Source organism: Citrobacter sp. MNAZ 1397, assembly GCF_023613995.1.
Taxonomy (GTDB): domain Bacteria; phylum Pseudomonadota; class Gammaproteobacteria; order Enterobacterales; family Enterobacteriaceae; genus Phytobacter; species Phytobacter ursingii.
In genome coordinates this window covers 115343-345494 of the sequence record NZ_JAKIVH010000002.1, presented here as the reverse complement: position 1 = coordinate 345494, position 230152 = coordinate 115343, and the positions used below count along the sequence as shown (strand labels likewise).

Sequence of the window (230152 nt, the reverse complement as noted above, 5' to 3'; positions counted from 1 at the left end):
GGGCGCTATGCCGCAAACCATACCGGTGTTCGCCTCGATGCGGTGCTAAATCATCTGGGGATAGGCAGCCTGCCGCTGTTTACCGCAAGTGCGGCACTGGCGCGAGGCGAAATACGTCAGGTACTGCCGGACTGGGAGTTTATTAGCGACTATTCCGGACAGCTCTGGCTACTGTGGTCGTCGGGAAAGCATATGCCCGCCAGAATGCGGGCGATGATTGATTATTTAAGTGAGAAGATGCCCCACGTCTCGCTTACGGCGCCTTACTAAATACGTCTGCCACCCAGGCGCGAAATGCATCAATATCAATGCCCAGGGCTACCTGCGCATTCGCGGGCTTACCCAGACGACCGTCAATATCCACAACCGTGGTGCCCGCGGTGTATGTCCCCTGGGTTTCCACCGCTACAAAGCAGGATTTCAGGGTAAAAATCTGCGGGCGCACCAGCCAGGCAATCGCGCAAAGGTCATGCATACGTAGCCCGGTCGCCATGCTGCCGCTACGGTAGTGGCTAAACAAGGCATGCAGCATTTTCCCGGTTTGATTTCCCGCAGGCAGCGTAGCCAGATAATCCGGGGCAAGTGTGGCATGGTTGGTCACATCCAGACCGCACATGACGATCTCCAGTCCGCTGGCAAAGACGCGTGCGGCCGCTTCCGGGTCAATGGCGATATTGAATTCCGCATTTGGCGTGAAGTTACCGCGCCCGGCAGAACCGCCCATCATCACCAGACGACGAATGTTGAACTGACATTCCGGGTAGTGGGATAACAACAGGGCAATGTTGGTCAGTGGGCCAATCGCCACCAGCGTGACCGGCTCAGGTGATGCCATCAGCACATCGCGGATCGCCTGAAACGCCGGCTTTGCCAACGGCTGGCGCTGATGTTCAACAAAGTGATAGCCTTCCATGCCAGATTCACCGTGGACACTCGCCGCATCGCGCAACGGGCGCAGCAACGGCGTCGCAGCCCCCTGCGCCACCGGAATATTCGCATTCCAGAAGTGAAGCAATTGCAGGGCATTACGGGTGGTTTTTTCCAGCGAGACATTACCTGCAACCGTCGTCATCAGTTTGAGATCAAGCTCAGGAGCAAAAAGCGCAGCGGCAATGGCAGCCGCATCGTCAATACCAGGGTCGGTGTCGAGAATAATCGGCAGGCGCATACATCCTCCATAAAAAATGCCAGGCGTTATGCCTGGCATCTTCTCATAAACTCAAGGCGAAAAAGTTATTCGACTTCGCGAACATCGACCCGCAGCTCTTTCGGTACTTCGAAAACAATGTTTTCTTCACGACCTTCCAGCGGAATGGCTTCGCCGCCGCCCAGTTCCTGCAAACGGGAGATAACGTTTTGCACCAGCACGTCAGGCGCCGACGCCCCGGCCGTAACGCCAACGCAACGGATATTGCGCACCCACTCTTCCTGGATATCAGAAGCATCATCAATCAGGTAAGCGGATTTACCCATACGCTGGGCCAGCTCCGCCAGACGGTTGGAGTTGGAGGAGTTCTTCGAGCCGACCACCAGCACGACTTCCGCCTGTTCCGCCAGTGCGCGTACGGCTTCCTGGCGGTTGGTCGTGGCGTAGCAGATGTCATCTTTACGCGGCCCGACAATTTTCGGGAAGCGCTCGCGCAGCGCATCAATCACGTCGGAAGTATCATCCACGGAGAGTGTCGTCTGCGTCATAAAAGAGAGCTTATTGATATCTTTGATATGGAGCGTTTGTACGTCTTCCGGCGACTCCACCAGGTACATTCCCCCTTTCGGGTTGCTGTACTGCCCCATGGTGCCTTCGACTTCCGGGTGTCCAGCATGACCAATCAGGATAGCCTCTTCCCCACGACGACTGGCGCGAGCGACCTCCATATGCACTTTGGTCACCAGCGGGCAGGTGGCATCAAACACGGTCAGGTCGCGGCTTTTCGCTTCGTTACGTACCGCCTGTGAAACACCGTGCGCAGAGAAAATGAGGATCGCGCCATCCGGTACTTCACTGATTTGTTCTATAAAAATGGCCCCGCGTTCACGCAGACTGTCCACCACGTAACGGTTATGCACCACCTCGTGACGGACATAAATGGGCGCGCCATAAATCTCCAGCGCGTTTTCAACAATGCTAATCGCGCGGTCTACGCCTGCACAAAAACCTCGTGGGTTAGCCAACAGGATCTGCATGTATTCCCTCCAGGGCCGGTTCCACTTCCAGCACGTCGACATCAAAATGAACGGTCTGCCCTGCCAGCGGGTGGTTGAAATCGACAGTAATAGAATCGCCGTTGATCTCACGGATAACGCCTGGCATTTCGCTGCCATCCATTGCGGTAAAGAGCATAATCGCGCCGATTTCCGGCTCGCCCGCGTCCATAAAATCACGGCGCGAGAAGTACTGAATCAGATCGGGAACCGGCGTGCCAAATGCCGCATCCGGTTCCAGCGAAAACGCTTTTTTGTCGCCTGCTTTCAACCCCAGTAAATGCTGCTCAAGCCCTTCGGACAGCGAACCGTCTCCCAGACGAAACAGCGCAGGTTTACCATTATTGCGGGTTGACTCAGCGGTGGAGCCATCTTCGAGTTTGAGCGTAAAGTGCACCAGCACCGCGCTATTACTCTGTACAGATTTTGACATGCAGGTTCGCTCACTTGTTTTGCCCGATGACGATAACGCTTACCGGGCCTACGGATAACCCAGGCCGGGCAAGCGTAACGCCGCCCGGCAGGTTTTGTTACGCCTGTTTCTTCGCAGCCGCGTTCGGTAAGAAGCCTTCCAGCACAATCAGCGCCGCGCCGACGCAAATGAAACTGTCGGCAAGGTTGAAGGTGGCGAAATGCCAGTCGCCGACATAAAAGTCGATCATATCAACGACAAAACCGTGCCACAGGCGATCGAACAGATTGCCTAACGCGCCGCCGATAATCATCGCATAGGCGATATTGTTCAGCTTCTGCGACGCTTTTGAACGGTACATCAGCACCGCCAGCACAACGGAGATACCGATGGCGATACCGGCAAAGAACCAACGCTGCCAGCCACCGCTGTCTGCCAGGAAGCTAAACGCCGCACCATAGTTACGCGCGTAATGCAGATTAAGCGACGGGAACAGTGACACCGTATCCCCCAGCGCAAAATGCTGGAGGATAAGGAACTTGCTGCCCAGATCGATAATCAGCACGACGACCACCAGCCACAACCAGCGTAGCCCTGTTGAAAAGATCGGTTTACTCATCAGGCAAACTTACGTTTTTCGCCGTCACCGGCGACGTTGCTGACACAGCGTCCGCAGATTTCTGCGTGTTCCGCTACCTTGCCGACATCCTGAGTGTAATGCCAGCAACGCGGGCATTTCTCACCTTCGGCTTTGCTTAACGCCACTTTCAGACCTTTGAGCAGTTCGCTCTGTTGGGCATCAGCGGAAGCGTTGGCATAATCTTCAACTTTCGCACCGGAGGTCAACAGGACAAATCGTAATTCGTCACCCAGCGCCGTCAGTTTCGCAGACAGTTCCGGTTCAGCGAACAGGGTTACCGCCGCCTCCAGAGAACCGCCTACTTTCTTGTCAGCACGCGCCTGTTCGATAACCTTGTTCACTTCGCCACGCACTTTCAGCAACGCTTCCCAGTAGGCGTCGTTCATGGCTTCGGTTTCCGCCAGACCAAACAGCCCCTGGTACCATTCGCCGGTGAACACATATTTTTCGCGCTCGCCTGGCAGGTAACCCCAGATTTCATCGGCGGTGAAAGACATGATCGGCGCCATCCAGCGCACCAGCGCTTCTGCGATATGGTACAGCGCAGTCTGGCAGCTACGACGGGCAACACTGTCCGCCTTCGCGGTGTACTGACGGTCTTTGATGATGTCGAGGTAGAAAGAGCCCATCTCGATGGAGCAAAAACGCATCAGGCGCTGCACAACTTCATGGAAATCATAAGAGTCGTACGCGCTGATGATATCCTTCTGTGCTTCCTGCGCGCAGCCAACTGCCCAACGATCCAGTACCACCATCTCTTCCGGTTTCACCATGTCTTTTGCCGGATCGAAACCATTAAGGTTCGCCAGCAGGAAGCGCGCGGTGTTACGGATACGACGATAGCTGTCGGCGGCACGTTTGAGGATCTCGTCGGAAACGGCCATTTCGCCTGTATAATCGGTGGATGCCACCCACAGACGCAGAATATCCGCGCCCAGTTTGTTCATCACGTCCTGCGGAGAAACGGTATTACCGATAGATTTAGACATCTTACGGCCCTGACCATCGACGGTAAAACCGTGGGTCAGTACCTGGCGGTAAGGCGCTTTGCCTTTCATCGCGACGCTGATCATCAGGGAGGACATAAACCAGCCACGGTGCTGGTCAGAACCTTCCAGATACATATCCGCTACGTGACCGCCGAATTCCGGGCGCGCGTCCACGACAGAGTAGCTCGTTGAACCGGAGTCAAACCACACGTCCAGGGTATCCGGCACTTTCACGTAGTTATCAGCGTCATCGCCAAGGATTTCTCGCGGATCGAGATCCCACCACGCCTGAATACCGTCTTTCTCAACGTATTTAGCCACGGCTTCCATCAGTTCAGTAGTACGCGGGTGCAGCTCTTCGGTGTCTTTATGCACGAACAGCGCCATCGGCACGCCCCAGGTACGCTGACGGGAGATACACCAGTCAGGACGGTTCGCGACCATCGATTCGATACGTGCTTTCCCCCATGCCGGGATCCAGCCGCTCAGGTTCTCTTTCGCCAGACCTTCCTGCTCAATGCGATCGATCTCTTTCAAAGACTGAATACGCAGGCCTTTCTGATCCATGCTGACGAACCACTGCGGGGTCGCGCGGAAGATGATCGGCGACTTATGACGCCAGCAGCACGGGTAGCTGTGCTGCATTTTTTCGACATGCAGCAGTGCGCCTTTCTCACGCAGTAGGTTGACGATAATGTCGTTTGCTTTGAAGACGTTTACGCCATCCAGAATGGGATATGTACCCGGCAGGTAAGTACCGTCCGGGCCAACCGGGTTAGCGATTTCCAGACCGTATTTTTGGCTGATGGTGTAGTCATCAGGGCCATGACCACCGGCGGTATGCACCGCACCGGTACCGGCTTCCAGCGTCACGTGATCGCCAAGGATCGCCGGAACATCAAAGTCGAGGAACGGATGTTTAAAGCGCATCAGTTCCAGTTCAGAACCTTTCACCACGCCCAGCACGGTAAATTCGCTGATGCCTGCGCGTTTCATCACGCTGTCTACCAGATCTTTTGCGAGGATCAGCGCCTGGCCTTCAACCTGCACCAGCGCATAGTCGAATTCCGGCGACAGAGAGATTGCGCGGTTCGCCGGCAGGGTCCACGGGGTGGTGGTCCAGATAACCAGAGAAACCGGACCGTTAACGCTGGTCACGCCAAATTTCGCTTTTACCGCGTCGGCATCAACGGCATTGAATGCCACGTCGATGGACGGAGAGGTTTTGTCGTAATACTCAACTTCCGCTTCCGCCAGAGCTGAACGGCAGTCAACACACCAGTGCACCGGCTTTGCGCCTTTATGCAGGTGGCCGTTGCCGATGATTTTACCCAGCGCGCGAATGATGTTGGCTTCAGTTTTGAAGTCCATGGTGCGATACGGATGTTCCCAGTCGCCCAGTACGCCAAGACGAATAAAGTCTGTGCGCTGGCCGTCGATCTGGGTCGCGGCGTATTCACGGCATTTTGCACGGAATTCCGCAGCGGTGAATTTCTCACCCGGCTTACCGAATTCCTGCTCAACTTTCAGTTCGATCGGCAGACCATGACAGTCCCAGCCCGGCACATACGGCGAGTCGTAACCCGCGAGGCCTTTGGACTTCACAATAATGTCTTTCAGAATCTTATTAACAGAGTGACCAATATGAATGCTGCCATTCGCATAAGGAGGGCCATCATGCAGAATGAAGGTTTTTTTGCCTTTTTTGGCTGCACGAATGATGCCGTACAGGTCATCATCAGTCCAACGCGCCAGCATTCCCGGTTCACGCTTGGCGAGGTCGCCGCGCATCGGGAACCCTGTTTCCGGCAAATTCAGGGTTGATTTATAGTCACTCATCAGATTCTCGGTTCCGTATTTATCACACAGGCAGTTAAGCCGGTTCTATAGCCCAAACAATTCGCGGGCCGTTAACTCATCACGCGCGATCTGCGCTTTAAGCTCATCCAGCGATGTAAATCGCTGCTCGTTGCGTATTTTTTTACGCAGTACTACATCTATATGGCGTCCATAGAGGTCCATTACAACATCCAGCAGATGGACTTCAAGCTGCTGGCGAACCCCGGCTACCGTCGGGCGCGTACCAATGTTGGCCACACCGGGCAGTAAAGTATCGCCTAAGCCAGCCACTTCTACCGCATAGACCCCTTTGACCGGGGAAACCTGGCGGCGTAGCGGTATGTTCGCCGTCGGAAAACCAATCGTGCGCCCCAGCTCGTCGCCGTGAACCACACGCCCGGAGATACTAAACGGATGGCCCAGCAGTTGTTCCGCGAGCTCAAGGTTGTCATCGGCCAGCGCCTGGCGTACCGCCGTACTGCTCACACGTGCCCCGCCAGAGCAGAAGGTTTGCGTGCTGGTCACGTCAAAGCCGTATTTCAGACCGGCTTTCTGTAATAACAAGAAATCCCCCTGGCGACCAGCGCCAAAGCGGAAGTCATCACCCACGGCGAGGAATTTCACGCCGAGTTTGTCAACCAGCAGGTCGCTGACGAAGGCTTGCGCCGTCAACGCGGCAAAACGTCGGTCAAAACGTACGCACAGTACGTAATCGACGCCACATTCGGCCAGCAGGCGCACTTTTTCTCGCAGTCGGGTCAGACGCGCGGGCGCTTTATCACCCGCAAAAAGTTCGAGAGGTTGCGGCTCGAATATCATCACCACTACGGGGAGAGCACGGGTACGACCTTCTTCGCTAAGCCCTTGTAAAAGCGCCTGATGGCCGCGATGCACGCCGTCGAAATTACCAATAGTCAGCACACACCCGTGCGGTGCCTGGCTGAGATTATGTATGCCGCGTATCAGCTTCATGTCTGGCTCAAAACAGTGAAAATCGTCAGAGTATACCTTGTACAACGTGCGACGTTAACCGACGATTGCCCGAACCCGCCAGAAAGGAGAAGGATTTCATCAGGCTGCCTTCTTAGCGCATGAAAAACTGGCCCAGAAAGCGATTTTTATAGTGGAAAAGCTGTATTCGATGACCACAAGCTGGTAGAATCCTGCGCCATCAATACGTAACGTAGCGTCGTAGATTAACGGCGCTTATTTGCACAAATCCATTGACAAAAGAAGGCTAAAAGGGCATATTCCTCGGCCTTTGAATTGTCCATATAGATCATATTTGGGAGTTGGACCTTGGCTAATATCAAATCAGCTAAGAAGCGCGCCGTTCAGTCTGAAAAGGCTCGCAAACACAACGCAAGCCGTCGCTCTATGATGCGTACTTTCATCAAGAAAGTGTACGCTGCGATCGAAGCTGGCGACAAAGCTGCTGCACAGAAAGCATTTGACGAAATGCAACCGATCGTGGATCGCCAGGCCGCTAAAGGTCTGATCCACAAAAACAAAGCTGCGCGTCATAAAGCAAACCTGACTGCACAGATCAGCAAACTGGCTTAATCGCCCGCTTGTTGTACTTTGTGAAAGAACCCGCGTAAAGCGGGTTTTTTTATGCCTGTTACCTGACGTCAATGCCGAGTAACGTCTGTACCCCCTGTCGACCTTTCGCGGTAAGCGTGACTTCACGAAAACCGGGCGTCCGGCGGATCCACCCCTTCGTTTCAAAATAAACCAGCAACACCGCGCCTGCATGACCACCCAGATGAAAGCGCCGCTCACTCCAGTCAAGACAGGCACAGCTACGTTTACGCGTTGATTTATTCTCCAGTGGCAACCCCACCCGGGTAAAAAATGTCAGCCCTTCTTCGGTAAGCGACGCCCCATCAGCGGTCAGGTACTTTTTTTCCACCAGCGCATCATAAATGCTTACCGCCAGCTCGCCCGCCAGATGATCGTAACAGGTACGCGCATGCCGCAGCGCCACGGGCGTGCGCGTTGCTAAAGGTTTATCCCGTCGCCAGGAGATTCCCATCATCATTTCAATCAACCGGGCAACCTCTTTGCCTGCCAGGCGGTAGTAACGATGGCGTCCTTGTGAAAGGAAACAGACCAGTTGGCTGTCAACCAGCTTACTCAGATGCGCGCTGGCGGTGGAGGCCGCAACGCCTGCCGCCACACTCAATTCCGTTGCCGTCCATGCCCGCCCATCCATTAGCGCACACAGCATTTTCACGCGTGAAGGATCCGCCATCGCTGCGGCAACTGCCGCGACCGAAAGCTCAAGCGCGTCATCAGAAAGATGCTCAGGATGATGTTGCATAAACCGCCCAGGGTTCTGTTGCCTCGCTGGCAACGATATCATTATCTGTCACCAGTATGAGCTGATTTGCGTGATCGCTGTACTGCACGAGAATATTTACGCCCTGGGCCGCAAGCGCTGCCGTTATCTCGCCCAGCTCGCCAGGCCGCTCCTGTTTGAGCTTACGGATCAGAGGTCTGCGCAGATCGCGGACATCAAAACCATGATGATCCAGTACCGCCTTTGCCCGTATGCCTTCTTCCACCAGAAAATGCGCGTGTGCTTCATTGCCACAGGTAAAAACGCCACCGCCCTCAAGACCGATACCATTGCTACCCAGCGTTTTGCCCAGTCTCGCCAGTTCACCCGGCAGGTTTTTCAGTACTACGTGAATGTCGTACATCACCTTACCCCCGGCTTTCCGATGAATATTCCCGTTCCAGACGGGCGATACGAATGCGGTAAAAGGCAAAAATTTCGTTACGCCCCTCCGTCTGAGCGGCACGGTGAAGGTGGTGCGCTTTCCACGTCTGAATGGCCGCCTCATCACGCCACCAGGATAACGAAAGGATTTTGCCGGGCGTAGCCAGGCTTTGAAAACGCTCGATTGAAATAAAGCCGTCGATATCGGCAAGCAGTGGTTTCAGTTCCGCAGCCAGTTCAAGGTAACGTTCTTGCTTTGCCGTAACCGCGTCGGCTTCGAAAAGTACAGCAATCATGATTTATCTCCTGCATCGGTAAGAGAGATAAATCTACCGTGCTGAAAAAGTCATGCTTCGGTGGTTAACGAAATATGGCGGTGTTATCCGGGGTCCTTGAACAGCCGGGAATAATCACGATTACAGATACGCTGTACGGCGGGATGCTGAATCATTCGTTCGGCAAAAATGGCGTGGTACTCTTCCATCACGTTATCCACACGCCCAATTTCAACGATATTCTCATCGGCAAAATAATCTTTTGCATAGAGCGTCGGAGCGACAAAAATGGCGTTGTGCGCTGCGCCAAAAGATTTCATCAGTGCAGCGTCATCAAACTCACCGAGAATCTCAACGTTGAGCCCCTGCGAATTAAACCAGTTCAACAATTTTCTGCCGAGCATAGAGCGGCGCCCGGGAATCAACAGACGACGCTCTTCCAGACAGGCCGGGAACGGCTTATTTAACGCCGGCTTCTGACACCAGAAACTGACGCTGCACTCGCCGATCTTCACCGAAAACAGCCCTTCCTGATGCGTCGAATCGATCGGGCAATCCGAAATAATCATATCGAGCTTATGCTGGCTGAGCTGCTCAAGTAGCATTTCATGGGTGGATTCAAAACAGCGAAGGTGAATAGGCTCCCCTTCCTGCACGGCGGCATCGAGAATGCCACTGACCAGCGTTTTTGATAACGCATCCGCAACGCCCACATCGAAAAGCAGATGTGACTCTTTGCGATAGTTAACGATATCTAGCATTTCCTGAGTGAGCGTGAACATCTTGTCCGCATAGCGAAACACCAGTTCGCCAAGTTCAGTGGGTTCCAGCCCTCTTCCCCTGCGCTTAAAGAGCTTGCCCTGCAACCGCTCCTCCAGCGATTTGATCTGCCCGGTAATGGTTTGCGGCGTCAGGAATAGTACCTCTGCCGCCCCGACAACCGAACCTTCACGGTAGACCTGCCAGAAGTAGTACAAGTGATTGTAATTAATATTGGACATCGCCGCTTCGCTCCCGGAGTGAGATAACGGGAAGGCGGTCACTCGCCTTCCTGCCAGAGGTTAACGGACGATCCGCGTGCGCAGCAGACAATAACCTATAATTGCAGACAGAACAGAGCCCGTCAGGATCCCCAGTTTCGCCCAACCGACGCTATGCGGATCGGCATCACCGAAGGCCAGCGTCGCGATAAAAATGGACATGGTAAAACCGATACCGCATAACACGCCTACTGCCATGATTTGCTTAAAGGCTGCGCCTTTGGGGAGTTTTGCCAGTCCCAGACGCAATGCCAGCCAGCAGAAGAGGGAGATACCGACGGGTTTGCCAATCAACAGGCCAGCGATGACTCCCAGCGGCAACGGGGAGGTCAGGCCGCTTAGCGAGACGCCCTCCAGTGACACGCCGGCGTTGGCAAAAGCAAACAGCGGCAGAATGAGCCAGGACACCCAGGGATGAATGGCATTGATCAATTGCCGGGCCGGAGACACACCGTCCTTCCCCTTCAACGGAATAAAGAAGCCCAGGATAACACCCGCAAGCGTGGCGTGAATCCCCGATTTAAGCACTGCCGTCCACAGCACTAACCCCACCAGGATATAGATACCGGTGCGCCGGACATTAAAGATGTTCAGCAGCGCCAGCGCGACAATAGCCGTCGCGGCAACGCCGAGGGCCGCCATCGAAAGGTCGCTGGTATAAAAGAGGGCGATAATGATGATAGCGCCCAGATCGTCAATGATGGCCAACGCCATCAGGAACACTTTCAATACAACGGGAACACGATCGCCCAGCAGAGCGAGCACGCCGAGGGCAAACGCAATATCGGTAGCCGTTGGAATAGCCCAGCCATGGCTGACCACCGGATCGTGAAAATTAAACGCCAGGAAAATAAGTGCAGGAGCAACCATCCCACCGAGCGCCGCAATCACCGGGAAAATGGCCTGCTGACGCGTGGCCAGTGCGCCCTGCACCAGCTCATATTTCACTTCCAGGCCCACCATCAGGAAAAACACTGCCATTAACGCGTCATTAATGAAGAGCAGCATGTTTTTATCAATATCCAGCGCGCCAAATTTGAACGCAACGGGCGTGTCCAGAAAGGCCTGATAGCCCGCCTGAGTCACACCAAGGTTTGCGCACAGCATCGCCAGTGCAGCGGCAATAATCAGGACAATCCCGCCTGAGATATCACTGCTAAAAAAACGTTGTAGAAATTTCATGATCTTCTCTCGATTTACGACTCCCTGGGGCGCTTATAGTACCCCGGTAGAATCATCGATAAAATCAGATAAATTTTGGGGATAAACTCGGTTTTACCGAGCATTAAGCAAAAAGTATAAAAAACCCGACGTAATAGTCGGGTTTTTTATTTATTCAGTAAATGTTTAACGCGTCAGGTCATCAAAGAATTTTTTGACGCCATCGAAGAAACTTTTGGAGCGCGGGCTATTGTGTTCACCTGTCGGCCCGCCAAAGCTTTCCTGCAAATCTTTAAGCAACTGTTTCTGCTTATCGTTCAGGCCAACCGGCGTTTCAACGACCACGCGGCACAGCAGATCGCCCTGCGCGCCGCCACGCACCGATTTCACGCCTTTACCGCGCATGCGGAACAGCTTGCCGGTCTGAGTTTCACCAGGGATCTTCAGATTGACACGACCGTCCAGCGTCGGAACCTCAATTTCGCCACCCAACGCCGCCATAGCAAAGTTGATGGGAACTTCGCAGTACAGGTTGTTACCTTCACGCTCAAAGATAGCGTGCTGTTTCACCTGCACCTGGACGTACAGATCGCCTGCCGGTGCGCCGTGCTCACCCGCTTCGCCTTCACCCGCCAGGCGGATACGATCGCCTGTATCCACGCCTGCCGGAATTTTAACGGACAGCGTTTTAGTTTTTTCAACACGACCGTGGCCATGACATTTGTTGCAAGGATCTTTAATCAGCGTACCGCGTCCCTGACAATGCGGACAGGTCTGCTGAACAGCGAAGAACCCCTGGCGCATCTGCACCTGACCGGAACCGTGACAGGTCGGACAGGTCTGCGGCTGAGTACCGGCTTTCGCGCCGCTGCCATGGCAAACGTCACACTCTTCGAGCGTCGGGATACGGATCTCTTTACTGACACCGCGAACGGCCTCTTCCAGCGTCAATTCCATGTTGTAACGTAAATCGGCGCCACGCGCCGCACGCTGGCGACCACGGCCACCGCCAAAAATATCGCCGAAGACATCGCCAAAGATATCGCTAAAGTCAGCGCCGCCGCCAAAGCCGCCGCCGCCGAATCCACCGCCGCCCATGCCGCCTTGTTCAAACGCCGCATGGCCATACTGGTCGTACGCAGCGCGTTTTTGCGCATCGGTCAGGACTTCGTACGCCTCTTTGATCTCTTTAAATTTGGCTTCGGCCTCTTTATCACCCTGGTTACGGTCCGGGTGATATTTCATGGCCAGGCGCTTGTACGCCTTCTTGATTTCGCGCTCTTCCGCTGTTTTGGAAACGCCCAAAATCTCGTAGTAGTCTTGTTTCGCCATCTTTTTTTATCTACCCCTAACATGCGAGCACGGGCGTGGAGAGATCTCCTACGCCCGTGCCGATTAATTACCCTGCATCAGGGCGATTATTTTTTGTCTTTTACTTCTTCGAACTCAGCGTCGACAACATCGTCGTCTTTCGCGTTGTTCGCAGAAGCGTCAGCGCCACCAGCCTGCTGCTGAGCGTGCTGTTGCTGTGCGATTTCCAGCAGTTTCTGAGAAGCCTGAGCCAGCGCCTGCATTTTCGCTTCGATATCCGCTTTGTCTTCGCCTTTGAGGGACGTTTCCAGCGCGGTCAGCGCAGCTTCGATAGCGGTTTTATCTTCCGCTGGCAGTTTGTCGCCTGCTTCTTCCACCTGTTTACGGGTGCTGTGCAGCAGGTGGTCGCCCTGGTTACGGGTCTGAACCAGCTCTTCGAACTTACGGTCAGATTCCGCGTTCGCTTCTGCTTCGCGAACCATTTTCTGAATTTCTTCCTCGTTCAGGCCAGAAGATGCCTTGATGGTGATCTTCTGCTCTTTACCGCTGTTTTTGTCTTTCGCGGAAACGTGCAGGATACCGTCAGCATCGATATCGAAGGTCACTTCGATCTGCGGCATGCCGCGCGGTGCCGGGTTGATACCATCCAGGTTGAACTGACCCAGAGATTTGTTATCAGAAGCACGTTTACGCTCGCCCTGCAGCACATGGATGGTCACCGCAGACTGGTTGTCTTCTGCGGTAGAGAACACCTGGCTGTGTTTGGTCGGGATAGTGGTGTTTTTGGTGATAAGCGCTGTCATCACGCCGCCCATGGTTTCGATACCGAGAGACAGCGGGGTAACGTCCAGCAGCAGAACGTCTTTCACATCACCCGTCAACACACCACCCTGGACCGCAGCGCCGATAGCAACGGCTTCGTCCGGGTTAACGTCTTTACGCGGCTCTTTACCAAAGAACTCCGCCACTTTTTTCTGCACCATCGGCATACGCGTCTGACCGCCGACCAGGATAACGTCCTGCACGTCGGATACAGACAGGCCAGCGTCCTGCAGCGCAACTTTCAGCGGCTCGATGGAACGGTTTACCAGGTCTTCGACCAGGCTTTCCAGTTTCGCGCGAGTCACTTTGATGTTCATGTGTTTAGGACCCGTCGCGTCTGCAGTGATATACGGCAGGTTCACGTCGGTCTGCTGAGCGGAAGAAAGCTCAATTTTCGCTTTTTCTGCCGCTTCTTTCAGACGCTGCATCGCCAGCGGATCGTTACGCAGGTCAATACCCTGATCTTTCTTGAACTCTTCAACCAGATAGTTGATCAGACGGCTGTCGAAGTCTTCACCACCCAGGTGGGTATCACCGTTGGTTGCCAGTACTTCGAAGGTTTTTTCGCCATCAACTTCGTCGATTTCGATAATAGAGATATCGAAGGTACCGCCACCAAGGTCGTAGACCGCGATAGTACGGTTGCCGACTTCTTTATCCAGACCGTAAGCCAGCGCAGCGGCAGTCGGTTCGTTGATAATACGTTTGACTTCCAGACCCGCGATACGGCCAGCATCTTTGGTTGCCTGACGCTGCGCATCGTTGAAGTACGCCGGTACGGTGATAACCGCTTCAGTTACCGGCTCACCCAGGTAATCTTCAGCCGTTTTCTTCATTTTTTTCAGCACTTCGGCAGAGATCTGCGGCGGTGCAGTTTTGGTGCCTTTCACATCGAGCCATGCGTCACCGTTGTCAGCAGCGATGATTTTGTATGGCATGATAGAAACGTCACGCTGAACTTCTTCGTCCTGGAAGCGGCGGCCAATCAGGCGTTTAATCGCAAACAGGGTGTTTTGCGGGTTTGTCACTGCCTGACGTTTAGCCGGCTGACCAACCAGAGTTTCACCATCCTGGGTATAAGCAATGATAGAAGGCGTGGTGCGGTCGCCCTCGGCATTCTCCAGCACACGCGCGGTGGTGCCATCCATAATCGCTACACAAGAGTTGGTAGTACCCAGGTCGATACCAATAATTTTACCCATCTAAACGTCTCCACTAAAAATTCGGTCAACATGTGGTTGTGAACCTGTAATAAGGGCGAATCGTGCGGTTTCAACTACCCTCGTTCGTTTTTTTTCAGGTCCACACATTGCGGTTGACTACAAGATGGGGTCACAACGAAGCTCATCAAGGGGTAAGGAATAAAAAAATTTTTAATTTCCACCTGTTCAGATCATAGACACAGCCAATGACGCTATTTATGATGCCGCGCCCCGCCTCCTCTACATTGATGCGGGGAATACATTTCATCCTTCAATGTTGATTTATTTTGAGGAATTATGGGCAACATCAAGTTGGCTAATCCGGCTCCGCTGGGCCTTATGGGCTTCGGCATGACCACTATTCTGCTTAACCTGCACAATATTGGCATGTTCCCGCTGGATGGTATTATCCTGGCTATGGGTATTTTCTATGGCGGTATCGCGCAGATTTTTGCGGGGCTGCTGGAATATAAAAAAGGCAACACCTTCGGTTTAACCGCATTTACCTCTTACGGTTCTTTCTGGCTCACCCTGGTCGCCATTCTGCTGCTGCCTAAAATGGGTCTGGCAGATGCGGCAAATGGCCACTTCCTGGGGGTCTATCTGGGGATCTGGGGCGTGTTCACCCTGTTTATGTTCTTCGGCACGCTGAAAGGCGCACGTATGCTGCAGTTCGTCTTCCTGAGCCTGACCGTGTTATTCGCACTGCTGGCGGTAGGCCATCTGGCGGACAATGAAGGTATCGTTCATGTAGCCGGCTGGATTGGTCTGGTATGTGGCGCAAGCGCTATCTACCTGGCGATGGGTGAAGTCCTGAACGAGCAGTATAGCCGTACCGTTCTGCCGATTGGCGAAAAAGGGCAGCACTAATCCCTCCTTCGTGCCTGTCATGCAGGCACGAATCCCCCTGTTTTGCCCTCCTGTTGATTACGCATTCACTTACTTTATGGGATGATGGCGGTATTTCCTCTCAGACAGAATCTGATAATGGCTATGCTTTTCCAGGGTCGTACTTACTGGTTACAACGTTGGGTTGCGCTTCTTCTCACCGGGGTCATGGCCGGACTTGGCGGTATGTTGCTCGCCATGCTGCTACACGAAATCCAGCATCTCGCGTATGGGTATAGTCAGAATCAATTGATAAGCCCGCAGACATTTTTAGAGGGTGTGACGGACGCCAGCGCCCAACGGCGCTTTATCGTGCTGGTCGCCGCCGGCATTGTTGCCGGAGGAGGATGGTGGCTGCTTGCACGTTATGGCCAAAAACGCATCAGCATCAGTACGGCGGTAAACAACCCGGATAAACCAATGCCGCCGCTCACCACACTCGTGCATATTCTGCTGCAAATTATCACCGTGGCGATGGGCTCACCGCTCGGGCGCGAGGTCGCTCCGCGTGAAGCGGGGGCGCTCTTTGCCGGCGGTGCTGCGCGGACATTGCGTCTTACCCCCGCCGACATTCAACTGATGACCGCCTGCGGTGCGGGTGCGGGGCTTGCTGCGGTCTATAACGTACCGCTGGCGGGAGCTATCTTTACACTTGAAGTCTTGTTGGTGAGTTTTAGCTGGGATACGGCTATTGCGGCGCTGGTCACATCGGCGCTGGCGGCCTGGGTCGCCACGCTGGGACTGGGCGATGAACATCAGTATCACTTCACGACGGAATTCGCCGCCACCTCGTTGATTTTCTGGAGCGTGCTTTGTGGTCCGTTGCTGGGCGCGGGCGCTTTTCTTTTTCGTCGTCTCACCCAATATGCTGGCAGCAAAGTGCGGGATAACTGGCAAATGCCCGCGGTCAGTCTGATTGCCTTTACGCTACTGGGTATCTTTTCCATCTGGTTTCCACAGCTTCCCGGCAACGGTAAAGGGGCTGCACAGCTGACGCTAAGTGGCGAAATGACGGCCTGGCTTGCTGTGGTTTTACTGATACTGAAAGTATTGGTTATCTGCGCCGTGATTCGTGCAGGCGCGGCTGGCGGATTGTTGACACCCGGCCTTGCCGTCGGTGGGTTGCTGGGATCGCTGCTGTTTATGCTTGTCGGGCCGCTTTTCCCCGGAAGCGATATGGAAAGCTTCGCCCTGCTGGGCGCTGCCGGGTTCCTGGCTGCCTCAGCGCATATGCCCGTCACCACCCTCGCCTTGGTAATGGAATCTACACGAATGGACCACAGTTTCCTGGTACCTGCCGCACTGTCAATCGCAGGTGCCTATGCCACCTGTCGCGCGCTTGAAATATGGCAAGATGCGCATTTTTCGACCAAAACCACAACCGTAGCTAAACGAAATGGTAATAAAAATCCTATTTAATTGATAAGCATTATCATTTTAAATATGGTCGCCGGGAGCATCCCGGATATTGGATATCATGCAACAGCCTGGACAGGAACGTTGGGGGATACATCGATTCTGTTGTGTTGCATAAGGTAAGCCAATGAGTTCCCCTCTTGTCGCCAGTGTTAAGCCTGACGGTTCCGCCGTGTCGTCATCTTACAGAAAAATCGTGCTGCGCCGTTTTGCGCTCGCAGGCGCGATTCTGGCGTTTATTCTGCTATCACTGATTCTGGATTTCATCATTGGGCCTTCCGGGCTCTCTCTTGCTGCACTCTGGCATGCGCTTGTCGATGCCGGGTCTGCTGATGCGGGAACACGTGTTATTGTCTGGGAGTTGCGCCTGCCCATTGCATTAATGGCGATCGTTGTCGGAATGGCGCTCGGCCTGGCGGGGGCAGAGATGCAAACCATCCTCAATAACCCGCTCGCCAGCCCGTTTACCCTCGGGGTCTCCTCTGCCGCGTCATTTGGTGCCGCGCTGGCTATCATTCTTGGTCTGGGTATTCCGGGTATTCCCGATCAGTGGTTTATCTCGGTTAACGCCTTTGTCTTTGCCCTGCTGGCCTGCTTTATTCTTGATGCCATCAGCCGCTGGACCCGCGTGGCGACATCAGGCGTGGTGTTATTTGGCATTGCGCTGGTGTTCACCTTCAATGCGCTGATTTCCATTCTGCAGTTTGTGGCCAGCGAAGACACATTGCAGGGGCTGGTCTTCTGGACCATGGGCAGTCTGGCGCGCGCTTCATGGGACAAGCTTGCTATTCTCAGCCTCGCCCTGCTTTTTATTGTGCCTCTGTCTCTGAAAAATGCCTGGAAGCTTACAGCGCTGCGTCTGGGAGAAGACCGGGCCGTCAGCTTTGGTATCAATGTGCGTAAACTGCGTATGGCGACGCTGCTGCGCATCAGTATCATTTCCGCGCTGACCGTGGCCTTTGTCGGGCCTGTTGGCTTTATTGGTCTGGTGGCACCGCACATTTCGCGGATGCTGTTTGGTGAGGACCACCGCTTTTATCTGCCCGGCAGCATGTTGATTGGCGCACTGGTACTCTCGCTGGCGTCCGTATTATCAAAAAATATTGTCTCCGGCGTCATCATTCCCGTTGGTATCGTCACCTCACTGGTCGGCGTCCCGTTCTTTCTGAGCATCATTATTCGCCATCGGGGGAATCTATGACCGACGGGCTGCGAATCCACGCCCTGCATACCGGCTATCGCAAAAAGAAAATTATCGACGGGCTGACCACCCCAATGCTGCCACGCGGGCAAATCACTGCGCTGCTCGGGCCAAACGGCTCAGGCAAATCCACCCTGCTGCGCGCGCTGGCCGATCTCAACCCGGCTCAGGGGCAACTGTGGCTGAATGGCGAAGACTTGATGACGCTGCCCCCGGCGAAGCGGGCGCAGAAGGTGGTCTACCTGCCGCAGTCATTGCCGCAAGGCGTGCATCTGCATGCGCTGGAGTCAGTCATTGTAGCCCGACGCGCCAGCGGCTTCTGTTCCGGGGAAAACGTTGAGCAAGAGGCCTACGACATTCTGCATAAGCTCGGCATTTCGCATCTGGCGATGAGCTTCCTCGACCAGCTTTCCGGCGGGCAGAAACAGCTGATTGGCCTTGCCCAGTCGCTGATCAGGAAGCCAGACCTTTTGCTGCTTGACGAGCCGCTGAGCGCACTCGATCTCAATTACCAGTTTCACGTAATGGATATAGTCGCCCGTGAAACGCGTCTGCGTAACATCGTGACGGTGGTAGTGATCCATGACATCAACATTGCGCTGCGCCATGCCGAATACGCGGTGATGTTAAAAAATGGCGCACGGGTTGCCAGTGGTATTCCAGGCGAGGTCGTTACGCCCGCAAACCTGGCGACCGTCTACGGGGTAAAAGGCCGTGTCGAATATTGTTCGCAGGGACTGCCGCATGTGGTGGTCGACGGATTAACAACCTAAAACAGTCATAAGACGGGGAAGAGATGAATCTGAAAAAGACAATCATGGGGATCGCGCTGATCTTTGCGCCCCTGCTGGCGATGGCGCAAAGCTGGCCGGTTACGGTGACGGATCGGGATAACCGCAGCGTCACGATCCCGCAGGAGCCACAGCGCATCATCCTGCAGGATGGCCGTGATATTCTGGCGCTGGCGCTGCTGGAACGTGACGATCCCTTTGCCAAAGTGGTCGCGTGGAACAACCTGCCGAAAAAACAGGACACGGAAACCTGGAATGTCCTCAAGCGCAAATGGCCGGAAGCCGAAAAGATCCTGGATATGCAGTTTTCAGATCAGGGCAATGTCGATCTGGAGACCATCATCTCGCGCCATCCTGATCTGATGATTGCGCAGCTGCGCGCTAAACCATCACTGGTGCAAAGCGGTGTGCTGGCCAAACTTGACGCCTTGCATATACCGGTGGTGTTTGTCGATTATGAACTGCATCCGGTAGACAACACCCTGCCCAGTATTGCGCTGCTGGGTAAAGTGCTCGGCCAAAATGAGCGCGCTACACAGTACATCAACTTCTATCAGCAGCGTCTGGACATGCTACATCAGCGTCTGGCCAGCACTCACAAAAAACCGCTGGTGTTTATCGAACCCATCGCTGGTGTCGCAGGGCTGGATAATGGCTGTTGCTTTACGCATGCCCGCAATGGCTGGGGCGGTCTGGTCGAAGCGGCGGGCGGTGTGAACATAGGTTCACAGCTGTTACCTGGGGCGACGGGTAATGTATCAGTGGAGAAAATCATCTCCATGAACCCGGATTACTACCTGATGACCGGATCAAAACGTCCGGGCAAAGGCACCGCCATTATTCCTTTTGGCTACAATGTGGACGAAAAAGAAGTGACCGCCGCCTTCAGCGCATTACTGGCACGCCAGGGCGTCAGCAGCATCCCTGCCGTTACCCAGGGTCATACTGGCGCGCTCTATCACCACTTCTACAATAATCCGTACAACATTATCGCTATTGAAACGTTGAGTAAGATTTTCTACCCGGACCTGTTTAAAGACATCGATCCGCTGGCGGATTATCACACCATCATCAAGGATTTCACTCAGATCCCCGATGACAATATCGTCCTGAGTTACACGCCTTCGCACTAATCTCTCTCAGCGCCATCGTCCGATGGCGCTTTTTTATCAAATGTGCACTTAGCGCGTGGACTTCGCCAGCGCCGGGCTCTGGGTAGCAACCAGGTCCTGGCGCAGCCATAACCCCAGTCCCAGGCCAATCAGCGACAGCGCGAGCACATACCAGGCAGGCGCCATTGGCGAAACGCCCATTAGCATCGTTACCGCAATCGGCGTCAGGCCACCGAAAATGGCGTAAGAGACGTTATAAGAGAAAGAGATCCCGGTGAAACGGACTTCTGCCGGGAAAGCACGAACCATCACATACGGGACGGCCCCGACAACCCCAACACAGAAACCGACCAGCCCATACAAGACAAACAACTGCTCAGGGTGGCTGCCCGTAAGGTGATAGAAGAACCAGCTTGAGCAGGCCAGCAGAATGCTGCCGACGATAAAGGTCTTGCTGGGGCCAACGCGATCAATCACCAGCCCGGCGGTCAAACAGCCGAAACAGAGCATAATCGTAGCAATGCTGTTCGCCTGCAGGGTCAACGCAGGCGCGAAACCATACTGCTTTTGTAACCAGACGGGAGACATCAAAATCACCACCACAATCCCGGCCGAAAGCAACCAGGTCAGCAACATTGAGATCACTACCGCTTTTTTGTGTTTCATGACGACGGCTTTCACCGGCAGCTCTTGCGCCAGCGCTTTACGCTGCTGCATTTCGAGGAAAATGGGCGTCTCCTGCAACCAGCGGCGCAGATACATCGCCACCAGACCAAACGCGCCGCCCAGCAGGAAAGGTATTCGCCATCCACCATCATGAATCGCCTGCTGCGTCATACTGGTATTAATGAGCGTAGCGACAACAGAGCCCAGCAGGATGCCGACAGTCAGCCCGGCGGTTAATGTTCCGCAGGCAATCCCGATACGGCGCTCCGGCACATGCTCGGCCACAAACACCCACGCGCCCGGCACTTCTCCTCCAATCGCCGCCCCCTGCAACACGCGCATCAACAGCAACAGCAATGGCGCAACGATGCCCATAGAGGCATAAGTCGGCAACAGGCCAATCGCCAGCGTGGGTACCGCCATCAGCAAAATGCTCAGGGTGAACATCTTCTTACGCCCCACCAGATCGCCAAAATGGGCCATCACGATGCCGCCCAGCGGACGCGCCAGATAACCCGCAGCAAAAATACCAAACGTCTGCACCTGACGTAGCCATTCCGGGATGTCTGCCGGAAAGAACAGCTCACCGACAACGGCGGCAAAGAAAACAAAAATGATGAAGTCGTAAAACTCGAGCGCACCGCCTAACGCGGCAAGCGTGAGGGTTTTGTAATCCTGCTTATTGAGGGGACGTGTGTAATTTGACATAACGGGCTCTTTGTAAAGAGGGAGTGTTGATTTCGTTTTTACGTAAACTGTAAATTAAAAATTACTATACCGTAAATAAATCAACACGCCAGCGCCCGTATAACTTAATTCAAAAAACTCCTGGTTTTAGGAGATTGTCGCGCGAATTGCATTTTTTGGGCGAAAAGCCGCTACGACTTTGGGATCGGTCTCGATATAAGGCCCTTCGAGGAGCTGTACACAATAAGGTACACTGGCGAAAATGCCCGGTACCGTTACCTGCCCGTCTGGCTGTTTCACCCCTTCAAGCGTCTCTTTGATGGATTTTGGCTGCCCTGGTAAATTCAGGATCAGTGCTTGCTTGCGAATCACGCCTACCTGGCGGGAGAGAATGGCGGTAGGCACGAAATTGAGGCTGATTTGGCGCATCTGCTCGCCAAAACCCGGCATTTCGCGGTCAGCAATGGCAAGTGTGGCATCAGGAGTCACATCACGACGCGCCGGGCCGGTACCGCCAGTGGTTAAAACCAGATGGCAGCTCATCTCGTCCACTAACTCGCAAAGCGTCTGTTCAATGATGCTTTGTTCGTCCGGGATAAGCCGTTTTTCGATGGTAAAAGGGGTCGTCAGCGCCTGCGCCAGCCACTCTTCCAGCGCCGGGATGCCTTTATCCTGGTAAACACCGCTTGAAGCGCGATCGGAAACAGAAACTAAGCCAATGCGTAATGTATCCATATTCATTCCGTTCAAAAAAATAATGACTAACGGAAATGATACACGCTGAGGAGAAATGCAGACAGAGGGGAAAGCGTGGCCGGGTAGCCAGCCACGCCTGAATGATTACAGCAGATCGCCGATCATTTTTTCCAGTTTTTCCTGGTCAACAGCAAACTTACGGATACCGTCCGCCAGTTTGTCTACTGCCATGGGATCCTGGTTGTGCTGCCAGAAGAATTGCGCTTCGGTAATACGTTCCGGACGCGCTTTCACTTCGCCAGTGTAAGACAGTTTACGCTCGATAGCGCCTTCGCTTTCCGCCAGCTCTTTCAGCAGCGCAGGCGCGATAGTCAGACGATCGCAGCCCGCCAGTTCCAGAATCTCACCAACGTTACGGAAGCTTGCGCCCATCACAACGGTTTCATAGCCATGCTGTTTGTAGTACTGGTAGATTTCCGTTACGGAAACCACGCCCGGATCTTCTGCCGGCGCGTACTCTTTTTTATCCGTATTGGCTTTGTACCAGTCGAGGATACGGCCCACAAACGGGGAAATCAGATAAACGCCGGCTTCCGCACAAGCACGCGCCTGAGCAAAGGAGAACAGCAGCGTCAGGTTACAGTTGATGCCTTCTTTTTCCAGCTGCTCAGCAGCACGGATACCCTGCCAGGTGGAAGCCAGTTTGATCAGGATACGATCATTGCTGATACCCGCATCGTTATACAGTTTGATCAGGCGTTTAGCTTTGGCGATGGACGCATCGGTATCATAAGACAGGCGTGCATCCACTTCGGTAGAAATACGACCGGGGATCAGTTTGAGAATTTCCAGACCGATATTCACCGCCAGCTTGTCCGTGGCATCTACCACTTGCTGCGCGCGATCGCTGCTCTGATCTTTCGCCCAGGCAATAGCGTCATCAATCAGTTTGCGGTATTCAGGGATTTGGGCAGCGCCAAGAATCAGAGAAGGGTTGGTGGTAGCGTCCTGCGGCTGATACAGCTTCATAGCCGCGATATCTCCGGTGTCAGCAACAACAGTCGTGTATTGACGCAGAGAAGTCAATTTATCCGTCATGATAGTGTTTCTCTTTGAACTTGTTAGGGGGATGTAACCGGTCTGCCCTGATGATAACACGACGCCCTGCCAGCGCAACCGCAGACATTACGCACGTCCGGTATGGTAAACTCGATTTATTAATTGCCTGCGAAGTAGTGTGCTATTCATAATAGCCCTGCTCGTTAACCTGCGAAGTGGCATAGACAAGAGGGATGTTGATGCCTGAATTCTTTTCTTTTATCAGTGAAATACTTTGGGGTTCATTGATGCTCTACCTGCTGCTTGCGGCAGGCATCTGGTTTGCTTTTAAAAGCAAATTTGTACCGTTTCGCCTGATTGGCGACTTCTACCACAACCTTAAACATAGCCGCGCCCAGTCGGGTGGACTGACGTCATATCAGGCGCTGTTTCTCAGTCTTGCCGGACGAATGGGGTCCGGTAATTTAGCGGGGGTGGCATTAGCGATTACGGCAGGCGGCCCCGGTGCGATTTTCTGGATGTGGATATCGGCCTTGATTGGCATGGCGACGTGTTTCGCCGAAAGCATACTGGCGCAACTCTACAAAGAACGCGACGCCAGCCAGCAATTTCGTGGCGGCCCTGCCTGGTATATGGCGCGAGGCCTTGGCATGCGCTGGATGGGGGTGCTGTTTTCTGTATTCCTGTTGCTGGTCTATGGGCTTTTATTCAATACCATTCAGGCCAATTCGGTAGCGCGTGCCGTCCATTTTGCCTGGCATATTAATGAGATCTACACCGGTCTTATTTTTGCAGGCATGATTTTGTTGTTGATTACGAAAAGCATGAAACAGATTGCTCGTATCATGCAATGGGTTGTTCCGGTCATGGCCCTGGCCTGGGTCATGACCAGTCTTGGCATTGGCATTGCGCACTTGAGCGCTTTGCCGGAGATGTTCGCCAATATTGTGAAAAGTGCCTTTGGCTGGCAGGAAGCGGCGGCGGGCACCATGGGTTACACGCTGAGTCAGGCGCTTACCAGCGGTTTCCAACGCAGTATGTATTCTAACGAGGCCGGAATGGGCTCAACCCCGAATGCCGCCGCTGCTGCCGCGTCGTCTCCCCCTCATCCTGCCGCTCAGGGCTTTGTGCAGATGGTCGGCGTGGTGGTCGATACGTTTATGGTTTGCACCGCCAGCGCGTTTATTCTCCTACTGGCAAAGGATACGCCAACAGATAACGCCATCATTGGCGTTCAAAAAGTTCAGGAAGCGATGGTCGCACTGACGGGTTCATGGGGAGCCAGCTTTGTCGCTGTCATCATCATCATGTTTGCGTTTAATTCTATTATCGCCAATTACGTTTACGCCGAAAATAATCTCATTTTCCTGCGCATGAACAGCAGACGAAATATTTGGCTATTGCGTCTGGGGATCTTAGTGATGGTGTTGATAGGCGCTCAAATGCGCATACCGCTACTCTGGCATGTGGCAGATGTGATGATGGCGTTTATGGCCATCACTAACATGACGGCGATTCTGCTCTTGTCTCCCGTCGTCAGCCTTATTGCCGCCGATTATCTACGCCAACGCAAGCTGGGGGTGACGCCAGTGTTCGATCCGAAGCGTTATCCGGACATCAACCAGCAGCTCGCCCCCGGTGCATGGGATGATAAAGCGGGATCGTAAATGACAATCGCAACTATTGATCAATCACGGGCTATTTTTTGTTACAGTCAGCGGAAATTTTCCTGCAAGGACTGACTATGCTGATTCTCATCTCGCCCGCGAAAACACTGGATTATCAAAGTGAGCTGGCCACTACGCGCTACACGCAGCCTGAATTGTTGGATCATTCGCAGCAGTTGATTAAGGTCGCCCGTAAACTTAGCGCGCAACAAATCAAAGCGTTGATGGGCATCAGCGACAAGCTCGCCGACCTGAACGCCACCCGTTTTCATGACTGGCAACCGGACTTTACGCTGAAAAACGCCCGCCAGGCTATTCTGGCCTTTAAAGGCGATGTCTATACCGGACTGCAGGCGGAAACGTTCACCGAGGCTGATTTTGATTTTGCCCAGCAGCATCTGCGTATGCTCTCTGGTCTCTATGGCGTGTTGCGTCCGCTGGATCTGATGCAGCCTTACCGTCTGGAGATGGGGATCCGCCTCGAAAATGCGAAGGGGAAGGATCTCTATCAGTTCTGGGGGGAGACCATCACCAACACGCTGAACGATGCCATTAAGGCACAGGGTGATGACATCGTGGTGAATCTGGCATCCGATGAATACTTTAAGTCGGTCAAAACGCAAAAACTGAACGCGCAAATTATCAAACCTGTCTTTCTGGATGAGAAAAATGGCAAGTTTAAGGTCATTAGCTTCTATGCTAAAAAGGCGCGCGGCCTGATGAGTCGTTACATCATTGAAAACCGCCTGACAAAACCAGAGCAGTTAACCACGTTTGATAGTGAAGGCTATTTCTTTGATGAAGCGCTCTCTGGGAAGGGTGAACTGGTCTTTAAACGCCACGAGCAGTAAGGCTGTGGCCCCCTCTCTAAGGAGGGGGCAGACTAAGCGAAGAGATTAATCGCGGCGCCAGTCCGGCCCCGGACGGTGGTCATCGTAACGATCGCCATGATGATCGTCACGGAAGTCGCGATGGTCGTCACCGTGCGGGCGCCAGTGGTTTTCGCGCCATTCGTAGTGTCTGTGCCACCAGTCACGATCACGCCAGTGACCACCATCCCAGTAGTTGCCGTGACGATCCTGATCACCGATTTGCAGTTTTACCGCCGGCACCAGAGTAATTTCAGCAGCCTGTGCCGCCAGCGGAGCCACCATCAACAACGAAAGCGCTAAGAATACAGGTTTCAACATGGGTTACTCCTTTGTTCATCTTGCCCGTTGTGGGCCGATGTAAGGAGATTAAGCAAAGTGATGGCGGCTTGTTATTCTCTGCAATCCTAATCTCTAAGTGCCCGCATTTTATGAGAATTCCTCCGTTTTTCCTGCCGTATTTCTCCTTAATTTCTCCGTATTCCTGGCGTAAAAAAACCGGGCAGCGATAATGCTTACCCGGTTCTGGTTTGAGGCTAAACGGATTACGCTTTGCTCATCATCAGCTTACGTAATTCAGCGAAATCCGCAGGCAGATGGTGCGACAGCAGTTCCAGATCCGCGCGCTCTGCCAGTTCTTTCGGCAATGGCAGGGTTTCGCCGAGAATATCTTCTACACTCTCTTTGAATTTTGCCGGATGCGCAGTCCCCAGGAACAGGCCATATTCCCCCGGACGCAGCTGATCGCGGAGCGCACGGTAAGCAATGGCCGCATGCGGTTCGGAGATATAACCCTTGCCTTTCAGCTCGCGCATAGTCTCTTTGGTCGTCTCGTCGTCTACTGCGGCATAGCCCAGTTCGTTCAGGCGCCAGATTTTGCGGCGGAACAGTTCTTCTACGCGCGGCCAGTTGTTCGGCTGGCTGACGTCCATTGCGTTCGACAGGGTTGCCTGTGTCGCTTTTGGCTTCCACTCACCATCCTGCAGGAAGCGCGGCACCGTATCATTTGCATTAGTCGCCGCAATAAAACGCTTAACAGGCAGTCCCAGCGATTTCGCCAGCAGGCCAGCCGTTAAGTCGCCAAAGTTGCCGCTCGGCACGGAAACAACCAGCTGATTGCGTGCCTCTTGCGGCAATTGCGCCACCGCTTCAAAGTAGTAGCAAATCTGCGCCAGCAGGCGGCTGATGTTGATAGAGTTCGCTGAGTTCAGGCCCAGCGCGACTTTCAGTTCTTCATCATCAAAAGCCTGTTTAACCAGCGCCTGGCAGGCGTCGAAATCCGCATCAATCGCGACGGTTTCGATATTACCGCCCAGCGTACAGAACAGTTTTTCCTGTAGCGGACTGATTTTTCCGTTCGGGTAAAGGATGACGACACGGACGTTTTTCAGGCCGTAGAAAGCATGTGCCACTGCCGCCCCGGTATCACCTGAGGTCGCCGTCAGGATCGTCACCGGTTTGTCACCGCTGATGGTGGTCAGCATTTGCGCCATAAAGCGCCCACCAAAATCTTTAAACGCCAGCGTCGGGCCATGAAACAGCTCCAGACAACCAACGTCACTCTCAACTGACTGTACGGGTGCAGGGAAAGCAAACGCATCCCGGACGCGCGCTTCCAGAATTTCCTGCGGAATTTCATCACCGATGAACGCGCCGAGGATTTTGGCGCTGCGCGCAACGAAATCCATGGTCAGCATGTCATCAATTTCAGTCAGGCTGAATTCCGGCAGGTCATGCGGGAAAAACAGCCCCTGGTTCTTGCCAAGCCCTTGCGTGACGGCCTGCGCGAAGCTGACCTGTTCGTTGTGATCTTTTAAGTTATAGAGTTTCATTGGTTATCCCACTACTCGTGCACCCGTCGTGTCCAGACGGCAAATATGAACAAAGCCTTCCTGATTTTGCAAATAGTGTTTGCTCAGCCAGTCTGCTACACGTTGCGCGGTTTCCGTTTTATCGCACAACGCGAAAAGCGTTGGGCCGGAACCAGAAATGCCACAGGAGAGCGCGCCAATTTCGGCGACCGCCTGACGTGCCTCATTAAAGCCAGGCAGTAATTTCATGCGATACGGCTCAGCAATGACGTCTTTCATCAACTTCGCCGCAAGCTGAGGCTGACGGGAGTAGCAGGCGTGAATAAAGCCCGCCAGATGTCTGCCATGAGCGATACAATCCTGGCGACGATACTGCGCTGGCAGGATAGCGCGTGCCTCCGCAGTAGAAACCTTAATGCCCGGATAAGCCAGTACCCACAGCCATTCATCAAAGCCTGGCACCTGCTGGCTGATAATGCCGTTTTCCTCGATCATTAATTGCATGCCGCCGAGGTAGCAAGGCGCCACGTTGTCGTAATGCACGCTGCCGGAAATGCGTCCTTCCAGTTCGCCCATCAGCGCCAGCATACGCGTCTCATTTAACGGTTTACCGCAATATTCGTTCATTGCCACCAGCGCCGCGACAACCGAACAGGCACTGGAGCCCAGTCCGGAGCCAATCGGCATGTTTTTTTCCAGCGTCATCGCGACAGGAACCGTTTTGCCAATCTCCTGGCAGAAACGCTCCCAGCACTGATAGACAATGTTTTCACGCGGCTCTGTCGGCAGTTTGCTGGCAAAACGCCCCAGATTTTTCAGACTAAAAGTGTCAGCCGCCTCAACCGAGACGTTATCACCCAACAGCGTGCCATCAATTGGCGTAACCGCTGCGCCCAGCACATCAAAACCCACGCTCATATTGGCGCTGGAGGCCGGAGCATATACTTTCACCATCTTAGACTCCCAACTTCCATGACAGCGTACGCAGCAAGTCTGCAAACACACCCGCCGCTGTAACATCATTGCCCGCGCCATAGCCACGCAGAACCAGCGGCAGCGGTTGATAATAATGGCTATAAAACGCAAGGGCGTTTTCGCCGTTTTTCACTTTGAACAGTGGATCGTTACCGTCCACTTCGGCAATTTTCACCCGACAGGTGCCATCTTCTTCGATGTTGCCAACGTAACGCAGCACTTTGCCTTCATCACGCGCTTTCGCTACGCGATCGGCGAAATGGTCATCAAGCTGCGGCAGACGCGCCATGAAGCTGTCAACATCGCCACCGTCGTCGAACGTTGCTGGCAGCACAGGTTCAATTGCGATATCGGAAAGCTCCAGCTCACGCCCCGTTTCGCGGGCCAGGATCAGAAGCTTACGCGCCACGTCCATGCCGGAGAGATCATCACGCGGATCAGGCTCGGTATAGCCCATTTCACGTGCGATTTTAGTCGCCTCCGACAGGCTCATCCCTTCGTCAAGCTTACCGAAAATAAACGACAGCGAGCCGGAGAGAATCCCGGAGAAGCGTTGTAACTCATCACCCGCATTGAGCAGGTTTTGCAGGTTTTCGATAACCGGCAGCCCCGCGCCCACGTTGGTGTCATAGAGGAACTTACGGCGGGATTTCGCCGCAGCGTGGCGCAACTGATGATAATAATCCATTGATGAGGTGTTAGCCTTTTTGTTTGGCGTCACCACATGGAAACCTTCGCGCAGGAAGTCGGCGTACTGATCGGCCACCGCCTGGTGTGACGTACAATCCACAATCACCGGGTTGAGCAGATGATACTCCTTCACCAGACGAATCAGACGACCCAGGTTGAAAGGCTCTTTGGCCTCAGCAAGCTCAGCCTGCCAGTTTTCCAGATTCAGTCCATGCACATTGGTTAACAGGGCTTTTGAATTCGCCACACCGCAAACACGCAGATCGATATGCTTACTTTTGAGCCAGGTTTGCTGGCGTTTAAGCTGCTCGATCAGCGCACCGCCGACCCCCCCCACGCCAATCACAAACACTTCGATAACCTGGTCGGTATTAAACAGCATCTGGTGCGTGACGCGCACGCCAGTCGTGGCATCATCGTTGCTCACCACGACAGAAATCGAGCGCTCGGAAGAGCCCTGTGCGATCGCCACGATGTTGATATTGGCGCGTGCCAGGGCAGCAAAGAATTTTGCGGAAATGCCGCGCAGTGTGCGCATGCCATCGCCCACGACAGAGATGATGGCCAGGCGCTCCATCACAGCCAGCGGCTCCAGCAGCCCTTCTTTCAGCTCCAGATAAAATTCATCGCCCATTGCACGCTGCGCACGGGCGCAGTCGGATTGCGGTACGCAGAAGCTGATACTGTATTCAGAGGAGGACTGGGTAATTAACACGACAGAGATACCGGCACGCGACATTGCGGCGAATACGCGCGCCGCCATGCCGACCATGCCTTTCATACCCGGACCTGAGACACTGAACATCGCCATATTATTCAGGTTGGAGATACCTTTCACCGGCAGGCCGTCTTCGTCAGAAGTGGCGCCAATCAGGGTACCTGGCGCTTGCGGGTTACCGGTATTTTTAATAAGACAAGGGATCTGGAACTGAGCGATAGGGGTAATGGTACGCGGATGGAGCACTTTCGCACCGAAGTAGGAGAGTTCCATCGCCTCCTGGTACGACATAGATTTCAGCAGACGGGCATCCGGCACCTGGCGTGGATCGCACGTATAGACGCCGTCAACATCCGTCCAGATTTCACAACAATCCGCACGTAGACAGGCAGCCAGAACCGCGGCGGAGTAATCAGAACCATTGCGCCCCAGAACAACCAGCTCACCTTTTTCGTTTCCGGCAGTGAACCCTGCCATCAATACCATATGGTCGGATGGGATACGGCTGGCGGCGATGCGGCGCGTTGATTCCGCAATATCCACCGTAGACTCAAGATAGTGCCCAATAGCCAGCAGTTTCTCGACCGGATCTATCACACTCACCTTATGACCGCGCGCTTCCAGCAGTCCCGCCATAATGGCGATGGAAAGCTTTTCGCCGCGGCAGATGAGCGCCGCATTGATGCTGTCCGGGCACTGCCCCAACAGGCTTATCCCATGCAATACATGTTTGATCTGAGCAAACTCTTGTTCGACAAAGGTTTTTAACTGTGCGAGGGGGAAACCAGGCTGGGCATCCGCCAATCCTTGCAGTAGCTCAGAAAAAATACGCTCGGCATCGCTAATATTCGGTACGGCATCCTGACCCCCGATCGTTTTTTCGATCATTGCGACCAGGTGATTGGTGATTTTCGCCGGGGCAGATAACACAGTTGCCACCTGCCCCTGCCTAGCATTGCTCTCCAGGATGTCGGCAACACGCAGAAACCTTTCCGCATTTGCCACTGATGTACCGCCGAACTTCAACACTCGCATGGTATTACCCCTTGATCTTTGCTCGAAAAAAAAGCCCGCACTGTTCAGGTGCGGGCTTTTTTCTGTGTTTCCTGTACGCGTCAGCCCGCACCGTTACCTGTGGTAATGGTGGTGGTAATAATAATGGTGACGGTGCTGGTGCGTTTCATGGATGTTGTGTGCTCTGTAATTTTATTCTGTCTGTGCTCTGCCTATATTGGTTAAAGTATCTGCCGCGTTAAGTCAACGTATTTTTAGTTTTCAGCTATTTTCCGCGACCTTCCGCTACGCTCGCTACTCATTGACTTATCATAGGTAAAGACCATACAAGTCGCATCATTGTAGTGACTTCATCCATAAAACATTCTTATGACAGTGATTTACTCGGTGAGTTTTTTTTCAATGTCATGCAGCAAACGGTGCAACATTGCGGTGTCTCGCTGCTCCAGCATCCCCACACGCTGATCCAGCCAGTCGGCCATTTTCATGTCGTCCGCCACCTCGAGTTTTTCGAGTAATGCACGCGCCCGCAGACGCAAAGCATGAAGCTGGTTTTCGTCACGTTGCGTGACCACGTTGGGAACATTTTGTATTAAAGATGCTAATTGATAACAATAAACCATGACGGCCTGTCCCAGATTAAGTGAGGGATAATCGGCCACCATCGGCACACCTGTCAGAATGTCCGCAAGCGCCAACTCGTCGTTGGTCAGGCCCGAATCTTCCCGACCAAACACCAGTGCGGCCGACGGCAGCCACGCGCTTTTTTCCGCCAATAATGGCACCAGCTCCGCAGGCGTTGCGTAGTAATGGAATTTCGCACGGCTGCGCGCCGTCGTGGCGACGCTGAACGAAACATCCGCTAGCGCATCGGATAACGTTGGATAAGTTTTAATATTATCAAGCACATCCCCAGCGCCATGTGCGACACGCCGAGCGCCATCCTGTAAGTGGGCATCGCTGTCAACAATGCGCAAATCTGTAAAACCCATCGTTTTCATTGCGCGCGCGGCAGCGCCAACATTCTCCGCTCTGGCGGGAGAAACCAGTACAATGGCCAGGTGCATTTTTTACTCTCTTTTTTCTCGTCCGACGCGCAAATGAAGGATTATGTCAGCATATTACGCGTCGCGAATTTACAATTTTGTAACAGCAATCACTGAATTTCGCTTTGCCACCGGTTAAAAAAAGCTAAACTGTTGACTGACGGTATTATCCGCTTAAATGTTAACAGAAAATGCTTATCCCTATGTTTCTTCATGGCATTTCAATGATGAATCTGAATCTTCTATTGGATTCAGCTTGTTTATCAATTAATATCCGCAACTAGTTGGTTTATTGAAAAATTGTGATAATCGCTAGCATTTAGATATCAAGATTTCACCAAACTGTTAACGTGCTACAATTGAACTTGATATATGTCAACGAAGCGTAGTTTTATTGGGTGTCCTTTGCGTCTTAGCCTGTTATGTTGCTGTTAAAATGGTTAGGATGACAGCCGTTTTTGACACTGTCGGGTTCAAAGGGAAAGTGCCCACGACCAAGCTAATGATGTTGTTGACGTTGATGGAAAGTGCATCAAGAACGCAATTACGTACTTTAGTCATGTTACGCCGTTCATGTTAATTTGCGACATGTACCAGGCTGGTCAGGGACTTTTGTACTTCCTGTTTCGATTTAGTTGGCAATTTAGGTAGCAAACATGCAGACCCCGCACATTCTTATCGTTGAAGACGAGTTGGTAACACGCAACACGTTGAAAAGCATCTTCGAAGCGGAAGGTTACGATGTCTTTGAAGCGACAGATGGCGCTGAAATGCATCAGATCCTCTCCGAAAATGATATCAACCTGGTGATTATGGATATCAATCTGCCAGGTAAAAATGGCCTTTTACTTGCCCGCGAATTACGCGAGCAAGCGAATGTCGCGCTGATGTTTCTGACCGGTCGTGACAACGAAGTAGACAAAATTCTGGGCCTCGAAATCGGTGCGGATGATTACATCACCAAACCGTTCAACCCGCGTGAACTGACCATCCGTGCGCGCAACCTGCTGTCCCGTACTATGAATTTGGGCACAATCAGCGAAGAGCGCCGCAGTGTCGACAGCTACAAGTTCAATGGCTGGGAACTGGATATTAACAGCCGCTCACTGATCAGCCCTAATGGTGAACAGTATAAGCTGCCACGTAGCGAATTTCGTGCGATGCTGCATTTCTGCGAAAATCCGGGCAAGATCCAATCCCGTGCCGAATTGCTGAAAAAAATGACCGGCCGTGAATTGAAACCGCACGACCGTACGGTTGATGTCACCATCCGTCGTATCCGTAAACATTTTGAATCTACGCCGGATACACCGGAAATCATCGCGACGATTCATGGTGAAGGATACCGCTTCTGCGGCGATCTGCAGGAATAATTCCCTTCCAAAAAAAGCGGCGCCTGGCGCCGCTTTTTTATTTCCATATCCGTAATTCTTCATCGCCAGAAATCTGGCTCTCTACGGTTTTTTTCGTCGTTCGCGAGAGTGAGTACCAGTCAAAGCGCCGTGTGAGTATCATTACGGTACTCAGCGCCGCAAATAGCACGCCCGTTCCAAGCAACAACGCGCTGTCTTCGGAGTTCAGCAGACTCCACATTACGCCATAGAGCATCAATAGCGCGCCGCTAAAAGGCAGGCTGGCACGCCAGCTTTTCAATACGCCCTGCAAATAAACACCATTGATCGTCGTTCCCAGCCCACTGGCGATGATCCACGCCCAGGTAAAGCCAACATGCTCTGACAACGCCAGCAGGACCAGGTAGAACATCACCAGTGACAACCCCACCAGCAGATATTCCATCGGGTGCATTTGTCGCCCGGTAAGACTTTCAAAGACAAAAAACGCAGCGAAAATGAGGGCGATAAGCAAAATCGCATATTTCACCGCTCTGTCTGTCAGTTGATACTGATCGGCAGGTGTGGCGATATTGACGCTGAATGCGGGCAGACGCCACTCATTGTCACCACTCAGACTCAGGACATCGCGGATTTTACTGTCCAGGTTATTGGCAAACCAAGTACTTTGCCAGCTAGCCTGGTAACCCGCAGGAGTCACTTCACGTTTAGCGGGCAAAAAGTCACCGGTAAAGCCCGGGTGAGGCCAGTCCCCCATCATCGCCATTTCACTGTTTCTGCCAAGAGGAACCACGGAAAAGGCGCCGGTGCCATTGAGACTGAAAGAGGCGTTGAGTTTGATATTTTTCTGCGTAATCCCCTGCGCGGTCAGTGGCACATGGATACCCTGTAAGCCGCTTATCAGCCCCGATCCCGGCTCCACGCTGAGCGATTCACCATTCACTTTCATCGCCCGTATTTGCCCGATCCCTCTGGCATCACTCAGGGCAAACACAACAAACGGCTCGCCCAGTTGCCGGGTATCACTCGCTTCCAACCCAGTCCGCTTTGGGTCAAACTCTGCGTTTATGCTGATATCCCCCTGCCAGACTTGCCCTTCGTAAATACCCACCTGACGGTTTTCAACTTGTTGCTTCCCTTCGACCATGAGTGTTTCAGGCAGCCAGAAGCGGATATAGCTTTTCGAACGGCGAACCTCCTTCGGGGGTTCATCTCCCGTCGACTCCAGCGAGGTCACCATCTCCGTCACCGGAATCGCAATCAGCGGCCCAATCAGCTTTTGCGGCCCGGCACTACTTTGCCGTAACGTATCGGCGACCTCATTACGGTAATCGCTTCTCTCTTTGATTAAATTGCCAACCATCATCAATGGGATCAGCAACAGACAAATGCACCCTGCCAGGGTGGTAATTTTCCAGAATAACGGTGATTTCAACATAGCCCCTCCTTTGTGATGCACGCAGAGTAACGGGGCTATAAGAGGAGAATTTGAAGTTATGTGAAGTGACGGTGAAGTGTCAGGCGCGCCTCAGCGCCGCCCTGTGGTCGATTACTTACCTCAATGGTTCCCTGATGCAAACGCGCCACTTCCTGAACGAAGGCCAGCCCAAGGCCACTACTCTTTTGTCCATTCTCGCGCGGCAATGAGTAAAACCGTTCAAAGATCCGCTCAAGGGCGTAATCCGGAATCCCCGCCCCGTTATCACACACGGTAAAGACAGTATGTGCATCCTGCTCGCGAGCACGTAGCGAAATGTGTCCGCCACGCGGAGTAAAATCGATCGCATTGTCGAGAAGATTGCCCAATGCCTGGCTAAGCAGCCCGGCATCCGCCTCGATAACGAGCTGCCCCGCGTCGCATTCGAGGGTCAGATTTTTAGCGGCCAACATCACGCTACGATCGTCCTCAAGCTGTCGGAACAGGACATCAACGGGGATGGATGTTGTCACTACTTCCTGGCGATTTTCGAGCTTCGCTTGCTGTAGCAGCTTCTCAACCAGCAGCTGCATCCGCGCATTTTGCGCCAGAATATTGTTGGTAAAACGGGTGGCGATATCCGGTGGCGGGTTTTCATGAAGAATTTCTGCCGCGCCGCGAATAGCTGCCAGCGGGCTTTTTAGTTCATGGGTAAGTGCGTAGACGTACTGCTCAATATAGTTTTTCCCTTCGAGCTTAAGGCGCATACTCTCCAGCGCCTGCGCCAGCTTACGCAGCTCGCTACTTCCCAGGTCAGGAAGTGGTAAAGGATTTTTTTCGCTCACGGCATCCGCATAGCGTGTCAGCTTGCCGATAGAACGGTTAATCCACAACGTCACCCCAAACCCAATCACCAGCGCAATCCCCAGCAAAGCCGCGCTGGCCCAGAGCATACGCCGCTCACTGCGTCTGATAACCGGGGCAATCGCACTGTTGGGTTTACCCACGCTCAGTACGCCGATAATACGCCCCTGGTCGGTGACGGGAGCCGCCACATACATAACCGAACTTTCCGGGTCGTTTGGATCGGAAGGCGTACTTCGCGCCCCATATTTTCCACGCAGCGTCAGCCAGACATCATTCCAGCGTGAAAAATCCTGCCCTACGGACCGGCCTGCAGAATCGAAAACGACCTTACCTGCCGCATCCGTCATGTAGACATGGTATTCGTTACGTACCTTACGAATTCCGCTGATATTGGCGTTAATGTTGCTTTGGTTAAGTGACGTGAACGCCTCTGCCAGCTTGCCATTTTGCGCCTGCCCGGAGAGCAAATCATCGCGCGCCACTTCTGCCAGCAGCGTGGCGGTATCAATCAGCGTACCTTCGGTGGCTCGCCTGACACCCGGTTTGATCTCCTGAACAAAAATAGACAACACAAACCAGGCGGCAACCGCCACAAGTAAAAAGTAGCCCAGCAGCAGTCGCATTCCGATACGCATTAGCGGATGCCCAGGCTATAACCCATACCGCGATGAGTATTAATCGGCGACAGGTCGCCATTTACCGTACGCAATTTAGCGCGCAGCGTTTTGATGTGCGTATCGACAGTACGATCGAAGCTCTCTTCGGCATCGGTCCAGACAAGATCCATGAGTTGCTGGCGCGAAAAAACCCTGCCCGGCGCATGCAGCAAGGTTTTTAGCAGGAGAAATTCATAACGTGTAAGAGGGAGAATATCGCCACACCAGCGGATGATAGCCGCCTCTTCATCCAGTTCGAACTGCCCGACACGAAGAAGCGAAGATTGCACCGTCGCTTTCTGGAAGCGGCGTAGCACGGTACGTACCCGGGCGCACACTTCCCGGGGTGAGAACGGCTTGGCGATATAATCATCGGCCCCCATTTCCAGCCCCAGTAGCTTGTCTATCTCGTCGCTGCGTGCGGTCAGGAACAGCACGGGTAGCCCTGGTGCCCGTGCCAGCAAACGACGACACAGCTCAAAACCACTGATATCCGGCAACCCGACATCCAGGATCGCCAGGTCCGGCAACTGCCGCGTCGCCGCGTCAAGAACAGGCAGCCCCCGGTCAAATGAGGTGACGGCGAACCCATCCTGCTGCAGCATATAAATCAGCGTCTCGGCAATACTTGCCTCATCTTCAACCAGCCATATTCGCGGTTGCGGCATCTCCATTCCTTTTATTTACCCCATGGCATAATCGGCACCGCACTCAGTGCATTTTTCGGGGACCCCTCCACCACTTTATCGGAATAGGTCAAATAAACCAGCGCGTTACGTTTGCTGTCGTAAAAACGGACCACCTGCAGTTTCTTAAACACCAGTGAGGTACGTTTCTGGAAAACAACGTCGCCCTGCGCTTTGCCATTTTTGATCTTATCACTGAGTTCAATTGGCCCCACCTGCTGACAGGAAATCGCCGCATCAGAGGTATCTTCCGCCAGCCCAAGTCCACCTTTAATGCCGCCTGTTTTTGCCCGGCTCAGGTAACAGGTCACATTTTGCACATCAGGATCGTCAAAAGCTTCCACCACGATTTTGTGATCCGGGCCGAACATTTTGAATACAGTGTCCACTGAGCCAATCTGTTCTGCATGTGCAGAACTCCACAGCAATGCTAATGAGGAAAGTATTAAACGCGTGTATTTCATATTGTTACCATTTTTGAATATAACGTTGAGCGACTATTCTCGGGTTTAACAGGAAAAGGTTTATAGATCACTAATTTACAAAAATTATCATGAAAATCAGACACAATGCGCACTAATGCACAAAAAAAACACTGAATGCTAAATCAACAAACAGTGGTATTATCCCTTTCCTGGTATCAGGCGTAAGCCGTTTTAAGGATGAGGATATTTTATGGATCAGGCTGGGATTATTCGTGATCTACTTACCTGGCTGGAAGGCCACCTGGATCAGCCATTGTCGTTAGATAATGTGGCGGCAAAAGCAGGTTATTCCAAGTGGCATCTGCAAAGGATGTTCAAAGACGTGACGGGCCATGCGATTGGCGCTTATATTCGCGCGCGCCGCCTGTCGAAGTCTGCTGTTGCTTTGCGTCTGACCTCGCGTCCCATTCTGGATATCGCCTTGCAGTATCGCTTTGACTCTCAGCAAACCTTTACTCGCGCGTTTAAAAAGCAGTTTAATCTGACACCCGCACTGTATCGCCGTTCACCTGACTGGAGCGCCTTCGGCATTCGTCCACCGTTGCGTTTAGGTGAGTTTGCTATGCCGAGGCATGAGTTTATCACCCTTCCGGATATGCAGCTTATCGGTACGACGCAGAGCTATACCTGCTCGCTGGAAGAGATTTCCGATTTCCGCAATCAGATGCGTATCCAGTTCTGGCGTGACTTTTTAGGCAATTCGCCAACCATTCCGGCTGAGATGTATGGCCTGCATGAACCGCGACCAAGCCTGGAAAAAGATGACGAGCAAGAGGTGTTTTACACTACCGCCTTGACGCCGGAAATGGCGAACGGCTATATGCATAACGCCCAACCAGTGACACTCGAAGGCGGTGAGTATGTCATGTTCTTCTATGAAGGGCCGGGGACTGGCGTGCAGGAGTTTATCCTGACCGTCTACGGTACCTGCATGCCGATGCTGAATCTGACACGCCGTAAAGGTCAGGATATCGAGCGTTTCTACCCGCAAGAAGATGCGCGGGCGCAAGAGCCGCCGCTTTACATCCGCTGCGAGTATCTGATTCCGGTCCGCCGTTAACGCTGCAATTCATCCAGTGCAGGGGCGTCCAGATGTGAGACGTCGCCTGCCGTTTCCACCACCCATCCCGACGCCAGCCATGCGCTATCCTGATAATCGATACGGGAAATAGAGCAGTTACGCAAACGCAGGCGGCGCTCAGCATAGGCCGGAAGACCCAGAATGGTGCTGACCAGACAGCCCAGAGCCATACCGTGGCTGACGATCATCGGGCGGCTGCCCTGCGGTAACGCCAGCGTGGTCGCAAGGGCGGCATGCATACGATCGGCAAGCTCCTGCATTGACTCGCCGCCGGGAATACGCCCCCCTGCTGTGCCATTTACTAGTTGGCGACGCCAGCCTTCTTCTTCTTCGGTCAGGGTTTCAAGATTACGCTTTTCGAGCACGCCCATATCGAGTTCACGCAGGCGTGAATCAAGGGTGATATCGCAACCGCATAACTCTGCGATGATTTCAGCCGTGCGACGAGTACGTCCGAGATCGCTGGCAATGATATGGGTGATGCCCAGCGCTTTCGCGCGTTCGGCCACCTGCCATGCCTGCTGCTCCCCTTTTTCGGTTAACGGACTGTCTGAATGGCCTTGAATACGACGCTCGGCGTTCCACTGCGTTTCACCGTGGCGGACAAGGTATACCTGTAACATGCTTTTATATCCATTATACTGCGATGAAGTTTATTATATGAGGAAGGCCTTACCCGCCATGCTGACAGAACACGTCTCATTACGGGAAGCCAGCTATTGATTATGCACCATGTTGTCGCTGCTACCACAAACCCCGCCAAAATTCGGGCTATTCTGCACGCTTTTAATGAGATTTTCGGTGAAGGCTCCTGCCATATCGACGCGATCGCTGTTGAGAGCGGCGTACCCGAACAGCCTCTGGGCAGTAAAGAAACGCTTGCTGGCGCACGTAACCGTGTCGCAAATGCTCGCCACGCTTCCCCGGATGCGGACTTTTGGGTGGCTATCGAAGCCGGCATCGATGAAGGCAGCACCTTTAGCTGGGTAGTCATCGAAAGTCGGGAACAGCGCGGCGAAGCGCGTTCCGCCACCCTCCCCTTGCCGGAGGTGATCCTGCAGAAAATCCGTGCAGGTGAGGCGCTTGGACCAGCGATGTCGGCGTACACCGGTATTGATGAGATTGGGCGCAAAGAGGGCGCAATTGGCGTGTTTACCGCCGGAAAACTGACGCGCGCCAGCGTCTATCACCAGGCCGTGATACTGGCATTAAGCCCCTTTCACAATGCGGTCTATCGCTGATCGTTAAGCAGCGTCTGCTCCAGCCATAAACGCAGGTCGGCTGGTGCCGCTTTCAGGCTGTTGGAGCCTCGGGTGATCGTTGCAATGCCCGCGCCGAGTTCGCTTTTGAGTTCACGCTGACTCATCTCCCCGCGCAATAACTCTTCGATAATGCGTACACGGGTACCCAGCGCTTCACGTTCATCGGGGGTGAGCATCAGGTTAAGTAACGGAAGATGCAGATCCTGTTCGTAAGACTGCCTGACGAGTTCAACAAAGCGTAGCCATTCCTGGTGACGCTGTTCGGCCATGGCCGCTGAATAAGGTGATTGCTGGGTCATAATATGCCGCCGTTATGCTATGTACTCGCTAGAGAGTACACAGCATAACACAAACCACAGAAATCAGTAACGACGCTGCCACTCCGCATCTGTCAGCACCGGCGCTTTGTTACCATTGATAAAGAAACGGTAATATGCGTCATAGGCCAACACGTTTTTCACATAGCTACGGGTTTCGGAAAACGGAATGCTCTCTATAAAGGCTACCGCATCAATTCGCCCGCCGCTGTTATTCAGCCAGGTCCGCACCCTACCCGGCCCGGCGTTGTACGCTGCGGAAGAGAAGATGCGGTTGTTACCAAACTGCTGATAGACATATTGCAGATAGCTGGTACCGATGTTGATATTTACTTCCGGTTCCAGTAATTGAGCCGCATTGCTGTAGCCTGGAATATTAAACATCTTCACCGTATGCGTTGCCGTACCCGGCATGATCTGCATAAGTCCGCTGGCCCCAACCGGGGAACGCGCTTTGGGGTTCCAGGCACTCTCCTGACGAGAGATCGCCATCGCATAGCTTTGCGGAATATCTTTCCCGCTCGTATAGCGGGCATACAAGTCGCTATAGGCCAGCGGGAAGCGTTCTTCAAGTTGATCCCACAACTTACCGGCGATGGTCGCCTGTACGCTCAGATCCCACCAGTGCTGGTTAAACGCATAGCGCGCCAGTTGCGCCTGTTCCTGCACGCTGCGACTGGTGATTAAATTGGCCCACTCGCTACGGGCAGTGTTGTCCTGATTCCAGTACATCAGTTCGCGCACACGGGACATTTCAGGCCCGTTTGCCAGCGCAGGATCGATATTCCCCGGCGCTTTATCGATTTTCATGGTGTACTCTTCACCCAGACGCTGGGCCGCCGCCATCGGGTAGAATCCGCGTTGTTGCATGAGCGCATGCAGGATCTCTTTCGCCTCGGCGTCACGCCCACGTTCCAGCAGCAGGTCGGCTTGCCAGTAGCGCCACTCATCCTTCTCTTTTGCCTCCATCGGCAAGCGCGCAAGCCAGGTATTCAAGCCGCGGCGGTCGCCGTTGCCGATAGCCATTCTCACGCGTCGCTCGACGATCGAGATAGACTGTGAACGCATAATAGCGTCATCTCGCCAGCGCGCCTGCTCGCTGGTCACGTCATTCCCCATCAAACGCCACGCGACAATGTCGCGCAACGCTTGTGTCTGCTCTTCATTGAGTTGTTGCGCCTGCACCAGCGACGGAATCATCAGCCGGGCGTTTTCCACATCGTCACGCGCGACGCTTTCGAACGCTTCGGCAGCCATCTGACGGGTAAAGTCGGTCGCCCCGGTGGTACGGGCAAAGGTCATGACGCTACCCGGATCGTTGGCGAGCGTAATGATGGCAGAAGAGATGGTCTGATAGTCCGATGGCATCTGGCCCGCCAGCAGAATAACCAGCCGCGTATTGCCTGCTTTCATTGCCAGACGAATACGTTCCAGAAACGCCAGCGGATCTTGCGTGCCCGAAGCGCGCCATGCGCCAAACAAGCGGTCACAGGCGTTCGGTTGGCTGTTTCCCGTCAGCCACAGTTCTTTCGCCCCCTGCCAGGCTTCTTCGGCCTGCCCGGTGTTCCATTTCGCAAAGTAGTAGTTACATTGTGCTTCCGTTGTAGTGGGTTTTTCCGGGCTGAATGCCAGTAACCCACGCCAGTCTTCCCGACGCGCCAGCTCGTTGATAAAACGTGTTTTCAGCGTGCGGGCCGGCGGTAATGTGGGGTTTGCCTGGATAAAATTGGTCACCGTGACGGTGGGTTGGTTCATCAGATCATCGGTTATCTGTCGGTACTGCAGATAAGGGTATAGCGGATAGTTTTGCAGCCCTGGCATCAGTTGCGACACCACATCCATCTGCTTGTTATCCCACGCTTGTTTGATCTGAGCATAGCGATTACGTTGTTCGTCCAGTGAGTCCGCTCGCGCCACATTGCTGAGGGACAGCAAACAAATACTGGCCGCCAGAAAACGCCAGGCGGCATGTTTAGCTCTCTGCACAGCTTATTCCTCTTATATAAACGATACCTACAGCGTCATGCCGCATAATGCCTTAATGCTAACCGTGCACGCCCTAACGCGCCACGTAATGCACACTTTTTTACCTTTCTTGTGCGATTTAACACTACGGGTGCTGCTGGCTGGGATTGGGCACGGAAAACGGCTACACTTCGCCTTTGAAAACTATCACCATTCATTAGCCCTGAATAAGTCAGGTTGCAAGGTGGCGGTACAGGAATGCATCCTGGCCCGGTAACTGTAACCTGATGGATGAAGGGATAAAAAGAGGCGAAGTCCAACGTGGCTCAATTCGTTTATACCATGCATCGTGTCGGCAAAGTGGTTCCGCCGAAACGTCATATTCTGAAAAATATCTCGCTGAGTTTCTTCCCTGGCGCAAAAATCGGTGTACTGGGCCTTAACGGCGCCGGTAAATCTACCCTGCTGCGCATCATGGCTGGCATCGATACCGATATTGAAGGTGAAGCCCGCCCACAGCCGGGCCTGAAAATCGGCTACCTGCCGCAGGAACCGCAGTTGAACCCGGAACAGACCGTGCGTGAATCCGTGGAAGAAGCGGTTTCCGAAGTGGTTAACGCGCTGAAAGGTCTGGACGAAGTGTATGCGAAATATGCTGAACCGGACGCTGACTTCGATAAACTCGCCGCGCAACAAGGCAAGTTTGAAGAAATTATTCAGGCACATGACGGCCACAACCTGAACGTGCAACTTGAGCGCGCCGCCGATGCCCTGCGCCTGCCGGACTGGGACGCGAAAATCGCCAACCTCTCCGGTGGTGAGCGCCGCCGCGTTGCGCTGTGCCGTCTGCTGCTGGAAAAACCAGACATGCTGTTGCTCGACGAACCGACTAACCACCTGGATGCGGAATCTGTGGCATGGCTGGAACGCTTCCTGCACGACTTCGAAGGTACCGTGGTGGCGATTACCCACGACCGTTACTTCCTCGATAACGTTGCCGGTTGGATCCTGGAGCTGGACCGCGGTGAGGGTATTCCATGGGAAGGCAACTACTCCTCCTGGCTGGAACAGAAAGATCAGCGTCTGGCGCAGGAAGCCTCTCAGGAAGCGGCGCGTCGTAAGTCCATCGAGAAAGAACTTGAGTGGGTTCGTCAGGGCGCGAAAGGCCGTCAGTCTAAGGGTAAAGCCCGTCTGGCTCGTTTTGAAGAACTTAACAACGTCGAGTACCAGAAACGTAACGAGACCAACGAACTGTTTATTCCGCCAGGCGCACGTCTGGGGGATAAAGTAGTGGAAGTCAGCAACCTGCGTAAATCCTACGGCGACCGCGTACTGATCGACGATCTGAGCTTCTCCGTACCGAAAGGCGCTATTGTCGGCATCATCGGTCCTAACGGCGCGGGTAAATCTACGCTGTTCCGTATGATGTCCGGCCAGGAAAAGCCCGACGCAGGCTCTATCACCCTGGGCGAAACCGTCAAACTGGCTTCCGTCGACCAGTTCCGCGACGCGATGGATAACAGTAAAACCGTATGGGAAGAAGTGTCCGGCGGCCTGGATATCATGAAGATCGGCAATACCGAGATGCCGAGCCGCGCCTATGTTGGCCGCTTCAACTTTAAAGGTGTTGACCAGGGCAAACGCGTGGGCGAGCTGTCCGGTGGTGAGCGCGGCCGTCTGCATCTGGCGAAACTGCTGCAAGTCGGCGGTAACGTACTGCTGCTCGATGAACCGACCAACGACCTGGATATCGAAACCCTGCGCGCGCTGGAAAACGCCCTGCTGGAGTTCCCGGGCTGCGCAATGGTTATCTCGCACGACCGCTGGTTCCTTGACCGTATCGCGACCCACATCCTGGACTACCAGGATGAAGGCAAGGTGGAGTTCTTCGAAGGTAACTTCACCGAATACGAAGAGTATAAGAAACGCACGCTGGGCGCCGACGCGCTGGAGCCGAAGCGTATCAAGTACAAACGTATTTCAAAATAAACAGCAAAAGGGCAACGCAAGTTGCCTTTTTTAATGTTTACGCCCTCTCCCGTGGAGGTAAAAGCAAAAAGGCAACGCACGTTGCTTTTTTAGTGTTTACGCCCTCTCCCCGTGGGAGAGGGACGGGGTGAGGGCATCAGACCGCACTGCCTCGATTTTCCGCTCACCCTAACCCTCTCCCGCGGGGAGAGGGTTAGGGTGAGCGCGATGCTGGCTTTCTCCCTCTCGCCGTGGGAGAGGGACGGGGTGAGGGCATCAGGCCGCACAGCCTCGATGTTTCCCCTCACCCTAACCCTCTCCCTGTGGGAGAGGGGACTGTCTGAGCGCGATATTGGCTTTCTCCCTCTCCCTGTGGAAGAGGGCATCAGGCCGCAGAAGGTTTCCCCCTAATCCCCCATCAACTCTTTTACCAGTTCCACGCAATGCAAAAAACGGGAGTCATAATCAGGCTCTTCCACATGCCGCCAGGTAATATTGTTCTCTTTAAGCATATTCACCAGCATCTGCTGGAATTCGCTGCGATCCACCGAACTGCCCAGACTTCTCAGCCCATCAGCGACCCACGGCGTATTATTTTCCAGCAGAATCACCAGGTCGAAACGGTATTCATCGATCATCGCCTGCACAAAAGGATGCTCACGCCCTTCGTACTTCAGGCAAAACGCCTGCGTCGTGACAAAATCGGTATCGATGAAGGCTACCTTATTGGCATATTTGACCGCAAAATCAATATACTGCGCCTGTCCCAACGCGATCTTGTCATAGTCGGAATACTGCAACGCCATCTCGTCGCCGCCAAGGTGAGAGAAGACATAATCCCGGCCATACTCCCACGCGCTGGTAGTATTGAAGATATTCGCGAGCTTATTGACCAGCGTCGATTTACCGCTGGATTCGCCGCCCAGGATAGCCACGGTGCGCACAAAGAAGGGCTTCACTTCGGTAGGGATATAATCCCAGTAGCGGAACGGGTTCTCACGAATAAGCGCGCCGCTAATATTCATAAAAGTGCGCTTCGGATCGATAAGCACCGTTTCAATACCCAGATGCTCAAGGTACTGGGGGGCGTCCGCCTCTTCTGAACTGTAGATTCGGTCAGGCTGAATGCCCTTTTCATCCATAAAAGCTTTAATGCCTTTACTCCAGACATCCCAGCCATGCGGGTAAGGTTCCATTCCCTCTTCATTAAAGGCATGAATACGGATGTTTTTTTGATACTTAAAGGTCTGGAGCAACCAGCGCAGGCGGTCGCTGATGGTTGGCTGCTGGGACATCGCGCTGTCTTCAAACAGTTCGCGGTCGCGCTTCTCGTCGTAACCCATCACGATATGCAGCTCATCCACCTGGCTACAGGCACGCTGAATCAGGTAGATATGTCCGGTATGCAGCGGATAAAACTTACCAAAAACGACGCCAACGCTTTTTTGCCGACGCGGAAATTCTAATCCGAGGAAACGGTGCAGCGCCTCGAGTTTTTGTGCGCTGGGACTTTTGATTTTGGCATTCAGGAGTTGGCTCAAATAGCCTTTGGTCATGCCGCTGGCGTCGGCCACCTGCTGCAATGTGCAGCCTTTCTGACGTATTGCGGTCTTGAGATAGTCGAATGACGACACGAGTGCCTCCTGCTGGCTGAACCTGCCTGGCAGCATCAACGTGCCAGGCTTATTATGCAAAATTCCCTATGCATTTCGGGGCAGGAGGCGGGGAGTAAACGCAGCCATCACACCTGCCGCCAGAAAGACGACGGGAATATAATTATAAGTCGTCAAAGACACTGAGTGCATCTGCGAGTTTTTTAACACCGAAAACCTGCATCCCTTCTGGCGGTTTTTTCGGCACATTCGCGGCAGGCACAATCGCCCGCCGGAAACCGTGTTTCGCCGCTTCGGAAATACGCTCTTGTCCGCTGGGAACCGGGCGAATCTCGCCTGCCAGCCCAACCTCGCCAAAGACCACCAGATCCTGAGGCAGAGGCCGGTCACGCAGGCTCGAAACCATAGCCAGTAACAACGCCAGATCCGCACTGGTTTCCGTCACTTTTACGCCGCCAACCACGTTAACGAAGACATCCTGGTCGGCCATCTGCAGGCCGCCGTGGCGATGCAGCACCGCCAGCAAAATGGCAAGGCGGTTTTGTTCAAGGCCGACAGCAACACGTCGGGGATTGGACATCATTGAGTGATCGACCAGTGCCTGAATCTCCACCAACAGCGGACGAGTACCTTCCCAGACCACCATCACTGAGCTGCCAGAAGTCACTTCATCGCCACGGCTAAGGAAAATGGCAGACGGGTTGCTCACTTCCCGAAGTCCTTGTTCTGTCATGGCAAAGACACCCAGCTCATTCACCGCACCAAAGCGGTTCTTATGGCTGCGCAGCGTACGGAAACGGGAGTCCGCATCGCCATCCAGCAAGACAGAACAGTCAATACAGTGCTCAAGGACTTTCGGCCCGGCCAGCGAGCCATCTTTGGTCACGTGCCCGACCATCACAATCGCCACCCCACGCGTTTTCGCAAAGCGCGTGAGATAGGCCGCCGTTTCACGTACCTGCGCCACGCTACCCGGCGAAGACTGGATGTCCGCCATATGCATCACCTGGATAGAGTCGATGACCATCAGCTTCGGCTGCTCTTCATCGGCAATCAGGCAGATTTGTTCAATGCTGGTTTCCGACAACATATTCAGATTAGCAGTGGGCAGGCCAAGACGGTGCGCACGCATCGCCACCTGCTGTAATGACTCTTCGCCGGTGACATACAGCGTTTTCATCTGTTCCGCGAGCCTGCACAGAGTTTGCAGCAGAAGTGTCGATTTACCCGCGCCGGGGTTACCGCCAATCAAAATAGCGCTTCCCGGTACCACGCCGCCGCCTAACACACGGTCGAACTCTTTAAAGCCGGTCGAAAAACGCGGCAAGGCTTCCAGGCTGATATCAGAAAGTTTCTGAACTTTCGACGCGCCCGCATTGCCGGCATACCCGCTTAAGCGCTCATTACGCGCCACGACAGGCGAGGCAGCCACACGCACTTCGGTAATCGTGTTCCAGGCATGGCAGGCGCTGCATTGCCCCTGCCAGCGGGGATAATCGGCACCACATTCATTACAGACAAATGCGCGTTTTGGAGCTTTCGCCACAGAGACCTCGTTATTTCTTCGCCAGACTGGCTGAGAGAATGCAGAACACCCCCATCAAATCAGCGTGACGGATGGTGACTTCGGCTTTTTCATTCACTTTCGGTTTCGCGTGGAACGCAATACCCAACCCGGCGGCTTTGATCATCGGCAGATCATTTGCGCCGTCGCCAATGGCGATCGTTTGAGTAGCCGGAATTTCGTGTTCCTGCGCCAGGCGTTTCAGGGTATTGGCTTTGTAATGCGCATCCACAATGTCGCCCAGAACATTACCGGTGAACTTACCGTCAACCACTTCCAGATGGTTGGCTACCGCCTCTGTCAGGCGCAACATCTCGCGCAGGTGGTCGGCAAAGAAGGTAAAGCCACCTGAGGCAATCGCCACTTTCCAGCCCAGTGTTTCCAGTTTTAGCACCAGCTGCGTAAGGCCCGGCATCAAGGGCAGGCTGTCGCGGACCTGATGCAGAATTTTCGCATCAGCGCCTTTAAGCGTTGCCACGCGTTGACGCAGGCTGGCCGTGAAGTCCAGCTCACCGCGCATGGCGCGTTCCGTCACTTCAGATACCATTTCGCCCGTACCGGCCAGTTTAGCGATTTCATCAATGCACTCAATTTGAATTGCGGTTGAGTCCATGTCCATCACCATCAAGCCAGGGTGGCGCAGAGACGGAATTTTACCCAGCGGCGCAACGTCCAGCCCCTCGTCATGCGCCAGGCGGGTAGCACGCGGCGTGAGTGAACCGGCAAGACGGATAACCTGATAATCTTCCACGCACCAGGCAGCCACGATTACCATTGCCGCGCCCAGTTTACGCTGCCAGGCGGTCAGACGTTCTTTATTGAGCGCGCGCCCATACAGAAGCCATCCGCTACGACCTGCGTGATAATCCAGGGGCATGACCTCATCGCCACTTAAAGAGAGCGGCAACCCAGGCCACTGAGAAACGTCATTGGGCAGGTCGCACCAGGTCAAATTATTCGGCATTACAGCTCCTGTAGGGGTATGTGCTGAGGTAAAAATAACGCATGAGGCTACCTTGTAACCAGCGCTTCTGGCAACATTAAGCCGCAAATTTTCAACAGGTGGAATATGGCTCGCGCAAAACTCAAATTCCGGCTTCATCGTGCCGTGATCGTGCTCTTCTGTCTGGCGCTGCTTGTTGCCCTTATGCAGGGCGCATCATGGTTCAGTCAGAATCACCAGCGTCAGCGCAATCCGCAGCTTGAAGAGCTGGCCCGCACGCTGGCGAAACAGGTCACGATAAACCTTGCGCCACTGATGCGTGCGGAAACGCCTGACGACAAACGTATCAGCATTGTGCTCCGGCAATTGACCGAGGAGAGCCGAATTCTTGATGCGGGCGTCTATGACGAACGCGGCGATCTGATTGCCCGTTCCGGCGAAAGTATTGATGTGCGCGACAGGCTGGCGCTGGACGGCAAAAAAGCCGGGGGCTACTTCAACCAGCAGATCGTCGAGCCGATTCAGGGGAAAAATAGCCCGCTGGGCTACCTGCGTCTAACGCTGGATACCCATACCCTCGCGACGGAAGCCAAACAGGTCGATAACACCACCAATATTTTACGCCTTATGCTGCTCCTTTCGCTGGCTATTGGCGTCGTACTGACCCGTACGCTGTTGCAGGGAAAACGAACCCGCTGGCAACAGTCCCCTTTCCTGCTTACCGCCAGCAAGCCGGTGCAGGAAGAGGAAGAGAACGAAAAGAAAGAGTAATCTATCTGCAGCTTACGGATTTCACGTTGCAGCCTGCGCGCTGGCAACGTGAAAAACGACCTCTTTTCAGGAAAGGAAATCTGCCATGTCCACACTGCGTCTGCTTATCTCTGATTCTTATGATCCCTGGTTCAACCTGGCGGTGGAGGAGTGTATTTTCCGCCAGATGCCCGCGACGCAGCGTGTACTTTTCCTCTGGCGTAACGCCGATACGGTGGTTATCGGGCGGGCGCAGAACCCGTGGAAAGAGTGTAATACCCGGCGCATGGAAGAAGACAATGTTCGTCTGGCACGGCGCAGCAGCGGCGGTGGTGCGGTGTTCCATGACTTAGGCAATACCTGCTTCACCTTTATGGCGGGTAAACCGGAGTATGACAAAACGATCTCAACCGCGATTGTGTTGCAGGCGCTGAACGCGCTGGGCGTGACGGCAGAAGCGTCCGGACGTAACGATCTGGTGGTCAAAACGCCGGAGGGCGATCGCAAAGTCTCTGGCTCCGCCTACCGTGAGACCAAAGATCGCGGTTTCCATCATGGCACACTGTTGCTCAATGCCGATCTCAGCCGCCTGGCAAACTATCTCAACCCGGACAAGAAAAAGCTCCAGGCCAAGGGCATTACCTCCGTGCGCGGACGCGTCGCAAATCTGGTCGAGCTGTTGCCGGGTATCAGCCATGAGCGCATCTGCGAGGCTGTAACGGAAGCCTTCTTCTCTCACTACGGTGAGCGCGTTAAAGCCGAGGTAATTTCTCCGGACAACACCCCGGATCTGCCGAATTTCGCTGAGACCTTTGCCCGCCAAAGCAGTTGGGAGTGGAATTTCGGTCAGGCTCCTGCATTCAGCCATTTGCTTGATGAACGCTTTACGTGGGGCGGCGTGGAGCTCCATTTTGACGTGGAGAAAGGGCATATCACCCGCACGCAGGTGTTTACCGATAGCCTGAATCCCGCACCACTGGAGGCCCTGGCCGCACGCCTGCAGGGCTGTCTGTATCGCGCGGATATGCTGGCACAAGAGTGTGATGCGCTGTTGGGGGATTTCCCGGAGCAGGAAACCGAATTGCGGGAGTTGTCCGCGTGGATTGCGGGGGCCGTGCGGTAGCGGCTGTCTGATGCCCTCACCCCCGGGTAGCGGGAGAAAACCAAAACCGCTCCAGGCCGTTCCCTCTCCCACTGGGAGAGGGTTAGGGTGAGGGGTAAAACGCTACGCTTTGTCGCCCAGCAGTACAGATTCCAGCGCGATTTTGATCATGTCGTTGAACGTCGTCTGACGCTCAGCAGAGGTGGTCTGCTCGTGGGTACGGATATGGTCGGAGACGGTACAGATGGTCAGCGCTTTCGCACCGAACTCTGCGGCAACGCCGTAGATGCCCGCCGCTTCCATTTCCACGCCCAGAATGCCGTATTTTTCCATCACGTCGAACATCTCGCCGCCGTCAGGTGCATAGAACAGATCCGCAGAGAAGATGTTACCGACGCGGGCATCCACACCCAGCGCTTTGGCCGCGTCAACCGCGTTACGCACCATGTCAAAGTCAGCAATCGCAGCGAAATCATGGTCTTTAAAACGCATGCGGTTAACTTTGGAATCAGTGCAAGCGCCCATACCGATAACGATATCACGCAGTTTCACGTCCATACGTACCGCGCCGCAGGAGCCCACACGGATGATTTTTTTCACGCCGAAATCGGTGATCAGCTCTTTCGCGTAGATGGAGCAGGATGGGATACCCATGCCATGGCCCATTACGGAGATTTTGCGGCCTTTATAGGTACCGGTATAACCCAACATGCCGCGCACATTGTTCACTTCACGGATATCTTCGAAAAAGGTTTCAGCAATGTGCTTTGCGCGCAGCGGGTCGCCGGGCATCAGCACAACGTCAGCGAAATCACCCATTTCTGCATTAATGTGAGGAGTTGCCATCTTCAGTTCCTTTTTATTCGTTGTGTTTTCCCCCTCTCCCGCGGGAGAGAGTCGGAGTAAGAGCATCAGATGATGCCCCTTCCCAAATCAAAGCATGTTTTTGCCGTAGTCCATGGGAGACGTACCGAAGTACGACGCAATGGTCTGGCCGATATCGGCGAAGGTTTCACGGTGGCCGAGCGAACCGGGTTTCACTTTCGGGCCGTAGATCAACACCGGAATGTGCTCGCGGGTATGATCGGTGCCTTGCCAGGTCGGGTCACAACCGTGGTCAGCGGTCAGGATCAGAATGTCATCTTCCCCCACCAGCTCCATCAGCTCCGGCAAACGACGGTCGAATAGCTCCAGCCCCGCCGCATAACCGGCGACATCGCGACGATGGCCCCATGATGAGTCGAAATCAACGAAGTTGGTAAAGACGATTGTCTTATCACCCGCGCTTTTCATCTCTTTCACCGTGGCGTCAAACAACGCATCCAGGCCAGTTGCTTTCACTTTTTTGGTGATACCGCAGTTGGCATAGATATCCGCGATTTTGCCTACAGAAACCACCTGACCGTCTTTCTCATCAACCAGTTTTTGCAGCACGGTCGCTGACGGCGGCTCAACGGCCAGGTCATGACGGTTACCGGTACGCTGGAAGTTACCCGCTTTATCGCCAATAAACGGACGCGCGATAACGCGACCGATGTTGTAACCCCCTTCGGTCAGCTCTTCACGGGCGATTTCGCACAGCTCGTAGAGTTTATCCAGGCCGTAGGTCTCTTCATGGCAGGCAATCTGGAACACAGAGTCGGCAGAGGTATAGAAAATCGGCTTGCCGGTTTTCATATGCTCCTCGCCCAGTTGATCAAGGATAACCGTGCCGGAAGAGTGGCAGTTGCCGAGATAGCCCGGCAGGTTTGCGCGTTTCACCAGTTTATCCAGCAATTCCTGCGGGAAGCTATTGTCATGATCGGAGAAATAGCCCCAGTCGAACAGCACCGGCACACCGGCGATTTCCCAGTGGCCTGACGGGGTGTCTTTACCGGAGGAGAGCTCATGCGCCCAGGCGTATGCGCCTACCACTTCAGCGTTGCCGTCCATGCCGGCTGCGATTTTACCGGTAGAACCTTCATGTGCTTTCACCAGACCCAGACGGGTCAGATTTGGCAGGTTCAACGGGCCTTTACGACCGTTGTCCGCTTCGCCTTTGGCACAGGCTTCTGCGATGTGACCCATGGTATCGGAACCCACGTCACCAAAACGTTCGGCATCTTCTGTTGCGCCGATGCCGAAGGAGTCCAGCACCATAATAAATGCACGTTTCATATTGTTCTCCGTACGTAGTGCTTCAAAAAATAGCGATCAGATCAGTATATCGTTAATCGGTAATGCGTCGCCAGACCGTTGGCGTCTCTTTTGGCGCTTTATCGGCGATCACAATCGCAGCTTTGACTGCATTTGCCGCTTCCTGCCAGCTTGCTTCATCTTTTGCGTGGATCACCGCTAAAGGACGCTGCCCGTCGATCGCATCACCCAGACGCGCCATATCGGTAAAGCCCACGCTGTAATCGATGGTATCGGACGCCTGACGACGGCCGCCGCCCATTGAGACCACCGCCATCCCCAGCGCGCGGGTGTCCATTTGCGCAATGAACCCTTCGGTATCGGCATAGACGGCCTTACTGAGCGTCGCGGTTGCCAGGTATTTGTCATAATTTTCGACAAAATCGGTCGGGCCTTTTTGTGCAGCCACCATGCGGCCAAAGATTTCCGCCGCTTTACCGTTATCCAGCACCGCCTGCAATTGTCTGCGCGCCTCGGCGTCATCTTTCGCCAGTTTGCCGGAGACCAGCATTTCTACGCAGAGCGCCATCGTCACGTCATAAAGACGCGGGTTGCGGTAATCTCCGGTCAGGAAGCGGACGGCTTCACGTACTTCAACAGCGTTACCTGCGCTGGAGGCAAGCACCTGGTTCATGTCGGTGAGCAGTGCGGTGGTACGCACACCGGCGCCATTCGCCACACCAACGATCGCCTGCGCCAGTTCGGCAGAAAGTTCTGGCGTCGGCATAAATGCCCCGCTACCCACTTTGACGTCCATCACCAGCGCATCCAGTCCTTCCGCCAGTTTCTTGGCGAGGATCGAGGCGGTAATCAGCGGAATAGAATCGACCGTCGCCGTAATATCGCGCGTGGCATAAAAGCGTTTGTCAGCGGGAGCTAAAGAATTCGTCTGTCCAATAATCGCGACGCCCACATCTTTAATGATGTCGCGAAAGCGTTTGTCATCGGGGAAAATATCAAACCCCGGAATAGCTTCCAGTTTGTCGAGCGTCCCGCCGGTATGGCCAAGCCCACGACCGGAGATCATGGGAATATAGCCGCCGCAGGCCGCAACCATCGGCCCAAGCATCAGCGAGGTCACATCCCCCACACCACCGGTGGAGTGTTTGTCGACGACAGGCCCGTTGAGATTAAGCTGTTTCCAGTCGAGGACGGTCCCTGAGTCTCGCATCGCCATGGTCAGCGACACGCGCTCCTCAATTGCCATGTCGTGGAAGAAAATGGTCATCGCCAGAGCGGCAATTTGCCCTTCGGACACGGTGTTGTCACGAATCCCGTTGATAAAGAAACGAATCTCTTCATCACTGAGTGCGTGACCATCACGTTTTTTGCGAATAATTTCTTGTGCGAGAAACACGGTAACCCCCCGATAAATCAGGTTAAATGCAGCGAGCTTGCGCCCATGCTACGTTCCTGTAGCCCGGCCAAGCGTAGCGCCGCCGGGGAGATCCCGGAGTCGGCGCGCGTGCGCCTCGTCCGGGCTACGATAATGAATTAGTAACCGCTTGCGCTCTTACCGTCGCCGTGACCCAGAGCTTTGAGCAGGCTCGCCAACAGGCTGGACGCGCCAAAGCGATAGTGGCGCGAATCCGCCCAGTCAGCGCCAAACAGCTCGTCGGCAATCGCGAGGAATGTCTGTGCGTCTTCGGCTGAACGCACGCCGCCAGCCGGTTTGAAACCGACGGTTTTCGCCACACCCATATCGCGAATCACTTCCAGCATGATGCGTGCGCTTTCCGGCGTGGCATTCACTGGCACTTTACCAGTGGAGGTTTTGATAAAATCGGCCCCCGCTTTGATCGAGATTTCAGAGGCTTTGCGAATCAACGCCTCTTCTTTCAGCTCACCGGTTTCGATAATCACTTTCAGCAGAACATTGGCCGCTGCACAGGCATCTTTACAGGCCTTAACCAGATCAAAGCCCACTTGTTCATTGCCTGCAATCAGCGCACGGTACGGGAATACCACATCGACTTCATCTGCGCCGTATGCAATCGCCGCACGCGTTTCCGCCAGCGCGATCTCAATATCATCGTTGCCGTGCGGGAAATTAGTGACCGTTGCGATGCGGATATCTGGCGTGCCCTGTTCTTTCAGCGTCTTGCGCGCAATCGGGATAAAACGCGGATAGATACAGATAGCGGCAGTGTTACCCACCGGGGTTTTTGCCTGATGGCACAACGCGATCACTTTTTCGTTCGTGTCGTCGTCGTTCAGGGTAGTCAGGTCCATCAGTTTCAACGCGCGCAGGCTGCTTGCAGTTAAATCAGTCATTTATCTCTCCGTCGGCCTAAGCCGGTTAAATACGGGTCTGTTATTATTCTAACATTAACCCATCATTACACTTCGACACTCATCACAGTTAATGAAAACCACATTCATTCTTGCAAAACCATAATGAGACATTCATCAAATTTTTAGCCTTAACGTAGCCACATACCCGGATGTTTAGGGGTGTGGATCAAAGGCGGTTTCCGTTCGGTTACTTACACTGGGGCAGACGCTCAAGGAATAAGAGGAACGAATATGTCCACGCCAAATGATTCAGCATACCTGGCTCGTTGCCAGCAGATTGCGACAAGCAATACCCTGACTCCCGCACAAAAACGCCACTTTCTGGCGCTTGAGGCCGAGAACAGTCTGCCTTATCCCTCACTGACAAAAGAAGCGCGGACTGCACTTGATGAGGGTACCATTTGCGATATGTTCGAAGGGCATGCGCCCTACAAACCACGCTATGTTCTGCCGGATTATGCGAAATTCCTCGCAAATGGCTCGCAATGGCTGGAACTTGAAGGGGCAACCGATCTCGACGACGCGTTATCGATGCTCACCATCCTTTATCACCATGTTCCTTCAGTCACCTCCATGCCCGTCTATTTGGGGCAACTGGATGCGATACTGCAACCGTATGTTAGAATTCTAACACAAGAAGAGATCGATATTCGAATAAAACGTTTCTGGCGTTATCTCGACAGAACCCTGCCAGATGCGTTTATGCATGCCAATATTGGCCCTGCCGATACGCCGATCACCCGAGCTATTTTGCGTGCAGATGCAGAGCTTAAGCAGGTTGCGCCTAATCTGACCTTTATTTATGACCCGGATATGACGCCGGATGATTTACTGCTTGAGGTGGCAAAAAATATCTGTGAGTGCAGTAAGCCACATATCGCCAACGGCCCCGAAAATGATAAAATTTTCACAAAAGGTGGTTATGGCGTCGTCAGTTGTTACAATTCGCTGCCGCTGAGTGGCGGTGGTAGCACGCTGGTGCGCCTGAACCTGAAAGCGATCGCCGAACGAAGCAACAGCATTGATGACTTCTTCGTCCATCAGCTTCCCCACTACTGTCAGCAGCAAATCGCCATCATCGATGCGCGCTGTGACTTCCTCTACGCGCAATCCGGCTTCTTTGAGAATAGCTTCCTGGTCGCCGAAGGGCTGATAGACCCGACTCGTTTTGCACCGATGTTTGGCATGTACGGGCTGGCAGAAGCGGTGAATATCCTCTGCGAACGTGCGGGGCTGGGTGTGCGCTACGGTAAAGATGCGCAAGCCAATACGCTGGGTTACAGAATCAGCGAACAACTTGCGACATTTGTGGCGAACACGCCGGTAAAACATGGCTGGAATAACCGAGCGATGTTGCACGCTCAGTCGGGGATAAGTTCTGATACTGACACCACGCCAGGGGCGCGCCTGCCCTACGGCGATGAGCCCGATCCCATAACCCACCTGCTGACGGTGGCCCCGCATCATGCCTGGTACACAGCGGGTATCAGCGACATTTTAACCCTCGATGAGACGGTCAAACGCAATCCGCAGGCCGTGATGCAACTCTGCCTCGGCGCGTTCAAAGCCGGCATGCGTGAGTTTACTGCCAACGTCAGCGGTAACGATCTGGTACGCGTAACGGGTTATATGGTTCGCCTGTCGGACCTGGAAAAATTCCGCACCGGGGGGTCACGCACTAACACGACCTGGCTGGGTGAGGAAGCCGCCCGCAATACCCGCATTCTTGAGAGACAACCGCGCGTGGTCAGCCATGAACAGCAGATGCGCTTTAGTCAGTAAAATTATCCCATTCTCCTGTGTTGACGGGCCAGGCAGTCGTCTGGCACTGTTTTTACAAGGTTGTAATTTGCACTGTAAAAACTGTCACAATCCATGGACGATAGGACGCTGCAACCACTGTGCACAGTGCGTTCCCGCCTGCCCGCATGGTGCCTTAACGCTGGTTGATGGGCAGGTAAACTGGGATGACAACGCCTGCCAGCAGTGCGATACCTGTTTGCATCTCTGTCCACAACAGTCCACGCCGATGGCGCAAACGCTAAGTGTGGAAGAGGTGCTGGCCCATGTACGCAAAGCGGCCATGTTTATCGAGGGCATCACCGTCAGCGGCGGAGAAGCTACAACCCAGTTGCCGTTTCTGGTTGCGCTGTTTCGGGCGATTAAGTCCAGCCCGGACTTGCGCCACCTCACCTGTCTGGTCGACAGTAACGGCCTGCTGAGCGAAACGGGCTGGCAAAAACTGCTGCCCGTGTGCGACGGGGCGATGATCGATCTCAAAGCCTGGGGCAGCGACCATCATCGGTTTCTGACCGGGCGTGATAATACGCAGATAAAGGCCAGTATCCGTCTTCTGGCGGCGCATCAGCGGCTGACGGAGTTACGCTTGCTGCTCATCCCCGACCGGTGTGATTATCTGCAACATATTGATGAACTGAGCGACTTTATCGGCGAGTTAGGGGATGTGCCGGTGCGTATTAACGCCTTTCATGCTCATGGCGTGTATGGCGAAGCACAACAGTGGCGTAGCGCCGTTGCCGGCGATGTGGAACCGCTGGCGCAGGCTCTGGAAGTGCGTGGCGTTAACCGGGTGATCCTGCCAGCGTTATACCTGTAATTCAGGCGAGCGAAAACGTGGCGTGGGTATTGTCGAGCAGCGCCTGGGCAATCACATCGGGTGCTTCCGGGCGTAACTCGCAAAGCGTGTCGAAGACCCGTGCCGCCTGTTCCGGGCGATTGGGCTGGCCCTGAAAACCGTTTAATGGCATATCCGGGGCGTCGGTTTCCAGCAACAGGGCGTTTAGCGGCAATTGCGCCATCACTTCGCGGGTCTTGCTGGCTCGCGGGTAAGTAATGGTACCGCCAACGCCAATTTTATATCCCAGGCTGATAAAACGTTCCGCCTGCTGCAGGCTACCGGCAAAGCCATGTACCACACCGGTTCGCGGCAGGTCATGTCGTTTAAGATGCATCGCCAGCTTGTCGTGCGTACGGCGCGAATGCAGGATCACCGGCAGGTCAAAGCGTTTTGCCAGCTTAAGCTGCGCGTCCAGAACCTCTTGCTGGCGTTCAAATTGCGGATCGTCACGATACAGATCCAGACCAATTTCGCCAACCGCCACCACCTTCTTCGGGCGCGTGGCAAGTAATTGCTCAAGGCGCTCCACGCACGTCGGTGTGTGCTCTTCAATGACGATAGGATGCAGCCCCAGCGCGGCATAAAGCGCCGGATAATCCCGGGCAAGTTTGACAACGCGAGCGAAGTACTGTGCGCCAACCGCCGGGACGATAATCCGTTCGACCCCAACGGCGTTGGCGCGGGTAATGCTGTTCGATTCATCATCCTGAAAAGGGGGGAAATCGAAATGACAGTGAGTGTCGATAAAGCGGAACGTCACGCAGTATCCTCGTTATTAAAGGGCAAATCGTTGGCCTGAACCGCGCTGACAAGCGGCGTATCGACCGCATCGTTGGCGACGGCTGCTGGCGGCACCACGATGGTAGCAGATGTCGTGGCCACGCGCGGAACATGGCGAATTAATGGCGGTTTTTCTACCAGCAGTTTACCCACTGTCGCCAGGAAATAACGCCCGCACAGTCTTCCCAGTTTGTAATCATCGCGCAACGCCGGTAAACGGCTTCCCAGCGCCATGCTGTGCAGAAGCTTCGGCGGGTAGATTTCAAAAATGCGCAACTTACCGGGAGGGGCTTCGATAAATTTCTGCGTCGCCGAGTAGGTCTTCTCATGATGTTGAACAAGGTTAACGAAAGGCTGCAAGCTGCTTTCTCCCAGCCATCGTTCCATCCGCTTAAACCATTGTGGGGTGTAATACATTTGCGACGGCACGGTGCGAATAACCACAATGGTCTTCGCTCCGCGTTTCGCCGCTTCCTGAACGGGAATCGCATCGCTGACGCCGCCATCAAGGTAATTCACGCCGTTAAGGGTAACGCCCGGGCGGTAGAAACCGGGAATAGCGCTGGATGCGCGAATGATATCCAGCCAGGTGCTACTGTCAGGGGAGAAATATTCCGGCGTGTAGTCATCCTGACGACAGGCGCACATATAGAAGGCTTTCCCTGAGTCGAAAACGCGCGCGGCATAGTCCATCGCCAGCGGCATGTGGCTCGAGGTAGAAGTAATAAGCCAGTCCAGATCGATCAGGTTGCCGCCACGCACGAAACGCACGGGATCAAAGAATTCACGGGCGGTGGTGTAACGCATGATGACCTTACGCGCATAACCGGGCTGATTGCACAGGTATGCTGACAGGTTTTGCGCCCCGGCGGATGTGCCAAGAAAAAGGTCAAAAGGGTTAAATTCAGCGCGCATGAACTCATCCAGCACGCCGGCCGTAAAAATGCCCCGCTGACCGCCTCCCTCACACACCAGAGCGAGTCGGCCTGGGCGAAATGGCGTTAACGCTAATGGCGCAATGTTACCAAGCGTTACCGGAATATATTGCCCCACCCTGCTTTCCTTTTGATTTTAGGTATTAACAAAGTAACGCAATTTTTCCCTCCCAGAAACAATGAAAGCCAGTCACGAGGACTGGCTTGATGATTCGTTTAAGAGGGAAGCTCGCGCTACGGACGTCTACGTCCCATAAACAGGCTGACGAGGAACAGAATGATACCGACGATAAAGACAATTTTCGCGGCACCCGCTGCCGTACCCGCCAGACCACCAAAGCCCAGAGCGGCGGCAATTAACGCGATAACCAGAAATATAATGCCCCAACGAAACATAAGACTCTCCTTAACCATAGTTAATGTCGACCGCTAATGTGAGCGCTCAGGATGCTCACTGGCGATATTTTCCCAGGTGCGTTCTACTTACTCCCGGCAAAACGCCGGGATTGCACATTTCAGGAATCGTTACTTAGCTTTCAGATCGTTTTTCACACTTTTGACGCCATCTACCGCTTTAGCGATACTTTCGGCCCGCTCAATTTGCGCCTGTGAATCTACGGTACCGGACAGCTGTACAACGCCATCGGTCGTTTCTACTTTCACCTTACGGGAAGGAACGATGTCGTCAGCCAGCAATTTTGCTTTGATTTCACTGGTAGTCGCGGTGTCGCCGGCATAGCCTTTCGCAGACGTGTTTTTACCGTCACGAACATGGAGTTTGTCGCTGACTGACGCAACGCCTTCTACCCCTTTCGCGACAGTTACCGCCTGTTCTGCCTGTGCCTGGCTTTCAACGAAGCCACTTAACGTCACCACTTTTTTCTCAGTTTTTACGGAGATATCGGTGCTCTTGATATCTTCGTGATCGACCAGCGCAGCTTTGACTTTCGCCGTAATAGCGCTGTCATCCATGAAATTACCGACTTTATTCATAGAGCTATCGATTTTTTGCCCTGCGTTATCGGCCGCGTTTTGCGCTTTATCGGTCGTCGTGTTTGCCGCCATTGCGGAACCACTTGCCAGAGTTGTTCCCAGCACGACAGCCAGCAGAGTTTTCGAAATCTTCAGTCTTGTCATCGTCATCGATCTATATCCTGTTGGTTTGCCCACAATTTGGGCCGTAAGCAGCAATGAAGGCCGCTTTTCCTGCTGTGGTGAATCACCAGTCTGACAAATCAATGAGTTAAGTAAATAACACTCATTCATTAGACTTAAGTCAGTAATTAATATTATGCAATGCATTATTTTCTGGATAAAAAACCACTAAACACGCATTGAATAGGATTTATACCCAGCAAGAATGTCATTACTTTGTTAAATATAGAACACAATCGCAGAAACGCTTGCGAAAGCGGTTAAAAAGTAACCATAGAAGAGGGAAATGCGGCTATTTAAGAACTTTCCGCAAGAGGCTAAAAAGACAGGTAAAGTGACGGAGCACGACGTCTGCCGCGCTCCGTAGAGAAGATTAGTGTTCGCGGGTCTGGTGGAACTGAACATCCGGGTAACGCTCACGCGCCAGGTTCAGGTTGACCATCGTTGGGGCAATATACGTCAGGTTATCGCCGCCATCGAGCGCCAGCTGTACTTCGTTTTTACGTTTGAACTCTTCAAATTTCTTCACATCGCTGCATTCCACCCAACGGGCGGTAGCGACGTTAACGGACTCATAGACCGCTTCCACGTTGTATTCGCTCTTAAGACGCGAAACGACTACATCGAACTGCAGCACACCTACTGCACCCACGATCAGATCGTTGTTAGCGATGGGGCGGAAGACCTGAACCGCACCTTCTTCTGACAACTGAACCAGCCCTTTGAGCAGCTGTTTCTGCTTCAGTGGATCTTTCAGGCGGATGCGGCGGAACAGCTCCGGTGCGAAGTTCGGAATGCCGGTGAACTTCATCATTTCACCCTGGGTGAAGGTGTCGCCAATCTGAATCGTGCCGTGGTTGTGCAGACCGATGATATCGCCCGGGTAAGCCTCTTCAACGTGTGAGCGATCGCCTGCCATAAAGGTCAACGCATCAGAAATCACCACGTCTTTGCCAAGACGCACCTGGCGAAGCTTCATGCCCTTTTCATATTTACCCGACACCACGCGCAGGAAAGCCACGCGGTCGCGATGTTTCGGGTCCATGTTGGCCTGAATTTTAAAGACGAAGCCGGAGAATTTCTCTTCCGCAGCTTCCACTTCACGGGTGTCTGTTTGACGCGGCATCGGCGCGGGCGCCCATTCCACCAGGCCATCCAGCATATGATCAACGCCAAAGTTACCCAGTGCGGTACCAAAGAAGACCGGCGTGATTTCACCTGCCAGGAACAGTTCTTTATCGAACTCGTTAGAGGCACCTTTCACTAATTCAAGCTCGTCACGTAACTGCTGAGCCAGATCTTCACCGACCGCGACGTCGAGATCCGGGCTATTGAGCCCTTTAACAATGCGTACTTCCTGGATCGTATGGCCTTTGCCGGTCTGGTAGAGATAGGTTTCATCTTTATAAAGGTGGTAAACGCCTTTGAACAACTTACCGCAGCCAATCGGCCAGGTGATCGGCGCGCAGCCGATTTTCAGCTCGTTTTCCACTTCATCCAGCAATTCCATCGGGTCGCGGATGTCACGGTCGAGTTTGTTCATAAAAGTGATGATCGGCGTATCGCGCAGGCGGGTAACTTCCATCAGCTTGCGGGTCCTGTCCTCAACGCCTTTTGCGGCATCGATAACCATCAGACAACAGTCAACCGCCGTCAACGTACGGTAGGTATCTTCAGAGAAGTCTTCGTGCCCGGGGGTATCAAGCAGGTTAACCAGACAGTGGTGGTAAGGGAACTGCATCACAGAGGTGGTAATAGAGATACCACGCTGCTTTTCCATCTCCATCCAGTCAGATTTTGCATGCTGATTAGAGCCCCGGCCTTTAACCGTACCGGCGGTCTGGATAGCCTGTCCGAACAACAACACCTTTTCTGTGATCGTGGTTTTACCGGCATCGGGGTGCGAGATGATGGCGAACGTGCGTCGCTTCGACACCTCTTGTAAATAAGGAGACAACGTCATAGTAAAATTCTTCTGTGAAAATGCGCGGCCTCGGCCACGCTATGAAATTCGAAAAATGCGGCTATTGTACTCAACGGCTGAGTGCAGACAATGAATGTTTACACAGGAGTTGCTCCAGTTCGGTTAACGATGTCACGGTCCAGGTCGGGTTGATTCCCTCGGGCAATGCGCGACCGTTAGCATTCAGCCAGCAGGTGGAAAGCCCCGCGTTTATGCCACCCAGGATATCCGATTCAGCGGTATCGCCAACCATCAACACCCGTGAGCGGTCCGGGTTTTGTGCCTGTTCCAGCGCATAATCGAAAATACGCGGATCGGGCTTAGCCACGCCGACCTGTTCAGAAATCACCAGCAAGTCAAAGTAGTCGCGAAAACCAGTACGTTCCAGACGCGTCTGCTGCAACGCGGTAAAGCCGTTGGTAATAATGCCCAGCTTCACCTTTCCTTTTAATGCCGATAAGAGCGACACCGCACCCGGCAGAGGCGCGCAAATCTCTGCCATCGCATTGAGAAACGCGTTATTCAGATCGCCAGGCGCAACGCGCAGGCGCTCCGCCCATCCCTGAAAGCGCTGATGCTGTAATTGTAGTGCGGTGATGGCACCATTCTGGTATTCCACCCACAACGGTTTGTTAATGGCCTGATAATCTTTAAAATCTTCGGCAGTAAATGTCACGCTGTAATCCAGAAACATTCGCTGCAGGCCACCAAACGAATCAAAAGTAAACAGCGTTTCGTCGGCGTCAAAAAAGATCCAGTCCCATTTCATTACATCACCTTTCATTTATTAAAGTGGCAGCGCCATGATGATGGCGTCTTCACGTCCTTGCGCTGTGGGGTAATAGTTACGGCGAATCGTCGCTTCATTAAATCCCAGGCTTTCATACAACGCGATGGCGGCGGTATTGGAGGCCCGCACTTCCAGCCACAGCGTCAACACGCCACGTTTTTCGAGTTCGCCTATCAGATGCTCAAGCAGCTGACGTCCCAGCCCCTGACGTTGCCAGGCGGGATCAACGGCAATATTAAAGAGGGTGGCTTCATCCAGCACCACCTGCGTAATGGCAAAGGCCGCCATCACGTCACCCACCCGTAAACGGTAATTAAGGTAGCGCTCGCCCTGGTTACTGGCGAAGGTCTTCTCACTCCAGGGAAACGCGTGCGCCCGGGTTTCGATCTCGTAAGCGCGGGCTAAATCAGTCGTTGTGAGGGAAGAAATCGTGTTCATAATTGCAAATTTGTCGCCATAGCGCGGCGCGTGCCGCAGGGTTGCCCCGTAGTTCATTGAGGCCAGGCGTTGCTACCTGCGCCCCCTTGAGTGCGACGGGCGATTCAATGCCCAGCCGCCAGCTGTTGCAGGTGCTGCCCGGCGGTAACATCTCTACCCTGTCAGGGGTGAGTTGTAAAACCTGGTCCGGACTGACGGCAAGCGCACGCAGTACATCGCCGACGAGCGGCTCAGTGAGTGCGGGAAGATCAGAAGCCACCATCACTAACCGGATGTGCGCGGGCAGGGAAATGGCGATTTCCCCTTGCAGCGCCGCCGGACGGCGCAGGGACCACTGGGTGATGCCCAGTTGCTGTAATTGCCAGTCGCGTCGGGAAGTCATAGCGAAACACTCCTGTCTGTCAGGCGCGCAAATATAACAAACCCGACGAATTTTCGCCATCCAGTAGATAAGGGGCATTGATGGATAAAGTCGCAGCCAACAAAGAGGCAGCATAGAGGATAACGTGTATAATCCCCGCCTAAGTTTAATGAGGAACCAACCATTCATGTCTGCTTTAACTCCGGCAAGTGAAGTCTTGCTGCGCCACAGTGACGATTTCGAACAGAGCCGCATTCTTTTTGCCGGTGATTTACAGGATGACCTGCCTGCAAGGCTGGAGTCGGTTGAAAGCCGCGCCTGGACACAACAATACCATCAGTGGCAGACACTCAGCCGTCAGATGGGCGACAAGGCCGTTTTCGGGCTGACCCTTGACGAGGCTGCCACTGGCGAGAGCGATACGCTCATTTATTACTGGCCGAAGAATAAGCCGGAAGCACAGTTTCAGTTAATGAACCTGCTGTCGCTGCTGCCGGTTGGCACGGATATTTTTGTAGTGGGTGAAAACCGCAGCGGCGTTCGCAGCGCTGAACAAATGCTGGCGGAGTTTGCGCCGCTGAATAAAGTCGACAGCGCGCGTCGCTGCGGGCTTTATCATGGACGTCTGGAAAAACAGCCAACGTTTGATGCTCAGGCATTCTGGGATGAATATCAACTGGATGGGCTGGCTATTAAAACGCTGCCGGGCGTATTTAGCCGTGACGGTCTGGATGTCGGTAGTCAGTTATTGCTCTCCACGCTGACGCCGCATACTAAAGGAAAGGTGCTGGATGTCGGCTGTGGCGCTGGCGTACTTGCAGCCGTGCTGGCCAGCCACTCGCCGAAAGTACGGCTCACCCTGTGTGATGTCTCTGCGCCAGCCATTGAAGCCAGCCGCGCAACCCTTGCGGCGAATGGCTTTGAAGGTGACGTATTTGCCAGCAATGTCTTCTCTGAGGTGACCGGCCGTTTCGATATGATTATCTCAAACCCGCCGTTCCATGATGGCCTGCAAACAAGCCTGGAAGCCGCGCAAACGCTGATCCGCGGCGCAGTGCGGCATCTGAACAGCGGCGGCGAGTTGCGTATCGTCGCTAACGCCTTTCTGCCCTACCCGGCAGTGCTGGACGAGACCTTTGGTTTCCACGAAGTGATCGCGCAAACCGGACGTTTTAAAGTCTACCGCACAGTGATGACTCGTCAGGCGAAACGCTAATATCTGCTCCCCGGTAGCATTTCGTTACCGGGTAATTCCGCAGCAAATTCCAGGTGTTGGTTTTTAAAGCAGTTATAAAATCGACATGCAATTAACTATTGACGAAACCTGGAAAACATCTAGAATGCGCCTCCGTGGTAACGATACTTATTGGGTATCGATGGTATGCGAAGGTGGCGGAATTGGTAGACGCGCTAGCTTCAGGTGTTAGTGTCCTTTGGATGTGGGGGTTCGAGTCCCCCCCCTCGCACCATAATCCACGTTGATATTGCTCTCACCGGGCGAAGGTGGCGGAATTGGTAGACGCGCTAGCTTCAGGTGTTAGTGTCCTTTGGATGTGGGGGTTCGAGTCCCCCCCCTCGCACCAACGAGGCGATATCAAGACCATTAAGATAGATGTGCGAAGGTGGCGGAATTGGTAGACGCGCTAGCTTCAGGTGTTAGTGTCCTTTGGATGTGGGGGTTCGAGTCCCCCCCCTCGCACCAAATATCTTATTCCCCCTGTATGACCTCTGTATTACACCATCAGCTTCAAATTCAGCATTACCAGCATTATTCCCCCGACAAGCGCAATCCCTGACGGCAGTAGAACAAAATGACGTAACCTTTTGTGATAGAGCATCGCGGGCGTGAGCAACAAACCAATGACAATCACCGAGCGCCAGGCGCCTGCGGAGAGATCCGCAAAGGCCATCATCGCGACGATTAATCCGGACAGCAAGATAGCCCATCCACTCCCCAGTGTGCGTTGCAACATGCTTTAGACTCTCACAACGATAATGATAACCAATATCATATGATAAAGTTTCTCATCTGTCAGCACACCTTAGCGAATCGGTATGAACTTTACGCATCTTCTGGTGACAGGGATTCGCGAAGGTGATAAATTAAGCACCACTTAATTAAATCTTAAAAATTGCGTTTTTTCGCGGTACTCTTTCTTCGCGTTATTTTTCACGTTGGCAACCAGTTCATTTTCATATTGCAGATTAATAACGACTTTTTTTAAATATGACACCACACTCCTGGCAATCCCTTTGTAACAAGAAATATCGCTTATCTGTGCGACTCTTTTTGTTACTGAATACCATCTCAGCCCTTTTTTCTATCGCACTGCCACTTTATAATCTGCGTGCGTTTACCTTGCCCGTATGCCTGATCCTGGTGTCAAGCCTGGCGGGCTTGCTCTGGCACTGGAAGTTTCCAAAAAAGAAAATAAATATAACGCTGATCTCATTTTTATTTGGCTGTATGTGGGCATGGCATATCATTATTAAATCCACGGAATTAAGAGATAATGATTCAACCTATCTCCTTATCGCCCTATTAAGTGTTTTATTTATTGGTTCGCTCGCTTTCTCTAATAATATCATTGCATTTATGCTGCACTCTTCGCCTGCCTTCATGGGGTGTTTTTGGTTAAGCAGCGGTGAAATAACATTGCGGATTATCTACGCGTTTGCACTCCCCATGATCGGAATTGCTATTCAGCATGTGATTCAAAAGCGCAATGATAATTTCTCACAGGCTCTGATGTATCGTCTGATGCAAGAGCGTAAAACGCTGAATGATCTAAGTATGCTGGATCCGCTCACGGGGCTCTACAACCGGCGTGGCCTGCAAAACAAGCTCGACAATCTGCTGGCGCTCGATGACGGTACCCGTTTCGTGTTACTGCTGGATATCGACCACTTCAAAGCTTATAACGATCACTACGGTCATATGATGGGCGACCAGGCATTAATTCGCGTTTCTGCCGCCATTCGTAATGCCGTGCGCTCCAGAGATATTGTCGCCCGCTTTGGTGGTGAAGAGTTTCTGATCTTATTAAACAGTGTCGACCTGGAACGTGCTCGCCTTGCGGCGGAGCGGATTCGTCAACACGTTTACGACCTGAAAATCCCGCATATGTTTAATGAGAGTGTAGCGACCAACGTCACGGTGAGTATTGGCATTGCGCCGCTGGAAGATGGCGACATCGATGACGCGCTCGATAAAGCAGATAAAGCGTTGTACGAAGCGAAACATCAGGGACGGAACAGTATTCTCGTCAGCAGTGACTTGCAGGTCGCCTGATTCGACCTGTCCAGACTGACTTTACGATAAACATCTTGCTATAGATCTGGCCTCTCGCTAGGATTGGAAATCATTATCATTTAGATTTCTATCTTTCTGACACTATGGCTTATCGTTGCGTACCCGTTAATGAATTTGTGATCCGTCGGGCGAGACTCTTCACTGAGAGTGACACTCTGGCGAATGATGTGCGCGACATCCTTGCCCGTCTGCGCCCTCATCTTCTCGATTTCATCAAGCTGAACGAGCTTCCGCCACAACAGACGCTAACCCTGATGCAATGGGCGCGACCAGACCGTTTGCAGTCACTACGGACCACTTACGCAAAGCATATCTATCTAAAGCAGCCAACGCTGTCGCAGGAAGGCAAACCATTGTTGTCATTATGGGCACAGTGGTACCTCGGCCTGATGGTGCCGCCGCTACTGGTGGCCTTATTAACGCAAAAAATCGCCGTCGATCTTTCACCTGAACACCTGCACGTCGAGTTTCATGAAACCGGCCGCGCCGCCTGCTTCTGGATGGATGTTGAGCAGGATGAGGCGCTGACAACCCAGGGCGATATCCCGCGCATTGAGGCATTAATCATCCGGGCGATGTCCCCTGTCGTCGCGGCACTGGAGGCTACAGGCGAGATCAACGGTAAGCTTATCTGGAGCAATACGGGTTATCTGATTAACTGGTGTCTGGGCGAAATGAAGCCTTTGCTGGGTGATGAGCGTGTCGCCGCACTGCGCCAGTTCTGTTTCTTCGAGAAAACGCTCTCAAACGGCAACGACAACCCTTTGTGGCGGACTGTTGTCAATCGTGATGGCGTGCTGGTCAGGCGGACCTGCTGCCAGCGATATCGCTTGCCAGATGTTCAGCAGTGCGGAGACTGCACACTAAAAAAATAGCGTCATGCGACCAGATACCCTCACACTTGTGAAGCGATGCGTCTTTATGCCCTCACCCCGGCTCCCGGTCAGCCGTCAACGCCTCATCCATTTTCAGCCGGCCCCTGTCATCGTTGTCACTGTTTTATTCTCATTAGGCGGTGTTATCGCTGTAAAACGGAATATGACCGGGGATTCCTCTGCCCACAGGGAGAGGGAGTAAATACTTAAAAAGGCAACTTTCGTTGCCTTTTTGCATTTATTTAGGCCACTTGCTGATTTTCTTCTGCGCGTTGCGCCTCTTCCGCTTCCTGTTCCAGTAACTGTTTCTCATACACTTTAAAGAACGGGTAGTAGATGATGGCGGAGATAACAGCGAGGATCACGACAAGAATCGCGGCACGGAAATCCCAGCCGAGCGCCCACGCCCCGCCAATAGGTGCAGGAGCGGTCCACGGAACAACAGAAATCACGCGACCAATCAAATCCATTTTCATCGCCGCCCAGGCAATAATGGCATTAACTAACGGTGCCAGCAGGAAAGGAATAAAGAACACCGGATTCATAACGATCGGCGTACCAAAAATAACCGGCTCATTAATATTGAACATGCTGGGGACAATGCTTAAACGACCGATAGAGCGTAAATGCACCGAGCGACTGCGCAGATAGCAGAACACCAGCCCCATAGTCGCACCGGACCCGCCAATAACGATAAAGAACGTCCAGAAGGCCTCCATAAAGATATGCGGCAACGGCGCACCCTGTGCCAGCGCCGTCTGGTTCAGCCCAAGGTTAGTCAGCCAGAACATTTGCAGCATACCAGATACAATCGCCGCCCCATGAATCCCGGCAAACCACAGTAAATGTCCGATCAGTACCGCCAGTAAAATCGCAGGCAGCGAATCCGCAGCCGAGACCAGCGGTTTGAAGAGCGCCATAATAGCTTGCGGAATCAATACATTGAATTGCGACTGAATAAGGAGGCTCAACGGATAGAGGGTCAGCACAACCACCAGCACCGGAATCAGCAGGTCAAATGAGTTTTTAATCATCGGCGGCACCTGGTCAGGCAAGCGGATGCCGATATTGTGCGCCTTGAGGAAACGCATCATCTCCACACAGTACACGGCAACCAGTATCGCGGTAAAAATCCCGGTTCCTCCAAGGCTATCTACCGGCAATGTACCATTCGTTTTGGGAGCCGCAACCAGTAAAAAGGCCATCAGCGACAGCATGGCACACATAAAGGGATCGAGCTGATGTGACTTCACATAATGCTTGCCCAGGTTATAGGCGATAGCCGCGCAGATGTAGATAGACATAATGCCCATCGTCATATCGAACGGCGTCAAAATACGACCTTCATACTGCTTTGCCAGATCGAGCCACGCACGCGCGAAGCCCCACGTCGTGTCCGGCGAAAATGGCGGGTAGGCGAAGACCAACAGGAATGAACCGACTATCATAAACGGCATGGCAGAAATGAAACCATCACGGATGGCCATGACATGACGCTGGGAAGAAATTCGCCCGGCTATAGGGCTGACGTAGTTTTCGATGAAGCGAAAAATCACGTTAAACAATGCATGATTGGCAGACATAGCGGCTCTCCTGTCAGTCTATATAATTCAGCGCAACAGCGAATGTTCTGCCGTGCAGCAATCCATTTTTAGGGTTTAAGACCATGCTGGTTAACGAACCAGCATTACAGCGAAGCAGGATACGTTTCATAGACGGCTCTTATTGATTATCGGGACAGAGGAAGTGACAAAATCAGTATTAACCCCGATGAAAAACACTGCAACCGGTTACTGTAACCGGTTTCCGCGATTGTGAAGGTGATCGTGAAACGCGTGGTAACGGGATTGTTTTGACAAGATATTTACAGGGTTCACAGGGTTGTGACAGATTATTGAAGGTTATGTTCAGGAGAAGAAAATGAGTTTGCAGTCTGTCAGGCAATTTTTTGCCGAACACGCCCCCGATATTGACATCATCGAGCTCAACCAAAGTACCGCAACCGTCGCACTGGCTGCTGCCGCCCATAATGTTGAACCCGGTCAGATAGCCAAAACGTTATCTCTCAAAATCAAAAACGACGTGGTGCTCGTTGTCGCGAAAGGCGATGCCCGTCTGGATAATAAAAAGCTAAAGTCCACTTTCGGCGCAAAAGCGAGAATGCTCAGCAGCGATGAAGTGGTGACTCTTACCGGTCATCCGGTTGGCGGTGTCTGCCCGTTCGGGCTGGAAAACCCGTTGGCCGTTTATTGTGATGTTTCATTGAAACACTACGCAGAAGTCCTCCCGGCCGCGGGTGCAATCCATAGCGCAGTGCGTATTTCCCCGGAACGCATGGCGCAATTAACGGACGCAAAATGGATTGATGTTTGTGAGTAACCGGAACAGTGCCAGGGGGTTAACCTGGCACTTAATATGCTGACTATGCTGCAGATTGGGGCCCTTTCAATGCGGCAGCCGCAGGAACCCAGGTTAAAATATCTGCTGCATTCAGCAGTCCTACATCAGAATTCACCCCTAACTTAGCCATGGCGTTAAATTTATGCGCCCGGATAGTCTTGATGTTACGTTCCAGTTGTACAGCGATCTCTGGCATCGACAGGCCACGCGTCATGCATTGCAAAATGGCGCGCTCGGTCGGACTCAACGTGCGATTTTGGCTGACATACCAGTGATTAACCACGTTCTCGTTAACACGGCGGGTCTCCCCCAACAGAGTACCAATGTGTCCAAGTAAAATGGGCAATGAAGCCGATTTACTTAAAACCCCGTGCAATCGTGACGGAGAAAGGCGACTGACAAGGCGTGCTTCACGGTCATCATCCGCCAGTACGATCCGCTGAATGCCTGGATTTGTCAGCGACAAGGCATGTAAGCAAAGCAGACATTCCCGACGCAGTTCTCGCATACTTGATAGCGAATAAATCACTGAAAAGAAAAATGTCTTTTTCTGCGCTTCGACAAATGCTTTGTGACTGTTAAAAAAATGAAAGTGATATGATTTCATGACTGGCGATGCGAATAAATGGCGCAGACCAGCCTCACTCATCATGCATCTCTCGATGATGGCAACATGTTTTTTCCCGGCACTGATTTCCATTCTGATTGCTCTCCATACGCCGACACAAGATTCAGCTCTTTAGCACCCTGCGCGCTATTAATCCATGCGTACATTTCCGCGTTGCTCCGTAATGACAGTCGACGCATGGCGCTGTTTTTTTGCGCGCTAATCGTTTTATTGCTTTTTTTAAGCAGCATCGCAATTTGATTAATACCCCACCCTTTACCTAACAGACGGAATACCTTTCGCTCAGAAAGCGTTAATGACTCCAGCTTATTAACAGCCTCTTCTGCATCGAAAAAATCTGCTGATAATAAAGTCTGACTAATTCTTTCTGCGCTTTCATCACCAGCACGAATAGCCTTTATGACACCGTCCACCGGTTCTCTGTCTGAAAGTAAGGTGCTACAAGGACGCATCAGCAATTCAACAGCCATGGGATAAATCGTACGTGAAACAAAGAATATCCAATGAATATCAGTATATTGAGAAAGAAGGGAATAATATTGTTCACAGGCATTGCGCATCTGACGCTGTTCACCCGAAAGATCAGCGATGACCAGTGAGGCGCGGCGTAACTGTAATAGTGTTATCTCTTCTAAAGAACGACAATACGTTAATTCATATTCGGGGAAATGGCGCTCCAGAATATCCCCCAGACCAACAGTCATGACGGGAATTTTGCTGACAACTATTCCATATTTACAGCTTCTCGATAACATGTAACCTCCGCATCCATTCGCGAGCCTTATAAAATAAGTAATGTGAATATTTACTAATAACGCCAACCACCGTGTCAGCGGAAACTACCTATTAATAAATATCAAATGAAAATATGACGAGAGTGTTTGTCAATATTCGGTTGTAACAATTAGTGATTATAAAAACAGCTTAATGGGGTGTCAATATATCTTACAGGCCAATAATGATACCTGGTACGTACTCTTTAAAAGACAAAAAGAGAAACAGAAATTAATTAATCATAAAATATATATTTATTTAAAAGAAATACACCGACGAAATGAATCTGTCTTTTTGCCTCTCATACAGCGTAGGTTTCCCTTTCCCTTACGGTAAGGGCGCACAATCCTGCCAGTAACCGGCAAAACCGTACCATTTTGTGATTTATTGCACGGATCTTGATCTATCACCACGCCAAATACAGGGCTTCCTGTGTTAAAAATTACTTTTCGCGCCACGCCTTGTGGGCCTTGTGCAACATTACCAGAGCTATCATGCAAGAAGACCAGTCAACACAACGCGCCATTACACGTTTGTGTATCCAGTGCGGCCTTTTATTATTGCAACACGGTGCAGAAAGCGCACTGGTAGAAGAATTATCCACGCGTCTGGGACTGGCACTGGGCATGGATAGCGTCGAAAGCTCTATCTCATCAAACGCCATTGTGCTGACGACCATTAAAGATGGTCAGTGTCTGACGTCGACGCGAAAAAACAGCGATCGCGGCATCAACATGCATGTGGTGACGGAAGTACAGCATATCGTCATCATGGCGGAGCACCGGCTGTTGGACGCTCACGATGTCGAAAAGCGCTTCTCGCAGGTCAAACCGCTGCGTTACCCGCGCTGGCTGGTCACCCTGATGGTTGGCCTGTCCTGTGCCTGCTTTTGTCGGCTGAATAATGGCGGCTGGGATGGCGCGTTTATCACCTTCTGCGCCAGCAGTGTGGCGATGTATGTCCGACTGGTGCTGGCAAACCGTCATATGCACCCGCAAATAAATTTTTGTATCACGGCGTTCGTGGCAACCACAATTTCCGGGCTTATGCTCACGTTGCCCGTTTTCCTGCATACCTCCACGGTCGCCATGGCAGCAAGTGTTTTATTGCTGGTCCCCGGCTTCCCGCTGATCAATGCCGTCGCAGATATGTTTAAAGGCCATATCAATACAGGCCTCGCTCGCTGGGCTATCGCCAGCCTGTTAACTCTCGCCACCTGTATTGGTGTTGTGTTGGCTATGACCATGTGGGGACTACGCGGATGGATGTAATCTGGTTTTTACTTAATCTGATCCAGGATATGGTGCTGGCCGCCATCCCGGCCGTGGGTTTTGCAATGGTGTTTAATGTCCCGCATCGCGCGCTGCCCTGGTGTGCACTGCTGGGCGCAATCGGTCACGGTACGCGCTTCGCCATGGTTTATTGGGGCTTTAACATCGAGTGGTCGACATTTATCGCCTCCATGTTGGTAGGCAGTATTGGGATACGCTGGTCACGCTGGTATCTCGCGCATCCCAAAGTCTTTACGGTTGCCGCAGTGATTCCCATGTTTCCTGGGATATCAGCCTATACCGCGATGATCTCCGCCGTGAAGATCAGCCATCTCGGGTATAACGAAGATCTGATGATTCTTTTGCTGACCAATTTTCTCAAAGCGTCATCGATTGTCGGCGCGCTGTCTATCGGCCTGTCGATCCCAGGACTGTGGATTTACCGCAAACGCCCACGTGTGTGAAATTTGAGTTATTTCTTTGCCATGGTGATAATTCCCCGAACCGATTGTGACTGACCAGGAGCGGATGTGGAACACCATGACATTTATTCACCGGACAGTTTTGACGATACCCGGGTGAAGGACAAAATTTTCCTCAGCGCAATTACCCTGTTTGCAGAATATGGGCTCAATGGCGCCCGCATGGAGCAAATCGCGGAAAAAGCCGGCACAACAAAGCGTATGGTGGTGTACCACTATAAAACCAAAGAAAACCTCTATCTGCAGGTTCTTGAGTATGTTTATGCTGCCATTCGCGCCAATGAAAAATCCCTCGAACTCGCCGCTCAGCCACCGGTCGAAGCGCTGGTACAGCTGGTAGAGAGTAATTTTGATTACCACGCCGACCACCCGGATTTTATTCGCATCATCTGCATGGAGAACATGCAGCGTGGCCGTTTCATCCAGCAATCGACCTGGCTGCGTGAGGTCAATCTCAGCGCCCTGACGCTGCTGGAAGATATTTTGCGGCGCGGCCAGCAAAAGCTGCTATTCAACCAAAGCGTCTGCGCACGCGATCTTCATCGGCTGATCAGTAGCTTTAGTTTTCATTACGTTGCCAATAGTTATTCGTTCTCTATGCTCTTCGAAGCGGACGAAGATCAGCAGCAGCAGCGTCAGCACTATCGACAAATGGCGGTACAAGTTGTGTTGCGTTATATCTGCCCCTAAAAAAATAACTTGCAATTAAATCGTGCGCTATCTATATTCAAAAACATGAAAACGAAATCAACTCCGCCCGCGAATGCGCAGCTCGCGTTAGATAACCAGTTTTGTTTTGCGTTGTACTCAACAAACCTGGCGCTGCACAAGCTGTATCGGCAGCTACTGGCACCGATGAATCTGACCTACCCACAGTACCTGGTGATGCTGGTGTTGTGGGAACAAGATGACGTCACGGTGTCAGAGATTGGTGAACGCTTATTTCTGGATTCGGCAACCCTCACTCCGCTGTTGAAGCGGCTGGAAAGCGCCGGGTTCATTGTTCGCCAACGCTCCCGCCAGGATGAACGCCAGGTCGTCATCACCCTGAGCGAGGCAGGTCGGGAATTGCAACAACAGGCAAAAGCGATACCGAATGCGGTCATGTGTTCGTTCGAATGTGACCACAAGCATTTGATGGAGCTAAAGCAGCAGCTCGAAGTATTGCGCAAACAGTTTCAGCAAGCATAAGCCCGACTGTGGACGGTTTTATGCGCCCATATATATAGCGCGCTATTTTATAGCAAACGATAATTACGAAAAGGAACCTGTTATGTCTTTAGAAAAAGTGATTTATACCGCCAAAGCCAAAGCCACTGGTGGCCGTGAAGGTCGCGCAACCTCTTCTGACGGGGTACTGGACGTCAAACTGGGTTTACCGAAAGAGATGGGTGGCGCAGGCGGTGAAGTCACCAACCCGGAACAACTGTTTGCCGCAGGTTATTCAGCCTGTTTCCTGGGTGCGATGAAGTTCGTCTCTGGTCGCGACAAAATCGCTATTGCAAAAGACGCCTTTATCGAAGCAGAAGTGGGTATCGGTCCGCTCCCGACCGGCTTTGGGATTGAGGTCAAACTCAATATCCACCTGGAAGGAATGGACGCCGCAGAGGCGAAGAAACTGGTCGATGCCGCACATATTGTCTGCCCTTATTCTAACGCCACTCGTGGCAACGTCGATGTTACGTTAAACATCATCGCGTAATACTAAGCCGGACGGGCATTAGCCAAAGATCCGGCAGCCAGCACCATTGGGAAAACACACAGCCGGGGCAACCCGGCTTTTTCGTCTCTGCTCCCCCCGCCTTCCACTGTGTTACTATGTGTCATTATGTCTGCGAAAATCTTCGCAGAACGTCTTTCTGTTGTTGCCCTGTTTGAGAACGCGCTATGTCTTCCAGAATTCTGACTTCTACCGTTATCGGCATTGATGATTTTATGCGCGATCATGAAAGCGTTCTGGCACGAACGGAAGGGGGCGCAGTCGCTGTTTTTGCTAATAACAGCCCTGCGTTTTACGCTATTACCCCCGAACGTCTGGCAGAATTGCTGGCGCTGGAATCACGTCTGGCGCGCCCGGCCAGTGATATCACGCTGGATAATCAATTTTACGAAGAGCCGGCCGCCACGCTGGTAAATGTCCCAATGGGGAAATTTGCCATGTATGCCGGCTGGCAGCCAGATGCGGATTTTCAGCGTCTTGCGGCGCTTTGGGGCATCGCCCTTGACCAGCCCGTTGCGCCGGAAGAACTGGCGGCTTTTATTGCTTACTGGCAAGCCGAAGGGAAAGTGTTCCACCATGTACAGTGGCAGCAAAAATTGGCGCGAAGCATCCAGATAAATCGCGCCAACCAGGGCGGCGCGGCGAAACGCGACATTAACGCGATTTCCCAGCCTGACAGCCAAATTCCACCAGGTTTTAGAGGATAACGATGAAAAACGTCGCTGAACTGATGAAACGTCTGCAACGGATGATGCCTGCCAATACTCAGCCCGCGTTTAAAAACGGCGAGGAACTCATGGCCTGGCAGAAGGAGCAGGGCAAGATCCGCGCCGCCGCGATTGCCCGCGAAAATCGGGCGATGAAAATGCAGCGCACCTTTAATCGCTCAGGTATCCGTCCGCTTCACCAGAATTGTTCTTTTGATAATTACAAAGTGGAATGCGAAGGCCAGATGCGTGCGCTGAGCCAGGCGCGGCAGTATGTGGCTGAATTTGATGGAAACATTGCCAGCTTTATCTTCTCCGGCAAACCGGGTACCGGTAAAAACCACCTCGCGGCCGCTATCTGCAATGAACTGCTACTGCATGGCAAATCCGTGTTGATCATCACGGTCGCTGACATCATGTCCGCCATGAAAGAGACTTTTGGTAACCGCGATAACAGCGAAGAACAGCTACTGAACGATCTTAGCAGCGTGGATCTGTTGGTTATCGATGAGATTGGCATGCAAACCGAATCACGCTACGAAAAAGTGATCATTAATCAGATTGTCGATCGTCGTTCTTCCTCAAAACGCCCGACAGGTATGCTCACCAACAGCAATCTGGAAGAGATGAATAAGCTATTGGGTGAACGCGTCATGGACAGGATGCGCCTGGGCAACAGTTTGTGGGTCATCTTTAACTGGGACAGCTACCGTAGCCGCGTTACCGGCAAAGAGTATTGAGAGTTTTCCCCTCCTTAATCCGGACGCCTGCTGGTGTATAATGTGCGCTTTCAGGCTACCCCCAGGATTACGCCATGTCCTTTGCTAAACACCTCCTCTGCGTCGCTTTCGCCAGCGGCGCATTTTTCACTCACGCGAGTTACGCCGCGTCCTGGCAGGAAAATCTTTCCAGTGCCGCCAGTCAGCTTAGTCAGCAGAGCGGTTCCGGTGCAGGTCAGCAGCAAGGCGGTATGTCTCTGTCTTCACTGACGGGCCTGCTTAATGGCGGTAATCAGTCACTAAGCGCGAGCACCATGAATAATGCAGCAGGCGTAATGTCTTACTGCGCCAAACATAAGCTCGCCTCGCTGACTAACACCGATAACATCAAAAATCAGGTACTGGATAAGCTTGGCCTGAGTACTCAGACAGAGCAACAGAAAGACCCCAACTATCTCGAAGGCCTGCAGGGGATGTTAAACACCAAAAACGGCGAGCAGCTCAATCTGAATAATATTGGCAGCACGCCGCTGGCAGAGAAAGTGAAAACCAAAGCCTGTGATATTGTCCTGAAACAGGGCGTAAATTTTCTCTCCTGAGGCACATAACGTCGCGTTTGCCACCCCAAGGCCGCAGGCGCGACGCCTTCCTTGTTTACCTGCCAGCCTCCTCTCCCCATAGAGAAAGCGGCAGCGGTCATACTTAAATCTTTCTAAACCAATTCCGAATAAATCTGTATAAAGATGACACTACAATTGCAGCTACATGACATCGCAATTAAATTGTAGCCCTAAAGGATTTCTGCCAGCAGGATGCTGGTGTCGCAGAGGAATGACGGTTGTCCGAGTTACTTTCTATTGTTTTATTTCTCGCGTCCGTGGCGATTTACGCCTCTAAAGCGGGCCGTAATACCTGGTGGTTCACTGCAATATTGCTGGTGTTGGGTTTCTTTGTGCTGTTAAACATCACCCTTTACGCCAGTAACTACTTCACTGGCGATGGGATCAATGATGCGGTTATCTACACGCTGACCAATAGCCTGACAGGCGCGGGGGTGCGTAAATACCTGCTGCCAGGTGCGGCCCTGGTTCTCGCACTGGCTGCGGTTTTTGGCGTGCTGGGCTGGGTGCTGCGCCGCCGTCGCCATCGCCCTTATCACTTTGGTTATAGCCTGCTGGCGCTGTTGCTGGCACTCGGCTCCGTGGACGCAAGCCCGGCATTTCATCAAATTACTGAGCTCGTTAAATCACAATCCCGCGAAGGCGATCCTGATTTTGCAGAATATTATCGTGAACCGGCGAAAAAGATCCCGAATCCGAAGCTGAACCTGGTCTATATCTACGGCGAGAGTCTGGAACGCACCTATTTTGATGATGACGCGTTTCCTGGCCTGACCCCTGAACTGGGCGCATTAAAAGAAGAAGGTCTGGATTTTTCGCAAACGGAACAGTTGCCCGGTACGGACTACACCATTGCCGGCATGGTCGCCTCACAGTGTGGGATCCCACTGTTTGCGCCGTTTGAAGGTAACGCATCTGCGTCTGTTTCCAGCTTTTTCCCGCAAAACATCTGTCTTGGCGACATCCTGAAAAACTCCGGCTACCAGAACTATTTTGTGCAGGGCGCAAACCTGCGTTTTGCCGGTAAAGATGTGTTCCTTAAATCGCATGGCTTTGATCATCTGGTCGGCGCAGAAGAGTTAAAAGGTGAAGTGAACGACCCTAAATACCGCAATGACTGGGGCTTCTACGACGACACCGTACTGGATGAAGTATGGAAAAAGTACGAGGCGCTTTCGCGTTCCGGGCAGCGTTTCTCATTATTTGCGTTAACTGTCGATACCCACCACCCGGACGGTTTTATCTCCCGAACCTGTGGGCGTAAAAGCTATAGCTACGAGGGTAAACCAAATCAGTCGTTTAGCGCCGTGACCTGTAGCCAACAGCATATCGCCGCGCTGATTAACAAAATAAAAGCCTCACCCTGGTTTAAAGATACGGTCATTGTGGTCTCCTCCGACCATCTGGCCATGAACAATACGGCGTGGAAATACCTGAATAAAGAGGACCGTAAGAATCTGTTTTTCGTTCTGCGCGGCGATGATCCACAGCAGGACACGCTGGCAGTGAAGCGCAGCACCATGGATAACGGCGCCACGGTGCTGGATATTCTCGGTGGCGATAACTACCTCGGTCTTGGGCGTAGCAGCCTGTCAGGGCAGTCGCTTTCCGGCGAATTCCTCAATATGAAAGAGAAAATTGTCGCCTGGAAGCCCGATATCATTCGCCTGTGGAATTTCCCGAAACAGATGAAGGACTTCACCATCGATCGCGATAAAAAGATGATTGCTTTCTCCGGCAGCAATTTCCGCCTTCCGCTGCTGGTACGTGTGTCATCAAAACGCATCGAGCCTATCCCGGAAAGCGAATACTCCGCGCCGCTGCGTTTCCAGCTCGCCGATTTCGCCCCACGCGATAACTTTGTCTGGATTGATCAATGCTACAAAATGGCCCGCCTGTGGGCGCCGGAGCTGGTGCTTTCCACCGACTGGTGCGTATCGCAGGGGCAGCTTGGCGGTGAGCAGAAGGTCCAGGCGGTCGATAAAGAACAGTGGAAAGGAAAAACGGCGTTCAAAGACACCATCATCAGCACCGACCGTTACAAGCAAAATGTGGATATGCTGAAAATTGTCGATGACGACATCCGCTACAAAGCCGACAGCTTTGTCTTCAACGTCGCGGGTGCACCAGAGGAAGTGAAAAAATTCAGCGGCATTTCCCGCCCGGAAAGCTGGGGACGCTGGTCGAATGCGCAGCTCGGCAACGAAGTCGAAATAGAGTTTAACGACCCGCTGCCACAATCTTTTGATCTGGTGATCACTGCAAAGGCTTATGGCGCAAACGCCAATCGCCCTATTCCGGTAAGAGTAGGCGACGAGGAACAAACGCTGATGCTGGGCAACGATGTTTCCACCACCACATTGCGTTTCAACAATCCGACACGCAGTAATACGCTGGTGATTGTGCCGCCGGAACCCGAATCCACCAATGAGGGGAACATTCTCGGCCACTCCCCGCGCAAGCTTGGTATCGGGATGGTAGAGATCAAAGTTGTTGAAAGGGCAGGATAAAAAAATGCGCCCGAACTGGCCTGGGCGCTGAATAGCAATTGTTAGTGCTGCCTGTCTTTGCAAGGTACTTTCGCGGGCGGATGCCCCCGTGACAGCCGCCGCCTCAACTCACCCCATCTGCGTGCCGAAAGGCACTCAGAAATGAATAACTCCTTTGATTAATTCACGATTGTTGATCACCTGCTGTTCGTAGATTTCCGCCAGTGCGTGAAACTCGTAGCGATGTGTCAGCATCATTTGTGCCGTGATCTTCCCTTCCGCCATCAAACGCCCGACTTTGGCAAAATCCTCCTCCGTCGCGTTACGGCTCCCCATCATGGTGGTCTCTTTTTTGTGGAATTCCGGATCGGAAAATTGCAAATTCCCTTTAAACAAACCGACAAACGTGATGCTGCCGCCGTGGCGAATCAGGTTCACCGTGTTATTCATCGCCTGCGGATTACCCGTGGCATCGATCACCTTCTGCGCTAACGAACCGCCAAAAGCGGCACGCAAACTGGCGTCAAAATCCGCAGCAGACGGATCGAGAGTCGTTAAGCCCAGAAATGTATCGACATGCGCACGACGTGCCGCGCTGGTATCAGCCACCACGACCTGCGCCCCGTCCGCTTTAGCAATGGCCGCCGCTCCCAGGCCAATTGGCCCCGCCCCCACGACCAATACCTGTTCACCCGGCAGGATCGCTGCACGGCGTACCGCATGGGCACTGATCGCATAAGGCTCGATCAATGCGGCAGCGTACGGATCAATCCCGTCAGTCACCAGCAGGCTATTCGCCGGCACGCTTAAAAACTCACTAAAACCGCCATCCTGATGTACGCCGATCACGGAGATGTTCTCGCAGCAGTTGGTGCGCCCACTACGGCAAGCCGGACATTTACGGCAGGAAACGTAAGGAATAACCACAACCTGCTGACCATTATGCAAATGATTTATATTTTTCCCCAGCCCAACAATTTCACCACATATTTCATGGCCTAATACTCGTGGGTAACTAAAAAAAGGTTGATTACCTCCCCAGGCATGAATATCTGTCCCACATATCCCTACTGTTTTTAATTTTATTAACGCTTCATCATTGCCAGGCTTTGGAATTTCACGTTTTTCCCAAGTCATTACTTTTGGCTCCTGACATACCAGGACATTCATTGTGGTCATTGTTCATTCTCCCGTGTTTCTTGTTGCACCAGATATCGGGGAAAAGGAGAATTAAAACGGAATCGTCGCGCTGAATTGTGAAACTCAGCCCATAAAAATGTTTTAAATAGGTTTTTAATAATAAAAAACAGGAGATAACGATGAGCCGTTCGCAAAATTTACGCCATAACGTGATTAACCAGGTGATTGACGATATAGCGCGCGGCCATATTCCCTCCCCGCTACCCACACAAAACGCGCTGGCGGAAATGTATAACATCAGCCGCACAACCGTACGGCACCTGCTGTCGCATCTGTGCGAATGCGGAGTCCTGGTCAAGTCTGCCGGCGCCTGGTGTATTGTCCGCAAACCCACGCAGGAAGACGGCTTCAACTGCATCAGCGCACCGCTGGCCGAGCAAAACCGTATTTTTGAGCAAGCCTTCTTCACCATGATTAACCAGCGCCAGCTGCGCGCCGGCGAATCTTTTTCCGAGCTACAACTGGCGCGTGAGGCAGGTGTCAGCCCGGTAGTTGTGCGGGAATATTTGCTCAAATTTGGGCGTTACAATCTGATTGAGAATGAAAAACGCGGCCAGTGGAGCATGAAGCAGTTCGATCAACGTTACGCTGAACAGCTTTTTGAACTGCGGGAAATGCTGGAAACCCATGCCCTGCAACACTTCCTGAACCTGCCTGCGGATGACCCGCGCTGGCTGAGCGCCAGAACGCTGCTTGAACGCCACCGCATGCTTCGCGATAGCATCGGCGACAACTTTCGCATGTTTTCGCAACTGGATCGGGACTTCCACGCGCTATTGCTTTCCGCCGCTGATAATATCTTTTTCAATCAATCGCTTGAAATTATCTCTGTTATATTCCATTTCCATTATCAGTGGGATGAAAGTGACCTGAAACAGCGTAATATTATCGCCATTGATGAACATATGACCATTCTCAGCGCCCTGCTGTGCCGCAGCGACCTCGATGCCACGTGCGCGTTGCGCAACCATCTGCATACCGCTAAAGAATCCATGATCCGTTCAATTCAGCAATCCCTTTCCGCTCACTATTAAGTACCAATTAAAAACAGCAAATTTCAATCCGGAGCACGCTTCTGCTAAAAGGCGCAGAAATAAAAATAATACCGCTTCTATTCTCTGAATGAGTCGACTGAATTAGCTGGATGTAAGTGAGTGGTGTCAGATTTATTAATCTGGTATCGGGATTGATATTTTCTCCTTCGTTGAAAAATCACGCAGGGAGATAAGTGACATTTTTGGAGTCAGGCGTGGAAAAAAACGATATTACCCTCGACCCACGGACAACGTTTGATAAAACAACCGAAGCGGATATTCCTGTTCCGCCAGAGGGTTTATTAAAACGTAGCGCCAGAATTAAGCGAATTCAAACCACCGCGATGCTTTTATTATTTTTTGCTGCGGTTATCAATTACCTCGACAGAAGTTCGTTATCGGTCGCGAATTTAACCATTCGCCAGGAATTAGGCCTGAGTGCCACCGAAATTGGCGCCCTGCTTTCCGTATTTTCATTGGCTTATGGTATTGGGCAGCTTCCGTGTGGCCCTCTGCTTGACCGCAAAGGCCCGCGCATCATGCTCGGCCTGGGCATGTTCTTCTGGTCGCTGTTCCAGGCGCTTTCCGGCATGGTGCACAGCTTCACTCAATTCGTGCTGGTACGTATCGGCATGGGGTTGGGTGAAGCGCCAATGAACCCATGCGGTGTGAAAGTGATCAACGACTGGTTCAACATTAAAGAGCGCGGTCGCCCAATGGGCTTTTTTAACGCCGCATCAACCATTGGCGTCGCCATTAGCCCGCCCATTCTTGCCGCAATGATGTTAATGATCGGCTGGCGCGGCATGTTTATCGTTATCGGCGTGCTCGGGATCTTTCTCGCCATTGGCTGGTACATGCTCTACCGCAACCGCGAAGATTTGCAGCTAACCGGCGTTGAACAGGCCTATCTGAATGCTGGCAGTGTCAACGTTCGTCGCGATCCGCTGAGTTTCGCAGAATGGCGCAGCCTGTTTCGTAACCGAACGATGTGGGGGATGATGCTTGGCTTTAGCGGTATCAACTACACCGCCTGGCTCTACCTTGCCTGGCTGCCTGGCTACCTGCAAACCTCTTACAATCTCGATTTGAAAAGCACCGGCATGATGGCAGCAATCCCTTTCCTGTTTGGCGCTGCCGGGATGCTGACCAACGGGTATATCACCGACTGGCTGGTCAGGCGTGGCATGGCGCCGATCAAAAGCCGCAAAATCAGTATCATCACCGGGATGCTCTGTTCCGCCGCCTTTACTTTCGTCGTACCTGAGGCCACGACGTCGTTGGCCGCAGTCTTGCTGATTGGCATGGCGCTGTTCTGTATCCACTTTGCGGGAACATCATGCTGGGGATTGATTCACGTCGCGGTGGCATCAAGGATGACGGCCTCGGTGGGCAGTATCCAGAACTTCGCGAGCTTTATCTGCGCCTCGTTTGCACCGATCGTGACCGGGTTTATCGTCGATACCACCCAGTCATTCCGCCTGGCGCTGATTATCTGCGGCTGTGTGACGGTGCTGGGAGCAATTGCTTATGTTGTGCTGGTTCGCCAACCGATCAGCGATCCGAAGCAACACGCATGAACAAACCGGGCGATCACAGCATCGCCCGCATTTCAAACTGGCTAATCTCCATCACCGAATACCCCGCTGACGAAAACAGCGGGGTGAAGGATTCCGGCACCGCCACGCTGGTAGTCAGGCCAGGAAAGTGATGATTGAGAGTCATCAGCATCTCGCGGGCAAAGCCTTTGCGGCGGTACTCCGGTTCAACATAGAGAAAGCGCAGTTGCGGTTTGTCTGTCAGGGTCGCGACGATGGCATACGCATGTTTGCGATATTCAAATGCCCGGCACGGCAACGACACCACAGAGAGCGGGTCGACCAGCCACGGCAGCGACCCCTTTACTTCCCCCACCGACCGCCAGACCACCTCAAGCGGATTAATCTCACGCAGCAAATTATCGCCAATGCCGGGACGCGCATCGCCCTGAAAACCGTATAATCCCTGGCGAATCTCAAAGCCGAGTGAACGATAAAGCCCAACGCCCGCCAGGTTATCCTGAATCACCTCCAGCCACATTTGCCGCACGCCTTTCGCCCGCAAATCCTGCAACAGCGGAGCCAGTAGCTTTTTGCCGTAGCCTTTCCCGCGATAAGGCGGAATCAGGGAAAAAGCCCCCAGCCTTGCCGATTCGCCGCGCCGGGTAATAATCGCTGCCGCCACCCGCATGTCGTCATTCCACCAGATGCAGGAGTCCGTCAGGCTGATATCCTCCGCGCCAAAACGTTGCGCAAAGCGCTCGGGGGGAAGCGAAAAAGGGACACTGTAGCCTTCAAAGCACTCGCCTAAAAAAGCAGAAAGCTGCTCGCTACTGTAGTGAAGGGCAGAAATGGCGGTCAGGTTCATCGTGCTTCTCCGGGGGAAAAAACCAAGGATAGCACGATGAAAAAAGATAAAGTGCGCCCCGCGTCAGCAGGGCGCGAGGTTTATCAGAAGGTTTCCCAGTTTTCGTCGCCGACCGCCGCTTTACGCGACATTGGGCTTGCGGATGGGGTTTTCAGCGTGGATGCGACAACCGGTGCTTCGCGGGATACGCGACGGGTACGGAACACGGCAACCGCCTGCGTCAGACGACTGGCCTGTTCTTCCAGCGCGGCTGCCGCAGCGGCAGATTCTTCTACCAGTGAGGCGTTCTGCTGGGTCACACGGTCCATTTCAGCTACAGCCAGGCCCACCTGATCGATACCACGGCTCTGCTCATCGGAGGCAGAGGCGATTTCGCCCATGATGTCGGTGACGCGGGTTACCGCACTGACAATCTCGTCCATCGTTTCACCGGCGCTTTCTACCAGCGTAGAGCCCAGCTCGACACGACCGACAGAGTCTTCAATCAGACTCTTGATTTCACGCGCCGCCTGCGCACTGCGCTGGGCCAGGTTACGGACTTCCCCTGCCACTACCGCAAAGCCACGCCCCTGCTCACCAGCACGTGCGGCTTCTACCGCGGCGTTCAGCGCCAGGATGTTGGTCTGGAAGGCAATACCATCGATCACGCTGATAATATCGGCAATTTTCTGCGAACTGGCGGTAATATCACGCATTGTCTGCACAACATTGTCCACCACTTTACCGCCTTTCTGCGCGGTATCGGATGCGCTCTTAGCCAGATGACTGGCCTGACGGGCGTTTTCGGCGTTTTGTTTTACCGTTGCGGTCAGTTCTTCCATACTGGCGGCAGTCTCTTCCAGCGAAGCGGCCTGCTGTTCAGTACGGGAGGAGAGGTCGTTGTTACCCGCCGAAATTTCGCTCGCGCCGCTGTAAATGGCATCAGCGCCGTTACGGACATCGCCCACGGTGCGCACCAGTTCAGACTGCATATGACGAAGGCTGGAGGCCAGTTGGCCCATTTCGTTGCTACCGTGTACATCGATAGTCTGTTCCAGATCGCCACCGGCAATATGGCGGATGTTTTCAATCAGATGATTCATCGGACCGATAACGCCACGCTTAATGCCGAGCCATACGGCGACAATCACCACCAGCACAACCAGCAGGACACTGATAATTATCCATACGGCCGTCGAGTAAGAACCATTGCTCTCTTCTACCGCGATAGCATACAGACGATCGTTTTGCTGCAAGTAGTCAAGATACGGCTTCTCAAAGGCGTCCTGATAGCCCTGAGTCGGCTGATCAAAGAACTCATTGATTTTGCCTGCACCCAGCAACTGAATCAGCTCAGCGAGTGCATTGTGGTAAATATCATAAGTACGATTGATTTCCGCTGCCGCCGCCTCATTCTGACGTGGGTCGCGAGGTAAAGCCTGATACTCTTTCCAGTGCGTTTCTGCCTGTTTTAACGAGGTGCTGGCGATCTGCATCAGATCGTTCACCGTTGCACCGCTGCCGATCTGATTCTGATCCATCATGTAACGGATCCCAGCGCGGTTCAGCGTGTTACGGGTCTGCAAAAGCGCCACCCAACTGGCGTTAAGCGTGGATTGTTGCTGACGGATTGTCTGCAACACAGTGAAGTTTTCTTTGTCGTGCTTAAGTGCGTTAAAGAATAAGCCGCCAGATGTGAGCTGCAAAAGACCAAAAAGTCCCAGTACAAAAAGTAAACTGGTGACAAGTTTCATACGATTCAACATGTTTTCTATCTTCCATTAGCCAGGTAACAGATTTTCGGCCCGACCAGAGAAAACTTTAAAGGAAATCATGCTGAAACGCGCTGATATCATTAACATTATAGTAACATATGCGGACAGTCTCTCTTCCTGCGACCTGTCGGCCATGCCTGCAGCAAGTGATCCTTATCACATATTTTCAGCCGCTTAGCGCCGTATAAAACCGCTTATCCGCTTAGTTGACCGCTTACCCCGCTATTCATACCACTCAGTCAGATCGCGCCCTTTTTACGCTTGTAATTTGCCATGATCAGCACCAGCAAGGCCGTCTTTCAACACATCAACTCCGATTTCATTTTCTTGATAATCAGGTCTGACATGGATACTAAAAAGCTATTCAAACATATACCCTGGGTGCTCCTCGGCATCCTCGGCGCCTTCTGCTTATCCGTCATTGCTTTACGACGCGGTGAGCACGTCAGTGCGCTGTGGATCGTGGTCGCTTCCGTTTCTGTTTACCTCGTGGCGTATCGCTACTACAGCTTGTACATCGCGCAAAAGGTGATGAAGCTCGATCCGACACGTTCAACCCCGGCCGTTATTAATAATGATGGTCTGAACTACGTTCCAACCAACCGTTACGTCCTGTTTGGTCACCATTTTGCTGCGATCGCAGGTGCGGGTCCGCTGGTCGGCCCGGTACTGGCAGCGCAAATGGGCTACCTGCCGGGTACCCTGTGGCTGCTGGCAGGCGTCGTCCTGGCCGGTGCGGTGCAGGACTTCATGGTGCTGTTTATCTCTTCACGCCGTAATGGCGCCTCTCTGGGTGAGATGGTTAAAGAAGAGATGGGCCGTGTACCGGGGACTATCGCCCTGTTCGGCTGCTTCTTAATCATGATCATCATCCTCGCCGTGCTGGCGCTGATCGTGGTAAAAGCCCTGGCCGAAAGTCCGTGGGGCGTGTTCACCGTTTGTTCCACGGTACCGATTGCCCTGTTTATGGGTATCTACATGCGATTCCTGCGCCCAGGCCGCGTGGGTGAAGTGTCGGTCATTGGTATCGTGCTGCTGGTGGCCTCCATCTATTTCGGCGGCATCATCGCCCACGACCCGTACTGGGGCCCGGCGCTGACCTTCAAAGACACGACCATTACCTTCGCGCTGATTGGTTATGCCTTTATCTCTGCGCTGTTGCCGGTATGGCTGATCCTTGCGCCGCGTGACTATCTGGCAACCTTCCTGAAAATCGGCGTTATCGTGGGGCTGGCGTTGGGTATTGTTATCCTCAACCCAGAACTGAAAATGCCTGCGGTAACGCAGTACATCGACGGTACCGGCCCGCTGTGGAAAGGTGCGCTGTTCCCGTTCCTGTTTATCACCATCGCCTGTGGCGCGGTCTCTGGCTTCCATGCGCTGATCGCTTCCGGTACCACGCCGAAACTGCTGGCGAATGAAACCGACGCGCGTTTTATCGGTTACGGTGCCATGCTGATGGAGTCCTTCGTTGCGGTGATGGCGCTGGTTGCGGCATCCATCATTGAACCGGGTCTCTACTTTGCGATGAACACCCCGCCGGCTGGCCTTGGCATTACCATGCCGAACCTGCATGAGCTGGGCGGCGACAATGCGCCGATGATTCTGGCGCAGTTGAAAGATGTCACCGCGCACGCGGCGGCAACGGTTAGCTCCTGGGGCTTCGTGATCTCCCCTGAGCAGATTCTGCAAACGGCAAAAGATATCGGTGAACCGTCCGTACTGAACCGTGCAGGTGGTGCGCCAACGCTGGCTGTAGGTATTGCGCATGTGTTCCACAAAATCATGCCGATGGCAGACATGGGCTTCTGGTACCACTTCGGTATCCTGTTTGAAGCTCTTTTCATCCTGACCGCGCTGGATGCCGGTACCCGTGCTGGCCGCTTTATGCTGCAGGATCTGCTGGGTAACTTCGTACCGTTCCTCAAGAAAACCGACTCCCTGGTCGCGGGTATCATCGGTACCGCAGGTTGCGTTGGACTGTGGGGCTACCTGCTGTATCAAGGTGTGGTTGACCCGTTGGGCGGCGTGAAGAGCCTGTGGCCGCTGTTCGGTATCTCTAACCAGATGCTGGCGGCAGTCGCCCTGATGCTGGGTACGGTGGTGCTGGTGAAAATGCAGCGTACAAAATACATCTGGGTCACCGTGGTTCCGGCGCTGTGGCTGCTGCTGTGCACCACCTGGGCGCTGGGTCTGAAATTGTTCAGCACGAACCCGCAACTGGAAGGCTTCTTGTACATGGCTAACCAGTACAAAGAGAAGATCGCTGCCGGCGGCTCTGAGCTGACCGCACAGCAGATTGCCAACATGAACCATATCGTGGTGAACAACTACACCAACGCAGGTCTGAGTATTCTGTTCCTGGTGGTCGTGTACAGCATCATCTTCTACGGTATCAAAACCTGGTTGAACGTGCGTAACAACACCGTGCGTACCGACAAAGAAACCCCGTATGTTCCGGTACCGGAAGGCGGCGTGAAGACCTCTTCACACCATTAAAACTGATGCCGGGTGGCGCTGCGCTTACCCGGCCTACAGAGTGTAGCTAACGTAGGCCGGATAAGGCGCAAGCCGTCATCCGGCTTTATTCATTAACAGGACGGCAGAATGTTTGGTACTTTAGGCCAGGCAAAAAAATACCTTGGTCAGGCGGCGAAGATGCTGATTGGCATCCCGGACTATGACAACTACGTTGAACATATGAAAACCAACCATCCGGACAAGCCGTACATGACCTACAACGAATTCTTTCGCGAGCGCCAGGAAGCGCGCTACGGCGGAAGTGGCGAAGGCGGCGTACGCTGCTGCTAAAGGAGAGAGCATGACCCCGATTGCCGTTACCCTACTCACCGGCTTTCTCGGCGCAGGTAAAACCACCCTGCTGCGCCACATCCTCAATGAACAGCACGGTTTTAAAATCGCCGTCATCGAAAACGAGTTCGGCGAAGTCTCCGTAGATGACCAGCTGATTGGCGACCGCGCCACGCAAATCAAAACCCTGACCAACGGCTGTATCTGCTGTACCCGCTCCAGCGAACTGGAAGATGCCCTGCTCGACTTGCTCGATAGCCGCGATCGCGGCGATGTCGCCTTTGATCGCCTGGTGATCGAGTGTACCGGCATGGCCGATCCGGGGCCGATTATCCAGACCTTCTTTTCCCATGAGATCCTCTGCCAGCGTTATCTGCTGGATGGCGTGATCGCGCTGGTGGATGCCGTGCATGCAGATGAGCAGATGAACCAGTTCACCATCGCCCAGTCGCAGGTGGGTTATGCCGACCGCATTCTGCTGACCAAAACCGATGTCGCCGGTGAAAGCGAAAAACTGCGCGAACGCCTGGGCCGCATCAACGCCCGTGCGCCGATCTATACCGTCACCCACGGTGATATCAACCTTGAGCTGTTGTTTAATACCAACGGCTTTATGCTGGAAGAGAACATCACCGCAAAACCACGCTTCCACTTTATTGCCGACAAGCAGAACGATGTCTCATCCATTGTGGTGGAGCTGGATTATCCGGTCGATATCAGCGCGGTCTCACGGGTCATGGAAAACCTGCTGCTGTCGTTTGCCGACAAGTTATTGCGCTACAAGGGCATGCTGTGGATTGATGGCGAGCCCAACCGCCTGTTATTCCAGGGAGTACAGCGGCTTTACAGTGCCGACTGGGACCGCCCGTGGGGCGACGAGCCGCCGCACAGCACGCTGGTGTTTATCGGCATCCAGTTGCCGGAGCAGGACATCCGCGACGCCTTTGCCGGCCTGAAAGCCTGACGCCACACTATATGAACGCCAGTTTATTGACCTTCGCCAGTAAACTGGCTTTTGCCTGATCAAGCAGATCCGCATTGGTGCGACTCGACAGCGTGTCGCGCGCTTTCAACCCGAGAAAATAGCTAATCCGCTCCATATTGGCACCGGATGGATGCGGCAGCCCGGACAATACCCGCACCTCATCCAGCACACCCCGGCTTACCAGCACATTAACCCCTTCTGTCGCCACTGGTCCCAGCGGAATAAACACCGCTTTTTTCAGCGCCACCGCTTCCACGGCGAATCCTTCGTCAATCGACGCTCGCAATAATGCGGAGCGGGAAAAATGCGGCTTACCGTTGTAATTGACGCCCTGCACAAACAGCGGCTGGGTATAGAGCGACGTGCAATGCACCAGCCCGGTATGGTCGGTAAAAAGCTGCGCGCTGGAATCCAGAGACAGCATCTGCGCCAGGCCAATACCATCAAGCAATTTGACCAGGTTATTACGCAGTGGTCCGCTAAACGCCCCGTGTTTTTTCGCTTCACGTAACGCCAGCGCGTCATCGCCGCCGTCACGCAGTATTTTCTGTGCCGTCGTCACCGCGTTATACCACTGCACATACCCAGGCGTTATCCCCACCAGCACCACCAGCGCACGGGTATTTACCGCATCAAAGGGAATGTAGTACTGGGCAAGGTTTTCCTCCTGCGCCAGCAAAAATTCAGCGGGTAACTCACCGGGCGTTTTGTGACCGGAAAAATTGACGATCGCGTCGCGAAAGCGGGACAAATTAGCAGCAATAGCGCTCATGGTTTCTTTTCACTTAGGGTCAGTCGAGGGGACATCATACGCCGGACAATGACCACGTATGATGTCGTTTCAGGCTGTTTGTTATTCGAACAATTCGGCATGAGTCCCTAAATCAGTGAACACGACCACGTGCTTTTCGGACTCAAGCTTATACACCAGCAAATAATCCCCACCGATATGCAGCTCCCTGAAACCTTGCATATTGCCGGTCAACGCATGGTCGTTATATTGCGCAGGAAGCGGGTTACCGGAAAGAACCATGGCCATGATGGCGGCCGTTTCGTTCATATCCCGCCGCCCGGCTTTGTTATAGCGTTCCCAGGCTTTGATAAAAGAGCGGGTGTAATCCGATCGGAATGGCAAGTTAGTCCGTTTGCTTTTTACCATGATTCAGGCTGTCCATAAGCTGTTCTGCACTCTCAAAGCGTCCATGCCGGTGCGTAATAATCTCATCTGCTTCGTGCATTGCGGTTTGCAGACGGACAGTCGGGTTACGGGTTACTTCAAAGGGTAGCCCTTCATGTTTTACGATTTGCTCAGCAAACAAGCGGATAGCCACACTCCAGCTCAGTCCACACTCTTCCAGCACGCTAGCCGCTCGTTCTTTCAGCTCTTTGTCGATACGCGATCGGATAACAGAGTCCATAGGTCCTCCTTCATTATGTGGCTACATTGTAGCCACAAAAAATACATATGAAAATCTGAAAAACGCCATCCTTAGCGCTCGTTAACGGCTTGCGAAGGTGTTTCCGGCAGCGCGGCGGGGTCTTCCTCGATAGCCTCGGGCTCCTGTATCGCTTCAACGATCATCGCCATCCGTTCGTGCTCGAAGTCGCGGTGAGAAATCTCAAGCTTCGGCAGCTCCTTATTGACCTTCTCGGAGAGTTTGCCAAAGCGCTCCACTCTGCCATACAACCCCTGACTGCCCACCAGCGAGGTCACGGTGGCGTTATATTGGTTGCTGGCGGTGGTTAACGTGCCGCCAAGTTTACTTAAGCGCTCAGCCACCAGGCACACGGTATTGAAGATCTCCCCGGCTCGCTCGCTGATTTCCCGAGCTTCGCTGTTACTACGTTCAATCATCCACAGGTTGGAGACGGTACGCAGAATCGGGATCAGCGTGGTATGGGAAACCAGCACAATCCCTTTACGGTAACCGTATTCAAACAGCCCTTTATTGGTTTTCAGCGCCTCAATATAGGCCGCTTCGAGGGGCATAAACATCAGCACAAAACTCGGGCTGCGAATACCCGCCAGGCTGGTGTAATCCTTCGAGGCCAGATCGTCGATGTGGCGACGCACCGCCATGATGTGCTCATCCATCGCGTGCTGCTGCTCTTGTGGCGTTTCGGCGGAACAGGCGCGGTCATAGGCATTGAGCGACACTTTGCTGTCGATAATGATGTGTTTGTTGTCCGGCAAACGAATGAGATAGTCCGTCTGCTTCCGGCGGCCGTTTTCGTCTGTAAAGGCGCTCTGAACCTCGAAATGCTCTTTTTCTACCAGCCCGCTCATCTCCAGCGTCCGGCGTAGCTGTGCCTCGCCCCAGGCGCCACGCTGTTGGGAATCGCCTTTCAGCGCCGAGGTCAGGTTGGTCGCCTCGGTACTCATTTTCAGACCGACATCGAGCACCTTTTTAATCTCTGCATTCAGGTCAGCATTGCCACGAATGGAGGCATCGTGGACTTCATTAATCCGTTTCTGGAAGCCTTCAATTTGCTCACGGAACGGCTTAAGCATGTCATCCAGGCTGTTTTTGCTGGTGGTGGTGAAGGTTTTGCCCTTCTCTTCGAAAATCTTATTGGCGATATTTTCAAACTCACGCGACAGCGATTTTTTGGTTTCTTCGAGGCTGGCAAACTGTTCACGGAAATGGTGCTCGCGCTGCTCAAGGGTGGTTTTTAGCTCGGTATAGTCATGGTCGAGCTGGCCCGACAGACGGCGCTCTTCTTCCAGTTGCGCTTCCGTTCTGACCAGACGCTGCAAAACCTCATCCGCTCTCCCTTTCAGGTCGCTGATTTGCTGGCGCATAGCGCTAACGTCGATATCCCGCTGGTGCTTTTCGTTGCGCGCCGCTTCGGTTTTGGCTTCCTGCTCGCGCAGCCGTTTTTGGGTTGCCGCCAGTTCGTCTTCCGCCAGCTCATGGTCATGCTCCAGCGCAGCTATTTTGCGGGTAAATGTCTGTTGGGTAAGAAGCCAGCCAAACGCACCGCCCAGCAGGGCGGCAATCACAGCGGCAATTATCGTAAGCGTCATGTCAGCGCATCCTTTATCCATCTTTTCTGCGACTACCATACCCCCGACATACGAAGATGCAATATTTGGTTTTCGCCCGGCCTTTCCCTCTCGCCGCTTTGGGAAAAGGCCGGGATGAGGGGAACCGTCGCCACCGCGCTTCACCTTGAAAACCAAGCGAAACTGCCACTCTGCTCTATGCTTAAACCATGAACAAAATCACAGAACTCAAACGCGCCAAACGCCTGGCGCTCTCATTACTGCTGATCGCGGTAGCGACATTCATCGTCACTCTTTTTCTGCCGCCCAACTCCTGGGTCAGCGGGGTGAAGGCCATTGCCGAGGCGGCGATGGTCGGCGCGCTGGCAGACTGGTTCGCCGTGGTGGCGCTGTTTCGCCGCGTCCCCCTGCCCTTTATCTCCCGCCATACGGCGATTATTCCGCGCAATAAAGACCGCATCGGCGACAATCTCGGGCAGTTCGTGCAGGAAAAATTTCTCGACACCCAGTCGCTGGTCGCACTCATTCACCGTCATCAACCCGCGCAGATGATTGGCGTCTGGTTCAGCCAGCCGGATAACGCCCGTCGTGTCGGCCAGCACCTGATGCAGGTGATGAGCGGATTTCTGGAACTGGCGGACGATACAAGGATCAAAAACCTGCTTAAACGCGCGGTACACCGGGCGATCGATAAAGTCGATCTCACCGAAACCGGCGCGCTGATGCTGGAGAGCATGACCAAAAACCAGCGCCATCAGGTACTGCTGGATGCCCTGATTGGCCAGATGATCATCCTGCTGCAAAAGGAGAGCAGCCGGGACTTTATCGCCAGCCAGATTGTGCGCTGGCTGAAAACCGAACATCCGCGGAAGGCCAAAATTTTGCCCACCGAATGGCTGGGTGAACAAAGTGCTGTGATGGTCACGCGCGCGGTGAACACATTGCTGGATGATGTCACCCACGATAGCGCACATCAGATCCGTCGTGCCTTTGATAAGGCGGTACTGAAACTGATCGCCAACCTGAAGACCGATCCGGAGATGGCTGCCAGGGCCGATAATATTAAACGCTACCTGAAAGAAGATGACGCGTTTAACCGCTATCTGGGCGAGATGTGGGGTGACCTGCGCGACTGGATGAAGACCGATATGCAGGCCGATGATTCGCGTATTAAACAGCGCATCACCGAAGCCGGACTCTGGTTTGGCGAAACGCTGCTGGCGGACGGCGCACTGCGCAACTCGCTTAATGAACACCTGGAGCAGGCGGCTCACAGCGTCGCACCGGATTTTGCCGAGTTTCTGACCCGCCATATCAGCGATACCGTGAAAAGTTGGGATGCCCGCGACATGTCGCACCAGATCGAGCTGAACATTGGCAAAGATCTGCAATTTATCCGCATCAACGGCACGCTTGTGGGCGGATCGATTGGCCTTGTGCTCTACCTGCTCTCGCAGATCCCCGCCCTGCTTTCCCTGTCCATAGGTTAAAAAAGCGGCAAAAATCACGTCGACATATAAATTATCTGCTCGCACAATAGAGGCGTGCGGTAAGAAACGCCGTAAAAGGAGAGTGTTATGTCATGGAAGCCTGCTTTTTTTGCCCGTTACGCCGGGGTCTTTATCTTCCCGATGGCCCTGGTGCTCTATGATTTTGCCGCCTACCTCACCACCGACATGATCCAGCCGGGCATCATTCAGGTGGTGCGCGATTTTGACGGCGATGTCAGCCTCGCACCGCTCTCTGTTAGCCTGTACATGGCAGGCGGCATGGCGCTGCAATGGGCGTTAGGCCCCCTTTCTGACAGAATTGGGCGTCGCCCGGTGCTGCTGACCGGGGCGCTGATTTTTACCCTTGCCTGTCTTGCCACCCTGTTCACCACCACCTTTGAGCAGTTCCTGGCGGCGCGCTTTATCCAGGGCACCAGCATCTGTTTTATCTCAACGGTCGGATACGTCACCATCCAGGAAGCCTTTGAACCCACTCAAGCCATCAAACTGATGTCACTTATCACCTCGGCGGTGCTGCTGGCCCCGGTGATTGGGCCGCTGGGTGGCGCGGCGTTAATGCATTTTGTCCACTGGAAGGTCATTTTCGCGGTGATCGCCGCCCTTGGTTTTATGGCCTGGCTTGGGCTGATGCTGGCCATGCCGGAAACCGTTAAAAGGCAGGAGACACCGCTACGGGTAATGAGCGTGGTAGAGGATTTTTGCGCGGTATTCCGCAACCGCGCTTTCCTCAACGGTGCCGCCACGCTTGCGCTTTATTATATTCCGCTCATGAGCTGGGTGGCCGTCTCCCCGGTGATTCTGATCGACGCGGGCGGCATGACCACCGCGGAATTTGCCTGGGCGCAGATCCCGGTATTTGGAGCGCTGATCGCCGCCAATATCGTGGTGATGCGCGTTGTGGACGATCCGACCGACCCACGCTATATCCGTCGTACCGTGCCCATCCAGCTGGTCGGGCTGGTGACGTTGCTTGCCGGGAATCTGCTCTTTCCGCACCTCTGGTTCTGGTCGGTGGCCGGCACCAGCATCTATTGCTTTGGCATCGGGCTGATTTTCTCGACCCTGTACCGTTTTACGCTGTTTTCTAATAACTTACCGAAAGGTACCGTGTCGGCGTCGCTCAACATCGTGGTGCTCACTACCGTGGCGCTATTAATCGAAGTCGCGCGCTGGCTGTGGTTCTCTGGCGGCGGGCGTATTCCGTTTCATCTGTTGGCGCTGGTCACCGGTTGCCTGGCCATACTCTGCCTGACCCGTCTGGTACGTCGGGTGCAGCAGTACCACACCTCTGAATGCCGCTAATCTCGCGGCAGATCAACAAAACCATACATTCATAATGGTTATAATCCTTCCTTCGGCGGCAGCAGACCGCCTCGTTTTTTAGGATCTCCCGTGTGACGGGGAAGGAAAAAACATGTCTCTTATTACAGAACTTCCGCAAATCTTTGAGCAATTCTCCGACGCCCGCCAGAAAGGTTTTCTCACCGTGATGGAACTGAAAGAACGCGGAAATCCGCTGGTCGGCACCTACTGTACTTTTATGCCACAGGAAATCGCGATGGCCGCCGGGGCCGTTGTGGTGTCGCTGTGCTCCACCAACGACGAAACCATTGAAGAAGCGGAAAAAGATCTGCCGCGTAACCTCTGCCCGCTGATAAAAAGCAGCTACGGTTTCGGTAAAACCGACAAATGCCCGTACTTCTATTTCTCTGACCTGGTGGTGGGTGAAACCACCTGCGACGGCAAGAAAAAAATGTATGAGTACATGGCGGATTTCAAAGCCGTCCATGTGATGCAGCTACCCAACAGCGCAACGGATGCCGCCTCCCGTGCGCTGTGGAAATCGGAAATCCTGCGCCTGCAACAGCACATCGAGGAACGCTTCGGCCAGCCAATCAGCGAAGCCGCCCTGCGCGAGGCCATCGTGCTGAAAAACCGCGAACGTCAGGCGACGGCGGATTTCTACCGTCTGGGGCAGCTTAACCCACCCGCGCTGAGCGGAGCAGACATCCTGAAAGTGGTGTACGGCGCGACCTTCCGTTTCGATAAAAACGCATTGATCAGTGAACTCAATGAGATGACTGTCCGCGTGAAATCCGAGTGGGAACAGGGCAAGCGGCTGGAGTCACGTCCGCGCATCTTGATCACCGGCTGCCCGATTGGCGGCGCGGCCGAAAAAGTGGTGCGCGCCATTGAAGAGAACGGCGGCTGGGTGGTGGGCTATGAAAACTGCACCGGCGCGAAAGCCACCGAACGCAATGTGGCGGAAGAGGGTGATGTGTATGACGCGCTGACCGACAAATATCTGGCGATTGGCTGCTCCTGTATTTCGCCAAATACCGAACGCCTGCGTTTGCTGAGCCAGATGGTGGAAGAGTACCAGGCCGATGGGGTGGTGGACGTGATTTTGCAGGCCTGCCATACCTATGCGGTGGAATCGCTTGCCATCAAACGTCACGTGCGCCAGCAGCACAACATTCCTTATATGGCGATTGAGACGGACTACTCCACCGCCGACATCGGGCAGCTCAGTACCCGCGTCGCCGCGTTTATTGAGATGCTGTAAGGAGCCAGGGTGACGTTCACGATAGGTATTGATTCCGGTTCGACCACCACCAAAGGAATATTGCTGGAAGGGAACGCCATTGTCCGGCGTTTTCTCTGTCCCACCTCGTTTCGCCCGGCAGACAGCATTCATGATGCCTGGCAGACACTGCGGGCTGGTCTGCAAGAAACACCCTTCCTGACCCTCACCGGATACGGGCGACAGCTGGTGGATTTTGCCGATAAGCAGGTGACGGAGATTTCCTGTCACGGCCTGGGGGCGCGCCTGCTGTTGCCGGAGGCACGTACGGTGATTGATATCGGCGGCCAGGACAGCAAAGTTATCCAGCTCGATGAACAGGGCAATCTCACCGATTTTCTGATGAACGACAAATGCGCCGCCGGGACGGGGCGCTTTCTGGAAGTGATTTCCCGCACCCTGGGCACCACGGTGGAGGTGCTGGACGGTATTACTGACGGCATCACCCCACATCCGCTGACCAGCATGTGCACCGTGTTCGCCGAATCAGAAGTGATCAGCCTGCGCTCTGCGGGCGTGGCCCCGGAGGCCATTCTGGCAGGGGTAATTAACGCCATGGCGCGGCGCAGCGGGCACTTTATTTCGCGTCTCACTACACAAGGACCGCTGCTGTTTACCGGCGGCGTCAGCCACTGCGCCCGTTTCCGGGCCATGTTGAGTGAACACCTGAACATGGCGGTGCATACCCATGACGATGCTCAGTACGCCGGGGCGATTGGCGCGGCGCTGATTGGCCAGCGCCAGAGGGCACGCTGATGGTAGAGTTTCTGTTTTTATTTCACTCCACCGTCGGCGTGGTGCAGACCCGCAAGCTGTTGCAGGCCGCCGGTGTACCGTTTCGCGTGGCGGATATTCCCCGCACCCTGCGTGGTGGCTGCGGGTTATGCATTCGTCTGCAATGCCCACCCGGCGTCGAACAACAGTGGGTGCTGCCCGGCGCAACGCAGGCGGTTTACCGCTGCGAGGGAGAAGCGTTTGAGCAGGTGGCAGTGTATTAGTCGTACCGGGAAAATGGCACCGTGCGGCCTGATGCCCTCACCCCAACCCTCTCCCACGGGGAGAGGGAGAAAAGCTTGCCATCATCCGGGATTTTCCCCGATGGCGCTGCGCTTACCGGGAGCGGGTTTGGTAGCCCGGATAAGGCGTAGCCGCATCCGGGAAAATGGCGCCGTGCGGCCTGATGCCCTCACCCACAGGGCTGAGGAATCCCCAGTAATATTACGTTTTACAGCGATAACACTGCGCCGTAAGAATACAAAAGTCACAGCGATGACAGGGTCCGGCTGAAAATCGATGAGGCGTTGACGGCTGACCGGGGCCGCCCGCAGGGATGCGGGCGGAGGGGATAGCCTGCAAGGACGCAGGCTGGTCCCCGACCCGAAAGTCAGACGACATAAGCATCATGGACCGCGCCAGCGGCGATTTTCCTGGCCGGGAGCCCGGGTCGCCAGGGTGGTGGCGGGAACCACCCTGGCACGTTCACGGGTTCTGACGTGACAGAGAAGCAATGAGCATGAAGTGAACGGAATGACCACCAGAGCCACATTGTCCCCCTCACCCTGGCCCTCTCCCACGGGGAGAGGGAACCGATCGTGCTCGCATTTTTTGTGGGGATCCTTCAGACCACGGGGAGAGGGGGAAAAGCGTGCCGCCATCCGGGACCGCTTTACCACTAACCTCTGCTATGATGCCCTTTTTCTCGAGCCAGGAAGCCCAATGAGCAAAATCGATCTCAGCCACAGCGAACGCGAGATGCTACGCGAGAAACTGCAACGCTACTGCGCCGACAACTTCGACCTCGAACTGGAACAATTCGACGCCGAATTCTTTGTTGATTTCGTGATCGACAACCTCGGCCCGACGCTGTTTAACGCCGGGATCGACGAAGCCATCCGCACCCATGCTGCGTACAGTGAACGCATTCAGGAAGAGATGGATCTGAAAAAGATCTACTGATCGTCAATCACAAAACGCGTCGCTTCAAAGCGGTTTAAGATCAGGTGCACCAGAAACACCATTGTCAGCGTGCCCAGTAAAGCAACCGTCACCGACACGATGCGATACAGATCGCTGAACACCAGGTCGGTGTCCGGGTGCAGGTTCTGCCCAAACATAATGCCAATCGTGGTTACGCTGGAAAAGCCAACGCCCGCCCCCACCTTTTCCATCACATGTAGCCGCGCGCTAAACGCCAGCCCAAGACCAATCAGCGGCATCATCAGCAACATATGGCTGCTGTGATTGTAGAGAATCAGCTGCACCAGCAGGATATACAGACAGGCGAGAACCACCCCTACCACACGCCATAGCGAACTCATCACCGCGCCGCGATAGTGCATCGGGAACAGGATCAGGATCCCCGCCATCAGCGCCGACAGCGAATCACTGAGATCGCTTATCTGGAAGACAACAAAGATCATCGTCGCCACGGTGCCAGAAAGCAGGGATTCATGCCGCACACGGGCATCGCTTTTTTCGATCCGCGGCGGCGGATTGCGCGGTGTTACATCCGGGATCAGATAATGCATCAGCGCGCTAAGCGCCACCGCCATTACGCTGGCTTCGATGTTCGAGAAGATTAGCGTATGCCAGTCGCTGGCCGGGTAGCTCATAAAGTTGAGCATCGTGCTCTGACACACCACCCCGGCGGAACCAAACAGAAACAGCGGCCCCTTGCTCATAAAACGAAAACGCATCACATACAGGCCGAATACTACCAGCGTCATGATGAGCGGCCATTTCGACAAATAGCCGATGATCAACAGCATTTCGACGCAGTTCAGCACCGCACTAAAAATAAATTGCTTCGCCACATGGCCATTAAACACGGGCACCAGTGAAAGCAACATGACCGGGTAAACCACGTAAAAGACGCCGTAGCTGGTATTGTAAAAGCTGGAGATGCTCAGCGCGAGCATCCCGGCAAATACGATACGCAACGTCTGGCGAAAATCATTGGCGGTATAGACAATGTTGCCGTGCGGCGTAAAGACGCGCGCCAGGGTATTAATAGACATAGTGCAGCCAGCTGACGAGATGGATTTGCAGCCCTGAGAAGAAACGGGCAAACAGCCCTTCGCTGTTATACAACTGCACGGTGGCGCGCGCGCCGGTCGGCAGGGACGCCGGCAGCGTCTCGTCCAGCGCCACGTGAATACGCATGCGTTGCGCGTCACGCACCCAGCGGTTGGAGGTTTCCGGTTGCGACAACTCGCCGTTAACCGCTTCTTGCCCGGCTAACACGCCCGCATCGCTGCTGGTAACATGGGCGCGAAACACATGGCCCGGTAACGCATCAAACACCACCGCAGCATCCGTACCGGCGTGAGTATGACGCAAGCTTTTCTCGCGGAAATCCGCCACGATATCGGCGCTGTCATGCACCAGCGCCAGGGTGGCACTCCCGGCGGCGGCATAATAGCCGGGGCTCAGTTGCAGGTTACTCACCTTCCCCCCTACCTCGGCACGCACCTGCGTCCAGCCAAGGTTGAGCTGCGCCTGCTCCAGGCTGTTTTGATATTTTTGCAACGTCACATTGCGGCTGTCATTGCGCTCACCGCGCTCAATCGTCAGGGCGTGAATGGTCGCGTTGAGGTTATTCACCGCCTGTACGCTGCTCTGCCAGGTGGTGCGCACTTTATCCAGGTCGGATTGCGAGACGTTTTGCATCGCTCCCAGACGCTGATAGCGGTCAAAAGTCACTTTGTCATTTTGCGCGGTGAGCTGTGCGGTTTTGAGGTTCGCTTCGGCTGCCGCAATCTGCGCGTCCAGCTGTTGATTGGTGAGTCGCGCCTGTGCCAGGGCGATTTGCGCGGCTTCCACCTGGTTGTTAAACGGCGTAGCATCGAGCTCGTAGAGCACGTCGCCCTTCTTCACCACGCTGTTGTTCTGGACATAAACGTTCGCGACATAGCCGGACACGCGCGACGATACCGGAGTCACCACGCGCATCACGGTGGCGTCCGGCGTCAGGGGGATCCAAATATCGGCAACGATAAAGTAGACAAACATCAGCAGGAAAGAGGCAATACTCACCCTTACCCAGCGGGCAAACTTTTGTTCTGGCGTCATCATGGTTTATTGAGTCTTGTTATCTTCTTCGCGGATATTCCGCAAATTGCAGGCGATCTGATTCAATGTGGCGCTGAAAATCTCCATATTCTCAGCCGGGATGTTTTGCGCCGCACGTTCCTGACAGGCCTCAATCACAATGGTGATTTTTTCCAGCATGGCATGGCCTTCCGGCGTAAGCGCCAGCAGACGGATACGCTTGTCATAGGGCGATGTGGTGCGCGCAAGCAACCCCTGGTTTTCAAGCTGCGTGAGGGTACGCATCAACGGCGGCAGTTCAATGCCCTGCACTTCCGCCAGCTCACTGACTGAGACGTTATCGCCCAACTGGCTAAGCTGCATCAGCACCGTCCAGCCGGACTGCGTGAGGCCGGTATCGGCAAGCGCGTGATCAATAGTGGCGCGCCACTGGCGCACAATCATCGCCATGCGCATTCCCAGCGGCCTGCGGGCAAACAGTTCGTCTTCTGTCATGTGAGGTTCCTCATTAAGCCGTGAGGAGGATAATAGTTATCATGATAAGTATCAAGAAACAGAGGTAAGAAAAGCATGAAATGGAAAAATTTTATCAGAATATTTTCTTCGCTCACGCTTAGTGGAGTACAGGTGAATACTTTTTAATTATCCTGAGCCCGGCTTAGCTATTCGTCGCTTATTCGCAGCAATATTGTGGGGATATTCCCACGAGGCCACTACTTTTTGATTACCCGCCTCAGAGAAAAAATATAACTATATGTTTTTATTTATATTGTTAAAACCCAAACTCTATCTCTTCGACTTGTTAAAAGCTTTATCTTTACGTAGCCGGGCCTGAACAATAAAGATTCACAAAATGCTTTTCTTTAACATACAGACTGGCTAAAACTTACAGCAAGACTCATTTTTTATCGCCTACATATGCTGGTTTCTTAATCTGTATAGCGGCAATCAAGAATTGAGCATGACTCGTTATCAACATCTGGTCTGGGTGCTGGCAGAACGAATCGAACAAGGACTTTATCCCCCTGGAGAAAAAATGTCCTCATTACACAGGCTTTGCCAGGCACAAGCACCGTTCAGTAGGCCTATCAGGCGCTGCTATCGACGTGTAAACCTGACAACATCATCGCCATCGAGTCGCCTTCTTGTTATGGCACCAACGTTCCCTCGCCCCATTTGGCGACCTCTAACTTTATCCGTGAAGGTCGCTACCACCGCCACGTCCGACGGATGCGGCAGATGTGGCAGATCTACCAGCGCAACATGGAGATCTACACCTGCTGGCTGCGCGAGTTCTATCCCTGCGGGATCGCTGTTTTCAGCATCGGGGAAGTATCGGAACTGCTAAAGGATCAACTGCGCGCTGCCGACAATTGAGAAACACCGAAAGGTGATGGTGCAGTTAAGGATGGCGGTGAAGGTGGCGATGGAGTGAATATCTCTTGTTTAAACTAATTAAGGAACTATATGAAAAGTAATATAAAACTATTCCTGACAAATATATTAAAGATTCTTCCCGGGTATGGTTTTTTGTTAGACATGTATACATTTATTAAACATCCAGCAATGTATGATGGTACCCATGAATATTCTCCACTAATCAATTCAGGTGCTAATCTTTTAAAATCAACATTAATTATAGGAACATTAATCACTGCATTCGGTTTTTTATCTATAAAAACAACTCCAATAGCAAATTTTAAATTAATATTCAACCAATTATACTGGTATTTAATATTATTAATTCAGCCAATAAAATTTGGATTTTTCTTCTGGTTATGCCTTTCCATCGTAAGTCGATTAAAAAAGAACTCCTGGCACATCGTTTACTTTCTTCAAGTCCTTCAATCATACGCAGTTCTTAATGTAATAGCTTTTTTATTATATTGCATAGCAATAAATAGAATAATCCTTAATGGAAATTTTAATATACCATTAAATAATATTGATTTATTCATAGGGGTTGCATTATCCGTTCTCGCATTCATACTTATATACCGATTACTAATAGCTCCATCATTTTGTTATTTATCGTTGTACTATAAAAGGCCAATTAGTGCGATTATCATTTTGTTATCTATAGTTGCCGCTTATTTCTTATCTACACTTATAAATTTTGTAGATTGGTGGAACTTAGTAAATAAAAATGAATTTTGTGATTTCATTTATCAATTAAAAGCAGAACATTTACAAATTAATGAAAAATCATTCCTGAATCAGTGTATATATAGCTTCTCCCTGCATTTATAACTATGTAAAATCAGAAGGTTCCTGTTCACGTAAAGAGAGAACTATGGCCGACCTGAACCTGAGTACCCTGACGGAAGCAGATATCATCACCAAATGCGTTATACCCGCCATCCTCGATGCTGGCTGGAACGACACAACGCAAATCAGACAAGAAGTCAAACTCCGGGACGGCAAAGTCATCGTGCGCGGTAAGGTTGCGGCGCGTAGAACGGTGAAATCCGCCGATATCGTGCTGTATCACAAGCCGGGCATTCCGCTGGCGGTGATTGAAGCCAAAGCCAACAAACATGAAATCGGCAAAGGGATGCAGCAGGGTATCGAGTACGCGCGCCTGCTGGACGTACCTTTCGTCTTCGCCACCAACGGCGACGGTTTTATTTTCCGCGATGCCACGGCAGCAGAAGGTGAACTGCTCGAAAAAAGTATTACCCTGGATGAGTTTCCATCGCCAGATGAACTCTGGCATAAGCTCTGCGTCTGGAAAGGCTACACCGCAGCTCAGCTTCCGGTGATTACCCAGGACTACTACGACGACGGCAGCGGCAAAGCACCGCGTTATTACCAGCTACAGGCCATCAACAAAACTATTGAGGCCGTCTCTGCCGGGCAAAATCGCGCCCTGTTGGTGATGGCTACCGGGACGGGGAAAACCTACACCGCCTTTCAGATTATCTGGCGCTTATGGAAAGCAAAAAGTAAGAAGCGGATCCTGTTCCTTGCCGATCGCAATATTCTGGTCGACCAGACCAAAAACAACGATTTTCAGCCTTTCGGTTCGGCAATGACCAAAGTCAGCGGTCGCACTATCGACCCGGCGTATGAAATCCATCTTGCGCTGTATCAGGCCATCACCGGCCCGGAAGAAGATCAAAAAGCCTTTAAACAGGTGGCGCCGGATTTCTTTGACCTGATTGTGATCGACGAATGCCATCGCGGCAGCGCCTCGGAAGACAGCGCGTGGCGCGAAATCCTCGACTACTTCAGCGCCGCCACACAGATTGGCTTAACCGCCACGCCAAAAGAGACCCATGAAGTCTCCAGCACCGATTACTTCGGCGACCCGGTATATATCTACTCGCTGAAAGAAGGTATCGAAGACGGCTTCCTTGCCCCTTATAAAGTGGTGCGTGTCGACATTGATGTTGACCTGCAGGGCTGGCGACCAACGAAAGGTCAGGTGGATAAAAACGGTGAGTTGATCGACGACCGTATCTACAACCAGAAAGACTTTGACCGCACGATGGTGATCGATGAACGCACCGAACTGGTGGCGAAAACCATTACCGATTACCTTAAACGCACTAACCCGATGGATAAAACCATCGTCTTCTGTAACGACATCGATCACGCGGAGCGGATGCGCCGCGCGCTGGTCAATCTCAACCCGGAACAGGTTAAGAAGAACGACAAGTACGTGATGAAAATCACCGGTGATGACGAGATTGGAAAAGCTCAACTGGATAACTTTATTAACCCCAGGAAGGACTACCCGGTTATCGCCACCACCTCCGAGCTGATGACCACCGGTGTGGACGCCAAAACCTGCAAACTGGTGGTGCTGGACCAAAACATTCAGTCGATGACCAAATTCAAGCAGATCATCGGCCGCGGTACCCGCATTGATGAACGCTACGACAAGCTGTGGTTCACCATCCTTGATTTTAAAAAAGCCACCGAGCTGTTCGCCGACGAACGCTTCGACGGTATTCCGGAAAAGGTGATGGACACCACGCCGGACGATATCGCTAATCCCGATTCCGATTTTGAGAAAGAGTTTGAAGAAGAGACAGAGGAAGAAGCGGCTCAAACCGATTCAGAAGACAATGTCACCGGGGCAAATGAAGATCCTGCACCTTACACATCTGGCAAACCAGGCGACGATATAGGCCCTGTTCCTCCCGGCGAGGAAAACAAAGTGCGCAAGTTCCACGTCAACGGCGTGGCCGTCGGCGTGATCGCCCAGCGCGTGCAGTATTACGACGCCGACGGCAAGCTGGTCACCGAATCCTTCAAAGACTACACCCGCAAAACTCTGCTCAAAGAGTACGCCTCGCTGGATGATTTCACCCGCAAATGGCAGGACGCCGAGCGCAAACAGGCCATCATCAAAGAGCTGGAGCAGCAGGGGATTATCTGGGAAGTGCTGGCGGAAGAGGTCGGTAAAGAGCTCGACCCGTTCGACATGCTGTGCCACGTGGTGTATGGTCAGCCGCCGTTAACCCGCAAAGAGCGGGCGGAGAACGTGCGTAAGCGCAACTACTTCACCAAATACTCCGACGCCGCGCAGGCGGTACTGAATACGCTGCTGGATAAATATGCCGACGCGGGCGTGCAGGAAATAGAGAGTATTCAGGTGCTGAAGCTCAAGCCGTTCGACAGCATGGGTACGCTGCCGGAGATCATTAAAAGCGGATTCGGCGACCGTAACGGGTATAATCAGGCCATCAGCGAGCTGGAAAGCGAAATCTACCACTTACCGCCCCGCTCCGCGTAACCACTCCCCTTTTGCGCCTTCTGCTGCCACCGCGTAGCAGAGGGCCTTATTGTTAATGAAGCATGGAACACATCATGTCAATCAGCTCAGTTATCAAATCCTTACAGGACATTATGCGCAAAGACGCCGGTGTGGACGGCGATGCGCAGCGCCTCGGCCAGCTCTCCTGGCTGCTGTTTCTGAAAATCTTTGACGCACAGGAAGAGGCGCTGGAACTGGAACAGGATAACTATCAGTACCCGATCCCGCAGCGCTACCTGTGGCGCACCTGGGCGGCGAACGCCGAGGGCATTACCGGCGATTCCCTGCTGGAGTTCGTCAACGACGATCTGTTCCCGGCGCTGAAAAACCTCACCGCACCGATTGATAAGAACCCGCGCGGCTTTGTGGTCAGACAGGCGTTCAGCGATGCCTATAACTACATGAAAAACGGCACTCTGCTGCGTCAGGTGATCAACAAGCTGAACGAAATCGACTTCACCAGCGCCAGCGAACGCCACCTGTTCGGCGACATTTACGAACAGATCCTCAAAGATCTGCAATCGGCGGGCAATGCCGGTGAGTTTTATACCCCACGCGCCGTCACCCGCTTTATGGTCGATCGCGTCGATCCGAAACTCGGCGAGTCGATTATGGACCCGGCCTGCGGCACCGGCGGCTTCCTCGCCTGCGCGTTCGATCACGTGAAAAATAAGTACGTGAAGAGCGTGGCCGATCACCAGACGCTGCAACAGCAGATCCACGGCGTGGAGAAAAAGCAGCTCCCGCACCTGCTGGCGACCACCAATATGCTGCTGCACGGCATCGAAGTGCCGGTGCAAATCCGTCACGACAACACCCTCAACAAGCCACTGTCGTCGTGGGATGAACAGCTGGATGTGATCGTCACCAACCCGCCGTTCGGCGGCACCGAAGAAGACGGCATTGAGAAGAACTTCCCGGCAGAGATGCAGACCCGCGAAACGGCGGACCTGTTCCTGCAACTGATCGTTGAAGTGCTGGCGAAAAACGGCCGCGCGGCGGTGGTGCTGCCGGACGGCACGCTGTTTGGCGAAGGTGTGAAAACCAAGATCAAAAAGCTGCTCACCGAGGAGTGCAACCTGCACACCATCGTGCGTCTGCCGAACGGCGTGTTTAACCCGTACACCGGGATCAAAACCAACCTGCTGTTCTTTACCAAAGGCCAGCCGACCAAAGAGATCTGGTTCTACGAGCACCCGTACCCGGCGGGCGTGAAAAACTACAGCAAAACCAAACCGATGAAGTTTGAAGAGTTCCAGGCCGAGATCGACTGGTGGGGCAACGAGGCCGACGGCTTCGCCAGCCGCGTCGAGAACGAGCAGGCGTGGAAAGTCAGCATCGACGAGGTGATTGCCCGCAACTTTAATCTCGATATCAAGAACCCGCACCAGGCGGAAACCGTCAGCCACGACCCGGATGAACTGCTGGCGCAATATGCCAAACAGCAAGAAGCAATCCAGACCCTGCGCCACCAGCTGCGCGATATCCTCGGCGCGGCGCTCTCCGGTAAGGAGGCCAACTGATGGCGGTGGAAAAACTGATTGTCGATCATATCGACACCTGGACCACGGCGCTGCAAACCCGCTCTACGGCGGGGCGCGGCAGCTCGGGTAAGATTGACCTGTACGGGATTAAGAAGCTGCGCGAGCTGATTCTGGAGCTGGCGGTGCGCGGCAAGCTGGTGCCGCAGGATCCGAACGACGAACCGGCGTCTGAGCTGCTAAAACGCATTGCGGCGGAAAAAGCCGAGCTGGTGAAGCAGGGGAAAATTAAAAAGCCCAAGCCGCTGCCGGAGATTAGTGAGGATGATGAACATTTTGACCTACCTAAAGGGTGGGAATGGATACGCTTTGGTGATATATGTGAAATAGAAAGGGGCGGTTCACCAAGACCAATAAAAGATTACTTAACCAGCGAAAAAGATGGCCTTAACTGGATTAAAATTGGTGATACTGACATCGGCGGCAAATATATTACTTCGGCTGAAGAAAAAATAAAACCTTCTGGCCTTCATAAAACACGCATGGTGTACCCGGGTGATTTCCTTCTGACTAATTCAATGAGTTTTGGAAGGCCATACATTACACTGATTGAAGGTTGTATTCATGATGGATGGCTGAGAATATCGCCACCATCATTATTAGATAAAGATTTTTTATATCAGTTACTATCTTCACCTTTTATTGCAAAAGCGTTTAAAGAAAAAGCATCTGGTGCAGTAGTATTAAACCTCAATGCAGATAAAGTACGAGAAACATTTATTCTTGTACCTCCATTTTCTGAACAGCAGAGAATTGTTACAAAGGCAAATGAACTCATGTCCCTCTGCGACCAGCTGGAGCAGCACTCCCTGGCCAGTCTGGATGCCCATCAACAGCTGGTTGAAACCCTGCTAACTACGCTAACCGACAGCCAGAACGCCGATGAACTGGCCGAAAACTGGGCGCGTATCAGCGAGCATTTCGACACGCTGTTTACCACCGAAGCCAGCATTGACGCGTTAAAACAGACCATTCTGCAACTAGCGGTGATGGGCAAACTGGTGCCGCAGGATCCGAGCGATGAACCGGCTTCTGAACTGCTCAAACGTATTGCGCAGGAAAAAGCGCAACTGGTGAAAGACGGGAAAATTAAAAAGCAAAAACCGTTGCCACCGATTAGTGATGAGGAAAAACCGTTTGAATTACCAGAGGGGTGGGAGTGGTGCCGTATTGGCAATTTCAGTATATCAACAGAATATGGTTTATCTCATAAGACATTTATCTCTGACATTGGTGTACCTGTATTCAAGATGGGAGACATCCAGAATGGTAAAGTTACAATAGGTAATCAACAAGTTGTCGACAACTCCATTGAAGAATTACCATTTTTATATCTTGAATACGATGACATTTTATACAATAGAACTAATAGTGCAGATTTAGTGGGTAAAACAGGAATTTTCAAAGGTGAGAACAATATATTCTCCTTTGCTTCATATTTAATAAGAATAAGAACAATTAAGGTTGGTGCTATTCCTGATTTCCTGAATCTAAATATGCAAGCACCTCTCTTTAGAAAATATCAAATTATGCCATATGTAAAACAACAATGTGGGCAAGCGAATGTTAATGGAACCATTATGAAAAATATGCTAGTAGCAATAGCGCCTCAAAAAGAACAGCAACGCATAATTGACAAATTATCTGAATTTATTGATTTATTAGAAATGGTTAAAATCCGGACTAAAAATGCCCAACAAACCCAGCTCCACCTGGCCGACGCCCTCACCGACGCCGCCATAAATTAACCCGCCCCCATAAACCAATAAAGCGGCTAAATAGCCGCTTTATTCCCATCACCAGAAATAATCCATCCCTTTATCCCCGCCGTTATTTTCATTGATTTTCAGCTGGACTTTCCTTCTATTCCCTGATGATATATACAGGTATTTTCGCAAGACGCCCGTGCTGCAACACGAGCGCCTTGCTAATCACAATCACTATTCTCGGAGAATAGCCATCATGACTACCCCGCATTCTATTGCAGAATTCACCGATCCAGAAGTCTCCCCGGAAAATAACCGTAAAGGCACCGTCAGTTACGCGAGCCGCTTTGAAGATCATCAGCATATCCCGGCGATTATCATGAAAGGCCAGTGGCTGGAAGCCGCCGGTTTTACCACTGGTGCCAAAATCGATATCAACGTAATGGAAGGCTGCATCGTGCTGACCGTCAAACCACCCGAGCCGGAATTAATGCATTCCCTGCGTCAGGTTAATAAACTGTCTGCACGTAAACAAAAGCAGGTTCAGGAATTTATTGGTGTGATTAGCGGTAAAGCCGCAAATAAACTGCGAGCGTAACGCACTGTAATATTCGGAGCGCAACCCCTCGCGCTCCGCTGCTTATTGTTGCACAAGCGTGTACCAGAAATCGTTTATTCTGTTTTCGATGTCATCTGCATGGCCAGTACCCGGCTGGCGAACAATTGCATCGACCAGCGCATCCGGGTCCAGTTTTTGCAAACTTTCAAGGCTTTCTGGCATTGCCATGGCCGCAACATCATGGCCCGCAAGCAGCGCCCCCAGTCGCTCAGGTTCCCAGTCGACGCGGTCACCCCATTCGGCATTGTCATAGAGGCGAGCGTCTTCAATAACGGCATATTCACAGAGGATCTTGTAGATATCGACAGCGTCTTTATTGCTTCTGTCACCCCGGTCGCGCCAGGCAAATAATTTCAATAACAACAAACCAGGTAGCGAACAAAAACGAACGACACCACACTGCGGAATATCCACGGAAACGGCATGAGTCCAGGCTTCCGTAAAACCATCCACGGACATAATGATGTCTCTGTCCGGCGGCCAGGCCACTTCATTGCCATCGGCAATACCGCCGAAAGGGATGATATCCAGCTCAATGTCATCCCACAGTAAACGGTGCGCATTGCCTTTGACTTCCGTAGCGCCTCCCGCCAGCATCGATGCCTTTAAGGCAGTAAACTGCTCCCAAGTATCAATAAAAACCGCGATATCAATATCTCGCGTATGGCGCCCGGTTTTCCTGCCGTGAACATGGGTAAGCAAAACCTCTCTGGCCGTTGCACCAGCAATAAAAAACTCACACCCTGCGGTCGTACAAATGCGGTTAACCTTTTCTAACGTAGTCTGGATGTCAGCCGATAATGGCTGACTCAGCGTGTAAATATCGCTCATTGATCATCCTCGCGGTTTCAATGCTTCGGTCGTCCTGCGATGCCACCAGCTCTGCAATAGTGAGTAATGCATAGCTTTGTGTATTCATCCGAAAAGCGTTTCCCCAGAAAGTCTCGATAAGCTCATAACTTCCCTCTGGCGCAGGGCGTAATGCCAGCGTTTTCCAGCGCTCGGTGAAAGATAATGGCGTGAAGATTTTTATGGTTTCCGGGTGCAAATAACCGTCGCTAAGTTCATGGCCCGCCACGTCTCCAGCCCAGCACTCTCCCGGTTGCAACGCGATGTCCTGCCAGGGAATATTGCCTGCCAGGCGCATACTTTTAATCCCGGCGCGTAGAACAGACGCATATTCCTGGATCCATATCTGGTACAGTTCACTCTGGCGGGTAAAGCGGCGGCCATTACGCCCCTGCCGATACCATTTTTTATCGGCCAAATACTCGAAGCCTTTGCCAACCATACCCAGCGAAATACCGGCTAATTCAGCAATTTCTCTGTAGGTATAATTAATGATGCGTTCATCAGACAACAGCACAAAAAGCAATTTCATCACGCCAATGGACATTCGACCGGTTTGCTTTTTTACCTTCTCACTTTTCTTCCCTGAAATATTGAGATAAAAACCGGGTACAGAGATAAATGCATTCCCGCCGCTATCGATAAAATTAATCTGATTTTGCTGGCAGTATTGTTGCAATGCGGGAGTGAGATGGTCGCAAAATAGCAATACCTCCTCGGACATTTCTGCCTTTTTCCACAGCATTTTCCAGTTCATCAGCCATTCTTTGCGCGGCTGCATTTTTACATCATAGTGAAAATAGCGCGCCTGCCCGTCCGGCATATTTAAAAAGAGCCCCCCGTCGCTACCGCCTTCGGGATGCTCCCCCACCTCGCCCTTCAGCGGCGGCGGCAGTTGCGCCAGAATCTCGCTCACAATACTCAGTTCATCATTCATTTGTTCACGATTCCCCTCTTGTTCACGCTGCATGAACAAACTCATTTTATGAACAAAACTTTCTCGTGGGCAACCTCTGTTTTACTATCAGGCCCGTCATCGTCAGGGAGACAGACACCATGATTGTCACACTTTTACCTAATCGCACGGGCAGAGATTTTATTCTCGGCGATTTGCACGGTGCTTTTCCATCTTTGCAGGCGCTACTTTCACATGCCCATTTCGACGAACATCACGATCGGCTGATTGCCACAGGCGACCTGTTTGACAGAGGGCCGGCGGCACTCGACTGTCTCACGTTGCCAGATAAGCCCTGGTTCTACGCCGTTCGCGGTAATCATGAAGACGCCTTGCTGGCATGGTATTTCGCCCCTGACGCTGGCGCAAAAAAAAGGGCCGAGGAAAAGATCGCCCAGCAAGGTGGTGAGTGGTTTTTCACGCTGCACGCGTCCGCACAACACGCGCTTTGCGAGACGATTTCCCGCCTTCCGCTGGTGATTTTATTGTCCGGCCAGAACCACCGCTGGTGCGTTATCCACGGTGAAATTATCCCCGAAGTGAATGACATCAATATATTTCTGGCTTCCCTGTTTGCGGGCGATCGCCTGACGCTAAACAATTGCCTGGCCGGAAGGCGGCGACATCTGACTCGCTGCCATACGCCAGTGAAGGGCATCGATTACGTGGTGAGTGGGCACACTTCCGTCACACCAGCAAACAGACAGCAGGGGAATTGCATTAATCTTGATTTCAGCCTGCCGCCACAACATCCGGACTCTGCGCTGGGTATGCTGGAAACGGATACAAACACGCTTTACCTGTGCAATCGCAAGTACGTTGTGACGACATTGAAGGGCGTTAACTGATCTTGCTTGTTCACGCATTACCGTTGTTCACGCAGCATGAACACATAGAATCCGTGAACAAGCGATACCTTAGCCCCGCTCGCCTGTGCCCCACATCTCCCTTAACCACTCGGCGCGCTGCACAATAGCGGGGATGCCTTTCTGCTCCCAGAAACGCAGTGAGATATGGCCACTGCTCATGCCGCCGCGGCAAAAACGCGGGACATAAACGGCATCGTCATCCAGCATGGTTGAATTAGTTCGCGCGAGCACAACGTTACGCAGCAGCGCGGTCAGATCTTTTAGCGTGTCCGGCAAAGGGACACGGGATAACGATTTGCGCATCTCCATCCATAACCAGGGGTCGCCTCTGAGCCCCCAACCGGAGTGGTCCGGTGTGAGCAAATCGCCAATCGTCGCCCAACTATGTTCCAGCGGAATGCATGATTTGCATTTTTCCAGCTCCAGCAGTTGAGGTAAAAACTCATCGCGCCAGTAGTCGGTATCCACCCACCAGTTTGGGGGAATCGAGGCGTGACGTTCAAAAGGTGTTGAGAGCGGCGTTCCCGTCATGGCCATAAAGGCGGCATAAAAGCGCTCCTTCGCGCTGGACGTGGGGGAAACACACACTTCATCGCTGAGCAGCATCACCAGATTGTCCATCAGCAACTTATCGGGGTAATGCATCAATTCCGGCATGCCCTGGGCGAAAATCTTGCGCATCAACTGGGCGAGTGTTCGCGAGGCGGGGTAGAGCACAAACCGCAGATCCTCACGCTGTGCATGCTTCTTAACGGCAATGTCATACGCCGTTTGCTGCTCATGCGTCTTGAGTTGGGTATCCGCGCCGTATTGCAGCAAGCGCCCAATGATCGTTAAATCCGCACCGTGCCATGCAGCCTGATGCAGGGCGGAATAGCCTTTTTTCTGCGAAACATGATTAACCAGCGAGGGATAGTGTTCGAGGATACCCAGAACCTCATCCCACTTCCCCTGCCAGGCATTAAGAGAAAGCTGGCCTGCCGCCAGCGCCAGTGAATCGGCCATATAGACTCCTTTTGCTGTTCCGTCTTAACATCATCCTTTAGCGAGTGATTTCATTATTCGCTAAGGGGAAGGCATATATTTCCCCTTTTGAAACTTCCACCCCGACCACGACGCTGCGTGTTGGCACGCTTTGGGTTCTCGATTTAAGGATGTACTTAACAATAAATTGCCCGTCACTGGCGAAAGTATAGAAAGAGGACGGAATACACAGTTGCGCATCTTTCACTGTTAACGGCGGCCTCAGGATATATTTTTGTTTCGATGGCGGAATAGCGCGGGGATTAATAGAGATAAAAACAGGCTGGTAATCTTGCGCATTATGCACGGCAAAACAGACTTCATTAGTTGCCGTACGTTTCACCGAGGTCGTTTCATCGGGTCTGAGCCTGTCGCCTGACCCCGGACAGCCCGTCAATGCCAGCAGGGACGCCAGTAAGAGCATACCGCGCGTTATTCCCCTTCTTAGCACCATGGAAACCCCTGCAATGTTTTTTGATATTCAGACAACATGCGGGACTCCCGGAGATCACCGTCCAGCGTCACATCGCCTCTCGCTCTTAATGCCATCCACGAAGCATAGCCGTAAGTTTTGAGAATGAAATAATCGGCAATGATTTGTGCCTGCTGTTCCATCGAATAACGTCGTAACGGCCGCCCATTTAAATGGTAGCGATAGCTGACCAGCCCACTGATTAAGCCATTTACCCGCACATACATGCCGCGATTACGCTGCCAGATATGGCTGAGTTCGTGAATAAAGATATGCTGAAAAGGATGAGACTCTCGCGAAAAATCGTTGCGGTACCATTCGCGAAAATAGAGTTCGCCATCAGGGGCCATTCCCGCACTTTGGGGCTGTAAGCCAAACGGGAAATAGCTGTCGTGATGCACCCAGATTTTGTGATATTCAAGACTGTTACCGAAGACACTTCTTGCCAGACGGATCTCGCCCGGCTGCAATAACCGCTGACTCCCTTCCCCGTCCATATACATCCTCAGATTATGACGACCTCATATATATAAACCTTACGAATGATTTTTCAATCGCCGCCGCGTGGCTTTCCTTCTTTCAACTGCAGATATCCGCACAGCATTTCCCCCAGTTCTGCTGCAAACGCGGTAATGTCCGTCTCGCTACGTGGCGCGACAGAGAAGGCTTTGCCCACCGCGCCAAGGGTGGTGGTCACCAGTTCACAGACCAGCGCCTGTTTTGCTGGCGTCTCATTCGGTAACACCTCCTGCACAAAGGTCTGGAAAATCCCCTCTCCTGCGGCTTTTGCTGCTGTTACCTCAGGGGCATCGCGATACAAGGGCGCGGCGTCATCCAGCGCGGTGCGCATCGCCGCCTCTTCACACTCCGAGCGCACAAAGGCCAGCACCAGCGAGCGCATACGCTGGAATGGCGGATGACGGCTGTCCTGCAAAATGTCCCGCAGTAGCGTGGTTGTACGCTGCCATTCTTCAAGCTGGAGCTGGAAAAGAATCGCGGCCTTATTGGGAAAGTACTGATACACCGACCCGATGCTCACACCGGCACGTTCCGCCACCCGCGCGGTGGTAAAGCGCGGTGCCCCTTCCTCGGCTAAAACCTGAATAGCAGCCTGAAGGATTGCGGTGACCAGCGCCGTAGAACGTGCCTGACGCGGCTGTTTTCGCGAGGAAATTCGCGGGGTTGAACGCGATGTCATTCGGAGAGTCTCCAGCCAGAGGAATGCGAATAGTGAATGCGACGAATCCATCATATTCTGAATGCGAATAATTAGTCACATTTATTACTGGAGTCCTGCATGACCATGACCACCCTCACCACCGCGCCGCTGGCATTGTTACTGGAGCGTCTGTTTGCCGAGGCCGAAGCGACCACCAGCACCGCGCTGGATGATGTTTCCGAAGAAGAACAGATGCGCCTTTTACAGAGCAAAACCGACTACCGGGATCTCTATGGGCGACTGAAAGATCTGTGGCTTCCGGTGTCAAAAGAGACCGGTACACTGCTGTATATGCTGGCGCGCAGTAGCAACGCGCACACCATTGTCGAGTACGGCACCTCCTTTGGGATCTCGGCGCTGCACATGGCGGCGGCACTGCGCGATAACGGCGGCGGCAGGCTGATTACCTGCGAGTTCGAGCCATCCAAAGCGGCGCGCGCACGGCAACATTTTAACCTGGGCGGGGTGAGCGATCTGATTGAGATCCGCGAAGGCGATGCGCTGGAAACCCTGCGCCAGGATCTGCCCGATACGATTGATCTGGTGCTGCTCGACGGCGCGAAATCGCTCTACCCGGAGATCCTGGATTTACTGGAACCGCGTCTGAGAAAAGGGGCGTTGATCGTCGCTGATAACGCCGATTATTACCCGCCGTATCTGGAAAAGGTCCGGGCGCCAGAAAACGGTTATTTGTCGACACCGTTTAGCGAAGATGTAGAGCTGTCGGTTTGGCTGGGCTGATGGGCTGAAAAGCCCGCCGTGTAAGGCGGGCTGCACGCGCTCATGAGAAGGGAGTTATGCGCTTTTTTGTAGCTCCCGACGCGCCAGGTCGGCAAAGAAGCCACTGCGCGATCCGTATTCCCGATGCCGCTCAACGTACGTGTCTATTTTGACTAATAAATTCTGCGGCAAGGTAATGTTCAACTTCACCGCTTTACTGTCATATTTGCTTAAATCAACATCAACATAAGCCCAAATACCGCCCTGGCAATCTTCATCATTCATATGCACGGAAATACTCTGCGCTTGCGGCGCCAGTTCGCCTTTCTCGGTGACATAATCCAGATGAGCATCGATCGCACTCCAGGCATCGGCAATCGCGGCATCAATCGTGTCACCCGCGAAATAGCAGCCTGTGATGTCCGGAACAAATCCGGAGAAACTGCCGCTATCAGCCTGATGCAGATAGATCGGAAATTTCATGGTTTACCTCTATTAAGATTGAAAGGGCACCGGCCCGGTGCCGCTTAATTACATTTGTTTCAGGATCTTCTGCAATGTTCCCTTTGCAATATCCTTTTCAGGGTGAGGTACCGTAATCACATATGATACCCCCACCTTGACGAACGTGTGGTGACTCCCTTTCACCCGGTCAAGAACCCAGCCACGCTCTTGCAGTTGTTTCATGAGTTCTCTGCTTGTCATCCCTTTCGATAATGTCTCCCTTTTTACAATGCAAAGAGAGTATACCCACTACCCACACCAGCACCAATGCATTTGTAGGTATGGTGGGTATAAATGATATTCAGCGTACGTAAACATCCGGGATTTCCCCGGTGGCGCTGCGCTTACCGGGGCTACCCGTCAAAAAACACCATTCCCTTGTACGGCTTCGCGCGGCAGGCGGCCAGCCGCTGCGCGAGGCTGCCCACGTGGGCTTCCAGCTTATGCCCGTCCGGGTCGAGAAAATAGAACGACTCCCCTTCGCTTTTGTTCTCTTTCCACGACGTCACGCCCGCCTGCGTAAGACGTGCCACAAACGCGGCGAAGTCATTTTCATCAATGCTAAACGCATAGTGGGTGTAGTCGCTCTCCTGCGAGGCGATGTAGTGCCGCTGCGCGTCCAGCGACAGGCAAAGCCACAGATCACCACAGCTCAAGTACGCACCGCTATCCCAGCGCGCATGCAGGGGCAGCCCCAACAGGTGATGATAAAAATCGATGCTACCGGCAATATCACTCACCGCCAGCGTCAGGTGATTCAGGCCTTTTAACATGTTGTCATCTCAGTAGTAATTAAAGGCAGTCGAGTAAGTGTTGTCGCAACCACTGGTGCGCCGGGTCACGATGCAGACGTTCATGCCAGAGCATCAGCATATCGAACCCCGGCAGCGGCACGGGCGGGTCCACCACCTGCAAGGCCCCGGCCTTTTTCACCAGACGTTCCGGCAACACGGCCACCAGATCGCTGGTCGCCAGCGCCTCCAGCATAAACAAAAAATGGGGTACGGAAAGAACGACGCGCCGTGAAAGTCCACTTTTTGCCAGCACCTCATCGGTTATCGCGCTAAAGCCCCCGCCTTCCGGCGACACAATCACATGTTCCAGCTTGCAGAACTGCGCCAGCGTCGGGCGACGTTTTAAGGCCGGATGGTTCAGTCGCCCGGCCAGTACATAGCGCTCGGTAAACAGCAGTCGCTGGTGCAGGGCAGGCGGCGACCCTTCGCGAGTATGAAAGATCAGATCGACATCGCCCTGCTCCGCCTGGCGCAAAATCTGCGCGGGGTTTAACTCGAACAGCGCCAGCCGGGTGCCGGGTGCGGCGGCCCGCAGGCTGTTGAGTGCCGGGAGCACCACGGCGGACTCGGTGTAATCCGTGGCGGCGATCTTCCAGGTCAGATCGGCGCTTGCCGGGTCAAAGGCGCTACCGGATGACACGGCGCTTTCCAGCGCATCGAGCGCCCGTCGTAACGGCACCCGCAGTTCATCGGCGCGGGCGGTCGGTTGCATGCCGCGTGGTCCCGGCAGCAACAGCGGGTCAGCAAAAATCTCCCGCAGGCGGGCGAGCTGCACGCTGACCGAAGGCTGCGACAAATTGAGCCGCTGCGCGGCCCGCGTCACGTTAAGCTCAGTCAGCAGTACATCCAGCGTCGCTAACAGGTTCAAATCGATACGACGAAAATTAACCATGACTATACCAGCAATAACAGCAATTAATTTCTACTATACCTCTTCATTCACTACCGTGGGGGGACTTTCCCCATACCAGGTACATACGATGAATGTTTTGATGGTTTATGCCCATCCCGAATCCCACTCCCTGAACGGCGCACTCAATAATTTTGCTGTTTCACATCTGGAAAATGCCGGGCACCACGTGCAGGTTTCCGATCTCTACGCCATGAACTGGAAATCACAGCTGGATGCCAACGACACGCTCGCCCCACTGGCAGGTGACCATTTCCACCCGTCAATGGATTCAAAACAGGCCTTTGAGCAGGGTTTGCAGAGTGCGGATATTGCCGCCGAGCAGGAGAAATTACGTTGGGCGGACGCGGTCATTTTCCAGTTTCCGCTCTGGTGGTTTTCGATGCCTGCCATTATGAAAGGGTGGTTCGATCGAGTTTACGCCTACGGATTTGCCTATGGCGTGGGTGAACACAGCGATACCCACTGGGGCGATCGCTACGGCGAGGGAAACCTGTCAGGTAAACGGGCAATGTTGCTGGTGACAACAGGCGGCTGGGAATCACACTATAGCCCGCGCGGAATCAACGGCCCTATCGACGATATTCTGTTCCCTATCCAGCACGGGATGCTGTTTTATCCGGGCTTCGAAGTGTTGCCGCCGCTGGTGATTTATCGCACCAGCAAAACAGATGATAAGAAATATGCCGCGTATTGCCAGCAACTGGCACACCGTTTGGACACGCTCTGGCAGGTAGAACCGCTGCCTTTCCGGCAGCAAAACGCGGGGGATTATGTGATTCCCGCGCTGACGTTACGCGAGGATATTGCGCCTGGTGAAGGCGGGTTTGGCGTACATATGAAGTCGTAATGCAGCCAGAAGAATAACCCGGATGCGGCTGCGCCTTATCCGGGCTACCACCGCACCTTCGTAGCCCCGGTAAGCGTCAGCGCCACCGGGGGTTCCCGGATGCGGCTGCGCCTTATCCGGGCTACCACCACACCTTCGTAGCCCCGGCAAGCGTCAGCGCCACCGGGGGGTTCCCGGATGCGGCTGCGCCTTATCCGGGCTACCACCGCACTTCGTAGCCCCGGTAAGCATCAGCGCCACCGGGGGGTTCCCGGATGCGGCTGCGCCTTATCCGGGCTACCACCGCGCCTTCGTAGCCCCGGTAAGCGGCAGCGCCACCGGGGTTGTTCCCGGAGGCGTCGTTGCCTTATCCGGGCTACCACCGCACTTCGTAGCCTCGGTAAGCGGCAGCGCCACCGGGGGTGTTCCCGGAGGCGTCGTTGCCTTATCCGGGCTACCACCGCACCTTCGTAGCCCCGGCAAGCGTCAGCGCCACCGGGGTGTTCCCGGATGCGGCTGCGCCTTATCCGGGCTACCACCGCGCATTCGTAGCCCCGGCAAGCGTCAGCGCCACCGGGGGTGTTCCCGGAGGCGTCGTTGCCTTATCCGGGCTACCACCACACCTTCGTAGCCCCGGCAAGCGTCAGCGCCACCGGGGGGTTCCCGGAGGCGGCTGCGCCTTATCCGGGCTACCACCGCGCCTTCGTAGCCCCGGTAAGCGGCAGCGCCACCGGGGGGTTCCCGGATGCGGCTGCGCCTTATCCGGGCTACCACCGCACTTCGTAGCCCCGGTAAGCGTCAGCGCCACCGGGGGTTCCCGGATGCGGCTGCGCCTTATCCGGGCTACCACCGCGCCTTCGTAGCCCCGGTAAGCGACAGCGCCACCGGGGGGTTCAGGATGCGCCTTATTCCGGCTCTTTAACCTGGGCGACAAACGACGGGAGATCCCAGGTGCCGCCTGCACGAACATAGCGGCACATACCGGTGGTGGATTCGCTGCTCTGGGTGAACGCTTTACCGTCCCACACCCACTCAGCGGATGCCCAGCAGTCGCCAATGCCACGACCGCGCTGCCCCAGCGAAATCAGGCCATCGCTGTAATCCGAAGCGGAGTCGGTCACCAGCACGGGTTCGCCCGCAAGTTTGCTGTCGATAACCCAGAAACCATAGCCTTCGTTATAGGCCGCGCGCCAGCAGAGCGTGGAAATCAGCGCGTGGGTATCATCCAGCGGCGTCAGGCTGATATCGTTATCCCCCTCATCCGCCTGCGGGTCCGGCGATTTCAGACGCTCGCAATTGGTGTCTTTGGGTAAAGAGGCAATCAATTTAGGCTTAAGCGCGGCAACCTCCGTTTCATTGAGCACACGTTCTTGCGCATCGCTGACTTTGGCTGCCTGAATCACCGGAGGCTCTTTCGCCGCCGGTACACCGCTTTCCGGTTTATCACCTTTCTTCACCAGCGCGCCGGGGGTGTCCAGACGCCCCTGCACATCATCCATCTTCAGCAGCACCGCTGTCGCGCCATCACCAGACAGCTCGAATGGTTTTGCACCGCCTTTAAACTCCACTTTGCCGCTGCCTTTTACCGCTTCGATCAGCGCCTGGGTCTGCGCGGGCGATAACCGCCAGGTATCGCTGTCTTCCGGCTCGACTTCACCAATCTCTTTGTCATCAATCCACAGGACCAGTTTGGGCTGCGGCGAGGTCTCATCAGATTCCATTTCCGCAAGCACAACATCGACAACCAGCGGCGTATTCGCACCGGCTTTACGCACCAGCAGTACCGACCCGCTGGCCTCTTCTTCCTTGCTATAACCCGCAGCGCGACAGGTCAGCGTGTTATCACAAACGACTTCCCAATCTTTGTGGTTAAACGTGGTGCTATTGTTTTCTGCCATTACCGGCGCACTGAGCGTCGCTATCATCACCAGTGCGGCTTTATAACTCTTATTCATGCCGTTTCTCCGTATTCACCATCGCCGACAGTGTGAAGAATTTAGCGCATTCGGAGAAGTGAAATTTTTTCTACGGTGAAAGGAAATAACGTGGATTTGATCCCCCTCGCACAGGAAGGGGATCGGGAGAGGGGAAATTAATCCAGCTTCAGGTCGCCGTAGCTGTTTACTACGCGGGAGACAATGCCGTAATCAATCGCTTCTTGCGGGTTCATCCAGTAGTTGCGGTCAGTGTCTTGTTTCACTTTCTCTACCGGTTGCCCGGTCGCATCGGCGATAAGACGGTTCACGCGCTCCAGCATACGGATGATCTCTTTCGCTTCGATTTCAATGTCGCTCGCCTGGCCACGTACGCCGCCCAGCGGTTGATGGATCATAAAGCGGGTGTTCGGCAGCGCGTAGCGGTGCTCTTTTTTCGCCGCCAGGAAAATGGTGATCCCGGCGCTCGCCACCCAGCCAGTGCCAATGATATGCACTTCCGGCTTGATGAATTTAATGATGTCGTGAATGGTATCCGCAGCTTCAACATGGCCGCCCTGGCTGTTCAGGTAAATTTTGATCGGCGCATCGCTGATCCCCTGCAACAGCAGCAGTTGGGTCACCACTTTTTCGGTCAGCGTCTGGTTAATCTCACCGGAGATAATGATCGAGCGCGAATCCAGCAACTTCTGCTGCATCATCTGCGTGACGTTGCCGCCTTCGTTCTCTTTTTTATCGTCGTCTTTACTGCCCATGTAATGCATGGTGAATCCCCCGTAGTGATAATGGCATTAAGCATAGTCTACGCCATAAAAGGCGGAAAATAACAAGATGTTATCTCCGCACTTTTGGGGGATCAATAACCCAGATCGTCACGACGCAACCCCAGGTCTTTCAGTTGCTCATCGCTGAGATTCTGCAAAATTATCCGCGTCTTACGCCGTTCCCATTTTCGTTTCACCCAATGCCACAGTTGTACGAACCCGACAAACGGTCGTTTCGGTCTATTTTCAAAGAATTCCATCGCGTCTCTCCTCACCAGAACAGAGCCCTATTTTCTCTGGAATTCCTGTATGCAATACAGACGCAGAAATTACTTTTCTTTAACATACAGATCGCCTACAACTGTATCTGAACGGCATTTTTCTCCGCCATCTGTACTGGTTTTATAATCTGTATGGTGGCAACAAAGGATACAGCATGACACGTTATGAAAATCTGGCCACCTTACTGGCGGAGCGCATTGAGCAAGGCCTCTACCGTCACGGCGAGAAATTGCCGTCAGTCAGGAATCTGAGCCAGGAACACGGTGTGAGCATCAGCACCGTACAGCAGGCGTATCAGGTGCTGGAAAACCTGCAGTTGATCACCCCGCAGCCGCGCTCGGGCTATTTTGTCGCCCCGCGCAAAGCCAAACCGCCGGTGCCCGCCATATCTCGCCCTGTTCAGCGCCCGGTAGACGTAACGCAATGGGATGAGGTGCTGACACTGCTGGATGCCCGTTCGGACAAAGAGATGCTCAACTTTGGCGGTGGCGCGCCGGACATTTCCCAGCCAACATTAAAACCGCTGTGGCGCGAGATGGCGCGACTGGTGCAGCACAACCAGTGTGACATTCTGAGTTACGACGCCCTGCAAGGACGGCGCGAACTGCGCGAGCAGATTTCCCGCCTGATGGTTGATGGCGGTACGGTGGTGGATCCGGAGGATATCGTCATCACCAACGGCTGCCACGGCGCGCTGAGCATTGCCCTGCTTTCGGTCTGTAAACCGGGCGATATCGTGGCCGTGGAATCGCCTTCCTACTATGGCACCATGCAGTTATTGCGTGGTTTCGGCATCAAAGTCATGGAGATCCCCACCGATCCGGAAACCGGGATCAGTATTGAGGCACTGGAACTTGCGCTGGAACAGTGGCCGATCAAAGGGGTGATCCTCGTACCCAGTTGCAGCAACCCGCAGGGCTCGATCATGCCGGATGCGCGCAAAAAAGCGATACTGGCGCTGGCGCAGCGCCATGACATTGTCATTTTCGAAGACGATATCTATGGCGAACTCGTCACCGACTATCCCCGCCCGCGCACCATTAAATCCCTCGATATCGATGGCCGCGTGTTGCTGTGCAGCTCGTTTACCAAATCGGTCGCGCCGGGGCTGCGTGTGGGCTGGATTGTACCGGGGCGCTACCGTGACCGGGTACTGCATATGAAATATGCCGCTATCGGCAGCACAGTGCCTACTAATCAGTTGGCGATGGCGGCGTTTATTCGCGACGGCCACTACCATCGCCATATTCGCCGGATGCGCCAGTTTTATCAGCAGCACCTGGAAACCTATACCTGTTGGATCCGCCAGTATTTTCCCTGTGGAATTTGCGTCACGCGGCCAAAAGGCGGGTATATGCTGTGGGTTGAATTGCCGGAAGGGGTGGATATGATCTGTGTGTCGCGCCAGCTCTGTCGACTGAAAATCCAGACGGCGCCGGGTTCGCTGTTTTCGGCATCAGGAAAATACCGCAACTGCCTGCGCATTAACTGCGCCCTGCCGCTCACCGAACGGTATCGAGAGGCCATTGCGAAGCTGGGCGAAGCAATTCATATCGCGATGGAAGAGAGTTAATCTCCCTTTCGCTCAGGGTGTTGCGATTATCCCCGGTGACGCTCACGCTTACCGGGGCTACCAAATCACCGCACCTGAAGCATCGTAGCCCGGGTAAGGCGCGGCCGCGCCGCCACCCGGGACGACTCACGATCAGAACGTATACGACAGGCTACCCACAATGCTGCGCTCGGCGCCAAAGTAGCAATAAGAAAGCGAGTTACAGGCGGCGATATAGCTCTTGTCCGTCAGGTTATTGACGTTAACCTGCGCACTCAGCCCTTTCAGGCCCACCTTCGACAGATCATAGCCGACCGCCAGATCCACCAACGTATACGACGGCAGCGTATGCGTATTCTGGCGATCCGAGGTAATACCATTCACATAGCGCACGCCGGAACCGACGGTCAAACCGTCCAGCGGGCCGCTTTTCACATCGTAGCTCAGCCAGGCGCTGGCCTGGTTACGCGGTGCGTAGACGGCGCGCTTGCCCTGCTCTTCCGGGCTGCTCTTCTTGTAACGGATATCGGTATAGGTATAGGCCGCCTGCAGGCGCAGGCTATCCGTTAACTGACCCACCGCTTCCAGCTCCACCCCTTCGGATTCGATCTCGCCGATAGAACGGTACGGATCGGTCGGCTCTTCTTTGGTGGCGATATTCTTCTGGTTGATACGGAACACCGAGGCGCTGTACATCGCCTGCGTTCCTTCCGGCTCAAATTTCAGCCCGGCTTCCCACTGTTTCCCCTTCATCGGCTGCAGGATCTTGCCGTTTTCATCGGTAAAGCTGGTTGGCGTGAACGCGGTCGAGTAGCTGACGTACGGGGCAAAACCGTTATCGAACAGATACAGCAATGCCGCACGGCTGCTGTAATGACCTTGATCCAGCGTATCGCTGGTATCATTGAGCTTGTTAACGTTAGTGACCTTCACCTGATCGTGGCGGCCACCCAGCGTCAGACGCCACTTATTGAGTGACATCTGATCCTGCACGTAGATCCCCGTCTGCTCCAGCTTATGCTTCTCGCTGCTGTACTGGGTGATGTAATCCGGATCTGCGCCATACACCGGGTTAAACGCGTCGATCGCCGGGAATGCGCCGTAGTAACCGGCCACATTATTGCTGCGCCGCTGGTAATCCACACCCATCAGCAGGCGATGGTTTACCGGGCCGGTCTCCACGCTGCCGTCCAGTTGGTTGTCGAGCGTGATAGCATTCATCTTCTCATCAGAACCGGAATAGCCGCGGTTCAGTTCGGTATCATTCAGCCAGCCCGCCGCATACACCTGGTTCAGGTTCACTTTGGTGTGCAAATAGCGCAATTTCTGGCGCACCGACCAGCCGCTGTCAAAGGCATGCTCGAAATTGTAGCCAACCATATTTTCGCGGCGGTCGTACTTGTCGTAATCGTCTTCCCCTTCATAGAAGGTATTGGAAATTTTCTGCCCGGCATGGGGGACAACGGTGCCTTCATACGGTAAGCCCGAGTGGCTGCCGCCTTCCGGATCGCGATGCAGATAGGCCATCAGATCGAGACGCGTGGTGTCGGTGATACGCCAGGTCAGACTCGGCATCAGGGCATAACGCTCTTCTTTGAGCGGATCAAACTGTGAGTCCGCATAGCGGGTCATGCCGGTTAAACGCACGGCAACGCGGTCGTTATCATCCACCGGGCCGGTCACATCAAAGGCCGCGCCGCGCTGGTTGTTATTCCCGGCGAACAGTTTGACTTCGCCCCCCGCGTCAAACGACGGTTTGCGGGTGTTCAGCGCCACAATTCCGCCTGGCGAAGAGCGACCATAGAGTACGGAAGCCGGGCCGCGCACCACTTCGATGCTGTCGAGAAACCACGGGTCCACCACCAGCGAACTGTGCGAGTTGGTGTCACCCATCATTTTCAGGCCGTCGAGATAGATATTATCCAGGCTGCCGTCGGAGAAGCCGCGCAAGACGATATAATCAAAACGGTTGGAGGCGCCAATCTGGTTGGCATAGACCCCCGGCGTGTAGCCCACCGCCTGGCGCACGCTGGTGGCCCCCTGCTCTTCATACTGCTGGCGCGTCACAATAGAGACCGACTGCGGGGTTTCGATATCCGGCGTTTCCAGCTTGGTTGCGCCGCTTTGCATTTGTGAGGTCACCACCACCGTCTCTTCTTTTGTCGACGTGGTGTCCTGTGCCAGGACTACCGCGCTAAATCCACCCGTAATACAGCCAATCATCAGCGCCAGTCGCGTTTTTGCGAACATGAAAATCTCCAGAAGCCGTTTTTATTGTAAATAAGAATTATTACCCTTTTGCCGACGGTGGCAGCTATGCGCAATGACAAGAGACGTATGCGCGGTGACAAAACGCATCACAACTGTCGAACTTTGGTCTACAGGCCCGTGGATGACCGGATGAAGAACGGGGATTAACAGGCGTGGCGCGCCTCTCCGGGGGTAATGCCATAGCGACGGCGAAAGGCGGTAGAAAAATTGGTGGCATGCTGATACCCCGACATCCACGCCGCCTGCTGCACGCTGTACCCCTGTGCCAGATAGCGGCGGGCAAGATCGAGACGGCAATCGCGAAGGTAATCAAACACCGAATGGCCATAGGCCTGGCGAAACTTGGTCCGCAGGCTGCTGCTGCTCATGGCTGCCAGTTGGGCCAGTTCCGTGAGGGTGTATTCTTTCTCCGGCTGCTGCTCCAGCAAGCGACGCACGGTTTCGAGCCGATGTTGTTCGCCGCTGGGGGCATGGCGGGAGGTATGGTTTTGCAGGCGCTGTGACAGGCCGTGACCTAACAGTTGTAGCATGACGCCTTCGAGCATTAACTGGCGCGACAGCACAGGTTGGCTGGACTGCTGGATGTATTGCAGGCCAGAGAGCAAAAAGCCCGGCACCTGCCATAAGAAGGTTGGCGCCCCGCCGTTTTCCCACTGCTGAAGCAACGCAGAGAGCAGCGGCGATTGCCAGCAGCGCGCCGGGTCTACGCCCAGCGAAAGCGTGCGTAAGTGGTAGTCGGCAAGATGCACGGCGTTCATCACCTGCTGCTCGCCAAGGCGCGAGGTAAAGGCCATACCGGAGCGCACCACAAATTCCTGACCGTTGACGCGCAGCATCACACTGCCTTCCAGCACCACCAGCATATAGAGCGGGCAGCTATGCAAGGAGGTGGTTTCATAGGGTTGCAGGACGCGAATATCTGAGCTGGTGAGGTTGAGACCGGATGAGAACGACATCTCTTCGACATCGCCCTGAATCACAATGTGTTTTTCTTTACTGACGTCGCGGCAAGCAGAGAGCGACGGGAAGCGATAATCAATGCCGTAGCGTTCGCCAAACCCGATAAAATCTTCAACGGAAAAGTGTCTTTTTTGCATAGCGGGCAGCCATTGTGATCCTGTCCAATGTTCAACATTCCACCGGGGATGCGCGAAAGTTTCCGGGTCGACGCCCTGAAAAACGCCTACAGATTACCATTGCCCCCGCCAGGCGGCAATAATATTGAGAATTGTTCTCACCTTTAGAACCACCCCGAATGCGTTTTCTTCCTCTCCCTCAGGGGTGAAGTAATATTACGTTTTACAGCGATAACACCGCGTAATGAGAATAAAACAGTGACAGCGATGACAGGGTCCGGCTGAAAATCGATGAGGCGTTGACGGCTGACCGGGGCCGCCCGCAGGGATGCGGGCGGAGGGGATAGCCTGCAAGGACGCAGGCTGGTCCCCGACCCGAAAGTCAGACGGCATAAGGCGAGTGGACCGCGAAGCGGCGATTTTCCTGGCCGGGAGCCCGGGTCGCCAGGGTGGTGGCGGTGAGCCACCCTGGCACGTTCACGGGTTCTGATGTAACAAAGAAACAATGAACATGAAGTGAACGGAATGACCACCAGCGCCGCATTTTCCCCCTCACCCTGACCCTCTCCCTCAGGGAGAGGGGACCGATCGTGCTCACATTTTTTGTGGGGATCTCTCTCCGTCAGGGAGAGGACCGGGGTGAGGGTTGTTGGTGGCTCAAATACCCGATTCCCGGATGCGGCGTAAACGCCTTATCCGGGCTACCACGTAGCCCCGGCAAGCGCAGCGCCGCCGGGGGAGAAAGCGAGCGATATTATGGCAATATCATTACACACATTTAATTAAGCCAATAATCACCATCGTCGCACACAAATATTATGGATATTACCCTCCATTAATATTCCTAATGGCTTACCGATACCTTTCCTCTTAATTCCCCCATTATCTTCTTCATTATTTCTCCACAATATGGACTTTTGTAAATCCATATTATCTCCCCAGAAAATGCTTAACGCCTGGGGCAAAATTCATATATTCTTATGGTCAATGAGAATGATCATTCTCAAAAACCACAAACCGGAGCCCGGCATGACACCAAAAGCCTCGCAGCAAGAACGCCACCAGATCCGCCAGGACGAAATCATTGTCGCGGCCCGGCGCTGCTTTCGCGCAAGCGGTTTTCACGCGGCCAGCATGTCGCAAATCGCGCTGGAGGCCCAGTTAAGCGTCGGGCAGATTTATCGCTATTTCGCCAGTAAAGACGCCATCATTGAGGAGATGATCCGCCGCATCATCGACAACCGTATCGCTGAAATGGAAAGCAACACCCAGACTGAACACCTCGCGCAGGTACTGGCCTGGCGACAAACGCTCAGCCACGATGACGATGCGCTGATGCTGGAAGTGGCGGCCGAAGCGACCCGCAACCCGCACGTTGCTGCGATGATGGCACAGGCCGATGCGCGCATGTATGAAACTGCCTGCGCTCACCTGAAGAAAATGCATCCGCATCTTGAAGAGAGTCGCGTCCGCTGCTGTGTGGAGGTTATGGCGTCGTTGATGGAAGGTGCCATGTTCAGAAACCTGACGCCGCAAAAATGCGACCCGGCGCAATTACACCAGATATATCAGGACATAATGCAGATGTTATTTACAGAAAAATAATCCGGGATTAAACGAATTTCAGGCGGTGTATAAAAATACCGCTCGTTATCATTTCCGCAAATAGCGGAAGTGGAGTATTGCCATTGCCAAAATAAGGTCAACCAGCCGCCTGTTAATTATCAACGGGCAGGCCTTTTACACGCCGGGGAAATATAATGAAGTTAATAAGAATCACCGTCGTGGCATTATTCGCATTAACTGGCTGCGACAATGCCACACCACCTGCACAACACCACGCGGTTCAGGACGTCGGGGTCGTGACGCTCCAGAGCCAACCGCTTTCCGTATTCAGTACATTGACCGGACGTACCTCGGCCTCGCTGAGCGCGGAAGTCCGCCCGCAAGTTGGCGGTATCATCCAGAAGCGCCTCTTTACCGAAGGCGACACGGTGAAAGCCGGCCAGCCGCTGTACCAGATTGACCCGTCCAGCTACCGCGCCGCCTTCGATGAAGCCGATGCCTCCCTTAAACAGGCGCAATCGCTGGTGGAATCCGACTGCCAGAAAGCGCGTCGCTATGCGTTGCTGGTGAAAGATAACGGCGTGTCACAGCAGGATGCCGACGACGCGAAATCTACCTGCGCCCAGGACAGGGCCAGCGTCAGCGCCAAACAAGCGGCGCTGGAAAGCGCACGTATTAACCTGAACTGGACCACTATCACCTCACCGATCAGCGGGCGGATTGGCATCTCGTCCGTCACCCCAGGCGCGCTGGTCACCGCCGAGCAAACCACGGCGCTGGCCACCGTGCGCGGGCTGGACACCATGTATGTCGACCTCACCCGTTCCAGTGCCGATCTGCTGCGTTTACGTAAGCAAGCGCTCGCCAGCAACGACAACACCCTGAGCGTATCGCTGATTCTGGAAGATGGCAGCACCTACAGCGAAACCGGCAAACTGGCGCTGACCGAAGTGGCCGTTGATGAAGCGACCGGCTCAGTCACCCTTCGCGCCATCTTCCCGAACCCGCATCAGCAACTTCTCCCCGGCATGTTTGTCCGCGCCAGAGTCAATGAAGGCGTAATGGAAAACGCCATCCTCGCCCCGCAACAGGGCATCACCCGCGACAGCAAAGGCAACGCCACGGCGCTGGTGGTCAACGCGCACAACAAAGTCGAGCAGCGTAGCGTCGAAACGGGTGATACCTACGGCGATAAATGGCTGGTCCTGAAAGGGCTACAAAGCGGCGACAAGCTGATTGTCGAAGGCACGGATAAAGTCACCGCCGGTTCAGAGGCGAAAGCCGTTGAAGTGCAAAACAACGGAGGCAAAGCCTGATGTTCTCTCGCTTCTTCGTGCGGCGCCCGGTCTTTGCCTGGGTGCTCGCCATCCTCATCATGATGGCCGGGGTGCTGGCTATCCGCACGCTGCCCATCGCGCAGTATCCGGACGTGGCGCCGCCCTCGATAAAAATTACCGCCACCTACACCGGTGCGTCGGCGCAAACGCTGGAAAACAGTGTGACCCAGGTTATTGAACAACAGCTTACCGGGCTCGATAACCTGCTTTATTTCACCTCCACCAGCAGTTCCGATGGTCAGGTGACTATCACCGTGACCTTCGAACAGGGTACCGACCCGGACACCGCTCAGGTGCAGGTACAGAACAAAGTGCAACAGGCCGAGTCCCGCCTGCCAACCGAAGTCACCCAGTCCGGCGTTACGGTGGTGAAATCGCAGAGCAGCTTTCTGCTCATCATGGCGATGTATGACAAAACCGACCACGCCTCCAGCTCCGATATCGCCGACTGGCTGGTGAGTAATGTACAGGACCCGCTCGCACGCGTTAACGGTGTGGGTAGCCTGCAGGTGTTCGGTGCGCAATACGCGATGCGTATCTGGATGGACCCGGACAAACTGGCTTCGTACGCGCTGATGCCGTCGGATGTACAGACCGCGATTGAAGCGCAGAACGTACAGGTTTCCGCCGGGAAAATCGGCGCGTTGCCAGCCTCAAACAGTCAGCAACTCACCGCCACGGTCCGCGCGCAGTCGCGCCTGCAAACCGTGGATCAGTTCCGCAATATCATCATCAAAAGTGAAACCAACGGTGCGGTGGTACGTATCGGCGACGTTGCCCGCGTAGAGATGGGCAGCGAAGACTATTCGGCAACGGCGAAACTGAACGGCCACCCGGCGGCGGGCCTGGCGGTGATGCTGGCTCCGGGCGCGAACGCGCTGGATACCGCCACGCTGGTGAAAAATAAAATCGCCGGGTTCCGTCACAGCATGCCGCAGGGTTATGACATCGCCTACCCGAAAGACAGCACCGATTTTATCAAAATCTCCATCGAAGACGTGGTACAGACGCTGATCGAAGCCATCGTGCTGGTGGTCTGTGTGATGTATTTGTTTTTGCAAAACATCCGCGCCACGCTGATTCCGGCGATGGCGGTACCCGTCGTGCTGTTAGGCACCTTCGGCGTGCTGGCCCTGTTTGGCTATTCGATTAACACCCTGACGCTGTTTGCGATGGTGCTGGCGATAGGTTTGCTGGTGGACGATGCCATCGTGGTGGTGGAAAACGTCGAGCGTATTATGCGCGACGAAGGGCTGCCCGCCCGCGAAGCCACCGAAAAATCGATGGGCGAAATCTCCGGCGCGCTGGTGGCGATTGCGCTTGTACTCTCCGCCGTGTTCCTGCCGATGGCCTTCTTTGGCGGCTCTACCGGGGTGATTTACCGTCAGTTCTCGGTCACCATCATCTCGGCCATGACCCTGTCGGTGATTGTCGCCCTGACCCTGACTCCGGCGCTGTGCGGCGCGGTGATGCAGCACAGCACACCGCATAAAAAAGGCTTCTTCGGCGCGTTCAACCGCTTCTACACCCGCACCGAAAACCAATACGAACACCGCGTACTGGGCGTATTGCGCCGCGCTGTCACCGTGATCGCCACCTATGGCGTGCTCTGCGCGGCAATGGCATTTGTCATGTGGCGTCTGCCGGGCAGCTTTCTGCCGACCGAAGACCAGGGTTCTGTCATGGTGCAGTTCACCCTGCCCGCCGGGGCGACCGCGCCGCGTACCGATGCGGTCGCCAGCAAAGTGACCGACTGGTTCCTCAACAACGAGAAAGCCAATACTGACGCCATCTTCACGGTCACCGGCTTTAGCTTTAGCGGGAGCGGGCAGAACGCCGGGATGGCCTTCGTCTCGCTGAAAAACTGGTCAGAACGTAAGGGGTCGGAAAATACCGCGCAGGCGATCGCCCTGCGGGCCACCCAGCAGTTAAGCATCATCCGCGATGCCAGCATTTTCGCCATGACGCCGCCGTCGGTGGACGGTCTGGGGCAGAGCAACGGCTTTACCTTTGAGCTGCTGGCAAGCGGCGGCACGGATCGCGACGAACTGCTGAAAATGCGCAACCAGTTGATTGGTGAGGCCAGCAAAAGCCCGGAACTGCAATCCGTTCGTGCCAACGACCTGCCGCAAATGCCGCAGTTGCAGGTGGATATCGACAGCAACAAAGCCGTTGCGCTGGGCCTGTCGCTGAGCGATGTCAACAATACGCTCTCCAGCGCCTGGGGCGGGACCTATGTGAATGATTTTATCGATCGTGGACGCGTGAAGAAGGTTTATATCCAGGGGGATAGCGCGTTTCGCGCCGCCCCGTCGGATCTGAAAAAATGGTACGTGCGCGGCAGCGATGACAGCATGACGCCATTCTCCGCCTTTGCCGCCACCCACTGGGAATATGGCCCGGAAAGTCTGGTGCGCTACAACGGTTCGGCGGCCTATGAAATTCAGGGCGAGAACGCCAGCGGGTTCAGCTCCGGCGTGGCGATGGGCAAAATGGAGACCCTCGCCAACGATCTGCCTGCCGGTTCCACCTGGGCCTGGAGCGGCCTGTCATTGCAGGAAAAACTCGCCAGCGGCCAGGCCATGAGCCTCTATGCCATCTCGATTATGGTGGTGTTCCTCTGTCTGGCAGCCCTGTATGAGAGCTGGTCCGTGCCGATTTCGGTCATTCTGGTGATTCCGCTCGGCCTGCTTGGGGCGGCGCTGGCGGCCTGGATGCGCGGCCTGAACAATGATGTCTACTTCCAGGTGGCGCTGCTGACCACCATTGGCCTGTCGTCGAAAAACGCCATTTTGATTGTCGAGTTTGCCGAAGCCGCGGTGCAGGAAGGCTACTCCCTGAGCCGGGCGGCGCTGCGCGCGGCACGTACCCGTTTACGCCCGATTATGATGACCTCGCTGGCATTTATCGCCGGGGTGCTACCGCTGGCCGTGGCCACCGGGGCCGGAGCCAACAGCCGCGTGGCCATCGGTACCGGCATCATCGGCGGTACGCTGGCCGCCACGCTGCTCGCCATCTTCTTTGTTCCGCTGTTCTTTGTGCTGGTGAAACGTCTGTTCGCCAGTAAACGTCAACGCCAGGAGTAATTATGTTTCGTATTAGTGTGCTTGTTCTGGCTCTCCTGAGCGCGGGCTGTGTGTCGCTCGACCCGACGTATCAACGCCCGGATGCCCCGGTTCCGGCCACCCTGCCCGGCAGCAGCGGTGAAGCGAAAGCGGTCGCGACCGACTGGAAACAGGTGGTCAATGACAGTCGCCTGCAACAGGTGGTGAGCCTGTCGCTCACCCAAAACCGCGATGTGCAAAAAGCGCTTGCCGATATCGATGCGGCGCGTGCGCTCTACGTTGAAGACCGGGCCGCGCTCTTCCCAACGGTAAACGCGGAGTTAAGCAACACCCGCAGCCGTACCGTGGCCAGCGGCGTGACCTCCAGCTCAGAGGCCAACGGCGCGGTGTCGAGCTTTGAGCTGGATCTGTTTGGTCGTAACCAGAGCCTTGCGCGGGCCGAGCGGGAAACCTGGCTTGCCAGCGAATATACCGCGCAAAACACCCGCCTGACCCTGGTGGGGGAAATCACTACCGCGTGGATTACGCTCGCGGCGGATAACAGCAACCTGGCGCTGGCGCAGCAGACGATGGAGAGCGCGCAAAACTCGCTCAATATTGTGCAGCGCCAGCAGCAGGTGGGCACGGCGGCGGCCACGGATGTGAGCGAAGCCATGGCGGTCTATCAGCAGGCACGAGCAAGTGTCGCCAGTTACAAAACCCAGGTGGCGCAGGATATCAATGCGCTCAATCTGCTGGCGGGAACGACCGTGGCGCAAAGTCTGCTGCCCGGTACGCTCGAAAGCCTGGCGCAGGACAGCATCAGGCTGACGCCTGCGGGGGTGTCGTCTTCGGTATTGTTGCGCCGTCCGGATATTCAGGAAGCGGAACATAATCTGAAAAGCGCCAACGCCAATATTGGTGCGGCACGGGCGAATTTCTTCCCGTCGATTTCGTTAACCGCCAGCGCAGGGGTGGGCAGTTCAGCCCTGTCGTCGCTGTTTAATAACGGTATGAAGGTCTGGTCGTTTGCGCCGTCAATTTCACTGCCGCTGTTTACCGGCGGCAGTAACCTGGCGCAGTTGCGCTACGCAGAGGCAGAGAAGAAAGGGTTGATTGCCACCTACGAGAAAACGATCCAGAGCGCGTTTAAAGATGTTGCCGATGCCCTCGCCCGCCGCCAGACGCTGGATGAGCAACTCGACGCCCAGCGCGAGTATGTCGCCGCCGAGCAGAAAACGCTGGATATCGCCCGTCGCCAGTATCAGGCCGGGACCGGGGATTATCTGTCGGTGCTGACCGCGCAGCGTTCGCTGTGGTCGGCGCAGGAAGGGCTGATTTCGCTGCAGCAGACGGATCTTGAGAACCGCGTAACCCTGTGGCAATCCCTGGGCGGCGGCGTGGGGTGATTTTCCTCTCACCCTAACCGTCTGCCCTGTACGGTCCGGAGACATGGTAGACAGGTGTTCGGGGACATGGTGAACACTTTTTAACACCCTTTCCCCATGATGATCGACCTCTTTTTCAGGTCGATCATCCCCACTTTCGTGCTGTACCACCACACCTCATAGCAGCCATCTTCTGCCGTTTCACGCAGGCCCACATATTCACCCCTGAACGCTTTCCCTGCACTCAGGCTCACTCCTTTTATGCTCAGCTTCCCGCTCACATCCACCTTCCTCACCTGCACGCCCTCATCATAGTCCGGCGGCTGAACCGCCCCGCTGTACTGCCGCGATGACGGCTGATAACGTGACGCCGGGACCCCCATGTCCAGCGCTTCATGTGGACGCTCCAGGTTATAGACCGCGCGCCAGTCGTCGAACACCTGCTGTAACTGGCTGGCGTCCGTGAACCACCGGCCCTGCAGCACTTCGGCCTTCAGGCTGCGGTGAAAACGTTCCAGCTTGCCCTGCGTCTGCGGATGGTAAGGCCGCGAATGCCCCACCCGGATACCCTGGCGCATCAGCCACAGCTCCAGCGCGGTCCAGCTTCCTGTGGTGTCGCCCCAGGGCGCGCCGTTATCCATCGTCATCCGCGCCGGCAGACCGTAACGTTCAAACACCCTCACCAGCTGTTGCCGGACGGTTGTGAGCCGTTCATCAGGACAGTGTGCGAGGCAGAGCGAGAACCGGGAATGGTCATCCAGCAGGGTGAGCGGGTGGCAGCGGCCACCCGCAAAAGGAAAGTGACCTTTAAAATCCATCTGCCAGAGCTGGTTGGGCGCGCTGTGTTCGAAGCGTCCGGTGGCAGGAATGCCGGGTGTGCCTCCCGGCAGCAGGCCGTGGCGGGCCATCAGGTTGTGCACGGTGCTGAACGCGGGCAGAACGTGTCCGCGGTCCTCAAGCCAGCGCTTAATCTTGCGGGCGCCCCAGCGCTCATGGGCGCAGTGGGCCATGCGCAGCAGGTCCGTCACACGGTCATCGGTTCGCCGGGGCGAATGGAGAGGCGCACGGGAACGGTCAGCAAGACCGGCGGCGCCTTCCTCAGTCCAGCGGCGAAGCCACTTGTAGCCGGTGGACGGCGAAATGTTGAAATGACGGCAGAGTGCCCGGAGGTTCGCCCCGTCCTGCGAGGCAAACAGTACAAACTCAGAACGTAATGACATGGTATCTCTCGCATCCCAGGGCATAAGCGACTCCATAAACGGGTTCTTATGCCTCAGTTGTAAGTGTCTACCATGTCCCCGAACAAGCGTTCACTATGTCTCCGGACTGTACAGCCCAAAGGGGCGAGGGGACCGATTGACTGCCGCCATCCGGGAATGCCCCCGGCGGCGCTGCGCTTGCCAGGGCTACGGGCGGATGTAGCCCGGATAAGGCGCCTGCCGCCATCCGGGAATACCCCCTCGCCCGCCGGGATTACGCCTTTTTACCGCCGGGTTTCAGGCCACGGTGAAACTCATTAATGCGTTTCACCGTTTTGATGGCTCGCTGCGAAGCGGCCGACGCCACAGACAACACAATCATCTCCAGACACAGCAACACGGTACCATGCAACGGGATTTTGCCCTTCTCGCCGCCGCGCGGCACATGAATCACCACGTCCGCCTCTTTGCTAAACCGCGAATCCAGCGCGTTGGTCAGCAAAATTGTCGGAATCCCCAGCCGTCGGGTCTCTTTTAAGGTCGTCAGCCCCTCCCGGTGGGCCGATTTCTGCGCCATCATCACCAGCACATCGCCGCGTTGCAGGCTAATAAGCTGCTCTGCCAACCCAATACCGGTGCGGTTGAGCGCTACCGCTGGCAACCCGACGCGGTTGAACAAACGGGCGGTATAGTCGGCAAGAATCCCCGAGGCGCCGATACCAAAAATGGCCGCCTGGCGTGCATCCACTAACAGGGCGACGGCCTGCGCAATGGCATAACGGTTTTCCGGCGCCGACAACACCTCGCAGGTGTACTGGTGCCCTTCCAGCACAAAATCGATGCCGGAATTCACATCACACGACAGCGCCCCGACCGTGGTGCTCATCTTTTCCGCCGAAGTTACCGTCGGCCCAAACCAGTGCTCCATCGTCTGTTTCAGGTCGCGTAATCCGGCAAAACCCAGCGCCTGAATCGCGCGCACCACGGTGGCATCCGAGGTTTGCGTGGCCGCCGCAATTTCAATGGCCGTATGTTCCAGCACGACGTCCCGGTTTTCATGAATATAGCGCGCCACCGACAGTAAGCGCGGCGACAGCGTATGCGCCCGCGCCCGGTAACGCTCGCCATACACATCCACCCGCCCTTTGTTTTTCGTTGCCCGCATCATTGCACAGACCCTGGTAGCGGACGCCCGGCGATTTGCGATTGTACCTGCGCCACCATCAGACTCAGCGCGGCATAGGAGTTAGAAATGGCTTCTTCGCGCGAAATCAGCACGTAGTGCCCGGTGCGACAGGCCGAAAGAAAATTACACCAGCCCGGCATCACCGCATCCATTGCCGCCATTTCATCCTGGGGCTTACCGCCGGTATCCCCACGCCAGGTGGCGAAGACAAAATCGGCATCCAGCTCCGGCAGCCGCTCCGCGCTGACATCAATACGCCCGCCCTCAGGAATACTGTCAATCAGCGGAGGGAAAGCGAATCCGGCGTCACGCAGCACCCGTCCCAGCGAATGATATGTATGCAGGGCGTTGATTTTCCCCTGGTTGGCCTGAATCACCGACACGCGGATGTGGCGGGTATCCACCGTCGCTTTTAGCGCCGCGATTTGCGCCTGATAACGACGTTCAAGAATGGCGAGACGTGCCTGGCTGCCGGTCAGATCCGCCAGTTTGCTGTAGATACGCGGCGCGCCACCGTCAAGGTGATCGATACTGACGGTCGGGGCGATTTTTTCCAGTTGCTCCACCGGCGTATTGCGACTCGGCTCGGTAATGATCAGATCCGGTTTGGCCGCCGCCACGGCTTCAATATCAATGGTTGCGGTGCCGATAAACGCGATCTGGCTGTTATCAAAATCCACCCCGGTCAACATCGCACTGGAGCGCAGCGTATGGCTGCCGTCGGGCCGGGTGCGGCCATGGCTGGCGACCGGCGGCACGCCCAGTTCAATCAGCGGAATGGTGATGTCGAGATCGTGCAACGAGACAATACGCTGCGGATGCAGCGGTACGGTCACCGTCCGTCCCAGATCATCGGTAAAGGTGCGGGTCGCGGGTTCGGCATGCACCGCCGTCACCGCCAGTAATAAGAAAGTGAAAAGTAAACGCATACGGCTCCCTGAGTTATAACCGGTCCCGACGCTGCCAGAGCAACAGCAGGAAAAATGGTCCGCCCGTCAATGAAATCACAATGCCCGCCGGGATTTGCAGCGGCGCAAACGCCAGTCGTCCCAGCGAATCCGCCACCAGCACCAGCAACGCCCCGAGCAACGCGCTGCCGGACAAGAGCGCCACCTGGCCGCCGCGCAGCAGGAAACGCGCCATATGCGGCGCGATCAACCCGACAAAACCGATACTGCCCGCACAGGAGACGCAGGCGGCGGTCAATAACACCGGAGCAATAAAACGAAGACGCATCAGCCACGCCATCCGCACGCCCAGCCCGGCTGCCGCCTGATGACCGAGCAGCACCACATCCGAGGCCCGCGCCGTAAGAAACAAAATCAGTGCGGCAGGCAGCGCCCAGCAGGTCGCCACCAGCAACAACGGCCAGGTGGCGGTATGCAGGCTGCCCGCCATCCACACCAGCGCGGTCTGCACATCGCGCACATCGGCGGTGGTCATAAACACGCCGATACCTGCCGCAAAGGTCCAGGAGACGCCAATGCCGAGCAGAATAAAGCGCGGACGGGAAAAATCCCGCGCCAGCAGCAGCACGATCAACGCCGCCAGCAGGCCGCCCACCATGCCCACTACGGGTCGCCAGGCCAGCCCCAGCGCCGGGAAAAGGAGGATCAGCGCCAGCACTGCCACGCTACTGCCCTCTTTCACCCCCAGCAGTCCTGGATCCGCCAGACCATTACGGGTAATCGACTGCATCGCTGCCCCGGCCATGCCCAGCATGGCACCGCAAAGCAACGCCATCAGCAGGCGCGGCAAGCGGATATCCCGCACGATATACAGCTGTTCCGCGTTCAGCGCCTGCGGGAAAAAGAGCGCGCGGCCGATCGCCGATGCAGGAACCGGCAGCGAGCCCTGCATCAGGCCGGAAAGCAATAACCCCAGAGCCAGTAGGACCAGCGCGGCGCTCCACACAGCCGTCTTTGGCCGCCATAAACGGGAAAAATGCCCCAGCCGAAAGGCGCGAAAGCCGACGCGCGACAGCAGCGAACTCATTTGAATAACCTCGATGCCAGCAGGATAAACAGCGGTGCCCCCACCAGTGCGGTCATCACCCCGGTTGCCAGCTCATGAGGCGCAACCAGCGTGCGGGCAGCGATATCCGCCAGCAGCAGCAATAACGCCCCGGTTAAGGCACACAGGGGTACACCCGGACGCAGATCATCGGTGGCAAAACGGCGCACAAGGTGCGGCACCACCAGGCCGATAAAGCCGATCGGTCCGGCCAGCGAAACCGCCGCCCCGCACAACAGGGCAATAGCAACAAGCCCAAGGCCACGGGTACGCACCAGCGAAATGCCCAGCCCGGTTGCCACCTGGTCTCCCAGCGCCAGCATGTTCAGCGCCGGGGCGACCCACAGCGCTAATACCAGCCCCATCGCGGCCACCAGCGCCGCGGTACGCACGGCTTCCCGGCTTAGCCCGGCCAAATCCCCGGCAAGCCAGGTGCGCATCGCCAGCAGGGTTTGTTCGTCCAGAATCAAAATGGCGGCGGTAATGGATGAGGTAAACGCGGTGAGCGCCACGCCACACAGGGTAACTTTCATGGGGGTCAGGCCCGTTTTCCCTGCGCCGGCAAGCCCCATCACCAGCGCGAATAACGCCCCGGCCCCGCAGGCGGCAATCAGGGGTTTACCCGGCCCGAAAGTGAATCCAAGCGCGGTGGTCGCGACCACGGCCAGCGCCGCCCCCGCATTAAGCCCAAGAATATGCGGCTCGCCGAGCGGGTTGCGGATCACCGTCTGTAACAGCGCCCCGGCAACCCCGAGCGCCGCCCCGACCACCAGCGCCGCCACAAGACGCAGCAGACGCAGGCTGATAATTACCTGATGGTCGAAGTTACGCGGATCAAAGGCCAGAAACGCGCGCACGACGGTTTGCGGGCCAATCGTCCGCGCGCCGAGCCCCAGATGGGCAACCGACGCCAGCGCCAGTAACACCAGCACCAGCAGGAAGGCCAGCCCGCTTCGCCCGCGGCGGTGGCGTACGAGAAGACATTGCATGGTCATGCGTGCGGCTCGTGCTGACGGCGAAATGGCATAAAGAAGGGTTTCCCGGTCATCGGGTTAAGGGAGACGTGCACATCAACATCAAAGACCGATTTGATAAGCGCCGCCGGGCAGGGATCGCCTTCGTGCAGCACACCTTCTACTTTGCCCTGACGCAGAAAAACCAGCGTATCGCCGTAATTCACCGCGAAGTTCAAATCGTGTAATACCACCACCACTGTGCGCCCGTGATGGCGTGTCAGAGAGTGCAACAGTTCAAGGATCTCCACCTGATAGCGCAGGTCGAGGAAGGTGGTGGGCTCATCGAGCAAAATCACCGGGGTTTGCTGGGCCAGCGCCATCGCAATCCAGCAGCGCTGGCGCTGGCCGCCGGAGAGGCTGTCGACCGGAAGATGGGCAAACTCGGTGGTTCCGGTCACCGCCAGCGCCTCTTCAACCGCCTGTTGATCGTCGTCAGACCACTGGCGCATAAAGGTTTGCCAGGGAAAACGCCCACGGGAGACCAGTTCAAACACGGTGAGCCCTTCGGGGACTAACGGAGACTGAGGCAGGATCCCCAACTGGCGCGAAACCGCTTTGGTAGGCTGTTGATGAATGGCTTTGCCATCAAGCCGGACGCTGCCGCCCAGCGGTTTGAGCAGGCGTGCAATCGTACTGAGGAGCGTGGATTTACCGCTGCCATTGGCGCCGACCAGAACGGTCATTTTACCGGAGGGGATGGCCAGGCTGATGCCATCAACAATCACTTTCTGCTGATAACCTGCCGAGAGATTGTCCAGCACAATTCCGGGCCGACTGGCCGCATTGTCCACCTGCTGTGGCATTTTCACTCCTGCGCCGCAACCACGTGGTACACTCCGCGCGCGCCAGCTTAACAAATAAAAATAAATATCATTCTCTTTTAGATTTTGCCGCCAGCCAATGTAGTAGTCAAGAGATTCAAATCCCCCTCTCTTCATCGGGATTTTTAGGCTGACTACAGCCACTTCATTGTCTGGAATTGGTTTTTAATTTATTTATTTTCAAATAATTAAACAGTTCAAAGACTCGTTTTCAGCCGCATTTTCACCCGCAAAATGCGGTGTAGTCATTTTTATCATTTTTCCATTTACTACTACATTTCTCCATGATTGAATGATTCTCAATTACATATCCGGCATGAATACGTTGATGCCGAAGGATAGATTCGCAGTCGCGGGCAATGAATAAAAACCTTCCCTTATGCCTGACTGGCAGGGGCATTTTGGAAAAACGGACAACATGGCTGAGTTAACTTCTTCGATCTCCGGGAAAAAAGGACGCGCACTGTTTTCTGCGCTGTTCCTGGGAGCAACCTTTTCACCTCTGGTACAGGCGGCAGCGAACACTGCTGCGGATAAAGAGAGCGACACGCTGACCGTTCTGGCAGGCGCTTCATCGGCAGATCAGGCCGCGACGGCAGGCTATCAGCCGCTGAATACCTCGGCGGCAACGCTCACGACGATGCCACTGCTGGATATTCCGCAGGTAGTTAACACCGTCAGCGATAAAGTGCTGGAAGATCAGCATGCGACAACCCTGGATGAAGCGCTGTATAACGTCAGTAACGTGGTGCAGACCAACACCTTAGGCGGCACGCAGGACGCTTTCGTGCGCCGTGGATTTGGCGCGAACCGCGACGGGTCAATCATGACCAACGGTCTGAGAACCGTCCTGCCGCGCAGCTTTAATGCCGCTACCTCGCGCGTTGAAGTGCTGAAAGGCCCGGCCTCCACGCTGTACGGGATTCTGGATCCTGGTGGGCTTATCAATGTTGTAACGAAACGCCCGCAAACTACCTTTGGCGGCTCCGTTTCTGCCACCTCCTCCAGCTTTGGCGGCGGCACCGGGGATGTCGATGTCACCGGGCCGATTGAAGGCACCCGCCTGGCATATCGCCTGGTTGGTGAATACCAGAATGAAGATTACTGGCGTAACTTCGGTAAAGAGAAAAGTACGTTTATCTCCCCGTCGCTGACCTGGTTTGGTGATGACGCAACGGTCAGCGTGCTGTACTCGCACCGTGACTACAACACCCCGTTCGATCGCGGCACGATTTTCGATCTCAAGACCAAACAGCCGGTGAATGTCAGCCGTGAAACCCGCTTCGATGAGCCGTTCAACATTACCGATGGCGCGTCAGATCTGGCGCAGCTGAACGCCGAGTATCGCCTCAACAGCGCATGGACGGCGAAACTGGATTACAGTTTTAGCCAGGACAAATACAGCGATAACCAGTCACGCGTAATGGCCTATGACGCCGCTACCGGTAACCTGACGCGCCGCGTGGACGCCACCCAGGGATCAACTCAGCGGATGCACAGCACGCGTGCCGATCTGCAGGGCAATGTGGATATCGCCGGGTTCTATAACGAGATCCTGACCGGCGTGTCGTATGAGAATTACGATCTGCTGCGTACCGATATGATCCGCTGCAAAAACGTCAAAGATTTCAACATCTATAACCCGACCTACGGCAATGCCAGCAAATGTACGTCGGTGTCCGCTTCGGACAGCGACCAGACTATCAAGCAGGAGAGCTACTCCGCCTATGTTCAGGACGCGCTGTACCTGACGGACAAATGGATCGCCGTGGCCGGTGTGCGCTACCAGTACTACACCGAGTACGCAGGCAAAGGCCGCCCGTTCAATGTGAACACCGACAGTAGCGACGAACAGTGGACGCCAAAATTCGGTCTGGTCTACAAACTGACGCCATCGGTTTCCCTGTTCGGCAACGTCGCGCAGTCGTTTATGCCGCAGTACTCCATCGCCAGCTATATTGGTGAGTTACCGCCGGAAAAATCTACCGCGTGGGAAGTGGGGGCGAAATTCGACCTCTTTGACGGTGTTACCGCCAATATATCCCTGTTCGATATTCATAAACGCAACGTGATGTACAGCGAGATTGTGGGTGACGAGACGGTGGCGAAAACCGCAGGCCGCGTGCGTTCGCAGGGTGTGGAAATGGACATTGCCGGCGCACTGACCAGCAACATGAACGTTATCGCCAGCTACAGCTATACCGACGCCAAAGTACTGGAAGACCCGGAATATGCCGGGAAACCACTGCCGAACGTGCCGCGCCATACCGGTTCTGTGTTCCTGACCTATGACATCCGCAACATGCCGGGCGGCAATACGCTGACCCTTGGCGGCGGCGGCCATGGGGTGAATCGTCGCTCGGCGACCAACGGCGCGGATTACTACCTGCCGGGCTATTTTGTGGCTGATGCCTTCGCCGCTTACAAAATGAAGCTGGAGTACCCGGTCACGCTGCAGCTGAACGTGAAAAACCTGTTCGACAAGACTTACTACACCTCCTCTATCGGTACCAACAACCTGGGTAACCAGCCAGGCGATCCGCGTGAAGTGCAGTTCACGGTCAAAATGGATTTTTAAGGCTAATGTCTGTGAGCATTGCCCCGCGTTTGCGGGGCTTTTTTTTGCCTGTCGCCTGCCGCACACCGGTTTCCAGGGAAAGACATCGTTGCGCGGATTGCCTATGATGATCCGCTCGCGTAACGCCCACAGGGAAAACACCGCACGTCAGGATCGGGAAATCAGATGACAAAAATTGAGCAGCTTGAACAACTGGTGGCGAAATATCAGAGTGATTTGGCCTACTACCACTCCAGAAAGTATAACGAAACACAGCTACGAACTGATTTTCTCGATCCGTTGTTTACCCTGCTGGGCTGGGACATTATTAATGCCCAAGGCAAACCGACCAACGAGCGTGAAGTGCTGGTCGAAGAGGGATTAAAAGCGCGGATGGGGGAAAACGCGAAGAAACCGGATTACACCTTCCGTCTGTTCTCCGGGCGCAAATTCTTTGTCGAAGCCAAAAAGCCGAGCGTGGATATTACCCTCGATCCGGAACCGGCAAAGCAGGTGCGGCGCTACGGCTTTACCGGTAAATTAAAAATCTCGGTACTGACAAATTTCGAATATACCGCTATTTATGACTGCTCTACGCCGGTAGAACAGAGCGACCAGGCCAGCCATTCACGCATCAAGCTGTACCACTACAGTGAACTGGTCGCACATTTCGATGAATTAATGGCGCTGATTGGCCGTGACAGCGTCTATTCCGGACAGTTTGATAACGAATGGTCCGCCATCGAAAGCAAGATCCTGCGCTTTAGCGTCGACGATCTGTTCCTCAGGCAAATTAACCACTGGCGTTTATTGCTCGCCAGTGAGTTTCTCTCCCTTAAACCCGATCTGAATGAAGAAGATCTCAACGATCTGACGCAGAACTACATCAACTGCATTGTCTTTTTACGCGTCTGCGAAGATCGAGATTTAGAGGCATACGAGACGCTCTGGTCTTTAGCACAGAAGCACGATTACAGGGCGCTGGTACAGACTCTGCAAGCCTCGGATCGGAAATATGACTCCGGCCTGTTCGCCCTCGACCATATAGAAGAACTGATCAGTAATGATAATTCGGCTATCTGGGAGATCATCAATCAGCTCTATTTCCCGCAGAGCACTTACTCCTTTGCGGTCTTCTCTTCCGATATTCTTGGCAGTATTTACGAGATCTTCCTGAGCGAAAAAATCAAAATTAGCTCGAATGGCATCCCCGAAATTCGCCCTAAAGAGGAACATCTTGATCGCGATGTCGTGACCACGCCGGTGCATATTATTAACGAGATTATCCGCAACACAATAAGCGAGTTTTGCCAGGGCAAAAGCGATGAGCAGATCCTCAATGCCAAATTTGCCGATATCGCCTGCGGCTCAGGCGCTTTTCTTCTGGAGGTATTTCAGTATCTCCAGGATACACTGGTCGACTATTACATCAGCCATGATCGCACGAAGCTTCAGCAACTTTCGCCGCACAGTTTCAAACTGAAATTGTCAGTGAAAAAAGAACTGCTGAGCCGCTGTATTTACGGCATCGACAAAGATTACAACGCGGTGAAAGCCTGTGCTTTTGGCCTGTTGCTTAAACTGCTGGAAGGCGAATCGAAAGAGACGATTGGCGATGACAAGCCAATCCTGCCGAAAATTCAGCGCAACATCATTTTTGGCAATAGCCTGGTAGATACAAATGACGGGGTTGCGGCTGCGGACAGCTACAGCGTGAACCCGCTGCATATTGATGAAAACAGCTTCGATGTGATTGTCGGCAACCCACCGTATATGGCAACGGAGCATATGAAGCAGTTCACCCCGGCTGAATTGCCAGTCTACAAAAAGAAATACCAGTCGGCTTACAAACAGTTCGATAAATACTTTCTGTTTGTTGAACGCGCCATGCAGTTGCTAAAAGAGGGCGGCTATCTGGGCTATATTCTCCCGTCCAAATTCAGCAAAATCGGTGCGGGGAAAAACCTGCGTAAGCTGCTGGCGGATAATCGCTATCTGAGCAAGCTGATTTCATTTGGTGCGCATCAGGTCTTTCTCAATAAAACTACCTATACCTGCCTGCTGTGCCTGCAAAAATCGCCGCAGAAGGAATTCGCTTTTTATGAAGTGAAAGACTTTAAAAAGTGGCTGACCCGTGAAGATAAATCATCGCTGTTAAGCCTGCATTCGCCCGATAAACTGGATTCCGATACCTGGGTACTGGAGAAGGAAACCAACGATATTTTGCAGCGAATGTTCAGCAAATCTGCCGAACTGGGGGAGATCCTGGGCAAAGGGGCGATTGCGAACGGTATTCAAACCAGCGCCAATGAATATTACGTACATAAAAGCCTGAAAACGGAAAATGGTTATGTCTGGTTCGTCTACGACGGCGTGGAATATTCGATTGAGGAGGCCTTAACCCGCCCCTATTTTGAAACGCCGCGCGCGGGTCAGGATAATTTCTATAGCTATAAAGATGTGGAGCCGAACGCCTTCGTTATTTATCCCTACCACAAGGTGGATGGCCGCATTCAGTTTATTGAGTACGACGATTTACGCACCCATTATCCGCAGACATTCGCCTTCCTGCAGGTGGTCAAACCGTATCTTGATAATGGCAAACGGTCGATAAAACCGGACCCGACAACACCGAACGAGTGGTATCGCTATGGACGTAGTCAGGCCCTGGAGAACTGCGATGTGCCGCAAAAAATCATCGTCGGCGTGCTGTCGAATGGCTATAAATACGCAATTGATAACCACCGGACGTTTGTCTCTTCCGGCGGCACGGCGGGCTACAGCATTATTAACGTTCCCGACGACTGCCCCTACTCTATTTACTATATTCAGGCGCTGTTAACTTCCCGTCATCTGGAGTGGTTCGCGTCGATTTATGGTGAGATTTTTCGCGGCGGCTTTATCGCCAGGGGCACTAAAATCCAGACCCGTATGCCGATTCCGACCATCCGCTTCGCCGACTGCGCCGACACGGCACGCCACGACGATATCGCCACCCTGCAAAGGCAGCTAAACCATCTGTATTCCCGGATGGCACAGGCATCGGCACGGGAAAAAATCGTCTATCAGCGCCAGTTCGACACCCTCCAGGCACGGATGGATGCGTTGATTACGGCGTTGTTTGATTTGGGTGAGTTGGATAAGAAAATCCCGTCGATAGAGGCGTTGTATAAGGGATTGTGAGTTTTCTCCCGGATGGCGGCGCAAACGCCTTATCCGGGCTACCCCCATGTAGCCCGATTAGCGGAGCATCATTGGGGGAGGGTTACCTCCTGTGCCGTATATTCCCCTCACCTCAACCCTCTCCCACGGGGAGAGGGAGAAAACCAGTCGTAGCCCCGGTCAGCGAAGCGCCACCGGGGGAGGGTTACCTCCTGTGCCGCATATTCCCCTCACCCCAACCCTCTCCCACGGGGAGAGGGAGAAAACCAGTCGTAGCCCCGGTCAGCGAAGCGCCACCGGGGGGAGGGTTACCTCCTGTGCCGCATATTCCCCTCACCTCAACCCTCTCCCACAGGGAGAGGGAGAAAACCAGTCGTAGCCCCGGTCAGCGAAGCGCCACCGGGGGAGGGTTACCTCCTGTGCCGCATATTCCCCTCACCCTAACCCTCTCCCACGGGGAGAGGGAGAAAACCAGTCGTAGCCCCGGTTAGCGAAGCGCCACCGGGGAAAAGGTCATTTCCGTAACCGGCGATCCTTTAACTTTTCCCAGATCGTCATCAGTTTGTCGTTATCGTCTTTGCTAAAGCCTAACGCGGCCAGGATCTTCTCGCCCTGGCTGCGGATCACGGCGGCAATCTCTCCGGCTTTCACCTGCTGGTTGATGCCCGCCAGATCGTGCTCCATCCCTTCGATCACGGGGATATACAGCTGTTCAATCTCCGACGGCACCAGTTCCAGCACGCCACCGCCGTAATAACGCCCTTCCAGCTCCGCGGTGATCGCCGTCAGCGGATTTAAAAAGCTGCACACCAGATTTTCACTGCTGGTAAAGGTCGAACGCACGCGGTAGGCGGTGTCGGTGGTGTAGGCTTCCGCCTGATTGAGGATTAAACGCGGCGCTTCATGGCAGCGTTTCAGCATGCCGATACTGGTGCTATACACCGAAGGGACCTTGTACCACGGCTTGCGAATGCGGCATTTATAGCGCGTGTGCAACTCCTGCGACTGGCCGAAAAGAATATACTCCTTCACTTTTAACGGCAGCGCGTCGTAGTCGTCAGCAATATAGAGGAAGTTGGTGGGCAGGCCGTTACGCTGGTTTTCCGCATGCTGGTTGGCATCATACAAAATCCCCGGACAGTGTTGACTGCGGCCAAACATCGGATGGGCATAATCCGCCAGTTGATACTGCTCAACCGTATGATTATCCACCAGAAAAAACTCATTCGCCCCGGTCACGATCCCCACATCCACGGTAGCAATATCATTAAACTGATGCACCGCGTCATGATTGATAAGCGACTGAATCAACGCCAGCTCATCGCGCTCCAGCACCGCTTTAGTCCATTTACCGGCAACGGTTTCACCGTTGATCCCCGGCGTACGCGCAAAGAGGGCGTTTGGATCTTCGGCGAGAAAATCAAAGCCGTTAACGCTGACGATCCCCACGCCTTCGGTTTCCTGTTGCGGATCGGTTTTCTTCTCGGCCAGGATGATCACCGCGCCCTGGAGCGTGTCTTCAAACCAAATCTCTTTCGGATCGATAATGACGATCTTCGAACACACCTGCCCCGCGTAACTGCGCAGCGACTGAGCATGCATCACATGAATGATTTCCGACGGGATCACCATGCCAAGACGCCCGCCCTCTTTAAGCAGCGCCAGCGAAGAGAGCAAAAACGGTACCCATGCATTGGTATGTTTGGTGAATTTCTGCTTGAGCTGTTTAAACACCAGCTCCGCCTGCACCTGAAATTCATTTTCCAGGAACTGGTAGCGGATAAACGGCGGATTGCCGACAACACCATCGTAAAGCGTATGGTTTTCAGCCAGTTGTTTATTGGCCCACACCAGGTAATCGCCTTCGGTTACCGTCGCGTTAGAAAACCCCAGTGTCTCGCAGCGCTGCACAGCCTTTTGCGCCTCGATATCAAAAAGCTCAAAGCATGCCAGGCTGACCGTTTTATCGCCATTGTTGTTATGAATAGCCTGGATAAATGCACCATCGCCGCAGCTCGGTTCCAGCACGCTGGCCGGGTGTGTACTCAACACCCAGCGGGTCACGTAATCAGCTAAGTTTTGCGGCGTATAGTAACCACCCCGGAGTTTCTGGCTGGTCTGGTCTGCTTTGAATTTCATTCGTTACCTTTGAAAAGCCCGCGCGTTCAGTGCGCCGTTTCTGCGCGACATAGGGTACAGCCTTTATCACGATTCTCAAAGGACGGGGACAACGGCCACAATCGCCTTAAATCCACACAGTTATTGCGATTAAAAAAGTGAACACAAAATGTGTCTGGCATCATATTTCACGGTGAATAGTTCTCTCAATAAACTATTTGTGAGTTTAATCGCGGATATTTTTTTATATTTATCTATTTTTAATACTCCCGTAACGTCAGAGGACGCTGTAATGAAACACCGATTGAGTTACCGCCTCATTGCTCAGGGCGGTTTGAACGCCTGGTACAATCTCGATCCGCGCATTACCAACGACTTCCCTCGTTAATTCTCCGCTGCCTCTCATCTAAAAAATAATTTAACTAAACACGACGTTTGGTAGGTATTTCTTTGCGCGTAAAAATCCGCCGGAAATAGCTATTGCGTCGCAAGGCACGCTATTGGAGAAATATTATGAAACGCATCCCAGAACCTTTCCGCATTAAAATGGTTGAGAATATCCGCATGACCACTTACGACGACCGCGTCAAAGCGCTGGCCGAAGCCGGATATAACCCTTTCCTGCTTAATAGCGAGGATGTGTATATTGACCTGCTGACTGACTCTGGTACAGGGGCCATGAGTGACCGCCAGTGGGCCGGGCTGATGATGGGCGACGAAGCCTATGCAGGCTCCCGTAACTACCAGAATTTATGCGCAAAAGTGAAAGAGATCATCGGCTATCCGTTCACCATTCCGACTCACCAGGGGCGCGGTGCTGAACAGATCCTTTTCCCGTCGCTGATTGCCCGCTGCAAATCGAAAAAACCGGTGTTTATTTCCAACTTCCACTTCGACACCACCGCCGCACATGTAGAACTGAACGGCGCGAAAGCCATCAACGTGGTGACGCCGAAAGCCTTCGACACCACCTCCTGGTACGACTGGAAAGGCAACTTCGATATTGATCAACTGAAAGCCACCATTGCCGAACAGGGCGCGGAAAACGTCGCGGCGATCGTCACCACCGTGACCTGTAACAGCTCTGGCGGTCAGCCGATTTCGCTGGCGAACATGCGCGAGGTCTACCATATCGCGAAAAGCCATAAGATCCCGGTGGTCATCGATTCCGCGCGCTTCTGCGAAAACGCCTGGTTTATTAAGCAGCGCGAAGAGGGCTGTGCCGACAAATCGATTAAAGAGATCATCCGCGAGATGTATACCTACGGCGACATGCTGACCATGTCGGCCAAAAAAGATCCGCTGGTGAATATCGGCGGCATGTGCTGTTTCCGCGAAGACGAAGATCTGTTTAACGAAGTACGCATCCGCTGCGTGCCGATGGAAGGCTTCGTGACTTACGGCGGCCTGGCCGGACGCGATATGGAAGCGATGGCTATCGGTCTGGAAGAAGGCACCAACGAAGATTACCTCACCTATCGTATTGCGCAGGTGGAGTATCTGGGCGAGCGTCTGCGCGAAGGCGGCATTCCGATCCAGTACCCGACCGGCGGCCACGCGGTGTTTGTCGATGCCAAACTGCTGCTGCCGCATATTCCAGCGGAACAGTTCCCGGCACATGCGCTGAACAACGAACTGTATCTGGAAGCGGGGATTCGTAGCGTGGAAATCGGCTCGTTGCTGTTAGGCCGCGACCCGGTAACAGGCCTGCAAAAGCCGTCCCCCATGGAGCTGCTGCGTCTGACGATTCCGCGCCGCGTCTACACCAACGACCATATGGACTATATCGCTGACTCACTGATTGCCGTGAAAAAACGCGCATCGTCCATCAAAGGCCTGACGTTCACCTATGAACCGCCGGTATTGCGCCACTTCGTGGCCCGTTTAAAACCGGTGGAATAAAACTCACCCGGACGCGCCTGCAACGGGCGCGTCTTTCCGATGTCACGCCTGAAAAAATACACGTCGCCCGTCAGGGCGATGCGAAATATGACGTCTATGGAAACGTACTATGGCTACTCTATCGGTAACAAATAAAGCGCCATCGCTCGTTGGCGGCGCAATGATTATTGGTGGCACTATTATTGGCGCAGGCATGTTTTCTTTACCGGTTGTCATGTCTGGCTCATGGTTTTTTTGGTCACTGCTCGCATTAGTTTTCACCTGGTTTTGTATGTTGCATTCAGGATTAATGATCCTCGAAGCCAACCTGAATTATCATATTGGCGCCAGTTTTGACACCATTACTAAAGACCTTCTCGGCAATCGCTGGAATATTATTAACGGCCTTACCGTCGCCTTTGTTTTATATATTCTGACGTACGCTTATATTTCCGCCAGTGGATCCGTTATTCACCATACCTTTTCGCAAATGAATATCGACTTCCCGGCTCGGCTGGGTGGATTGTTATTCGCACTGGTCGTGGCTTTTATTGTCTGGCTGAGCACCCGCGCCGTCAGTCGTATGACCACCATTGTGCTGGGCGCCAAGATCCTGACCTTTTTTATGAGCTTCGGTGGGTTAATCTGGCATGTGCAGCCTGCGGTACTGTTTAACACCGCCGAAGTGAATCCCAGCTACCTGCCCTACCTCGTCATGACCTTGCCGTTTTGCCTGGCCTCGTTTGGGTATCACGGCAACGTGCCCAGCCTGATGAAATACTACGGTAAAGACCCGCTGACCATCCGCCGCTGCCTGCTGCTCGGTACGCTGATGGCGCTGATCCTCTATATTTTCTGGCTGGTCGGTACGATGGGCAATATTCCGCGCCCGGCGTTTATTGATATCGCCGGGAAAGGGGGCAATATCGATGTGCTGGTACAGGCATTAAGCGGCGTGCTGAACAGTCGCGGTCTGGATTTGCTGCTAACAGTGTTCTCAAACTTTGCCGTCGCCAGTTCGTTCCTCGGCGTGACGCTGGGGCTGTTCGACTATCTGGCGGATCTGTTTAAGTTTGACGACAGCCCGCAGGGGCGTTTTAAAACCGCGCTGGTCACGTTCCTGCCGCCCATCATTGGGGGCGTGCTGTGGCCGAACGGGTTTATCTATGCGATTGGTTTTGCCGGATTAGCAGCAACCGTCTGGGCGGCGATTGTGCCAGCGCTGCTGGCCAGCGCATCGCGTAAACGTTTTGGTAGCCCGCACTATCGCGTATGGGGCGGCAAGGCGATGATTATCTTGATTCTCTGTTTCGGCGCGGGCAACGCCATTATTCATGTGCTGTCGAGCTTTCATCTGTTGCCGGTTTATAAATAGCAGCGGTTGATTACCCTCACCCTCTCCCGCCGGGGTGAGTGATCCCCACAAAAAATGCGAGCACGTTCGGTTCCCTCTCTCTGAGGGAGAGGGTCTGGGTGAGGGGGAAAATGCGGCTCTGGTGGTCATTCCGTTCACCTTATGTTCTGTGCTTTTCTATCGCGACAGAACACGTGAACGTGCCAGGGGGGCTCATCGCCACCCCCCTGGCGACCCGGGCTCCCGGCCAGGAAAATCGCCGCTGACGCGGTCCATTCGCCTTATGCCGTCTGACTTTCGGGTCGGGGACCAGCCTGCGTCCTTGCAGGCTATCCCCTCCGCCCACATCCCTGCGGGCGGCCCCGGTCAGCCGCCAACGCCTCATCGATTTTCAGCCGGACCCTGTCATCGCTGTCACAGTTTTATTCTCATTACGCGGAGTTATCGCTGTAAAACGTCATATGATCGGGGATTCCTCAGCCCACCGGGAGAGGGGATCAGGACCGAGGCCGAAAAAGGGATCGTAGCCTGGATAAGGTGCGGCAAGCACCGCACCCGGGACATTCCCCGGTGGCGCTTGCGCTTACCGGGGCTACAAACAAAACCATGGCCCGAATAAGGGTTAGTAGCCCGGATAAGGTGCGGCAAGCACCGCATCCGGGACATTCCCCGGTGGCGCTTGCGCTTACCGGGGCTACAAACAAAACCATGGCCCGAATAAGGGTTCGTAGCCCGGATAAGGCGCGGCAAGCACCGCATCCGGGACATTCCCCGGTGGCGCTAGCGCTTACCGGGGCTACAAACAAAACCATGGCCCGAATAAGGGATCGTAGCCCGGATAAGGCGCGGCAAGCACCGCATCCAGGACATTCCCCGGTGGCGCTTGCGCTTACCGGGGCTACAGGCAAAATCGCGGCCCGAATGAGGCTCGCTTACTCGTCGAAGTACCAGTAACCCTGGTTAATCAGCCCGGTCAGCTCGGCAATAAAGGTCGGGTTATTCACCGCCTCGCCCAGCTCTTCTTTGCCAATCAACAGATGACGACACAGCGCTTCGGCCGCTTTCGGCGCAACGGTGTCAAACCGCTCGCTATTCACGAAGAAAGCATCGCTCACGTGGAACATACGCAGCCCGCCCAGACGCCTCAGCATCTGACCGTCCTGCAACGCCTCCAGTACCTCCTGTGGCTCATACGGCGGTTCCGCCGCGGCAATATCCAGCTCGTGGCGCGGGGTCGTAATGAAGCAACCAAACCACTGTTTGAAATCCTCCGGCTGGTTGATCATCTCGATCATCATGCCGCGCACGCGTTCCAGTTCGTAATCTTCGATTCGGCCGGGATTTTCGCGGCAGGTTAAGTCCGGATCCGTGTAGTGATCGCCACCCAGATCACTATCCACCGCGTAGTCGGCAAAGCTGCTGATCAGATCGCGACCATTTGGCCCGCGAAAACCGATGGAATAGTTAAACGCGGTCTCGTGGGTAATACCGTCGTGCGGGAATCCCGGCGGAATATAGAGAATATCGCCCGGCGCCAGGTCTTCATCAATGATCGGCTCAAACGGCTCAACGTGGAGCAGCGCCGGATGCGGACAGAACTCTTTGAGAGGCAATTTATCCCCGACGCGCCAGCGGCGGCTGCCCATCCCCTGGATAATGAAAACATCGTACCAGTCGATATGCGGGCCAACGCCGCCGCCCGGTACGGAGAAGGAGATCATCAGATCGTCAAAGCGCCACTCCGGGATCGCACGGAACGGCTTAACCAGCTCGGCAGACGGCGCATGCCAGTGGTTTACCGCCTGCGCCAGCAGCGACCAGCCGGTTTCCCCCAGACCATCGAAATGTTCGAACGGGCCGTTGCTGGCCTGCCATTCACCATTGAAATGGCTGACGAGGCGGCTGTCGACTTCCACTTCCATCGCCAGGCCTGCCAGCTCATCTGGCGTGATCGGATCAACAAAGTTCGCAAACGCGTTTTTCAATACAACCGGCTTTTTCTGCCAGTATTTCTCTAAAAATTCAGGCCAGTTAAGGTTTAGTTGGTAAGCCATGGGGTCACACCTGTGGAATGATAAGCGGCCGTGATTATGCGAGTGATCGGCACGTTTTACTTTGTCGGGCGTCAAGGGTTAGACGTAAGCAGGATCACGCGTAGCACAACTGAAAATCCACTTTTTATTTATGGTTATATGATCGTGCGGCACGTCTGCTCTGGCAAAAAGATGTACATTTATTGTTCATCTCATCAAACAAGGAGAGTCCTGTGTCCCAACATGAAGCATGCTGCCATTCCTGCGGAATGCCGCTTTCCGCCCCCGATGCCCAGGGGCCGAGCGACAAATACTGCAAATATTGCACCGACAGCGAAGGCAATCTTAAATCCTGGGAGGAGGCGGTAGCCGGACTTGCGGGCTATCTTGATTCATGGCAACACGTCGGGCCGGAAGAGTCACGCAAGCGCGCAGTGCGCTATCTGACGGCCATGCCGGCCTGGGCGCACAAAGCGCAGGAACCGGTCTAACGCGCAAAAGACAAAGGAGAAGCGTCATGCATGAGGAGTTTCAGTGGGTTAACGAACCGGCCAAATGGCATTGTGAAGAGGGGGTCCTGTCGGTTGTCACCGATGAACACACCGATTTCTGGCACAAAACCTGGTACGGCTTCGAACGCTTCTCCGGTCATTTGTACGCCAAAGAGGTCGCTGAGGATTTTACCTTTCAGGTAAAAATCTGTGCGGAATTCACCACCCTTTATGACCAGGCGGGCATCATGTTGATGACCGATAACCGCCACTGGCTTAAGGCCGGTATTGAATTCAACGACGGCGCCCCCGCTATCGGCAGCGTACTGACCCTGGGCTATTCCGACTGGGCCACCGGGCTTTTTCCGGGAAACCCACGCGAATTCTGGCTACGTCTGACGCGTAAAGATGACGCCCTGCGTCTGCAATATTCGACGGATGGTCTGAGCTGGCCGTTGCTGCGTTTGTGCCATTTTCCCGCCGGAAACGTGAAGGTCGGGGTGATGTGCTGTACCCCGGAACGGCAAGGATTAGCTGTGAAATTCAGCGAGATGGCCTTAACGCCGCCGCTCGATAAGTCCTTGCACGATCTCACCTGACAATCACGGCTTCTGGCGCGTTCACAAAGAGATCACTGGCAAAGAGGGAAGTGGGAATAAACCGCGAAGCCAGAAAGCACAACGGGCCGCCAGGCCCGTTATGGTGATCGCTATTGCAGTTCTTTAACTCTGGCGCGCTGCGCCTGTTTGCAATAGTGGTTGTAATGTTCCTGGAACCACTGTTTCTGTTCTTCGGTCATATTGCCGGTAACGGCGTCAATATTAACTGGCTGGCCCATCGCATACATCCGGGCAAAACTGCGTGCCAAAAAATCAAAATTCTTCACTGCGTTCAGGTCTTGTCTTTTCATTCGCATACTCCTTCAGTCCGCCGACGTGCTGTGTAAGGCCATATGCTTCTCTGTCTTAAGTATTGTCTTATAAAATGAACATTCATAAGCAATGCGTGCCTTCGCGATAACCTCATTGTCCATAACGTCGCCGCGCGCACAGAGTGAAAAAAAGCGCGCCACGTTGTCCCCACACAGATCACACTCCTTAAGCAAAATTATTTTCCTGCCTGTGCAGCGTGTTAATATTCCGTGGATAAATACTTTCATGGCGAATACCGAGGCTTCGATGCTGGAGAATGCAACCATCTGATAATCAGCTTTCCGACCTGTGCGGCCGGGCTGGTTATCACTGCGCTAAACACTCGCGCTAACACCCCAGGGTGTTGGCAGGTTTTGCACAAGATGATTACAGGCATTTTCAGCATGAATATTTCCCGTCAGGAACAACGTACCCTGCACGTCCTTGCCAAAGGCGGTCGTATCGTTCATACCCGCGACACATCCGGGCGCGTCACTGCCGTTGAGTGTTACACCCGTGAAGGGTTATTACTCAGCGACTGTACCCTCGCCGTCTTCAAAAAATTAAGAAGCAAAAAACTGATCCGATCGGTAAATGGCCAGCCCTATCGCATTAACCGTACCGGTCTCAGCAATGTCCGTGCACAACTGGATAATCAATAGGTTGCGTTAAGCGATCCTCACCTGCGGGTGAGGATCGCCCGGCAGGACGGCGGCAAGGGAAGATCAGCACACTGCCATCGTTCTGATACCCCGGCCCCGGCGTCAGCGCGCGCCGGGCTCCCTTCTTTCCCCGCCATTGCTTTTCCCCGGTGAAAATAGTACGGTCACACGCAGATAATTCCCCGTGAATGGTAAAAATTATGCCGATAATTCAGTCTGTTGAACGTGCTTTGCAGATCCTCGACCTCTTTAACGATCAGGCGACGGAACTCAAAATCACCGAGATAAGCAAACAGATGGGATTGAGCAAAAGCACCCTTCACTCACTTCTCAAAACGCTTCAGCTTCATGGCTATATCGATCAGAACCCGGATAACGACAAATATTGTCTGGGAATGAAACTGGTGGAGCGCGGTCACTTTGTCGTGGGCACCATGGACATTCGCCAGAAGGCGAAAAGCTGGCTGTCCGCCCTTTCGCAGGAGACGGGGCAGACGACCCATCTGGGGATTCTGGACGGCAACGAAGGCGTCTACATCGAAAAAATCGAAGGTAAGCAGGCGGCCATCGCCTATTCACGCATCGGCCGCCGCCTGCCCGTACACGCCACAGCCATTGGCAAAGTGCTGCTGGCCTGGCTTGGGGACGAGGAACTTACCGCCTTACTGGACGGGTATGCATTCACGGGCTTTACGCCCGCCACCCTGACTGACCGCGACGCGCTGCTGGCCGCGCTGGCGCAAACCCGCCACAACCATTACGCGCTCGATAACGAAGAGAACGAGCCTGGCGTGCGCTGCATTGCGGTGCCGGTATGGAACCACGAGTCGCGGGTTATTGCCGCGCTCAGCCTCTCGACCCTCACCTCGCGGGTTAACGACGAGCAACTGGCCGCCTGCCGTCAGAAGCTGATGGAGGCCGGGCTGGGGCTGTCAAAAGCGCTGGGCTACCGTGAACGCTAGCCCGGCGTCCTGCTACATATCGGGCTGATAGGTGAACGAGGCGAAATCCGCATGGCAGCCGTCACCGCTGATATCCTCGCAGTGCAGGCCTACAAACGCCCCGGTAAAGAAGCCCCTGCCGCCTATATAGTCATCCGACAGCTTCCACGCCTCAAAGGTGAGCGGAATCGTCTGCCAGTTTTCCCCATCAAATGAATAGCTGTAGCGGTACTCAAGCCGATCAACATCCACGCGCAGCCAGACGTATTCCGCGCTCTCCGACACCGAAATCGGATTATCGTAAAGATGCCAGTGCGCCACGTTGTGGTCGAGCCGGATAATTTTCAGTGTTCGCCCACGCCCTTCTTCATAGTCCATAAAGCAGTACGACCAGTTTTTGCTGTTGTAGTAACAGGTCAGCCCGGCGCTTTGCTGGAAGTGTTGCGGCGCAAAGGCCATCTGCGTTTCGGCGCGAAAACGAAAATGCTGCCAGCGGCGGGCCACGGTTGACTGGCTAAAGGTAGAGTTGAGCGAGTCATTGCCGTAGAGGCGCAAAAAGCCGGGACGGGCAGTGAGCGAACCTAACTGCTCATCAAACGGAATACGCAGCGTTTGCAACTCCGGGTCGAGCCGTTCGCTGTCGAAGTCTGTGCGCCATGCGCCTGTGCCTGCGCCGGGCTGCTCGGTCATCCGTGGCCCCGGCACCGTCAGCGCCGCATGTTTACCGCCTTCAACGTAAGGCCAGCCATCACGCCATTCGATGCGGGTTATCCCCGTCTCGCGCCCGAGCGGGCAGTATCCGCGCCCACCCGCCGCCAGGCGCGGAATGCCCGGCAGATGCAGCGGACGGCTGGTCAGATACGCCATATACCACTCGCCGGTGTGGGTCTGCAGCAGCGAGCCGTGGCCGCTTTTTTGCAGCGGGTTTTCCGGCAGGTGCCAGCTGGTCATCATTGTCACGTCAGGGTGTAGCTCATAAGGCCCGGTAATGTCCGTCGCCCGCAGCACCACCACCGCATGTTCGTAGCTGGTTCCCCCTTCCGCCACCAGCAGATAGTAATAGCCGTCGCGGCGATAAATATGCGCCCCTTCGGTATAGCCCAGCGGCGTACCGGTGAAGAGTGTTGAACGCTGGGGCGAGAGAGTGCCCGTATCGGCAAAAAATTCCTGCATCACAATGGTGTTATGGGGGTTGCTGTGATGACGCGGCCCCCATGGGCGATAGATATAATATTTACGCCCGTCCGTATCGTGAAACAGCGACGGGTCGAACCCGCCGTTGCCCATGGGAATCGGGTCGCTCCACGGCCCTTCCACTGAAGGGGCGGTCACCAGGAAGTTGCGGCCATTTTTCCACGGCGAATCGACAATTTTCACATCGGTATAAAGCAGCCAGAATTGGCCATCGGCGTAGCTCAGGCAGGGCGCCCAGATGCCGCCGGAGTCCGGGTTACCTTTCATATCCAGCAGCGCCACGCTGTCGAGCGGTGTACTCACCAGTGACCAGTTTTTCAGGTCGCGGGAGTGATAAATACGCACGCCAGGAAACCACTCGAAGGTGGAGGTGGCGATGTAGTAATCCTCCCCCACGCGACAGAGGGACGGGTCCGGGTTGAAGCCGGTCAGGATCGGGTTTTCAATCTGGTACATGGTTTTATCCTCAGTTCACCGCCGCCGCCGCATCGGCAGGCTGTGTCGCATGGTGCGCAGCGCGCTGACGTTGCAGTTGCTGGCTGATCTCTTCCACCCGTTTGCTGCTCAGTTTGTAGAACGACAGCAGCGTAAACATGCCGGCGTAGAGCACCACTGGCACAATGCAGAAGAGGATTTTGATGGTGGTCAGGACGTTATCCGGCTGGACGGCGTTGCTTGCCGAGTAGCTGGAAAACGCGAGGATCCAGCCCACCAGCGCGCCGCCAATTGCCAGACCGATTTTCAGGCTGAACAGGTAGGTAGAGAAGACCAGGCCGTCGAGGCGACGCCCGCTGCGGCTCTCTTCATAATCGACCACATCGGAAGCCATCAGCCATTGCAGCGGTGTGGTGGTGTTAAAGACAAACAGGAACAGAATATTGAGCGCGAAAATCAGCGCGATATTGTTCGCAGGAATAAAGAAAATACTCAGGCTGATCAGTGAATAAAGAACAATAATCCACTTAAACGAAGTGACGCGATCAAAGCGCCCGAGCAGGCGAGATGAGCAGAGGGAGCCGAACATAGTCGCGAGGCTACCGTAAAGCAGGAACTGCGTAGCCAGCTCCGGATGGTCCATCACGTATTTCACAAAATAGAGCGTCGCGCCACCGCGCACCACATTTGAGCCAGTCGCCATCATTTTAAAGGCGCACATGATTCGCCACTGGCTATTACCCATTAACAGTTTCAGGTCTTTCTTAACCGAAGCGCCGGGCTGAACGTCGAAGGTGTAACGTTCTTTGGTGGTAAAAAAGCAGACAAATAACAGAATAACACCGCAAATACCCAACACACACATCGCGCCAAAATAACCCACCTGCTCATTGCCTTTACCGATAATATTCACCAGCGGCAGGGCAATACCGCTGATGGCTAATGAACCGGCAGCGGCGAGGAAAAAGCGCCAGGATTGTAACGCGTGGCGTTCTTTAGGATCAGAGGTAATAACGCCAGGCATAGCGCAATACGGAACGTTAACGAAGGTGTAGACCAGGGTGAGTAAAATATAGGTAATGGCGGCGTAAATGATTTTCCCCTGTGCGGAGAAATCCGGCGTATAGAACGTTAATACGCAGACGATACCAAACGGAATAGCGCCCCACAGCAGATACGGGCGGAACTGGCCGTAGCGAGTACGTGTACGGTCGACCACCAGCCCCATCAGCGGGTCGGTTACCGCATCCAGCACGCGCGAAATCAAAAACAACGTGCCCATGACGCCCGCAGACAGGCCAAAGACGTCGGTATAAAAATATGCCAGCAAAAACATAGTGGCCTGCCAGACAAAACCGCAAGCGGTATCCCCCAGCCCGTAGCCGATTTTATCTTTCATCGTTAACTGCATGTCTACCTCCAGTCATATGAGAGGGATGGATTGCGAACGGCCGGGACCTACAAAATAAAATGCGTGGCAGTGCACTTTTTGAGGAATACACCCTTTATTCGTACGCTTATTAGATGATCAGTGCGGATTTGATTCTAGGAAGGAATATATGCAGCAACAATTATCAATTTTGCTTTCGCAATTATGTATTTTAGCTTCTGTGATAGCGATACATTTTACCTGGTGACAGAAACAGTTATTTCTCCCGTAAGGGATGCTTTATTTCGTAATATTTTTTAGCCGCCGAAAAAGTTATTCGGCGGCCCGGCAAATGGGTTTAATTATTTAAAGGCCAAGCGCTTTTTTACCCGCATTGATCACCTCAATAATTTTATCCGTATCGTACACGCACCCTTTCCAGGTACCGCCGCTCACCGCCTGTAGCGCCGCCCACAGCCGGGTGTCGTCGGGCAGGTAATCATGTGCTTTGAGTTCCGGATGCAGCTCGCGCTCCGCCAGCACCCTTGCCCCCTCTTCCGGCGTCAGACGGTCACCCACGCGGCCAATAAAGTTCACGCTTCCTGCCAGCGACAGACGATCGACAATAATCTCAATCAGATCGCCGCTGCGAAGCTTGCCAATCGGCCCGCCCGCCAGCGCTTCCGGCGCGACATGCCCCAGGCAGGCCCCGGTCGAGACGCCGGAGAAACGCGCATCGGTAATCAGCGAAACGGTTTTCCCCCACGAGATATGTTTCAGCGCCGAGGTGAGCTGGTAGGTCTCTTCCATGCCGGTGCCAGATGGCCCGCCACCGATGATCACCATGATATCGCCCTGACGGATCTGCCCCTGTTTGATGGCTTTGATGGCCGCCTCTTCCGAAACAAAGACCTGCGCCTCGCCGGTATGGCGATAGACACCGTCGTCATCCACCACCGACGGATCGATGGCCGTGGCTTTGATGACCGAGCCATCCGGGGCAATATTGCCCACCGGGAAGGCCACCGTGGAGGTCATCCCTTTGGCTTTCGCCCCTTCCGGCGAGAGGATCACCTCATCCGGCTCCACGCCATCCTGCTCACGCAGGCACTGGCGGAACTTCGTACGGCGCTCCGAGTGCTCCCACCAGTCGAGGTTTTCGCCCAGCGTCTGTCCGGTTACCGTCATCACATCTTCATGCAGCAGCCCCAGCCGACGCAGGTGGAGCATCACTTCCGGTACGCCCCCCGCGAGGAACGCGCGCACCGTCGGGTGGTAATCCGGCCCGTTAGGCAACACGCTTACCAGGCGCGGCACGCTGCGGTTGATGGCGCTCCAGTGCGCCACATCCGGCATACGGCATTTGGCCGCATGAGCGATGGCGGGAATATGCAGCAGCAGGTTGGTGGAGCCGCCAAAGGCCGCATGCACTACCATCGCGTTTTCGATGGCTTTGTCGGTGAGGATGTCGCGGGCGGTAATGCCCTTCTCATCCAGCGCCATGACCGCGCGCGCCGACTGGCGGGCAATCTCCAGCCAGACGTCCTGGCCCGATGGCGCGAGCGCCGAGTGCGGCAGCGCCAGTCCTAACGCTTCGGCCACCACCTGCGAGGTGCCCGCGGTGCCGAGGAACTGGCAGCCGCCGCCCGGGGAAGCGCAGGCACGACAGCCCAGCTCAGAGGCCTCTTTCAGGCTCAGTTCGTTGTTGGCGTAACGCGCACCAATGGTCTGTACCTTTCCGGCGTCTTCACCGAAGGTGGGTGGCAGCGTCGCCCCGCCCGGCACGAGGATCACAGGCAGATCGTGCATAGAGGCCAGCGCGATCATTGTCGCGGGCAGTCCTTTGTCGCAGGTAGCGACGCCGATCACCGCCCGCCGCGTCGGCAGCGAGCGGATCAGGCGGCGAAAGACGATGGCCGCGTCGTTACGGTATGGCAGCGAGTCGAACATGCCGTGGGTGCCCTGAGAACGTCCATCGCACGGGTCACTGACAAAGGCGGCGAACGGGATGCCGCTCAGGCGGGTGATCTCTTTTGCTGCCGCCGACATTTGCAGGCCAATCTCCCAGTGCCCGGTGTGATAACCGAGCGCAATGGGGCGGCCGTCTGAGTGACGGATGCCGCCCTGGGTGCCAATCAGCAGGACTTCTCTGCCGGTGAGTTTGTTGGCATCCCAGCCCATACCGGCGTTTTGCGTCATGCCGAACAGGTTGCCGCTGGGGGATTCGAGCAGCATTTGCGGTGTGAGCGGCAGCGCGCCCTGCGGCCCGGCAGCGTGCGTTTTCACCGCATAGAACTGTTCATCCTGCGGCATAAAAATGGTGTCGATGGACATTGTCGTATTCTCCCGGTCAACAGCGTTCAAAGAACGGCTGACGACGTCTCTTTGGAAGTTGTTCTACATTATAGAACAACGTTCTTATAATTTGATTCACTGTAATCCAGGTGTTGCATGGAGGTAAATCAGACAGCAGGGATGGCTGCGCTTTTTTAAGGCTTGATCACAAAATGGGCGGTAACGGGATGTAATGGGGAGGTGTGGGAGAGACAATCGGGTCAGAAGGACGATATGACCTGGGTTAAGGGGGCTAAATTTGTGGTCCTGATAAACGTCGTGCCAGCGTTAAGGCTGGCACGGTTAGGGCTGTTTTACAGGGGCGCCCCTCGCCATGATATGACCGCTATTATCTGGAGTTAGTTAGTTGCCTGAAAATTAATGTGCGGCAACGTCGCGTCACCATTCGCTTCATAGACAATGGAATTACTGAACGAAAATACTCGGCCACTGTACTTGATATTAATGGTGTTACCCTCAGCACTCACGTTCGCTGCGCTACCGGCAGCCACCAGGAATGGCACCTGCTTTGCGAGGCTTGCTGTTATATTGCCTTCCAGCTTCCCGGATAAATAATACCGATAAGAGTCAGCCACCGTCGCTCCACCACCTGAATATTCCGTGACATAAAGCCAGGTGCTATCGTTAACTCGCTGCGAGCTAACCAGTTTGTCATCTGCCCTGTTATCGCCACCAGCATTGAGCATCCCAAAACCAATGACAAAGATCAGCAAGATGAGAGTTAGTGCATAATGAAACCACTTAATAGCCGTTTTCAATGGCATATTTGATCCCTTCCTTTATCCAGTACTGATCCTGTGGATCGTCGCCATAAGGTGCGTCTTTATACCATTGGCTAGTCATATTATTTGTCATCAGGCTTCATAGATCACGCGTATTTTTTAATATCTCCGCTGGCGATTCGATATCCAATAAGATTCGCGGCGGTCATGCTGACATAATCGTCTATCGGGGTTTCAGAAACGATCTCGAACCATTCAGCATCTGTTATATATCTTTATGATGGATATTACTTAACGATATCGTCGCACTGATAACACGCTTTTTCATATGCACTATTTATGAAAACCCTATTAATTAAAGAGGCGTAAGCCCATTTGGAAAGATTGATCATCTTTTATTTTAACATTCCCAAAGAGGCTTATTAATTTACATTTTTCATTGAATTACATTTGGACTTTATGCATTTTACTGGTTATTTTTACAGGTGTCTCATCTGTTTCAGTGGACGTCACTGGCTCAGGCAGTTGGAAGAGAGATAGCGCGGAGAAAGTGTGCGGGAACACACTTTTCCGCTGATCACAGCATCTATTTACAAGGAATAGCTACCATGACTAACGCGGATTGTATTGCAGATATTGAACAACCAGAAGTTTTCCCGGCGAATAAGCGCAAACTAACGGTAAGTTATGCGAGCCGCCATCCGGATTATGCACGCATCCCGGCCCTCACGCTGAAGGGCCAGTGGCTGGAGGCCGCCGGGTTCGCCACCGGCACAGAGGTGGAAGCCAGAATAATGAACGGCTGCATTGTGCTGACCGCGAAGGAGCCAGAACCGGAACTGCTGGCGTCGCTGAGGGTGGTGGAGAAGCTGTCGGCGAGAAAGCAAAAGCAGGTAAAAGAGTTTATCGGGGTGGTGAGTGGGAAAAGCGGTCGGGCGAATGGATTGCGATAGAGTTAAGGTGGAGGCGTGCCAGTCTGAGGGCTGGCACGGTATTGGGATGAATTCACTCTGTTTTGTAGAATTCATGGAGTCGGGTGCCCACAGCGACACACTTTGCTTTTAGCATGCTTACATAGTAATAAGAAGGGCCCGGCATATGCGTCATCATCCATGGCAGGTTCTCTGCGTAGGCCACATCAGAGGTAGACACCATCCATAAAGGCTCACTATCAATAATCGTTTCGCTGACCTCAAAGTATCGTTCATCCCAACCCCTGCCGTTTTGTTCAGCGTAAATTCGCGCAATTTCGAGGGCTTCTTGCGACGTGACCATGGGGAACTCCGGGTATAGATATCAAGGCTACTAAGTATAGTGATACTTAGGATACAAGGGGCATATTAAAAGTATGTTTCTGTTGAACGAAGTATGCGTAGTAAATTACTTTACGCAGCCAGGAGCGCTAACAAGTAACGAAAACAGGATACCTTTACACTCTTCTTATAAATAGGTTAGATAATATGACAAAATCGAGTAATCTTTCAGATAATTAACCACTTGAGTTAACAGGTAATAATTATGTCTTTTAATCAAAATGAATCAGCGATTCTGGAGCTTATTGACGCATTTACACTGGGAAAAATTGCGGCTCCGGATTTTGAGCAAAGATATTCTGCCGCATGGCGAACCTACAGGGATTCATCTGATACAAAAAATACCGACACAGTCACTCAGCGTTTTTTTGACGGCGTTTTCACTTTAGTTGATTCTTACTGTTCAACCCCCGGGCTTATTGAGGAGCATGATTTAAACGCGAACGAATTACTGAATGAGGTATCAGATCTTAAATCTACCTGGGAAAAGTCCATTTTTGTATAAACTAATCATTTTTATAACGAAGAGTTATATAACACCCCCTCAATAAAAATTCAAACGAATGATAACTAACTGGAAAAAATGATTTTTTTGAGCGTAAAAAAACTGTCATCCGCACAGAAAACTCAGCTCATCAGACACAGTATTAAACACATGTGTCCGCCAGTATCGCCCATCCCACTATCACTCACCCTGAATATCATAGCGGGACATGCCTGACAACATTAGAGCCGGTAAGAGTGTTTTACTAAGAAAAATCATTACCAGCTATACTGTCACTGTCGTGGGAGGCCCAACCCCCAGTCAAAAAAAGCATGTTAATCAATAGGGTATCTGACAATAGATGGAGTAAAAACCACTAATGAAGAAAATAAAACCTTAAAAATCATATAACACGGTTTAATCCCGGGGCAGGCAATGGTTTTATGCTTAGTGGAAAGATAACAGTCACCAACAGCAAAACTCCACCTGAAAAGATAAGCCTGAATTATTATACTCATGCGTGTCGAGAATATCAGCATTACTGTAAATTAGGCTGGAAAACAGGCACAGAGGTTCTACTACGTCTTAAGATTTATGGAACATTACACTACGGTCCTCCCGTTGATTACAGAATAACTGACGATGACCTTGATCATCAGAATGTACTATCATGGTAAATAGTATTGAACTAAACATTCTAAAACTGCTGGCATCGCGAAATGATGTAAATTGGAATTGGTATAACCTTGATCGCGCAATGACAATGCGGAAAATGGATGGGGTCGGTAATGTTGCCCGGCTTGTTAGCGGCTTATCCGAAGCGGGGTTGGTCGACATAATTCCAGGGCCCCCGGTAGGTATGGCTCATTATCGAATCTCTGAGCAAGGCTCTCGACTTCTGGAAGAACTTGCTCAACAGGATTCAATCCAGCGCGACTTATCACAAAAGTCGTAACATGAATCGCCTCAGAAATTCTCTTTATAGTTTAGACATTAACCGAGGGAGAATTAATTGATAAGGCATCACGCCTTAAAATACCCTCCTAACACAAGACAATTTCTCATGATTACAAAGGGATACTCGGTAACTACTGCAGAACTTTCAGTGTTGAAAGTCATGGCAGAAAAAGACATTCACTGGACCTGGACAATGCTTGATCGCACGCTTGCGACACGCAACATTCCGGGTTTTGGCAATGTTGCGAACATAGTTACCAGGTTGATGAATGGCGGGATGGTTGATGCTGTTTATAACGAAAATTCATCGAGGCCACACTATCGCGTATCTGAACAAGGTCATCGAGTGTTAAGACAAATCAGCGCGGTATAACCCTTTACGAAAGGTAATTATCATACGCTTTTGATAATAACATGATGTATCTCCTATGTAATTTACCTGTATGGTAATGTTTTTCTAAACTTATAGAAGAATAAGGCTGATTTAAACAGTGGATACGCCCCGGTTAAAAAACTCATCAATTCGTACAGATAGAAAAACTTTTAAAAGAACACTCAAGCTTTACCCCGTTTGCCCAGACCTGCTCCCACGTAGAGGAATATATCGCGATGCTAGTAATGTCTTCATCAGCAATATGACGGATAGGAGAGAAAGTAAAAGCAGGCGCAAAGTTTATGGGGTGTGAGTGAAAAAGATATGCGACCCCGGCATGCGCATTGAACCGAGCTGCCAGGTTAAAATCCCATTCCCTATTTACATCGTGCCAACCTCAAGGCTGGCACGATTAGAAGAATCATCGATATTTGACAGGGACACATTTCGCAACGATCCACGCTGCCAGCAGAGTGAGCCCAATCGAGATACCGCGCTCATGCCACGTCTCAAAATGGAAAAACCAGTACGCGCATAGAAATATCAGCGCACCGCCCAGTAGTGCTCCTATATATCCCAGAATGCGCCGGAAAAAGCCGTCATTGTTGTGATTGTTTTGTGAGTTCATCATCCACCGCATCGATTATTGTATTGAATGCCGACTGGCCACGGGTTCAGCAATGTTGTTCACACCATGCAAATCATTAATGCCCGGCGGCGAGATTACAATGGTTTCGACCATAATCAGCACTGATTTTCTGACGCCGTCAGAGATTGCGACACTGTGGCGAAACGGGGCATTAGACAGTAATAATTCAGAAATTACTAACTGAACATGGTATGTAATCCTGGAGACAGGTCAAACCACATGAACAATATATCTAAAATTGGTTTAAATTTAATTAACTATTTCTAATGTGATCACTCATTTTAATTTATAGGAAAATGCTCACTTTATAGAAATCAGTTCTGGAGTCTATGCTTTAAGCAAAGCGGATAATAGGTATAGCAAATAATGAGAGCTAAGACATGGACAGCATATCGAACGATAGTAATGAAGTACGCATGATCTTGTCTCCGGTCCAGCTTGCAGCTGTACTTTCAGATGCGAGTTTCAGTGAGGGTGAGACACTCAGTAACAGACTATGGGGTGGACTGGGTGTAGTCGGTGGGGTGGTTGAAATGTTTGGGGCAGGAGTGCTATGCGCTATTCCTGAACCCACTACATTGTCGAAAATAGGGTGCGTTGTAGTTGGCGTACATAGTCTTGATACAGTTCAGGCATCTGCCCGTCAGGTCTGGACTGGTCGATAAATCTCAACCGATACTGTAGCACTGGCAGAAGGTCTTGGTGCTGATACTGATACGGCCACGAAGGTGGGCATGACTGTCGACCTTGCAATCCCCATAGCCTTCTCGCTTGCTGTTGGTGCTGTTCGTGTATCAGCTATACGAGGGGGGCGTATCCGGCTTGCAGAACATGAGTCTGTTAATGGAATGCACCCTGGCGGACACACCCTGGAACGGCACGTTGGTAAAACGACCGAGGAGCTACTCGCCCGCCTTGAACGACGCCCTAAACTACCTGCCACCAGCACATTTAAATCTCTGGAGCAGGCGGAGATTCTGACGACAAAAACACTCAAGGCGCACAAATATGAGATTGAGATGTGGGTCAAAAATGCCCCAAGGGGATACCACTTCGGAAGAAAATTAGCATGCAATTCAGCACACCAACAGGGATGGTAGTCAGACGAGGAAGCACTCAGCCCCGCGATTGTTATCGTGTTGAAATCTGGCTGGAAATGACAAACTATAATGGAAAACCTTATTTTATCCTGACATCAATGCCCATGGAGTAAAGCGATGGATATGAACAAGACACGGGAACTGGATAACCTTGTCGAAAACTACTTTGGGCAGGATTACGACGTCATAGACGACAGTGATGAAATCGGACCTAAAATTGAGGCATATAACAGACACTCCAGTAAGAGTATGCAAATTGCTTTGCTTGAAGATATTGAGGAATTTCTGGCTCAGGGAGAACAATTGGATAACATCTTCAATAAAAGGTATAGCGCTTATTTTTTGCCTGAACTCTGGGGTATCACCCCGCGTGATTTTTTGCTATTAGCAAAGGATAAAGTGATTGCTGATATGGCGCGATGAGAATCGATAAATAATATAATGGCCCGGAATTTATCAGGCTAGGCAAACCAACGCAGAATGCTTTTATAGAACGCTTTAACTGAACATATCAAAAAGGAATACTCGATTTTTATCTGTTCAGAACGCTAAAGGAAGTACGGAAAGTAACGAAAAAATGGTTATCGAAATATACTGTTAACATCCATATGAATCACTGAACAATCTGATACGGGATGAATACTGACTACAACATTATCTGGTCGGTATCTCAAAAAATGCATGGATCCAAAGGGGGCTATTTACAGGCACATATCTAATCGAAGTCAAGATGCCCCCAGTGCACCCCCTCCTCCCGGATTTCAACGGACTGTTCCGGACGATGCTGGACGTGAAAATCGCTGTAAGTATTTATATTAAAGGGTTCAGTAGACTTTCCCTGATGGTCTTGGTGCGAAGGCCGGACTCAAAACCCCCCATAACACACTGAAAATATACAATTTTTAAAAAATATTATAATAAGTGCCCCCTTTTGTGCCCCCCAAGAATTTTTTACCTTTCATCATACCGTAGTAGTCAATTCTCTTTTGGTTAGGTTCCCAGTACTGGATCCTAACCGGAACAACTATCATATGATATATACATTCGTTACAACTTATCTACCTTATGCCAAAATTGAATCTTTCATACATGGGAATAAAAGTTTTTTTATAGAAAACTATTCACACTGTTCACCAATGGTTTTTATCTATAATATTCAAATGGTTACATAGTGAATGGTTAGTGAACAGTGAACAGTTTACTGTTCACCCTGTTGAATGTAGCTCACAGGTTACAAACATCAGCTAGCTATGTGGTGGCAAGGATTATCTGTCAGATTTTTAGCCTAATGAATGTGCAGACTCTAACGGGCAATGCCATACCTTCATTGTACTAGAATATACCTCGATAAAATAGTTTACCAATGTTATTAGTACGTAATTCTTAAAATAATAAAACATAGATAGATGTTATATCTGTCTTATTACTCACTGAAATCATATTATTAGGGTGAGCCTATTAACTGAACTATACCAGACTAGAACAAAAAAGCCTGATATACTGAAACGCACATGTATTTATCCTATTACAGAAATTTCCAATCTAAATTCCATCTATTTAAAATGGGTTAAAACAGGGGTATATTTATACCCCCCCACAAAAACCACACTATAAAATTAAGATAAGAAAATCACTAATCCAGTTATCTCCCTCCCTTAACTTCACTTTCCCGAACAACACTATTAATAAGTTCAGGAACAAATCGCTCAACAAACCCTGATACAAAACAGAAACATATAATTGCTTGAAAATTTTCTTTAAATGGTGCTAAAAACATTTCTGACTTCACCCCAAAGACTAAAAAGCAGCCAAAAACAGCACCAATTATTAGTCTAGAAAGACTTTCACAATATAGGCTATACCCACTAGTATAGTTCTCGATAGCAATAATGTTATTCCTTTGAAGACTGGACACCATTGCCCCAACAACTCCAGCCCCCATGCCAATTACATATATACCAAAACTGGGAAAGCAAAAATATAAAGCAATAACAACAGTCAAAAATACAAGAGAAAACAGAACACTAGTAATAAACAACCTTAACTTCAAAAACGATTCTATTTTTGATATCAAAAATTGCTTAGTTTGTTTAAAGCAGTCTTTAGCTCTATCATGATCATTTTTGTTAAAAGCATTCCCTAACGCCGAAGCTAGCTGACTCATAATAATGGGCTTATAAGATGGCGGTAAATACCCTGACGCTAATTCTTTCAATAATTCAAATTCATCCAGAGCGCCGACCATATATGCTGGAACCTCTTTATAATACCACCATTCGACATTATTCGCACCGCTCAAATAAACAGCAAATTCTGAGGTTTCAATTACCCTTTTGTTAGTCACCCCCTTATACTTGTTAACAATATCCCATACTTCCTTAAATATGAGTTCCGTATCATATGTATCTTGTGTAGTGAGACAATAATACAGTCTGCTAGCTAGTAATTTAGAAACGTATTTTTTATTACTCCTATTAAAGAATGCTGCTATCAATCCATTTATCAAAATAAATTCATTTAATGCACTATTGGCGTGCATCGGTATATTTTTCAATTCCCAACACAACTCATTAAATCTATTCAAGGATATAATAAAGTTCTCATTTCTATGAAGCACCATATAATTCTTGTCAATTTTGGCATCAGAGGAAAGCGTTTTTTCCGAGTCAGGCTCTTGCTCTGTACTCTCTTTTTCTGGCGAAGAAAACTGCGTAAATTCTAGCGTAGTCATCACATATACCTTTTCTTAACATTTATATAAATATTATTATACAACTCATAAAATCTATACTACACACAGATAAACCAACAGAATAGATGAAACTGATTAGAGTCATGCGAATTAAATCGCCAACCATTACCGCATGCCATTATAAGAATATAATCGAGGGGCAAAATCAACAGTCTTTATGTATGCAATGAGAATCTCACATTAGTTTTTAATGACAAAAAATACCAATGATTAGATTTATATTTTTCCACATGTCAAATAACAAATAATCATAAAGTCGTTACGGTTACTGCTGATGTTTTTAAGATAAAAAAGACCGGCTGTTGCCGGTCAGGTCAGGTTATTTCGCAGTGGGTTCATCGCACTTTGGCAGCCAGTCGGCGTTGCTTTCCTCCCGCAGTGTGAGGTTGGTCTGCATGCCCTGATTTGTGCGGCGCTTCTCGTAATTTAGTCCGTACTCTTTCAGCATGGCTGAGAGCCCCTTGCCGAACATGGTCAGGCTGAGCGCATTCCTGTAGCCGTGGGCCTCCATGTACACCAGATAAGCGTGATACAGGTACAGACGCGGCTGGCGCGGGATAATGTTGGCGTTCCCCATATACATCCCGTCGGGCTCCGGCAGTGCCTCCAGATAGCCGCAAAAATCAAACGTCGGGTCAGCGTCGCGCTTGATGCTCAGTGCCTCGTCCGAGTTCTGCTGAGACTGCAACAGTGTGCGGGCGCTCATCGGGTCACTGAACTGCTGCATCAACTGGCGCACAATCACGGCCAGCTCGCGGGCGATTTTGTCCTTAAGCTGCGGGTCGCGCTCCTCCGGGGCAATCTGTTCCGGGAAGTGAATAATCACCCGGCGACGGGAGACGCCACCGCTGCGGTCGGTGAAGCGCATCGGGTTGTTGTTCACGGCCAGAATCACCGCCGGGATATGCGTTGAATAGGCGTTCTGGTACTTCGGGTCAACCGACACCGCATCACCGCCGGTAATGGCCTTGAGCCCGGCCCCGTCACCGCTCCATTTCTCCTGGTCAGGCAGACGAATGAGCGAGAAGCCAATCAGCGCCGCGCGCTCGCGGGGCGATTCCAGCGTTTCGATGGTGGCCGAGGTGGCGTTATCTTCCCCGGCGAGCATGGTGGCGATTTCGGCCAGAATACTTTTGCCGCTGCCACCCGGCCCGGTCACTTCGAGGAAAAGCTGCCAGTCGTAGCGGTTCGCCAGCACCATAAACAACGCGGCCAGAATTACATCGCGTTTGTCGGCGCGGCCACCGGCGGCACGGTCAAGCCAGTGCCAGAAATGCGGGGCATGGGTCTCCAGCGTTTCCCCCGCCACCGGCGGGGTGAAATCGACATCGCACAGAGTACGCAGCCAGTACGCTTTGTGGTGCGGGCTGAATATCCCGCTTTTCGTGTCGAGCACGCCGTTACGAAAACCAATCAGACGGCGTGACGGGGTGTCCTGCTGCGGAATAATCAGTTTCAGCGTCTCCACGACGGAGGCGATTTTCCCTGACGAGAACGGCGCGCGCAGACGCCGGAACAGCCCGGCCACATCGCGGGCAAAATCAGACGGCGGAATGATTTTCCAGATGCCGTTTTCATAGCGGGACAGGTGCTGGCCGTTCACGTCCACGGCCAGCGCTTCACCGTAATGTTCATGCACCCGCATGGCTTTTTCACTGGCGCTCATGGCGGTAAATTCCGCTTCGCTCATGGTGTCAAACGGGCTTTGTGCCGGTGGCCGTATGGCGTCATAAATGGCGATACGCGTTGCCTCTTCGCCTTTCTGCATAAACGCATCATTCCAGTCACCGAACACCGGCGGCAGGGCAACCGTGCCCCCGCAGGCTTCTGCGGCCGCTGCGGCTTTGCTCTGGCCGTTGCCGTTCAGGTCACGGTCGGCGGCGAGAACAATCTGGCAGGCCGGGTGCTTCTGACGGGCAAGGCTCGCCAGAGAAAGGAGGTTGGCGGACGACAGCGCCACCATGACGGTTTCCCCGGTCAGGTGATGCACGGTAAGCGCGGTCGCATAGCCCTCCGCTATCCACAGGCGTTTCCCGGCCTGTTTTTTCCCTTCGAGGGTGTGACAGCACCCTTTCACCGCCCCGCCTTTCAGGGTGCGCTTGTCGCCCCCGGCGTTAATGAGCTGGAGATTAACCAGTGCGCCGGTCCCGTCATGCAGTGGCATGACCACATCACCGGCGCTGAACGTCACGCCGCCGGTGTTGTGCGTGGCTGTCAGGGTCAGGCATTCATGCGCGGGAAAGCCCTTGCGGGTCAGGTAGGCGTTGCCGGTGGCCGTGCGGGTTTTCTCCATCAGTTTTACGGCCAGCGCAGCCGCCGCTTTACGGTCAGCACCGGTTTCATCTTCTGCGGCCGCCATCACCGCCGGGGAAACCGGCGGCAGACTGCCGGTGACGGCGTTCACCCTGCGGGCAGCCTCAGACGGTTTCACACCGAACACCTTTTCGACCAGTTTCAGGCCGTCACCCGCACCGCACTGGTTACAGAACCAGGTGCCGCGCCCCTCTTTGTCATCGAAGCGAAAGCGGTCAGAGCCGCCACAGACCGGGCAGGCCTGATGCCGGTTTTTCATCACCTTCACCCCCAGCGCCGGGAGAATGCGCGGCCAGTGGCCGCATGCCTGATTGACGGTTTCCGTTACGTTCATGTTCATTGTTTTTTCCCTCAGTGCAGCACAGGCGTTGTGATATGGCGGGCGCAAAGCTCATCCATGACGGCGAGTCCCAGAAAGGACAGTGACGGGGCGGCCTTAAGCGGCCCGGCTTCCATCAGGTCTTCCAGAAGCGCACAGGCAATCTGGCGGCCTTTCTCCTCGCCGTGCTGGCGCAGATAGAAGCCCTCCAGCTCGGCGGCGATGGCGCTTTCCAGCGCATCGAGGGTGAGATGCGGATAGCGGTGCTGACGCTCGCACAGGGTCAGCCAGGCACAGGCGACCGCGCGGCGGTACAGGGCGGCGCGTAATACGGGCGGTAAGGGCTGTTTCATGCGTGTACCTCCTCAGTGAGCCAGCGCGCATTGCAGCGTTCGACCACATCATCAAGCCGGGCAGTCATGAGGTGAATGACGGACGCGAGCTGTAACTGCTGTGCCGGGTCACGACGGGAGGTGGTGCAGTCCTGTACCTGCATGAGTTCGCCGACAAGCTGGCCGACATTACGCAGGTGTTCAAGGTGCTGGAGGTCAGCACGGGTGATGGTCAGGGTGAGTTCGTTCATGCGCGCACCTCCGCAACCGGCAGGCGACCAGCAAACGAGAGGACGTAATCGCGGACAAGGGCAAGGCGGGCGGTATGTTCATCACCGGCCACGGTACGGAGCATACAGATACGGGGTTTACGGTCTGCACGACGAACGGCGGCAAACACAAAGACAAACTGCGGGTGTGACGGGGTGAGGATAGTAGCCATGATGGCAGCCTCCTTTGTTAGCTGAATACAGCTACCACCGGAGTTCCTACGCTCATGGGTGGTAGCCCGGACGGGGGTAGGAATACCGGCAACAAAGGAAACCGGCCAGCCCGAAGGCTGCCCCGCCCGAGCCACCATTATAAAGATGCCGCAATGGCTAAAAAACCAGTGCGCAAATAATGGGTGCACGAGAGCACAGACACAAAAAAAGACGCATGGCGCGTCTGGTGTCGCCTTTGTTTCGCTCGGGTTCCTACGCCCGGCTGCCGATTTTGCGACAGCGGGAAAACTGTACCAGGAAACCCACAACGGGCGCAAGCCAGAAAAAGGGGCTTTTTGCTGAGCGGCCATCATCATGCGTCGTAACCCCGGTTGCGTTCGGCGATACGGTCAGCCATCCAGGCGGAGATTTCAGAGTGCGCCCACGCCACATTTTTTCCTCCGAGCGAGATTTGTTTCGGGAAAGCCTCGCGGCTGATGAGGTCGTAGATGGTCGACCGGGACAGGCCGCACAGATGCATCACTTCGGGCAGACGGATAAAGCGTTCCTGAGCGGTTTCAGAGACCGGCATCACCGGGGCGGCAGGAGCGGGAGACGGGGAAGAAAAAGCAGTATGCATCGGGCTACCTCATAAAGTCCATACAGTGCCGGGGGTGTCCCTCCGGCTTCGGGTAGCTCCCTATTATGTTTATATTTTTCCGCAGGTCATGTTTGATTTTCGCGGAAATAAACATTGACTTTTCTCAGAGTAAAACAATGGCAAACGCTGGCAAACAGATGCAAATCAATGCATTACATTGCAGCAATATTTATTTGTTTTAGTTATACATTTTCTATTTTTAATCGAAATAAAGTCTAAGCCATGCTGTCAGTGAAAAAGCAGGGAGTGAACAGTGGTGAACAGTCGGTGAACAGTTAACCCCTCAACTGTTCACCCTTTAACTTACTGTATTACTTATCTTTTTGTTTAAGGTGAACAGTAGTGAACAGTTATCAGTAAAAAAATAACCGGTGAGTGGGGTTTCCTGCGACCTCTTTCTGGCGAGCCGGGGTTACGTCCCTTTTGTGCCATCCCTGCCACAACCGTAATGAATCGCCCCGTTGTGTGGTGCACGGCAGAATGACCTCAGCCAACACACACGGAGAGCCAGAAATGATGAAGCCAGCAGACATTATTGCCGCCGCCATGAAAGCGACAACAGAGAAGCAGAGGAAGGAGAACGAACAGCGCGTGACCGTTGCACTTGAGGCGTTCACGCAGGCCCGTGACGCCCACACGGCCAGCATGAAAAAACTGTATGACACCGAAGCGGCCATTCGCCGCAGTGAACAGGAACGGCAGGCTGCGCTGGATGAAAGCGCGGAAGCGGAACAGAGCTGGCGCAGCCGGTTCCGCAGTCTGCGCGGTAACATCACCCCGGAAATGAAAGCCGAACACTCACAGCGCATTGCGAACCGCGAACTGGCGGAAGAGTTCACCGCCCTGATTGCCGAACTGGAAGACGACAAAGACAGTGCGATGCTCGGCGCATGCAGGTCAGCGCATCAGTACACAACCGCCCACAACACCGCATTCACCACGTATGCCGACGGTGAATGGGCCTGTGCCCTGACCGCCATTGACCCGGCACTGATACGCGCTTTTGTACTGCGCATCCGTTCGCTGGAGTTAAGCGGCAGTGAATCAGCATATGCCACTGCGGCCCGTGAGCTTGCGAACAGCCTGGGGACAATGAAGGCTGTTCACGAGTTTGATATGGCACAGGAGCCGGTATTGTCCGTCACCGGTCTGTACCGCCCGGCACTGACGGGGTTGGATATGAAGCTCTATAACAGCCCGGCTTCACGAAATAAACTCGCGCAGGCACTGACCGCAAAAAAAGCCGCTAACGGGACGGGGGTATAAATCATGTTTCACTGCCCGTTCTGCAAACACGCCGCCCATTCGCGCACAAGCAGCTACCTGTCGGAAAACGTCAAACGCCGCTATCACCAGTGCCGGAATATTGAATGCTCGGCCACGTTCCGTACCACCGAATCGGTTGACGGGGTGATACGTGCCGGGGTGCTTGTGCCGTCCCCGGAGCCGGACAGTCCACCGGCACCGTAAATACACCCTCTCATATACTGTTAAAGACCACGGGAGAGAACACCGTTGACCACACTCACACCACAACAGGCCTTTGACATCTGTCAGGCCGACAAAACCGTCTGGCTTAACCTGAAAACGGAACGGGAAAAGGCAGAGCAGGCACTGGACGACCATCTTTCCGGTGACAGTGAAAACTGCCCGGTCAGGGTGGCGGCACTGCGCGGGCGCATTGAGGCGAATAAATGGCAGATTAACCGGGCAGCCGGTCGCTATATCCGCTCGCATGAAACCTTACAGCACGTCAGCATGCAGAACGGCCTTGAGGGATTTATGCAGGAACACGGGGCCACACTGGCCGCCGTACTGGCCCCGGAATTAAAAGCGCTCAACGGCCAGCCGGACTTTATTAAACGTCGCGCCCTCGACCGCGCAACCACGTATATTCGTGATGCGCTGGCCGCGTGGCTGATCACTGGTCAGGAAATTCATTATTGTGCGCAGGATAATGACATTTTAACCGCCGCCGGACACAGGCCTGACGCGGCTTCGCGGGCAGATAATCAGGAAAAATATACGCCTGCACAGAACCAGATTTATGCGCGCCGGTGTGCAGACATGGCCGCGCAGCACCCCGCCTGAAAATCCCCGTAAATCCCGCTATTTTTCCTGAATTACGCCATGCATCCCCAGGGTGCATGGTTTTGCATGTGTTGACGCACTTTTTTTGCCCCTTCCCGCACCAGTCCCGGCGCGGCCTGAGCCGGTTCATGCACCTGCATTAAAACCGCCCCGTTAAGCGGGCAGGCGAGGCGGGGAAAGCACTGCGCGCAATAATGCATTTCTAACCTGATTTTTATTCATGCATAGCTTCAACGGATACACCTGAAAGTAACTATTTGTGGCGATCAATCACTTTTCCCACATGTAATTATTGCAATTGCCGACTCATGAATTTAAATTAATCACACTCTTGGGTAATGAGAATAAAAAAATGAAATACCAAATGCTTATTAACATATTAGACAAAATACGAATGGAAGCACCAGAAAGCCAAGAAAAAACCTACAAACCAGACCCAAATGATATTGAAAAAATCAATGCCGCAAGAGCACGGGCATTTATCCACTTATTTCTAAAAGTCAATTTCGGGTTAATGGAGTTTAAAGAAAGAGAAAAAAACATCACTGACTCCAGCTATGATGGTGGAATTGATGGGTATTATATAGATAAAGAAGACAGATTGATTTACTTAATACAATCCAAATTCAGAACAACAAAAACAAACTTTGAAAGCAAAGACATTTCATATGATGAAATTCTTTGCATGGATGTTGAGAGAATATTGAAAGGAGAGACACATGATGAAGCAGGCAATGAGTACAATGGCAAAATAAAGCAACTACAGAGAGAACTAAGTGAAACTGACAACATCACTAAATTCAATTACAAGATAATAATTCTTGCGAATTTAAAGGACATTCAACCAGCCAGGCTTCGAAAGCTAACGGATGGATATAATGCCGATGTTTTTGATTACACCAGAACCTATAACGAATTGGTTTTTCCTGTAATTTCAGGCACCCTTTTTACTGCACATGACATTTGCATACCTATTGATTTATCAGCCAAAAACGCCGGTAGCAAAATAAGTTATACAGTAAAAACAAAAGCAAGCACTTGTGAAATAACGGTTCTATTTGTTCCTGTTTTAGAAATAGCTAAAATAATGAGCAAGTATAAAAACTCCATTTTAAAATTTAACCCTCGTAGTTATTTAGAATTCCAAGGTCAAGCTGTTAATACATCTATACGGAAAACCGTCATAGATAATAGCACTAATGAATTTGCCCTATACAATAATGGCATAACTATGATTTCCGATGATACAAGCATAAATGAGAGAATCGGACAAAAGAACAAAGCTCAGCTAAGTATAAAAAACCCACAAATCATTAATGGTGGTCAAACCTCATATATCCTGAGTAGAATATATGAAGAGACCCTACCAGAAAAACTGGACGAGACATTCAACGAAAAAGAGGTGTTGCTTAAAATTATAACTTTAATTGATAATGATAATAATGAAACCAAACTTAAACTTATCGAAGCTGTCTCGGAAGCAACAAATAAACAAACCCCGGTAATCAATGCAGATAAATTCGCTAATGAGTCTGTTCATCAGAAAATACAGAGTGCTCTATTCGATCAGTTTGGAATGCTTTATGAAAGGAAAAGAGGCGAATTTGCTGATGGGGTGAACTCCGGATACATCGAGCCAGAACAAGTAATAGAGCGTAATTTTTTCCTAAGAATATATTTTTCGGCCAATGGTGATATAAACCTTGGGTCCCAAAAAAAGCTCTTCCAAAAAAACCCAGAAAGGAAACTCAAATTAACCAACGAAAAACTTCAAAGGTTTTTTATCGGCTATCATTTATTTGATCACCTAACAAAAAAACTAAGAAATAAAAACAATAACTTAAATCTAAAAAGAGTGGACAAATCTTATTACGGAAAAATCTACCTATATAACATTTTATTTCCAAAATCGACACCGGATGATATTAAAAATAACATAAGCGAACTAGATAGCAAGTGGATTGAGTTCATGACATTCGCAATAAAACAAAATGAAAGCATCAAAAAACTATGGATTGGTGGTTCTAACTTCAATGAAGAGAAATATTATAACTCCGATCATTTAGAAACCGATTTAAATATTTTCATTAGCAACAAATAATAAAAAAGGGGACACCCCTTTTTTATTATTACAAAATCCCATCTTTAAATATTTTCTTTACCATATTCAAACGGTGTAATGTAAGATTTTTTGTTAAGGTCGAGGTAATCTGCCCACCATTGGATCATTAATCTCCTTTCATCCAAATGCTCAGATGTATGAATGTAAGCCGCACGCACATTATTACGCTCTGAATGGCTTAACTGGCGTTCTATCGCATCATCGCTCCACAAACCAGACTCACCCAAAGCGCCTCGCGCCATCGTTCTGAACCCATGCCCACAAACTTCGGTTTTCGTGTCATACCCCATTGTACGCAAGGCACTGTTAACCGTGTTCTCACTCATGACTTTCGCAGCATCGTGATCGCCGGGGAAAAGCAGCTCTTTACCGCCACTAATCTGCTTAAGCTGTTCAAGCAAAGCCAACGCCTGACGGCTAAGCGGAACTATATGTTCCTCTTTCATCTTCATGCCACGATGAGAGTAACGCACGCCTTTAATTTCTTCCCGCTTTGCCGGTATGCGCCAGATTGCTTTTTCGAAGTCGAACTCATCCCAGCGTGCAAAGCGTAGCTCACTGGAACGAACAAAAGTGAGTAAAGACAGTTCAACGGCAATCCGGGTCATCATTCGGCCACGGTATGCAGCAAGACGAGCGAGAAATTCAGGGAAGCGGCTGGAAGGTAAAGCCGGGTAGTGGCGAGCTTTGGTTGTCGATAACGCACCGGCCATGTCACTGGCAGGGTTTGAGTCGATGTAATCGTTCTGTACGGCATAACGCATTATGGCCGTGACGCGCTGTTGCAGGCGCTGGGCAACGTCATGTTTACCGCTGGCATCAACTTTTTTAATCGGGGCTAACAGGTGGCTGGTTTTGAGCTGGCGAATATCGGACGAACCGATATAAGGGAAAATATAAAGCTCAAGATAGCGAAGAACACGCGACCGATGGTCTTCACTCCACCGCTTGTTACTGGCATGCCATTCACGAGCAATGGTTTCGAAAGCATATGCCCCCGAATTTTCGGCCTGAGCTTCTTTCTGTTCAGCTTTTGGGTCAATCCCCTGCCCTAACAGCTTTTTGGCTTCATCACGTTTTGCTCTTGCCTCAGCAAGCGTAACCGTCGGCCAGACACCAAATGCCAGGCGATCTTCTTTTTTGTCGGAAGGGCGTCGGTATTTCATGCGCCAGTATTTGGAACCTTTCACCGAAACCTCAAGATACAACCCACCGCCATCGGCCATTTTGTAGGTTTTGTCTTTAGGCTTTGCGGTCTCGACCTGTCTGGCGTTGAGCTTCATTTTGGGGGCACATTTCTAATCGAAGTTAAGATGCCCCCAATTATGCCCCCAGTGCCCCCCGGATTTCAACGGACGGACTCGGACAATACCGGATATAAAAACCACTGCATGCCTTGATTTTAAAGGGTTTGGTGGACTTTCTCGGATGGTCTTGGAAGAAGTCTTGGTGCCGAAGGCCGGACTCGAACCGGCACGTATTTCTACGGTTGATTTTGAATCAACTGCGTCTACCGATTTCGCCACTTCGGCACTGAAGGGGATGCTGATAGCGGGTTGCATTATACCTGTTGCAGATCCCGGCGCAAGCATTCCCCCGCCTTGTCGCGTCTAAATGCCGAAAAAATCGACACATCTCCGCTGCACTCCCCCGCTATCTGGAACGCTTCTCGCAAAACGCTGCAACGTGACGGCGGCGGTTTACATTTATCGCGTCTTGTTATCTGATCCTGTTACGGGTTTTACCCATTCCTCATATCCATAGATCAGGACAAGGCATGCGTTTCTATCAGGTTGAGCCCACGCTGGAGAACTACTGGCGCGGCATAATCCTCTTTGGCAAAAATGTCGCTTCCTACAAATTCGCGCTGGCCCATGCGATGTACGACGTGAAACGCGACGGCAGCGACCTCATCCTGCTCGAAGATCTCGCTGTCCCGTTCAGCCAGCATCTGTGTCGCCATCTGGCGCAGGCACCAAAGCAAATCATCTCCTCCAGAAGTCAGTATCTGGATGCCTGTCGCCAGTTTAATGCCGGGGAAATTGACCAGAATGCGCTGACAGAAGCGACGCTGCGAAACGGCTTTAATGTTGTGCTCAATGCATTTCACAACGTCAATCAGGGCGAAATCGAAAAACGCTTTTTTATCGACGAGCGTAAAACCCACAAAGGCATACGCCTGACGACAAATTTTCATCAGCTCACGGAAGGTATGCAGTATCAGAACCTGAAGCTGGAGACGGACGCACGCTGGAACCTGGTCGAGCAAGGCTGGGCGATGGGCGTGTCGCGTAACCTCATCACCGTGGAGCATGACGAACAGGACAACATGCTGTTCAGCATCCAGAATAACCGCCGTGTCGATATCACCAGTTGTCGCGACAGCCTCAACGGCTATCAGAAAGGCCGCTGCTTTTACTGCTTCGCGCCTATAAGCGTAGAAACCGGCGACGCAAACCTGGCCGATGTCGATCACTTTATTCCGTGGATGCTCAAAGACCAGGTGAGGAATGTGAATGGCGTCTGGAACCTGGTGCTGGCCTGTAAATGTTGTAACCGGGGTAAACAGGGGAAATTTGCCCACGTCCCCTCATTGAAACTGCTGCAGCGCCTGCACGATCGCAACGAGTACTTCATTACCAGCCACCTCCCGCTGCGCGAAACCCTGATGCGCCAGACCGGGGCGAGCACTGTAAAACGGCATGATTTCCTGTCAAATGTCTGGAACACTGCTCGCGTAAACTTATTCCACGAATGGGAGCCAAAGGCCGCCGGGCCGGATACATTCTGATGACCATTAACTACTATCAAAATCATGCACAGGCATTCTTTGCCGACACCATCGGCGTCGATATGTCGTCGCTCTACGCCCCCTTTGTCGCGCACCTTGCCCCGGGCGCACGCGTGCTGGACGCCGGATGCGGTTCCGGACGCGACAGCCGTGCGTTTCTGGAGATGGGATATGAAGTCGAGGCCTTTGATGCATCGTCCGAGATGGTGCGCATGGCCTCGCAACACAGCGGGCTGGCGGTTAAGCAAATGACATTCAGCGATGTTGATGCCACTGACCGTTACGACGGCATCTGGTGCTGCGCATCGCTGCTGCACGTGGAAGCACACGCTTTACCGCAGGTGATGTCTACGCTGGCGCAGGCGCTGAAACCGGGCGGTATCTGGTATGTCTCGTTCAAATATGGCGAACAGGAAAGAGAGAAAGAAGGTCGTCATTTCAGTGATTTAACCGAATCAGGCCTGACCGCACTGGTCAGCCCGTTACCGGATGTTCAGGTGGTGTCGATGTGGACGACGCAGGATAAACGCCCGGATCGCGCGGAAACCTGGCTTAACGCCTTGTTACGCAAAGATTAACTCCACCGCTCTGACTATCCTCTACACTCAAATCTCACACCATCATGAGGAAAGGCGATGTCGATTATCAAAAGCTATGCCGCTAAAAAAGCCGGGGCAGACCTGGAGCTGTTTGAGTACGACGCGGGAGAATTGGGTCAGGAAGATGTGGAAGTGCAAGTGGATTATTGCGGGATCTGCCACTCGGATTTGTCGATGATCGACAACGAGTGGGGCTTCTCTCAATATCCGCTGGTCGCCGGGCATGAAGTGATTGGTCGCGTGGTGGCGCTGGGAAGTGCCGCGCAAAACAAAGGGCTGAAAGTCGGCCAGCGCGTGGGCATCGGCTGGACGGCGAAAAGCTGCGGCCACTGCGACGCCTGCATTAACGGCGACAATATCAACTGTCAGGAAGGCGCGGTGCCCACCATCCTGAACCGCGGCGGCTTTGCCGACAAAATCCGCGCGGGCTGGCAATGGGTGATCCCGCTGCCGGATACCATTGATGTCGAGACCGCCGGGCCGCTGCTCTGTGGCGGCATTACCGTGTTTAAACCGCTGCTGATGCACCATATCACCGCCACCAGCCGTGTCGGGGTGATTGGGATTGGCGGGCTGGGTCATATCGCCATCAAACTGCTGCGGGCGATGGGCTGTGAGGTGACGGCGTTCAGTTCGAACCCGGCGAAAGAGGCCGAAGTGCGCCTGATGGGCGCGGATTATGTGGTGAACAGCCGCGATCCGGAGGCCTTAAAAGTGCTGGCGGGTCAGTTCGATTTGATTATCAACACTGTGAACGTCGATTTGCAGTGGCAGCCGTATTTTGAGGCGCTGGCCCATGGTGGCGCGTTCCATACCGTCGGCGCAGTGTTGAAACCGCTGGAAGTTCCAGCCTTTACGCTGATTGGCGGCGACAGAAGTGTCTCCGGTTCCGCAACCGGTACGCCGTTCGAGCTGCGTAAGCTGATGAAGTTTGCCGGACGAGCGAAGGTGGCACCGACGACCGAGATGTTCCCGATGTCGCAGATTAACGAGGCATTGCAGCATGTGCGTGACGGGAAGGCGCGTTACCGCGTGGTGTTGAAAGCGGATTTCTGATGTAACCCTCTCCCACGGGGAGAGGGAGAAAACCCGCACTCATATTTGCATCGGGAACCAGGCGTAGCCCGGATAAGCGCAGCGCATCCGGGAAATGGCGCTGTGCGGCCTGCTGCCCTCACCCCAACCCTCTCCCACGGGGAGAGGGCGAAAACCCGCACTCATATTTGCATCAGGAACCAGGCGTAGCCCGGATAAGCGCAGCGCATCCGGGAAATGGCGCAGTGCGGCCTGATGCCCTCACCCCAACCCTCTCCCATGGGGAGAGGGCGAAAACCCGCACTCACATTTGCATCAGAAGCCAGGCGTAGCCCGGATAAGCGCAGCGCATCCGGGAAATGGCGCTGTGCGGCCTGCTGCCCTCACCCCAACCCTCTCCCATGGGGAGAGGGCACAAGGTGGGGCCTGCCTGATAGTCGGGAGAGGGAAAGATTACCCCTTCGCTATCGCGGCAAACACGTCGGCAATCGCCACCGCGCCTGGGTCGGTGATGCCTTCCAGGTTCTCGCTATTCACATAGGACGAACGGCCTGCGCCGGCGGTCTGCATGGTCGCGGTTCTGGCAGCTCCCGCTTTTGCGGCAGAGGCGGCGGCATCCAGCCCACTGTCTTGCAAGGCTTCAAGGGCAGGTTGCAGCGCGTCGATAAGTGTCCGGTCGCCCAGTTCCGCGCCGCCATAATGTTTCATCTGGTGCAGTCCACGCAGCAACGCCTCCGGTAGCGGCTTGCCATCATGCACGGCCTGGCCCGCGGCGGTGAAGAAAATCGACATCAGCACGCCGCTGGAGCCGCCCATCACCGTTGCCAGCCGTTCGCCTATCAGTTGCAGCAACTGCGCGGTGTTGTTGAGAGGCAGCTCGCCCTGCTCCAGCAAATGGATGATTTCCCGTGCCCCTTCGGCGAACGTCGAGCCGGTATCGCCATCGCCCACTTTGGCATCCAGCGCATTCAGGCGGTTTTCGAGATCGACAAGCGTCCGCGCCGCCGTCGAGACCAGCGTTTTTACCTGCGGGTTTTCCGACGGTTCGATTTCCAGTTGGTTGTAAACGGGGCTGTGGCGCTGGGTTTTCATTGGCGCAAAAGGCACCGGCTTTTGCCAGCCGACGGTCTGTACATCGGCATTGATGGCTTTCTCAAATGTCTCGTTCAGGCGTAACAGCGAAAGGGAAAAGCCTTTCATATCCAGCGAACTGACCAGCGGCGCGGGGCCAATCAGATAAGCAATCTGATCTTTGAGCGCCGAATGTGCCAGCTCTTTGGTGAGCAGGGCCATCTCCAGCGCTGATACACCGCCCAGATTGTTGATTAACACCGCAACGCGGTCCTCCCCGGCCTGTGCTTTCAGCGGCGCAACCAGCGTCTCCATCAGCTTCTGGCTGTTGTGCGAGTCAACGGTGCTCGCCCCCGGCTCGCCGTGGATACCGAGGCCCAGTTCAACCTGCCCGCGCTGAATGCGGTCATCTTCATCGCTGCTGCCCGGCAGGTTGCAGGTCTCCATCGCCAGCCCCAGGCTCCAGACGCTCTCACTGGCCTGTCGGGCGATGTCGCGCACTTCGCTTAAGGATTTGCCCTGCTCGGCGGCGTAGCCTGCGATTTTATGCACCAGCGCCGTTCCGGCGATACCGCGCGGCTGCTTGTTGTCTGGCAGAGCGATGTCATCGGCGACGATCACCATCTCTACTTTCAGGCCGTAGCGTTTAGCCTTTTCTGCCGCGAGGCCGAAGTTAAGGCGATCGCCCGTGTAATTTTTAACAATCAACAGGCAGCCGCGATCGCCGGTGACGGCGACGATAGCGTTGAGCACCGCATCAACGCTCGGCGAGGCAAACACATCGCCGCAGACGGCGGCGGTGAGCATTCCTTTGCCGACAAAGCCAGCGTGGGCGGGTTCATGGCCGGAGCCGCCGCCGGAAATCACCGCAACGCGGGATTTATCCCAGTCGGCGCGGGCAACAATACGAATAGCGGGATCGATGTCGAGGCGAACTAAATTGCCGTGGGGAGCGGAAATCACCATTCCTTCAATGGCGTCATTGACCAGTTGCTTGCGGTCATTAAAGAAGAATCTGGACATAGCTTCCTGAATTTTTTGAGAACCGTAAGGAAAGCGTAGCCAGGATAAGAGAAAGTGTGTCGCGGAAATGGGGGGCGTTTAGTGCGGCCAGATACCCTCTCCCACAGGGAGAGGGATTAACACGCATGCGGCGGAAATGTCGTGTAGCCCGGATAAGGCGAAGCCGCATCCGGGAAAGAAGCAGAAACCTAGCTCTTACGCATCAATAGCCAGAGGCTAATCAGGAAGAACGAGGTGCTCGGCAGCAACGCGCCAATAATCGGTGGAATGCCGTATACCAGCGTCAGCGGGCCGAAAATCTGGTCCAGTAAGTAGAAAACAAAGCCGAAGCTGATCCCCGTCACCACGCGCACACCCATTGGCACGCTTCGCAGCGGACCAAAGATAAACGACAGCGCCATCAGCATCATCACCGCCACGGAAAGCGGCTGGAAAATTTTACTCCACATCTGGAGCTGATAACGCCCGGCATCCTGACCGCTTGATTTCAGGTACTTCACGTAATTGTGCAGACCGCTAATCGACAGCGCATCGGGGTCCAGCGCCACCACGCCCAGTTTGTCCGGCGTGAGGTTGGTCTTCCAGGTGCCGGTCAGCGTCTGTGCGCCGGTCACTTGTTTCGGATCGGTCAGGTTGGATTCATCCACCTGCGACAGCCGCCACATCTTCGTGTCTTTATCGAACTTCGCTAAAGCGGCATAGCGAACGGACTGTAAACGGCGCTGATCGTTGAAGGCGTAAATACTCACGCCACCCAGTTCATCATCGCTTTTCACCCGCTCGATATAGACAAACGTCTGGCCATCTTTCGCCCACAACCCCTGCTGGGTAGAGAGCAGCGAACCGCCATACATTGACTGTGCGCGTTGGTTACGCGCCATTTGTTCGCCCTGCGGCGCCACCCATTCGCCAATCGCCATGGTTAACAACACCAGCGGGATGGCGGTTTTCATCACTGACAACGCCACCTGCATACGGGTATACCCCGACGCCTGCATGACCACCAGTTCACTACGCTGGGCCAGCATCCCCAGCCCCAACAGTGCGCCAAGCAGCGCTGCCATCGGGAAGAAGATCTGAATATCTTTCGGCACGCTGAGGATGGTATAAAGCCCCGCCCCCATCGCGTCATAGCTGCCCTGTCCGGCCTTTTTCAACTGATCGACAAATTTGATAATGCCGGAGAGCGACACCAGCATGAACAGCGTCATCATGATGGTGGTAAAAATGGTTTTACCGATATAACGGTCAAGTACGCCAAACGCCTGCATTATACGGCTCCTCTGCCCATCACACGGGCGCGAATCCGACGCATCGGTACCGTGTCCCACAAGTTCAGACCCATCGCCAACGCCAGGTACGCCAGGTTAACCGCCCACATCCAAATAAACGGATCGATTTTGCCTTTTGCGGCATTGGATCGCAGGGAAGTTTGTAGCAGGAAGAACACCAGATACAGCAGCATGGCCGGCAACATCGACAGCACGCGTCCCTGACGTGGGTTCACCACGCTCAGCGGCACGACCATCAGCGCCATCATAAATACGGTGAATATGAGTGTCAGACGCCAGTGTAACTCTGCCCTGGCTCGTGGGTTATCCGTTTTCCACAACGTATCAAGCCCCATCTGCTCAGTATCGTCCGGGTCCAGCGTCACCGCCTGGTGGCCGATAATCGCCTGATAATCTTTGAAATCGGTGATGCGGAAATCACGCAACAGCGCCGTACCTTCAAAGCGGGTGCCGGTGGTCAGGGTGACTATCTGAGAGCCGTCTTTGAGTTGCGAAAGATGACCGGAATCAGCCACCACAACAGACGGGCGGGCATTGCCTTTCGTGCGAATCTGCGCCAGGAAGACATCGTGGAATTTGCTGCCTTCCACGCTTTCGATAAACAGTACCGAGTTGCCGTCAGAGGCTGGCTGGAACTGCCCTTGCGCCAATGCCGCCATGCCAGGGTTGGCTTTGGCATCGGCCAGTACCGATTCCTGATGGCGCGATGACCAGGGGCTGAGCCACATGACGTTAGCCGCCGCCAGTGCGCCAGTGAACAGCGCCAGAATCATCGCCGCTTTGACCAGCACAGCCCGGCTCAGGCCGCAGGCGTGCATGACCGTAATTTCACTTTCGGTATAAAGTTTGCCCAGCGTCATGAGCAGACCGAGGAACAGACTGAGCGGCAGGATAAGTTGCGCCATCTCTGGCACACCGAGGCCCAGTAGCGAGAGTACCAGGTTCGTGGGGATTTCGCCGTCGACCGCTGCGCCGAGGATCCTCACCAGTTTCTGACAGAAAAAGATCAGAAGCAGAATGAAGAGGATCGCAAACTGGCTTTTTAGCGTCTCCCGCGCAAGATATCTTATGATTATCACTTTATATTACGCCCGTAAAAACCAGTCTTTTTACTGGAAAATCGCTTGTTTCGTGGCTTAAACGTCATTTATTCTCTTGAGTCGTCGAAATCATCGCTAAGATTAATATACTCAGCGGTAAAACGTATCCGACCCGTATCTGACGTGCCGAAACCTAAGTATCGTTAAGATTAACACGAAGTCACCGCAACAGCGGACATGAGTTACGAAAGCTTGCAATTATATACTCAATGGATTTCGAGTTGCAGAAAGGCGGCGAGACTGTGAAACCCCGGAACTTACATGCCGTAAGTGACAGGAGTGAGCAGGCGTAGCCAACGCATCTGCGGTTTGAAAGAGGTCGAGTATATCTGTAGCCCCTGCTGTTGTCTTTAAGATTCAGGAGTATAGTGCATGGAGTTCAGTGTAAAAAGCGGTAGCCCGGAGAAACAGCGGAGTGCCTGCATCGTTGTGGGTGTTTTTGAACCGCGCCGTCTCTCTCCGATTGCCGAGCAACTCGACAAGATCAGCGACGGATATATCAGCGCACTGCTGCGCCGTGGCGAACTGGAAGGCAAACCGGGCCAGACCCTGCTGCTGCACCACGTTCCGAATGTCCTCTCCGAACGCATTCTGTTGATTGGTTGCGGTAAAGAACGCGAACTGGATGAACGTCAGTACAAACAGGTCATTCAGAAAACCATTAATACCCTGAATGATACGGGTTCAATGGAAGCCGTTTGCTTCCTGACCGAGCTACACGTTAAAGGCCGCAACACCTACTGGAAAGTGCGCCAGGCGGTCGAGACAGCAAAAGAATCCCTCTACAGCTTTGACCAGTTGAAAACCAATAAAAGCGAGCCGCGTCGCCCGCTGCGTAAAATGGTTTTCAATGTGCCGACCCGTCGTGAACTGACGAGCGGCGAGCGCGCAATCCAGCATGGTCTGGCGATTGCTGCGGGCATCAAAGCGGCGAAAGACCTCGGCAATATGCCGCCAAATATCTGCAATGCGGCGTACCTCGCCTCTCAGGCGCGCCAACTGGCAGACAGCTACAGCAAAAACGTCATCACCCGCGTCATTGGCGAGCAGCAGATGCGCGAGCTGGGGATGCACTCTTACCTCGCCGTCGGCGCGGGCTCACAAAACGAATCGCTGATGTCGGTTATCGAATATAAAGGTAATCCGTCAGAAGACGTGCGTCCTGTTGTCCTGGTCGGTAAAGGCCTGACCTTCGACTCCGGCGGTATCTCCATCAAGCCGGCCGAAGGGATGGATGAGATGAAGTACGACATGTGCGGCGCGGCGGCGGTGTATGGCGTGATGCGGATGGTGGCCGAACTGCAACTACCTATTAACGTTATCGGCGTGCTGGCGGGCTGTGAAAACATGCCGGGCGGGCGCGCTTATCGTCCGGGCGACGTGCTGACCACTATGTCAGGCCAGACCGTTGAAGTGCTGAATACCGACGCCGAAGGCCGTCTGGTGTTGTGCGATGTGTTGACCTACGTTGAGCGCTTTGAACCGGAAGCGGTTATCGACGTAGCGACCCTGACCGGCGCGTGCGTGATTGCCCTGGGCCATCACATCACCGGCCTGATGTCGAACCATAACCCGCTGGCGCACGAGCTGATTGGCGCGTCCGAGCAGGCGGGCGACCGCGCATGGCGTCTGCCGTTAGGCGATGAGTACTACGAGCAACTGGATTCCAATTTTGCCGATATGGCGAACATTGGCGGTCGTCCAGGCGGCGCGATTACCGCAGGGTGCTTCCTGTCGCGCTTTGCCCGCAAGTACAATTGGGCGCATCTGGACATCGCCGGTACCGCGTGGCGTTCCGGTAAAGCCAAAGGCGCAACCGGTCGTCCGGTGGCCATGCTGTCGCAGTTCCTGCTGAACCGCGCCGGGTTTACTGGCGAAGAGTAGTTTTACTCCCTCTCCCTCAGGGAGAGGACCGGGGTGAGGGTGTTATGATCCGCCCTCACCCTAACCCTCTCCCGCTGGGAGAGGAGATCTGTTCCCTGCTCTCTGGGGATGTAATCCACCACAAGAAGCCCCATATCATGAAGAACGCCACGTTTTATCTTCTGGACAATGAAACCACCGTCGACGGCCTGAGCGCCGTGGAACAACTGGTGTGTGAGGTTGCCGCAGAACGTTGGCGCAATGGCAAACGCGTGCTGATTGCCTGCGAAGACGAGCAGCAGGCGCTGCGGCTCGATGAAGCGCTGTGGGCACGACCGCCGGAGAGTTTTGTACCGCACAACCTCGCCGGTGAAGGCCCCAGAGGCGGTGCGCCTGTCGAAATTGCCTGGCCGCAAAAGCGCAACGGTAACCCGCGCGATATTCTCATCAGTTTGCGGACAAACTTTGCAGATTTTGCCACCGCTTTCACAGAAGTGATAGACTTCGTTCCTTACGAAGATTCTTTGAAACAACTGGCTCGCGAACGCTATAAAGCCTATCGCATGGCTGGTTTCAACCTGAACACGGCAACCTGGAAATAATGGAAAAGACATACAACCCCCAAGAGATCGAACAGCCGCTTTACGAGCATTGGGAAAAGCAGGGCTACTTCAAACCGAATGGCGATGAAAGCCAGGAAAGCTTCTGCATCATGATCCCTCCGCCGAACGTCACCGGCAGTTTGCACATGGGTCACGCCTTCCAGCAGACCATCATGGATACCATGATTCGCTACCAGCGTATGCAGGGCAAAAACACCCTGTGGCAGGCAGGTACCGACCACGCGGGTATCGCAACCCAGATGGTGGTTGAGCGTAAGATTGCCGCCGAAGAAGGTAAAACCCGCCACGATTACGGCCGCGACGCCTTTATCGACAAAATCTGGCAGTGGAAAGCAGAATCCGGCGGCACTATTACTCGTCAGATGCGCCGTCTGGGCAACTCCGTGGACTGGGAGCGCGAGCGCTTCACCATGGACGAAGGGCTCTCCAATGCTGTGAAAGAAGTATTCGTCCGTCTGTACAAAGAAGACCTGATTTACCGTGGTAAGCGCCTGGTGAACTGGGACCCGAAACTGCGCACCGCGATTTCCGACCTCGAAGTGGAAAACCGCGAGTCCAAAGGGTCCATGTGGCATATTCGCTACCCGCTGGCTGACGGCGCAAAAACCGCCGACGGCAAAGATTATCTGGTGGTCGCCACCACCCGTCCGGAAACCCTGCTGGGCGATACCGGCGTGGCGGTTAACCCTGAAGACCCGCGTTATAAAGATTTGATTGGCAAATATGTGGTTCTGCCGCTGGTGAATCGCCGTATTCCGATCGTGGGCGATGAACACGCCGACATGGAAAAAGGCACCGGCTGCGTGAAAATCACCCCGGCGCACGACTTCAACGACTACGAAGTCGGGAAACGTCACGCCCTGCCAATGATCAATATCCTGACCTTTGACGGCGACATTCGCGAAACCGCGGAAGTGTACGACACCAAAGGCAACGAATCTGACGTCTACTCCAATGAAATCCCGGCGGAATTCCAGAAACTGGAACGCTTTGCTGCCCGTAAAGCCGTGGTTGCCGCGGTTGACGCGTTGGGTCTGCTCGAAGAGATCAAACCGCACGATCTGACCGTTCCCTACGGCGACCGTGGTGGCGTGGTTATCGAGCCGATGCTGACCGACCAGTGGTACGTGCGTGCTGACGTTCTGGCGAAACCGGCAGTTGAAGCGGTTGAAAACGGCGATATCCAGTTCGTGCCGAAGCAGTACGAAAACATGTACTTCTCCTGGATGCGCGATATTCAGGACTGGTGTATCTCCCGTCAGCTGTGGTGGGGCCACCGCATCCCGGCATGGTATGACAACAGCGGCAACGTCTACGTTGGCCGTAACGAAGCCGAAGTGCGCCAGGAAAATAACCTGGGCGCTGACGTTGCCCTGCGCCAGGACGAAGACGTACTGGACACCTGGTTCTCCTCTGCCCTGTGGACGTTCTCTACCCTCGGCTGGCCGGAAAACACCGATGCCCTGCGTCAGTTCCACCCAAGTACGGTGATGGTCTCTGGCTTCGACATCATCTTCTTCTGGATTGCCCGCATGATCATGATGACCATGCACTTCATCAAAGATGAAAATGGTAAGCCGCAGGTGCCGTTCCATACCGTCTACATGACCGGTCTGATTCGTGATGACGAAGGCCAGAAAATGTCCAAGTCCAAGGGTAACGTTATTGACCCGCTGGATATGGTGGACGGTATCTCCCTGGCGGATCTGCTGGAGAAACGTACCGGCAACATGATGCAGCCTCAGCTGGCGGAAAAAATCCGTAAGCGTACCGAGAAACAGTTCCCTAATGGCATTGAGCCGCACGGCACCGATGCCCTGCGCTTCACCCTGGCTGCGCTGGCGTCGACCGGTCGCGACATCAACTGGGACATGAAGCGTCTGGAAGGTTACCGCAACTTCTGTAACAAGCTGTGGAACGCCAGCCGTTTCGTGCTGATGAATACCGAAGACCAGGATTGCGGCTTTAACGGCGGCGATATGGTGCTTTCCCTCGCCGATCGCTGGATCCTGGCGGAATTCAACCAGACCGTGAAAGCATACCGTGAAGCGCTGGATAACTTCCGCTTCGATATCGCCGCGGGCATCCTGTATGAATTCACCTGGAACCAGTTCTGCGACTGGTATCTGGAGCTGACCAAGCCAGTGATGAGCGGCGGTTCTGAGGCAGAGCTGCGCGGCACGCGTAACACGCTGGTGAACGTGCTGGAAGCGTTGCTGCGTCTGGCGCACCCGATTATTCCGTTTATCACTGAAACCATCTGGCAGCGCGTGAAAGTGCTGAAAGGCATTACCGCTGATACCATCATGCTGCAGCCGATCCCGCAGTACGATGCCGCTCAGGTGGATGAAGCCGCGCTGGCTGACACTGAATGGCTGAAACAGGCGATCGTAGCGGTACGTAACATTCGTGCCGAGATGAACATCTCCCCGGGTAAACCGCTGGAGCTGCTGCTGCGTGGTTGCAGTAAAGATGCGGAGCGTCGTGTGAACGATAACCGCAGCTTCCTGCTGAATCTGGCGCGTCTGGAAAGCATTACCGTGCTGCCAGCCGATGATAAAGGTCCGGTTTCCGTGACCAAAATTATCGATGGCGCAGAGCTGCTGATCCCGATGGCGGGTCTGATTAACAAAGAAGACGAGCTGGCGCGTCTGGCGAAAGAAGTGGCGAAGATCGACGCCGAAATTGGTCGTATCGAAAGCAAACTGTCCAACGAAGGCTTTGTGGCACGCGCACCGGAAGCGGTGATTGCCAAAGAGCGTGAGAAACTGGACGGCTATGCAGAGGCTAAAACCAAGCTGATTGAACAGCAGGCGGTTATTAGCGCACTGTAATCGCACCAGCTGTAGCCCCGGTAAGCGTCAGCGCCACCGGGGATTATCCCGGATGCGGCTGCGCCTGATCCGGGCTACAGTTCTGGTAGCCCGGGTAAGCGTAAGCGCACCCGGGACTTCCCGGATGCGGCTGCGCCTGATCCGGGCTACGGTTCTGGTAGCCCGGGTAAGCGTAAGCGCACCCGGGAACCCTCCTTAGAATACCGCCGGGAAGAACGACAGCCCGCGCGCCAGCAGATTTGCCGGATCTTTCGCCGGTTGCTGACCGTGATTTTCCAGCGTCAGATTCTGCAACTCACCATGAACATGGGTATTTTCCAGCACATAGCGAGTAAAGCGGACTTTGGCCCACGGATACGCCAGGAACAAGGTGATCATGCACACCAGCGTATTGGTAATCGACAGCCACAGTACACGTCCAAGCGTCACGGTAGAGGAGAAGCGAATGTGTCCTGCTAATGTAATTTGCCCGTAAACGTAATTACGCATTTTCACGAAGGCATACATAAAGCAGACAATAATCCCGAACAGATAAATCACATACGCCAGCGCCATCTTGCCGTAGAAAGGCCCGGCTAACACCGCCAGTTGTTCAGGACTATCGCCCACCACCTGGGAATATTGCATCAGCGTATAGAAGGCCGGCACGATGATAAACAGCGACAGTGCCAGGAACGGGAACAGCAGCAACATAGAGCAGAGCGCAATCCAGATACACTTCTTAATGGAATAGGTCGCGGCAAATTTCTGCGTGCCGTACTGTAGGTTATTCACCAGCATGCCATACCACTGAGCGGTGTAGACCCCCTGCATGATGGCGGAACCCAACAGCAACGCCAGCGTGCCAATACCTATTCCCACAATAATCGCCGTATAGGAACCCATGCTGATGGTGCTGGACATAAACAGCGAAAACACCACCACTGAGACAGTCATAATTAACAACGGGCAGCCCAGCATCACCCACCAGGCGCGCAGCGGGCTGGCGTAAAAGCTAAAGCGTACATTATTAATCTCCGTCATCAGGAATTGATAACGCAGCCCCTGTGTCACCAGCCATGGGAAAAACAGTAAAAACAGCCCTATCATACAAAGGGATAACCCAACGTTATTATGCGCCATGTTAACCAGAAAGATGATATACAGCACCATGATGCACAGCCAGCCAACAAATACTGAGCGGCCGGTGGCGTGATAAGAAAAACGCGCCCCCTGCAGATCGGTATTCTCATAAAAATAACGGCGGGCACGCACCAGCGCCCAGGGCAGAAACAACCCAAAGGTGACAATGGTGAGTAAGACGTTGACCAGCCAGATCCTGAAATATCCCGCGCCACTTCCCTGAAACACAAAATTCCGGGAAGGCGACGCCGCAGCACCACCATTTTCGAAAGTCATAACAATCCTTATCGTAAATCAGAACAACATCAATTAAGCCATAGAAATATTGCGGTATTTTTATTTCCGTTATTAAGTTTAGTAAACTTTGTACTAAAAATGTAGCGCCCAATATTACTGGTCTTGTCAGCGAAAGAGAGTGATGGTATGGCAGGGAAACGGCGATAAGCGCAAATAAAGGCCGAAGCAGACTCCGGCCTTTTGGTTTTATATGAAAGGAACCACCGGCAGCACCCCGCGCGAAATCAGGGCGAGAAAGCCTTTTTCAACCTGCTCGTCATGATCTGTCAGCGCAACGTCGTCCAGGTTCCCTTCCACATGGGAATGAGTGGCCTGATAACGGATAAAGCGCATTTTCATCCACGGATAAGCAATGCCGAGCGTAATAACGGAAACAGCGATCAACTGCAGCAGTTGCACCACAACACCATGAAATGTCAGCGTGGAAGCAAAACGAATACGCCCGTCCGCCAGCGTCAGGCCATTCACAAAGTGATTGCGAAAAGCCTGCCAGATATAGGCCGATGAGAGCAAAATGGCGCCAATATAGAGCAGATAGCACAGCAGGATTTGCCCCGGAAACCCTGAAAGCCCCTCATCCCCCGAACCGTTAATCGCACGCAGCATCGCCATACTGCTGTAGGACGTCGAGAGTAAGTAAAACATCAGCCCCAGAAACGGAACCAGAATACAGAAAGAAAACAGACAGGCTTTGATGCAATATGTCGTACTGACGCGAATATCGAATTTATGTACCCCGAACTGTCCGCCTTTTCCTGTCAGGGCGAGCCATTTGGCATAGACATAGCCATTGATCACACTCATCCCCACAATACCGATAAGCGCCAGAATAATAATTTTCACCAATAAGCCATCAAAATTATAACCGCTGAACATCATATTCCCGATACCAAAGATAATCACGCACAGCAAAATAAGCAGCAATGTGGGCAGCCCCATCATTATCCACCAGGCACTTTTCATTGAGCAATGAAAGGCAAAACGGACATTATTTAATGTGGTCATCAGCGCATTGTATTGCAGGCTTTTCACCATAAAGAAAGGCATAACCAGCATCAGTAAAAAGATCACCAGCGAACCTAAGAATGGATGAAGAAGTTCGGCCACAAGGATGAGGATAAAAAGGAATATCGACATCAGCAACCAACTCAAAAACAGCGCTCCGCCCCTGGCATGATAGCCAAAACGCGCACCATTTAACTCCATGTTTTCGTATACGTAGCGCCGGGAGCGTACCATTGCCCAGGGGACATAAACCCCTAACGTAATAACACTCAGCAGAATATTAACCAGAGAAATAAGAAAATAATCCAGACCTTCGCCATGAAATATAAATGTGCGCCGCGTTTTATTCGTATAACGGATATCACCGTTCATAACTACATCATCCTTAAATATAAGCATTGATTCGATAAATAATGATTATCACTTCCGTGAAGCGCGCAACATAACGTATCTCTTTAACGATCACACCACAATTAAACGACTTGCAGCCACTTTCAGAGAGTGATATTAAATACGCGTATAAATACATATGTTTTATTGAGTGAGTCTATGAATGTTGTGGCCAAGCAGAGCGTGACATTACGCCGGATAACTGCCGGAGATAATGCCGCGATTGCCTCCGTTATTCGTCGGGTTTCTGCCGAATACGGCCTTACCGCCGATAAAGGTTATACCGTAGCGGACCCCAACCTGGACGAGTTGTATCAGCTCTACAGCCAGCCGGGGCACGCCTATTGGGTGGTGGAGCAGGATGGCAGAGTGGTAGGCGGCGGCGGTGTCGCCCCTCTGAAATGTAGTGAGCCGGATATCTGCGAACTGCAAAAGATGTATTTCCTGCCTGCCGCGCGCGGTCAGGGGCTGGCGAAGAAGCTGGCGCTGCTGGCCCTTGAACACGCCCGCACCCAGGGCTTCACCCGTTGTTACCTGGAAACGACCGCATTCTTAAAAGAGGCGATTGGCCTGTATGAACATCTCGGATTTAGCCATATCAGCGGGCCGCTGGGCTGTACCGGGCATGTGGATTGCGAAGTACGAATGCTGAAAACACTGTAATTTCTCCCGGTCCTTTCCTTTTCTACTGGAAAGGACCGGAACCTCTTCTTTACTGATTCTCCGGCGCCATAATCAGACGAATCATTCCCGCCGCCTGATCCTTCGGCAACATCAACACGTTACTCCACAAGTCCTGCACCATGTCGCAGGTAACTTTCTCTTTGCCGACGCCTTTGCGCGGGTCCGGCATGATCTCAATATCCTGACCGTATTTCTTGACCAGCACCGCAATAATTGGCTGCAGATGCTGCTGTGCATCCTGCCGTTCTTTATCTGTTACCGTATGTCGGTTGACGCCGTAGGCAGCGCGCATCATCGCGGCATCAATATTCATGCGTTTCATCAGGAAATCACCCGGCAATATTTTCGCCGGATTGATTCCCCCTTTCACCGCCGGGAACAGGAAACGGAAGCAATTATCATCGCTGACTTTCTGAATGGCCGCGGTTTGCTCCATATTGATCTGCATATAAGCGATCACGTTTTCATCAGGGGCATTTTGTAAACGCATCATCTGCACCCCAATGATCTGCGGTTGTATATAATCAATAATCTGCTGAGGGGTTTTTCCCTCTTTTTCCATATTCTTCGCCGTAGTGCGAATGGTTTCCAGCAACTGAGGTTCTTGCTCACGCAAGACCTGGTAGGTCGGCATGCTGCTTATTGCACGGAACGCCACGTCCATTTGCGATTCACCGCTATTTTGCAGCCAGGGCGCAATATACTGCCGATAGCTAACGTTCCAGACCAGAATCGCCACCGCGATAATGACCGCCGAGGTAATACCGCCGATTTTCCCTTTCCGGCGCAGATACTGAGTCAGTGCTGCCGCCAGACCGGCGACCAGAGCGGAGAGTAAAACAGACGTCCAGTTCATTTCAGGTTCCTTTTAACCACTGTGCTGATTGTTGTACCAGCCCGGCGGGGATTGTCACCTGACGGGCGAAATAACTACTGATTCTGGCAGGTCAGCCCGGCACGCCGCTGTGAAAACGAAACTCCGGATCCGGCGAAGTAATCAATTCGGCTTCGAGCTCACCGAAATAGCGAACTCGTGGTGCGATATCCGTTTCCGAGACCTGCTGTGCCAGCGCAAGATAATCCTGGTAGTGGCGGGCTTCGGAACGCAGCAATGACAGATAGAATTTTTGTAAATCCTCTTCCAGATACGGTGCCAGCGCGGCAAAACGTTCGCAGGATCGCGCTTCGATATAAGCACCGCAAATCAGCTTGTCGATAAGCGTGAGCGGCTCATGGGTACGCACGCCTTTGAGCATCCCTTTCGCATAGCGGCTGGCCGGGATCTTCACATACGGGATGTTCCTGACAAGCATGGCTTCGCGCACCTGCCAGAAATGATGCAGCTCTTCTTTGATAAGCAGCACCATACTGTCGATGAGCGCCCTGCCCCATGGGTCATCCGCTTTTGGCATCGCGCCTTTAGCAATCTGCTTGTGCAGCGCCACAAAGTCCGGTTCCGGCCCTTCACGAAAGGTGAAGGCTTCATAGGGTTTCAGCCATTCAAGCAGCGTATCGGCCCCGCTTTTATCTGCCACATATTTACGCACCAGCAGCATAGCGGTTTGCGCGGCTTTCAATTCGCAGACCATATGATCGGTGAGCAACAGCGGAAGATTTTGCGGGTCGCGGGCTTTATCTATCCAGGTCTGAGGTGTCGGGCAATGCAGAAAATGTAAAACCGGGGAGAGTATTTGCGGGTAATCCATGGCTATTCCTTGCACTGCGGCAGCCGGAGCCGCCGCAAAGGGAAGACTTAGTGACGTACGCCGTTGTCGTCTTCATCCTCGTAGTCGTCTTCTTCGCCGTCTTCGTCTTCACCGTTCGGGTCTTCGTAGTAGGTACCCCAACCGTCATATTCGACGTCAAATTTCTCAGCCAGGTTAATCAGCTGTTCAACTTGCGCGTCAATCAGCTCGGCATTCAGCGCAGATTCGCTCAGGATGTCGCAGCAAATTACCACTTCACCCTCTTCCAGCTCCAGCTCTTCCGGCTCGGTGACTTCATAACCCAGTTTGAACGCTTCAACGGCCACTTTTTCCAGTGTCTCGAAGTCATCTGCCGACAGGTGATGCTCAATGGTGTAGAGCGCATCAGGATCGCTGCCATCTTCCAGCAATTCTTCAATAATCAGACGCGTCTCTTCGCGCTGTTCTTCCAGGTGTTCCGGGTTCGCCATGGCTCATTCCTCATAATGTGGCAGATAGAGATATTGTCACATACCGTTGGCAATGCCTCCACTCCTGGCGGAAAAGATTTATTCATTTGGCTTGCAAATGAATATTCATACATATAAATTGAATTTTAATTCAATAAGTGGCTTTAGCCAGGTGAGGGAACCATGTCGTCGTTTTACCAGAAACATTTTTTGAAATTGCTCGATTTTACCCCTGCTGAAATCAACACTCTGCTGCAACTTGCCGCCAAACTCAAAACCGATAAGAAGAATGGCGAGGAACAACAAAAACTTACCGGTAAAAACATCGCGCTCATCTTCGAAAAAGACTCAACTCGCACCCGGTGCTCTTTCGAAGTTGCCGCATTTGACCAGGGCGCTCGCGTCACGTATCTCGGCCCAAGCGGCAGTCAGATTGGGCATAAAGAATCAATTAAGGATACCGCGCGGGTCCTGGGCAGAATGTACGACGGTATTCAGTATCGCGGCTACGGCCAGGAGATCGTCGAAACCCTGGCCCAGTTTGCCGGTGTTCCGGTGTGGAACGGCCTGACCAATGAGTTTCACCCGACGCAGTTACTGGCTGACCTGCTGACCATGCAAGAGCATATGCCGGGCAAAGCATTTAATGAAATGACGCTGGTTTATGCAGGCGATGCACGCAACAACATGGGCAACTCCATGCTGGAAGCGGCAGCGCTGACCGGGCTGGATTTGCGCCTCGTCGCCCCGACAGCCTGCTGGCCGGAAGCCACGCTGGTCGCGAAGTGTAAAGCGCTGGCGGAGAAAAACGGCGGCAACATTACGCTGACCGAGGATATCGCCGCAGGGGTGAAAGGCGCGGACTTTATCTACACCGACGTATGGGTATCGATGGGCGAGGCAAAAGAGAAGTGGGCCGAGCGTATTAATCTGCTGCGCCCGTATCAGGTGAATAGCCAGATGCTGACCCTAACCGGAAACCCGGATGTGAAATTCCTGCACTGCCTGCCTGCGTTCCATGACGACCAGACGACGCTTGGCAAGAAGATGGCGGAAGAGTTCGGCCTGCACGGCGGCATGGAAGTCACCGACGAGGTGTTTGAATCGGCGGCCAGTATTGTGTTTGATCAGGCGGAAAACCGCATGCACACCATTAAAGCGGTGATGGTGGCGACGCTGGGCCAGTAATCATTTTCACGGTGCGCCACGCTTACCGTGGCTACCTTCTGGCGTAGCCCGGATAAGCGCAGCGAATCCGGGAATATCAGCCGCATCTCAAAAATTAAATTTATACCGCTCGGCAACGATAAGCTGCTCGCCATAGTGAATAGGCTGGTAGTCGGCATCCAGAATCAGCGTTTTCATTAAAAATAGCGGCTCTCCGAGCGGTTGTTCCAGCAATGTTGCCGTCTCGCCGTGGGCACGCACCATCTCCACGGTGGTCTCCCCGGCGTGGGTCGGGCGGATCGCGTACTTTTCCCGTAAAAGCTGATACAACGAACCGCTCAGATCTTCCTGCTGTAAAAAACCAAATCGCTTGAGCGAATAGTAGTTATTTTCCAGCATCAAAGGCAGGTCACCCGCGCGACGCAGTCGTTGAATATAGAGCAGTGAGTCATCCTTATCTAAGCGCAGCGCTTCGCGAACATGGTGATAATCGTCAAGAATAGCAGTACGCAGCACCTTGCTGGCGGTCGTCAGATGGCTGCTGTCACAGGCATCGGTAAAGCTCAGCAGATGCACCACCTTACGTTCAATCTTTGGCAGACAAACAAAGGTACCCTTTCCCTGTTTCTTGACCAGATAGCCTTCGTCCACCAGCTCTTTAATAGCGTTACGCACCGTCACACGGCTAATGTCATACAGCTCGCTCAGCTCAACTTCGGTGGGTATTTTCGCCCCTTCCGCAAGTTTGCCGGAGGAGATATCGCTGAGGATTTTGTCCTTCAACTGTCTGTATAGCGGGACAGCGGTATGCTGTTGCAGTCCATTACTCAACATCGCGTTTTCACCAACAGGGCCAATAATTTGAACCCGGATTATAGTCGATGCGCGCACGGCAAACTATGCCGGCGCGCATAGCGCGATTAAACCCAGGCGGAGATGGCCGCAAAAATGGCGCTGGTGATCCACAGCAGCGGAAACAGGCGCATAATCACCCGCAGCCACTGACCAAACCCTACCCGCGCAATCGACAACCCGGCCAGCAGCACACCGCCGGTGGGCGAAATAAGATTGGTCAACCCATTACCAAATTGATAGGCCATCACCATCGCCTCTTTATTGATGTTAACCAGATCGCCCAGTGGCGCGAGTACCGGCATAGTTAACGCCGCTTCCCCCGAAGAGGACGGCACGAAGAAGGTGATGATGTTATGGCTTACCAGCATCAGCGTCGTAAAAGCGTACTGCGGCAGACCATCCAGCATTTCCGACAGGCCATACAGCAGGGTGTCGATGATTTTGCCGTTTTCCGCCACTACCAGAATGCCGCGAGCCAGGCCGATAACGACCGCTGCATAGACAAACTCTTTACAACCATCGACAAAGCTCTCCGCCACATCGCTCACAGACATTCGGCTGACAATACCCGCAAATAGCCCCAGCGCTAAAAAGACGGTACCAATCTCCACCATATACCAGCCACGGGTGATTAACCCCCAGGAGATGACCGCCAGCGCGAGGACAAAGGCGATAATGATCAACCGGTCACCCAGCGAAAAGTGTACTGTTCCTGTCTGCTCTCCCATAAACAACGCGCGATTCTGGCAGTCGCTTTCATACGATGGCGATTTGCTCGGGTCACGCTTCACGCGATGGGCGTACCACATGGTGAAGATAATCGACATGGCGGTAAAGACCACCCAGGCAATGGCGCGCAGCCAGAGCTGCGGGTTGCCCTGAATACCGGCCACCCCTTGGGCGATAAGCACGGAGAAGGGGTTGGTCATCGCACCGACATAGCCAATCTGCGTCCCAAGAAACAGGATCAAAATGGCGGTAAGGGAGTCATAGCCCAGTGCGAACATCAGTGAAATGAAGATGGCATAAAGCGGAATGACCTCTTCGCTCATGCCAAAAGTCGCACCGCCCAGGCTGAACAGAGTCATCGACAGCGGAATCACCAGAATCCCTTTGCCTGCCAGCCGCTGTGCCAGCGCAAGCAGACCACGTTCAATGGCGCCGGAGCGCATAATGATGCCAAACGCGCCGCCGACTATCAGTACAAAGGCGATCACATCGGCTGCTTTAATGATTCCTTCTAAGGGCGCGGCAAGAATGGCTGAAAGCCCCTGACGTAAGTCACCATGAGCGGTAACTTTTTCTAATACATGATAAGAGCCAGGCACCACCAGATTTTTGGTCTCGCCCCCCGGTAAAGTGACGGCGTGATAGTCAAAACTCCCGCTGGGGATGCACCACGTTAAAACGGCAACCACAACAATGATAAAAAAGATCAGAGCGTAGCAGTGGGGTACGGCCCATTTTATTGTTGGAATACGCATAATCTGCCTCGGTAAGAATTCGCTTTATCGCCTGTCATCACGTCGTCTGTACGCGTGAAGGCGGGCGTCTATAAAACATCGTGTGTTGTACGGCCATCCATCAGGGTCAGCACCACTCGCGCATCACGCATTTCATCGTCGGCACAGGTGAGCAGATTGCGGTCGAACACGGCAATATCCGCGCGCTTGCCCACGGCCAGACTTCCGCACCGTGCCGCCATGTCATGCTGAACGGCGGCGTTGAGGGTCCAGGCTTTCAGAAGCTGTGTTCGCGTCATTCCGTGTTCGCGATACCACCCTTCTGGTGGCGAACCATCGACAAAATGGCGACAGCAGGCCGCATAGATCGCATCGGGAATACTGGGGATAAACAGCGGCAAATCGGTGCCGATGGTCACCAGAACCCCGGCATTAAACAGCGCGGCATAGTTAAAGAACTGTGTCTCTCGGGCTTCGCCTCCGCGCTCACGCATATAAGCCTCAGATGCGCTCTCATTAAGCAGCAGTATCTGCACATAGACCTCAGCAGAAAGACCCAGCGCGGCAAGACGTGGGATATCGTCCGGATGCGGACACTCGAGATCGCTTAAGGCGTGATAACGCACTCGGGGAGGATTGGTACGGTGACATTCAGCGAAAATATCGATGCAATGACGTATGGCGGCATCACCTTCGGCATTCAGACAGCAATTGAATCCCAGCCGATCGGCCTCCAGCACCTGCTGGCGTAATATTGCGTAATCCACCGGTTTTTCGTTATGCGTATGCGGCCAGTCGGCATAAGGCTGCAACATATCACCGGTGTGGTCGGCAATCACGCCATCCACCATAAATTTAAAGCCATGAAAACGTAGCCGGTCAGAATGAAAACGGTCACGCGCCTGGCGGGCAAAGGTGAAATTAGCGGCGCTGGCCACTGGCTCACTGACCAGGCTAACACGCAGTGACAGCTCATCATTCGCCTCAAGCCCGGCCCAGGCATCCAGCAACGCGGGAGCATCATCAAAACAGACATCTTTTATTGCGGTTATACCGCGCGTCGCCAGCATCGCCATAAAGGCGCGCAACTCTTCTTTTACCTGCCCCGCGTCGTTAAGCATTTCTGCAAGCAGATGCACTCGTGCCTCCGCGCTACAGTCGCCAGGCGTGAACCCGTAGCGTGTGATCGCTGCCTGATTCATCCAGCAGTAGCTTTTTTCACTGTTAATCGCGACCACCGGGCGATGGGGAAACGCGCCATCAAGTTCTGTACTGGCAGGCAAATCCCCCCACCGCGCCGCAGACCAGCCCCACGCGTACAGGCTTTTTCCGGCAGGCAGGCCCTGCTCCGCTTTTTTGAGCAGCGATAATGCCGCCGCGCTCGTGTCCGTGGCGCGAAGATCCACGCCACGATGCATACTCATATACCCCGTAAAGAAGGTGTGATTATCGCAAAAACCAGGGCAAATTAGCCGCTCGCCAAGATCGCGAAAACGGGTTGTGGGGCCGCTCCACGGGCTAATATCTTCATCGTTTGCAAGTATCGCTGAAATAACGCCGTGGCTTATAACAATATATCCAGAAAATAATTCATCGCTGTCGGCAGTAAATATATTATCCGACCGCAGAATAAGATCTGCAGTATTATGTTCAGGCATAACTCTTTCCTTATTGGGGAAAAAACGCAAAAAGGCGCCCCTTCCCCTCATAAAATGAGCGAAATAAAAACTTATTTAGATAGCCTTTATTTAATAGCGAACACCGTAGCCGAAAGCCCCCTCTTTGAGGCAAATGTTCGCCGAAAATGATGCGGCTTGCTTAAGGCTTGCAGGAATCGCTTCTTCATCCGGGGTGTTTGTCTGTACAAGATAATGGCAAAGGAAGGCGGTAATAAACGCATCGCCTGCTCCCATCGTATCCACAGGCGTGACATATTCCGGGGCTTGTTGATACCACTGTTTGCCATCAAACAGGATTGCCCCTTCACTGCCGCGTGTGGCACAAACAATCCGACTGCCGCTATCGTGCGCCTGCTGAATAATGTCTCGCGTTTGCTCAAGGCTGTAATCAGCACAGGAGAAAAAGGCAAAATCGACATACTGGCAAAGCGGCAACGCCTCTTCGAGCACAAAATCATCGGAGAAGTCATACGAGACGGGAATACCCAGTTGCTGTAATGCCGGAAGTTGTTCTTCCATATAGCTATAACAACCGCTGTGGATCAGGGAATATTCCCCCAGATAGTCTGCATGATGGAAAATAAAATCCATTGAAGTTGTTTTACGAATACCTCCGGCATTCGATCCGAGAAATATTCGCTCGCCATCCTCTATTTTAAGCTGCGCGCAACCATTCTCCCCGGCGACATATAAACAGTGCGGGTGTCTGACACCCAATTCGTCCAGTACGGAAATAACATGCTTTGCAGCGCTGTCATTGCCAAAAATGCCCAGATACGCCGCATCATGGCCCAGCATAGAGGCATATGCTGCAAAATTAAGCGCATTGCCACCTGGGTACATCGTGCGAATATGGGCATACTGATCGACGACATTATCGCCAACGCCTATGACTTTCATCATGCTCTCCTTAATACGCAACCTGTCCCATGTAGCGACGTGTTTCCAACGGGTGTTGACGAATATCCGCCAGCGCTGAACGATATTCACACATAATGCTGTAGAACAGCACCGGGTTAAAGAACTCCACGACGCGAGGAGGGAGCACGCCAATACCCAGCTCTTTTGCATCGACCACTTCCACTTTTTCTGCGTAAGTGGAAAGGAAAGCGTTAACCCGTTCATCCATCACACGGGTGCGACCTTCATTCATCAGTAAGATAAAGGGCGTCTCTTTATCGGTCACTTCAAACGGTCCGTGGAAATATTCACCGGAGTGAATGGGCGCCGCATGCAGCCACTGCATCTCCATTAATGAGCAGATAGCGAAGCCGTAAGCATGGCCGTAGGATGCGCCGCTGGAAAGGATATAAAATAATGTTTCGTCCTGATAACGACGGGCAAAGCGCTGGCAGCGGTCAGCCACCTGCTGACGAGCCTTTGCAATAACGCCATTGATTTGTTCCATGCCGTGCTGAAAATCCGTATAAGCCGCATACCCTTCCACCTGATGTAGTACCTCGACGCACAGGCTGAGGATAATCGCCATCGGGTTATCAACGACATTGGTGTCGTTGCCCCAGGCATACAGAATGTTATGGCTGCCGTGCTGAATAAGCTTTGCCTGTTCGTTGTGGGTCAGGGTCACGGTTTGCGCCTGGTTCGCACGCGCCAGTTTTGCCGCAGCGACCGATTCCGGCGTATTGCCGCCGTGCGAACAAACAATGACCAGTGAGTTTTCACTGAGGGTTTTCGGGGTGGCATAAACAAACTCATTCGCGGTGTACATGCCCACATGCAGCGTGGTGGCTTCGCTGTCGAAGAAGTATTTTGCCGGATACATATCCACCAGCGAACCGCCACATGCCACCAGAAATACCTGGCGAATCCCGCCATTGTCTTTAACATTGACCGCCAGTTTTTCAATAATTTCTTTGATATTCATAAAGTTGAAAATCTCCATATAAGTTAGACGCATGGACGTTGAATTCGGGATAACATTAATACGTTATAATACGTATTAATGAGATCGCCATCATATTTTCACCATGAGAGGGGGGGAAGAGGAGGCAAGGCAGGAGTGGAGAGCGGGAAGTAAGACGCGTTTGGTGTACGGCTTGTGTCGCCCCGAATAAGAGGTGAACGTGGGGGTCGGAAGTTTTCCCGGGTGCGCATCCGCTTACCCGGGCCATCCCGCGTTACGCTATCAACACCTTCACCACCACTTTACGCACCTGTGCGGGCGCACCCACGGCGCACAGCGGTTTATGGACTTCACCTGGGTAGAACACCACAAAATCCCCTTCGCTCAGTACCACGGTTTTTTCCTGACCGCCTTCCGGCAGGAACGCGATATCTTTATCCGCCAGCCAGTCGGTGTCAGGCTCGCCCGCAGGCAGAGTACTGAATGTCATCCCTTCCTGGCCTTTCAGTACAATCTGGATATCCAGATAACGGGCGTGATATTCGGCGCGACGCTCGGCAAACGGCTGTGTCATATCTTCCGAAACCAGATAAAACAGGTTGTTGCCGTCAATATCATGCTTCCCTGTCGGGGTTGCATCCGACACATGGGCTTTAACGTGTTCAATGGCCTGGCGCAGTTCTTCCGGCAACCAGCTTTGTAAGTGGTGAATGTTGCCAACGATCATAACTATCTCCTTAAGATAAAACATCGTTTCATTTTTAGCTTTTATACGGAAAAATGCCGATGCTCACCACCCCTTTTTAGCGAAGAGTTGCGCTTGCGCATGTTTATTCCGCCAGAGTGGCAGTACAACTATTCCCACGTTCGCAAATTAATTAGTTATTTATTATTTATGCATTTATATGCAGATAAACCGATTGCCTGACGCAAATATTGCATTAATCGCTTGAAACCGAAAAGTAGCTGAGTATAATCGCGGACAATTTGCCGGGAGGAAGCATGGTCCAGTGTGTTCGACATAATGTCCCTGGGCGTCTGAAAAAAGACGCAGGCCTGCCGTTTTTCTTCCCGTTGCCCACCCCATTCCACAGCCCCTCTATTGAGGGGCTTTTTTTTGCGCAGTCGTCAGGAGATAAACATGGCTAACCCGCTATATCAAAAACATATCATTTCCATAAACGATCTCAGCCGCGAAGAACTTGAACTGGTGCTGAACACGGCAGCCCGACTGAAAGCCAACCCGCAGCCGGAGTTACTCAAGCACAAAGTGATCGCCAGCTGCTTCTTTGAAGCTTCAACGCGTACCCGCCTGTCGTTTGAAACGTCCATGCATCGCCTGGGGGCGAGCGTGGTGGGCTTCTCTGACAGTAGCAACACCTCGCTCGGTAAGAAGGGCGAAACGCTGGCGGACACGATTTCAGTGATCAGCACCTACGTGGATGCGATTGTGATGCGCCACCCGCAGGAGGGGGCCGCCCGTCTGGCGACCGAGTTTTCCGGCGGCATTCCTGTTCTGAACGCGGGCGACGGCGCTAATCAGCACCCGACGCAGACCCTGCTGGATCTGTTTACCATTCAGGAAACCCAGGGCCGTCTGGAGAACCTCAACATCGCGATGGTCGGCGACCTGAAATATGGTCGCACCGTGCACTCACTGGCGCAGGCGCTGGCAAAGTTTAACGGCAACCGCTTCTACTTTATCGCCCCGGATGCGCTGGCCATGCCACAGTACATTCTGGATATGCTCGATGAGAAAGGACTGACCTGGAGCCTTCACGCCAGCATCGAAGAGGTGATGGCTGAGGTCGATATTCTGTATATGACACGCGTGCAGAAAGAGCGCCTGGATCCGTCCGAGTACGCCAGCGTGAAGGCCCAGTTCATCCTGCGTGCTAACGACCTGGTCGGCGCACGCAGCAACATGAAAGTGCTGCACCCGCTGCCGCGTGTGGATGAGATCACCACCGACGTGGATAAGACGCCGCACGCCTGGTATTTCCAGCAGGCCGGTAACGGCATCTTTGCGCGTCAGGCATTGCTGGCACTGGTTCTGAATAGTGATTTGGCGCAGTAAGGGGAAAACGACAATGACACACGACAACAAACTCCAGGTCGAAGCGATTAATCGCGGTACCGTGATTGACCACATTCCGGCGCAGGTGGGCTTTAAGCTGCTGACGCTGTTTAAACTGACGGAAACCGAGCAGCGCATCACTATCGGTCTGAATCTGCCGTCAGGCGAAATGGGCCGCAAGGACCTGATCAAAATCGAAAATACTTTCCTGACGGATGAGCAGGTAAACCAACTGGCGCTGTATGCCCCGCAGGCGACGGTGAACCGCATCGACAATTACGAAGTGGTAAGCAAGTCTCATCCAAATCTGCCAGATCGTATCGACAGCGTGCTGGTCTGCCCGAACAGCAACTGCATCAGCCACGCTGAGCCGGTCTCTTCCAGCTTCGCGGTGAAAAAACGCCCGCACGATATCGCCCTGAAATGCAAATACTGTGAAAAAGAATTTTCGCATTCTGTGGTACTGGCAGGGTAATGAATGCAGGTGTGTACGCCTGGTGCGACACACCTGTTACTCATGTATATAATGAGCCCCGACCTTATTACCGCTGTAATTCAGGAGAAATCATGACTAAAACTATCGCGACGGAAAATGCACCAGCAGCAATCGGCCCTTATGTACAGGGTGTTGATCTTGGCAGCATGATCATCACTTCCGGTCAGATCCCGGTTGATCCGAAAACCGGTAGCGTGCCGGAAGACGTTTCTGCCCAGGCGCGTCAGTCGCTGGAAAACGTGAAAGCTATCGTGGAAGCCGCAGGTCTTAACGTGGGTGATATCGTGAAAACAACGGTGTTCGTGAAAGATCTGAACGACTTCGCGACCGTTAACGCGACCTACGAAGCATTCTTTACTGAGCACAAAGCCACCTTCCCGGCGCGTTCCTGCGTAGAAGTGGCGCGCCTGCCGAAAGATGTGAAGATTGAAATCGAAGCGATTGCCGTACGTCGCTAAGGTTTTCCCGGATGCGGCGCAAGCGCCTTATCCGGGCTACCACGTAGCCCCGGTAAGCGACAGCGCCACCGGGGATGCTTTTATCACTTACTGCCAGCCATACCTGCGGCTGTAAAAGCCTTTCACCATCTGCGTCAACGTCATATATCCGGCGAGGATCGCAATCAGCCACGGGAAGTAAGAAAGCGGTAATGCCTGCAGTTGCAGATAGCTTGCCAGTGGCGAGAACGGTAGCGCTATCCCTACCAGAATCACCATCACCGTCATCATGATCAGCGGCCAGGCGGCGCGGCTTTGAATAAACGGCACGCGGCGAGTACGGATCATATGCACAATCAGCGTCTGCGACAGTAGCCCTTCCACAAACCAGCCCGACTGGAACAGCGTCTGGGCTTCCGGCACATTCGCCTTAAATACCCACCACATAACGCAAAATGTCAGAATATCGAAAATGGAGCTGATCGGACCGAAAAAGATCATAAAGCGACCGAGATCGGCAGGGTTCCAGCGCTGCGGTTGACGAATCTGCTCATCATCAACGTTATCAAACGGAATCGCCACCTGGGATACATCATAAAGCAGGTTCTGAATCAGCAAGTGTAACGGCAACATGGGCAGGAACGGCAGGAAGGCGCTCGCCACCAGCACGCTGAACACGTTACCAAAGTTAGAACTGGCCGTCATTTTGATGTATTTCAGCATGTTAGCGAAGGTTTTACGCCCTTCAATAACCCCCTCTTCCAGCACCATCAGGCTTTTTTCCAGCAGGATGATATCGGCCGCTTCACGGGCAATATCCACCGCGCCATCAACGGAAATACCGATATCCGCCGCGCGCAACGCCGGCGCGTCGTTGATGCCGTCGCCCATAAAGCCCACCACATGCCCTTCACGACGCAGCAGGGTCACAATGCGTTCTTTATGCATCGGCGTCAGGCGCGCAAACAACGTGGTACGTTTCGCCAGCGCCGCCAGTTCGTCATCACCCAGATGCTCAATTTGATTGCCCGTCACCACCTCGCCCACATCCAGCCCGACTTCCAGGCAGACTTTCGCCGCCACCAGCTCGCTATCGCCGGTCAAAATTTTCACCGTCACGCCGCTGGCTTTCAGCGCTTTCAGCGCCGGCGCCGTGGTTTCTTTCGGCGGATCGAGGAATGCAATATAGCCTTCCAGGATCAGGTCGGATTCGTCCACGCGATGGTAATCACCGCTGCGTGCTGGGAGATATTTGGTTGCCACCGCCACCACCCGCAACCCCTGGCGGTTCTGCGTTTCGGTGACGCGCTGAATACGGCGCAACATGGTTTCATCCAGCGGCACGATGTCGCCGTTGTAACGTACCTGGCTGCAAACGTTGAGGATCTCCTGCAATGCCCCTTTGCAAATCAGTTGATGGGCATCTGCGTTTTCAGCGACCACGACCGACATGCGGCGACGCTCGAAATCGAAAGGGATCTCGTCAATTTTCTGCCAGCGGGTAGAGAGCGTGCGTGCGGCTTCCGCGTCCACCCCTTCCAGCACCGCCGTATCAAGCAGGTTTTTTAACCCCGTCTGATAGTGGCTATTCAGCCACGCACAGTGCAGCACCCGTTCGCTGACTTTACCGGCGATATCCGTGTGGTTTTCCAGCACGATTTTATCCTGCGTTAACGTACCGGTTTTGTCGGTACACAGGATGTCCATGGCGCCAAAGTTTTGAATCGCATCCAGATGCTTGACGATCACTTTCTGTTTCGACAATTTCACCGCCCCGCGAGCCAGGGTAGAGGTGACGATCATCGGCAGCATTTCCGGCGTCAGCCCCACGGCAACCGAGAGCGAAAACAGCGCCGCTTCCCACCAGTCACCTTTGGTGAAGCCATTAATCAACAATACTACTGGCGTCATTACCATCATAAAGCGGATAAGCAACATACTGACGCGGCCAATCCCTTTCTGGAACGCATTCGGCTCGCTCTCTTGCTCGCTCACGCGCCCGGCCAGTTGCCCAAACCAGGTGTTGCCGCCCGTGGCGATGACCACCGCCTGCGCCGTACCGCTCACCACGTTGGTGCCCATAAAACAGAGGGTGTCGCTTTCCAGCGGGTTGGTCTGATCCGCTGTGCGGGTTTTTGCCACTTTTTCTACTGGCAGGGATTCGCCGGTCAGCGACGCCTGTGCCACGAACAGGTCGCGCGCCTGCACCACACGCAGGTCAGCCGGGATCATGTCGCCTGCCGCCAGTTTGACGATATCGCCAGGAACCAGTTGGTCGAGCGGGATCTCCATCCAGCGGTTTTCCCCCTGCTCATTGGCTACACGCAGCACCGTTGCAGTATTGCTGACCATCGCCTTGAGCGCATCCGCCGCTTTGGTGGATCGCGCTTCCTGAATAAAGTTCAGGAAAGTCGAGATGGCGACCATTAGCGCAATCACACCGGCGGCGAACAGGTCTTCAGACGCGTAGGAGAAAATCCCCAGACAGGTCAGCAGCAGGTTAAACGGGTTGCGATAGCAGGACCACAGGTGACCCCACCAGGGCACCGGACGCTGCCCTGGGATCTGGTTAACACCGTGTTGTTCCCGTGCGTCCTGCACCTCTTTTTCATTCAGCCCTTCCGGATGGCTGTTGAGTTGTTGCCACAGTTCGGCGAGTTCCATCGTCGACAGGGCCAGGCAGCGATCGCTTAACGAGGCCGGGACGTCGACGTGTTGAATATTTGCGGCGTCAGGCAGCGGGTCACGCTGCACGAGACGGCGAGGTAAGTGGCGGTTAAGCCGGGCCAGGAGTCGGGTGATATTTTTGAACATAGTAGTCATCCTTGCCCCCGCATCACGCGGGTGCCACTACACGCCATCATCCACGCAGTCTCTTCGTTGGCTTCCCCTGTTCACACCGGTCACTTACCTCAATAAGCATCCCGGCGATGCCCAGTCTTGCTGCCTCGACACATCGCGAATGATTTTGTGCATTGCCGTGGGCACGGAGCATCCGCGCCAGCAGGCGTTTTCAGTTATGCAGGGACGTCTTGCGTCACTGCCTTACGTTTCCGGTAAGGCAGCAAAGGCGGGCTTACCGGAAAGAGTATCTCCGTCGTGGGAGAGGTGCGGGATCAGGGTCCATAAAACCTCCGGTAAGGGTGAAAAGGGAACTATCTCAAGCGCCGCTATTATAACTCCGGTGAATTAAACCGAACGTAAACCAGACTTTACCCATTGTCGTTTGGTTGAGTCCTCACCAAACTTTCTTTATTCTGCTATCCGCCTTGAAGAGGAACAGGACAGGACGCATGCAAAACCGGCTGACGATCAAAGATATTGCGCGTTTAAGTGGCGTTGGGAAATCAACGGTGTCTCGCGTGCTGAATAATGAAAGCGGTGTGAGTGAACGTACCCGCGAACGCGTGGAAGCGGTGGTCAATCAACACGGTTTTTCACCTTCCCGTTCCGCACGCGCCATGCGCGGTCAGAGCGATAAAGTGGTGGCCATTATTGTCTCCCGTCTCGACTCCCTTTCGGAAAACCTTGCCGTCCAGACCATGCTCCCGGCTTTCTATGAACAGGGTTATGACCCGATCATGATGGAAAGCCAGTTCTCGCCGGATATGGTCGAAGAGCACCTGCATATGCTACGTCGCCGCAATATTGATGGCGTGGTGCTGTTTGGCTTTACGGGCGTGACAGAGACGCTGTTATCGTCCTGGCGCGCCTCGCTGGTCTTGCTGGCGCGGGACGCCAAAGGGTTCGCCTCTGTCTGCTATGACGACGAAGGGGCCATCAATCTGCTGATGCAAAATCTTTACGATCAGGGTCATCGCCACATCAGTTTTATTGGCGTGCCCCACAGCGACATTACTACTGGCAAGCGTCGCCACGAGGCCTATATGGCGTTTTGCGAACGCCATCAACTCCACCCCCACTTCATTTTGCCGGGTCTCGCGATGAAACACGGCTACGAAAACGTCGCCAGCGTGTTGACGCCTGACACCAGCGCCCTGCTCTGTGCTACGGATACCCTTGCCCTGGGGGCCAGCAAGTATCTACAGGAACAGCGCATTGATAATTTGCAGCTGGCGAGTGTGGGGAATACGCCGCTCATGAAATTTCTCCACCCGGAGATCGTCACCGTTGATCCCGGCTATGCCGAAGCAGGCCGCCAGGCCGCAGCACAGCTGATCGATCAGGTAAATGGTCGCACCGATCCACGCCAAATCGTGATCCCCGCCCACCTCGCCTGAGTTCCCCTCCCGCACGGTTTATTGTGATCTTCGCTTGGTTTCGGGAACGTTCCCATTTTCAGTTACTGAACCACTAGATATGCTTGCGCACATTCATCAGCAGTCATTATTTCTCTCAGTGGGGCATCACGATGAGCAAAGTCAGACAAGAGGATCTCGCCAGGCTTATTGAATTGGTCGGCGGACGTGAAAACATCGCTACGGTGAGTCATTGCATCACCCGCCTGCGTTTTGTCCTGAACGCACCGGACAAAGCTGACCCGAAAACCATCGAAACATTGCCGATGGTCAAAGGCTGCTTTACCAACGCCGGGCAGTTTCAGGTCGTTATTGGTACTGACGTCGGCGACTGGTATCAGGCACTGATCGGTGCCATCGGCCAGGCCTCTGCCGATAAAGAGCAGATCAAGCGCGCGGCGCGCCAGAATATGAAATGGCATGAACAGTTGATCTCGCACTTTGCCGAGATCTTCTTCCCGCTATTGCCGGCGCTGATCAGCGGCGGTTTGATCCTCGGCTTCCGTAATGTTATTGGCGATCTGCCGATGAGCAACGGCCAGACGCTGGCTCAGATGTATCCCGGTCTCAAAACCGTTTACGACTTTCTGTGGCTGATTGGCGAGGCGATCTTCTTCTATCTGCCGGTAGGCATCTGCTGGTCGGCGGTGCGCAAAATGGGCGGCACGCCGATCCTCGGGATCGTGCTGGGCGTGACCCTCGTCTCCCCACAGTTGATGAACGCCTATCTGCTCGGCTCCCAGGTGCCGGAAGTATGGAACTTCGGACTGTTCAGTATCGCCAAAGTGGGCTATCAGGCCCAGGTTATCCCTGCCCTGCTGGCCGGTCTGGCGCTGGGCGTGATTGAAACACGCCTCAAAAAATGGGTGCCGGATTACCTCTATCTGGTGGTTGTCCCGGTCTGTTCTCTGCTGCTCGCCGTGTTCCTCGCTCATGCCTTTATCGGCCCGTTCGGTCGTATGATTGGCGATGGCGTGGCCTTCGCGGTACGCCACCTGATGACCGGCAGCTTTGCGCCCATTGGCGCGGCGTTGTTTGGTTTCCTCTATGCTCCCCTGGTCATCACCGGCGTACACCAGACGACGCTTGCCATCGATATGCAGATGATTCAGAGCATGGGCGGCACCCCTGTGTGGCCGCTGATTGCGCTCTCTAACATTGCTCAGGCATCGGCGGTAACCGGGATCATTATTATCAGCCGTAAACAGAACGAGCGTGAAATCTCCGTCCCGGCGGCCATTGCGGCCTATCTCGGCGTGACCGAACCGGCAATGTACGGCATCAACTTGAAATACCGCTTTCCGATGCTCTGCGCGATGGTAGGCTCCGGCCTTGCCGGGCTGCTATGTGGCCTGAACGGCGTGCTGGCAAACGGCATCGGTGTCGGCGGCCTGCCGGGCATCCTCTCCATTCAGCCCTCTTACTGGCAGGTATTCGCACTGGCGATGGCGGTAGCGATTATTGTGCCGATGGCGCTGACCACGGTGGTTTATCAGCGTAAGTTCCGCCAGGGCACGCTGCAGATTGTGTAACTTTTTTGGGGCGCCATTGCGCCCCTTCGCTTTTACCAGGAAATCACTATGAATACCCTTCCTCACTGGTGGCAAAACGGCGTCATCTACCAGATCTATCCAAAAAGTTTTCAGGACACGACAGGCAGCGGCACGGGCGATTTGCGCGGCGTGATTATGCGCCTCGATTACCTGAAAACCCTCGGCGTAGATGCCATCTGGCTGACACCGTTTTATATCTCACCGCAGGTGGATAACGGCTACGATGTCGCTAATTACACCGCTATCGACCCGCTCTACGGTACGCTGGAAGATTTTGATGAGCTGGTCGCCCAGGCCAAAGCGCGCGGCATTCGCCTGGTGCTGGACATGGTGCTTAACCACACCTCCACGCAGCATGCCTGGTTTCGTGAGTCTCAGGATCCCGCCAGCCCGTACCGCAGTTTTTATATCTGGCGCGATGGCACACCGGATGAACTTCCCAATAACTGGCGCTCGAAGTTTGGCGGCAACGCCTGGCGCTGGCATGCGGCAAGTGAGCAGTACTATCTGCACCTCTTTGCGCCGGAGCAGGCGGATCTGAACTGGGAAAACCCAGCGGTACGCCGCGAGCTGAAAAAGGTTTGTGAATTCTGGGCCGATCGCGGCGTGGACGGTTTACGTCTGGATGTGGTCAATCTGATCTCCAAAGATCAGGATTTCCCGGACGATCATGAGGGTGACGGACGCCGTTTTTATACCGACGGGCCACGTGCCCACGAATTCTTGCAGGAGATGAGTCGGGATGTTTTCCAGCCGCGTAATCTGATGACGGTGGGCGAGATGTCATCGACCTCGCTGGAACATTGTAAGCAATATGCCGCGCTGGACGGGCGCGAACTGTCGATGACGTTCAACTTCCACCATCTGAAAGTGGACTATCCCGGCGGCAAGAAATGGACCCAGGCCAGGCCAGATTTTGTGGCGCTCAAAGCGCTGTTTAATCACTGGCAGCAGGGGATGCACAAGGTAGCGTGGAATGCGTTGTTCTGGTGTAACCATGACCAGCCGCGCATTGTCTCGCGCTTTGGCGATGAAGGCGAGCTACGCGTGCCGTCCGCCAAAATGCTGGCGATGGTGCTGCACGGTATGCAAGGGACGCCCTATATCTATCAGGGCGAAGAGATTGGGATGACCAACCCGCACTTCGCGCAGATCACCGATTATCGGGACGTGGAAAGCCACAATATGTTTGCCGAATTGCGGGCCAGCGGGCGCGATGCCGACGAGCTGCTGGCGATTCTGGCCAGTAAATCCCGCGATAACAGCCGCACGCCGATGCAATGGTCGAGCGAGAAGCATGCCGGGTTCACAACCGGTGAACCCTGGATTGGCCTGTGCGATAACCGCGACGAGATTAACGCGCAGGCGGCGATGAACGATCCGGATTCTGTGTTTTATACCTATCTGCGTCTGATAGCCCTGCGTAAAGAGCAGCCAATTCTGACCTGGGGCGATTATGAGGATTTGCTGCCAGCGCATCCATGGCTGTGGTGTTATCGCCGTCAGTGGCTCGGGCAGACGCTGGTGGTCGCGGCAAACCTGAGCCGCGAGTGCCAGCAGTGGCAACCGAAAGAGATGCCTGGACAGTGGCAGCCGATCATGAGTAATTACGCCGAATTTTCTCCGGCGCCCGGTGAGATGACGCTGCGTCCGTTTGAAGCGGTGTGGTGGCTGCAATCCGAAGACTGACCTGCCCCGGATGGCGGCGCAGGCGCCTTATCCGGGCTACCCGCCCGTCGCCCCGGTTAGCGCAGCGACACCGGGGAATAACCCCCGGATGGCGGCGCAGGCGCCTTATCCGGGCTGCCCGCCCGTAGCCCCGGTTAGCGCAGCGACACCGGGGAACACCCCCCGGAGGCGGCGTAGGCGCCTTATCCGGGCTACCCGCCCGTAGCCCCGGTTAGCGCAGCAACACCGGGGCCCCCCCCCCGGATGGCGGCGCAGGCGCCTTATCCGGGCTACCCGCCCGTAGCCCCGGTTAGCGCAGCGACACCGGGGAATAACCCCCGGATGGCGGCGCAGGCGCCTTGTCCGGGCTACCCGCCCGTAGCCCCGGTTAGCGCAGCGACACCGGGGAGCTGGCATGTCTGCGAGTCATTTTACCTTACTGTTTTTGTTGAATAATTAATCAGATTTTTCTTGGCAGAATTTACAATGCCGCCAGCGCCCGCCATTTGTACTCTCCCTTTTTTACTTTGTTCTGCATCAAAAAAATCGCAAACTTGTTTGATGCAAATCACTATATATAGAACTTAGAATGCACGCCGACCCAACATATTGTATTAATCGTCTATTATTCCAACAAAGCAACGGCACCGACGCTGGCCGGAATTGTGGATAACAAGGGTCAGGATTCGGGGAACTCACTGTCGCAACAACACTTACCTCCAGTGAATAATTCCTCACCTCTGTGGATAACCTGTTTTTAATATGGAGTGATCATGACACCGCATGTGATGAAACGAGACGGTAAGAAAGTACCGTTCAAATCAGAGCGCATCAAAGAAGCCATTCTACGTGCAGCTAAAGCAGCGGGAGTCGATGACGCAGACTATTGCGCCACCGTCGCAGAAATTGTCAGTCAGCAGATGCAAAACCGTTCGCAGGTCGACATCAGCGAGATCCAGACCGCTGTCGAAAACCAGCTGATGTCCGGTTCCCACAAACAACTCGCGCGTGCCTATATTGAATATCGCCATGACCGCGACATCGCGCGTGAAAAACGGGGCCGCCTGAATCAGGAAATTCGCGGCCTGGTGGAACAGACCAATTCCGCACTGCTGAACGAAAACGCAAACAAAGACAGTAAAGTCATTCCGACCCAGCGTGACCTGCTGGCCGGCATCGTTGCCAAACACTATGCCCGTCAGCACCTGCTGCCGCGCGATGTCGTACTGGCGCATGAACGTGGCGAAATCCATTATCACGATCTCGACTATTCACCGTTCTTCCCGATGTTCAACTGCATGCTGATCGACCTGAAAGGCATGCTGACCCACGGCTTTAAAATGGGTAACGCGGAGATTGAACCGCCGAAGTCCATCTCTACCGCCACTGCGGTCACCGCACAGATCATCGCGCAGGTAGCCAGCCATATTTACGGCGGCACGACCATTAACCGTATCGACGAAGTGCTGGCGCCGTTTGTCACTGCAAGCTTTGCCAAACACCGTAAGGTCGCCGACGAATGGCAGATTCCGGATGCCGACGGTTACGCGCACAGCCGCACCGAAAAAGAGTGTTACGACGCCTTCCAGTCACTGGAATACGAAGTCAATACGCTGCATACCGCCAACGGTCAGACCCCGTTCGTCACCTTTGGCTTTGGTCTGGGCACCAGTTGGGAATCGCGCCTGATTCAGCAGTCCATTCTGCGTAACCGTATCGCGGGTCTGGGGAAAAACCGTAAAACCGCCGTGTTCCCGAAACTGGTGTTCGCTATTAAAGACGGCCTGAACCATAAGTTTGATGACCCGAACTACGACATCAAACAGCTGGCGCTGGAGTGCGCGAGCAAACGCATGTACCCGGATATCCTCAATTACGATCAGGTCGTGAAAGTGACCGGCTCGTTTAAGACGCCGATGGGCTGTCGCAGCTTCCTCGGCGTATATGAAGAGAACGGCGAACAGATCCACGACGGGCGCAACAACCTGGGCGTCATTAGTCTGAACCTGCCGCGCATCGCGCTGGAAGCCAGAGGCAACGAAGCCGCGTTCTGGAAACTGCTGGACGAACGTCTGGTGCTGGCACGTAAGGCGCTGATGACCCGAATCGCCCGCCTGGAAGGGGTAAAAGCGCGTGTGGCGCCAATTTTGTACATGGAAGGGGCCTGCGGCGTGCGTCTGAAAGCAGACGACGATGTCTCTGAAATCTTCAAAAATGGCCGTGCGTCTATCTCCCTGGGCTATATCGGCATCCACGAAACCATCAACGCGTTGTTCGGCAATGAGCATATGTTCGACAGTGAAGCGCTGCGCGCCAAAGGCGTGGCGATTGTGGAACGTCTGCGTCAGGCGGTGGATCAGTGGAAAGAAGAGACGGGCTACGGCTTTAGCCTCTACAGCACGCCGAGTGAAAACCTGTGTGACCGTTTCTGTCGGCTGGATACCGCCGAGTTTGGCGTGGTGGATGGCGTTACGGATAAAGGTTATTACACCAACAGCTTCCACCTTGATGTCGAGAAGAAAGTAAACCCGTACGACAAGATTGATTTCGAAGCGCCGTACCCCCCGCTCGCCAGCGGCGGTTTCATTTGCTACGGCGAGTACCCGAATATCCAGCACAACCTGCGTGCGCTGGAAGACGTCTGGGATTACAGCTATCAACATGTGCCGTATTACGGTACCAACACGCCGATTGATGAGTGCTATGAGTGCGGCTTCACCGGCGAGTTTGAGTGTACCAGCAAAGGATTTACCTGCCCGAAATGCGGCAACCACGACGCCGCACGTGTGTCGGTGACCCGCCGCGTATGCGGTTATCTTGGCAGCCCGGATGCCCGTCCGTTTAACGCCGGGAAGCAGGAAGAAGTGAAACGCCGCGTGAAACATCTGGGGAACGGGCAGCTCGGTTAATCCCGGCGGTTTATACACAAAAGCATTCAAGATGCATCAAGGCGGCAAGGGAGAGAATCTCCAGGAGCGTACATAAGTACGTGACTGGGGTGAAAGACCGCAGCCAACGCAGAGGCAGTTTGAAGGATGACGTGTATACCCCCCTCACCCTAACCCTCTCCCTCAAGGGAGAGGGAACCGATCGAGCGCGATATCATGGTGTTGTGTTCCGTCAGAAAATGTCACAGCTACAGCGCCAAATGCGACGAGGAAGCTCCTCTAAGCAGTTGACGTTGTAGCAAGGCGGCAAACGAATGAATCTCCGGGAGCTTACTGAAGTAAGTGACCGGGGTTCATGAGCGCAGCCAACGCCGCTACAGCGCCAAATGCGACGAGGAAAAATGAATTACCACCAGTATTACCCTGTCGATATAGTCAACGGCCCCGGCACCCGCTGCACCCTGTTCGTTTCCGGGTGCGTGCACGAATGCCCGGGCTGCTACAACAAAAGCACCTGGCGGTTAAACTCCGGCAAGCCATTTACCCAGGAGATGGAAGACCAGATCATTCACGATCTCAACGACACCCGGGTGAAACGCCAGGGGATTTCGTTGTCCGGCGGCGATCCGCTCCATCCGCAGAATGTACCGGATATCCTTAAACTGGTGCAGCGCATCCGCGCCGAGTGTCCGGGTAAAGATATTTGGGTTTGGACCGGGTATAAGAAAAACGAACTGAACGACGCGCAAATGGCCGTTGTCGATTTAATTAACGTGTTGATTGACGGAAAGTTCGTGCAGGATTTAAAAGACCCGGCACTTATCTGGCGGGGCAGCAGCAACCAGGTTGTGCATCATCTGCGATAATAAAAAACCCCAGCGCCTGCGCTAAGGTTATCTGTAGCCCCGGTAAGCCTGAGCTCACCGGGGAAATCATTATTTCGCCACGATAAAGCGTTTAGCGTCATCCATATAAGCTTTGTCACCGGCAGGCGCAATAATCGAACCAAAGTTCATGTGCGCACGCAGTTTCCAGCTTGCCGGGATATTCCAGGTACGCTGAACATCCTCATCCACCAGCGGATTGTAGTGCTGGAGGTTGGCACCAATACCTTTCTCAGCCAGGGCCAGCCATACCGCATATTGCGCGATACCGGAGCTATGCTCTGACCAAATCGGGAAATTGTCGGCGTAGGCGGCAAATTGCTCCTGTAGTCCGGTCACGACGTCCTGATCTTCAAAGAACAGCACGGAACCCGCAGCAGCGGCAAAACCATCGAGTTTATCGGAGGTGGCGTGGAAGCTCTCTGCCGGAACAATCTTTCTCAGTTGCTCACGAACCAGTTCCCAGAATTTGTTGTGTTCATTGCCCAGCAGGATCAGCGCGCGAGAACTCTGCGAGTTGAATGCAGATGGCGCTTGCTTGATGGCGTCCTGAATAGTCTGAATAACGTCATCGTCCGGCAACGGCAGGTCTTTACCCAGTGCATAAATCGTTCTGCGTTGTTTTGCTAAAGCAAGGTAGTTCTCTGGCATAACGCCTCCTGAAAGCGTAGTGAATTCCAACGGAGTTGGGGTTTGCGTGACAGGCTGCTCCCGGGAAAGTAGTGCGTTCAAAATTCGCTGAAACGAGTTCATGGTTCGCTGATTCCTGTCTGTCCCTTAAACGAGAGCAAACACCCCACTGGCTGTTCGCCCTGACTGTGAAAAGAGTAATCCTGCCAGCCGGTTAGGGAAAGCAGAACTATTTGGATCTATCATTCAAAAAAAGTGAAAGAACCCTTTGCATGATTATTTTCTAAACATATTCTTTTTACTGCCGATAATGACGTAGTCTCGTTCTTTCCCGCGTAGATTCATCATCCAACGAGGCACAAGGCTCCTTGCATCAGGTCCTGGATTGCATTTTTCGGAGATGACAATGAACGGTATTGATAAAATTACCGCCGTAAGCGCAGGCTCACTCGGTGATCCTCATTTATCAAATAATGAAAGTACGTTTGGTCTGCGAAATAAACCCAAATCAGCAGATATTAATTCTGACACGAATAGCTCTGGCAGCGATGATAGCAGTACCAAACTTTCGCTATCGTCCAAAACCGCGGAGGAAATTAAGAAACAACATCAATTAAAACAGGAAGAAATAAAAAAGACTGACTACACCCTGGAAATGACGGGGATCCCGCTATTTCATGGCCGCCTGGTCTCGGTGGTGAAGTATCCTGACGGGAGTGAAGAGATGGTCGATGCTCTCTCTGGCGTCAGATTAACGGCACAGGACCTGCAGCAACAGTTTAGTCATTCTACAGAAAACGTTCAGGACGCATTAAATATTGAGATGGCCAATATTGCGGGGACACCGGGAGAGACTATTAAATCTCATGCCGGAAGCGCAGAATAAATATAAAAAAATATAATCAATTTTCCTTGCGGAATAGTGAATCATTTACTACGCACACAGGAATATAAGATAAGAAAGCCTTATTCCAGCAAGGAAAATAAGCTCAGGCATTGAAGAGAATATTTGGTTTACTCTTTCGGAATATTAAGCATTAACGTCTGGTCAAATGGGGCGCGTTGTTTCAACGCGCAAACCCATTAAAAACGGCTAACGCATTCCATTGCCACCGCTTTAAATGCCATGAAATCCTTACAGGCACTCAATCGGGATGCAGCGCGCTCACGTAAAAATGTCACAAAAATATCGTATATCGCCATCGCCTCTTCATATTCACTTTTACTTATGGCCAGCAGGAAAATAACGTGAGCGGTCTCCTCTCCCCACTGAATACCGTGTGGCGCCAACACCGTATAGACCACTGTTTTTTGCGCCAGCAGCCCCAACGAGTGCGGCAACGCGATCCCTTCCCCCAGCATGGTGCTGACAATTGCTTCACGTTCCACAACCGAGTCGAGGAAATCAGCATCAACAAACCCTTCCCGCTGAAGCTGGGCACAAAGCGTAGTAAATAACGTTTGTCTGTCTAACGGACGGTCGATAATAGTGAAATGCGAGGCATCGAAATACTTTTCAAGAATCCACGGTCGCGTTCTGTCCACCAGCACCAGTTTGCCAATCTGTTCAAGCTGATAGTCCGTCGGGAACGGCGCAATGGTCACAATCGGCTTATCTTTATCGCTGATTCTTGCCGTGGAGATAACAAAATCTTCGCTAATGGCCTCGCACTGCTCATAGTCGCGCAACGTCACCGTACGGGTGACCTCAATCTGCGGATACTTGCGCTGCAACACCGCTTCAATCATGCGCGCCATCGCGTTGCCCGCATCGCACACCAGCATCACGCGTGGCTGTCGCTGATAGCCAATATTGTAATGTCGCTCCAGGCCAACGCCGATGTGCAGCACCAGGAAACCGACTTCATTTTCGCTGATCACATAGGGTGTGTATTTCCCCCAACTGGAGACTGCTGCCAGCGTCATGTCCCACGCCATCGGGTAGTGCTGTTTGATGTTATCCAGCAACGGATTTGGGATCATGATTTGATAACGCACCCGGGTGATCATGGTCTTGATATGGGTGAGCAGGTCCGCATGTAACTGCGCATCGTTTTGCAGGTTGTAGTTATAGTGGCTGTTGATGTAATTGAGGATGTAATTAACCAGCGCTTCGTCATCGTCCGCACTGATGGCGCTGGGGGTAATGTCCTGCAACTGACGCCCGGCAATATGTACCCGCAACCAGTGTACTTCCGAAGCCGCCAGCGGTTTTTCCGCCATTTGTTGCAGCGCATCGGCAATCTCCCGCGCGGCATCCCGCACGTTCTCGTCACCGTCTTCGGCAGTGAACTCTGAGAGCGGAAATCCTTCGCTGATACGGCGTACCGCTACCGCGCAATACAGGCGAATAAACAATTCGCCCTCATCGGTCAGCCGAATGTGATGGCGGGTAAAAACGTCGTGCAGGATCACCGCCAGTTGCTCCGGTATCCCTTTATTGAGCGCCTCGTCGGTGACAAGCGGGTTGCGGGCGTTCTGCTGCGTCAGCTCCCAGAGCAAATCCGTCAGGCAGGCGCGCAACGCCATTTCGCTACCGAACAACTTCATGCCGTGGCGTGGTCGGGTCTCCAGTGTCAGTCGATAGCGGGAAAACCACTCTCTCACCTCCGCCATGTCATTTTGCAACGTGGCGCGGCTGACAAACCACTCGTCAGCCAGGTCCTCCAGCTTGATGGAAAAGGCCGACGTCAGGAAGCGCAGCAGCAGATAATGTACCCGCTCCGGCCCGCTGCGCGGAATACGCAATGTACGGGGTCGCTCCGCCTGTAACGTCTCATAGCGGGTAGCATCGTCAATTTTTAGCTGATAACCGCTGCCACGGTTGAGAATAAACTGCGCCCCGTGGCTTTCCAGTAAAGCATTCAGTGCAGTGATATCAGCCCGGACGGTACGCGTGGAAACCGACAGCCGCTGCGCCAGTTCATCCTGCGGCAGCGTCTCGTTTTGCAACATCATGAACAGTTGCGCTAAACGTTGGTTGGGGAATCGCACGTCATTGTCCTCTTGCTTCTGAATATGGCGGTCAGGTTGTCCCCTCACCCTAACTCTCTCCCCAGAGGGGCGAGGGGACATAAAACATGCGGGGGTGAGGGTCTCTTAACCCACGCGCGCTTTGGTCATCGCCAGCAACTGGCGCACATCCGCAGGGCGGGTATCGCCGCTTACCTTATCAATAATAGAACTATAAATATGAGGAATGATTTTACTCACCCCCGCGTCCAGTGCGATCTGTAAAATCTCGCCAAAGTTCTCCAGATCGATACCGCCCGTCGGCTCCAGCCAGAAATCATAACGCGCGCACGCCTCAGCTACGGCCTGGTACTCGTCGCGACATTTCAGGCCGCCCATCGGAAAATATTTAATCGAACTGCCGCCCATGTCTTTGAGCAGGGCAATCGCCGTTTCCACCGGCACGATGCCCTCTGCCGCCTGACTGCTGAGCGGCCCGGTAGAGATTTTGACCAGGCCCGGCGTGCCCGTTGGCGACACCAGCCCGTTCACCACGGTTTCATCCTGCCCGAGCAACGCACGGCTGGTCGCCACCCCGGTAAAGACCTGATTAACGTGCTGCGGCTGTACTTCGCGGGAGATGGCGCTCACCATCGCCGACTGATTCGGATCCCCCGCCCCCAGCCCCACGGAGAGCGCATTGTCGATGCGCGCCGCATACTCGCGCATGTCCGCCACCGCGCTTGCCACATCCGGGTAATTTTTGGAGAGCACCCCCACCAGTACATGACCTTCTGCGGCCTCATAAATAGCGCTGGCGTTGGCTTTACTTCCTGCCAGCACATTCAGGCAGACACGGTCGTGATAAAAATCGGGCGTCAGTTTCATGCGCGGTGCTCCTTATTCAATTCTTCGGCGATACGATTTGCCACAATGTCCAGTTGCTCAGCAGTCACGCTGCGTACATCGGCTTCGATAATCCCTTCATTGGCTTTATAACCACGGAAATAAATGGCGTATTCCCCCTGTTTCAGGGCACTGACCAGCTCGCCGGTGGCGATACCGGTGATGGCTTCATCGAACTTGATTTCGCTACGGGCAATGTCGCGACCAGCGCTGTCCCACACTACCCGCGCGCTGACGCCATTGAGGGTGTTCAGCCTGTCGATAAACGGCGTCATTTTGGCAACCATCTCTGCGCCGCTCTCTTTGGTGGCGCTCAGGTAGTGTTCAATGGCGCATGTCAGACCGAGAATGCCCTCTTTACCCACTTTCATGGCGCGCCCGATCCCCGCCGTCTGGCGTTTGACCCACTCCACATACTGCGTTTTGCCGATGACCAGCCCGCTGGTTGGCCCTTCGATCGCCTTCGCGCCGCTATAAATCACCAGATCGGCCCCGGCACGGTAATAACACTGCAAATCTTCTTCCGCCGCCGCATCCACAATCAGCGGCAGGTTGTGCTTACGCGCCACAACCGCCGCCTGCTCGACGCTGAGCATGCTTTTTTGTACACAGTGGTGCGATTTGATATAGAGGACTGCCGCCGTGCGCGGGGAGATGGCCGCCGCCAGTTGATCGGCAGAACACTCGTTGGCATAACCTGCTTCCACCACCTTTCCGCCGCCCAGCGCCACCATGGTGCCCACCGGCGCGCCAAAGTTGACGTTATGGCCGCGTGGCAGAACAATTTCGTTGTTCTCGATCACCGTGCTGTGCAGGTTTTCCAGCAACCAGTCGCTGTCTTTTACCAGCACCGCCGCCACCGACTGGGCGATCCCCGCCGAGGCGCAGGAGACTACCGTCGCCCCTTCCACCTCAAGCAGCTTCGCAATGTAGTCGCCGGTCTTGTTCACCAGATCTTTCATTTCGAAGTAGTGATTCATGCCGCTCAGCACGGCATCCACGACCTCCGGGCGCGGCGTGGAAACGCCCAATGCCGTCATGCGCCCGGAGGCATTAATCACTTGCTTTAGCTGATATTTTTCATAAATCGAAGACATGTTCCGCACTCCCTTGTTCGGTCATATAGCCCTTGCCTGCACGAATGGCGGCAAGCGGCGTGAGTAACTGGTCGGTCTGCAGCGTGTCATTCTCCGCGTCACGAAAAAGCACGGGCTGACGGCGCAGGTCGAAAATGGTCAGGTCGGCGTCATAGCCGACGGCAAGCCGGCCTTTGCGGCGCAAACGCAGGCCGTCGGCGGCATGGTCGGTCACACAGGCAATCACCTGCGGCAGCGACATACCAATAGCCAGGAATTTGGACATCACTTTCGCCAGCGAGAAGACCGGGCCGTTGATCCGATTGCGGCAGTAGATATCCGAACTGATGGTTTGCGGCAGGATGCCAAGAGCAATAGCCTGCTTCGCAACGGCAAAGCTAAAACTGGCGCTACCGTGCCCGATATCCAGACGCACGCCACGCGAAATGGCACGCATAATAGAGGCTCGCAGTTCGCCGGACGGCGTCAGAATGCGGTTAGGCTTGCCGTTATAGCAGTGGGTGATGATGTCGCCAGAGGTCAGCAGGTCGGCAATCTCATCCAGATCCGGTGGGTTGTTGCCGATATGAACCATTAACGGCAGGTCGCCGTTCTCTTGCTGGATCGCTTTGGCGCGCTCCAGTGGCTTAATGCCATTCTCGCCGACCACGCTGCTGCTCATACGCGCTTTCAGGCCGACGATAAAATCCGGATGGCGTTTCACCGCCTCGCGCGCAGCATCGGCGTCAATATTCGCCATGTTCGCCAGTTCGTTTTGCGCGATCAGCCCAACGCGCGAGATATTGAGCAGCGCATAGACCTCGGTCACGGCCTTGCGGGTAAGGGCATAAAAGTCATCAATGTCGTCTGCACCCGTACTCCCTGCATCGATTACCGTGGTCACCCCCGTCGCGATACCGACACTGTCAGGCTGGTCATTGTAAAGCGGTGATTTGGAGTAACAATGGACGTGAGAATCAATCCAGCCCGCACTCACGTAATGCTCACCGCCTAAATCGACGGTTTTGGCCGCCGGGCCGCTAATGTCGCCCAGCGCCGCGATTTTACCGTTTTCGATGGCGATATCCGTCACCGTGTCATCCACCAGACGCGCCCGGCGCAGGAGTAAATCAAACATGCAAATCTCCAGTGATAGCGGGCGCTTACGCGCCCGGTCAGATCAAAGTGCAATCGGGAAGAGGGAGCCCAGCAGCATCGCCCCGAGGATGGCACCCCCGGTAATCGGTTTTTGCCAGAGATAGAACAGCAACGCGCCAATCAACGAGCCGATGCCGATAGGAATCGACGCGGTCATCGCGCTGAGGATAATCAACGGCCCCAGGAAACGGCCGGAAGCATTGCCCGCCCCCATCATGACATCCGCCCCGTAGGTGGAGTCGCTCTGGTTAATGGTGAACTTACGCGCCAGGATAATGATGTAACCAATCGCCAGGCCAATCACCAGGCCGGTCGCCAGCGAAGCGATAAAGTTGGTCACCGGGAACATAATCCCCGCCCCCAGCAACAGCGCCGGAACGCCAAGACCCACGCCGGTTTGAATCGCCCCGCCGATGTCCAGAATGCCCACCAGCGAACCTTCGATAATACGGGCGAACAGGAAGCTCGCGCCAAAGGCGGCCACCGCGCCGTATGCACCGGTATCAATACCCGATTTCAGCATCGCCACGAACGCCACTTCGTTAAAGGCACCTATGCCGTAGAGGTAGTACATATGTGTCCCGGCGAACACGCCGGAAGAGAGCAGACCGACAAAAATCGGGAATGACCAGTCTGCGTACCAAAAACCTTTATTCTGTTCCATCATCGTTCCTTACTTGCCGCTGAGCGAGTTATGGATGAGCTCCAGCCAGTTCGGCGCGCTCAGGTGGAAGGACTGGATCATTTTCAGATCGAAGCCACGGAAGAAGGCGCTCAGGACAAACAGGGCCACAATGGCGCTCATCATCACTTTGGTGACACGATGCCAGCCGCTCTCTTCCACACCCTTACCAATCAGAATGCCCAGTACCAGGCCTGGCACGGCATTACCCATGATGAGCTGTGCCGCCCCGCCAAAGACGGTGGCCCAGAAGCCGGATTTTTTACCCGCGTCGATCGCCGCCAGCCAGAAAATTACTGGCATGACCGTGTTGACCAGCAGGTTCGCCGCAGGCACCAGAACTTTCACCGCCGTCACCTGCAGTGCCGCCGGAACGGAGGAGGCCGTCAGGTTAAGGAAGGTCACCACGATCATGCCGATCAAGCCACAGGCGATGGCCATCTTTTTCGGATCGTGGAGGGTTTCGCCGACGTTGCGGTTTTTCACCATCAATGCCGCCGCGCCCCAGTTCGGGATAATGCGATGATCAACATCCTGGGTGAAGGAACCCGCCGCAACGGACGAGGCCCAGGCATTGAAGAAGAAGCCTAAACCAAAGGAAAAGTGAGAGGCTGGATCCCCTTCGCAGGAGTTCAGCTCACCGAGTGTACGAAATGCGCCCATCCCTTGCGTGGTCGGCGCATGAAACATGCGTGCAGCCCCAGCGCCTACCCCGACGCCCACAAGGCCGCCGATGATGAGCGATTTTATTAGTATGATTAAGAACATCAGTCTGCCCTTTTAGTCAGAATCAGCGTTGCGTGACGAAATCCACTTTGTCGAGATTGATGGCGGTCACGTTGACGGTGACATCCAGCTCCACGCTGTACGTCCGTCTTTCGCGGCGCAGAAAGAAGAATAAAAAAGCTTCTTTCCGCGTCGTTTCATGCGCATGAACAACCTGCACATCCTGTGGCTCTATGCGCAGTAAAATGTGCGGCGACGCTTTCATCACCGCGGCCTGAACATGGTTCAGCGCATCGGAAAACGCGCGTGCTTTCGCCTCGCCTTTCCCTTTAACCCTGACCGTGGTGGTGAACTGTTCTTTCATGGTTACGCGCCGTATTTCTTCTGCCACGCCTGCACCAGGCGCTCGCCTAACTCTTCTTTATCCATAAAGCCGAAACCCAGCACATTGCAGCCTTCGTTGATGGCGGTCACGCCCTCTTCAACTGAGCGCATGCCGTATTTGGCTTTATAGCCGTGTTTGTTTTGCGCGGTGATAGCGCCCGCGCCGCCGCTGCCGCAAAACGAGATGCCGAAGGTCGCGTTTTCCGCTTTCATCACATCGCCCAGCTTCATATCTGCCGCCACGCCCGGTACCACCACGGCGCGACCACCGGCTTTCTCAACACCTGCCGCCACTTTCTGGCCTTTCCCCAGGCGGTCGCCAATCACTACGGTAATTTGTTCCATTGTTCGCTCCTTACAGGTTGTCTTTTGCCACTTCGAAGTGCACCGACAGCAGCCAGGCTTCTTCTTCCGGGAGATTGCCAAATTGCGCCACGATGTCGCGGGCAAGCTGCATTGATTCAGGCGAGATTTCGTCAAACAGACTGGCATCCACCTCCGGCAGCGGCTCGCCGGTCACCGACCGGTGCGCCATCGCGCGGACATGCGAGGTCAACATCTGTTGCTGTACCGCGTTAGGCGTAATGTTGTGGTGGCTCAGCAAGGTATACACCTGCGTCAGCATGCGTTCGGCCAGATTTGCCGTATGCTCCGCCCCGTCTCCAGCGTCGTTCATTACCGCTCCGTTTTTCACTCGTCTTACCCCGTTAATGGCCTGGAATAAAACTAACGTTGCAGGTTAAGAGTTTGTAGCGAGGAGTTTTCCACTTTGAAGTGGAAAGCCGGGAGACTTTAGTGATCTGCGCCACATTACTGCACCCCTGCGGGGCTTTTCACTGTGCAGTGGTCACATCTTTGACGGAAAAATGCGGAAAAATGGGAGTCAGGGAGAATAAAAAAACGATCAAGGTGAAGGGAAAAGTGTGACGTGATAAGGGTTCCTTATGAAAAAGAGTCAAAGAGGCGTTTTAATCGCCTGCAAAAAGTAGTCGGTAAACGAGGAGACGATCGGCAGCAGCGGCCTGATCGGTAAGCGCAACAGATGCATTGGCCGCGGTGGCGGCAGGTAGTCTGGCAGTACGGGGCACAGACGGCCTTCGTCGATGTCCTGCTGTAACGTCAGAACGGAGTGCTGCACGATCCCCAGCCCGGACAGCGCCGCCTGGCGTATCGCTTCACCAGAATCGACCATCAGACGCGGCGTGACAGCGATCTCCAGCCTGCCGGAGGGGCCTTCCAGTTGCCAGCAATGATCCGAGCGCCACTGGCTGAAACTGATGCAATGATGCTGCCTCAGATCCTGCGGCGTGAGCGGCGTGCCGTGGCGTTGCAGGTATTCGGGGGAGGCGGCAAGGATCATACGATACGGCGGAAGCGGAATGGCGACGATCCCGTCATCGTTGATATTGCCAATGCGGACAGCCAACTGGAAGCGCTCCTCAATCAGATCCACTTTCCGATCAGTCAGCACCATTTCAGCATCGACCCCAGGATAGCGCTGCAAAAAACGCGACAGAATGGGGGTGAGGACGCGCTGACCATAGGTCACCGGCGCGCTAATACGCAGCATGCCCGCGACATGGTCATAAAGGTGGTTTGCCAGCCCGTCCGCCTCGCGAATGGTGGCAAGGATCTGCAGCCCATACTGGTAAAAACGCTGGCCGGCATCCGTCAACCCCTGACGCCGGGTGGTCCGGTGAATCAACTGGCAACCCGTTCTGGCCTCCAGCTCGCGCACATGTTTCCCTACCATTGCCGGGGTGATGCCAAGCTCTTCCGCCGCGGCGGTGAAACTGCCGCTGGTCACCGTGCGGACAAAAGACTCAACGCATTTTAAGTAATCCATTCACCACCCCAATTATAAATTTTGGCTATCAAATCTAAATAACGAAGCCCTCTTTATTCGCCCATGGCAGGGAGGAATAATCGTCATATTACCCTCTATTAGGTCATTTTATTATGCAATCACTGGTTTTTGATGAGTTTGGCTCTGCCGACGTGTTGTACCTGCGAGAGCGCGCCACTCCCCCGCCAGGGCAAGGCGACATTCTGGTTGAAATCTCCGCTGCCGGGCTTAACTTTGCCGATGTCTACCGACGACAGGGGCGCTATCCCCTTGCCGGCGACGCCCCCTGGACTGCGGGCTATGAAGGGGCCGGACGGGTGGTACAGGTCGGAGCGGGGGTCAGTGGCTGGCAGCCTGGGGATCGTATCGGCTTTACCGATGTGCCGCTGGCACATGCCAGCCACGTTCTCGTACCGCAAACCCATGCCATTCACCTTCCCGACTGGCTTAGCGAGGAACAGGCCGCCGCCGTGCTGTTGCAAGGGTTGACCGCTGATTA

217 protein-coding genes, 4 tRNA genes, 2 pseudogenes and 1 other annotated feature (2 of these 224 cut by a window edge) are annotated in these 230152 nt (G+C 53.7%); of the genes and pseudogenes, 99 read left to right on the top strand and 124 right to left on the bottom strand.

Annotation, left to right across the window (positions count from 1 at the left end; genetic code table 11):
* On the top strand, positions 1-270 hold the 3' end of the coding sequence (locus L2097_RS16380; RefSeq protein ID WP_250353312.1) for a LysR family transcriptional regulator. Its footprint begins 651 nt before the window's first position; the window shows 270 of its 921 coding nt (coding positions 652-921); its start codon lies off the left edge, out of view; its stop codon occupies positions 268-270.
* Here the strand turns inward: L2097_RS16380 and rihC are convergent.
* The 6 genes from rihC to ribF all read right to left on the bottom strand — a co-directional run bounded on the left by rihC (position 254) and on the right by ribF (position 7054).
* Entirely contained in the window at positions 254-1168 is a 915-nt protein-coding gene (gene rihC / locus L2097_RS16375) for a ribonucleoside hydrolase RihC (RefSeq protein ID WP_250353311.1), read from the bottom strand. The two genes, L2097_RS16380 and rihC, sit on opposite strands and share 17 nt — an antisense overlap.
* A gap of 65 nt (positions 1169-1233) precedes the next feature.
* Complete coding sequence (gene ispH / locus L2097_RS16370) at positions 1234-2184, bottom strand: 4-hydroxy-3-methylbut-2-enyl diphosphate reductase (protein ID WP_047371886.1); 951 nt, start codon at positions 2182-2184, stop codon at positions 1234-1236.
* Positions 2165-2635, bottom strand: coding sequence for an FKBP-type peptidyl-prolyl cis-trans isomerase (gene fkpB / locus L2097_RS16365; RefSeq protein WP_047371887.1), 471 nt, complete (start codon positions 2633-2635; stop codon positions 2165-2167). Before fkpB ends, ispH begins: the two co-directional genes overlap by 20 nt.
* Before the next feature lie 97 nt (positions 2636-2732).
* Positions 2733-3233, bottom strand: coding sequence for a signal peptidase II (gene lspA / locus L2097_RS16360; protein ID WP_047371888.1), 501 nt, complete (start codon positions 3231-3233; stop codon positions 2733-2735).
* The gene (gene ileS, locus L2097_RS16355) at positions 3233-6082 is read right to left on the bottom strand and encodes an isoleucine--tRNA ligase (protein ID WP_250353310.1); all 2850 of its coding nucleotides are present in this window, start codon (positions 6080-6082) and stop codon (positions 3233-3235) included. The genes lspA and ileS overlap by 1 nt, the downstream gene beginning before the upstream one ends.
* A 45-nt stretch (positions 6083-6127) precedes the next feature.
* Positions 6128-7054, bottom strand: a complete 927-nt coding sequence (gene ribF / locus L2097_RS16350) for a bifunctional riboflavin kinase/FAD synthetase (protein ID WP_047371890.1) — start codon at positions 7052-7054, stop codon at positions 6128-6130.
* 327 nt (positions 7055-7381) lie between these two features.
* Here ribF and rpsT point away from each other — a divergent pair, with 327 nt between their 5' ends.
* Positions 7382-7645: a 30S ribosomal protein S20 gene (gene rpsT, locus L2097_RS16340; RefSeq protein ID WP_039078297.1), complete on the top strand. Its 264-nt coding sequence runs from the start codon at positions 7382-7384 to the stop codon at positions 7643-7645.
* Between the two features lie 58 nt (positions 7646-7703).
* Here rpsT and L2097_RS16335 read toward each other — a convergent pair whose 3' ends face one another.
* The 7 genes from L2097_RS16335 to dnaK all read right to left on the bottom strand — a co-directional run bounded on the left by L2097_RS16335 (position 7704) and on the right by dnaK (position 14618).
* The gene (locus tag L2097_RS16335; RefSeq protein WP_250353309.1) at positions 7704-8405 is read right to left on the bottom strand and encodes an ArsR/SmtB family transcription factor; all 702 of its coding nucleotides are present in this window, start codon (positions 8403-8405) and stop codon (positions 7704-7706) included.
* Complete coding sequence (locus L2097_RS16330) at positions 8389-8787, bottom strand: amino acid-binding protein (RefSeq protein ID WP_250353308.1); 399 nt, start codon at positions 8785-8787, stop codon at positions 8389-8391. Before L2097_RS16330 ends, L2097_RS16335 begins: the two co-directional genes overlap by 17 nt.
* A gap of 4 nt (positions 8788-8791) precedes the next feature.
* On the bottom strand, positions 8792-9103 hold the full coding sequence (locus tag L2097_RS16325; RefSeq protein ID WP_047371893.1) for an antibiotic biosynthesis monooxygenase family protein: 312 nt from the start codon (positions 9101-9103) through the stop codon (positions 8792-8794).
* Between the two features lie 83 nt (positions 9104-9186).
* Positions 9187-10083, bottom strand: coding sequence for a transcriptional activator NhaR (gene nhaR / locus L2097_RS16320; protein WP_250353358.1), 897 nt, complete (start codon positions 10081-10083; stop codon positions 9187-9189).
* A gap of 60 nt (positions 10084-10143) precedes the next feature.
* A complete protein-coding gene (gene nhaA / locus L2097_RS16315; protein ID WP_250353307.1) occupies positions 10144-11304 on the bottom strand; it encodes a Na+/H+ antiporter NhaA in 1161 nt (386 codons plus the stop codon).
* Between the two features lie 165 nt (positions 11305-11469).
* Entirely contained in the window at positions 11470-12615 is a 1146-nt protein-coding gene (dnaJ, locus tag L2097_RS16310) for a molecular chaperone DnaJ (protein WP_039078287.1), read from the bottom strand.
* An 86-nt stretch (positions 12616-12701) separates the two neighbouring features.
* A complete protein-coding gene (gene dnaK / locus L2097_RS16305; protein ID WP_085005504.1) occupies positions 12702-14618 on the bottom strand; it encodes a molecular chaperone DnaK in 1917 nt (638 codons plus the stop codon).
* Positions 14619-14915: 297 nt separating this feature from the next.
* On the opposite strand from dnaK, the gene satP reads away from it, so the two are divergent.
* The 5 genes from satP (at position 14916) to L2097_RS16280 (ending at position 20047) form a co-directional block, all read left to right on the top strand.
* Positions 14916-15488 (top strand): acetate uptake transporter, encoded by a 573-nt coding sequence (gene satP / locus L2097_RS16300; protein ID WP_250353306.1) that lies wholly within the window; start codon positions 14916-14918, stop codon positions 15486-15488.
* Between the two features lie 123 nt (positions 15489-15611).
* The gene (locus tag L2097_RS16295; RefSeq protein ID WP_502799312.1) at positions 15612-16925 is read left to right on the top strand and encodes a chloride channel protein; all 1314 of its coding nucleotides are present in this window, start codon (positions 15612-15614) and stop codon (positions 16923-16925) included.
* A gap of 124 nt (positions 16926-17049) precedes the next feature.
* Positions 17050-18123 carry a FecCD family ABC transporter permease gene (locus L2097_RS16290; RefSeq protein WP_250353304.1) on the top strand — a complete coding sequence of 358 codons (1074 nt, stop codon included), beginning with the start codon at positions 17050-17052 and terminating at the stop codon, positions 18121-18123.
* Entirely contained in the window at positions 18120-18896 is a 777-nt protein-coding gene (locus L2097_RS16285; protein WP_250353303.1) for an ABC transporter ATP-binding protein, read from the top strand. Before L2097_RS16290 ends, L2097_RS16285 begins: the two co-directional genes overlap by 4 nt.
* 23 nt (positions 18897-18919) lie before the next feature.
* A complete protein-coding gene (locus tag L2097_RS16280) occupies positions 18920-20047 on the top strand; it encodes an ABC transporter substrate-binding protein (protein WP_250353302.1) in 1128 nt (375 codons plus the stop codon).
* Between the two features lie 48 nt (positions 20048-20095).
* Here the strand turns inward: L2097_RS16280 and L2097_RS16275 are convergent, their stop codons facing one another.
* From L2097_RS16275 to tal, 3 genes are all read right to left on the bottom strand, one after another.
* Positions 20096-21400 (bottom strand): MFS transporter, encoded by a 1305-nt coding sequence (locus tag L2097_RS16275; RefSeq protein WP_047371899.1) that lies wholly within the window; start codon positions 21398-21400, stop codon positions 20096-20098.
* Between the two features lie 126 nt (positions 21401-21526).
* Complete coding sequence (mog, locus tag L2097_RS16270) at positions 21527-22114, bottom strand: molybdopterin adenylyltransferase (protein ID WP_085005499.1); 588 nt, start codon at positions 22112-22114, stop codon at positions 21527-21529.
* Between the two features lie 105 nt (positions 22115-22219).
* A complete protein-coding gene (gene tal / locus L2097_RS16265; protein ID WP_047371901.1) occupies positions 22220-23173 on the bottom strand; it encodes a transaldolase in 954 nt (317 codons plus the stop codon).
* Between the two features lie 200 nt (positions 23174-23373).
* Here tal and L2097_RS16260 point away from each other — a divergent pair, with 200 nt between their 5' ends.
* On the top strand, positions 23374-24801 hold the full coding sequence (locus L2097_RS16260) for an alanine/glycine:cation symporter family protein (RefSeq protein WP_047371902.1): 1428 nt from the start codon (positions 23374-23376) through the stop codon (positions 24799-24801).
* A gap of 77 nt (positions 24802-24878) precedes the next feature.
* A complete protein-coding gene (gene yaaA, locus L2097_RS16255; RefSeq protein WP_047371903.1) occupies positions 24879-25652 on the top strand; it encodes a peroxide stress protein YaaA in 774 nt (257 codons plus the stop codon).
* Positions 25653-25697: 45 nt separating this feature from the next.
* Here the strand turns inward: yaaA and L2097_RS16250 are convergent, their stop codons facing one another.
* The 7 genes from L2097_RS16250 to yjjY form a co-directional block, all read right to left on the bottom strand.
* Positions 25698-25991, bottom strand: a complete 294-nt coding sequence (locus L2097_RS16250; protein ID WP_085005497.1) for a DUF2502 domain-containing protein — start codon at positions 25989-25991, stop codon at positions 25698-25700.
* A gap of 224 nt (positions 25992-26215) precedes the next feature.
* A complete protein-coding gene (gene thrC, locus L2097_RS16245) occupies positions 26216-27502 on the bottom strand; it encodes a threonine synthase (protein WP_047371905.1) in 1287 nt (428 codons plus the stop codon).
* 3 nt (positions 27503-27505) lie between these two features.
* A complete protein-coding gene (thrB, locus tag L2097_RS16240; RefSeq protein ID WP_047371906.1) occupies positions 27506-28435 on the bottom strand; it encodes a homoserine kinase in 930 nt (309 codons plus the stop codon).
* Position 28436: 1 nt separating this feature from the next.
* Positions 28437-30899 (bottom strand): bifunctional aspartate kinase/homoserine dehydrogenase I, encoded by a 2463-nt coding sequence (gene thrA, locus L2097_RS16235; protein ID WP_047371907.1) that lies wholly within the window; start codon positions 30897-30899, stop codon positions 28437-28439.
* A gap of 24 nt (positions 30900-30923) precedes the next feature.
* Positions 30924-31041: a sequence feature (Thr leader region), on the bottom strand.
* On the bottom strand, positions 30980-31048 hold the full coding sequence (gene thrL / locus L2097_RS16230) for a thr operon leader peptide (RefSeq protein ID WP_071846003.1): 69 nt from the start codon (positions 31046-31048) through the stop codon (positions 30980-30982). Its footprint overlaps the feature before it by 62 nt.
* A 210-nt stretch (positions 31049-31258) precedes the next feature.
* A complete protein-coding gene (locus tag L2097_RS16225; protein WP_250353301.1) occupies positions 31259-31945 on the bottom strand; it encodes a tRNA/rRNA methyltransferase in 687 nt (228 codons plus the stop codon).
* A gap of 399 nt (positions 31946-32344) precedes the next feature.
* On the bottom strand, positions 32345-32485 hold the full coding sequence (gene yjjY / locus L2097_RS16220; protein WP_086870418.1) for a YjjY family protein: 141 nt from the start codon (positions 32483-32485) through the stop codon (positions 32345-32347).
* 95 nt (positions 32486-32580) lie between these two features.
* Here yjjY and arcA point away from each other — a divergent pair, with 95 nt between their 5' ends.
* Positions 32581-33297, top strand: coding sequence for a two-component system response regulator ArcA (arcA, locus tag L2097_RS16215; protein ID WP_039078271.1), 717 nt, complete (start codon positions 32581-32583; stop codon positions 33295-33297).
* Positions 33298-33334: 37 nt separating this feature from the next.
* Here arcA and creD read toward each other — a convergent pair whose 3' ends face one another.
* From creD to creA, 4 genes are read right to left on the bottom strand one after another with little or no spacing between them, the layout of a single operon-like run.
* Positions 33335-34714 carry a cell envelope integrity protein CreD gene (gene creD, locus L2097_RS16210; protein WP_250353300.1) on the bottom strand — a complete coding sequence of 460 codons (1380 nt, stop codon included), beginning with the start codon at positions 34712-34714 and terminating at the stop codon, positions 33335-33337.
* 56 nt (positions 34715-34770) lie between these two features.
* Positions 34771-36195, bottom strand: a complete 1425-nt coding sequence (creC, locus tag L2097_RS16205; protein WP_250353299.1) for a two-component system sensor histidine kinase CreC — start codon at positions 36193-36195, stop codon at positions 34771-34773.
* Complete coding sequence (gene creB, locus L2097_RS16200; protein WP_250353298.1) at positions 36195-36884, bottom strand: two-component system response regulator CreB; 690 nt, start codon at positions 36882-36884, stop codon at positions 36195-36197. The genes creC and creB overlap by 1 nt, the downstream gene beginning before the upstream one ends.
* Positions 36885-36895: 11 nt before the next feature.
* Complete coding sequence (creA, locus tag L2097_RS16195) at positions 36896-37366, bottom strand: protein CreA (protein ID WP_047371912.1); 471 nt, start codon at positions 37364-37366, stop codon at positions 36896-36898.
* A gap of 211 nt (positions 37367-37577) precedes the next feature.
* Between creA and robA the strand changes: the two genes are divergently transcribed.
* Positions 37578-38447 (top strand): MDR efflux pump AcrAB transcriptional activator RobA, encoded by an 870-nt coding sequence (gene robA, locus L2097_RS16190; protein WP_047371913.1) that lies wholly within the window; start codon positions 37578-37580, stop codon positions 38445-38447.
* Here the strand turns inward: robA and gpmB are convergent.
* A complete protein-coding gene (gene gpmB / locus L2097_RS16185; protein ID WP_047371914.1) occupies positions 38444-39091 on the bottom strand; it encodes a 2,3-diphosphoglycerate-dependent phosphoglycerate mutase GpmB in 648 nt (215 codons plus the stop codon). The two genes, robA and gpmB, sit on opposite strands and share 4 nt — an antisense overlap.
* Before the next feature lie 102 nt (positions 39092-39193).
* Between gpmB and yjjX the strand changes: the two genes are divergently transcribed.
* A complete protein-coding gene (gene yjjX / locus L2097_RS16180; protein WP_047371915.1) occupies positions 39194-39709 on the top strand; it encodes an inosine/xanthosine triphosphatase in 516 nt (171 codons plus the stop codon).
* Here yjjX and trpR read toward each other — a convergent pair.
* Positions 39700-40029, bottom strand: a complete 330-nt coding sequence (trpR, locus tag L2097_RS16175; RefSeq protein ID WP_039078263.1) for a trp operon repressor — start codon at positions 40027-40029, stop codon at positions 39700-39702. The genes yjjX and trpR overlap by 10 nt on opposite strands.
* Positions 40030-40092: 63 nt before the next feature.
* Positions 40093-42033: a murein transglycosylase gene (gene sltY, locus L2097_RS16170; RefSeq protein ID WP_047371916.1), complete on the bottom strand. Its 1941-nt coding sequence runs from the start codon at positions 42031-42033 to the stop codon at positions 40093-40095.
* 300 nt (positions 42034-42333) lie between these two features.
* Here sltY and ettA point away from each other — a divergent pair, with 300 nt between their 5' ends.
* The gene (gene ettA, locus L2097_RS16165; RefSeq protein WP_250353297.1) at positions 42334-44001 is read left to right on the top strand and encodes an energy-dependent translational throttle protein EttA; all 1668 of its coding nucleotides are present in this window, start codon (positions 42334-42336) and stop codon (positions 43999-44001) included.
* A gap of 386 nt (positions 44002-44387) precedes the next feature.
* On the opposite strand, the gene nadR is transcribed toward ettA, so the two are convergent.
* The 3 genes from nadR to serB form a co-directional block, all read right to left on the bottom strand.
* A complete protein-coding gene (gene nadR / locus L2097_RS16160) occupies positions 44388-45614 on the bottom strand; it encodes a multifunctional transcriptional regulator/nicotinamide-nucleotide adenylyltransferase/ribosylnicotinamide kinase NadR (RefSeq protein WP_047373401.1) in 1227 nt (408 codons plus the stop codon).
* Positions 45615-45756: 142 nt separating this feature from the next.
* Positions 45757-47139: a DNA repair protein RadA gene (gene radA / locus L2097_RS16155; protein ID WP_047371918.1), complete on the bottom strand. Its 1383-nt coding sequence runs from the start codon at positions 47137-47139 to the stop codon at positions 45757-45759.
* A gap of 10 nt (positions 47140-47149) precedes the next feature.
* Positions 47150-48121, bottom strand: a complete 972-nt coding sequence (serB, locus tag L2097_RS16150) for a phosphoserine phosphatase (protein WP_085005490.1) — start codon at positions 48119-48121, stop codon at positions 47150-47152.
* 105 nt (positions 48122-48226) lie between these two features.
* On the opposite strand from serB, the gene L2097_RS16145 reads away from it, so the two are divergent.
* Together L2097_RS16145 and lplA are read left to right on the top strand one after the other, a co-directional pair.
* Positions 48227-48871, top strand: a complete 645-nt coding sequence (locus L2097_RS16145; protein ID WP_047371920.1) for a YtjB family periplasmic protein — start codon at positions 48227-48229, stop codon at positions 48869-48871.
* A gap of 85 nt (positions 48872-48956) precedes the next feature.
* Positions 48957-49973, top strand: a complete 1017-nt coding sequence (gene lplA, locus L2097_RS16140; protein WP_085005489.1) for a lipoate--protein ligase — start codon at positions 48957-48959, stop codon at positions 49971-49973.
* Positions 49974-50075: 102 nt separating this feature from the next.
* Here the strand turns inward: lplA and deoD are convergent, their stop codons facing one another.
* The 4 genes from deoD to deoC form a co-directional block, all read right to left on the bottom strand.
* Positions 50076-50798, bottom strand: coding sequence for a purine-nucleoside phosphorylase (gene deoD / locus L2097_RS16135; protein WP_085005488.1), 723 nt, complete (start codon positions 50796-50798; stop codon positions 50076-50078).
* A gap of 87 nt (positions 50799-50885) precedes the next feature.
* Positions 50886-52109, bottom strand: a complete 1224-nt coding sequence (gene deoB / locus L2097_RS16130; protein WP_047371923.1) for a phosphopentomutase — start codon at positions 52107-52109, stop codon at positions 50886-50888.
* A gap of 52 nt (positions 52110-52161) precedes the next feature.
* Positions 52162-53484, bottom strand: a complete 1323-nt coding sequence (deoA, locus tag L2097_RS16125) for a thymidine phosphorylase (RefSeq protein ID WP_047371924.1) — start codon at positions 53482-53484, stop codon at positions 52162-52164.
* 137 nt (positions 53485-53621) lie between these two features.
* The gene (deoC, locus tag L2097_RS16120; protein ID WP_047371925.1) at positions 53622-54401 is read right to left on the bottom strand and encodes a deoxyribose-phosphate aldolase; all 780 of its coding nucleotides are present in this window, start codon (positions 54399-54401) and stop codon (positions 53622-53624) included.
* 252 nt (positions 54402-54653) lie between these two features.
* On the opposite strand from deoC, the gene L2097_RS16115 reads away from it, so the two are divergent.
* Both L2097_RS16115 and L2097_RS16110 read left to right on the top strand, forming a co-directional pair.
* On the top strand, positions 54654-56204 hold the full coding sequence (locus L2097_RS16115; protein ID WP_250353296.1) for a YjjI family glycine radical enzyme: 1551 nt from the start codon (positions 54654-54656) through the stop codon (positions 56202-56204).
* Positions 56176-57039, top strand: a complete 864-nt coding sequence (locus tag L2097_RS16110; protein WP_250353295.1) for a YjjW family glycine radical enzyme activase — start codon at positions 56176-56178, stop codon at positions 57037-57039. The genes L2097_RS16115 and L2097_RS16110 overlap by 29 nt, the downstream gene beginning before the upstream one ends.
* A 1-nt stretch (position 57040) precedes the next feature.
* Here L2097_RS16110 and L2097_RS16105 read toward each other — a convergent pair whose 3' ends face one another.
* From L2097_RS16105 to L2097_RS16070, 8 genes are all read right to left on the bottom strand, one after another.
* Positions 57041-57820: a metal-dependent hydrolase gene (locus tag L2097_RS16105; protein WP_250353294.1), complete on the bottom strand. Its 780-nt coding sequence runs from the start codon at positions 57818-57820 to the stop codon at positions 57041-57043.
* Positions 57817-58893 carry a patatin-like phospholipase family protein gene (locus L2097_RS16100; RefSeq protein ID WP_047371929.1) on the bottom strand — a complete coding sequence of 359 codons (1077 nt, stop codon included), beginning with the start codon at positions 58891-58893 and terminating at the stop codon, positions 57817-57819. Before L2097_RS16100 ends, L2097_RS16105 begins: the two co-directional genes overlap by 4 nt.
* A 116-nt stretch (positions 58894-59009) precedes the next feature.
* Positions 59010-59171: a DUF1328 domain-containing protein gene (locus L2097_RS16095; RefSeq protein WP_007373037.1), complete on the bottom strand. Its 162-nt coding sequence runs from the start codon at positions 59169-59171 to the stop codon at positions 59010-59012.
* Positions 59172-59300: 129 nt separating this feature from the next.
* Positions 59301-59918, bottom strand: coding sequence for a molecular chaperone OsmY (gene osmY, locus L2097_RS16090; RefSeq protein WP_047371930.1), 618 nt, complete (start codon positions 59916-59918; stop codon positions 59301-59303).
* Between the two features lie 385 nt (positions 59919-60303).
* A complete protein-coding gene (gene prfC / locus L2097_RS16085; protein ID WP_047371931.1) occupies positions 60304-61893 on the bottom strand; it encodes a peptide chain release factor 3 in 1590 nt (529 codons plus the stop codon).
* Positions 61894-61963: 70 nt separating this feature from the next.
* Positions 61964-62662, bottom strand: a complete 699-nt coding sequence (gene yjjG / locus L2097_RS16080) for a pyrimidine 5'-nucleotidase (RefSeq protein WP_085005481.1) — start codon at positions 62660-62662, stop codon at positions 61964-61966.
* Between the two features lie 18 nt (positions 62663-62680).
* Positions 62681-63121: a ribosomal protein S18-alanine N-acetyltransferase gene (gene rimI, locus L2097_RS16075; RefSeq protein ID WP_085005480.1), complete on the bottom strand. Its 441-nt coding sequence runs from the start codon at positions 63119-63121 to the stop codon at positions 62681-62683.
* The gene (locus tag L2097_RS16070) at positions 63090-63503 is read right to left on the bottom strand and encodes a DNA polymerase III subunit psi (protein ID WP_047371934.1); all 414 of its coding nucleotides are present in this window, start codon (positions 63501-63503) and stop codon (positions 63090-63092) included. Before L2097_RS16070 ends, rimI begins: the two co-directional genes overlap by 32 nt.
* 166 nt (positions 63504-63669) lie before the next feature.
* Between L2097_RS16070 and rsmC the strand changes: the two genes are divergently transcribed.
* The 4 genes from rsmC to L2097_RS16050 all read left to right on the top strand — a co-directional run bounded on the left by rsmC (position 63670) and on the right by L2097_RS16050 (position 65184).
* Positions 63670-64698, top strand: a complete 1029-nt coding sequence (rsmC, locus tag L2097_RS16065) for a 16S rRNA (guanine(1207)-N(2))-methyltransferase RsmC (RefSeq protein WP_250353293.1) — start codon at positions 63670-63672, stop codon at positions 64696-64698.
* A gap of 167 nt (positions 64699-64865) precedes the next feature.
* Positions 64866-64951 (top strand) — tRNA-Leu (locus L2097_RS16060).
* A 28-nt stretch (positions 64952-64979) separates the two neighbouring features.
* Positions 64980-65065: transfer RNA gene (locus L2097_RS16055), tRNA-Leu, on the top strand.
* 33 nt (positions 65066-65098) lie between these two features.
* Positions 65099-65184, top strand: a tRNA-Leu gene (locus L2097_RS16050).
* Between the two features lie 31 nt (positions 65185-65215).
* Here the strand turns inward: L2097_RS16050 and L2097_RS16045 are convergent.
* Positions 65216-65455: a DUF1435 domain-containing protein gene (locus L2097_RS16045; protein WP_250353292.1), complete on the bottom strand. Its 240-nt coding sequence runs from the start codon at positions 65453-65455 to the stop codon at positions 65216-65218.
* 254 nt (positions 65456-65709) lie between these two features.
* On the opposite strand from L2097_RS16045, the gene L2097_RS16040 reads away from it, so the two are divergent.
* Positions 65710-66774, top strand: a complete 1065-nt coding sequence (locus L2097_RS16040; RefSeq protein ID WP_047371937.1) for a GGDEF domain-containing protein — start codon at positions 65710-65712, stop codon at positions 66772-66774.
* A gap of 104 nt (positions 66775-66878) precedes the next feature.
* Entirely contained in the window at positions 66879-67670 is a 792-nt protein-coding gene (gene fhuF / locus L2097_RS16035) for a siderophore-iron reductase FhuF (protein WP_250353291.1), read from the top strand.
* A 242-nt stretch (positions 67671-67912) separates the two neighbouring features.
* Here fhuF and L2097_RS16030 read toward each other — a convergent pair whose 3' ends face one another.
* Positions 67913-69253: a PTS sugar transporter subunit IIC gene (locus L2097_RS16030; protein WP_047371939.1), complete on the bottom strand. Its 1341-nt coding sequence runs from the start codon at positions 69251-69253 to the stop codon at positions 67913-67915.
* Between the two features lie 337 nt (positions 69254-69590).
* Here L2097_RS16030 and L2097_RS16025 point away from each other — a divergent pair, with 337 nt between their 5' ends.
* The gene (locus L2097_RS16025) at positions 69591-70049 is read left to right on the top strand and encodes a YbaK/EbsC family protein (protein ID WP_047371940.1); all 459 of its coding nucleotides are present in this window, start codon (positions 69591-69593) and stop codon (positions 70047-70049) included.
* 43 nt (positions 70050-70092) lie between these two features.
* Here the strand turns inward: L2097_RS16025 and bglJ are convergent, their stop codons facing one another.
* Together bglJ and L2097_RS16015 are read right to left on the bottom strand one after the other, a co-directional pair.
* A complete protein-coding gene (gene bglJ / locus L2097_RS16020) occupies positions 70093-70770 on the bottom strand; it encodes a DNA-binding transcriptional activator BglJ (RefSeq protein WP_380081251.1) in 678 nt (225 codons plus the stop codon).
* The gene (locus L2097_RS16015) at positions 70719-71453 is read right to left on the bottom strand and encodes a helix-turn-helix transcriptional regulator (protein ID WP_085005277.1); all 735 of its coding nucleotides are present in this window, start codon (positions 71451-71453) and stop codon (positions 70719-70721) included. The genes bglJ and L2097_RS16015 overlap by 52 nt, the downstream gene beginning before the upstream one ends.
* 513 nt (positions 71454-71966) lie before the next feature.
* On the opposite strand from L2097_RS16015, the gene L2097_RS16010 reads away from it, so the two are divergent.
* The 9 genes from L2097_RS16010 (at position 71967) to opgB (ending at position 79501) form a co-directional block, all read left to right on the top strand.
* A complete protein-coding gene (locus L2097_RS16010) occupies positions 71967-72743 on the top strand; it encodes a threonine/serine exporter family protein (RefSeq protein WP_047371943.1) in 777 nt (258 codons plus the stop codon).
* Positions 72734-73207 (top strand): threonine/serine exporter, encoded by a 474-nt coding sequence (locus tag L2097_RS16005; protein ID WP_047371944.1) that lies wholly within the window; start codon positions 72734-72736, stop codon positions 73205-73207. Before L2097_RS16010 ends, L2097_RS16005 begins: the two co-directional genes overlap by 10 nt.
* A 66-nt stretch (positions 73208-73273) precedes the next feature.
* Positions 73274-73915: a TetR family transcriptional regulator gene (locus L2097_RS16000; RefSeq protein ID WP_250353290.1), complete on the top strand. Its 642-nt coding sequence runs from the start codon at positions 73274-73276 to the stop codon at positions 73913-73915.
* Between the two features lie 45 nt (positions 73916-73960).
* On the top strand, positions 73961-74416 hold the full coding sequence (locus L2097_RS15995) for a MarR family winged helix-turn-helix transcriptional regulator (protein WP_250353289.1): 456 nt from the start codon (positions 73961-73963) through the stop codon (positions 74414-74416).
* Between the two features lie 82 nt (positions 74417-74498).
* On the top strand, positions 74499-74927 hold the full coding sequence (locus tag L2097_RS15990; RefSeq protein ID WP_039078233.1) for an organic hydroperoxide resistance protein: 429 nt from the start codon (positions 74499-74501) through the stop codon (positions 74925-74927).
* 185 nt (positions 74928-75112) lie between these two features.
* Positions 75113-75652: a primosomal protein DnaT gene (gene dnaT / locus L2097_RS15985; RefSeq protein ID WP_250353288.1), complete on the top strand. Its 540-nt coding sequence runs from the start codon at positions 75113-75115 to the stop codon at positions 75650-75652.
* 2 nt (positions 75653-75654) lie between these two features.
* Positions 75655-76392 (top strand): replicative helicase loader DnaC, encoded by a 738-nt coding sequence (dnaC, locus tag L2097_RS15980; protein ID WP_047371948.1) that lies wholly within the window; start codon positions 75655-75657, stop codon positions 76390-76392.
* A 74-nt stretch (positions 76393-76466) separates the two neighbouring features.
* The gene (locus tag L2097_RS15975) at positions 76467-76970 is read left to right on the top strand and encodes a YjjA family protein (protein ID WP_047371949.1); all 504 of its coding nucleotides are present in this window, start codon (positions 76467-76469) and stop codon (positions 76968-76970) included.
* Positions 76971-77209: 239 nt separating this feature from the next.
* Complete coding sequence (opgB, locus tag L2097_RS15970; protein ID WP_250353287.1) at positions 77210-79501, top strand: phosphatidylglycerol--membrane-oligosaccharide glycerophosphotransferase; 2292 nt, start codon at positions 77210-77212, stop codon at positions 79499-79501.
* Between the two features lie 135 nt (positions 79502-79636).
* Here the strand turns inward: opgB and L2097_RS15965 are convergent, their stop codons facing one another.
* Positions 79637-80659 carry a zinc-binding alcohol dehydrogenase family protein gene (locus L2097_RS15965; protein WP_250353286.1) on the bottom strand — a complete coding sequence of 341 codons (1023 nt, stop codon included), beginning with the start codon at positions 80657-80659 and terminating at the stop codon, positions 79637-79639.
* A 140-nt stretch (positions 80660-80799) separates the two neighbouring features.
* Between L2097_RS15965 and L2097_RS15960 the strand changes: the two genes are divergently transcribed.
* The gene (locus L2097_RS15960; protein ID WP_047371952.1) at positions 80800-81714 is read left to right on the top strand and encodes a GntR family transcriptional regulator; all 915 of its coding nucleotides are present in this window, start codon (positions 80800-80802) and stop codon (positions 81712-81714) included.
* A 215-nt stretch (positions 81715-81929) separates the two neighbouring features.
* Positions 81930-83294 carry an MFS transporter gene (locus tag L2097_RS15955; RefSeq protein WP_085005291.1) on the top strand — a complete coding sequence of 455 codons (1365 nt, stop codon included), beginning with the start codon at positions 81930-81932 and terminating at the stop codon, positions 83292-83294.
* Positions 83295-83307: 13 nt separating this feature from the next.
* On the opposite strand, the gene L2097_RS15950 is transcribed toward L2097_RS15955, so the two are convergent.
* Both L2097_RS15950 and tsr read right to left on the bottom strand, forming a co-directional pair.
* Positions 83308-84120 (bottom strand): GNAT family N-acetyltransferase, encoded by an 813-nt coding sequence (locus tag L2097_RS15950; protein WP_250353285.1) that lies wholly within the window; start codon positions 84118-84120, stop codon positions 83308-83310.
* A gap of 83 nt (positions 84121-84203) precedes the next feature.
* The gene (tsr, locus tag L2097_RS15945) at positions 84204-85865 is read right to left on the bottom strand and encodes a methyl-accepting chemotaxis protein (protein WP_250353284.1); all 1662 of its coding nucleotides are present in this window, start codon (positions 85863-85865) and stop codon (positions 84204-84206) included.
* A 354-nt stretch (positions 85866-86219) separates the two neighbouring features.
* Here tsr and L2097_RS15940 point away from each other — a divergent pair, with 354 nt between their 5' ends.
* From L2097_RS15940 to yjiA, 3 genes are all read left to right on the top strand, one after another.
* Positions 86220-88373, top strand: coding sequence for a carbon starvation CstA family protein (locus tag L2097_RS15940; RefSeq protein WP_047373402.1), 2154 nt, complete (start codon positions 86220-86222; stop codon positions 88371-88373).
* Between the two features lie 108 nt (positions 88374-88481).
* Positions 88482-88685, top strand: coding sequence for a YbdD/YjiX family protein (locus L2097_RS15935; protein ID WP_047371956.1), 204 nt, complete (start codon positions 88482-88484; stop codon positions 88683-88685).
* Positions 88686-88695: 10 nt separating this feature from the next.
* On the top strand, positions 88696-89649 hold the full coding sequence (gene yjiA, locus L2097_RS15930; RefSeq protein ID WP_047371957.1) for a GTPase: 954 nt from the start codon (positions 88696-88698) through the stop codon (positions 89647-89649).
* 7 nt (positions 89650-89656) lie between these two features.
* Here yjiA and L2097_RS15925 read toward each other — a convergent pair whose 3' ends face one another.
* From L2097_RS15925 to L2097_RS15910, 4 genes are all read right to left on the bottom strand, one after another.
* Entirely contained in the window at positions 89657-90442 is a 786-nt protein-coding gene (locus L2097_RS15925) for a hypothetical protein (protein ID WP_250353283.1), read from the bottom strand.
* Positions 90443-90523: 81 nt separating this feature from the next.
* Positions 90524-90829, bottom strand: coding sequence for a type II toxin-antitoxin system RelE/ParE family toxin (locus tag L2097_RS15920; protein ID WP_047371958.1), 306 nt, complete (start codon positions 90827-90829; stop codon positions 90524-90526).
* Positions 90807-91088: a type II toxin-antitoxin system RelB/DinJ family antitoxin gene (locus L2097_RS15915; RefSeq protein ID WP_047371959.1), complete on the bottom strand. Its 282-nt coding sequence runs from the start codon at positions 91086-91088 to the stop codon at positions 90807-90809. Before L2097_RS15915 ends, L2097_RS15920 begins: the two co-directional genes overlap by 23 nt.
* Positions 91089-91159: 71 nt before the next feature.
* Positions 91160-92698: a DNA recombination protein RmuC gene (locus tag L2097_RS15910; protein WP_250353282.1), complete on the bottom strand. Its 1539-nt coding sequence runs from the start codon at positions 92696-92698 to the stop codon at positions 91160-91162.
* Positions 92699-92886: 188 nt separating this feature from the next.
* Here L2097_RS15910 and L2097_RS15905 point away from each other — a divergent pair, with 188 nt between their 5' ends.
* The 6 genes from L2097_RS15905 (at position 92887) to L2097_RS15880 (ending at position 98728) form a co-directional block, all read left to right on the top strand.
* Positions 92887-94167: a DUF445 domain-containing protein gene (locus L2097_RS15905; protein ID WP_250353281.1), complete on the top strand. Its 1281-nt coding sequence runs from the start codon at positions 92887-92889 to the stop codon at positions 94165-94167.
* 87 nt (positions 94168-94254) lie between these two features.
* Positions 94255-95490, top strand: coding sequence for an MFS transporter (locus tag L2097_RS15900; protein ID WP_250353280.1), 1236 nt, complete (start codon positions 94255-94257; stop codon positions 95488-95490).
* 112 nt (positions 95491-95602) lie between these two features.
* Positions 95603-96754 (top strand): double-cubane-cluster-containing anaerobic reductase, encoded by a 1152-nt coding sequence (locus L2097_RS15895; RefSeq protein ID WP_250353279.1) that lies wholly within the window; start codon positions 95603-95605, stop codon positions 96752-96754.
* A 9-nt stretch (positions 96755-96763) separates the two neighbouring features.
* Positions 96764-97528 carry a putative 2-hydroxyacyl-CoA dehydratase activator YjiL gene (gene yjiL, locus L2097_RS15890; RefSeq protein WP_250353278.1) on the top strand — a complete coding sequence of 255 codons (765 nt, stop codon included), beginning with the start codon at positions 96764-96766 and terminating at the stop codon, positions 97526-97528.
* The gene (locus tag L2097_RS15885) at positions 97528-97770 is read left to right on the top strand and encodes a putative Se/S carrier protein (protein ID WP_250353277.1); all 243 of its coding nucleotides are present in this window, start codon (positions 97528-97530) and stop codon (positions 97768-97770) included. Before yjiL ends, L2097_RS15885 begins: the two co-directional genes overlap by 1 nt.
* Before the next feature lie 718 nt (positions 97771-98488).
* Positions 98489-98728, top strand: a complete 240-nt coding sequence (locus L2097_RS15880; RefSeq protein ID WP_250353276.1) for a DUF2164 domain-containing protein — start codon at positions 98489-98491, stop codon at positions 98726-98728.
* Here L2097_RS15880 and L2097_RS15875 read toward each other — a convergent pair.
* The 3 genes from L2097_RS15875 to L2097_RS15865 are packed head-to-tail and all read right to left on the bottom strand — an operon-like array spanning position 98722 to position 101317.
* Positions 98722-99789 carry a DUF2955 domain-containing protein gene (locus tag L2097_RS15875; protein WP_250353275.1) on the bottom strand — a complete coding sequence of 356 codons (1068 nt, stop codon included), beginning with the start codon at positions 99787-99789 and terminating at the stop codon, positions 98722-98724. The two genes, L2097_RS15880 and L2097_RS15875, sit on opposite strands and share 7 nt — an antisense overlap.
* On the bottom strand, positions 99779-100846 hold the full coding sequence (locus L2097_RS15870; RefSeq protein ID WP_085005266.1) for an HlyD family secretion protein: 1068 nt from the start codon (positions 100844-100846) through the stop codon (positions 99779-99781). The genes L2097_RS15875 and L2097_RS15870 overlap by 11 nt, the downstream gene beginning before the upstream one ends.
* Before the next feature lie 3 nt (positions 100847-100849).
* Positions 100850-101317 carry a MarR family transcriptional regulator gene (locus tag L2097_RS15865; protein ID WP_047371968.1) on the bottom strand — a complete coding sequence of 156 codons (468 nt, stop codon included), beginning with the start codon at positions 101315-101317 and terminating at the stop codon, positions 100850-100852.
* Between the two features lie 657 nt (positions 101318-101974).
* Here L2097_RS15865 and L2097_RS15860 point away from each other — a divergent pair.
* From L2097_RS15860 to symE (L2097_RS15835), 6 genes and pseudogenes are all read left to right on the top strand, one after another.
* A pseudogene (locus L2097_RS15860) lies at positions 101975-102257 on the top strand (aminotransferase-like domain-containing protein); the annotation flags it as partial.
* 32 nt (positions 102258-102289) lie between these two features.
* A complete protein-coding gene (locus L2097_RS15855) occupies positions 102290-103072 on the top strand; it encodes a hypothetical protein (RefSeq protein ID WP_250353274.1) in 783 nt (260 codons plus the stop codon).
* Between the two features lie 43 nt (positions 103073-103115).
* Positions 103116-105566 (top strand): EcoAI/FtnUII family type I restriction enzme subunit R, encoded by a 2451-nt coding sequence (gene hsdR, locus L2097_RS15850; RefSeq protein ID WP_250353273.1) that lies wholly within the window; start codon positions 103116-103118, stop codon positions 105564-105566.
* 74 nt (positions 105567-105640) lie between these two features.
* Positions 105641-107110, top strand: a complete 1470-nt coding sequence (locus L2097_RS15845) for an N-6 DNA methylase (protein ID WP_250353272.1) — start codon at positions 105641-105643, stop codon at positions 107108-107110.
* Positions 107110-108876 carry a restriction endonuclease subunit S gene (locus L2097_RS15840; RefSeq protein WP_250353271.1) on the top strand — a complete coding sequence of 589 codons (1767 nt, stop codon included), beginning with the start codon at positions 107110-107112 and terminating at the stop codon, positions 108874-108876. Before L2097_RS15845 ends, L2097_RS15840 begins: the two co-directional genes overlap by 1 nt.
* Positions 108877-109090: 214 nt before the next feature.
* On the top strand, positions 109091-109432 hold the full coding sequence (gene symE / locus L2097_RS15835) for an endoribonuclease SymE (RefSeq protein WP_250353270.1): 342 nt from the start codon (positions 109091-109093) through the stop codon (positions 109430-109432).
* Between the two features lie 42 nt (positions 109433-109474).
* Here symE (L2097_RS15835) and L2097_RS15830 read toward each other — a convergent pair whose 3' ends face one another.
* Together L2097_RS15830 and L2097_RS15825 are read right to left on the bottom strand one after the other, a co-directional pair.
* Positions 109475-110284, bottom strand: coding sequence for a nucleotidyl transferase AbiEii/AbiGii toxin family protein (locus L2097_RS15830; RefSeq protein WP_250353269.1), 810 nt, complete (start codon positions 110282-110284; stop codon positions 109475-109477).
* Positions 110244-111272: a type IV toxin-antitoxin system AbiEi family antitoxin gene (locus tag L2097_RS15825; RefSeq protein ID WP_250353268.1), complete on the bottom strand. Its 1029-nt coding sequence runs from the start codon at positions 111270-111272 to the stop codon at positions 110244-110246. The genes L2097_RS15830 and L2097_RS15825 overlap by 41 nt, the downstream gene beginning before the upstream one ends.
* Positions 111273-111358: 86 nt before the next feature.
* On the opposite strand from L2097_RS15825, the gene L2097_RS15820 reads away from it, so the two are divergent.
* Positions 111359-112105, top strand: coding sequence for a metallophosphoesterase (locus tag L2097_RS15820; RefSeq protein WP_047371977.1), 747 nt, complete (start codon positions 111359-111361; stop codon positions 112103-112105).
* Positions 112106-112174: 69 nt separating this feature from the next.
* Here the strand turns inward: L2097_RS15820 and L2097_RS15815 are convergent, their stop codons facing one another.
* Genes L2097_RS15815 through L2097_RS15800 form a run of 4 tightly spaced genes read right to left on the bottom strand, consistent with a single transcriptional unit; the run spans position 112175 to position 114819 of the window.
* Positions 112175-113131, bottom strand: coding sequence for an ankyrin repeat domain-containing protein (locus L2097_RS15815; protein ID WP_250353267.1), 957 nt, complete (start codon positions 113129-113131; stop codon positions 112175-112177).
* A gap of 37 nt (positions 113132-113168) precedes the next feature.
* Positions 113169-113573: a putative T6SS immunity periplasmic lipoprotein gene (locus L2097_RS15810; RefSeq protein WP_250353266.1), complete on the bottom strand. Its 405-nt coding sequence runs from the start codon at positions 113571-113573 to the stop codon at positions 113169-113171.
* Positions 113574-113593: 20 nt separating this feature from the next.
* The gene (locus L2097_RS15805) at positions 113594-114118 is read right to left on the bottom strand and encodes a hypothetical protein (RefSeq protein WP_047371979.1); all 525 of its coding nucleotides are present in this window, start codon (positions 114116-114118) and stop codon (positions 113594-113596) included.
* A 53-nt stretch (positions 114119-114171) separates the two neighbouring features.
* Positions 114172-114819 (bottom strand): TetR/AcrR family transcriptional regulator, encoded by a 648-nt coding sequence (locus L2097_RS15800; RefSeq protein WP_250353265.1) that lies wholly within the window; start codon positions 114817-114819, stop codon positions 114172-114174.
* A gap of 99 nt (positions 114820-114918) precedes the next feature.
* Here L2097_RS15800 and L2097_RS15795 point away from each other — a divergent pair, with 99 nt between their 5' ends.
* On the top strand, positions 114919-115581 hold the full coding sequence (locus L2097_RS15795; RefSeq protein ID WP_350029005.1) for an O-methyltransferase: 663 nt from the start codon (positions 114919-114921) through the stop codon (positions 115579-115581).
* A 54-nt stretch (positions 115582-115635) separates the two neighbouring features.
* Here the strand turns inward: L2097_RS15795 and L2097_RS15790 are convergent, their stop codons facing one another.
* The 4 genes from L2097_RS15790 to L2097_RS15775 form a co-directional block, all read right to left on the bottom strand.
* Positions 115636-116043 (bottom strand): type II toxin-antitoxin system HicB family antitoxin, encoded by a 408-nt coding sequence (locus tag L2097_RS15790; RefSeq protein WP_250353264.1) that lies wholly within the window; start codon positions 116041-116043, stop codon positions 115636-115638.
* A 48-nt stretch (positions 116044-116091) separates the two neighbouring features.
* Positions 116092-116247 carry a type II toxin-antitoxin system HicA family toxin gene (locus tag L2097_RS15785; protein ID WP_380081252.1) on the bottom strand — a complete coding sequence of 52 codons (156 nt, stop codon included), beginning with the start codon at positions 116245-116247 and terminating at the stop codon, positions 116092-116094.
* A 170-nt stretch (positions 116248-116417) separates the two neighbouring features.
* On the bottom strand, positions 116418-116837 hold the full coding sequence (locus tag L2097_RS15780) for a FosA family fosfomycin resistance glutathione transferase (RefSeq protein ID WP_250353263.1): 420 nt from the start codon (positions 116835-116837) through the stop codon (positions 116418-116420).
* A 19-nt stretch (positions 116838-116856) separates the two neighbouring features.
* Complete coding sequence (locus tag L2097_RS15775; RefSeq protein WP_047371983.1) at positions 116857-117750, bottom strand: LysR family transcriptional regulator; 894 nt, start codon at positions 117748-117750, stop codon at positions 116857-116859.
* Positions 117751-117838: 88 nt separating this feature from the next.
* On the opposite strand from L2097_RS15775, the gene L2097_RS15770 reads away from it, so the two are divergent.
* Positions 117839-118618: an NAD(P)H-dependent oxidoreductase gene (locus L2097_RS15770; protein WP_250353262.1), complete on the top strand. Its 780-nt coding sequence runs from the start codon at positions 117839-117841 to the stop codon at positions 118616-118618.
* A 419-nt stretch (positions 118619-119037) separates the two neighbouring features.
* A complete protein-coding gene (locus L2097_RS15765; protein ID WP_250353261.1) occupies positions 119038-119460 on the top strand; it encodes a hypothetical protein in 423 nt (140 codons plus the stop codon).
* 42 nt (positions 119461-119502) lie between these two features.
* On the opposite strand, the gene L2097_RS15760 is transcribed toward L2097_RS15765, so the two are convergent.
* From L2097_RS15760 to L2097_RS15750, 3 genes are all read right to left on the bottom strand, one after another.
* Positions 119503-120552, bottom strand: coding sequence for a DUF1176 domain-containing protein (locus L2097_RS15760; protein ID WP_047371985.1), 1050 nt, complete (start codon positions 120550-120552; stop codon positions 119503-119505).
* A 137-nt stretch (positions 120553-120689) separates the two neighbouring features.
* Entirely contained in the window at positions 120690-121295 is a 606-nt protein-coding gene (locus tag L2097_RS15755) for an ATP-dependent Clp protease proteolytic subunit (RefSeq protein ID WP_047371986.1), read from the bottom strand.
* 92 nt (positions 121296-121387) lie between these two features.
* Positions 121388-121555 carry a DUF1127 domain-containing protein gene (locus tag L2097_RS15750; RefSeq protein WP_071845934.1) on the bottom strand — a complete coding sequence of 56 codons (168 nt, stop codon included), beginning with the start codon at positions 121553-121555 and terminating at the stop codon, positions 121388-121390.
* A 176-nt stretch (positions 121556-121731) separates the two neighbouring features.
* Between L2097_RS15750 and L2097_RS15745 the strand changes: the two genes are divergently transcribed.
* A complete protein-coding gene (locus L2097_RS15745) occupies positions 121732-123150 on the top strand; it encodes an aminotransferase-like domain-containing protein (RefSeq protein WP_085005258.1) in 1419 nt (472 codons plus the stop codon).
* A gap of 132 nt (positions 123151-123282) precedes the next feature.
* Here the strand turns inward: L2097_RS15745 and foxA are convergent, their stop codons facing one another.
* A complete protein-coding gene (foxA, locus tag L2097_RS15740) occupies positions 123283-125379 on the bottom strand; it encodes a ferrioxamine B receptor FoxA (protein WP_250353260.1) in 2097 nt (698 codons plus the stop codon).
* Positions 125380-125543: 164 nt separating this feature from the next.
* Positions 125544-126497 (bottom strand): AraC family transcriptional regulator, encoded by a 954-nt coding sequence (locus L2097_RS15735; RefSeq protein ID WP_250353259.1) that lies wholly within the window; start codon positions 126495-126497, stop codon positions 125544-125546.
* A 1008-nt stretch (positions 126498-127505) separates the two neighbouring features.
* Between L2097_RS15735 and L2097_RS15730 the strand changes: the two genes are divergently transcribed.
* The 4 genes from L2097_RS15730 (at position 127506) to L2097_RS15715 (ending at position 133832) form a co-directional block, all read left to right on the top strand.
* Positions 127506-128081 carry a TetR/AcrR family transcriptional regulator gene (locus tag L2097_RS15730; protein ID WP_085005287.1) on the top strand — a complete coding sequence of 192 codons (576 nt, stop codon included), beginning with the start codon at positions 127506-127508 and terminating at the stop codon, positions 128079-128081.
* Between the two features lie 155 nt (positions 128082-128236).
* Positions 128237-129358: an efflux RND transporter periplasmic adaptor subunit gene (locus L2097_RS15725; RefSeq protein WP_250353258.1), complete on the top strand. Its 1122-nt coding sequence runs from the start codon at positions 128237-128239 to the stop codon at positions 129356-129358.
* Positions 129358-132465: an efflux RND transporter permease subunit gene (locus L2097_RS15720; protein ID WP_250353257.1), complete on the top strand. Its 3108-nt coding sequence runs from the start codon at positions 129358-129360 to the stop codon at positions 132463-132465. Before L2097_RS15725 ends, L2097_RS15720 begins: the two co-directional genes overlap by 1 nt.
* A 2-nt stretch (positions 132466-132467) precedes the next feature.
* The gene (locus L2097_RS15715) at positions 132468-133832 is read left to right on the top strand and encodes an efflux transporter outer membrane subunit (protein ID WP_250353256.1); all 1365 of its coding nucleotides are present in this window, start codon (positions 132468-132470) and stop codon (positions 133830-133832) included.
* Between the two features lie 80 nt (positions 133833-133912).
* Here L2097_RS15715 and L2097_RS15710 read toward each other — a convergent pair whose 3' ends face one another.
* From L2097_RS15710 to L2097_RS15685, 6 genes are all read right to left on the bottom strand, one after another.
* A complete protein-coding gene (locus tag L2097_RS15710; RefSeq protein WP_047371990.1) occupies positions 133913-135055 on the bottom strand; it encodes an IS481 family transposase in 1143 nt (380 codons plus the stop codon).
* A gap of 229 nt (positions 135056-135284) precedes the next feature.
* On the bottom strand, positions 135285-136178 hold the full coding sequence (locus L2097_RS15705) for a MurR/RpiR family transcriptional regulator (RefSeq protein ID WP_250353255.1): 894 nt from the start codon (positions 136176-136178) through the stop codon (positions 135285-135287).
* Complete coding sequence (locus tag L2097_RS15700) at positions 136175-137125, bottom strand: ABC transporter substrate-binding protein (protein ID WP_250353254.1); 951 nt, start codon at positions 137123-137125, stop codon at positions 136175-136177. Before L2097_RS15700 ends, L2097_RS15705 begins: the two co-directional genes overlap by 4 nt.
* A gap of 13 nt (positions 137126-137138) precedes the next feature.
* Positions 137139-138191, bottom strand: coding sequence for a FecCD family ABC transporter permease (locus L2097_RS15695; RefSeq protein WP_250353253.1), 1053 nt, complete (start codon positions 138189-138191; stop codon positions 137139-137141).
* A complete protein-coding gene (locus tag L2097_RS15690) occupies positions 138188-139204 on the bottom strand; it encodes a FecCD family ABC transporter permease (RefSeq protein ID WP_250353252.1) in 1017 nt (338 codons plus the stop codon). The genes L2097_RS15695 and L2097_RS15690 overlap by 4 nt, the downstream gene beginning before the upstream one ends.
* Positions 139201-140028 carry an ABC transporter ATP-binding protein gene (locus L2097_RS15685; protein ID WP_250353251.1) on the bottom strand — a complete coding sequence of 276 codons (828 nt, stop codon included), beginning with the start codon at positions 140026-140028 and terminating at the stop codon, positions 139201-139203. The genes L2097_RS15690 and L2097_RS15685 overlap by 4 nt, the downstream gene beginning before the upstream one ends.
* A gap of 436 nt (positions 140029-140464) precedes the next feature.
* On the opposite strand from L2097_RS15685, the gene L2097_RS15680 reads away from it, so the two are divergent.
* A complete protein-coding gene (locus L2097_RS15680; protein WP_250353250.1) occupies positions 140465-142624 on the top strand; it encodes a TonB-dependent siderophore receptor in 2160 nt (719 codons plus the stop codon).
* A 165-nt stretch (positions 142625-142789) separates the two neighbouring features.
* Positions 142790-145786, top strand: coding sequence for an Eco57I restriction-modification methylase domain-containing protein (locus tag L2097_RS15675; protein WP_250353249.1), 2997 nt, complete (start codon positions 142790-142792; stop codon positions 145784-145786).
* Positions 145787-146278: 492 nt separating this feature from the next.
* Here L2097_RS15675 and L2097_RS15670 read toward each other — a convergent pair whose 3' ends face one another.
* Positions 146279-147904, bottom strand: a complete 1626-nt coding sequence (locus L2097_RS15670) for an Eco57I restriction-modification methylase domain-containing protein (RefSeq protein ID WP_250353248.1) — start codon at positions 147902-147904, stop codon at positions 146279-146281.
* 271 nt (positions 147905-148175) lie between these two features.
* On the opposite strand from L2097_RS15670, the gene tnaC reads away from it, so the two are divergent.
* From tnaC to mtr, 3 genes are all read left to right on the top strand, one after another.
* Positions 148176-148271, top strand: a complete 96-nt coding sequence (gene tnaC / locus L2097_RS15665) for a tryptophanase leader peptide (protein WP_139800438.1) — start codon at positions 148176-148178, stop codon at positions 148269-148271.
* A 125-nt stretch (positions 148272-148396) separates the two neighbouring features.
* Positions 148397-149785, top strand: coding sequence for a tryptophanase (gene tnaA / locus L2097_RS15660; RefSeq protein ID WP_229221154.1), 1389 nt, complete (start codon positions 148397-148399; stop codon positions 149783-149785).
* A gap of 109 nt (positions 149786-149894) precedes the next feature.
* On the top strand, positions 149895-151139 hold the full coding sequence (mtr, locus tag L2097_RS15655; protein WP_229221155.1) for a tryptophan permease: 1245 nt from the start codon (positions 149895-149897) through the stop codon (positions 151137-151139).
* A 911-nt stretch (positions 151140-152050) separates the two neighbouring features.
* Here mtr and L2097_RS15650 read toward each other — a convergent pair.
* Positions 152051-153172: a ribosomal protein uL16 3-hydroxylase gene (locus L2097_RS15650; RefSeq protein WP_250353247.1), complete on the bottom strand. Its 1122-nt coding sequence runs from the start codon at positions 153170-153172 to the stop codon at positions 152051-152053.
* Positions 153173-153384: 212 nt separating this feature from the next.
* Between L2097_RS15650 and L2097_RS15645 the strand changes: the two genes are divergently transcribed.
* Together L2097_RS15645 and L2097_RS15640 are read left to right on the top strand one after the other, a co-directional pair.
* Entirely contained in the window at positions 153385-153642 is a 258-nt protein-coding gene (locus tag L2097_RS15645; RefSeq protein ID WP_047371993.1) for a zinc ribbon domain-containing protein, read from the top strand.
* Positions 153643-153668: 26 nt separating this feature from the next.
* Positions 153669-154241 (top strand): DUF1349 domain-containing protein, encoded by a 573-nt coding sequence (locus tag L2097_RS15640; protein WP_085005240.1) that lies wholly within the window; start codon positions 153669-153671, stop codon positions 154239-154241.
* A gap of 110 nt (positions 154242-154351) precedes the next feature.
* Here L2097_RS15640 and glgS read toward each other — a convergent pair whose 3' ends face one another.
* Positions 154352-154552, bottom strand: a complete 201-nt coding sequence (gene glgS, locus L2097_RS15635) for a cell surface composition regulator GlgS (protein ID WP_047371995.1) — start codon at positions 154550-154552, stop codon at positions 154352-154354.
* Between the two features lie 405 nt (positions 154553-154957).
* Between glgS and L2097_RS15630 the strand changes: the two genes are divergently transcribed.
* Together L2097_RS15630 and L2097_RS15625 are read left to right on the top strand one after the other, a co-directional pair.
* Complete coding sequence (locus L2097_RS15630) at positions 154958-155215, top strand: YjhX family toxin (protein WP_047373408.1); 258 nt, start codon at positions 154958-154960, stop codon at positions 155213-155215.
* A 200-nt stretch (positions 155216-155415) separates the two neighbouring features.
* Entirely contained in the window at positions 155416-156177 is a 762-nt protein-coding gene (locus L2097_RS15625) for an IclR family transcriptional regulator (protein WP_047371997.1), read from the top strand.
* 12 nt (positions 156178-156189) lie between these two features.
* On the opposite strand, the gene L2097_RS15620 is transcribed toward L2097_RS15625, so the two are convergent.
* From L2097_RS15620 to L2097_RS15605, 4 genes are all read right to left on the bottom strand, one after another.
* Positions 156190-157806 (bottom strand): glycoside hydrolase family 43 protein, encoded by a 1617-nt coding sequence (locus L2097_RS15620; RefSeq protein WP_250353246.1) that lies wholly within the window; start codon positions 157804-157806, stop codon positions 156190-156192.
* Between the two features lie 10 nt (positions 157807-157816).
* Positions 157817-159196, bottom strand: coding sequence for a glycoside-pentoside-hexuronide (GPH):cation symporter (locus L2097_RS15615; RefSeq protein WP_142516742.1), 1380 nt, complete (start codon positions 159194-159196; stop codon positions 157817-157819).
* Between the two features lie 324 nt (positions 159197-159520).
* Positions 159521-161488 carry a YjhG/YagF family D-xylonate dehydratase gene (locus tag L2097_RS15610; RefSeq protein ID WP_250353245.1) on the bottom strand — a complete coding sequence of 656 codons (1968 nt, stop codon included), beginning with the start codon at positions 161486-161488 and terminating at the stop codon, positions 159521-159523.
* 359 nt (positions 161489-161847) lie between these two features.
* Positions 161848-162273, bottom strand: coding sequence for a hypothetical protein (locus L2097_RS15605; protein WP_250353244.1), 426 nt, complete (start codon positions 162271-162273; stop codon positions 161848-161850).
* 566 nt (positions 162274-162839) lie between these two features.
* Between L2097_RS15605 and symE (L2097_RS15600) the strand changes: the two genes are divergently transcribed.
* Positions 162840-163184, top strand: a complete 345-nt coding sequence (gene symE, locus L2097_RS15600; protein ID WP_250353243.1) for an endoribonuclease SymE — start codon at positions 162840-162842, stop codon at positions 163182-163184.
* Between the two features lie 52 nt (positions 163185-163236).
* On the opposite strand, the gene L2097_RS15595 is transcribed toward symE (L2097_RS15600), so the two are convergent.
* Positions 163237-163506, bottom strand: a complete 270-nt coding sequence (locus tag L2097_RS15595) for a hypothetical protein (protein WP_250353242.1) — start codon at positions 163504-163506, stop codon at positions 163237-163239.
* Positions 163507-163749: 243 nt separating this feature from the next.
* Between L2097_RS15595 and L2097_RS15590 the strand changes: the two genes are divergently transcribed.
* From L2097_RS15590 to L2097_RS15570, 5 genes and pseudogenes are all read left to right on the top strand, one after another.
* The gene (locus tag L2097_RS15590) at positions 163750-164049 is read left to right on the top strand and encodes a colicin immunity domain-containing protein (RefSeq protein WP_250353241.1); all 300 of its coding nucleotides are present in this window, start codon (positions 163750-163752) and stop codon (positions 164047-164049) included.
* A 2692-nt stretch (positions 164050-166741) separates the two neighbouring features.
* On the top strand, positions 166742-167107 hold the full coding sequence (locus L2097_RS25800) for an RNase A-like domain-containing protein (protein WP_350029004.1): 366 nt from the start codon (positions 166742-166744) through the stop codon (positions 167105-167107).
* Positions 167077-167220, top strand: coding sequence for an RNase A-like domain-containing protein (locus tag L2097_RS25795; protein ID WP_350029003.1), 144 nt, complete (start codon positions 167077-167079; stop codon positions 167218-167220). Before L2097_RS25800 ends, L2097_RS25795 begins: the two co-directional genes overlap by 31 nt.
* 4 nt (positions 167221-167224) lie before the next feature.
* Positions 167225-167530 (top strand): contact-dependent growth inhibition system immunity protein, encoded by a 306-nt coding sequence (locus tag L2097_RS15575; protein ID WP_250353239.1) that lies wholly within the window; start codon positions 167225-167227, stop codon positions 167528-167530.
* A 26-nt stretch (positions 167531-167556) separates the two neighbouring features.
* Positions 167557-167753 (top strand): annotated as a pseudogene (locus tag L2097_RS15570) (integrase core domain-containing protein); the annotation flags it as partial.
* Positions 167754-168749: 996 nt separating this feature from the next.
* Here L2097_RS15570 and L2097_RS15565 read toward each other — a convergent pair.
* From L2097_RS15565 to L2097_RS15540, 6 genes are all read right to left on the bottom strand, one after another.
* The gene (locus L2097_RS15565; protein ID WP_250353238.1) at positions 168750-169838 is read right to left on the bottom strand and encodes a hypothetical protein; all 1089 of its coding nucleotides are present in this window, start codon (positions 169836-169838) and stop codon (positions 168750-168752) included.
* Between the two features lie 340 nt (positions 169839-170178).
* Entirely contained in the window at positions 170179-172512 is a 2334-nt protein-coding gene (locus L2097_RS15560) for a primase-helicase zinc-binding domain-containing protein (protein WP_250353237.1), read from the bottom strand.
* Positions 172513-172523: 11 nt separating this feature from the next.
* Entirely contained in the window at positions 172524-172844 is a 321-nt protein-coding gene (locus L2097_RS15555) for a DUF5375 domain-containing protein (protein ID WP_105612293.1), read from the bottom strand.
* Entirely contained in the window at positions 172841-173074 is a 234-nt protein-coding gene (locus tag L2097_RS15550) for a hypothetical protein (RefSeq protein WP_250353236.1), read from the bottom strand. The genes L2097_RS15555 and L2097_RS15550 overlap by 4 nt, the downstream gene beginning before the upstream one ends.
* Complete coding sequence (locus tag L2097_RS15545; protein WP_250353235.1) at positions 173071-173622, bottom strand: host cell division inhibitor Icd-like protein; 552 nt, start codon at positions 173620-173622, stop codon at positions 173071-173073. The genes L2097_RS15550 and L2097_RS15545 overlap by 4 nt, the downstream gene beginning before the upstream one ends.
* Positions 173619-173885 (bottom strand): helix-turn-helix transcriptional regulator, encoded by a 267-nt coding sequence (locus L2097_RS15540; protein ID WP_250353234.1) that lies wholly within the window; start codon positions 173883-173885, stop codon positions 173619-173621. Before L2097_RS15540 ends, L2097_RS15545 begins: the two co-directional genes overlap by 4 nt.
* A 537-nt stretch (positions 173886-174422) precedes the next feature.
* Here L2097_RS15540 and sid point away from each other — a divergent pair.
* The 4 genes from sid to L2097_RS15520 all read left to right on the top strand — a co-directional run bounded on the left by sid (position 174423) and on the right by L2097_RS15520 (position 178098).
* Positions 174423-175172, top strand: coding sequence for a capsid size-determining scaffold Sid (gene sid, locus L2097_RS15535; RefSeq protein WP_250353356.1), 750 nt, complete (start codon positions 174423-174425; stop codon positions 175170-175172).
* Positions 175173-175175: 3 nt separating this feature from the next.
* Positions 175176-175376 (top strand): ogr/Delta-like zinc finger family protein, encoded by a 201-nt coding sequence (locus L2097_RS15530; protein ID WP_096980945.1) that lies wholly within the window; start codon positions 175176-175178, stop codon positions 175374-175376.
* 45 nt (positions 175377-175421) lie between these two features.
* Entirely contained in the window at positions 175422-175997 is a 576-nt protein-coding gene (locus L2097_RS15525) for a phage polarity suppression protein (RefSeq protein ID WP_250353233.1), read from the top strand.
* Positions 175998-176349: 352 nt separating this feature from the next.
* Positions 176350-178098 carry an AIPR family protein gene (locus L2097_RS15520; protein WP_250353232.1) on the top strand — a complete coding sequence of 583 codons (1749 nt, stop codon included), beginning with the start codon at positions 176350-176352 and terminating at the stop codon, positions 178096-178098.
* Between the two features lie 44 nt (positions 178099-178142).
* Here the strand turns inward: L2097_RS15520 and L2097_RS15515 are convergent, their stop codons facing one another.
* Both L2097_RS15515 and L2097_RS15510 read right to left on the bottom strand, forming a co-directional pair.
* Entirely contained in the window at positions 178143-179402 is a 1260-nt protein-coding gene (locus L2097_RS15515; protein WP_250353231.1) for a tyrosine-type recombinase/integrase, read from the bottom strand.
* A gap of 164 nt (positions 179403-179566) precedes the next feature.
* Positions 179567-179651, bottom strand: a tRNA-Leu gene (locus L2097_RS15510).
* A gap of 245 nt (positions 179652-179896) precedes the next feature.
* Between L2097_RS15510 and L2097_RS15505 the strand changes: the two genes are divergently transcribed.
* Genes L2097_RS15505 through ahr form a run of 3 tightly spaced genes read left to right on the top strand, consistent with a single transcriptional unit; the run spans position 179897 to position 182565 of the window.
* The gene (locus tag L2097_RS15505; RefSeq protein ID WP_250353230.1) at positions 179897-180910 is read left to right on the top strand and encodes an HNH endonuclease family protein; all 1014 of its coding nucleotides are present in this window, start codon (positions 179897-179899) and stop codon (positions 180908-180910) included.
* Positions 180910-181488: a class I SAM-dependent methyltransferase gene (locus L2097_RS15500; protein WP_250353229.1), complete on the top strand. Its 579-nt coding sequence runs from the start codon at positions 180910-180912 to the stop codon at positions 181486-181488. The genes L2097_RS15505 and L2097_RS15500 overlap by 1 nt, the downstream gene beginning before the upstream one ends.
* Before the next feature lie 57 nt (positions 181489-181545).
* Positions 181546-182565, top strand: a complete 1020-nt coding sequence (ahr, locus tag L2097_RS15495; RefSeq protein ID WP_250353228.1) for an NADPH-dependent aldehyde reductase Ahr — start codon at positions 181546-181548, stop codon at positions 182563-182565.
* Between the two features lie 432 nt (positions 182566-182997).
* On the opposite strand, the gene L2097_RS15490 is transcribed toward ahr, so the two are convergent.
* From L2097_RS15490 to L2097_RS15475, 4 genes are all read right to left on the bottom strand, one after another.
* Complete coding sequence (locus L2097_RS15490) at positions 182998-184638, bottom strand: dihydroxyacetone kinase subunit DhaK (RefSeq protein ID WP_250353227.1); 1641 nt, start codon at positions 184636-184638, stop codon at positions 182998-183000.
* Positions 184639-184826: 188 nt separating this feature from the next.
* A complete protein-coding gene (lptG, locus tag L2097_RS15485) occupies positions 184827-185909 on the bottom strand; it encodes an LPS export ABC transporter permease LptG (RefSeq protein WP_047372006.1) in 1083 nt (360 codons plus the stop codon).
* On the bottom strand, positions 185909-187009 hold the full coding sequence (gene lptF, locus L2097_RS15480; RefSeq protein ID WP_085005227.1) for an LPS export ABC transporter permease LptF: 1101 nt from the start codon (positions 187007-187009) through the stop codon (positions 185909-185911). Before lptF ends, lptG begins: the two co-directional genes overlap by 1 nt.
* Before the next feature lie 64 nt (positions 187010-187073).
* Positions 187074-187124: a hypothetical protein gene (locus L2097_RS15475; protein WP_216637209.1), complete on the bottom strand. Its 51-nt coding sequence runs from the start codon at positions 187122-187124 to the stop codon at positions 187074-187076.
* A gap of 278 nt (positions 187125-187402) precedes the next feature.
* Here L2097_RS15475 and pepA point away from each other — a divergent pair, with 278 nt between their 5' ends.
* The 3 genes from pepA (at position 187403) to L2097_RS15460 (ending at position 192350) form a co-directional block, all read left to right on the top strand.
* Positions 187403-188914, top strand: coding sequence for a leucyl aminopeptidase (gene pepA, locus L2097_RS15470; RefSeq protein ID WP_047372008.1), 1512 nt, complete (start codon positions 187403-187405; stop codon positions 188912-188914).
* Between the two features lie 137 nt (positions 188915-189051).
* A complete protein-coding gene (gene holC / locus L2097_RS15465) occupies positions 189052-189495 on the top strand; it encodes a DNA polymerase III subunit chi (RefSeq protein WP_047372009.1) in 444 nt (147 codons plus the stop codon).
* Positions 189495-192350 (top strand): valine--tRNA ligase, encoded by a 2856-nt coding sequence (locus L2097_RS15460; RefSeq protein WP_047372010.1) that lies wholly within the window; start codon positions 189495-189497, stop codon positions 192348-192350. Before holC ends, L2097_RS15460 begins: the two co-directional genes overlap by 1 nt.
* 195 nt (positions 192351-192545) lie before the next feature.
* Here the strand turns inward: L2097_RS15460 and L2097_RS15455 are convergent, their stop codons facing one another.
* Entirely contained in the window at positions 192546-193748 is a 1203-nt protein-coding gene (locus L2097_RS15455; protein ID WP_250353226.1) for a YjgN family protein, read from the bottom strand.
* Between the two features lie 207 nt (positions 193749-193955).
* Entirely contained in the window at positions 193956-195146 is a 1191-nt protein-coding gene (locus L2097_RS15450) for a YjgN family protein (RefSeq protein ID WP_250353225.1), read from the bottom strand.
* 177 nt (positions 195147-195323) lie between these two features.
* Here L2097_RS15450 and L2097_RS15445 point away from each other — a divergent pair, with 177 nt between their 5' ends.
* The gene (locus tag L2097_RS15445; RefSeq protein ID WP_250353224.1) at positions 195324-195827 is read left to right on the top strand and encodes a GNAT family N-acetyltransferase; all 504 of its coding nucleotides are present in this window, start codon (positions 195324-195326) and stop codon (positions 195825-195827) included.
* 49 nt (positions 195828-195876) lie between these two features.
* Here L2097_RS15445 and L2097_RS15440 read toward each other — a convergent pair whose 3' ends face one another.
* From L2097_RS15440 to rraB, 3 genes are all read right to left on the bottom strand, one after another.
* The gene (locus L2097_RS15440; protein ID WP_250353223.1) at positions 195877-196704 is read right to left on the bottom strand and encodes a topoisomerase II; all 828 of its coding nucleotides are present in this window, start codon (positions 196702-196704) and stop codon (positions 195877-195879) included.
* Between the two features lie 91 nt (positions 196705-196795).
* Positions 196796-197554, bottom strand: coding sequence for a tRNA isopentenyl-2-thiomethyl-A-37 hydroxylase MiaE (miaE, locus tag L2097_RS15435; RefSeq protein WP_250353222.1), 759 nt, complete (start codon positions 197552-197554; stop codon positions 196796-196798).
* A gap of 47 nt (positions 197555-197601) precedes the next feature.
* Positions 197602-198024 carry a ribonuclease E inhibitor RraB gene (gene rraB / locus L2097_RS15430; protein WP_047372016.1) on the bottom strand — a complete coding sequence of 141 codons (423 nt, stop codon included), beginning with the start codon at positions 198022-198024 and terminating at the stop codon, positions 197602-197604.
* Positions 198025-198076: 52 nt separating this feature from the next.
* Between rraB and argL the strand changes: the two genes are divergently transcribed.
* Entirely contained in the window at positions 198077-198217 is a 141-nt protein-coding gene (gene argL, locus L2097_RS25920; RefSeq protein WP_378108803.1) for a putative translational regulatory protein ArgL, read from the top strand.
* On the top strand, positions 198187-199191 hold the full coding sequence (argF, locus tag L2097_RS15425) for an ornithine carbamoyltransferase (RefSeq protein ID WP_250353221.1): 1005 nt from the start codon (positions 198187-198189) through the stop codon (positions 199189-199191). Before argL ends, argF begins: the two co-directional genes overlap by 31 nt.
* A gap of 87 nt (positions 199192-199278) precedes the next feature.
* On the opposite strand, the gene L2097_RS15420 is transcribed toward argF, so the two are convergent.
* From L2097_RS15420 to L2097_RS15395, 6 genes are all read right to left on the bottom strand, one after another.
* Positions 199279-200004, bottom strand: coding sequence for a GntR family transcriptional regulator (locus L2097_RS15420; RefSeq protein WP_085005219.1), 726 nt, complete (start codon positions 200002-200004; stop codon positions 199279-199281).
* Positions 200005-200090: 86 nt separating this feature from the next.
* Positions 200091-201509: a YfcC family protein gene (locus L2097_RS15415; protein WP_085005218.1), complete on the bottom strand. Its 1419-nt coding sequence runs from the start codon at positions 201507-201509 to the stop codon at positions 200091-200093.
* Positions 201510-201577: 68 nt separating this feature from the next.
* Complete coding sequence (locus tag L2097_RS15410) at positions 201578-203146, bottom strand: amidohydrolase (RefSeq protein WP_085005217.1); 1569 nt, start codon at positions 203144-203146, stop codon at positions 201578-201580.
* Between the two features lie 90 nt (positions 203147-203236).
* A complete protein-coding gene (locus L2097_RS15405; RefSeq protein ID WP_085005216.1) occupies positions 203237-204067 on the bottom strand; it encodes a PfkB family carbohydrate kinase in 831 nt (276 codons plus the stop codon).
* Between the two features lie 10 nt (positions 204068-204077).
* A complete protein-coding gene (locus tag L2097_RS15400) occupies positions 204078-205052 on the bottom strand; it encodes an SIS domain-containing protein (RefSeq protein WP_250353220.1) in 975 nt (324 codons plus the stop codon).
* A gap of 253 nt (positions 205053-205305) precedes the next feature.
* Positions 205306-205758: a YhcH/YjgK/YiaL family protein gene (locus L2097_RS15395; protein WP_250353219.1), complete on the bottom strand. Its 453-nt coding sequence runs from the start codon at positions 205756-205758 to the stop codon at positions 205306-205308.
* Between the two features lie 275 nt (positions 205759-206033).
* Between L2097_RS15395 and pyrL the strand changes: the two genes are divergently transcribed.
* The 4 genes from pyrL (at position 206034) to ridA (ending at position 208062) form a co-directional block, all read left to right on the top strand.
* Positions 206034-206180 carry a pyr operon leader peptide gene (pyrL, locus tag L2097_RS15385; protein WP_072039708.1) on the top strand — a complete coding sequence of 49 codons (147 nt, stop codon included), beginning with the start codon at positions 206034-206036 and terminating at the stop codon, positions 206178-206180.
* A complete protein-coding gene (gene pyrB, locus L2097_RS15380) occupies positions 206173-207108 on the top strand; it encodes an aspartate carbamoyltransferase (RefSeq protein WP_085005214.1) in 936 nt (311 codons plus the stop codon). Before pyrL ends, pyrB begins: the two co-directional genes overlap by 8 nt.
* A 13-nt stretch (positions 207109-207121) precedes the next feature.
* Positions 207122-207583 carry an aspartate carbamoyltransferase regulatory subunit gene (pyrI, locus tag L2097_RS15375; RefSeq protein WP_047372020.1) on the top strand — a complete coding sequence of 154 codons (462 nt, stop codon included), beginning with the start codon at positions 207122-207124 and terminating at the stop codon, positions 207581-207583.
* Between the two features lie 92 nt (positions 207584-207675).
* Positions 207676-208062, top strand: coding sequence for a 2-iminobutanoate/2-iminopropanoate deaminase (gene ridA / locus L2097_RS15370; RefSeq protein ID WP_047372021.1), 387 nt, complete (start codon positions 207676-207678; stop codon positions 208060-208062).
* An 87-nt stretch (positions 208063-208149) separates the two neighbouring features.
* Here ridA and mgtA read toward each other — a convergent pair whose 3' ends face one another.
* Complete coding sequence (gene mgtA / locus L2097_RS15365) at positions 208150-210855, bottom strand: magnesium-translocating P-type ATPase (RefSeq protein WP_085005213.1); 2706 nt, start codon at positions 210853-210855, stop codon at positions 208150-208152.
* Positions 210856-211117: 262 nt separating this feature from the next.
* Positions 211118-211168, bottom strand: coding sequence for a mgtA regulatory leader peptide MgtL (mgtL, locus tag L2097_RS25790; protein ID WP_222708289.1), 51 nt, complete (start codon positions 211166-211168; stop codon positions 211118-211120).
* A gap of 166 nt (positions 211169-211334) precedes the next feature.
* Here mgtL and treR point away from each other — a divergent pair, with 166 nt between their 5' ends.
* From treR to nrdG, 6 genes are all read left to right on the top strand, one after another.
* The gene (gene treR, locus L2097_RS15360) at positions 211335-212282 is read left to right on the top strand and encodes a trehalose operon repressor TreR (RefSeq protein WP_047372023.1); all 948 of its coding nucleotides are present in this window, start codon (positions 211335-211337) and stop codon (positions 212280-212282) included.
* 131 nt (positions 212283-212413) lie between these two features.
* The gene (gene treB / locus L2097_RS15355) at positions 212414-213832 is read left to right on the top strand and encodes a PTS trehalose transporter subunit IIBC (RefSeq protein WP_047372024.1); all 1419 of its coding nucleotides are present in this window, start codon (positions 212414-212416) and stop codon (positions 213830-213832) included.
* Positions 213833-213880: 48 nt separating this feature from the next.
* Entirely contained in the window at positions 213881-215542 is a 1662-nt protein-coding gene (gene treC / locus L2097_RS15350; protein WP_250353218.1) for an alpha,alpha-phosphotrehalase, read from the top strand.
* Between the two features lie 243 nt (positions 215543-215785).
* Positions 215786-215977, top strand: a complete 192-nt coding sequence (locus L2097_RS15345) for a hypothetical protein (RefSeq protein WP_250353217.1) — start codon at positions 215786-215788, stop codon at positions 215975-215977.
* 317 nt (positions 215978-216294) lie between these two features.
* Positions 216295-218430 (top strand): anaerobic ribonucleoside-triphosphate reductase, encoded by a 2136-nt coding sequence (gene nrdD, locus L2097_RS15340; RefSeq protein ID WP_047372027.1) that lies wholly within the window; start codon positions 216295-216297, stop codon positions 218428-218430.
* Between the two features lie 380 nt (positions 218431-218810).
* Positions 218811-219275: an anaerobic ribonucleoside-triphosphate reductase-activating protein gene (gene nrdG / locus L2097_RS15335; RefSeq protein ID WP_047372028.1), complete on the top strand. Its 465-nt coding sequence runs from the start codon at positions 218811-218813 to the stop codon at positions 219273-219275.
* A 69-nt stretch (positions 219276-219344) separates the two neighbouring features.
* Here the strand turns inward: nrdG and L2097_RS15330 are convergent, their stop codons facing one another.
* Positions 219345-219944, bottom strand: a complete 600-nt coding sequence (locus L2097_RS15330; protein WP_047372030.1) for a nitroreductase family protein — start codon at positions 219942-219944, stop codon at positions 219345-219347.
* A 385-nt stretch (positions 219945-220329) separates the two neighbouring features.
* Between L2097_RS15330 and L2097_RS15325 the strand changes: the two genes are divergently transcribed.
* Positions 220330-220809: a hypothetical protein gene (locus tag L2097_RS15325; RefSeq protein ID WP_052958910.1), complete on the top strand. Its 480-nt coding sequence runs from the start codon at positions 220330-220332 to the stop codon at positions 220807-220809.
* A gap of 197 nt (positions 220810-221006) precedes the next feature.
* On the opposite strand, the gene L2097_RS15320 is transcribed toward L2097_RS15325, so the two are convergent.
* From L2097_RS15320 to L2097_RS15275, 10 genes are all read right to left on the bottom strand, one after another.
* Positions 221007-222917 carry a BglG family transcription antiterminator gene (locus L2097_RS15320; protein WP_047372031.1) on the bottom strand — a complete coding sequence of 637 codons (1911 nt, stop codon included), beginning with the start codon at positions 222915-222917 and terminating at the stop codon, positions 221007-221009.
* Between the two features lie 105 nt (positions 222918-223022).
* Complete coding sequence (gene dagF / locus L2097_RS15315) at positions 223023-223763, bottom strand: 2-dehydro-3-deoxy-phosphogluconate aldolase (RefSeq protein WP_250353216.1); 741 nt, start codon at positions 223761-223763, stop codon at positions 223023-223025.
* Positions 223760-224878, bottom strand: a complete 1119-nt coding sequence (locus tag L2097_RS15310; RefSeq protein WP_250353215.1) for a DgaE family pyridoxal phosphate-dependent ammonia lyase — start codon at positions 224876-224878, stop codon at positions 223760-223762. The genes dagF and L2097_RS15310 overlap by 4 nt, the downstream gene beginning before the upstream one ends.
* Positions 224862-225995: an amidohydrolase/deacetylase family metallohydrolase gene (locus tag L2097_RS15305; RefSeq protein WP_250353214.1), complete on the bottom strand. Its 1134-nt coding sequence runs from the start codon at positions 225993-225995 to the stop codon at positions 224862-224864. The genes L2097_RS15310 and L2097_RS15305 overlap by 17 nt, the downstream gene beginning before the upstream one ends.
* Before the next feature lie 42 nt (positions 225996-226037).
* Complete coding sequence (locus tag L2097_RS15300) at positions 226038-226679, bottom strand: DUF4310 family protein (RefSeq protein WP_047372035.1); 642 nt, start codon at positions 226677-226679, stop codon at positions 226038-226040.
* Between the two features lie 9 nt (positions 226680-226688).
* Positions 226689-227465, bottom strand: a complete 777-nt coding sequence (locus L2097_RS15295) for a DUF4311 domain-containing protein (protein WP_039077745.1) — start codon at positions 227463-227465, stop codon at positions 226689-226691.
* 22 nt (positions 227466-227487) lie between these two features.
* Entirely contained in the window at positions 227488-227787 is a 300-nt protein-coding gene (locus L2097_RS15290; RefSeq protein ID WP_039077746.1) for a DUF4312 family protein, read from the bottom strand.
* 2 nt (positions 227788-227789) lie between these two features.
* Positions 227790-228152: an SFCGS family glycine-rich protein gene (locus L2097_RS15285; protein ID WP_020456288.1), complete on the bottom strand. Its 363-nt coding sequence runs from the start codon at positions 228150-228152 to the stop codon at positions 227790-227792.
* Positions 228153-228162: 10 nt separating this feature from the next.
* Complete coding sequence (locus L2097_RS15280; RefSeq protein ID WP_167337903.1) at positions 228163-228501, bottom strand: PRD domain-containing protein; 339 nt, start codon at positions 228499-228501, stop codon at positions 228163-228165.
* Between the two features lie 261 nt (positions 228502-228762).
* A complete protein-coding gene (locus tag L2097_RS15275; RefSeq protein ID WP_250353213.1) occupies positions 228763-229653 on the bottom strand; it encodes a LysR family transcriptional regulator in 891 nt (296 codons plus the stop codon).
* A gap of 113 nt (positions 229654-229766) precedes the next feature.
* Here L2097_RS15275 and L2097_RS15270 point away from each other — a divergent pair, with 113 nt between their 5' ends.
* A protein-coding gene (locus L2097_RS15270) for a quinone oxidoreductase family protein (protein ID WP_172399032.1) crosses the window boundary here: on the top strand, positions 229767-230152 show its 5' end (the start). The gene runs 559 nt beyond the window's last position; the window shows 386 of its 945 coding nt (coding positions 1-386); the start codon lies at positions 229767-229769; its stop codon lies off the right edge, out of view.

Excerpts from the sequence above, each read along its gene's own strand:
- rihC (WP_250353311.1), bottom strand. The coding sequence starts at position 1,168 with ATGCGCCTGCCGATTATTCTCGACACCGACCCTGGTATTGACGATGCG.
- ispH (WP_047371886.1), bottom strand. The coding sequence starts at position 2,184 with ATGCAGATCCTGTTGGCTAACCCACGAGGTTTTTGTGCAGGCGTAGAC.
- fkpB (WP_047371887.1), bottom strand. The coding sequence starts at position 2,635 with ATGTCAAAATCTGTACAGAGTAATAGCGCGGTGCTGGTGCACTTTACG.
- lspA (WP_047371888.1), bottom strand. The coding sequence starts at position 3,233 with ATGAGTAAACCGATCTTTTCAACAGGGCTACGCTGGTTGTGGCTGGTG.
- ileS (WP_250353310.1), bottom strand. The coding sequence starts at position 6,082 with ATGAGTGACTATAAATCAACCCTGAATTTGCCGGAAACAGGGTTCCCG.
- ribF (WP_047371890.1), bottom strand. The coding sequence starts at position 7,054 with ATGAAGCTGATACGCGGCATACATAATCTCAGCCAGGCACCGCACGGG.
- L2097_RS16335 (WP_250353309.1), bottom strand. The coding sequence starts at position 8,405 with ATGCAACATCATCCTGAGCATCTTTCTGATGACGCGCTTGAGCTTTCG.
- L2097_RS16330 (WP_250353308.1), bottom strand. The coding sequence starts at position 8,787 with ATGTACGACATTCACGTAGTACTGAAAAACCTGCCGGGTGAACTGGCG.
- L2097_RS16325 (WP_047371893.1), bottom strand. The coding sequence starts at position 9,103 with ATGATTGCTGTACTTTTCGAAGCCGACGCGGTTACGGCAAAGCAAGAA.
- nhaR (WP_250353358.1), bottom strand. The coding sequence starts at position 10,083 with ATGTCCAATATTAATTACAATCACTTGTACTACTTCTGGCAGGTCTAC.
- nhaA (WP_250353307.1), bottom strand. The coding sequence starts at position 11,304 with ATGAAATTTCTACAACGTTTTTTTAGCAGTGATATCTCAGGCGGGATT.
- dnaJ (WP_039078287.1), bottom strand. The coding sequence starts at position 12,615 with ATGGCGAAACAAGACTACTACGAGATTTTGGGCGTTTCCAAAACAGCG.
- dnaK (WP_085005504.1), bottom strand. The coding sequence starts at position 14,618 with ATGGGTAAAATTATTGGTATCGACCTGGGTACTACCAACTCTTGTGTA.
- satP (WP_250353306.1), top strand. The coding sequence starts at position 14,916 with ATGGGCAACATCAAGTTGGCTAATCCGGCTCCGCTGGGCCTTATGGGC.
- L2097_RS16295 (WP_502799312.1), top strand. The coding sequence starts at position 15,612 with ATGCTTTTCCAGGGTCGTACTTACTGGTTACAACGTTGGGTTGCGCTT.
- L2097_RS16290 (WP_250353304.1), top strand. The coding sequence starts at position 17,050 with ATGAGTTCCCCTCTTGTCGCCAGTGTTAAGCCTGACGGTTCCGCCGTG.
- L2097_RS16285 (WP_250353303.1), top strand. The coding sequence starts at position 18,120 with ATGACCGACGGGCTGCGAATCCACGCCCTGCATACCGGCTATCGCAAA.
- L2097_RS16280 (WP_250353302.1), top strand. The coding sequence starts at position 18,920 with ATGAATCTGAAAAAGACAATCATGGGGATCGCGCTGATCTTTGCGCCC.
- L2097_RS16275 (WP_047371899.1), bottom strand. The coding sequence starts at position 21,400 with ATGTCAAATTACACACGTCCCCTCAATAAGCAGGATTACAAAACCCTC.
- mog (WP_085005499.1), bottom strand. The coding sequence starts at position 22,114 with ATGGATACATTACGCATTGGCTTAGTTTCTGTTTCCGATCGCGCTTCA.
- tal (WP_047371901.1), bottom strand. The coding sequence starts at position 23,173 with ATGACGGATAAATTGACTTCTCTGCGTCAATACACGACTGTTGTTGCT.
- L2097_RS16260 (WP_047371902.1), top strand. The coding sequence starts at position 23,374 with ATGCCTGAATTCTTTTCTTTTATCAGTGAAATACTTTGGGGTTCATTG.
- yaaA (WP_047371903.1), top strand. The coding sequence starts at position 24,879 with ATGCTGATTCTCATCTCGCCCGCGAAAACACTGGATTATCAAAGTGAG.
- L2097_RS16250 (WP_085005497.1), bottom strand. The coding sequence starts at position 25,991 with ATGTTGAAACCTGTATTCTTAGCGCTTTCGTTGTTGATGGTGGCTCCG.
- thrC (WP_047371905.1), bottom strand. The coding sequence starts at position 27,502 with ATGAAACTCTATAACTTAAAAGATCACAACGAACAGGTCAGCTTCGCG.
- thrB (WP_047371906.1), bottom strand. The coding sequence starts at position 28,435 with ATGGTGAAAGTATATGCTCCGGCCTCCAGCGCCAATATGAGCGTGGGT.
- thrA (WP_047371907.1), bottom strand. The coding sequence starts at position 30,899 with ATGCGAGTGTTGAAGTTCGGCGGTACATCAGTGGCAAATGCGGAAAGG.
- L2097_RS16225 (WP_250353301.1), bottom strand. The coding sequence starts at position 31,945 with ATGCACCTGGCCATTGTACTGGTTTCTCCCGCCAGAGCGGAGAATGTT.
- yjjY (WP_086870418.1), bottom strand. The coding sequence starts at position 32,485 with ATGACTAAAGTACGTAATTGCGTTCTTGATGCACTTTCCATCAACGTC.
- arcA (WP_039078271.1), top strand. The coding sequence starts at position 32,581 with ATGCAGACCCCGCACATTCTTATCGTTGAAGACGAGTTGGTAACACGC.
- creD (WP_250353300.1), bottom strand. The coding sequence starts at position 34,714 with ATGTTGAAATCACCGTTATTCTGGAAAATTACCACCCTGGCAGGGTGC.
- creC (WP_250353299.1), bottom strand. The coding sequence starts at position 36,195 with ATGCGTATCGGAATGCGACTGCTGCTGGGCTACTTTTTACTTGTGGCG.
- creB (WP_250353298.1), bottom strand. The coding sequence starts at position 36,884 with ATGCCGCAACCGCGAATATGGCTGGTTGAAGATGAGGCAAGTATTGCC.
- creA (WP_047371912.1), bottom strand. The coding sequence starts at position 37,366 with ATGAAATACACGCGTTTAATACTTTCCTCATTAGCATTGCTGTGGAGT.
- robA (WP_047371913.1), top strand. The coding sequence starts at position 37,578 with ATGGATCAGGCTGGGATTATTCGTGATCTACTTACCTGGCTGGAAGGC.
- gpmB (WP_047371914.1), bottom strand. The coding sequence starts at position 39,091 with ATGTTACAGGTATACCTTGTCCGCCACGGTGAAACGCAGTGGAACGCC.
- yjjX (WP_047371915.1), top strand. The coding sequence starts at position 39,194 with ATGCACCATGTTGTCGCTGCTACCACAAACCCCGCCAAAATTCGGGCT.
- trpR (WP_039078263.1), bottom strand. The coding sequence starts at position 40,029 with ATGACCCAGCAATCACCTTATTCAGCGGCCATGGCCGAACAGCGTCAC.
- serB (WP_085005490.1), bottom strand. The coding sequence starts at position 48,121 with ATGCCGAATAATTTGACCTGGTGCGACCTGCCCAATGACGTTTCTCAG.
- L2097_RS16145 (WP_047371920.1), top strand. The coding sequence starts at position 48,227 with ATGGCTCGCGCAAAACTCAAATTCCGGCTTCATCGTGCCGTGATCGTG.
- lplA (WP_085005489.1), top strand. The coding sequence starts at position 48,957 with ATGTCCACACTGCGTCTGCTTATCTCTGATTCTTATGATCCCTGGTTC.
- deoD (WP_085005488.1), bottom strand. The coding sequence starts at position 50,798 with ATGGCAACTCCTCACATTAATGCAGAAATGGGTGATTTCGCTGACGTT.
- deoB (WP_047371923.1), bottom strand. The coding sequence starts at position 52,109 with ATGAAACGTGCATTTATTATGGTGCTGGACTCCTTCGGCATCGGCGCA.
- deoC (WP_047371925.1), bottom strand. The coding sequence starts at position 54,401 with ATGACTGATTTAACTGCAAGCAGCCTGCGCGCGTTGAAACTGATGGAC.
- L2097_RS16115 (WP_250353296.1), top strand. The coding sequence starts at position 54,654 with ATGTCCACGCCAAATGATTCAGCATACCTGGCTCGTTGCCAGCAGATT.
- L2097_RS16110 (WP_250353295.1), top strand. The coding sequence starts at position 56,176 with ATGAACAGCAGATGCGCTTTAGTCAGTAAAATTATCCCATTCTCCTGT.
- L2097_RS16095 (WP_007373037.1), bottom strand. The coding sequence starts at position 59,171 with ATGTTTCGTTGGGGCATTATATTTCTGGTTATCGCGTTAATTGCCGCC.
- osmY (WP_047371930.1), bottom strand. The coding sequence starts at position 59,918 with ATGACGATGACAAGACTGAAGATTTCGAAAACTCTGCTGGCTGTCGTG.
- prfC (WP_047371931.1), bottom strand. The coding sequence starts at position 61,893 with ATGACGTTGTCTCCTTATTTACAAGAGGTGTCGAAGCGACGCACGTTC.
- yjjG (WP_085005481.1), bottom strand. The coding sequence starts at position 62,662 with ATGAAATGGGACTGGATCTTTTTTGACGCCGACGAAACGCTGTTTACT.
- rimI (WP_085005480.1), bottom strand. The coding sequence starts at position 63,121 with ATGAACACGATTTCTTCCCTCACAACGACTGATTTAGCCCGCGCTTAC.
- L2097_RS16070 (WP_047371934.1), bottom strand. The coding sequence starts at position 63,503 with ATGACTTCCCGACGCGACTGGCAATTACAGCAACTGGGCATCACCCAG.
- rsmC (WP_250353293.1), top strand. The coding sequence starts at position 63,670 with ATGTCTGCTTTAACTCCGGCAAGTGAAGTCTTGCTGCGCCACAGTGAC.
- L2097_RS16045 (WP_250353292.1), bottom strand. The coding sequence starts at position 65,455 with ATGTTGCAACGCACACTGGGGAGTGGATGGGCTATCTTGCTGTCCGGA.
- L2097_RS16040 (WP_047371937.1), top strand. The coding sequence starts at position 65,710 with ATGACACCACACTCCTGGCAATCCCTTTGTAACAAGAAATATCGCTTA.
- fhuF (WP_250353291.1), top strand. The coding sequence starts at position 66,879 with ATGGCTTATCGTTGCGTACCCGTTAATGAATTTGTGATCCGTCGGGCG.
- L2097_RS16030 (WP_047371939.1), bottom strand. The coding sequence starts at position 69,253 with ATGTCTGCCAATCATGCATTGTTTAACGTGATTTTTCGCTTCATCGAA.
- L2097_RS16025 (WP_047371940.1), top strand. The coding sequence starts at position 69,591 with ATGAGTTTGCAGTCTGTCAGGCAATTTTTTGCCGAACACGCCCCCGAT.
- bglJ (WP_380081251.1), bottom strand. The coding sequence starts at position 70,770 with ATGGAAATCAGTGCCGGGAAAAAACATGTTGCCATCATCGAGAGATGC.
- L2097_RS16015 (WP_085005277.1), bottom strand. The coding sequence starts at position 71,453 with ATGTTATCGAGAAGCTGTAAATATGGAATAGTTGTCAGCAAAATTCCC.
- L2097_RS16010 (WP_047371943.1), top strand. The coding sequence starts at position 71,967 with ATGCAAGAAGACCAGTCAACACAACGCGCCATTACACGTTTGTGTATC.
- L2097_RS16005 (WP_047371944.1), top strand. The coding sequence starts at position 72,734 with ATGGATGTAATCTGGTTTTTACTTAATCTGATCCAGGATATGGTGCTG.
- L2097_RS15995 (WP_250353289.1), top strand. The coding sequence starts at position 73,961 with ATGAAAACGAAATCAACTCCGCCCGCGAATGCGCAGCTCGCGTTAGAT.
- L2097_RS15990 (WP_039078233.1), top strand. The coding sequence starts at position 74,499 with ATGTCTTTAGAAAAAGTGATTTATACCGCCAAAGCCAAAGCCACTGGT.
- dnaT (WP_250353288.1), top strand. The coding sequence starts at position 75,113 with ATGTCTTCCAGAATTCTGACTTCTACCGTTATCGGCATTGATGATTTT.
- dnaC (WP_047371948.1), top strand. The coding sequence starts at position 75,655 with ATGAAAAACGTCGCTGAACTGATGAAACGTCTGCAACGGATGATGCCT.
- L2097_RS15975 (WP_047371949.1), top strand. The coding sequence starts at position 76,467 with ATGTCCTTTGCTAAACACCTCCTCTGCGTCGCTTTCGCCAGCGGCGCA.
- L2097_RS15965 (WP_250353286.1), bottom strand. The coding sequence starts at position 80,659 with ATGACCACAATGAATGTCCTGGTATGTCAGGAGCCAAAAGTAATGACT.
- L2097_RS15960 (WP_047371952.1), top strand. The coding sequence starts at position 80,800 with ATGAGCCGTTCGCAAAATTTACGCCATAACGTGATTAACCAGGTGATT.
- L2097_RS15950 (WP_250353285.1), bottom strand. The coding sequence starts at position 84,120 with ATGAACCTGACCGCCATTTCTGCCCTTCACTACAGTAGCGAGCAGCTT.
- tsr (WP_250353284.1), bottom strand. The coding sequence starts at position 85,865 with ATGTTGAATCGTATGAAACTTGTCACCAGTTTACTTTTTGTACTGGGA.
- L2097_RS15940 (WP_047373402.1), top strand. The coding sequence starts at position 86,220 with ATGGATACTAAAAAGCTATTCAAACATATACCCTGGGTGCTCCTCGGC.
- L2097_RS15935 (WP_047371956.1), top strand. The coding sequence starts at position 88,482 with ATGTTTGGTACTTTAGGCCAGGCAAAAAAATACCTTGGTCAGGCGGCG.
- yjiA (WP_047371957.1), top strand. The coding sequence starts at position 88,696 with ATGACCCCGATTGCCGTTACCCTACTCACCGGCTTTCTCGGCGCAGGT.
- L2097_RS15925 (WP_250353283.1), bottom strand. The coding sequence starts at position 90,442 with ATGAGCGCTATTGCTGCTAATTTGTCCCGCTTTCGCGACGCGATCGTC.
- L2097_RS15920 (WP_047371958.1), bottom strand. The coding sequence starts at position 90,829 with ATGGTAAAAAGCAAACGGACTAACTTGCCATTCCGATCGGATTACACC.
- L2097_RS15915 (WP_047371959.1), bottom strand. The coding sequence starts at position 91,088 with ATGGACTCTGTTATCCGATCGCGTATCGACAAAGAGCTGAAAGAACGA.
- L2097_RS15910 (WP_250353282.1), bottom strand. The coding sequence starts at position 92,698 with ATGACGCTTACGATAATTGCCGCTGTGATTGCCGCCCTGCTGGGCGGT.
- L2097_RS15905 (WP_250353281.1), top strand. The coding sequence starts at position 92,887 with ATGAACAAAATCACAGAACTCAAACGCGCCAAACGCCTGGCGCTCTCA.
- L2097_RS15900 (WP_250353280.1), top strand. The coding sequence starts at position 94,255 with ATGTCATGGAAGCCTGCTTTTTTTGCCCGTTACGCCGGGGTCTTTATC.
- L2097_RS15895 (WP_250353279.1), top strand. The coding sequence starts at position 95,603 with ATGTCTCTTATTACAGAACTTCCGCAAATCTTTGAGCAATTCTCCGAC.
- L2097_RS15885 (WP_250353277.1), top strand. The coding sequence starts at position 97,528 with ATGGTAGAGTTTCTGTTTTTATTTCACTCCACCGTCGGCGTGGTGCAG.
- L2097_RS15880 (WP_250353276.1), top strand. The coding sequence starts at position 98,489 with ATGAGCAAAATCGATCTCAGCCACAGCGAACGCGAGATGCTACGCGAG.
- L2097_RS15875 (WP_250353275.1), bottom strand. The coding sequence starts at position 99,789 with ATGTCTATTAATACCCTGGCGCGCGTCTTTACGCCGCACGGCAACATT.
- L2097_RS15870 (WP_085005266.1), bottom strand. The coding sequence starts at position 100,846 with ATGATGACGCCAGAACAAAAGTTTGCCCGCTGGGTAAGGGTGAGTATT.
- L2097_RS15865 (WP_047371968.1), bottom strand. The coding sequence starts at position 101,317 with ATGACAGAAGACGAACTGTTTGCCCGCAGGCCGCTGGGAATGCGCATG.
- L2097_RS15855 (WP_250353274.1), top strand. The coding sequence starts at position 102,290 with ATGAAAAGTAATATAAAACTATTCCTGACAAATATATTAAAGATTCTT.
- hsdR (WP_250353273.1), top strand. The coding sequence starts at position 103,116 with ATGGCCGACCTGAACCTGAGTACCCTGACGGAAGCAGATATCATCACC.
- L2097_RS15845 (WP_250353272.1), top strand. The coding sequence starts at position 105,641 with ATGTCAATCAGCTCAGTTATCAAATCCTTACAGGACATTATGCGCAAA.
- L2097_RS15840 (WP_250353271.1), top strand. The coding sequence starts at position 107,110 with ATGGCGGTGGAAAAACTGATTGTCGATCATATCGACACCTGGACCACG.
- symE (WP_250353270.1), top strand. The coding sequence starts at position 109,091 with ATGACTACCCCGCATTCTATTGCAGAATTCACCGATCCAGAAGTCTCC.
- L2097_RS15830 (WP_250353269.1), bottom strand. The coding sequence starts at position 110,284 with ATGAGCGATATTTACACGCTGAGTCAGCCATTATCGGCTGACATCCAG.
- L2097_RS15825 (WP_250353268.1), bottom strand. The coding sequence starts at position 111,272 with ATGCAGCGTGAACAAGAGGGGAATCGTGAACAAATGAATGATGAACTG.
- L2097_RS15820 (WP_047371977.1), top strand. The coding sequence starts at position 111,359 with ATGATTGTCACACTTTTACCTAATCGCACGGGCAGAGATTTTATTCTC.
- L2097_RS15815 (WP_250353267.1), bottom strand. The coding sequence starts at position 113,131 with ATGGCCGATTCACTGGCGCTGGCGGCAGGCCAGCTTTCTCTTAATGCC.
- L2097_RS15810 (WP_250353266.1), bottom strand. The coding sequence starts at position 113,573 with ATGCTCTTACTGGCGTCCCTGCTGGCATTGACGGGCTGTCCGGGGTCA.
- L2097_RS15805 (WP_047371979.1), bottom strand. The coding sequence starts at position 114,118 with ATGGACGGGGAAGGGAGTCAGCGGTTATTGCAGCCGGGCGAGATCCGT.
- L2097_RS15800 (WP_250353265.1), bottom strand. The coding sequence starts at position 114,819 with ATGACATCGCGTTCAACCCCGCGAATTTCCTCGCGAAAACAGCCGCGT.
- L2097_RS15795 (WP_350029005.1), top strand. The coding sequence starts at position 114,919 with ATGACCATGACCACCCTCACCACCGCGCCGCTGGCATTGTTACTGGAG.
- L2097_RS15790 (WP_250353264.1), bottom strand. The coding sequence starts at position 116,043 with ATGAAATTTCCGATCTATCTGCATCAGGCTGATAGCGGCAGTTTCTCC.
- L2097_RS15785 (WP_380081252.1), bottom strand. The coding sequence starts at position 116,247 with ATGAAACAACTGCAAGAGCGTGGCTGGGTTCTTGACCGGGTGAAAGGG.
- L2097_RS15780 (WP_250353263.1), bottom strand. The coding sequence starts at position 116,837 with ATGTTAAAAGGCCTGAATCACCTGACGCTGGCGGTGAGTGATATTGCC.
- L2097_RS15775 (WP_047371983.1), bottom strand. The coding sequence starts at position 117,750 with ATGGTTAATTTTCGTCGTATCGATTTGAACCTGTTAGCGACGCTGGAT.
- L2097_RS15770 (WP_250353262.1), top strand. The coding sequence starts at position 117,839 with ATGAATGTTTTGATGGTTTATGCCCATCCCGAATCCCACTCCCTGAAC.
- L2097_RS15760 (WP_047371985.1), bottom strand. The coding sequence starts at position 120,552 with ATGAATAAGAGTTATAAAGCCGCACTGGTGATGATAGCGACGCTCAGT.
- L2097_RS15755 (WP_047371986.1), bottom strand. The coding sequence starts at position 121,295 with ATGCATTACATGGGCAGTAAAGACGACGATAAAAAAGAGAACGAAGGC.
- L2097_RS15750 (WP_071845934.1), bottom strand. The coding sequence starts at position 121,555 with ATGGAATTCTTTGAAAATAGACCGAAACGACCGTTTGTCGGGTTCGTA.
- L2097_RS15745 (WP_085005258.1), top strand. The coding sequence starts at position 121,732 with ATGACACGTTATGAAAATCTGGCCACCTTACTGGCGGAGCGCATTGAG.
- foxA (WP_250353260.1), bottom strand. The coding sequence starts at position 125,379 with ATGTTCGCAAAAACGCGACTGGCGCTGATGATTGGCTGTATTACGGGT.
- L2097_RS15735 (WP_250353259.1), bottom strand. The coding sequence starts at position 126,497 with ATGCAAAAAAGACACTTTTCCGTTGAAGATTTTATCGGGTTTGGCGAA.
- L2097_RS15730 (WP_085005287.1), top strand. The coding sequence starts at position 127,506 with ATGACACCAAAAGCCTCGCAGCAAGAACGCCACCAGATCCGCCAGGAC.
- L2097_RS15725 (WP_250353258.1), top strand. The coding sequence starts at position 128,237 with ATGAAGTTAATAAGAATCACCGTCGTGGCATTATTCGCATTAACTGGC.
- L2097_RS15720 (WP_250353257.1), top strand. The coding sequence starts at position 129,358 with ATGTTCTCTCGCTTCTTCGTGCGGCGCCCGGTCTTTGCCTGGGTGCTC.
- L2097_RS15715 (WP_250353256.1), top strand. The coding sequence starts at position 132,468 with ATGTTTCGTATTAGTGTGCTTGTTCTGGCTCTCCTGAGCGCGGGCTGT.
- L2097_RS15710 (WP_047371990.1), bottom strand. The coding sequence starts at position 135,055 with ATGCCCTGGGATGCGAGAGATACCATGTCATTACGTTCTGAGTTTGTA.
- L2097_RS15705 (WP_250353255.1), bottom strand. The coding sequence starts at position 136,178 with ATGATGCGGGCAACGAAAAACAAAGGGCGGGTGGATGTGTATGGCGAG.
- L2097_RS15700 (WP_250353254.1), bottom strand. The coding sequence starts at position 137,125 with ATGCGTTTACTTTTCACTTTCTTATTACTGGCGGTGACGGCGGTGCAT.
- L2097_RS15695 (WP_250353253.1), bottom strand. The coding sequence starts at position 138,191 with ATGAGTTCGCTGCTGTCGCGCGTCGGCTTTCGCGCCTTTCGGCTGGGG.
- L2097_RS15690 (WP_250353252.1), bottom strand. The coding sequence starts at position 139,204 with ATGACCATGCAATGTCTTCTCGTACGCCACCGCCGCGGGCGAAGCGGG.
- L2097_RS15685 (WP_250353251.1), bottom strand. The coding sequence starts at position 140,028 with ATGCCACAGCAGGTGGACAATGCGGCCAGTCGGCCCGGAATTGTGCTG.
- L2097_RS15680 (WP_250353250.1), top strand. The coding sequence starts at position 140,465 with ATGGCTGAGTTAACTTCTTCGATCTCCGGGAAAAAAGGACGCGCACTG.
- L2097_RS15675 (WP_250353249.1), top strand. The coding sequence starts at position 142,790 with ATGACAAAAATTGAGCAGCTTGAACAACTGGTGGCGAAATATCAGAGT.
- L2097_RS15670 (WP_250353248.1), bottom strand. The coding sequence starts at position 147,904 with ATGAAATTCAAAGCAGACCAGACCAGCCAGAAACTCCGGGGTGGTTAC.
- tnaC (WP_139800438.1), top strand. The coding sequence starts at position 148,176 with ATGAAACACCGATTGAGTTACCGCCTCATTGCTCAGGGCGGTTTGAAC.
- tnaA (WP_229221154.1), top strand. The coding sequence starts at position 148,397 with ATGAAACGCATCCCAGAACCTTTCCGCATTAAAATGGTTGAGAATATC.
- mtr (WP_229221155.1), top strand. The coding sequence starts at position 149,895 with ATGGCTACTCTATCGGTAACAAATAAAGCGCCATCGCTCGTTGGCGGC.
- L2097_RS15650 (WP_250353247.1), bottom strand. The coding sequence starts at position 153,172 with ATGGCTTACCAACTAAACCTTAACTGGCCTGAATTTTTAGAGAAATAC.
- L2097_RS15640 (WP_085005240.1), top strand. The coding sequence starts at position 153,669 with ATGCATGAGGAGTTTCAGTGGGTTAACGAACCGGCCAAATGGCATTGT.
- glgS (WP_047371995.1), bottom strand. The coding sequence starts at position 154,552 with ATGAAAAGACAAGACCTGAACGCAGTGAAGAATTTTGATTTTTTGGCA.
- L2097_RS15630 (WP_047373408.1), top strand. The coding sequence starts at position 154,958 with ATGAATATTTCCCGTCAGGAACAACGTACCCTGCACGTCCTTGCCAAA.
- L2097_RS15625 (WP_047371997.1), top strand. The coding sequence starts at position 155,416 with ATGCCGATAATTCAGTCTGTTGAACGTGCTTTGCAGATCCTCGACCTC.
- L2097_RS15620 (WP_250353246.1), bottom strand. The coding sequence starts at position 157,806 with ATGTACCAGATTGAAAACCCGATCCTGACCGGCTTCAACCCGGACCCG.
- L2097_RS15615 (WP_142516742.1), bottom strand. The coding sequence starts at position 159,196 with ATGCAGTTAACGATGAAAGATAAAATCGGCTACGGGCTGGGGGATACC.
- L2097_RS15610 (WP_250353245.1), bottom strand. The coding sequence starts at position 161,488 with ATGTCCATCGACACCATTTTTATGCCGCAGGATGAACAGTTCTATGCG.
- L2097_RS15605 (WP_250353244.1), bottom strand. The coding sequence starts at position 162,273 with ATGCCATTGAAAACGGCTATTAAGTGGTTTCATTATGCACTAACTCTC.
- symE (WP_250353243.1), top strand. The coding sequence starts at position 162,840 with ATGACTAACGCGGATTGTATTGCAGATATTGAACAACCAGAAGTTTTC.
- L2097_RS15595 (WP_250353242.1), bottom strand. The coding sequence starts at position 163,506 with ATGGTCACGTCGCAAGAAGCCCTCGAAATTGCGCGAATTTACGCTGAA.
- L2097_RS15590 (WP_250353241.1), top strand. The coding sequence starts at position 163,750 with ATGTCTTTTAATCAAAATGAATCAGCGATTCTGGAGCTTATTGACGCA.
- L2097_RS25800 (WP_350029004.1), top strand. The coding sequence starts at position 166,742 with ATGACTGTCGACCTTGCAATCCCCATAGCCTTCTCGCTTGCTGTTGGT.
- L2097_RS25795 (WP_350029003.1), top strand. The coding sequence starts at position 167,077 with ATGCAATTCAGCACACCAACAGGGATGGTAGTCAGACGAGGAAGCACT.
- L2097_RS15575 (WP_250353239.1), top strand. The coding sequence starts at position 167,225 with ATGGATATGAACAAGACACGGGAACTGGATAACCTTGTCGAAAACTAC.
- L2097_RS15565 (WP_250353238.1), bottom strand. The coding sequence starts at position 169,838 with ATGACTACGCTAGAATTTACGCAGTTTTCTTCGCCAGAAAAAGAGAGT.
- L2097_RS15560 (WP_250353237.1), bottom strand. The coding sequence starts at position 172,512 with ATGAACATGAACGTAACGGAAACCGTCAATCAGGCATGCGGCCACTGG.
- L2097_RS15555 (WP_105612293.1), bottom strand. The coding sequence starts at position 172,844 with ATGAAACAGCCCTTACCGCCCGTATTACGCGCCGCCCTGTACCGCCGC.
- L2097_RS15550 (WP_250353236.1), bottom strand. The coding sequence starts at position 173,074 with ATGAACGAACTCACCCTGACCATCACCCGTGCTGACCTCCAGCACCTT.
- L2097_RS15545 (WP_250353235.1), bottom strand. The coding sequence starts at position 173,622 with ATGATGATGGCCGCTCAGCAAAAAGCCCCTTTTTCTGGCTTGCGCCCG.
- L2097_RS15540 (WP_250353234.1), bottom strand. The coding sequence starts at position 173,885 with ATGCATACTGCTTTTTCTTCCCCGTCTCCCGCTCCTGCCGCCCCGGTG.
- sid (WP_250353356.1), top strand. The coding sequence starts at position 174,423 with ATGAAGCCAGCAGACATTATTGCCGCCGCCATGAAAGCGACAACAGAG.
- L2097_RS15530 (WP_096980945.1), top strand. The coding sequence starts at position 175,176 with ATGTTTCACTGCCCGTTCTGCAAACACGCCGCCCATTCGCGCACAAGC.
- L2097_RS15520 (WP_250353232.1), top strand. The coding sequence starts at position 176,350 with ATGAAATACCAAATGCTTATTAACATATTAGACAAAATACGAATGGAA.
- L2097_RS15515 (WP_250353231.1), bottom strand. The coding sequence starts at position 179,402 with ATGAAGCTCAACGCCAGACAGGTCGAGACCGCAAAGCCTAAAGACAAA.
- L2097_RS15505 (WP_250353230.1), top strand. The coding sequence starts at position 179,897 with ATGCGTTTCTATCAGGTTGAGCCCACGCTGGAGAACTACTGGCGCGGC.
- L2097_RS15500 (WP_250353229.1), top strand. The coding sequence starts at position 180,910 with ATGACCATTAACTACTATCAAAATCATGCACAGGCATTCTTTGCCGAC.
- ahr (WP_250353228.1), top strand. The coding sequence starts at position 181,546 with ATGTCGATTATCAAAAGCTATGCCGCTAAAAAAGCCGGGGCAGACCTG.
- L2097_RS15490 (WP_250353227.1), bottom strand. The coding sequence starts at position 184,638 with ATGTCCAGATTCTTCTTTAATGACCGCAAGCAACTGGTCAATGACGCC.
- lptG (WP_047372006.1), bottom strand. The coding sequence starts at position 185,909 with ATGCAGGCGTTTGGCGTACTTGACCGTTATATCGGTAAAACCATTTTT.
- pepA (WP_047372008.1), top strand. The coding sequence starts at position 187,403 with ATGGAGTTCAGTGTAAAAAGCGGTAGCCCGGAGAAACAGCGGAGTGCC.
- holC (WP_047372009.1), top strand. The coding sequence starts at position 189,052 with ATGAAGAACGCCACGTTTTATCTTCTGGACAATGAAACCACCGTCGAC.
- L2097_RS15460 (WP_047372010.1), top strand. The coding sequence starts at position 189,495 with ATGGAAAAGACATACAACCCCCAAGAGATCGAACAGCCGCTTTACGAG.
- L2097_RS15455 (WP_250353226.1), bottom strand. The coding sequence starts at position 193,748 with ATGACTTTCGAAAATGGTGGTGCTGCGGCGTCGCCTTCCCGGAATTTT.
- L2097_RS15450 (WP_250353225.1), bottom strand. The coding sequence starts at position 195,146 with ATGAACGGTGATATCCGTTATACGAATAAAACGCGGCGCACATTTATA.
- L2097_RS15445 (WP_250353224.1), top strand. The coding sequence starts at position 195,324 with ATGAATGTTGTGGCCAAGCAGAGCGTGACATTACGCCGGATAACTGCC.
- L2097_RS15440 (WP_250353223.1), bottom strand. The coding sequence starts at position 196,704 with ATGAACTGGACGTCTGTTTTACTCTCCGCTCTGGTCGCCGGTCTGGCG.
- miaE (WP_250353222.1), bottom strand. The coding sequence starts at position 197,554 with ATGGATTACCCGCAAATACTCTCCCCGGTTTTACATTTTCTGCATTGC.
- rraB (WP_047372016.1), bottom strand. The coding sequence starts at position 198,024 with ATGGCGAACCCGGAACACCTGGAAGAACAGCGCGAAGAGACGCGTCTG.
- argL (WP_378108803.1), top strand. The coding sequence starts at position 198,077 with ATGCCTCCACTCCTGGCGGAAAAGATTTATTCATTTGGCTTGCAAATG.
- argF (WP_250353221.1), top strand. The coding sequence starts at position 198,187 with ATGTCGTCGTTTTACCAGAAACATTTTTTGAAATTGCTCGATTTTACC.
- L2097_RS15420 (WP_085005219.1), bottom strand. The coding sequence starts at position 200,004 with ATGTTGAGTAATGGACTGCAACAGCATACCGCTGTCCCGCTATACAGA.
- L2097_RS15415 (WP_085005218.1), bottom strand. The coding sequence starts at position 201,509 with ATGCGTATTCCAACAATAAAATGGGCCGTACCCCACTGCTACGCTCTG.
- L2097_RS15410 (WP_085005217.1), bottom strand. The coding sequence starts at position 203,146 with ATGCCTGAACATAATACTGCAGATCTTATTCTGCGGTCGGATAATATA.
- L2097_RS15405 (WP_085005216.1), bottom strand. The coding sequence starts at position 204,067 with ATGAAAGTCATAGGCGTTGGCGATAATGTCGTCGATCAGTATGCCCAT.
- L2097_RS15400 (WP_250353220.1), bottom strand. The coding sequence starts at position 205,052 with ATGAATATCAAAGAAATTATTGAAAAACTGGCGGTCAATGTTAAAGAC.
- L2097_RS15395 (WP_250353219.1), bottom strand. The coding sequence starts at position 205,758 with ATGATCGTTGGCAACATTCACCACTTACAAAGCTGGTTGCCGGAAGAA.
- pyrL (WP_072039708.1), top strand. The coding sequence starts at position 206,034 with ATGGTCCAGTGTGTTCGACATAATGTCCCTGGGCGTCTGAAAAAAGAC.
- pyrB (WP_085005214.1), top strand. The coding sequence starts at position 206,173 with ATGGCTAACCCGCTATATCAAAAACATATCATTTCCATAAACGATCTC.
- pyrI (WP_047372020.1), top strand. The coding sequence starts at position 207,122 with ATGACACACGACAACAAACTCCAGGTCGAAGCGATTAATCGCGGTACC.
- ridA (WP_047372021.1), top strand. The coding sequence starts at position 207,676 with ATGACTAAAACTATCGCGACGGAAAATGCACCAGCAGCAATCGGCCCT.
- mgtA (WP_085005213.1), bottom strand. The coding sequence starts at position 210,855 with ATGTTCAAAAATATCACCCGACTCCTGGCCCGGCTTAACCGCCACTTA.
- treR (WP_047372023.1), top strand. The coding sequence starts at position 211,335 with ATGCAAAACCGGCTGACGATCAAAGATATTGCGCGTTTAAGTGGCGTT.
- treB (WP_047372024.1), top strand. The coding sequence starts at position 212,414 with ATGAGCAAAGTCAGACAAGAGGATCTCGCCAGGCTTATTGAATTGGTC.
- treC (WP_250353218.1), top strand. The coding sequence starts at position 213,881 with ATGAATACCCTTCCTCACTGGTGGCAAAACGGCGTCATCTACCAGATC.
- L2097_RS15345 (WP_250353217.1), top strand. The coding sequence starts at position 215,786 with ATGGCGGCGCAGGCGCCTTATCCGGGCTACCCGCCCGTAGCCCCGGTT.
- nrdD (WP_047372027.1), top strand. The coding sequence starts at position 216,295 with ATGACACCGCATGTGATGAAACGAGACGGTAAGAAAGTACCGTTCAAA.
- nrdG (WP_047372028.1), top strand. The coding sequence starts at position 218,811 with ATGAATTACCACCAGTATTACCCTGTCGATATAGTCAACGGCCCCGGC.
- L2097_RS15330 (WP_047372030.1), bottom strand. The coding sequence starts at position 219,944 with ATGCCAGAGAACTACCTTGCTTTAGCAAAACAACGCAGAACGATTTAT.
- L2097_RS15325 (WP_052958910.1), top strand. The coding sequence starts at position 220,330 with ATGAACGGTATTGATAAAATTACCGCCGTAAGCGCAGGCTCACTCGGT.
- dagF (WP_250353216.1), bottom strand. The coding sequence starts at position 223,763 with ATGAAACTGACGCCCGATTTTTATCACGACCGTGTCTGCCTGAATGTG.
- L2097_RS15310 (WP_250353215.1), bottom strand. The coding sequence starts at position 224,878 with ATGTCTTCGATTTATGAAAAATATCAGCTAAAGCAAGTGATTAATGCC.
- L2097_RS15305 (WP_250353214.1), bottom strand. The coding sequence starts at position 225,995 with ATGTTTGATTTACTCCTGCGCCGGGCGCGTCTGGTGGATGACACGGTG.
- L2097_RS15300 (WP_047372035.1), bottom strand. The coding sequence starts at position 226,679 with ATGGAACAGAATAAAGGTTTTTGGTACGCAGACTGGTCATTCCCGATT.
- L2097_RS15295 (WP_039077745.1), bottom strand. The coding sequence starts at position 227,465 with ATGTTCTTAATCATACTAATAAAATCGCTCATCATCGGCGGCCTTGTG.
- L2097_RS15290 (WP_039077746.1), bottom strand. The coding sequence starts at position 227,787 with ATGAAAGAACAGTTCACCACCACGGTCAGGGTTAAAGGGAAAGGCGAG.
- L2097_RS15285 (WP_020456288.1), bottom strand. The coding sequence starts at position 228,152 with ATGGAACAAATTACCGTAGTGATTGGCGACCGCCTGGGGAAAGGCCAG.
- L2097_RS15275 (WP_250353213.1), bottom strand. The coding sequence starts at position 229,653 with ATGGATTACTTAAAATGCGTTGAGTCTTTTGTCCGCACGGTGACCAGC.